Source organism: Streptomyces litmocidini (genome assembly GCF_014649755.1).
GTDB classification, from domain to species: Bacteria; Actinomycetota; Actinomycetes; order Streptomycetales; family Streptomycetaceae; genus Streptomyces; species Streptomyces litmocidini.
Map to the genome: position 1 here is coordinate 57,672 of NZ_BMTQ01000014.1, position 164,951 is coordinate 222,622.

The following is a 164,951-nucleotide window of genomic DNA, read 5'->3' on the forward strand; positions in this document are numbered from 1 at the left end:
TCGGCATGGGGCTGATGTTCGTCTCGCTGACCATCATGGCGCTGTCGAACGTCGAGCCGAGGGAGTCCGGCGCCGCGTCGGGCCTGCTCAACGCCATGCAGCAGGTGGGCGGTTCGCTCGGCCTCTCGATCCTGGTGACCGTCTTCGGCACGGCCAGCCGCAACGAGGCGGACAAGCAGGTCCCCGCCTTCCTCTCCCAGGCCGGCCCGCTGGAGAAGGCCCGGTTCGCCAAGACCGGCCAGCTCCCACCGCCCTGGAGCGACCAGGTCCTCACCTCCGGCGTCTCCGCGGGCTTCGTCACGGCGGCGATCTTCGCCGTCGTCGGCGCCCTGGTCGCCCTCTTCGTGATCCAGGTCCGCGCCTCCGACATCGAACGGCTCAAGGGCGGCGGAGTGATGCCGGGCGCCGGCTGAGCCCCCCTACGGCCCCAGCGTGGCGTACGGCCGCTCGGGGCAGACGGCGTCGGGCGGCGCCAGCTTCAGATAGACGGTCCCGTACTGCGGGTCCTCGACCGTCTCACCCGGCTCGGGATCCTGGAAGCAGACCTTCCACGGATCCGCGACGCCGGGCAGCGCCACATCGGAGTACGCGCTCTCCGGCTCGACCTTCCTGAACCCGACCGGCGCCAGCGCCTCCCCGGCCCGCGCGAAGGTCATGCCGGTGACGGCGGGCATCCTCGGCCAGGGCGGCTTCTCGCCGTCGACGGCGGGGCAGGGCGCCCCGACGCGCACCACCCCGAGATCCAGCACGGGCCGGCCGCCGTCGCGCCGCCCCGCCGACGTCTGGAAGCACACCGTCCACTCGTCCGCGTCCCACTGCCGCGCGTCCTGGTCGGAGGCGTCGTGCGACACGACGGAGTACCCGGCGGCGGAAGCGGCCCCCTGAGCCTCCCGGAGCCCCTTCCCGACGAGCGCGGGAGGCCCGGTGGGCGTGGGCACGGCGGAGACGGTACCCGCGACCCCCGGAGGCCGGGCGTCACCCCGCACGGCCTCCTTCTCCGGCGGACCGCCGCCGAAGAGGCGAGTCACGCCCCCGACAGCCACGAGCACCACGACCAGAACGCCGACGACGACCCCCGGCCGCCGCCACCACCGCCGAACGGCCTCCCGGGGAGGCGACGGGGGCGGCGGCGGGGCAGAGGGGTACGAGTCCACGCGGGGATCGTAGACACAACCCCCGCGTCCGGCACGGGGGTTCTCCGGCTTCTCGCGGCTTTCTCCGGTCCCGGGTCCTGGATGTCCCGGAAAAGACCCGGCAGACCCGTGACTTGCACGGACAGGCCGCGTGGGGCCGCCGAGCCGGGAAGACGACGTTTCCTCCCTTTCGCCCTCGTGCCAGTCGATGGGGCCGAAAGTCCCGGGAGGGTCCCACGGCCCGGGTCGGATGAGCCCCAGGACGGGCGTGACTCGCCCTGGGGCGTGAGGTCCGGTCAGAAGAGGCGGTTGTACGTGTTCCAGCCGCCGCCGACCTTCGTGCGGGTGGCGAACGGCGCGGCCGCGTTGCCGGTGCCCCGGTACAGCCACAGGACCCCGGCCCTGTCGCGGGCCACCGCGTCCGCCCTGCCGTCGTCGGTGAGGTCCCCGGCGACGACCAACTGGTCGTACGCGCCCCAGCCGCCGCCGACCTTCGTGCGGGTGGCGTACGGGGCCGTACCGCTGCCCGTTCCCCGGTACAGCCACAGGATCCCGGCCCTGTCGCGGGCCAGCAGGTCGGCCCGTCCGTCACCGGTGACGTCGGCACCACCGGCGAGCCGGTCGTAGGTCCCCCAGCCGCCGCCGACCCTCACCCGCGTCTTGAACCGCGCGCCGGTGAAGCTGCCGGTGCCCTTGTAGAGCCACAGCACGCCGGTCTTGTCCCGGGCGAGGAGGTCCATGTACCCGTCCCGGTCGAGGTCGCCGGCGCCGTCGATCCGGTCGTAGACGTTCCAGCCGGTGCCGACGCGGACGCGGGGGGCGAAGGGCTCGTAGTAGACGTCTTGGCGGTCGTAGTACCAGAGGGTGCCGGAAGCGTCGCGGGCGACCAGGTCGCCGTGTCCCCGGGTGGCGGCTGACGGTAGGACGTAGCCGAAGTGGGCGGGGAATTCCGTCAGAGGGGAAAGCTCGGTCAGCATGTTGTACGTCTGCCAGCCGGTGCCGACCTGGTCTCGGGGCGCGAGCGCCGTGGTCGCGTTGCCGGTGCCGCGGTACTGGAACAGGGTTCCGGTGGTGTCGCGGGTCAGGAGGCCGTGGCGGGGAAGGACGGGCTTGCCCAGTGCGGTGAAGGGGGCGCTCGTCTGGCGGACGTCGGAGTACTGGGTGCGGAAGTCGTAGATGTCGTACCTGGTGATGACCTCGAATTTCGCCATGTAGGCGCCCGAGAGTGTGGTGAATTCGTAGCCGATGGTGTGGTCGCCGGGCTCGAGGTGGCAGTCGAGGTTCGCCGAGGCGCTCAGGATCATGGTGGAGGGCTGGGTGCAGGTGGCTCCGGCCTCTGTGGTGAGCCCGCCGATGTGGATGTCGTTCGGACCTCGCCAGAGGTACCCATCGGCCGGCCGGAACCAGAGGGTCAGGTTGCCGGCGTCGTTGGCGTGGACCCGGATCTGCTGGCGCACCGTTCCACCGGAGGGGACATCGGGCAGGTCGAAGGTGACGGTGTTCAGCGCGGCGCTCGCGACGGTCTTGACGACGACCTTCGCGCTGCCGTGGGTGGCGTCGGCCGGTGTGGCACCGGCGGTGCGGGCGGTTGCGATGCCGGCGGCCAGGTCGCCGCCCCTGGGGACGTAGGCGAAGCCCCAGTGGACCGCGGTGTCCGGCGCGTCCTTGGGTACGACGAAGCCGGGGCGCAGGCCGGAGGGGCCGCACACGTAGACGGCGACGAGACCGGCCACCTCCGTGCAGTCGTTGGCCTGCGTAGTGAATCCCTGCGGGACTCCCGCCCCGTCTCCGGCCGGTCCGGTCAGCGGCTTCGTGGAGAACGCGATCACGGTCCTGCCGTCCGGGATGCCGGACTCCACCTCGGGCGAGAGGCGGGGCGCGGTGCCGGGGGCCGCGACCTGGTCGTGCACGGACAGCCTCAGGACGTCGTCCTCGGCCATGGCCGTGCCGGAGTTCGCGAGTGTCGCCGCGGTGAGGAGGCCGGTGGCGGCGCTGAAGGCTGCCATACGGCGTGCTGCTCGGTTCATGGATCCTTCTGCGTGGGGTGACTTGAGAAAGGGGATCTTGGCAGGGAGCGGCCCCGGTGTCGACAGCTGGGGTGATGGGCCCACCCTGATGGGGATGCTGGTTGATCAGGGATGGGCGAGGAAAGGCGATCCGAGTCCGTTGTCCATTGCGGCGGCCGGTGCACGGCGCGAATCATGTACCGCGGCCGGTGTACGGCGCGGGTCAGGAGACGCGGACCAGCGCCTGTGGTGGGTCGACATGTGCGGTGAGGCGCCATGCAGGGTGCTCGGCGGCCTGCGGAAACCGGCAGCCATCCGGCGCGGCGCAGAATCCCGGAAAAGTCCCACAAACGCCGTCACCCCCCTCTCTGACCTGCCTTCATGCAGGTCAGAGAGGGGGGTGAAGACCGTTCTTCCGGGGGTTGTCAGATGTCCCGGAAAGGATTCGCGGGTCCCCTGACCTGCGGTAGCGGTCCATCGTGCCCCGCTGACCTGCGCCAATGATCTTTCGGTTATTTCACGCTCGTGCCTGTCGATGCGGGTGGAAGTCCCAGAAATGTCCCAGGCACCTCAGCCACCACCGCCTCGGCGCTGCACCCCACGTGTAGGGGGGCATTTGTGTGGAGGGGACTGGTTCCACTCGAGCGCCCATACCGCTGGCTTCGGGGTGCTCAGAAGGGGAAGATCAGCGCCCGCGGGTCAGCCGGATCTTCTGGGTCCATGCGTTGGTACCGCCCTTCGGCGTGGCCTTGCAGGCGGCGGCGTAGCAGCGCCAGACCCAGTCGTCCTTCTTGTAGCGTCGGATCTCGATCTCGTCACCCCCGCACCGTCCGCAGGAGGGCGGATCGGCGAACGTCGCCGCATGCTCGTGCTCCAGCAGCTTGCGGGCGAAGTGGCTGCCGCGCATGGTCAGCATGATCTCCCGGGTCGACTTCTGGGAGAGCGGGTTGAGGCTGCCGAGCAGAACCGTCTGCTCGTCGATGACGACGATCTTCTGGTGCATCTCGTACACGGGCACGACCGTGTCGACGACCTGTCGCAGCTCGGCGATCAGCGCCTGGTTCGTCTCCTGCTTCTGGAGCTTGTCGGTGTCGTCACGGATGAAGACGTTGATCCGCACACCGCGGTCGGCGGCGGCTCGAAGGTCGGGCAGCAGCGAATTCAGGCGTGTGGCGACCCAAGGGGACCAGAGCCACAGTGATCGCCGGGCTCTCCGGATCTCCTCCGAGAAGGCTCGGTAGAACCCCCGTTCGTCCTCGATCTCCGTCACTTCGATATGGCGGCCGAGGACTTCGGCGAGTGCGGAACCGAACTCGCCCCGGTAGGGGGCCGAGGTCGTCGGAGGTGTGATCAGATTCCTGGCGTGCAGCACCCGGACACCCGGCGTGTTGACCATGGCGGCCAGCTGGCCGAGAGCTGTCGCTCTGCCCGCGGCGCGTAGGCGCTCCAGGCTGGCGATCACGTACAGCCTGGTTCTGACGCGTGTGACGGCGACATTGAACAGACGTACACCGTCACGGGGCCAGGGGTTCGTGGTGGGCTGGCGGTGGGCGTGAGCCATCCACAGGGGCCGGGTGGTCTTGTCGCCCTCCACGGTGTCGAAGACGACGATGTCGAACTCTCGCCCCTGGAAGCGGTGGGCGGTCCCCACTTCCGCTGGGTTGCTCCCTCCCGACTCCTCGATATCACGCAGGGCCTCCAGCGTGGCTTCCGCCTGAACGCGATATGGGGTCACCACGCCCGTGCTCTCGCCGAGTTCGCGGTGCACTTCCACCAGGGCGCGCGTGATCAGCGCGCCGGCGGGCCACCAGCCGCGACGGCTACCGGTCAGGTGGGGTCTGCCCAGTTCGTGGAGACCGTCCGTGTCGATGAGTACGATCTCGGGGTCGTTCTCCGTACGCGCCGACCGTGATCGGTTTCCGCCGCTCAGCGCGCCGCCGTACGCGAGATCGTTCGCCAGTCGCATCACGGCAGGACCGAACCGGTGCTGCTCGGTCAGGGTGATGCAGGCGGGATGGTGCCGAGCGTCGGTGGGCGAGTGGATACCGCAGTGCGCGAACACGTCCGGGAGCAGCCAGCGCTGGATGTCGTGGCGTCTCTGGTCCCTGAGCTCAGGAGGCACGACGGCACCCAGCTGCATGAAGTCCCCCAGGAGAACGGCGGCCCTGCGGGACTTCCCGGTCGCCAGAAGCACCTCGGGCAGGGTGGCGGCACCCGCCTCGTCCACGAGCACCACGTCGTACGGTCCGTCGAGGACGGCCCGGTTGGTGCGGAACCGGGCCAGCGTGGTCGCGACGAGCCTGGCCCCCTTGATGATCTCTCCCTGGGCGTTTCGGGCCAGCCGCTCGTACTCCTCCTGGGTTTCCTGGTAGGCCTTCTCCAGTTCCGCGCGGTGTGCCTCGTCGGCAGTCACCGCGGGGCGGAGCCGACCCGCACGCTCGAACATGGCGGGCCACCCCTTCTGCTCCGCCTGTTTGGCTACTTCGTAGGCATGGACGGCGCGCTTGGCCGCCTCTGTCGCCTGGGAGAAGTCGGTCGCACACTGGCTGAGGTGTTGTCGAGTCCGATCCGAAGCGGCCCTTGCCGCGGCGGCGTCGGCATGCAACGCGGCGATCTGATCTCGAGTGAGGGGGATGCCTTCGCTGAGTGCGGTGATCCGGGCTCCGAGGGCCGCGGCATGGGCTGTGGCAGTGGCCCGGGCTTCGCGCGCGGCTTGCCGGGCCGTCGCGGCGGACCGCTCGGCCTCCTCCAGCCGTTGGCGGATCCCTGCGATCTTGTTCTGGGAGCGGCGCTTCGACCACGTTCTCGTCGACTCGGCCTCCCGCAGTTCTGTCCGCAGGGGATCACAACGGTCCTCAGTCAACAGGGCGGCCGCCTCCCGGAGCGCGACCGCTTCGCGTACCTTGGCCACCTCCGACGACAGCTCGTCCACCTGGTGCCACTGGTGGCGGGCGGCGTCCGCGGCCTTGTCCCTGGCCACGGCCGTGCGGGCCACGGTGACCGCTTCCTCGTGCTCTCGAGAGGCCCGGTCGTGCCGCTGTTTCGCATCCTCGACCCGAAGCCTGACCGACGCCGGATCCTCTCCGGGAGTGCGCAGCAGCTCCAGAGCCGCGTAGTACGCGGACGAGTCGAAGCGGGTCAGCACGGCCTCCAGGCGGGCGAGTTCGGATGCCCACTCCTTGATCGCAACCAGTTCGGACTCCAGCGAGCTCCGCCGCTGCGCGGTCTCCGCGAGCCGCGCCCTGACCATCATCGGTAGGGAGACGGACGGATCCTCGGCCACCTCCTTCAGGTGCGGCGGGCCGACACGCACGATCTCTCCGGGACCGTGCCGCTGTTCGCGGACCACCCCCAGCAGAGCGTTGTCCACGGCGATGTTGGTCGCGGAGACGAGGAGCACCCGGTCGCCGCGCGCGAGGAGATCACCGATCGCCCTCTTCAGCACGGTGGTCTTGCCCGTCCCCGGAGGGCCCCAGACGAGGTGGACGCCTTCTCCGAGGCACGCGCGGTACGCGTCGGCCTGGGCGGGATGGAACCCCGGCGGGTCCTCCGCCGGCTGCCGCGGCCCGCCGATGGTGCCCGTCGCCAGTGCGGCAGCCAAGGGGTGTTCTCCGAGCGCCGCGATCCCTTGGCGCAGGGCCTCCATGAGGAACGTGGGAGGCTGCTTCTGCAGCCACAGATGGGCGTCGGTGACCTCGGCGAACCGGGCCACCTTCACCGTGAGGAGACTGCCGTTCTGCACGGCCTCCGAGACGGTGAACCCCTCCGACTCGATGGTGTCGGCCTCCGGACCGGCGAGCCGCAGACTGTCGAGCTGGTCCGGCCCAATGTCGGAACTCCGTACATCCACGACGTACTCGCCAGAACCACCCGCACGAGCCGCACGGCCGACCCGCTGCCATCGAGGCTGCCTCCCCGCGCCGCCCTCGATGGCGATCCACTCGCCGAGCGCAGCGGTGATCTCCTCCCGCCACCCCACCGGGGCCCCTCCCTGTCAGTTGTGCGGATCCATGGAGCGGAGCAGTTCGAGCAGCCCCTGAGCGGGATGCAGCTGGTCGTCGGTGACGGGGTCGGGGCTGAAGTGCATGAGGCCGTTGCGGAAGTTTCGGCAGTCCTCGAGTGCGGAGAGGAAGTGCTCCTTGTCGATGGCCCAGCCCAGGGCCGACCAGTTCTCGGGGACCTTGAACAGGTGGCCGTACGCGCCGAACGTCAGGTTGGCTGCGGAGTTCACTCGGGAAGCGCGGTGCCTGGGTACGACGGCACGAATCCGCTCGATCGGGATGCTGCGGTCGACGATGCGCCTCAGGCGCTGCTCGATCTCCTCGACGAGTACGAACGGACGGACACGAGTGCCGAACTGGACCGTGAGGTCCGAGTCGGTGATCAGACCGCACACCTTGTGGTCGTGATCCCGCACGAGGACGTAGCCCGACTTCTGGATGGTCCCGATCCAGTCGAGCAGATCGTCGGACCGGTCCGCCTCCTGAGCCCGCACCGTGGCGGCAGCGAGGTCGGCTCCGGGATCGGCCATGCGGGCACGTCCGATCGACTCCCAGCTGACGACTCCGCGCAGCCGCCCGTCCGCGTCGAGAACGGGCAGCTGACTGTAGTCGCGCAGCACCATGAGGGTCATCGCGGTCCCGAGGCTGTCCCCGACCCGTACACATTCCGGCATGCGGTTGGCCGAGTCGAGGTTGCTCACCCGGTACGCGACGGTCCGCGCCGTCGGGTCCTCGTCCGCCAGGTGTCCGGCCGCGTCCGCCGCGCTCTGGATCACGGCCGAGAGGCTCGTCGTGCCGGTGAGGCGGGTCATGGCGCTCGTACCCGCCTCGTCGGGCTCGGCCCCGCCGGCCACGACCGCGATCTGGCTTTCGAGGCTGCCCTCCGTGAACGGAGGTACGGTGACGAGCCCGCGGACGTCCAGGTCGTTCTGGATCTGCTCGACGGCGGCCGGGTAGCGCCGCGGAAGGCTCCAGACGGCGAGGAAGTCCCGTACGGACAGAGTGAGGGGTTCGTCGGCGCTCCGTCGCCGGACCTCCTCGAAAAGTTTGGCCGGTTCGGTCAGGGTGGCGGCCAACTCGTCAGCGTCGGGACGGCCCGGATCGGGCTTTCCTTCGGAGAGGGCGGCTATGCGCTCCGCCGCCCCGAACCGACTGAGCTCGAAGACCGTCAGCAGGGACCCCATGCTGTCCTGGAGATCCGACTGGATCGACTGGCGATCGACGTCCTTGACGAGCCATTCGACGCGCCTGACGTGACGGAATCCGTCCGGGGCGTCCGCGCGGTACTCGTAGCCGCCCGAGACCCGTCCGATGGCCACGAGCAGCGACTTTTGCGGGAGAACGACAAGGTCTCCCGGCTGTATCTCATGGACGAAGCGGAAGAGCTGTCCGGTCCAGTTTCCTACGGTGTAGGGGCCCTCGTCCGGATAGGCGGCGGCCACGGCCGCCTTGATGTCATCCCGTGTGGCGGCGCCCGTCAGATCCCCGAGCTCCCACCATCCGGCGATCAGGATGCCCTCCTCCAGGGCGGCCTTCTCCCGCTCGCCGTTCTCCCCCGCCCGTACGACCCAGGCCCGCATCCGGCCCCCTCCCCTGAGGAACTTGACAGACGACCATCGTGATCGTGTGGCGCGACTTTAGGGCAGGTGGGGCCTGTCTCCCCTTGGCAAGGGCATATTTCCGTCACCTCGGTGGCCTGGTCGGGCACCGTGACCCGGCGGACGCGGAAGGGGGAGCCGAGGCGGTCGTAGACTGATCGTCAGCCGCGGGCCGGGGCGAGGGCCCGCGACGATCGTGTGGGGGAGAGCGCCGGTGAAACCCTTGGACTTCGATGTCGACCCGTGTGTGGTGGGGCCCTTCGAACTGCTCGCCCGGCTCGGCGCGGGCGGCATGGGTGTCGCCTACCTGGCCCGTCAGCTGCCTCTCGGCCTGACGGACGACCTCACCGCGGCGTACCGGCTGGCCGAGCCGGGAAGTGACGAGGAAGCCGTCGAAGGACGGCTCGTCGTGGTCAAGATGATCCAGCCCGGCCTTCTCGACGGCGAGCCGGACGCCAGGGAACGCTTCGACCGCGAGATCGACGCCGTCCGGGCCGTGATCAGTGCCCGTGTCCCCGCCGTGATCGCGGCAGCCCCTCCGGAAGCGGCTCGCCCCTGGTTCGCCATGGACTACATCGCGGGCCCCGATCTGCACACGATGGTGAAGCTGTCCGGCACGTTCCCGGTGGGACCGTACGCCGCGCTCGGGCTGGCACTCGTCGACGCGCTCCGGGCGATCCACGGGGCCAACCTGCTGCACCGCGACCTCAAACCCGGCAATGTTGTCTTGGGGCCGGCGGGGCCCGTGGTGCTGGACTTCGGCCTGGCCGTGCTCGCGGAGAGGCAGGCCAGTCAGGCGCTGACCCAGACGGGAGCCGTCATGGGCACCCGCACCTTCATGCCGCTGGAGCAGTGGAAGGACACCAAGCGGGTCAAGGAGCCCGCGGACGTGTACGCGCTGGGCGCCACGCTGTTCTTCGCCGCGACCGGTCGGCCCCCGTACCCATACGCGCCGATGGAATCGCCGCCGAGCTGGAGCGGGGTCGACAAGGACTTCATCCCTCTTCTCGCCCAGATTCTCGTCCCGGCCCCAGGACAGCGGCCGACCCTCAAGGCCGTGGAGACGGGCCTGCTCGCTCTGCTGACCGACGCGGATCTCACACCGCAGGTCGCGGCGGAGCAGCTCGCGACGCTCGTCGCGGGCTCTGGCCTGACGCCGGAGCTTCCCGCGGAAGCCGGTACCGGCCATGCCGACCCGGCCATCCAGGAGCGGGCCCAGAAGGCGGTCGACGCGGGCGCCGCGCCGGACGCTCCATGGGGGAGCGATCCGGAGGACCTGTTGGAGATCGACCCGGGGTTCTACGGGCTCGTCGACACGGACGAGATCGAGATGGCGGTCGAGGCCCAAGGCGAGGCAGAGGAGGCGGCGGTCGCGCCTCCGGGCTACACCCCCACACTCGTCGATCCCGCGTCGGCCCCCGCGGAACCGGAGGCCGAGGCGGTCCCCGCTCACCTGCCTGTTCCCGGGACGGAACCGCTCCCCACCACCTACCCCCTCGCCCCTCCGCATGCCGCCCGGCCGACCCGGCCCTCGGCCCCGCCCCCGGTTGCCCTGCGGGTCGCCGCGGAGCTGCGCGAGGCGTACGCGCACCGGGGCGATCTCTAGGAACGGGGTCTGCCCCGTGAACGCGGACCGTCTCCCGGCGTCCGGCGGACCGCCTACCCTTTCAAGGACCCCTCATGACCCGAAAGGCAGGACCGCCCCCGATGCCCGACGCAGCGCCCGGAACCCCCGAGGCCCGTACCGACACCCAGGTCACGACGGCGCCCGAGGGTCCTCCGCCGGCCGGCACGGTGATCGAGGTGCGGGACGAGGAGTGGATGGTCCGCAACAGCCGGCAGGTGCGGACCGGGGAGTACCTGATCGAGGCCGTCGGCGCCTCCGACCTCGTACGCGGTCAGGAAGCCCGGTTCCTTGCGCCCACGATGGACCGGCCCCGCGTGCTGCGTCCGGAGGACACCAAGCTCATCGCCGACGGGTCGCCGCACTTCCGGCGCAGCCGCCTCTTCCTGGAGGCGGTGCTCCGCAAGACCCCGCTGCCCCAGACGGAGCGCCGCCTCGCCCTGGCCGACGGCTTTCTCCTGGACCGCATGGACTACCAGCTTCGGCCCGCCGCGAAGGCCCTGGCCAATCCGCTGCGGCCACGGATCCTGATCGGTGACGTGGTGGGCCTGGGCAAGACCCTGGAGATCGGGGTGCTGCTCGGCGAGCTCATCCGCCGCGGCCGTGGCGAGCGCATCCTCGTCGTCACGCCCGCACCCGTCCTCGAGCAGTTCCAGCACGAGATGTGGACGCGGTTCTCCCTGCCGCTGGTCCGCCTGGACAGCGCCGGAATCGCCCGAATCGAGCGGAAGATCCCGGCGGGACGCAATCCGTTCACGTACTACAAGCGTGTGATCATCTCCATGGACACGCTGAAGAACCCCCGTCGCTACCGGCCGTGGCTGGAGCACATCCATTGGGACGCCGTCGTCATCGATGAGTCCCACAACCTCATCAACCAGGGCAGCGACCGCCGGGCTCTCGCCGACCTGCTCGCCGAGCGCACCGACGCGCTGATCCTCGCCAGCGCCACCCCGCACAACGGCGACATGCCGGCCTTCACCGGACTGATCCGCCTCCTCGACCCCATGGCAGTCAAGGACCCCCGCGACCCGAAGGCCGCCGAACTGGAGCACCTGATGGTGCGCCGTACCAAGGTCAGTGACGAGGTGGCCGGCCAGCTCAAGGACTGGGCTCCGCGCGGCGACTCCCGGCCGGTCCGCCGCCGGGCCAACGAGCTGGAAGAGGCGGTCTTCCAGGAGCTCGCCGACCACTGGCTGAAGCATCCCGCCGAGGACACCGCACCGAAGGCCGGCGCCGAGGACCACCTCTTCCCCTTCGTCCTGCTGAAGTCGTTCCTCTCCTCCCACCGGGCCCTGTTCGCCACCGCCCGCGACCGGCTCGCCAAGACCGGGCACACCCTCCCCGACAAGCACAAGATCACCGACGAGCCCCCGGCCGGCATCGTGCCCGTCACCTCCGAGGCGGTCTCGCTCCTGCGTCTCATGGAGCTGGCCCGCGCCATCGAGCACGCGACCGCCGAAGGCAGCGCGCCGGAAGCGGCCTCCAAACTGGCGGGCCTCGTCGACGAGCTGCGCGAGATCGGCGTCAAGGCGGGCAGCCCCACCCGTGCGGTCGTCTTCTCCGAGCGCCGCGAGACTCTCGATTGGCTGGGCCAGGTCCTGCCGCCGCTGCTCGGCTGGACGGACCGGGACGACGCCAAGGCGGCGGTCAAGGTCCTGCACAGCACCGGCGTCTCGGACCGCGTGCAGATGGAGTACGTCGACGAGTTCGCCCGCGCGGGCGGCGACGTCCGCCTGCTGCTCTCCGGCGATGGCGCCTCCGAGGGCGTCAACCTGCACCGCCAGTGCCACCACCTGATCCATTGGGACCTGCCCTGGAGCCTCATCCGCGTCGAGCAGCGCAATGGCCGCATCGACCGCTATGGGCAGACGGAGCGGCCCGAGTTCCGCGCGATGATCCTCGAATCGGCGGTCGAGGGTGCGCTGGACGACACCCATGTCGCAGAGCGGGTCCTTGCCCGTGAGCAGAAGGTGCACGCGATCCTCGGCGCCGTGGAAGCGGCGACCAAGGAGAACGACGGCTCGCTGGAGGAACGGCGCGTCATGGAGGCGCTGTTCAGGGGAGCGGACCCGCAGGAGGCAGTAGCGGACCTGGAGGCCGTGGCTCTGCCCCAGGGCGACGCGGTGACGCCGGAGGACCTGCCGCTCGCGCAGCGGCTCAACGCGGAGTTCGGTACGGGCGGAGACCCGTACGAGGAATCCGAGTTCGGCTTCGACTTCGACACGGACTTCGAGGACGAGATCGGCTTCGACTTCGACGACAGCGCGGACGACGGCTCCGAGGCAGTCGAGGCCGAACCGCCCGGCGACGGAACGACCGTCAAGGAACCGGCCCCGGGCGCTCGCGGGGCCACAGCCCCTCTCCGCTTCGTCGAGGAACTGCGGCTGTTCACCGACCGTCGCGACTACCTCCTCACCGGCCTGGAGGAACTCGCCGACCTGGAGTCCTTCCGCCTGGACACCACCGTCGACGGCACCGACCTCAGCTTCGACACCCCGGAGGACCTTGCCGACCGGCTCGACGTCCTGCCCCCCGGCTATCTGCGCGACCACGGCATCACCCGCCGCATGAAGCTCACCTTCAGTCCCAAGGACGCGGCCGACTCCCTCAGGCGGGCCCGCGAGGACGCCGACTCGCCCTCCCTCTGGCCGGACGCCCACTACGTCGGCGAGCTGCACCCCGTCCTGGAGTGGATCACCGACAAGGTCCTCGTCCAGCTGGGCCGCCAGCAGGCGCCCGTGCTCCAGGTGGACCGTGCCCGCGTGCCGGAACCGGTGTTCCTCACCCAGGGCGTCTGGTCCAACCAGGACGGCCGCCCGACCGTGGTGGCGTTCCTCGCTGTCGACCGGCTCGGCCGCGAGGGCGAGGCACCCCGGGTCCGCGAGCTGTCCCGCGAGCTCCTCGCCGAGCTCGGGCTCCGCCCCGACATGCCCGACCACTTCGCCCAGGGCGACCCCGCCGCCCTCCAGCGGTATGTGGCGGAGGCCGTCTCGGCGACCCGTCGCACGATGACGGGGCTCCGCGGGAAGGCGGAGGAACTGGTGGACCAGCCGCTGCGCGAGTACGAGGAGCGCGTCGGACTCTGGCGCCAGCAGACCCTCCCCGGCTTCAGCGGTGGCCGGAGCGCCCGCGAGCGGGCCGCGGAGAACCTGGAGAAGGCCGCCACCCGTCTCCGTACCGCCGGCGACGACCCGATGGTACGGATCCTGGCCGTCCTGGAGCCGAGCTCATGACCGTCCCCACCGCGCAGGGCGCGGCCCACGACCTCTGTCCCACCCGTCACGTCATCCGGCAGGAGCGCCACGCGTGAAGTTCGACGCGCTGATCAACGAAGGCGAGTACTTTCCGCCCTTCTACCTGGACACGATCCTGCCCAAGCAGCTCAAGACCGGCCGCCTGAAGGAATGGGCGGCTGAGGAGCGGCACGGCCGGCCCACGCCACGGCAGGGTCTGCGCGACCTCTCCGGCCGCTACTTCGACCTACGGGTCACGGTCGGTGGCGAGGCAGAGAAGTTCAACGTCCTGCCCGACCCCGAGGCCGAAGCCGCCCAGCAGCTGGCCGCCGAAGAGCTGAAGGCGCACAGCGGCTCTGACGAGCTGCCCGCATTCCGGCCCGCGACCGGCACGCGTACGGACGACGGCCCGGAAGGGACCTGGCGGGCCGCGCTGGACACCTGGCACACGGAGGTCCTGAAGGCCCTCGGCTTCACCCCGAACCCCGGACACCTCACCGTCCACGGCGCCGCCGGACCGGTCGCCGTCCCCGTCGCCCACCACGAGCCCGGCATCGCGGTCCTGACCGGCGGCTTCGCCGACGACATCGCCGCCACCCGCGGCGACGGCCCGGCCAACCGGCTCCCCGCCCCCGTCCGCGTCGCCTCCGGCCGCACCCTCACCACGGTCACGGACCTCGCCGCCTGGTTGCTCGCCGCCGACGACGCCCCCCGCTACGCGCTCCTCCTGTTCGGCGGCATCATGGTCCTCGCCGACCGCGAGAACTACGCCCGCGGCCGGCACCTCGCGGTCAGCCTGGAGGTGGCGCTGCCCCGCAAGGGCACGAAGGGCGCGACGGCCGGTGAGATCGACGTGATCGCCGCCCTCTTCGGAGCCCAGGCCTTCCGCCCCGCCGAGGACGGCGGGGACGACGACATCGCCCGCCTGGTCGCCGAATCCCGCGACCACTCCGTCGGCGTCACCGAGACCCTGCGCGAGGGCCTGAAGGAATCCGTCCAGCTGATCGCCAACGAGGTCCTGGACCGCGCACGACAGCAGGACGTCACCCCTGGCGAGCTTCCCGCCTGGCTCCCTGACAACCTTGCCGAGCCCGGCTCGCTCCAGCGGGTGCTGACCAAGGAGTCCCTGCGCTACCTGTACCGCATCCTCTTCCTGCTGTACGCCGAGGCCCGCCCCGAGCTCGACATCCTCCCGATGAAGAGCGCGGAATACGCCTCCGGCTACAGCGTGGCCCGGCTCCGCGAACTCGTCGTCCAGGAGAAGCTGTCCAGCGCCTCCCGCGACCGCTACCACTTCCACGACTCCCTGGACCTGCTCTTCAAGAAGGTCTTCACCGGCCACCCGGTCGCCGATACGCTCACCACCCGCGACTCCGCCGAGGTCCCCGAGAAAGGCACCGAGGCACTCGCGGAGGACGACGGCTACGAGGGCGTACGCATCGAGGCCCTGCGCTCCCGCCTCTTCGACCCCGCGTCGATAAAGCTCGTCGATGAGGTGATCGTCCACCCCGACGACCTCGACCCCGAGGGAAGGCCGCTGGATGGTGCCCGCACCCTCGACCTGCGGCTCCGCAACAAGGTCCTGCACCAGGTCCTGCGCCACCTGACCGTCGCCGAAGGCGCCGGCCGCACCGGCCGGGGCGGCTTCATCTCGTATGCCAACCTCAGCATCAACCATCTCGGCGCCGTGTACGAGGGCCTGATGTCGTACACCGGCTTCATCGCCGACCAGCCGCTGTACGAGGTCGCCAAGGGCGGCAACCCGAGTGGCGGTTCCTGGCTTATCCGGCCGGACCAGGTCGCCTCCGGACGCTACCCGGACGGTCCCGAGGACAGCGTCTTCGTCAAGACGGACGTCAACCCCGAGACGGGGCAGCGGGTCGCGATCCCGCACAAGGTCGGCTCGTACGTCTACCGCCTCGCCGGCCGCGACCGTCAGACCAGCGCCTCCTACTACACGCCCGAGTCCCTCACCCAGGCGACGGTGGAACAGACCCTGCGCTTCCGCCTCGACGAGAAGGGCGAGGTCGACCCGAAGGAGCCGGAGAAGGCGTGGGTCAACGCCGCCGACGTCCTGCGCTGGCGGGTCTGCGAACCGGCCCTCGGCTCCGGTGCGTTCCTCAACGAGGCCGTCAACCAGCTCGCCGAGCTCTACCTCCGGCTCGCGCAGCGCGAGCGGGGCGTGGAGATCGACCCCGAGGACTACCAGGCCGAACTCCAGAAGGCGAAGGCCTACATCGCGTTGCACAACGCGTACGGCGTCGACCTCAACGAGACCGCCGTCGAACTGGCCGAGATCTCGCTGTGGCTGAACACCATGTACCGGGGCATGAAGGCCCCTTGGTACGGGCTGCACCTGCACCGGGGCAACTCGCTGATCGGCGCAGCCAGGAAGGTCTACCCGGGGAACAGCCTGCGGGACGGCGGCTGGTTGACGTCGAAGGCCCCGCAGAAGCCCCGGCATGTGCCGCTGACGGAGAAGCTCAAGGCCAGGGAGGTCCACCAGTTCCTGCTGCCGGCGATGGGGTGGGGCTCCATCGGCGAGAAGGTCTCTGTACGGACCCTGAAGAAGGGCACGCCCGAGGAGGTCGTCAAGGCCGTCGTCGACGGCGACGTCGTGGACTGGCTGGACCCGAAGCTCGTCGAGGCGATGCGGAAGTGGCGCTCGGCGATGCGGCGGAACCCGAAGGGGGACCAGAAGAAGGCGACCGGCGCCGCGCCGAAGAAGCGGACGGTGGCGGCGCTTCCTCTGGAGACGGACGAGCTGACGCTGGACCTCGGCTTGGAGATCTGGGACCAGCCCGCGCTGGTCGCCGCCGAGCCGGTCGCGACTGCCGCCCGGGGCACCGACGAGGACCGGGAGCCGGGCGAGAAGACCGAGACGGGCCGCCTCATCCGTCTCGCCCGGCGCGTCGAGTTCCTGTGGGACCTGGTCGTCATGCGGCTGAGGCTGTCGGAGCAGGAGATCTCCCGGCACGTGGACGTGTGGGGTGCTCCGTCGAGGGACGGCGACGGGCCCCGCCAGCCGATGGACCGCGACGCCGTCCTGGAAGCGCTGCATCGCAGGGGCACCCCGTACTGGCGGCTCAAGCAGCTGATGGACACCTGGTGCGCGCTGTGGTTCTGGCCGCTGGAGAAGATCGGCCAGCTCGACGGCTCGGACGACTTCGAGTACCGGCCGGGCGGCGAGGACCTGCGCGCCCTCCCGAAGGACAGCCGTCGGCGCCGCGTCGCCCTCACCAAGCTCCAGGACTGGCTGGAGTTCGCCGAGGCGGTCGTGGGGCGTGTCGACGCGACGACGGAGGAGGGGAAGCAGGGGGCGCTGCTGTCCTTCGACGGGGTCCAGAGTCTGGAGGAGCTGGACGCGAAGGAGGTCGAACTCGACGCGCTGATGCAGGAGATGTCGGCGTGGGACGACCCGCTGGCCCTCGGCGACACCTTCCCGTGGTACGAGACGGCGGCCCGGATCGCGCGGGAGCGGGGGTTCTTCCACTGGGAGCTGGACTTCGCGCATGTGTTTGCGGAGGGCGGGTTCGACTTGATGGTGGGGAACCCGCCGTGGGTGCGGCAGGAGTGGTTCGAGAACATGGTTCTCGCGGAGCTTGAGCCGTGGTTTGTGTTGGGCGGGAAGGACGCAGAGACTGATCGGGCGCGGAACGTGGCCGAGGTCTTGGCTAAGCCCCAGAATCGATCGTTCTACTTGGGCGAACTGGGGACCGTGGCGGGGGTTTCGGAGTTCCTGTCATCAACGGACACTTATCCGGAGCTGGTGGGGACGCGGCCGGACATGTACAGGGCGTTCATGCTGCTGTCGTGGCGGGCCATCGGAGAGCGCGGGGTGTCGGGACTGATTCACCCTTCGACACACCTGACTGGTTCAAAGGAGAAGGTTCTTCGGGCAGCAGCATATCGACACCTCCGTTTGCATGCGGACTTCGTGAATGAGTTGTTCCTGTTCTCGCGCCCTGTGGGAAATAGTAGCCACTTCAGTGTCAACGTGTATGGGAGTGCCAGGGATATTCAGTTCCAGCATGTTAGCTGGTTGATGCATCCCGGCGTGCTCGTAAAGTCCGTCCGGCATACGCGGAAGAATGACCCATTGCCGGGTGTGAAGAATGAGGGGAAGTGGGATCTTCGCCCGCATCGGCGGCGACTTATTAATGTGGACCTGGACCGCCTTGCCGAGTGGCGTGAACTTGCTGGCGAGGAGAACCCGCCGCCGATTGAGCAGACAAAGCTGCTTTACCCCGTGACGCAGGCCGAGGAGGCGGCGATCGCGGCGCTCGCTAAGTGGCCGCGCCGACTTGGCGAACTCGATCCTCGGATCACTATCGGATACTATGAGACGCAGGATCGGGCGGCTGGCTACTTCTCTTGGGTTCCTGGGTCGGTTGAGTCCTGGAAGGACGTCATCCTGCAAGGTCCCCTATTCAGCGTCGCTACCCCCTATCACAAGCAGCCGCCGGAAGGGGGATCGAAGAGTGTGCGTGACTATGTGGCTTGGGACCACCTGAACCTTAAGGTGGACGCTGTGCCACGTACGAACTACAGGCCCCTTGCCGCCCGCTCAAGGTTCGTTGGCGCGCAGGAGCGCTGGGTGGATGAGAGGCGGCTGGCTAAGCTTCTCAACGACCCGGTTGCAGTCGCGGCAGCAGAGCGGGATGTGAGGGCGGCTAACCCCGAGCTGGGAGAATCTGACTTCGTTCAGGCGGTCGAGGCGTTGCTTACAGCGGCGAGCATGCGACCGTACTCGGAGTTCTTTCGAGTGGCCTGGCGCGAGATGATTGCCTCTGATACCGAGCGGAGCTTGTATGCCGTGCTCGTGCCACCCGGGGCTAATCACATTCACGCGGTGCGCAGCGCAGCGCTCTCGTCATCGCGTCTCACCGCGCTCGTGGCGGGCTTCTTTGCCGGGATCCCCCTGGACTACTTCCTGCGGAGCTCGGGACGAGGTCACCTCGATGTCTCGGATGCGAAGGTAATGCCCGCGCCCACGCCAGGCCACCCCCTGGAGCAGGCCCTCCTCCTCCGCACCCTCCGGCTCAACGCCCAGACCAACGCCTACGCCCCTCTCTGGGAAGAGCTCTACGACCCCGCCTGGCAGCAGGACACCTGGGCCGCCTCGGTAAACTGGCCCGATAACATCCCCCCGCTCACCGAGGGTGTCGGGCCCGATTGGACGCGCGACACGCCTCTCCGCGCCGAGTTCGCGCGCCGCGCCGCCCTCGTCGAGATCGACGCGCTCGTCGCCGTCTGGCTCGGGATCAGCGCGGACGAGCTGGTCGCCATGTACGACGCCCGGTTCCCCGTGCTTCAGCAGTACGAGGAGAACATGTGGTTCGACGCCAAGGGGCGCCGCATCGCGAAGGCGCATCAGCAGTACGGGTACGGGCAGCCCAAGGACGCGTGGAAGCAGTTGAGCAAGCCCGAGGCGTTCCCCTGGGAGCACGAGGTGCCCGACGGGTACACCGCGCCCCTCTACCGGGCCGACCGCAAGGCCGAGATGCGGACCGCCCACGCCGAGTTCACGCGGCGGATGCGGCAGGCCGGCTGGGAGCCCGGTGACACGCGGGCCCCGTAGGACGCTGGGGCCTGATCCCGGACCCGTAAGGACGAGAGCCCTGCTGTCCGACACGGACCGGCAGGGCTCTCGCGCGTACAAGCACCAGCTGTACTACTCCGCCGAGGCGAGCCCGACGAACCCCGCCCACGCCTCACGCGACACCTGGAGGGCTGGCCGGGACAGGTCCTTGGAGTCACGGACGTGCACGGCTCCCGTGCCGTCCGCGACCTCGACGCAGTCGCCACCTTCGGTTCCGCTGTAGCTGCTCTTGAACCAGCCGAGGGGCTCAGCGTTGTTCATAGCTCTCCCAGCAACTTCTCGATGAACTCCAGTGACTCTCGCGGGGTGAGAGCCTGTGAACGGATGATCCCATAGCGCGCGGCGGCGAGAACCGTCTCCTCCGGGTCGGTCGCCAAGGTGCTGGTGTTCTGTGCCTCGACGTAAAGGAACTTCTTGCCGTCCTTGCGCGTGACGACCGTGAACGGGCCGTTCACGCCTGCGTTGTCCTCACAGTCAGTCGGCATGATCTGAAGCTCGACATTGCGTTTCTGGCCGATCAGGAGGAGGTGTTCCAACTGGCTCCGTATGACGTCCTTGCCGCCGTACCGGTGCCTCAGTACCGACTCGTCCGTGACGAAGCTCAGCAGAGGAGCTGGATGTCGGTCGAAGATGTCCTGGCGGGCTAGTCGGGCCGTCACGCGCTGCTCGATCGTCTCCGTATCCAGCGGTGGGCGTCGCATAGCAAGGAGCGCTCTCATGTACTCCTCTGTCTGGAGCAGACCCTTGACCACCATGGTGTCGTAGGCGAGGAGCTCTACCGCCTGCTTCTCCAGCTGCGCCATCCCCTGGAAGAACACCGGGTACTGCGCCTTCTCCACCTGCTCCTTCCACACCGACAGCAGACCGCCCGCGTCCAGCACCTCATCCGCCCGGTCGATCGCCCTCGGTGGCGGAATCCTCCGTCCCTGCTCGAACGACGCGATCGTCGACGCCGAGTACCCCAGCCGCTTCCCGAGCTCCTCCCGCTCCATCCCTGCCCGCACCCGCAGCGTCTTCAGGCTCTGCCCGAACGCCGCGACAACGCCCTGACCCGACTTGTCCGTCGCCCGTCCGCCGTCTGGTGCCTCGGCTTCGCGTTCCGTCTGCTCCGCCGTCATCCCACCCTGCTTCCGCCGTGCCACGTACCGGCGCCCGCACCGCGCGTACAAGCGGATCGCGTCAGTGCGTCACCACTGGTCACGCTACGCCACTACGAGGACCGTGGTGGTCATGACGAGCAACCTCGACAGCCCCAACCGCATCGCCCAACACTCCATCCCCTCCCCGTACTTGAGCACCCATACCTTCGCCATGCGCTTCACCTCCACGCCCCGCGCTGCCCGCCTCGCCCGTCACTTGGTCGCCGTACGGCTCGACGAGTGGGGCGTGCCGTACGGGACGGAGCCGCACGAGTCGGTGGTGCTGATCGCCGGGGAGCTGACCGCGAACGCGGTACGGCACGGACACGTCCCGGGACGCGACTTCCACCTCCTTCTCCGCGTCACCACCCCGCCCCGGCCGACCGTCCGGGTCGAGGTGACCGACACCCGCGCCGAACGACTCCCTCCCCGTCCCGGAGAGCTCCCCGCCCCGCACGGGGACGGCGGTCGCGGGCTACTGGCCGAAGGGCTCGCCGCCCGCTGGGACTGACACCCGAGGACCCCGGGGCCGGGGAAGACGGTCTGGGCCGAGTACGAGCTGCTCCCCACGACGGCCGGCCCCTGACGCGAGCCGTCCGCCGGATCCACGCGAACGGGCCGGAGCTGTCGGTCCTCCCTCGTAGAGTGGAGCGTGATCGATCCTGGTCATTCCTGATGAGCCACCGAGGGGGCGGCCGGATCGCGCACCACCACGGGACGGCAACGGGAAGACGGGGGCCACGCACGTCATGCGACCCACACTCGCCGCGCAGACACTGCGCGACACCACGGTCGAGTACCTGACGACGACGTTCGCGTTGGCCGAGCCCGACACCCAGGAAGCCCTGGAAGACTTCCTCACGGACCCGGCCGACGGTCTCTTCCGGGGGCCTTACCTGCGGATCCGGCGGCCCTTCCGGCCTGCGGCGGACGGCTGGCAGGAGCGGCTCGACTGGTATCCGGCGGACTTCCAGCCGTACGCCCACCAGGCCGAGTCCTTCGTGCGGCTGAGCAGCAAGGACGGGCACCGGCCCGAGCCGACGCTGGTCACCACCGGTACCGGCTCAGGAAAGACGGAGTCCTTCCTTATCCCCGTCCTTGATCACTGCCGGCGGGAGCGAGAGGCCGGGCGGGCGGGGATCAAGGCGATCCTGCTGTATCCGATGAACGCCCTCGCCGGTGACCAGGCGCAGCGCCTCGGTGATCTCCTCGACCAGGACGCGCGGCTCAGCGAGGTGACGGCCGGGCTGTACATCGGTGAGGCGTCCTCCCGGGGCACCTCGCCGTACGGGCGGGTGATGGTGGACCGGGCGGAGATCCGCCGCAATCCACCGGACATCCTGATCACCAACTACAAGATGCTCGACCTGCTGCTCCAACGGCAGCAGGACACTCCGCTGTGGGGGGACGCCGACCTGACATACATCGTCATCGACGAGTTCCACACCTACGACGGCGCACAGGGCACCGACGTGGCGATGCTGCTGCGGCGGCTCGCTGCCGTTGTCGGCGCGGCCGAGGACGGGCGCCCGCTGGGGCGGATCTGCCCGGTAGCGACCTCCGCGACGCTCGGCTCCGCCGGAGGCGCGGACGGCGCGGGATCCGGCCCGCGGGCCATGCTGGACGTGGCCTCGCAGGTGTTCGGCGTGCGGTTCCCCGACGACGCCGTGATCGGGGAGGACCGGCGGGACGCCGAAGAGTTCCTGCTTCCTGTCGACCGCTCGCTGCCGCTCCCGTCGCCTGGCGAGCTGGCCGGCCTGCCGGACCCGGCGCGCACCCCAGGCGGCATGGACGCCGTCGCGCGCGCCACCCTCGGCTGTGACACGGCCGACCCGCGCGAGCTGGGGCGGCGCCTGCTCGCCCACCCGCTCACCCACGAATTGCTCCGGGCCAAGGACGCGCCCCTGACCGCCGTGGAGGCCCTGGAGACCTTCCCCGACGCCTCGGCCTGGCGCGCCGAGGCCGAAAGGAACCCCGAGACCGCCGCCCGCGCCCTCGCGCGCTTCGTGGCGCTGATCTCGGTCGCACGTGATCCGAAGCCCGGCCCCGATGGCCGGGACCGGCCGCTGCTGCTCGTGGAGAACCACCTGTGGTTGCGGGCGCTGTCGCGTGTGCTGCGTTTCGTCGCTGCTGAGCCGGTGTTCTCCTGGTCGGACGCCGACCAGGTCGCCCTTGCCGAGCAGGACCGCGCGGCGGCCGAGCGGCGGTCCCTCGCCGTGGCGGCGCAGACGGAGCGGAGGCTGCGCGTGCGTGGGGCCGGGCGGCTGCCCGCCGCGTACTGCCGGCACTGCGGCCGCTCCGGCTGGGCGGCGATCTGCCCCGACCGCGACCCGCAGAACCTGCACTACGCCCCGGAGGAGATCTACCGTGCCGCCGCGTCACGCGGCGCCGCGAAGGGGCGCGTGAGGGCTATGATCGCGGCCACCCCGCCCGAGGCGGCCGAGCAGGCGCGGGCGCTGCTTGCCCGACGGGCCGCCCATAGGGGCCGCAAGGGGGCCGCACACGACGCGAGCCTGCTGGTCCTGGAGAACAACGGGCGAGCCCTTCGCCGGCTCGATCCGGACGAGGTTCTGCCTGAGGGGGATGAGGGCCCGGTCGCTCCGGAACCGGAGAACGGCGTCTACGTGTGGGTGTGGTTCGACAACCAGGAGAGGGCCGACTACGCAGAGCAGGACCGTTGCCCCGCCTGCGGACAGTCCCAGGGCATCCGCTTCCTCGGTGCCGGTGTCGCCCCGCTCGCCTCGGTCGTCGTCACCCAGCTCTTCACCGGCGGGGAGCTGCCGAAGGCGGACGAGCAGGGGCGGGACCGCCGCAAGACACTGATCTTCAACGACTCCGTGCAGGACGCCGCCCATCGCGCCGGGTTCGTGGCCAGCCGCTCCTGGAAGTTCTCGCTGCGCTCGCTCCTCCACGACCAGCTGGTGGCCGGGATCGCGGCGAATCCGGAGTACGCGGCCGACGGGGTGCCGCTCAACGAGTTGATCGCCTCGCTCGTGACCCGGGCCGCCGAGCCGGGGGAGCGGCTCCTGGCTGCCGTCGTACCGCCCGACCTGGACACCATCGACCCGGTCAAGCGACTCCTCGACGGCAAGAAGAACATCACCAAGGCCACGTGGAAGCTCGTCGGCGAGCGCCTCGCCTTCAACACGCTGCTTGAGTTCGGCCTCCATTCCCGGCTCGGTCGGACCCTGGAACTGACCCGCACGGTCGCGGCCGAAGTGCACCTGCCCCATCCCGAGAAGGCAGCCAAGGCGGCCGAGGCCCTGTTCGACGTCCAGCTAGGGGAGCAGCTCCCCCTGGCACCGGACGCACCGGGCGAGGGCCACGACATCCCGTCCGTCGGACAGGGACGGCAGTCCGGGCCGCCCGCCGAGGGCGACCCTGGGCGGCTGCGCTACTTCGAGGGATTCGTCCGCGGCCTGCTCGAACACCTCCGGCAGGTCGGCGGCATCCACCACCGATGGCTCGACGCCTTCATCGACGGGGACGGACGCAACCGCTACCTCCTCTCGACCGCCCGGCCCCCGGGCATGCCGGCCTTCGGACGCCAGTCCGAGTTCCCGGCGTTCGTCCTCGTCGGCGCCGGCGGCGGCCGGACCGAGTTCGAACGGGTCGACACCCGCGACAGCTGGTACGTCGACTTCACCCGCCGCTGCCTCGGCCTGGACCGGGAAGCCGCGGGGAAGTACCTCGCAGCACTCTTCGAGCAGCTCTCCGACGACGAGATCGGCGCGCTGGCCCGACGGCGGACCACGTCCGGCGACGGCCGGCAGGGCCACGGCGTGTACGGACTCACCCCCGGGCACATCCGCGTCCGGCCCCTGGACGACGAGCAGACCGGAATCGCCGCCCTCACCTGCCCCGAGTGCGGCTGGACCCAGACCGTGCCGCCCGAGCGCGCCTCGGTCTGGCAGGGCACGCGCTGCCCGCTCAAGCGTTGCGACGGCACCCTGGCCCGGCCCTCCGCCGAGGCCGGCGGCCGGGCCGCCCGCGACTACCGCTCCGACTATTACCGGCGCCTCTACCGTGAGGCCGACCCGTACAGCGTGGTCGCCGCCGAGCACACCGGCGTGCTCTCCCGCAAGGAACGCGAAGAGGTGGAGAAGGGCTTCCGGCGCGGTGAGAAGCACACCGATCCGAACGTCCTCTCCTGCACGCCGACGCTCGAACTCGGCATCGACATCGGTCAGCTGGAGGCAGTCGTCCTCGCCTCGCTGCCGCCGACGACGGCCGGGTACGTCCAGCGGGTCGGCCGTGCCGGCCGCTCCACCGGCAACGCCTTCATGGTCTCCCTCGCCGACACCAGCCCCCGTGCTCTATACCACCTGGCCGAGCCCCGGCACCTCATCGCCGGCCCGATCCTGCCGCCTGGCTGCTTCCTGTCCGCGGGCGAGCTGCTGTGCCGCCAGTACACCGCGTACCTCATCGACCGCGCGGCACGGGGCCTTCTGGAGGGCGTTCCGCCCCTGCCCGACCGGGTCACTGCGCTCATGGGCCGCAGCGGCTGGCTGAAGCTCTTCCGCGAAGCCGCGACTGCCCAGGCGGACCTCGTCGAGGACTTCCTCCGGTTGTTCCCCGCCATCGACGGCGTCCCCGACTCCGGGGTCTCCCGTGACGCCCGTGCCGCCGTGCGACGGTACGCACGGACCAAGCTCGCCGAGGAACTGCGCGGCGCGGAGGCGGCCTGGGAGGCCGAGCGCGCCGAACTCGCCCGCCGCCGCGTCATGATCAATGAAGCGGTGGACTCTCTCCAGGAGGCCGTGGAGGACGAAGCCAGGGAGAAGCGGAACCTGGTTCGGGAGGCCGCCGCGGCTTCCGCACGACTACAGGGGATGGCTCTCGCCGACGCCCAGGGCTTCCTCGTCGAATACGGACTGCTGCCCAACTACAGCCTCGTCGAGGACGGAGTACGACTGGAGGCCATCCTCAGCCGTAAGGAGCCCGTGGGGAAGAGGCGCGGTGAGGCTGCGGCCGTCGGAGGGGACCGCTGGCGCAGCGAAGCTCGCGTCTACGACCGGCCCGCGGCAGCCGCGCTCACCGAACTCGCCCCGGGCAACGCCTACTACGTTCGCGGCTACCGGCACGTCGTCGATGGCTTCGATCTCGGCCCCGCGCGCAAGGACACACCTGACGGCACACCGGCAGGACTCGAACTGTGGCGGGTGTGCAAGGAGTGCGGCCACGTCCGCACCGGCGACCGGGCCGAGCAGGACACCTCCGCCTGCCCGCGCTGTGGTGGCGTCGACATCGGCGGCCGCACCGCCCTCCATCAGGTCGTCGTGCCCCGCAAGGTCACGGCTCACGACAAGCGGGACGACGCACGGATCGTCGACGACAACGAGAGCCGCACGCGCACGCCGTACACCACGGTCACCGCCGTCGACATCGATCCGGCCGACATCAAGGAGACCTGGCGGCACCAGAAGACCACCTTCGGCGTGGACCACGTCCGCGAAGCCGTCATCCGCCGTTTCAACCTCGGCAAGACCCGGCACGGGCGGCGTAACGACACCCTCTTCGCCGGCCAGGAGACGAACGTCACCGGGTTCACCGTCTGCCCGCGATGCGGCGGCGCCACCGACCGCGAGCCGGGCCACGCGCCCACCCAGGAATCGCTCGGCCAGTCCCTCCTCGGCAGGGCCGAACTGGCCCACCACCGGCCCTGGTGCGTGGTCCGGCGCCGGGACAAGCAGGCCCGCCCCCAGGACGTCCGGGTGATCACCGCCACCGAGCACCGGACGGAAGCCCTCCGCATCCTGCTGCCCGCTGCTACCCTCAACGTTCCCGAACGCCTGGCCTCCTTCTCCGCGGCCCTCCACCTCGGCCTTGCCCTGCGCTACGGCGGCGACCCCGCGCACATCCGCTCCGCCGCCGCCACCGAACCCGACCGGGAGACCGAGCTCACCCGTAACTACCTGGTGCTCTACGACGCCCTACCCGGTGGCACCGGCTATCTCCAGCGCCTCGCGGACCGAGAGGGCGAGGAATTCCGCGAGGTCCTCGCCGAGGCCCAGCGGCGGCTGCGCGACTGCCCCTGCAAGGACACACCACAACGCCGCGCCTGCCACCGCTGCCTGCTGCCCTACGCACCCGAAAGGGACTACAAGGACGTCGACCGGCAGGAAGCCCTATGGATGCTGGACAACCTGCTCGGCCCCGACGGCCGCAGCGGCTGGGACGTCCGCAAGGAGGCCCCGGGCGCCGAACTGCGCTTCGCCGACCAGGCGGAGAGCGACCTCGAACGCCGCTTCATCGAATGCCTCGACCGCTGGCTCGCCCTCCCCGGCAACGTCGTCGCGGCCGACCACACGGAGACGCCCACCGGCAGGCAGGGCAAACAGTTCACCCTGACCAGGCCGGATGGTCACCCCGTGCGCTGGGAGGTCGTCGCCCAGAAGGACCTCCACGGCTACCGCACCCGGCCCGACCTGCTCTTCCGGCCGGTCACCGGAGACACCACCAGCGACGGAGCCCCGCCGCTGCCGATCGCCGTCTACCTCGACGGCTACCGCTGGCACGCCTCGTCCCGTACCAATCGCATTGCCTCCGACGCCGCCAAGCGGGCTCGGCTGCGCGCCGACGGGATACTCGTTTGGCAGATCACCTGGGACGACGTCGCCGCCTGGGACCACTCCTTCAAGGGAAGCCCGGAACCGGAAGCCGACGCCGCTCCCGACCCGCTCGCAGCCGTCATCGCCGGACCGGCAGCCGATGCGGCCTGGCCCCCGTACGAGATGGAGGGCCCGGCGGCGCCGGGAGCCAAGGTGCGTGCGCTGTGGGAGCAGCAGCGACGTGACCCCGCGGACGTGGACGCCCTGTACGCCGGGGCCGTCCCCGCTCTGCTCGCGTTCCTGCGTGATCCCCGGCCCGGCAAGTGGCAGCAGCTGGCCACGCTGGCCGTCAGCGCGCCCGCGGCGCTCCGGCCGCGGGAGCTCGTCGGTGCGGATCCGGCCTCCGCGACCGGCTGGATCGAGGCCGCGGTTCGCGACGAACCCCTGCCGGATGTCACGGGGAAGGGGCTCAGGCTGCTGCGCCTCCAGGACGGTTCCGGGCTGCCCCTCGTCCTCGTCGGCGCGCCGCGCGCCGACGGCAAGGCGTACCGGTGGAGTGCCCTCGCCGTTCTCGACGACCGGGACGAGGCCGTCGTCGGCGACCGGGCCGATCACCGGCGTCGGTGGAAGGCGTGGCTGTGCTGGGGCAACATCGTCCAGTTCCTCGACCCCACCGGCACCGGCCGGGCCGACGGACTGGCCCTGGCCCGGACCACCCTCGACGGGTTCGACGCCTCCCTCCTTGCGGCTACAGCCGGCCCGGTCACCGGTCTGCTGCCCGCACTGCGCGCCGAAGCACCGGGAACGGGACTCCACCTCGCCGCGGCTGAGGAGACCGACGCGGAACCTGGGCAGCCGGAGGACCCGGCCGCGGTGCCGACGGCAAAGGCCGAGCAGCAGGCCCCTGCCGCTGAGACGCCCGAGACGGGGATGACCCGCCTCGAACAGAGCGCCTGGGACTTGGTCCTCGGTGAACTGTCCAAGTACGGCGACCCCGATGTCGCGGAGTTCGCCGAACGGCTCGCGGGCCGTGGGGACATCCCGGCAGGCCGGACGGGCTGGGACGTCGACGGAGTGCCACGCACGGTGGAACTCGCCTGGCCCGATCACCGCATCGGCGTCGTCCTCGCCGAGGACGCGGAGGACGCGGAATACATGGCGCGTAGTGCTGCGGCCGGATGGCAGGTGCGCGCACCGCAGGAGTGGGATGCCGAAGAGCTCGCCCGCATGCTGGGCGAAGAGGAGGGCACGCGATGACTCTGGCGGCAGGGGGCCCGGCTCGCCCGGCTAGGACACGTGTCCGGCCGAGCCGCCAGGCCGGAGCGGACATCGCAAGGCTGGGCGGGGCCGTGAAGGACGCGGTCGGCACCTTCGTCAGCCGCCTGCGGGCCGACCGGAACAACAAGGCACTGAGCCTGACCTTCCTGCGCGCCGTCGGTGACGGCGCGGACCTGCACCTCGGGAGGGTCGACGCCCGGTGCATGGTCCTGCTCCTCTCGACCGAGGGCGGGGACGAACTCCAGCTCCTCGCGGTCCGCGCCGGAGCCTTCGCCCGCGACGAACTCACCCGGCTCACCGTCGCCATCAACTCCGAGTCCGGTGCGGTCGAGGTCGTCGACCAGAGCGAGGTCGCCGCCAACGTCGTCGCCATCTCAGAGCGCTCCGAGACCGGCGCGCGGGCCTCCGAGGCCCCCGCCCCCGCTACCCAGGGTGAAGCACCCACCACGTCCACGAGCAGTCTGCGTCCGCCGCTCTTCGCCGCACATGACGACCAGAGCCTCGTCAAGCTCGGCGTGGTGCCGACGCTGTTGCCGACGATCCGGAAGATCACCACGGACGAGCAGCTGGACGCACTGCTCGCCCACAACCTTCCGGAACTCACCCGTGACGTCCTCATCGCCCTCCGCGACCACATGGACCCCGCGGACGTCGAACGTCTGATCACGAGCACCTGGCGGCCAGAGGGCGAGGACGTCGACGTCCGGGACTGGGCGGGCGCCGCCCGGCGCGCCGTCTCCCAGTCCGAGACCGACGACGACGCAGTCCTCGAAGCCCTGGGCAACGGATTCGACGCCTGGCGGCTCTTCCTCCACCCCGAGCAGCGACGGCTCGCCAAGGGTGACTTCAAGGGCTCGGCCAAGGTCACCGGCGGCCCCGGGACCGGCAAGACGGTCGTCGCCCTACACCGCGTACGCCACCTCGTCGACCGGCTGCCGCCCGGTCACACCCGCCCGGTCCTGCTCACCACGTACAACACCAACCTCGCCCTGGAACTGCGCGAAAGACTGCGGGACCTGGGCGGCGAGGAACTGCTGCGCAGGGTCGACGTCAAGTCGGTCGACGTGCTGGCCCGCGAGATCCTCCAGGAGCACCGTGCAGAGATCGGCAGGCCGCTGGACGACGAGGCGGCGATGAACCTCTGGCACGACGTCCGCCTCGAGACCGGTCTGCTCGACTACGACGCCGAGTTCCTCGACGGCGAGTTCAAGCACGTCATCCTCGCGAAGCGCTGTGGATCCTGGGACCTCTACCGGCGCGTCGGCCGCACCGGCCGTCCCCGCGTCACCACATCCCAGCGGCACGACGTGTGGCAGCTCGTCCAGGCGTACCGTGCCCGCCTGGACGCCGCCTCGCGCCGGACCACGTACGCGATCATCGCAGACCAGGCGGCCGGCCTCGAACAGCACCGCATGGCTCGGGTCGAGGAACAGGCCCGCTACAAGGACGAGCAGGGCGGCCTCGACCTCATCCACTGGGAAGCCGGCAGCGGTATGTGGCTCAAGCCCAGGTACCAGCACGTCGTGGTCGACGAGGCCCAGGACCTGTCGGGCTCGCACTGGCGGATGCTTCGCGCGATGGTCCGCAAGGGCCCCAACGACATCTTCCTCGTCGGAGACGCCCATCAGCGGATCTACGGCGGCCGGGTCGTCCTCAGCGACCACGACATCGTGATCCGAGGCCGTGCCTCGCGACGCCTCACGCTCAACTACCGCACCACCCGCCAGATTCTGGGAAGCGCCAACGGGCTGATCGCCGGTGCGTCCTTCGACGACCTGGACACCGCCACCGACACGCTCGACGGCTACCGCTCCGTGCTCACCGGACTCGCCCCGCAGTTCTGGCGCGCCCCCGACCGGGTGAGCGAGATGCGGGCGGTGGCCGTCCTCATCGAGGAGCGTCATGCCGGGCACGGTACGCCCTACTCGGCCATGGCCATCGCCGTGCCCGACGGCAGCTCCGCCCAGGAGTTCGCGTATCGGCTCGCCACCGAGTTCCACATCCCGGTCGTCCCGCTCGGCAGGGAAGGAGTCCGCTCCGACGAGGACGCCGTACGCATCGGCACCATGCACCGCTTCAAAGGCCTCGAATTCCAGCGCGTCTTCCTCACCTCCGTCGGCGAGGGGCAGATGCCGCGCCAGAGCATCGAGCAGTACCGGCTGGCGAACCCCGACCGCTACCGGCTGGAGGAACAGCGGGCCCGGTCCCTGGTGTTCGTCGCCGCCACCCGCGCCCGGGACGAGCTCGTCGTCACCTGGAGCGGCAAGGCCAGCCGCTTCCTGCCGCCCGACGCGGACGTCACCGCCCTCCGGGCGACGGACCTGCTCCGCCCGGACGGGCCGTCCTCCGGATCGACTTCGGCGTCCGTCGCCTGACAACTGGCCGGGGGAGAGGGGAGGGACAACGGACGTGCGCAGGATCCCACCGGACATGTTCCGCTTCACGACGGGCGAGAAGGCCGACCTCCACGGTGCGATCCTGGAGGCCTTCGGCGTGGCCGGAGAACACCTGGAGACCGCACTCGGCATCGACGACGTGCGAGCGCGGCTACGGGCCGTGGGGTGGCTCGACGCGCTCGAGGAGAAGGAGCTGTACGACACCCTCAAGCAGCTCGTCGACTGGCGGCTGGTGGACAGGGTCCACAACCATGCCGAGAACTACCGCACGGCCGAGGAGTACGAGCGGCGCAACCTGCAGTTCTCGCTGACCCGCCTGGGTGAGGCCGCACTCGCCGGCATACGGCACGCCATGGAGGTACTCGCCTCCACCGGTGCCCTCCAGACCGCGGTGCTCGAGGCGATCACCGACCGCCTCGACGAGCTCCTCCTGCTGTCCCACGAACCGGCCTCCGCCGACCGTCGGATCTACACGACCCTGCGCGAGCTGGAAGGGCACCTGGAGGCCCTTGTGGAGAACACCAAGGCGTTCCACGCCGAACTGCAGCGACTGCTGCGCACCGAGGGCGCCGACCTGGAGGTCTTCCGTGAAGTGAAGTCAGCCACCGTCGCCTACCTCCAGGAGTTCCTGGTCGATCTGGACCGGCGTGGGCAGGCCGTCACCGCGGCGGTCGTCCGGGTGGAGAAGCAGGGCGTCTTCCTGCTGCGACAGCGCGCCCTGCGCGGAGCCGAGTTGCCGCCGGTGGCCGGCGAGGACCCCGCGCCCGCCTGGCTGGAGGGCCGCCGCTCCCGCTGGGCGGGCCTGCGGGCGTGGTTCCTGCCCGAGGACGGAGCCCGGCCCCGCATCGAACAGCTCCATGACATCGCCCGGCGCGCCATCATCTCCCTCCTCCAGGTCCTGGAACGGATCAACGAGTCGCGGCGCCGCTCCTCCAGCGCCGTACAGGACCTCCGCGAGCTGGCACGCTGGTTCGCCGCGGCCCCGAGCGAGGAGGACCTTCACCGGCTCTGGTCTGCGGCGTTCGGCCTGGGCCCGGCACGCCACGCCCACCTCGCCCATCCCGACCCGGAACTGATCCCACCGGCGCTGTCCTGGTCTCAGGCCCCACCGGTCGAGGTCTCCACTCTGCTGCGGACCAGCGGAAGGACCGAACGGTTCACCCGCACGGCGAAAGTGCGCGACGTCGCCGCGGTCAAGGCGGCGCGAGCCGAACGAGCCCGCGCCGAACGGGCGGAGCTCGCCCTGGCATGGCGGGAGCTGGCAACGGATGGACCCGTGCGCCTCTCGTCATTCGAAGATCTCGACCCCATGGTCTTCGAGCGGCTCCTCGACCTCCTGGGCCGTGCGCTGTTTGCCACCCCGGACGCCACCGGACACCGGCGCGCGACCACAGCGGACGGCAGGGTGGAGATCATCCTCGCCGCCCCGGACGACGACGGCACGACCGAGCTGCGCACCGCCAAAGGCGCGCTCACCGGTCCGGATTACCTCGTCCACATCACCGCGGTGGACGGGAGCGGAGCCTTCCGCGTCGCCCGGCCCTCCCCCGGCGAGGGGGCGGCCGGATGAGCACGCTCGCCAATCAGCTCGCCACCGCGGAACGAGAAGAAGTGGCCAGGGCCATCCGGCTGCTGCTCGCCCGCCCGCTGCTCACCGAGGATGCCGACCCCACGGGGTTCGAGCTGGTACGCCGCCGCCGCGAGCCGCTGGTCAAGTGGTTCGACTACACCTGCGGCTGGGACCTGGTGGTCGAACCCCGGCGCGGCTACGCGCGACTCTTCAAGATCCGCGCCCAGGCGGACGCCTCACGACCCGCCCGCCGGATGCGGTCCGGCCGGGCTCCCTTCGACCGTCGACGCTACGTCCTGCTGTGCGTGACCGCGGCCGAGCTGATGTCCCTGCCGATGACGACGATCAGCTCGCTCGCCCAACAGGTCGTCCAGGCCACCGCCGCCGATCCGGCGCTGTCCACCTTCGACCCGGTGCACCGCCCGGAGCGGATGGCCTTCGTCGACGCCCTCAAGCTGCTGGAATCGTACAGGGCGCTTCACGCGGTGGACGGTGCCACGGAGACGTACGTCGAGTCGGCGGAGGCCAAGGTCCTCTACACCGTCGACACCACACTGTTGCTGAGGCTGACGACCACTTCCGTCGGTCCTTCCGGACTCGCCGTACCACCGGACGAGGTGCCCGCCCGCTTCGGGGAACTCCTTGCCGGCATCGTGCGGGAGCGGCGGTACGGCGCCGCACACGGACCTGCCGTCGAGCCGGGGGACGGTGCGCCGGCTGCAACGGAGTCCCAGCGCAATCTAGGCCTACGGCACTCCGTACTGCGCCGCCTCTTCGACGACCCGGTGGTACATCGGGCGGACCTCAACGACGACGAGACGACCTACGTCAGTTCCTTGACTGGGCGTCAGATTCTGCGTCGCTCCGTCGAACAGGCCGGCTTCGTCCTGGAGGAGCGAGCCGAAGGGCTCATGCTCATCGACCCCGACGCGATCGCGACCGATGTCCGATTCCCCGATGACACCTCCACCGCTCGCGTCGCCGCTCTGCTCCTGCTCGAACCGATCTGTGCCACTCCCGCAGGCATGCTTCCCGAGCAGCTCACCGAGGCGAGCACGGAGCTTCTGCGCCGCTTCCCGCGGTGGGCGAAGGCCTACCAGTCCCAAGAAGGCGCGGCCAGGCTGGCCGAGGACGCCGTGCGTGTGCTGCGCGACATGGGGCTGGTCCACCGGTTCGGAGACCGTGTCGTCGCACGTCCCGCCGCCCACCGATACCGAGTCGCCGAAGCCGCGAACCTGGGCGGGGCCGGGCGGACACCACCCAGGACACGGCGAAGCGACACCGCGGTCGGAATGACCCCCGAAGACGGTCCGTACGAAGGAGACCAGCAGTGACCGTGACACGGCTTCCGGCACCGCGACGCGACGAGCCGGCCGCGCCGAACTCGGTAGCCGGGCTCCGCTGGCAGCCGAATCGCGCCGGCATCCTCAACGTCTGGCGCTACTACGACGAGACCTTCACCTTCCATCAAGGCCGCCTGTTGCTGCGCGGCCAGAACGGCTCCGGCAAGTCCAAAGCGCTGGAGCTCCTGCTGCCCTTCCTCTTCGACGCCAGCCTGCGGCCCAACCGGCTCTCCACCTTCGGCGGTTCCGAACGCACCATGCACTGGAACCTGATGGGGGAGGGAGCCTCGGGAAAGACCCGGGTCGGATACGTGTGGCTGGAGTTCCGGCGCGCCGGTGCCGACGGGGCGGAAAGCTGGTTCGGCTGTGGGGCCCGACTGCAGGCCAGCGTGCACACCAGTGGTGTGCACGCCGACTACTTCACCACCAGCGCCCGGATCGCCCACCCTGGCGGTTTGCCGCTCGTCAACGACGCCGGGCAGCCCCTGACACGGGCCGCGCTGGCCGACGCCCTGCGCGACCGCGGCGAGATCCACCCCACGGCCGCCGACTACCGCACGGCGGTACGGCGCGAACTCTTCGCCGGAATGGGGGAGCAGCGCTATGAATCACTCCTCTCCGCCCTGCTTCAGCTCCGTCAGCCCAAACTGTCCGAACGGCTCGATCCGTCCCTGCTCTCCACCCTCCTGTCGCGGGCCCTGCCCCCGCTCGGTGAGAGCGAGATCAGCGAACTTGCCGAGGGCTTCGAACGCCTCGACCGCCAGCGTGAGCACCTCAAACGGCTCAACGAAGAGGTGGACGCGGCCGAAGCGGTGGCGAGCAGGCAGCGCGCGTATGCGCGCCGGGTCCTGCGGGCGGCGGCTGCCGCGCTGATCTCCACCACCACGGACATGGACGACCTCACCCGCGATGCTCGTGCCAGCGCGGAGGAACACGCGGAGGCGCAGGCCGAACGGGCGCGGACCGAGACTGTCCGGGAGGATCTGGTCAGGCGGGCGCATGCCCTGGAGGAGACCATCGAGGGCCTGCGCGACAGCGACGCCTACCGGGAGGGCCAGGAGCTCGACCGGCTCCGCCGCCGTACCGACGAGGCCACGGCCCAAGCCCGCCGGGAGCGTGCTACCGCCCGGGACAGGCAGGCCCGGGCCGAGCGGGAGGCCGGGCTGGCAGCTGACTCCGACCGACACGCCCGGGTCCTCGACGAGCACGCGCGCGAAGCGGCCGACGAGGCGCGAACGTCGGCGAGAGGCGCAGGCCTGGAGTCCGTCCAGTACGAGATGCGCGCGCTACTCGAAACCGTACGCCCGTCGCCGGCCCCGGGCACCTCTGCTGCGGACGCCGGTTCGTCCGAGGCCCCGACTGTGGCCCAGGAGAGGGGCGAAAACCAGGCTCGGAGGGTACGCCGACTGCTCCGGGGCGCCACCGACGCCCGGCGCGGGCAGATCGAGCTCGTCACCGAGGCCATCGACGGCCATGAACAGGCGGTCCGTGCCCGTGGGATGGCCGAGGAGGCGGTGGAACAGGCCCGTACCCGGCTCGCAGCGGCGATCACCGGCCGGGAGGAAGTCGTGCGTGCCTGGAACCAAGCCCTCGCGACGCAGGGTGAACGGCTACGAGCCTGGGCCCAGGAGTGCGTCGAACTCAAGTTTTCCGATACCGACGAACTGTCCGCACGCGCAGAGTCCGAGACCGAGGTCGCGGCCCTGGTGGAGGAAGCGGCGCGAGCGGTGGAGCAGGACATCACCGGGGGAGAGGCCGCTACCCGAGCCACACGCCGGAACGTGGCGGACGAGCAGGCCCGCCTGGCGGACGAGGCACAGCGGCTGAGCCAGGTGGCCGAGGTGCCACCGGCGTCCCCGTACACCCGTACGGCGGACCGCACGAGGAATGTGGGCGCCCCGCTGTGGCGACTCGTCGCCTTCCACGAGGAGACGCCTCTCATCGTCCAGGCCGGAGTGGAGGCAGCGCTGGAGGCGTCGGGCCTCCTGGACGCGTGGGTCGCTCCGGACGGCGAGAGCGTGCTGCCCGGTCACGACACGCGCGTCGAGACAGCCCTGGCCGTCCCTGCCCCGGGGACGAGCCTCCTGGAGGTGTTGCGGCCCGAGGACGACATCCCCGTACCGGCCGGGACGGTCAGCCGTCTGCTTGCCGGAGTCGCCTACGGCGAGCGGCTTCCCGAGGGACATCCGGTCGCCGTCTCCGCCGACGGGGCATGGCGTCTCGCACCCGCCACAGGGACCTGGAGCAAGCAGGAACCCGCCCACATCGGGGCCGTGGCGCGGCAGCGGGCACGACAGCGTCGGATCGACGAACTGACCGTTCTTATCGAAGCGAAGGACGCGGCGCTTGCCGGACTCGACGACCGCCTCCGCGAGCTCGCCGCCCGACGGACCCGGCTCGATGCCGAGCGGGCGGCCCGTCCGGACCACCACGAGCTCGACCGGCGGCTACGCGAGTGGGACCGGGCCGAGGGCCAGGTGGCCGTCCGCGACGACGCCGTCCATGACGCCGTCTCGCTTCTGGAGCGCGGCGAAGCGGCTGTGACGGCCGCTCTGCGTACCCTGAGCCGTCTGGCGGCGGAGCACAGCCTGCCCACCGACCGTGGCCGCCTGCGCGAGCTGTCCCGCTCCATCGACATGTTCCGTGACACCGCCGATCTCTGGGTAGATGCCCGGATCGGCGCCACCGTGGCCGCCGACCATGCGCGCCGGCTCATGGAGCAGGCGGCACGCGCCCAGGCTGACGCCGAGGAGCAGGACGGTGCGGCGGCCGCGGCCGAGAGTACGGCTTCAGGGCTACGGGCGCGCCTGGAGGCGGTGGAATCCACTGTCGGGGAGGACTACCGCCAGGTGGTGGCCCGCGTCGTCGCAGCACGGGCGGAGCGGGACCGATGCCGCGCCGAGGCCGAGAGGGCGGGTGGTGCCCTGCGCCACCTGGAGGGGCGCATCGGAGAGCTGCGTGCGGTGAGCGAGCGCGATGCCGAGGAGCGGGAACGAGCGGTCGTCGCCCGGGACAGTCGGGCGCGCCGGTTCCGGCGCCTGTGCCTGACCGGCCTGGCGGAGGACGCCGGCATCGCACTGGAGCTCGGTGCCGCCGACGGAACGAAGGCCACTCTGGAGGCCGCCCGTACCGTCGCCGCCACGTGGCCCGCTCTTCCCCACGCCCCGCGCAACCTGGGCGACGCCGCCACCCGCCTCTCCGAAGCCGTCCACGAGGCCCGTCGACAGCTCGGCTTCCGCGCCGATCTCGATCTGGAGCCCGACGAGGACATCCAGCTGCTCAGCGCCCGCCTGGACGGGGTACGCCTCGGGGGCACGGCGCTGCTGAACACGCTGACACAGGAGAGGAAACGCAGCAGGGACGACATCACCGGCACCGAGCGGCGGCTCTTCGACCAGATCCTCACCGGGGACATCCGGCGACACCTCGCCGCTCGCATCCGCCAGGCGGGTGAGCTCGTCGACCGGATGAACGGCCACCTGGAGCGGGTCCGCACCGCCTCCCGCGTGGCTGTGCAACTCGTCTGGCAGATCCGCCCGGACCTCCCCGAAGGTACCCGTACCGCCCGCGACCTGCTGCTCAAGGACCCGGGCAGGCTCACCGACGCCGACCGAGAGGCGCTGCACGCCTTCTTCCGTACGAGGATCGACGAGGCCAAGGACGCCGACACCGCTGCCAGTTGGGAAGAACAGCTCGGAGAGGTCCTCGACTACACGTCCTGGCACCAGTTCACCGTCCGCCTGGACCGGGCGAACGGAACCGGCTGGCAGCAGCTGACCAAGAAGCTCCACGGCGCACTGTCCGGCGGCGAGAAGGCGATCGCCCTGCACCTGCCGTTGTTCGCGGCGATCGCCGCCCACTACGAAGCCGTGCCCCAGGCACCCCGGCCGATTCTGCTGGACGAGGTCTTCGTCGGCGTCGACACCGTCAACCGAGGCCAGATCTTCGCCCTGCTCACAGCGCTCGATCTGGATCTCATGCTCACCTCCGACCACGAATGGTGCACCTACGGCGAGCTGCCCGGGATCGCCGTCCACCAACTTCTCACCGACACGGACGACGATGCGGTCACCAGCGCCCGCTTCGTTTGGAACGGCACCGATCTGGAGTCCGAGTGAGGCTTCCTGAAGAGGCGGCGGGAGTATGCGCTTTGCGCCGCCCCGAGTTGCGGATCCTCTGGCAGGCGGTCCATGAACGTCTCTCCTCCGGGCGCTCCGTCACGCGCGTGCGCATCGGACCGCTCGATGAGGCCGAGCGCGACGCCCTGGCCGATTTGCTCGGCCTGGACCGCCTGCCGGACGTCCGGTGCTCCGTCACGCTGGCACGGCTGGAAGAAGCCGTCACGGAAATCTCCGGACGCACGGTACGGGACACCGTCACCGAGCTCATCGGCCCCCTCGGCGACCGCGCGGAGGAGCGCCGCCGCGAGCAGGCCGAGCGCGCCGAACTATGGGCGCGGTTGTCCGGACACGACACGGTACGGGCTCAGCCGGCACTCGCCGACTGGGTCACGTCCTGCCGCTCCACCGGCCTGGTCGGTGGCTCACCGGAACGTACCTGGGCCCTCCTTGAGGACGCGCTCACGGTCCTCGCGGCTATACCCGCCGAGGCGGAGCCCCTGCCCTTGTTCGCCGCCCGGCTCCTGAGAGGCGACTCCCACGCTCTCGACGACGGTACCCAGCTGTCCACCGTCGTTCTGCGTGCCCTGGCTGCCCTGCACGACACCGCCCCGCCGCACTCCGCCGCTGACCGGCGAGCCCTGTGGGTCCGGGCGGGCGTTGCCGACGACGAGCTGTCCGCCGTCGTCCTTGCCGCCGGTCTGCGTCCGTCCGGCGACGGAGTGCTCGCTCACGTGGCGCGCGCATGCGCCGAGGCCGGGCAGGCTGCCAGCCTGACCCTTGCCCAGGTTCGTTCCCCCGGCCGATTCACCCTGGTCACGGAGCCGTCACCTGTCGTCCACGTCGTGGAGAATCCCAGCATCCTGGCTCTCGCCCTACGTCGCTTCGGCCGGAGCTGTCCACCTTTGCTTTGTACGTCCGGCTGGCCCAACAGTGCGGTGATCCTGCTCCTCCGCATGCTCGCGGCCCGCGGTGCGGTGCTCCGGTATCACGGGGACTTCGATGGTGAGGGCATCCGCATTGCCGCGTACGTCTTCGACAAGACACCGGCGAGTCCTTGGCGTATGTCGGCGGAGGACTATCGCGAGGCGGTTGCCCGCCATCCCCGCGGCCCTCATCCAGGGCGTGTCACCGAAGCCCCGTGGGATCACGGACTGGCCGAGGCCATGGTGCGGCAGGAATCCGCCCTGGTCGAAGAGCTGGTGGTAGATGTGCTGCTGGAAGATCTCGCGGCAGGACTCGGAAGCACCCCGTAGCTCATCGCATTCAAAGTCCCAGAGAAGTCCCACAGGTGCCACCACTACCCTCTTGACCCTCATAAGTGCAGGTAAGGTGGGTAATGGTGGCATCGATTCCAAGAATGCTCAGATGTCCCGGAAGGTCTCGATCTGCGCGCCGATCGAGTTGAGGCGCTCCGCGAGGTCCTCGTAGCCGCGGTTGATGACGTAGACGTTGCGCAGGACCGACGTGCCCTCCGCCGCCATCATGGCGAGCAGGACGACCACGGCCGGGCGCAGGGCCGGCGGGCACATCATCTCGGCGGCGCGCCAGCGGGTCGGGCCCTCCACGAGGACGCGGTGGGGGTCGAGGAGCTGGAGGCGGCCGCCGAGGCGGTTGAGGTCGGTGAGGTAGATGGCGCGGTTGTCGTAGACCCAGTCGTGGATGAGGGTCTTGCCCTGGGCCGTCGCCGCGATCGCCGCGAAGAAGGGGACGTTGTCGATGTTGAGGCCCGGGAACGGCATCGGGTGGATCTTGTCGATCGGCGCCTCCAGTTTGGAGGGGCGGACCGTCAGGTCGACCAGGCGGGTGCGGCCGTTGTCCGCCGGGTACTCCGCCGAGCGGTCGTGGTCGAGTCCCATCTCCTCCAGGACGGCGAGCTCGATCTCCATGAACTCGACGGGGACCCGGCGGATCGTCAGCTCCGACTCCGTCACCACGGCGGCGGCGAGCAGGCTCATCGCCTCGACCGGGTCCTCGGAGGGGGAGTAGTCGACGTCCACGTCGATCTGCGGCACGCCATGCACGGTCAGGGTGGTGGTGCCGATGCCGTCGACCCGGACGCCGAGGGCCTCCAGGAAGAAGCAGAGGTCCTGGACCATGTAGTTGGAGGAGGCGTTGCGGATGACGGTGACGCCGTCGTGGCGGGCGGCGGCCAGGAGGGCGTTCTCGGTGACCGTGTCGCCCCGCTCGGTCAGGACGATCGGGCGGTCGGGGGAGACGGAGCGGTCGACCCGGGCGTGGTAGATGCCCTCGGTGGCCGTGACCTCCAGGCCGAAGCGGCGCAGCGCGATCATGTGCGGCTCGATCGTGCGCGTACCGAGGTCGCAGCCGCCGGCGTACGGCAGCTTGAAGCGGTCCATGCGGTGCAGCAGCGGGCCGAGGAACATGATGATCGAGCGGGTGCGGATCGCGGCCTCGGCGTCGACGGACTCCATGTCGAGCTCGGCCGGCGGCACGATCTCCAGGTCCACGCCGTCGTTGACCCAGCGGGTGCGGACGCCGATGGAGTTGAGGACCTCCAGGAGCCGGAAGACCTCCTCGATGCGGGCGACCCGGCGCAGGATGGTGCGGCCCTTGTTGAGGAGCGAGGCGCAGAGCAGCGCGACGCAGGCGTTCTTGCTCGTCTTGACGTCGATGGAGCCGGAGAGGCGGCGGCGGCCGACGACCCGGAGGTGCATGGGGCCCGCGTATCCCAGGGACACGATCTCGCTGTCGAGGGCCTCGCCGATCCGGGCGATCATCTCAAGGCTGATGTTCTGGTTGCCGCGCTCGATCCGGTTGACGGCGCTCTGGCTCGTGGCCAGCGCTTCGGCGAGCTGCGTCTGTGTCCAGCCGCGGTGTTGCCGGGCGTCACGGATGAGCTTGCCGATGCGTACGAGGTAGTCGTCTGCCATGGCGTCACGTTATCTCAGATATGAGATGTGTTCCGTCAGGGGGTGGGCCGTCAGGGTGAATCGCCGTGCGCGGTCGGGTGGCGCGGTTCGTACAGGGGGAGTTCGGTGCCGCTCGGCAGCCGGACGGCGGCGAGCAGGCCCCAGCCCTGGTCGGTGATGGCCCGTGAGATCTCCGCGCCCCGGTCCTCCAGGGTTGTCAGGGTGTGGGTGAGGTCGTCGCACATGAGGTACACCTCGTGCTGCGGCTCGCCCGTCGTGGGGTGCACCGCGATCTCGGCGGGCGGCAGCCTGAAGATGAGCCAGCCCCCTCCGGCGTCCACGTGCTCGAAGCCGACGACGTCCTTGAGGAAGGCCCGGTCGGCCTCCGCGTCCCGGGTGTAGAGAACCACGTGCGCGCCGCTGATCATGGACCGATCGTCGGCCGGGGCGCCCGCCGCGGCAATCGGACCGCATCCGTTCGGGGCGGGCGGGGTGGGACCGGGTGGGACCGGGCGGGGCGGGATCGGTCGCGCCTCCCGCGGATCCGCAGCCTGCCGGGCATGACCGGGCGGCGGTGATGTACTAGAGTTATCTCGACATCGAGATATCTGCCGAGGCGCACCGCTGCCGCCACCCCGGTAAGGGTTACCTAACTTAGCCTTACCTTAGCGGATCGACGACGCGTACGTGGCGGCAGGATGTGGTGGAACGCGCACATATATGAAGGAGACTGTCGTGTCGGCGAACAGCTTCGACGCCCGCAGCACGCTGCGCGTGGGCGACGAGTCGTACGAGATCTTCAAGCTGGACAAGGTCGAGGGCTCCGCGCGCCTCCCTTACAGCCTGAAGGTCCTCCTGGAGAACCTGCTCCGCACCGAGGACGGCGCGAACATCACCGCCGACCACATCCGGGCCCTCGGCGACTGGGACTCCCAGGCCCAGCCGAGCCAGGAGATCCAGTTCACGCCGGCGCGCGTGATCATGCAGGACTTCACCGGTGTCCCCTGCGTCGTCGACCTCGCCACCATGCGCGAGGCCGTCAAGGAGCTCGGCGGCGACCCGGCGAAGATCAACCCGCTGGCCCCGGCCGAGCTGGTCATCGACCACTCGGTCATCGCCGACAAGTTCGGCACCAAGGAGGCCTTCGGCCAGAACGTCGAGCTGGAGTACGGCCGCAACAAGGAGCGCTACCAGTTCCTGCGCTGGGGCCAGACCGCCTTCGACGAGTTCAAGGTCGTCCCGCCCGGCACCGGCATCGTCCACCAGGTGAACATCGAGCACCTGGCCCGCACGGTCATGGTCCGCAACGGCCAGGCCTACCCCGACACCCTCGTCGGCACCGACTCGCACACCACCATGGTCAACGGCCTCGGCGTGCTCGGCTGGGGCGTCGGCGGCATCGAGGCCGAGGCCGCGATGCTCGGCCAGCCGGTCTCCATGCTCATCCCGCGCGTCGTCGGCTTCAAGCTGACCGGCGAGCTGCCCGCCGGCACCACCGCCACCGACCTGGTCCTCACGATCACCGAGATGCTGCGCAAGCACGGTGTCGTCGGCAAGTTCGTCGAGTTCTACGGCGAGGGCGTCGCCGCCACCTCGCTCGCCAACCGCGCCACCATCGGCAACATGTCGCCGGAGTTCGGCTCCACCGCCGCGGTCTTCCCGATCGACGACGAGACCCTGAACTACCTCAAGCTCACCGGCCGCTCCGAGCAGCAGGTCGCGCTCGTCGAGGCGTACGCCAAGGAGCAGGGCCTCTGGCTGGACCCGAAGGCCGAGCCGGACTTCTCCGAGAAGCTGGAGCTCGACCTCTCCACCGTCGTCCCGTCGATCGCCGGCCCGAAGCGCCCGCAGGACCGCATCGTCCTCGCGAACGCCGCCGAGCAGTTCAAGCAGGACGTCCGCAACTACGTCGACATGGTCGACGAGGCGGGCCAGGAGTCCTTCCCGGCCTCCGACGCCCCGGCCGTCACCAACGGCGTCCCCTCGAACCCGGTCGAGGTCACCGCCCCCGACGGCTCGACCTACACCCTCGACCACGGTGCGGTGACGGTCGCGGCCATCACCTCCTGCACCAACACGTCGAACCCGTACGTGATGGTCGCCGCCGCGCTCGTCGCGAAGAAGGCCGTCGAGAAGGGCCTGACCCGCAAGCCGTGGGTCAAGACCACCCTCGCCCCGGGCTCGAAGGTCGTCACCGACTACTTCGACAAGGCGGGCCTCACCCCGTACCTCGACAAGGTCGGCTTCAACCTCGTCGGCTACGGCTGCACCACCTGCATCGGCAACTCCGGCCCGCTGCCGGAGGAGGTCTCCAAGGCCGTCAACGAGCACGACCTCGCCGTGACCTCGGTGCTCTCGGGCAACCGCAACTTCGAGGGTCGCATCAACCCCGACGTCAAGATGAACTACCTGGCCTCCCCGCCGCTGGTCGTCGCGTACGCCATCGCGGGCTCCATGAAGGTGGACATCACCAAGGACGCGCTCGGCACCGACACCGAGGGCAACCCGGTCTTCCTCAAGGACATCTGGCCCTCCGAGGCCGAGGTGAACGACGTCGTCGCCAACGCCATCGGCGAGGACATGTTCAACAAGTCCTACCAGGACGTCTTCGCGGGCGACGCCCAGTGGCAGGCGCTGCCGATCCCGACCGGCAACACCTTCGAGTGGGACGCGGAGTCCACCTACGTCCGCAAGCCCCCGTACTTCGAGGGCATGACGATGGAGACCACCCCGGTCACCGACATCGTCGGCGCCCGCGTCCTGGCCAAGCTGGGCGACTCGGTCACCACCGACCACATCTCCCCGGCCGGCGCCATCAAGGCCGACACCCCGGCCGGCAAGTACCTCACCGAGCACGGTGTGGAGCGTCGTGACTTCAACTCCTACGGCTCGCGCCGTGGCAACCACGAGGTCATGATCCGCGGCACCTTCGCCAACATCCGCCTGCGCAACCAGATCGCGCCGGGCACCGAGGGCGGCTACACCCGCGACTTCACGCAGGACGGCGGGCCGGTCTCCTTCATCTACGACGCCTCGCAGAACTACCAGGCCGCCGGCACCCCGCTGGTCATCCTGGGCGGCAAGGAGTACGGCTCCGGCTCGTCCCGCGACTGGGCCGCCAAGGGCACCGCGCTCCTCGGCGTCAAGGCCGTCATCACCGAGTCGTACGAGCGCATCCACCGCTCGAACCTCATCGGCATGGGCGTCCTGCCGCTGCAGTTCCCGGCCGGCCAGTCGGCCGACTCGCTCGGCCTGACCGGCGAGGAGACCTTCTCCATCACGGGCGTCACGGAGCTGAACGAGGGCACCACGCCGAGCACGGTCAAGGTCACCACCGACACCGGTGTCGAGTTCGACGCGGTCGTCCGCATCGACACCCCCGGTGAGGCGGACTACTACCGCAACGGCGGCATCATGCAGTACGTGCTCCGCAACCTGATCCGCGGCTGACGCCACCGGATCCGGTAGACCGGAAAGGGCCCCGCTCCTCGGAGGAGGAGCGGGGCCCTTTCGTTCGTCACGCGCGCCGTCTCACGACGGAGCGAGGATCAGAACATGAGGCGGTAGGTGTTCCAGCCGCTGGTGCCGATCTTCACGCGCGGCTTGAACGGCACGGTGCCGTTCGCGGTGCCCTTGTACAGCCACAGGGCGCCGGTGCTCTCACGGGCGACCAGGTCGGCGATGCCGTCGAGGTCGATGTCGCCGGTCGAGACGAGGGCGTTGTAGGCGTTCCAGCCGCCGCCGATCTTGGTGCGGGCGGCGAACGGCGCCGTGTAGCTGCCGGTGCCCTTGTAGAGCCACAGCACACCGGCGCTGTCGCGGGCGACGATGTCGTCCTTGCCGTCGCCGCTCAGGTCGCCCTTGCCGGCGATCTGGGTGTAGGCCTGCCAGCCGCCGCCCACCCGGTAGCGGGTGGTGACCTTGCCGTTGCCGTAGCCCAGGTACAGCCACAGCACGCCGTAGCTGTCACGGGCGAGCAGGTCGTCGGCGGTGCCGCCGCCCAGCTGGCCCGCGGACAGGACCTTGTTGTAGATGCTCCAGCCGCTGCCGATGGCGACCGGGTCGCCGCCGTACGCCATGTACGACAGGCGGCCCGCGGTGACGTCCCAGATGCCGTCGGCGCTGCCGTCGTGGTCCTGGTCGACCTGGGTGATGAACTTGGCGTTGCCCCAGCCGTAGCCGGTGTAGACGCGGGCCTCGAGGCCGCCCTGACCGTTCGGCGGGTAGCCGTACATGTCGCCGCGGGAGTCGACGCCGTAGAGGGCGTTCACCTGGGCGTCGGAGGTGCTCTCGGCGGCGAAGGCGCTCGCGTTGCCCGAGGGCTTCTGGACGGCGGCGGACGCGGTCCGCTCCTGCGGCGCGTCCGCGGCGACGGCGGCCGTCGTGGTGCCGACCAGGGCGGCGGTTATCGCCGCGACCGTGACACGGGAGAGGACGCCCGTGCGGTTCAGGCCAGAAGAGTTGGCCACGTAATACTCCAGATCCGTATGGAATGAGGCAGTCCCGCCGCGCGCCGGTGCCGGAGGCAGGGCGGGGCGGGAACCCTATGATCCCGGATCCTCCTCACGGGATCTTCACCGGGCAACTGGTTTGTGACACAACTGTTTCGATGTCGGTCGTATGCCCCATTTGTGCGTTTCCTTCCGCGCGTCCTCGACCACCTGACGCGTCGGCCCGGGCCATGGGGTGACCCTGATGTCGTGTCAAGGGTGTTGCGTGGCGAATGCTTGGACGAAACGCCGCAGATCCAGCGTGCTTATCCCGGAGGTCTCAACTCGGGAAAGATGGTCGTGCAAACCTGGTTTCGATCTTGCTCCCGTGAAGGGAAGTGGACTATACCTGTCGGCGTCCAGCCAGTCGGAGCAATCCGACGACGGCCCGACGCGTGCACGACCCGGCTGCAAATGACCGCGGTGGCGGGGCCCTTCGCCTGTGGCGAGTGAGTACGGGCGACCGGTACACCGCCTGAGTCCTGAATGAAGGCGAGGACTTGAGCATGGGATCCACCTCCGCACACGACAGTGAGGGCCTCGGCCGTCGCGATCTGATCAAGCGTTCCGCCGCCATCGGTCTGATCTCCGTGCCGACCATGGGCTTCCTGTCCGCCTGTGCGAGCAGTGGCGACAGCGGTAACGAGAAGGTCGAGAAGGGCGCGAAGTCCGACAAGAACCCTCTCGGGGTGAACGAGTCGGCACCGCTCGATTTCGTCCTCTTCGACGGCGGATTCGGACAGCAGTACGCCAAGGACGCGATCAAGGTCTACGAGACCAATTACCCCAAGGCGAGCGTCAAGTTCACGCCGACCCAGAAGATCACCACCACGCTGCAGCCGCGCTTCAACGGCGGCACCCCGCCGGACCTCATCGACAACTCCGGCGCCGAGCAGATGGACATGGGCGTCCTCGTCGGCCAGAAGCAGCTGGCGGACCTCACCCCGCTCCTGGACGCGCCCTCCATCGACGACCCGAGCAAGAAGGTCCGCGACACCCTGCGGCCCGGCATCGTCGAGATGGGCCAGTTCGACGGCGACCCGGTGTGGATCCTGTACTACGCCTACACGGTCTACGGCGTCTGGTACTCGCAGAAGCTGCTCGACTCCCTCGACGCGAAGTACCCCGAGACCTGGGACGAGATGCTGGCCGTCTGCGAGAAGGCCAAGAAGAAGGGCATCGCGGGCTGGACGTACGCCGGCAAGTACCCGTACTACGTCCCCTTCTCGCTCTACCCGATGATCGGCAAGGTCGGCGGCCGCGAGGTCCTCGACGCCATCGACAACCTGGAGCCGAAGGCCTGGGAGCACCCCGCGGTCAAGACCTGTTTCGAGGCGTACTACGAGCTCGTCAAGAAGGGCTACATCCTCAAGGGCACCCCCGGCCTCGACCACATCCAGTCGCAGACCGCCTGGACCGAGGGCAAGGCGCTGTTCATCCCGAACGGCTCCTGGGTCGAGAACGAGGCCGCGAAGACCATGCCGGCGGACTTCGACCTGGCGGTCTCGGCCCCGACGGGCATCGACTCGTCCGACAAGATGCCCTTCGGCACCATCTGGGCGTCCGGCGGCGAGCCCTTCATCGTCCCCGCGAAGGCGAAGAACCCGGAGGGCGGCCTGGAGCAGCTGCGCATCATGCTCGGCGAGGCCTCCTCGAAGAACTTCACCCAGTCCGTGAAGTCCCTCACCGCCCTCAACGGCGGCACCGACGGCATCGAGCTGACCCCGGGCCTCAAGTCCGGCGTCGCCGCCCTGGAGAAGGCCGGCCAGAACGTCGTCAACCCGCGCCTCCAGGACTGGTACGTCGCCCTCCAGAAGGAGAAGATCGGCGTCGCCGGCCTCGGCGAGATGATGGCCGGCCGCGCGACCCCGGCCGAGACGATCAAGAAGATCCAGAAGTACGCCGACGAGGCGGCCAAGGACTCCTCGATCAAGCACTACAAGCACCAGTGAGCAGTGCCGGGGCCCCTTCCCGCCGACCGGGAGCGGGCCCCGGCCCCTCGGCGCGTGGCACCAGCGGCGCGCCTCCGCGGGAAGATCGGGGTCGGTAGGAATGCAACACGGAAAGTACCGTTTCATCGTGGGGTTCCTGGCGGCCCCCCTCGCGCTCTACGTGCTGTTCGTCATCTGGCCGTTCATCCAGTCCATCTACTACTCGTTCACGGACTGGACCGGACTGAGCCCCGAATTCGGGATGGTCGGATTCGACAACTACAGCAGGATGCTGGACGACGAGGTCTTCTGGAAATCGCTCCAGCACAGCCTGACCTTCGCGGTGGTGCTGCCCCTGGTGACCGTGGGGCTCGCGCTTTTCTTCGCCTTCATGCTCAATGTCGGCGGTCGGCGCCGCAAGGGCGCGGCGATCGCGGGTGTGCGCGGGTCCTCTTTCTACAAGATCGTCTATTTCTTCCCGCAGGTGCTGTCGATCGCGATCGTCGCGCTGCTCTTCCAGTTCGCGTACAACCCGAACAGCGGAGCCATCAATTCCGTATTGAAGGGCGTCGGTCTCGACAGCATCCAGCCGGACTGGCTCGGAGATCCGGACCTCGCCCTCATCTGCGTGATGGTCGTCCTCGTCTGGTCCACGGTCGGATTCTTCGTCGTCCTCTTCTCGGCGGGCATGGCCTCCATTCCGAGGGACTTCTACGAGGCGGCCCTGCTCGACGGCGCGAACCGCTTCACCACGTTCTTCAGGATCACCATGCCGCTGCTCTGGGACACCGTGCAGTCCGGCTGGATCTACATGGGCATCCTCGCGCTCGGCGCGGAATCGTTCGCCGTCGTCCAGATCATGACCGTCGGCCCCAACGGCGGCGGACCCGACTTCTCCACCATCGTCCTTCCGCTGTACGTGTACCAGAAGGCGTTCCGGGACGGTCAGGCCGCCTACGCAACGACCATCGGTGTCGCGCTCCTCGTCGTCACGCTGGCCTTCGCGGCCGTCGTGATGAAGGTGGGCCGGCGCGAGCGGCTGGAGTTCTGATGAAGACGACCGACACTGCCACCCCCGGCGTCGAGACCCCCGGCTCCCCGGCAGGACCGGGCCCCGTGGTCACCAAGACGGCGGCGCCCGCCCCCCGCAGGACCGCCAAGGCCGAGGGCGCGACCCTCAACGTCTTCTCGCACGGCGTCCTGATCATCTGGGCGATCATGGTCGTCATGCCGCTGCTCTGGGCGGTCATGACCTCCTTCAAGACCGACAAGGCGATCTTCACCTCGCCCTGGTCCCTGCCCGACGGCCTGCACTTCGAGAACTGGTCGCGCGCCTGGACCGAGGCGCACATGAGCGACTACTTCCTGAACACCCTCCTGGTGGTCGGCGGCTCGCTCTTCGGCACGCTCCTCCTCGGCTCCATGGCGGCCTACGTCCTGGCCCGCTTCGACTTCCCGGGCAACCGCTTCATCTACTTCCTCTTCATCGGAGGGATGAGCTTCCCGGTCATCCTGGCGCTCGTGCCGCTCTTCTACGTGCTCCAGAACATGGCCCTGCTCAACACGCTGCACGGCCTGATCCTGGTCTACATCGCGTACTCGCTGCCGTTCACCGTCTTCTTCCTCACGGCCTTCTTCCGCACCCTGCCGACCTCGGTGGCGGAGGCGGCCTTCGTGGACGGCGCCTCGCACACCCGGACCTTCTTCCAGGTGATGCTGCCGATGGCCAGGCCCGGCCTCATCAGCGTCGGCATCTTCAACTTCCTCGGCCAGTGGAACCAGTACCTGCTGCCGACGGTGCTCAACACCGAACCGGAGAAGAAGGTGCTCTCGCAGGGCCTCGTCCAGCTGGCCGTCAGCCAGGGGTACAAGGGCGACTGGTCCGGCCTCTTCGCCGGCCTGGTGATGGCGATGCTCCCGGTCCTCGCGGCGTACGTCATCTTCCAGCGGCAGGTGGTGGCCGGCCTCACCGCCGGCGCCGTGAAGTAACCCCGCCACCCGCTCCCCGGGCCCCCGGCGCACCCGCGCCGGGGGCCCGCGCGTCGTGTGACGCTCGCCGCCCGACACTCGAGGTCTTGACGGGGACCAAGCCGAAAGCGTCCCCTTAGAGTTCACATGTTGGAGAAAACGGTGGGAGTGAGAGAGTCGATGGAGACTCCTGGATCGCAGACGTCTCTGCACAGGGCCAATCTCGAACGGGTCGTCCGGGCGGTACGCATGGCCGGCTCGCTCACCCAGGCGGAGATCGCCCGGACGACGGGCCTCTCCGCCGCCACGGTCTCCAACATCGTGCGGGAGCTGAAGGACGGCGGCACCGTCGAGGTCACGCCGACCTCCGCCGGGGGCCGCCGGGCCCGCAGCGTCTCGCTCTCCAGCGACGCGGGCATCGTGATCGGCGTGGACTTCGGCCACACCCACCTGCGGGTCGCCGTCGGCAACCTGGCCCACCAGGTGCTCGCCGAGGAGACCGAGCCGCTCGACGTGGACGGCTCCGCCGCCGAGGGCTTCGACCGCGCCGAGCAACTGGTCAAGCGGCTGATCCGGGCCACCGGCATCGGTCCCGACAAGGTGATCGGCGTCGGCCTCGGCGTGCCCGGCCCGATCGACGTCTCCTCCGGCACCCTCGGCTCGACCTCGATCCTGCCGGGCTGGAGCGGCATCAACCCCGCGGAGGAGCTCTCCGGCCGGCTCGGCGTCCCCGTGCACGTCGACAACGACGCCAACCTCGGCGCGCTCGGCGAGCTCGTCTGGGGCAGCGGCCGGGGCGTCAAGGACCTGGCCTACATCAAGGTGGCCAGCGGCGTCGGCGCCGGACTCGTCATCGACGGGCGGGTGTACCGGGGGCCCGGCGGCACCGCCGGGGAGATCGGGCACATCACCCTGGACGAGTCGGGACCGGTCTGCCGCTGCGGCAACCGCGGCTGCCTGGAGACCTTCACCGCCGCGCGGTACGTCCTGCCGCTGCTCCGGCCGAGCCACGGCCCCGACCTGACCATGGAGCGGGTCGTCCAGCTGGCCCGGGAGGGCGACCCCGGCTGCCGCCGGGTGATCGCCGACGTCGGGCGGCACATCGGCAGCGGCATCGCCAACCTCTGCAACCTCCTCAACCCCAGCCGGGTGGTGCTCGGCGGCGACCTCGCCGAGGCCGGTGAGCTGGTCCTCGCGCCCATCAGGGACTCCGTCTCGCGGTACGCGATCCCCAGCGCCGCCCGGCAGCTCTCGCTGGTCCAGGGGGCCCTCGGCGGGCGCGCCGAGGTGCTCGGCGCGCTCGCCCTCGTGCTGAGCGAAATGGGTGATTCGACCCTGTTGGAGAGCGCGCTGCCCGCGGCCGCTCCGACCTCTCGCCTTGCCTTCACTTAGATAACGAACACCGTCGTTGTCATCTCGTTAAGGATTTACTTCTTGACGGCGACGTTGCGGCCGAGTTGACTTCGGGACACCTCGGCCGCACCGTCGCGGCCTCGTCAGGGAGGCAACCCCACATGAACGCAGTGACGCGTCGTGCCGTCATAGCCACGGCCGCGGTCTCGATGGCCCTCTCGCTCGCCGCCTGCGGCCAGGCCGGCGGCGACGACAGCGGCGACAAGGGCAGCTCGACCAAGATCGGTCTGCTCCTGCCGGAGAACAAGACCTCGCGTTACGAGGCCCTCGACAAGCCCCAGTTCGAGAAGGCCGTCAAGGCCGCCTGCTCCGACTGCGAGATCGTCTACAACAACGCGGTCTCCGACGTCGTGAAGCAGAAGCAGCAGTTCGACCAGCTGATCGCCGACGGCGTCAAGGTCATCGCCCTCGACCCGGTCGACGCCGCCAAGGCCGAGGGCTGGGTCAAGGACGCGAAGGCCAAGGGCGTCAAGGTCGTCGCGTACGACCGCGCCGTCCCGGGCGCCGACGCCTACGTCAGCCACGACAACAACAAGGTCGGCGAGCTCCAGGGCCAGGCCCTGCTGACCGCGCTCGGCGCGAAGGCCGCCGCCGCCAACGTCGTGATGATCAACGGCGACGAGAAGGACCCCAACGCCGCCCTGTTCAAGAAGGGCGCCCACACCGCCCTCGACGGCAAGGTCGGCAAGATCGCCTACGAGGCCTCCGGCGAATGGGACCCGAAGGTCGCCGGCGAGAAGATGTCCGCCGCGATCTCCTCGGTCGGCAAGGACAAGATCGGCGCCGTCTACTCCGCGAACGACGGCATGGCCGGCGGCATCATCACCTCCCTCGAGAACGCCGGCGTCAAGGGCATCCCGGTGGGCGGCCAGGACGCCGAGGTCGCGGGCGTCCAGCGCATCATCGCCGGCACCCAGACCTTCACCATCTACAAGTCGCCGCTCCAGCTGGCCCCCGAGGCCGCCAAGTTCGCGGTGAACCTGCTCAAGGGCAAGGACCTGGGCGCCCAGGGCACGACGGACGGCGTGCCCTCCACGCTCTTCGCCCCGGTCGTGGTCGACAAGACCAACATCCAGTCCACGGTCGTCAAGGACGGCATCTACAAGGCCGCCGACCTCTGCACGGCGGACCTCGCCGCCAAGTGCACCGAGCTGGGCATCAAGTAACCCCGCCCGACCCGGCCGGGCCCCGCGGGCCCGGCCGGCACGGATCCCGGCGTGAGCCGCCCCCGAAGCGGGCGCCGCGCGGCCCCGAGTACAGAGGGTGAAGACCCCCGGTAACAAGGCCGGCGCACCACGCCCGGATCCGCCCCCCAGCCCGTCCGGCCCCCGGCCGACCCAGACCCCGCTGTCGGTCCGGGGGCCGGACGAGCCCAGCCCCCCTCGAAACTTCGGCGCTGCACCGGCGGCGCGACATGCCGCCGCCCCCCCGGGCGGCGAAGGAGTTGGTTCACGTGTCCCAGACGCCCGTGCTGGCGTTGCGCGGGATCTTCAAGCGGTTCGGAGCGGTCCAGGTCCTCTCCGGTGTCGATCTCGAAGTCCACGCAGGAGAGGTCGTCGCGCTCGTCGGCGACAACGGAGCGGGAAAGTCCACGCTGGTCAAGACGATCGCCGGCGTGCACCCCATCGACGAGGGCGTCATCGAGTGGGAGGGCGAGCGCGTCGAGATCCAGCGCCCGCACGACTCCCAGAACCTCGGTGTCGCGACCGTCTACCAGGACCTCGCGCTCTGCGACAACCTCGACGTCGTCGCCAACCTGTTCCTCGGCCGCGAGATCAAGAAGGGCGGCGTCCTCGACGAGGTCGCCATGGAGAAGCGGGCCAAGGACCTGCTCTCCACGCTCTCCATCCGCATCCCCAGCGTCCGCATCCCCGTCGCCGCCCTCTCCGGCGGCCAGCGGCAGGTCGTGGCCATCGCCCGCGCCCTGGTCGGCGACCCGAAGATCGTGATCCTGGACGAGCCCACCGCCGCGCTCGGCGTCGAGCAGACCGCACAGGTCCTCGACCTGGTCGAGCGGCTGCGGGAGCAGGGCCTCGGCGTCATCCTCATCAGCCACAACATGGCCGACGTCAAGGCCGTCGCCGACACCGTGGCGGTGCTGCGCCTCGGCCGCAACAACGGCACCTTCCCGGTGGCCACCACCACGCACGAAGAGATCATCGCCGCGATCACCGGTGCCACGGACAACGCCGTGACCCGCCGTCAGGCCCGCAACGCGGAGGTAGCGAAGTGAGCACGACCCCCAGCACCTCCGAGGACACCGTGCCCGAGCCGCGCGCGGGCGAGGAGGCGGCCCCGGCCGCCGCCGCCGTCCCCGCCGTCGACCCCCGCCTGCTCGTCCGCGAGCAGGGCTTCAAGGGCTACGTCGACGAGTTCAAGCGCAAGATCCGCTCGGGCGAGATCGGCTCGCTGCCCGTCGTCGTCGGCCTGATCGTCATCGGCATCGTCTTCCAGGCCCTCACCGGCAACTTCATCACCTCGTACAACCTCGACCAGATCACCCTGTACGCGGTGGGCCCCGGCATCATGGCCGTCGGCATCGTCTTCGTCCTGCTGCTCGGCGAGATCGACCTCGCCGTCGGCTCCGTGGCCGGTCTGGCCGGTTCGGTCTGGGGCGTCCTCGGCACCGACATGCCCGACGGCCTCGCCATCCTCCTCGGCATCCTGTCCGGCACCCTGATCGGCGCCTTCCACGGCCTGGTCTTCGCCAAGATCGGCGTGCCCGCCTTCGTCGTCACCCTCGCCGGCTTCCTCGGCTGGGCCGGCCTGCAGACCTGGGTGATGGGCGAGCGCTCCACCATCTCCACCCCGATCGGCAGCTTCGTCAACGACCTCACGAAGTACTACTTCTCCGACGTCGCCGCCGCCTACGGCCTCGCCGCGGTCGTGATCGCCGCCTTCTACCTCGCCCAGCTGCGCGACTCCCGCCGCCGCAAGGCCGCCGAGCTGCCGCACCGCCCGCAGAGCGAGATCATCCTGCGGACCGCCGTCCTCGCGGTCCTCGTCCTCGTCGCCGCGTACGGCTTCAACCAGGAGCAGGGCCTGCCGCTCTCCCTGGTGATCTTCCTGGTGATCCTGCTCGTCACCGACTTCGTCCTGCGGCGCACCACGTACGGCCGCCAGGTCTTCGCGGTCGGCGGCGGCATCGAGGCCGCCCGCCGCGCCGGCATCAACGTGTCGTGGATCCGGATCTCGGTCTTCATGATCTCCGGAACGATGGGTGCCGTCGGCGGCCTCTTCCTCGCCTCCGCGACGGGCGGCGCCGACCGCTCCCTCGGCGGCGGCAACCAGCTGATGATGTGCATCGCGGCCGCGGTCATCGGCGGCACGTCCCTGTTCGGCGGACGCGGCAAGGTCTGGTCGGCGCTCCTGGGCATCCTGGTCATCCAGTCGATCGTCCAGGGCCTCAACCAGATGAACCTGTCCTCGAACGCCATCCAGTACATGATCACCGGAGCGGTCCTGCTCGTCGCCGTGATCATCGACTCGGTCTCCCGCCGCACGCAGAAGACGGCGGGCCGCGCGTAACCCCCGTCACAACAGCCCGGCACCGGGAAACCGGTGCCGGGCTGTGGCGCGTCCGAACCGGTGCACGCGCGCGTACGGAGCGACGCGCGCATCCGGACCGGCGCACGCGCGCGTACGGAGCCGTACAGATCAGCGGCTTGTCGGCCGTGCGGGTGACGCCTCACCCCCCGGCCCGATGCCCACGATCCAAGACGGAACATTAGACTCGACAAATCGGCAAGCTCGACCAGCTCAAAGCAAGGAGGAACGGGTGGCTCTGCTGACCCGTATCAGGGGACCGCGAGATCTGGACCGGCTCTCCCCGGAACAGCTGGACCAGCTGGCCGACGAGATCAGGACGTTCCTCGTGGACGCCGTCTCCAAGACCGGCGGGCACCTCGGCCCCAACCTCGGTGTGGTCGAGCTGACCATCGCCCTGCACCGGGTGTTCGACTCCCCGAAGGACAAGGTCCTCTGGGACACCGGCCACCAGAGCTACGTCCACAAGCTCCTCACCGGACGCCAGGACTTCTCGAAGCTCAAGATGAAGGGCGGCCTCTCCGGCTACCCCTCGCAGGCCGAGTCCGAGCACGACGTCATCGAGAACTCGCACGCCTCCACCGTCCTCGGCTGGGCCGACGGCCTGGCCAAGGCGAACGAGGTCCTGAAGAAGGACGACCACGTCGTCGCGGTCATCGGCGACGGCGCCCTCACCGGCGGCATGGCCTGGGAGGCGCTGAACAACATCGCCGCCGCCAAGGACCGTCCGCTCGTCATCGTCGTCAACGACAACGAGCGCTCCTACGCGCCCACCATCGGCGGCCTCGCCAACCACCTGGCCACCCTGCGCACCACCGACGGCTACGAGCGCTTCCTCGCCCGCGGCAAGGACATCCTGGAGCGCACCCCGGTCGTCGGGAAGCCGCTCTACGAGACCCTGCACGGCGCCAAGAAGGGCCTCAAGGACTTCATCGCCCCGCAGGGCATGTTCGAGGACCTCGGCCTCAAGTACGTCGGCCCCATCGACGGCCACGACATCGAGGCCCTGGAGTCCGCCCTCACGCGCGCCAAGCGCTTCGGCGGCCCGGTGATCGTCCACTGCCTCACCGAGAAGGGCCGCGGCTACCAGCCCGCCCTCCAGGACGAGGCCGACCGCTTCCACGCCGTCGGCAAGATCCACCCCGACACCGGCCTGCCCATCGCCTCCTCCGGCGCCGACTGGACCTCGGTCTTCGGCGAGGAGATGGTGGCGCTCGGCAAGGAGCGCGAGGACATCGTCGCCATCACCGCGGCCATGCTCCAGCCCGTCGGCCTCGACAAGTTCGCCAAGGCCTTCCCCGAGCGGGTCTTCGACGTCGGCATCGCCGAGCAGCACGGCGCGGTCTCCGCGGCCGGCCTCGCCACCGGCGGCCTCCACCCGGTCTTCGCGGTCTACGCGACCTTCCTCAACCGCGCCTTCGACCAGGTCCTGATGGACGTGGCCCTGCACAAGTGCGGCGTCACCTTCGTCCTGGACCGGGCCGGGGTCACCGGCACCGACGGCGCCTCGCACAACGGCATGTGGGACATGTCGATCCTCCAGGTCGTGCCCGGCCTGCGGCTCGCCGCCCCGCGCGACGCCGACCAGGTCCGCGCCCAGCTGCGCGAGGCCGTCGAGGTCACCGACGCCCCGACCGTGGTGCGCTTCTCCAAGGGCGCGGTCGGCCCGGCCGTCCCCGCCCTGCGCCGCGTCGGCGGCATGGACGTGCTCCGCGAGGCCGGCGCGGACAAGCCCGACGTCCTGTTGGTCTCCGTGGGCGCCCTCGCGCCGATGTGCCTGGAGATCGCGGACCTCCTGGACCGCCAGGGCATCTCCACCACCGTCGTCGACCCCCGCTGGGTCAAGCCGGTCGACGAGGCCCTCGCCCCGTTGGCCGAGCGCCACCGGGTCGTCGTCACCGTCGAGGACAACAGCCGCGTCGGCGGTGTCGGCTCCGGCGTCGCCCAGGCGCTGCGCGACGCCGGTGTGGACGTGCCGCTGCGTGACTTCGGCATCCCGCCGCGCTTCCTCGACCACGCCTCCCGCGGCGAGGTCCTGGCCGAGATCGGGCTGACCGCCCCGGACATCGCGCGCCAGGTCACCGGCCTGGTCTCGCGGCTCGACGGACGGTTCGAGAGCAGCGCCAAGGCTGTGGAGCCCGCCCGCGACTGACGGAGCGGCCTCACCCGGCGTCACCTTTGGGCCGGTCGGCTCACTCTTCGGAGTGCCGACCGGCCCTTTCGCGTGCATTCTGGCCACAGGGCGGGCAGCCCCATGGCAGGGAGGTGGACGTGAGCACGGACCAGCAGCCACGCGCGAATACCGGCATGTTCCGGACCAAGACGGTCGAGCAGTCGATCCGGGACACCGAGGAGCCGGAGCACGCGCTCCGGAAGTCCCTGTCGGCCTGGGACCTGACGGTGTTCGGCGTCGGCGTCATCATCGGCACCGGCATCTTCGTCCTCACCGGCAAGGTCGCCAAGGAGAACGCCGGACCGGCCACCGCCCTCGCCTTCGTCGCCGCCGGCATCGTCTGCGCCCTCGCGGCCCTGTGCTACGCCGAGTTCGCCTCGACGGTGCCGGTGGCGGGATCGGCGTACACCTTCGCGTACGCCTCGATCGGCGAGCTGCCCGCCTGGATCATCGGCTGGGACCTGGTCCTGGAGTTCGCGCTCGGCACGGCGGTGGTCGCCGTCGGCTGGTCCGGGTACGTCAGATCCCTGATGGACAACATCGGCTGGCACCTGCCGGCCGCTCTGGAGGGCCCCGACGTCGCGGGCGGCACCTTCGACATCCTGGCGTTCCTGCTCGTCCTCGTGCTGACCGTCGTCCTCGTCCTGGGCATGAAGCTCTCCGCCCGGATCACCACTGTCGTCGTCGCGATCAAGGTGACCGTGGTGATGATCGTGATCATCGCCGGCCTGTTCTTCATCGTCGGCGACAACTACAAGCCCTTCATCCCGCCGGCCGTCACCCCGCCCGGCGGCGGCTCCGGCTGGAGCGAACCACTGGTCCAGCTGATCTTCGGCTACGAGCCGACCAACTTCGGCGTCATGGGCATCTTCACCGCCGCCTCCGTCGTCTTCTTCGCCTTCATCGGCTTCGACGTGGTGGCCACCGCCGCGGAGGAGACCAAGCTGCCGCAGCGGGACATGCCCCGGGGCATCCTCGGCTCGCTCTTGATCTGCACCGTGCTGTACGTGGCCGTCGCCCTCGTCGTCACCGGCATGGAGAAGTACACCCGGCTGTCCACCAGCGCCCCGCTCGCCGACGCCTTCAAGGCCGCCGGGCACCCCTGGTACGCGGGCGTGATCAGCTTCGGCGCCGCCGTCGGCCTCACCACCGTCTGTCTGATCCTGCTGCTCGGCCAGACCCGCGTCTTCTTCGCGATGAGCCGCGACGGCCTGCTGCCGCGCTTCTTCTCCGTCACGCACCCGCGGTTCAGGACCCCCTACCGGCCGACCATCCTGCTCGGTGTGATCATCGCGATCGTCGCCGGCTTCACCAGCATCAACGAACTGGCGACCCTGGTGAACATCGGCACCCTCTTCGCCTTCGTCGTCGTCGCCGTCGGCGTCATGGTGCTCCGCCGCACCCGCCCCGACCTGCCGCGCGCCTTCCGCACCCCCTGGGTGCCCGTGCTGCCGATCCTCTCCATCGCCGCCTCGTTCTGGCTGATGCTCAACCTGCCGGGCGAGACCTGGTTCCGGTTCGCCGTCTGGATGGTGATCGGCTTCTTCGTGTACTTCCTGTACGGGCGCCGTCACAGCCGGCTCGGTCAGGAGGGCCGGAGCGCCCGGTACTGAGCGGGCCGGGGTCACGGGGTCCCCGGGCGCGGCGGAGAGCGTCCGGGAGGGCGGATACAGTCGGTTCGTACCCGAACTCCTCCCGACGACCGGAGTGCTGGATCCCCTCATGGCGAACCGATCCCAGGCCCCCAACGACCGTTCCCACGGCCCCGCCGCCCCCGTGCTCCAGGGCGGCTGGCTGACCAGAGGGGAGGAGGGCCGCTTCAGCGCCTACCTGCCCCGGGACGGCGAGGTGGTGCGCTGGACCGAGGAGCCCGGCGGCGGCTGGAGCGGCCCCGTCTCCCTCGGCGGCGACGGTCTGACCCCCTTCCTCGCCGTCGGCCAGGGCGCCGACCGCTACGTCCACCTCGTCGGCCTGCGGCCCACGGACGGGGACGAGGACCACGTCGAGCTGGTGCACGCCGTCCAGTTCCAGACGGGCCGTCCCGCGGCCGCCTGGCGGCCCCTGGGGCACTCGAACGGCAAGGGCCCCTGGACCGGCAACCCCGCCGTCGCCGTGGACGCCCAGGGCCGCGTCTACGCCTTCGTGCGCAATGGCGGCGGCGGCCTCAGCGTCCGCGCCCAGAAGGACGCGGGCGGCTGGCACCCCTGGTGGGACCTGAAGGGCTCCAGGACCGACCCCTCGCCGGTCGCCCTCACCAACGGCTCCGGCCTCGTCGAGCTGTACAGCTCGCACGCCACGGGCCTCGTCCGCTACGTACAGCGCGAAGCCGGGGCGAAGCCGCTCCGCGAGGAGATACTGCCCGCCTCGGTGACCATGGGCACCCTCGCGGCCGTCACCGGCCCCTCCGGGCACGCGACGCTCTTCTACCTCGACCAGGAGGGCCGGGTCATGGCCTGGTCGCCGGAGCGCTCCCTGCGGCCGACGTCGCTGGGCAAGGCCGTCGGCACCGGTCGGCTGTCCGCCACCCGCTGTCTCATCGACGGCTTCGACTGCACGGTCCTCGCCCAGCAGTCCGAGGACGGCCGGCTCGCCCTCGCCGCCTACCCCAGCGAGCAGGAGGCGGAGAGCCTGGACTGGTCGGAGACCGGGGAGCGGCACGGGCACCTGGACGCCGTCCTCACCCGGGGCCTCGACGGCGGTCTGGTCGCGATGGCCGTCGCCGACGGGCGCACGCCGGTCACGACCCGTCAGAAGGTGGGCGCCGAGGGGCTGCTGCTCGAGGGCTGGCGCTCCATGGGCTGAGCCCGCCCGCGACACGGGAACGGCCCCGGCACCTGTGCGAGGTGCCGGGGCCGTCCGTCGTGACGCCCTGGTGCTACGCCGGGACGCTCGCCACGCCCTGGGCCAGGAAGCGCTTGCCGTTGACGCGCTCGGAGACGCCCTCACGGTCCAGGTACGGCGTGATGCCGCCCAGGTGGAAGGGCCAGCCCGCACCGGTGATCAGGCAGAGGTCGATGTCCTGCGCCTCGGCGACGACACCCTCCTCCAGCATGAGGCCGATCTCCTGGGCCACCGCGTCGAGGACGCGGTCGCGGACCTGCTCCTCCGTCAGGACGACGTCGCCCTGCTTCAGGAGCGCGGCGACCTCGGGGTCGAGCTCCGGCTTGAAGCCGTTCTCCGGCTTGTAGACGTAGAAGCCGCGCTTGCCGGCCTCGACGACGGCCTTCAGGTTGGGGGAGACCGTGAAGCGCTCCGGGAAGGCGCGGTTCAGGGTCTCGGAGACGTGCAGGCCGATGGCCGGGCCGACGAGCTCCAGGAGGACCAGCGGGGACATCGGCAGGCCGAGCGGCTCGACCGCCTTCTCCGCCGTCTCCACGGAGGTGCCCTCGTCGATGACGTTCTGGATCTCGCCCATGAAGCGGGTCAGGATGCGGTTCACGACGAACGCCGGGGCGTCCTTGGTGAGGACCGCGGTCTTCTTCAGCTTCTTGGCGACGCCGAAGGCGGTGGCCAGGGAGGCGTCGTCGGTCTGCTCGCCCTTGACGATCTCCAGGAGCGGGAGGACGGCGACCGGGTTGAAGAAGTGGAAGCCGACCACGCGCTCCGGGTGCCGGAGCTTGGACGCCATCTCGGAGACCGACAGCGAGGAGGTGTTGGTGGCGAGGATCGCGTGCGCCGGGGCGACGGCCTCGACCTCCGCGAACACCTTCTGCTTGACGGACATCTCCTCGAACACGGCCTCGATGATGAAGTCCGCGTCCGCGAAGCCCTCGGCCTTGTCCAGGACGCCGGAGACCAGGCCCTTGAGGCGGTTGGCCTTGTCCTGGTTGATGCGGCCCTTGCCGAGCAGCTTGTCGATCTCGCCGTGGACGTAGCCCACGCCCTTGTCGACGCGCTCCTGGTCGATGTCGGTCAGGACGACCGGCACCTCCAGGCGGCGCAGGAAGAGCAGGGCGAGCTGGGAGGCCATCAGACCGGCGCCGACGACGCCGACCTTGGTGACCGGGCGGGCCAGCGACTTGTCCGGGGCGCCGGCCGGGCGCTTGCCGCGCTTCTGCACCAGGTTGAAGGCGTAGATGCCGGAGCGCAGCTCGCCGCCCATGATCAGGTCCGCGAGGGCCCGGTCCTCGGCGTCGAAGCCCTTCTGCAGGTCGCCGTCCTTGGCGGCCTCGATGATGTCGAGGGCGCGGTAGGCGGCCGGGGCGGCGCCGTGCACCTTGGAGTCGGCGACGGCGCGGCCCTTGGCGACGGCCTGGTCCCAGGCCTCGCCGCGGTCGACCTCGGGACGGTCCACGGTGACGTCGCCCTTGAGGACCGAGGCGGTCCAGATCAGCGACTGCTCCAGGAAGTCGGCGCCCTCGAAGAGGGCGTCGGCGATGCCGAGCTCGAAGACCTGCTTGCCCTTGAGCTGGCGGTTCTGGTTGAGCGAGTTCTCGATGATGACCGAGACGGCCTTCTCGGCACCGATCAGGTTCGGCAGGATGGCGCAGCCGCCCCAGCCGGGCACCAGACCGAGGAAGACCTCGGGCAGCGAGAAGGCCGGCAGGGCCTTCGACACGGTGCGGTAGGTGCAGTGCAGACCGACCTCGACGCCGCCGCCCATGGCCGCGCCGTTGTAGTACGCGAAGGTCGGCACGGCGAGCGCGGACAGGCGCTTGAAGACGTCGTGGCCGCCCTTGCCGATGGCGAGCGCCTCGTCGTGCTTCTTGAGGAGCTCGACGCCCTTGAGGTCGGCGCCGACGGCGAAGATGAACGGCTTGCCGGTGATGCCGACGCCGACGATCTCGCCGTTCGCGGCCTCGGCCTCGACCTGGTCGATCGCCGTGTTCAGGTTGGCGAGGGACTGCGGGCCGAAGGTGGTCGGCTTGGTGTGGTCGAAGCCGTTGTCCAGCGTGATCAGCGCGAACCGGCCCGCGCCTGCGGGCAGTTCGAAGTGCCGTACGTGGGCCGAGGTCACGACCTCGTCCGGGAAGAGCTCGGCGGCGCCCTTCAGAAGCTCGGCGGTGGTGCTCACTTGCCCTCCCAGTGGGGGTTTTCCCAGATGACCGTGGCGCCCATGCCGAAGCCGACGCACATCGTGTTGAGGCCGTAGCGGACCTCCGGGTGCTCCTCGAACTGGCGGGCCAGCTGCGTCATCAGACGGACGCCGGAGGAGGCGAGCGGGTGGCCGTAGGCGATGGCGCCGCCGTACTGGTTCACGCGGGCGTCGTCGTCGGCGATGCCGTAGTGCTCCAGGAACGCGAGGACCTGGACCGCGAAGGCCTCGTTGATCTCGAAGAGGCCGATGTCCCCGATGGACAGACCGGCCTTGGCGAGGGCCTTCTCGGTCGCCGGGATCGGGCCGTAGCCCATGACCTCGGGCTCGACGCCGGCGAAGGCGTACGAGACGAGGCGCATCTTGACCGGGAGGTCGTTCTCGCGGGCGAAGTCCTCGGAGGCGATGATCGAGGCGGTGGCGCCGTCGTTGAGGCCGGCCGCGTTGCCCGCGGTGACGTTGCCGTGGACGCGGAACGGCGTCTTCAGGTTCGCCAGCGACTCCAGGGTGGTGCCCGGGCGCATCGGCTCGTCGGCGGTGACCAGGCCCCAGCCGGTCTCGCCGGTGGAGGCGTCGGTGCGGCGCACCGAGATCGGCACCAGGTCCTGCTGGATCTTGCCGTCGGCGTACGCCTTGGCGGCCTTCTCCTGCGAGCGCACGGCGTACTCGTCGGCGCGCTGCTTGGTGATGGTGGGGTAGCGGTCGTGCAGGTTCTCGGCGGTCATGCCCATGAAGAGGGCGGACTCGTCGACCAGCTTCTCGCTGACGAACCGCGGGTTCGGGTCGACGCCCTCGCCCATGGGGTGGCGGCCCATGTGCTCGACGCCACCGGCGATGACGGCGTCGTACGCGCCGAAGGCGATCGAACCGGCGACGCTCGTCACGGCCGTGAGGGCGCCGGCGCACATGCGGTCGATGGAGTAGCCCGGCACCGACTGCGGCAGCCCGGCGAGGATGCCGGCCGTACGGCCGAGGGTCAGGCCCTGGTCGCCGATCTGCGTGGTCGCGGCGATGGCGACCTCGTCGATCTTCGCGGGGTCGAGGCCCGGGTTGCGGCGCAGCAGCTCCCGGATGGCCTTCACGACGAGGTCGTCGGCGCGGGTCTCGTGGTAGATGCCCTTCGGGCCCGCCTTGCCGAACGGGGTGCGGACGCCGTCGACGAAGACGACGTCCCTGACGCTACGAGGCACGATGGCTCTCCTCCAGGGTGCGGGATGGCACTGCTGCTGCGGCCCACGCCTAAGCGTGCGCTTGCTTCCCCCATGCTACTTGTGGGTAACCAGGCTGCCCACCCCCTGAGGGCCAAGCGGTGAAGGTCACATCCCACACCACAACGCGCGCCCCCTCCGCACGCCCCTCCGTCGGGAGGTTCCCGCAACCCGACGGGCCCACGCCGACGACCGAGCCGTGGCGCCCGCGACCCGCCCGGAAGCGGCCGGACCGGGGCGCGCGACCCCGGGCCCCCACGGAAAGGACTCCGACGGCGAAGGTCACCACCACCGACCACTGGGTCCGGCACACGTCCACCGTCCCCGCGAACAAGGGCGGGGAGGTCGAGCCCTTCGTCCGGGAGCGCAACGGCACGCCCCCCGGACAGAAGCGCAAGCCGGTCCTCATGCTCCACGGCCGGAGCGTCCCGGTGCTCCCGGGCTTCGGCCTCCGGTACAAGGACTACGGCTGGGCCGGGGCGCCGGCGCGGGCCGGCCGCGACGTGTTCCTGAGGGACCTCCAGGGCTCCGGCCTCTCGGCACGGCCCGAGAGGGACGACCTCCGCAACGTCAACCCCCTCCGGCGGAACCTGCTGCGCCGCGGCCGCCGGGATTCACCCCGGGCCCGCCGACCTGTCCGTACCAGCTGTACGACTCCGTCGCGGGCGCCCACGAGCTGATGGTCAAGCCGGCCTGCGCGGGGCATTCCGTGCCGTGGGGGAAGCGGCACGCGCACGTGCACGAGCTCTCGAAGCACTGGCTCAAGCAGCTCAAGGTCGACGGCAAGACGCACGGCGTCTTCGACATGGACGTCGACGGCAACCTCAGCCCGGCCCCGTAGGGCCGGTCTTCCGGATCGGGCCGGATCGGGCCGGATCGGGCCGGATCGGGGGGGACGGGCCCTGGGGCCGTCCCCCGGACGCGGCGGAGCCCCCGGCCGCCCGGAGGGGCGCCCGGGGGCTCCGCCGACGGGGTCACGCGCTCGCCGTCAGCGCCTTCACGAGCAGCGGGGTCACGAGCTCGACCTGCCACGGCCGGGCGCCGTACCCGCTCAGCGCGGCCGCGACCGCGTCCGGGGTGCCCGGGGAGGGCGGCTCCCAGCAGACCCGGCGCACGGTGTCCGGGGTGATCAGGTTCTCCTGCGGGAGGTTCAGCTCCTCCGCGAGCGCCGAGACCGCCGTGCGGGCCGCCGCGAGGCGGGCCGCCGCGGCCGGGTCCTTGTCCGCCCAGGCGCGCGGCGGGGGCGGGCCCGCCACCTGCTGGCCCGGCTGGGGCAGCTCGCCCTCCGGGAGGGCCCGGGCGCGGTCCACCGCGGCCTGCCACTGCTCCAGCTGACGGCGGCCCATCCGGTTGCCGAAGCCGGGCAGCGCGGTGAGCGCGGCCACGTTCACCGGCACCGCGAGCGCCGCCTCCACGATCGCCGCGTCGCTCAGCACCTTGCCGGGGGAGACGTCGCGCCGCTGGGCGACCTTGTCACGGGCCGTCCACAGCTCCCGTACGACCGCCATCTGGCGGCGGCGGCGCACCTTGTGCATGCCGGAGGTGCGGCGCCACGGGTCCTTGCGGGGCGGGGCGGGCGGGGCCGAGGCGATCGCGTCGAACTCCTGGTGGGCCCACTCCAGCTTGCCCTGCCGGTCGAGCTCCTTCTCCAGCGCGTCGCGCAGGTCGACGAGGAGCTCGACGTCGAGCGCCGCGTACCGCAGCCACGGCTCGGGCAGCGGACGGGTCGACCAGTCGACCGCGGAGTGGCCCTTCTCCAGGGCGTAGCCGAGGACGGACTCGACCATCGCGCCGAGACCGACCCGCGGGAAGCCCGCGAGACGGCCGGCCAGCTCGGTGTCGAAGAGCGAGGTGGGGAGCATGCCTATGTCGCGCAGGCACGGGAGGTCCTGGGTCGCGGCGTGGAGGATCCACTCGGTCCCGGTGAGCGCCTCGCCGAGCCCCGAGAGGTCGGGGCAGCCGACGGGGTCGATGAGCGCGGTGCCCGCGCCCTCGCGGCGGAGCTGGACGAGATAGGCGCGCTGGCCGTAGCGGTAGCCGGAGGCGCGCTCGGCGTCCACGGCCACGGGACCGCTCCCGGCGGCGAACGCGGCGATCACCTCGGCGAGGGCGTCCTCGGTCTCGACGACGGGCGGAATCCCCTCGCGGGGCTCCAGCAACGGGATCGGAAGCCCATTCGCAGGGACATCGTCGTCCGGGGGGCCGCCCCCGGTGGTGCGCAGTGCTGTGTCTGCTGCGGTCTCTTGGGCGTCGGTCACGTGTCAAGGGTATCGGTGAACGGCAAGCGCCCGTCGACGGAACGTTCCGCCGACGGGCGCGGGCCCGTGTCCACCGGCCGTCAGTGGATGATCCCCGTCCGCAGGGCCACCGCGACCATGCCGGCGCGGTCGCCGGTGCCCAGCTTGCGGGCGATGCGGGCGAGGTGGCTCTTGACGGTGAGGGCGGAGAGGCCCATGGAGACGCCGATCGCCTTGTTCGACTGGCCCTCCGCGACGAGCCGCAGCACCTCGACCTCACGGCCGGAGAGCTCGCGGTAGCCGCCCGGGTGGCTCGGGGCACCCGGGGGGCGGCGGTGGCCGAGGCGGGCCGCCGCGGCGCCGATGGGGGCGGCGCCGGGGCGGGTGGGGTGACCGATGTTGGTCCGGGTGCCGGTGACGACGTAGCCCTTCACGCCGCCCGCCAGGGCGTTGCGCACGGCGCCGATGTCGTCGGCGGCCGAGAGGGCGAGGCCGTTGGGCCAGCCCGCCGCGCGGGTCTCGGACAGCAGGGTCAAGCCGCTGCCGTCGGGCAGGTGGACGTCGGCAACGCAGATGTCGCGCGGGTTGCCGACGCGGGGACGGGCCTCCGCGATGGACGAAGCCTCGATCACGTCGCGTACTCCGAGGGCCCACAGGTGGCGGGTCACGGTGGAACGGACGCGCGGATCGGCTACGACGACCATGGCCGTCGGCTTGTTCGGGCGGTAGGCGACCAGGCTTGCGGGCTGCTCGAGGAGAACGGACACCAGGCCTCCTGGGGGGAAGGGTGCGGGACGGAGCCGGCTCGGGGAAGAAGCCGGGGGCGAACCCGTGCTGTGAAGGGGTCACTGACTCCTTCGGCAGCATGGCCGCCCGCCTTTAGGGAAAGATCACGATTTGGTGAGTAACAATTAGGGCAATTCGGACGCGTGATCGATCATCCTACGAGCGGCCCCGCCCCGTCACCCCCACGGGGGAGGGCCGGGGCACCCTTCCGAAGGGGCCCGCAGGGACCCCTCAGGCCCCCTGCGGCCCCCGGCGCTGGGGCAGCGAGACGACCCCCGCGCCCGTCACCGTCCCCGCCCCCGGATCCGCCGGCGCGGGCGGCAGGCCCGCGATCTGGCAGAGCAGGTCGCACCAGGCCGCCAGGTGCGCCCCCGTGTCCGGCACCCCGCCCAGGCCCTCGCGCGGGGTCCAGGACGCCCGGATCTCGATCTGGGTCGCCGGCCTGCGGTCCGCGAGCCCGCCGAAGTAGTGCGAGCCCGCCATCGTCACGGTCCCGCTCGCCTCCCCGTACGCGAGCCCCCGCGCCTCCATCGCCCCGGTCAGCCAGGACCAGCACACCTCGGGCAGCAGCGGGTCCGCCGCCATCTCCGGCTCCAGCTCCGCCCGGATCAGGGTCACCAGGCGGAACGTGCCCTTCCAGGCCTCGTGGCCGTCCGGGTCGTGCAGCAGCACGAGCCGCCCGTCCGCCAGGTCCTCCTCGCCCTCCACGACGGCCGCCTCCACCGCGTACGCGTACGGGGCGAGTCGCTGCGGCGGCCTGGTCGGATCGATCTCGATCTCGGGCCGCAGCCTCGCCGACCGCAAGGCCTCCACCGCCCGCCGCCACGCGGGCGGAACCGGGTTCGCCTCCGTACTGTCCGCCGTTTCGTCCGTCCCTCGATCGCCGTCGGAATGATCGGAAAAATGTCCCTGAGCCGCAGCCATGCGGGGAAGAGTAGGCGGAACGGGGCCTTCGCGCAGGGAGGGACACCCGGCCCGGACGGGCGGCTTCCCGCCGCATGCGAAGATTTGGGCGTGAGTGCCATGGACAGCCCGCAGGGCCAGCAGACGAAGCAGCAGTCGCGGACGTACGACTCCGCGTTCCTCAAGGCGTGCCGACGCGAGCCGGTGCCCCACACCCCCGTCTGGTTCATGCGACAGGCCGGCCGCTCCCTCCCCGAGTACCTGAAGGTCCGCGAGGGCATCCCCATGCTCGAGTCGTGCATGCGGCCCGAGCTGGTCACCGAGATCACGCTCCAGCCGGTGCGCCGCCACAAGGTCGACGCCGCCATCTACTTCAGCGACATCGTCGTCCCGCTCAAGGCCATCGGCCTCGACCTCGACATCAAGCCCGGCGTCGGCCCGGTCGTCGCCGACCCCATCCGCACCCGCGCCGACCTGGACCGGCTGCGCGACCTCACCCCCGAGGACGTCCACTACGTCACCGAGGCCATCGGCATGCTCACCGATGAGCTGGGCGACACCCCGCTCATCGGCTTCGCCGGCGCGCCTTTCACCCTCGCGAGCTACCTCGTCGAGGGCGGCCCGTCGCGCAGCCACGAGCACACCAAGGCGCTCATGTACGGCGACCCGCAGCTCTGGGCCGATCTGCTCGACCGCCTCGCCGAGATCACCTCGGCCTTCCTCAAGGTCCAGATCGAGGCCGGCGCCTCCGCCGTGCAGCTCTTCGACTCCTGGGTGGGCGCCCTCGCCCCGGCCGACTACCGCCGCTCGGTGATGCCGGCCTCCACCAAGGTCTTCGACGCGGTCGCCTCCTACGGCGTCCCGCGCATCCACTTCGGCGTCGGCACGGGCGAGCTCCTCGGCCTGATGGGCGAGGCCGGCGCGGACGTCGTCGGCGTCGACTGGCGCGTCCCGCTCGACGAGGCCGCCCGCCGCGTCGGCCCCGGCAAGGCCCTCCAGGGCAACCTGGACCCGGCCGTGCTCTTCGCCTCGCGCGAGGTCGTCGAGGCCAAGACCGACGAGGTCCTGGCCGCCGCCGAGGGACTGGAGGGGCACGTCTTCAACCTGGGCCACGGCGTCATGCCGGCGATGGACCCGGACGCGCTGAGCCGCCTCGTCGAGTACGTGCACACGCGGACGGCCCGCTGAGGGAGCCGTCCGCGCGGCGGATGCCGGGTGTGCACAGAACTCGCAGTCGATGGGCGGGTTGTTGCCCGTCCGCACCCGGCAGACGTCGAAGCCGTCGCCGCCGTTGGCCGTCCCGTTGTCGGTGTCGACCCTGAGGCAGTCGTTGCCGGTGCTGCCGCGGACGATCCCGCCGGGGGACACCGTGCCGCTGACGACGACGTAGTCCGAGTCCGGGCTGCCCTCGACGAGGCCGCCGGCCCCGACGGACCGGGCCGAGATGTGGTCGCGGCCCGGGCCGCCGGTGACATGGCCGAGGACCGGGCCGTTCACCGTGATGCAGTCGTTGCCGCCGAGGCCGTTGACCGTGTCGCCGGCGGCCGCCTCCGCGCACACGATGTGGTCGTTGCCGGAGGTGCCGTTGACCACCCCCGTGGGGCCGGGGCCGACGGGGACCCCGTTGACGGCGCACGTCGTCCGCGCGTGGGCGGGAGTCGCCGTCAGGGCGACGGGGGCGATGACGGGAGAGGCGGCGCAGAGCGCACGCACGCTGTGTCGGATCACAGGAAGAGTCACCCGAGGTGACCTCGTGCGCGCACACCGTCACCCTGGGTGAGTCCTCCGCCCGGGTCAGCCCGCCGCCCTCACGGCCCCCGCCGCCTTCCGCGCCGCGATCAGCACCGGGTCCCACACCGGCGAGAACGGCGGCGCGTACCCCAGGTCCAGGGCCGTCATCTCCTCCACCGTCATCCCCGCCGTGAGCGCCACCGCCGCGACGTCCACCCGCTTCGCCGCGCCCTCCCGGCCCACGATCTGCACCCCGAGCAGCCGGCCCGTGCGCCGTTCGGCCAGCATCTTCACCGTCATCGGCGCCGCCCCCGGGTAGTAGCCCGCCCGGCTCGTGGACTCGACCGTCGCCGCCACGAACCGCAGCCCGACCTCCCGGGCGTCCTTCTCCCGCAGGCCCGTCCGGGCGATCTCCAGGTCGCACACCTTCGACACCGCCGTGCCCACGACACCCGGGAAGGTCGCGTAACCGCCGCCCACGTTCGCCCCGATCACCTGGCCGTGCTTGTTCGCGTGCGTGCCCAGCGGCACGTGCCGCTCCCGGCCCGTGACCAGGTCCAGGACCTCCACGCAGTCGCCGCCGGCCCAGACGTTCCCGTGGCCCCGGACCCGCATCGACAGATCGGTGAGCAGCCCCCCGTGCGCCCCGAGGGGCAGCCCCGCCGCCCGCGCGAGGGAGGTCTCGGGCTCCACGCCCGTACCGAGCACCACCACGTCCGCCGGGTACTCGTCCTCCTCCGTCGCCACCGCCCGCACCCGGCCGTCCGAGCCCGTCAGGACCTTCGTCACCGGCGCCGAGACGACCGTCCTGATCCCCAGACCGTCCATCGCCCGGTGCACGAGCCGCCCCATGTCCGGATCGAGGGTCGCCATCGGCTGCTCGCCCCGGGTCAGCACCGTCACCTCGTAGCCCCGGTTCAGCAGGGCCTCCGCCATCTCCACCCCGATGTACCCGGCGCCGACGACGACCGCCCGCCGGCCCGGCGTCGCGGACAGCGAGTCGAGCAGCGCCTGGCCGTCGTCGAGGGTCTGCACCCCGTGCACCCCGGGCGCGTCGATCCCCGGCAGCGGAGGGCGCAGCGGCCGGGCCCCGGTCGCGATCACCAGCTTGTCGAAGCCCGTCCACGTCTCCGTGCCCGCCTCCAGGTCCCGCGAGCGGACCCGCTGCCCCGGGAGGTCGATCTCCGTCACCTCGGTCCGCGTCCGCAGGCCGATGTCACGGGCCCGGTGCTCCTCGGGAGACCGCGCGATCAGTTCCTCCCGCGCGGCCACGTCCCCGCCGACCCAGTACGGGATGCCGCAGGCCGAGTACGAGGAGAAGCGCCCGCGCTCGAAGGCGACGATCTCCAGCTCGGAGGGGGACCTGAACCGACGTGCCTGCGACGCGGCGGACATGCCCGCCGCGTCGCCACCGATGACCACCAGACGTTCGCTCATGGGAGAGACGCTACTTCTCGGGGGCCTCCCGGGGCTGCGGGGGCTTCGGCGACGCGGGTCCCGCGGGCGCTCCGGCGGCGTTCCGCGGGGCGTCCGGCAGGGCGGGAGCCGGGGCCGCCGGCCGGGGACGGGCCGCGAGGCGCGGCCGGACGAGACGGCGCCACAGGACGAAGACGACCAGGGCGACCGCGAGCCACGGGGCCAGGGCGGTCAGGACGATCCCGATCCAGGCCGCCGCGCCCACCAGCGCGTTCCAGCCGCCGCTCAGGGCGTCCCCGAAGCCGGGACGGCCCTCCTCCGGCTCCTCCGCCGGCGGCTTCTCCTTCTCGGAGAGCCGCAGGGTGATCGTCGCCATCGTCGTCCGGTCCTTCAGCGAGGCCCGCTGGGCGAGCAGCGCCTCCAGATCCGCCTGGCGCCGGCTCAGCTCGCCCTCCAGGGTCACCACGTCGGACAGCTTCTCCGCCCGGTCCATCAGGGTCCGCACCCGCGCCACGCTCGCCCGCTGGGTGGCGATCCGGCTCTCCACGTCCACCACCCGGTCGGTGACGTCCTTGGCCTCCGCCCTGCGGTCGAGGAGCCTCCCGGTGCCCGCGAGCTCGGCGAGGACGGAGTCGTACCGCTCCTGCGGCACCCGCAGCACGATCTGCGAGGCGAGGTGTGCGTCGTCGACGCGCTCCGTCGACTCGTTCTCCACGTGCCCGCCCGCGTCCGCCGCCACCCGGCGGGCCGTGACCAGGGCCTTCGCCGCGTCCTTCACCTCCACGGAGAGCGAGGCGGTACGGATGACGTGCTGCCCGGCCGCCGGTTTCGACGCGGGCTTCCCGGCGGCCCCCGCGCCGCCCTCGGCCGCCGAGCGGTCCGCGGCCCCCGCGTCGGCGGGCTCCGCCGCCGCGCCCCTCCTGCCGTCCGAGGCCGTGTCCGCGGAGCCCGCCCCGCAGCCGGCCAGGGCCAGTGAGGCGGCCAGCAGGACCGCGGCCGCCGTTCTCGTTCTTGCTGCCCGCACGAGGATCCCCCAAGGTGGTGACGAGTGATGCCCCTTGGACGTACGACCCCCGGGCGGGGGTTGCCCTCCGGCGGTAGCGATGCGGTCACGGTCCGGCCTCGGAACGGGAGCGGGCGGGCGGTTTGAGAGAGTGGTGCCATGAACGCGGACACCACGGGACAGCACGCCGGGCCTCATGTCGTCGTCGCCGGAGGCGGGATCGCCGGCCTCGCCGCCGCCCACCGGCTGGCCCTCGCCGGTCACCGGGTGACCCTCCTCGAAGCGGACGGCCGCCTCGGCGGCAAGCTCCTCGCCGGGGAGATCGCGGGCGCGCCCGTCGACCTCGGCGCCGAGTCCCTGCTCGCCCGCCGCCCCGAGGCCGTCGCCCTGGCCCGGGCCGTCGGCCTCGGCGACCGGCTCCAGGCCCCCGCGACCACCACCGCGTCCGTCTGGTCCCGGGGCGAACTGGTCCCCATGCCCAAGGGACACGTCATGGGCGTCCCCGGCACTCCCGCCGCCGTCGAGGGGCTCCTCTCGGCGGAGGGCGTGCGCCGGATCGGCGGCGACCTGGAGCTGCCGCCGACCGAGATCGGCGAGGACGTCGCCATCGGCGCGTACGTCGCCGCCCGCATGGGCCACGAGGTCGTGGACCGGCTCGTCGAACCCCTCCTCGGCGGGGTGTACGCCGGTGACGCCCACCGCATCTCGATGAAGGCCGCCGTCCCCGCCCTCTTCGAGGCCGCCCGCGTCCACCCCACGCTCACCGCCGCCGTCCACGCCGTCCAGCGCGCCGGCGCCGCCACCCCCGCCGACGCGGCGGGCGCCGCCACCGGCCTGGGCGGCTCCGTCTTCCTCGGCATCGAGGGAGGCATCGGCACCCTCCCCGGCGCGGTCGCCGACGCGATCCGCGCCGCCGGCGGCGAGATCCTCACCGGCACGCCCGTCGAGGCACTGGTCCGCACCGGCGCCACCGGCTGGCGGGTGGTGACCCGGGACCGGACCCTCGACGCCGACGCCGTCGTCCTCGCCACCCCCGCCGGCACCACCGCCGGACTCCTCGGCGGCCTCGCCCCGGCCGCCGCCGCCGAGCTCGACGCGATCGACTACGCCTCCATGGCCCTGATCACCCTCGCCTTCCGCCGCTCCGACACGCCCGCCCTGGAGGGCTCCGGCTTCCTCGTGCCGCCGGTCGACGGCCACACCGTCAAGGCCTCCACCTTCTCCGCCCAGAAGTGGCGGTGGGTCTCCGACGCCGCCCCCGACCTGTTCGTGCTGCGCACCTCCGTCGGCCGCCACGGCGAGGAGGCACAGGTCCACCGCGAGGACTCCGACCTCGTCGACGCCTCCCTCAAGGACCTCGCCGCCGCCACCGGACTCTCCGCCCGCCCGGTCGCGAGCACGGTCACCCGCTGGGCCGACGGCCTGCCCCAGTACCCCGTCGGCCACCTCGCCCGCGTCGCCCGCGTCCGCGCGGCCGTCGCCGCCCTCCCCGGGCTGCGGCTCGCGGGCGCCGCGTACGACGGCGTCGGCATCCCCGCCTGCATCGCCTCGGCCCACCGCGCGGCCGACGAGATCATCGCCACGTCGGGAACGGGGCACCCCGGTGCGGGGCACTCCTCGTGACGGGCGAGAATAGGCGTATGAGTGCGCCCGAAAAGATCCCGAACGCCGGTAAGAAGGCGAAGGACCTCAACGAGGTCATCCGCTACACCCTGTGGTCCGTCTTCAAGCTGCGCGACGTTCTCCCCGAGGACCGCGGCGGTTACGCCGACGAGGTCCAGGAGCTGTTCGACCAGCTCGCGGCCAAGGACATCACGGTCCGCGGCACGTACGACCTCTCCGGTCTGCGCGCCGACGCCGACGTCATGATCTGGTGGCACGCCGAGACGAGCGACGAGCTCCAGGAGGCGTACAACCTCTTCCGCCGCACCAGGCTGGGCCGCGCCCTGGAGCCGGTCTGGTCGAACATGGCGCTGCACCGCCCCGCCGAGTTCAACAAGTCGCACATCCCGGCCTTCCTGGCCGACGAGAACCCGCGCGACTACGTCTCGGTGTACCCCTTCGTGCGCTCCTACGACTGGTACCTGCTGCCGGACGAGGACCGCCGCCGCATGCTCGCCGACCACGGCAAGATGGCCCGCGGCTACCCCGACGTCCGTGCCAACACGGTCGCCTCCTTCTCGCTCGGCGACTACGAGTGGCTCCTCGCCTTCGAGGCCGACGAGCTGCACCGCATCGTCGACCTCATGCGCCACCTGCGCGCCTCCGAGGCGCGGATGCACGTCCGCGAGGAGGTCCCGTTCTTCACCGGCCGCCGCAAGAGCGTCGCCGACCTGGTGGCGGGCCTGGCCTGACGGCCGTACGAGACCTGGTGGCGCGCCCGGCTCCCGGCCGGGCGCGCCACCCCTTGACCCGGAAGATCAGACGGCGGGCGGCACCCTTGCCCGCCGCTCCAGCGACACCGGGTCCGGCTCCGGGTGCGGCGCGCGTCACGCGCGCCGCACCGGCGTCATTTCCGGGACCTCTTCCCGTGGGCGCTCAGCCCCGCAGGGCCGCACGGAGCTCCGGTTCGAGGACGGCGGGACCGCGTGTCGCGAGGGCGGTCAGCGGATCGGTCCGCGAGAGCCCGGCGAGCAGCCGCTGCCCGGTCGGCGACGCCCAGCGGGTGTGCGGATAGACCTCGGCCCGGCCGATCAGCAGGCAGAGCCCCGACCCGACCAACGGCAGCGCGAACGCGGCGACGACCAGGGACCGGTCGGCCGTCGGCACCAGGAGCGCCGCGACCGTTCCGAGCACCAGCGTCACCAGGAACCCCGCCCGCACCGCCCGCACCCCCGCCGCGACCTCCCGGCGGCCCTCCTCGGACACGGCGAGCCCCCGGCCGACCAGATCCTCCGCGAGGAGGCGTACGGACTCGGCGTCGGCCACCACCGGACGGACGGCGGGGACCGGCGACTGCCCGCCGGGCCCGATGGCCGCGAGCACCGCGCGCTCCAGCTCGTCCCCACCGGTCGCGTCCACGACCGTCGCCCAGCCGGTGCGGGCGAGCAGCAGCCGCCGCGACCGGTGCATCGACACCAGGGTCAGATCGGTGACCCGGAGCGGCCCCCCGGCGAGGTAGGCCGCCTCGCGCACGGTGAGCTCCCGCGCCCCGTCGGGCGGCCCGTGCGGGCGGTCGGCGGCGAGCGAGGCGCGCCAGGCCCGCACGCAGCCGACACCGGCCACGGCGTACGCGACCAGGAGGAGCGGAACCCAGATCATGCCCCGGTTCTACGGGACGAGGGGCAGGCCCGCCACCCGATCGGCCCTCAGCCGCTGGAGCTGGAGCACGAGCTGGAGCTCGAACACGAGCTGGAGCTGCCGCAGCTCGACCCGCCGCCGGAGCTGCCGCAGCTCGACCCGCCGGAGCAGGACCCCGAGGAACAGGACCCGGACGAGCACGAACCGCCGCCGCCCGAGCACGAGCTCCCGCCCCCCGAGCAGGAGCTCCCGCCGCCGCCTCCGCAGGAGCTGTTGGTCGCGCACCACTCGGTCGCCGCGCCGAGGACGTCCGCGTCCGCGGACGAGAAGTGCGACGGAGAGGGCCGCCCGCCGCGCCCGTTCCGCCGCCGCGGCGGCGCGTGGAACCGGGCGGCGGCGACGAGCTGCTCCCGCAGCACCGGATCCGGCACGGCCCGCAGCCCGTGCAGGGCCACGAGGTGCCCGGCGTCGGAGAGGTGGCCGTGGGCCCGCCCGTACACGAAGACCGCACGGCGGCCGGCCGAGGTGAGCTGCCCCGAGGAGACCGAGCCGCAGACGATCGCGGTGATCCCGGCGGCCAGCAGCACCGGCAGCACCTTGATGACGAACGGGAACCGGAACTCCGGGTCGCCGGCGAAGTCGATCACGGTGAGGAGGATCGAGACCGGGAAGAGCACGAGGGCCGTCAGGCCGAGGGCGACGCACCAGCGGGCCGTGGTCCGCCGCGTCGACGGCGGGACGATCAGCCTGCGCGCCGCGAGGCCGTCGCCGATCTCCTGGACCGCCGGGTGCCGCATCACGCCGAGACGCAGAGGGTGCAGGGCCCCGGTCGGGGCGGCCGCGTGCTCCTGGAGGACGGCGCGCTCCACCGGGTCGTACGCGGTGGGGCGGACGACCGCGACGATGCCGGGGCCGCCGATCGCGATCCTGCCGTCCGCCTGGAGGGCGGCGAGCGCGGTGTCGACGACGCGGGCCGGGCCGCCGTTGAGGAAGGCGACCTCGTACCGGTCGTGGACGGGCCCGCCGGGCCCGCCGCGCGTCCGGACGACCCGGGTGACGACGAGGGCGATGCCGACGGCGCCCGCGAGGTGGACGAGCACGAGCAGGATGTCCATGGTCATCTCCGTACGAGGGCGTGGCGGGCGGCCCGTACGAGCCGGGTGGCACGTCCCGACGGGCGGCTGCCGGAACGGTCCTGCCACCACTCCGTGAGCCGTCGTCGCGCCACCGGGTCCTCCGGCCGGCCGGCGAGCAGCAGGTGCTCGACGAAGTCGAGCGCGTCCCGGCGGTAGCCGCCGGTCAGGGGACGGGACCGGGCGTACGCGAGGAACGCGGGCCGGAAGCCCTTGCCGAGGATCTCCGGCAGCTCCGGCGCGACCTTCGCGACGACCCCGGCCCGCTTGGCCGCGAGGGCACGGCTCTGGACCCCGATCCGCCGGGTGTCGAAGCCCTCGGGAACGGGGGTGCCGGCGACGAGGGCGGAGAGGAGGGAGGCCTGGGCCACGGCCAGGCGCTGGCGGGCGCCTTCGCGCGGTGCGGGGTCCGTCACCTCCGGTGCGACGGGGACGGCGCTCGGCATCGGGCCTCCCGAGGCACGGGCGCCCGCGCCGATCAGGAGCGGCTGCCCGACCGCTGTGGGCGCCCGTTCCGCAAGGGCGGAACGGGTGGGCACGGCCCTGCCGCGCGGCGCCCGTGGGCCAGGACCCGCACCCCGGGGGGCGGTCACGGTGCCGCGAATCGCCTCGAGTTCCTCCGAGAGCTCCGCCGCGGGCGGAAAGTCGTCGTCCCTCTCCAGCAGCACCCCCGGCGGGGACACCCGCGACGCGAGGTCCGCCAGGACGTCCAGCACCGCCTCCGGCACGGGATGCGCGTGGGTGTCGTGCCAGACCCCGTCCCGCTCGACGCCGCCCGCCACGTGCACGTACGCGATCGCCTCGACCGGCAGCTCGGACAGGGCCCGGGCCGGATCCTCGCCCCGGTTGACGTGGTTCGTGTGCAGGTTGGCGACGTCGACGAGGAGCCGCACCCCCGTACGCTCCACCAGCTCCGCCAGGAACTGCCCCTCCGTCATCTCCTCGCCCGGCCAGGCGATCAGGGCCGCGATGTTCTCCAGGGCGAGCGGCACGGGCAGCGCGTCCTGCGCGATGCGCACGTTCTCGCAGAGCACGTCGAGGGCGTCCCGCGTGCGGGGCACGGGCAGCAGGTGGCCCGCTTCGAGCAGCGGGGTCGCGGTGAGCGGCCCCCCGGCGCGTACGAACGCGATGTGCTCCGTGACCAGCGGCGCCCCCAGGGCCACCGCCTTCTCGCCGAGCGCCGCGAGCCGCGCCGGGTCCGGCCGGTCCGCGCCGCCGAGCCCGAGCGAGACGCCGTGCGGCACGACCGTCACGCCGCGCTCGCGGAGCCGGGTCAGGGAGTCGGGCAGATGACCGGCGCAGACGTTCTCCGCGACGACCTCCACCCAGTCGACGCCGGACAGCGCCTCCACCGCCTCCGCGATCTCGGGGCGCCAGCCGATGCCGATGCCGAGTTCCGTCATGTCCCCCTCCTTCGGTCCTCAGTCCCCCGTGTGATGGCCCGGCCGACTCCGTCCGAACCGTGAGGGGACCGGATTCAGAGCTTCATTTGAGCTTCGGCCGCCACCCAGACGCGCAGGGCGTCGCCGGACTCGGACGCCGTCGCCCAGGAGCCGTGCCCGAGTGCGGTGGGCTGACCGGAGGGCGGGGACGGGTAGGCGACCGGCCGGAGGCCGTGCGTTCCCGTGGTGTCGAGCAGCCAGTGCCGGACCTCGCCCCACTCGTCGTCGCTCTCGGCGGTGGAGACGACCAGGGTCGTCTCGTCCACGAAACCGCCCGCCCAGTCCCAGCAGACGGGTGCCTCGTCCTCGTCGTCCCCGTCGTCCGACGGGGCGTCGGGGTGCGGGGGCAGCACCGACCCGGCGTCCCATTCCAGCCCCTCCACCAGCCGGCCGCCGAAGTCGCGGACGGAGAGTTCGTCCTGGTCGTGGGAGACCGTCATGAGCCGCTCGCCCGAGGGACTCACGTCCAGCAGGCAGAGGTCGCCCTCCACGTACGTGACGTCCAGCCGCTCCCCGTCCCAGCGGCCCAGGCGCAGGGGCGCGCCGTCCTGGCCCTCGCCGATGCTGAGGCCCATCCGGCCGGGATCGGTCGGGTGGGGGAGGTGGAAGCTGCCGGCCGCCGCCGCCTCGGCACTGCCGCGGGCGAGCACGCGGCCGTCGACGGCGTCGACCACCAGCCACTCGTCGACGGTGTCCGGGCTCAGCTCGCCCTCGGGCAACGGGCCGCGCACATGGGCCCAGACGAGCTTCCCGTCCGCGGAGAAGCCGACCGAACCCCCGTCCGGGTAGCGGTGGTCCCGTTCCTCCGCGTACTCCTCGTACGACTCGTGCATCTCCCGGCACGCGCCGTACCAGCAGCCGTGCCGGACCTCCCAGCGCGTCGCGCCCGACGGTTCCACGGCGCGCACGGCGTGCACCCCGGCGAAGACGGCCAGGCCCGCGTCCGGCGCCACCTCCCACGTCCCGCGGTCGCGCGGCCACGGGGCGGGGAAGCGGACCTCCGCCCCCGGGACCGGGGCGAAGGCGTCGTCCAGGGGCCGCGCCACGACCTCCTCGTCGCTCCCCTGGACGAGGATCCTGCGCCCCGGCAGCCCCGCGATCTCCGGCGGACCGGCCCCGGGCGAGGACAGGGGGGCGGGGACGGTGGCCCTGAGCCGGGCGTGAACGGGCATGCGGATCTCCTCGAAGTGCACGACCCGCCGCACGCTACGGCACGGCTCCGACACCCCGGCCGCCCGGCCACCGGCCCGCCGGGGCGACCGCCGGTCAGGCCCGGGGGAGCCGCAACCGCGGGGCGAAACGCGTGCCGCCCTCGGACACCACCGTGCACGAACCCGGGGCGATCTCCGTGAAGCCCGCGTCCCGCACCACCGGGAGGCCGCTCGCCGTCAGCTCCGCCCAGTCCCCGGCCGTCGCGGTCCGCACCGCCAACGGGAAGCCCGCCTCGCGCCAGGCCTTCCGGTCGGCGTCCGGCATCGCCCACCACAGCAGCTGCGCCCCGTGCCCGGCCTGGGCCATCGCCTTGCCGGCCGACATGTCGAGCTCCGGGTTGAGCCACAGCACCACCGCACCCTCCGGTACGGGGCCGGGCCCGGCCGGGTCGTCGAGGTCGGTGCCCGACACCTGGAGCCTGGCGAGGTCCTTGGGCCAGCCGTCGAGCGGGACCGGCGGGAAGACCCGTACCTCCGCCTCCTCGCCCGCGACCGTGATGCCGGGGAGGGCGCTCGCCCGGCGCCACTCCGCGCCGCGGGCCCGGCGCACCACCTTCCGGATCCGGGCGTCCTGCCAGTCGGCGATCGCCCGCGCCCACTCGCCCTCGCCGAGGGAACGGTCGTCGCCGAGGATCTCCAGGACGGCCCGCGCCGCGGTCTCCAGGGCGTCGGTGCGGCTCGGGGGCGCGTCGCGCTCGATCCGGACGACCAGGGGGAGGACGAACTGGGGCTTCTCGTCGCGGAGATCGGTCTCGTTGCTGCTCACCCGGCAAGTCTGCCATCCGGGTGACGAGGGATTCTTGTGGGAATCATCGCTTCCGAGCGAGGATGCCCCTCATGAAGAGCGATCTCTTTGCCGGTGAGCACCTCGCCGAGGCAGCGGCCTTTCCCGGGATGACCCTGCAGAACGCCAAGTCGGTCAAGTACACCGTGAACGGCGAGATGCACGCCCGCCAGGGTTCGATGATCGCCTTCCGCGGCGACCTCCAGTTCGAGCGCAAGGGCCAGGGCATCGGCGGCATGCTCAAGCGCGCCGTCACCGGCGAGGGCCTGCCGCTGATGGCCGTGCGCGGCCAGGGCGAGGCGTGGTTCGCGCACGAGGCGCAGAACTGCTTCATCGTCGAGGTCGAGCAGGGCGAGGCCTTCACCGTCAACGGCCGCAACGTGCTCTGCTTCGACTCCACGCTCCACTACGAGATCAGGACCGTGAAGGGCGCCGGGATGACCGGCGGCGGCCTCTTCAACTCGGTCTTCTCCGGCCACGGCAAGATCGCCCTGATGTGCGAGGGCAGCCCGATCGTCATCCCCGTCACCCCGCAGGCCCCGGTGTACGTCGACACCGACGCCGTCGTCGGCTGGAGCGAGCAGCTCCACACCTCCCTGCACCGCTCGCAGTCGCTCGGCTCGATGATCCGCGGCGGCTCCGGCGAGGCGATGCAGCTCAAGCTGGAGGGACAGGGCTTCGTCGTCGTCCGGCCGAGCGAGCTCACCCCGCAGAAGAACTCCTCGCATTGAGGCTGGAGCACGTCGGGCGGCGGCACGGCCCGCGCGGGCCGTGGGTCCTGCGGGAGGTCTCGCTCGACCTGCCCGCCGCCGCGCTCGTCCGGGTCGTCGGCACCAACGGCACCGGAAAGTCCACGCTGCTCCGGCTGCTCGCAGGCATCGACGCGCCCACGGAGGGGCGCGTCACCGGCCGGCCGGCCCGCACGGCGTACGTCCCCGAGCGGTTCCCGGTCGCCCTTCCCTTCACGGCCCTCGACTACCTGGTCCGCCTCGGGGGCGTCCAGGGCCTCGGCCGGGCGGCGGCGCGGGCCCGGGCGGGGGAGTGGCTGGAGCGCTTCGGGGCCGGCGAGCACGCCGGAACCGGGCTCGCGGAACTCTCCAAGGGCACCAGCCAGAAGGTCGCCGTCGCCCAGGCCCTCCTCGCCGACCCGGCCCTGCTCGTCCTCGACGAGGCCTGGACCGGCCTCGACACCGGCGCCCGTGCCGAACTGGACACCGCCGTCCGCGAGCGCCTGGCCGCCGGAGCGACGGTCGTCTTCGTCGACCACGACCCGCGCCGGCTGGAGGGCGGGGCGGCGGTGGTGTACGGGGTGGAGGGCGGCCGGGTGCGGAGAGCGACGCCGCCCGGCCTCCCGGGGCCGCCGCCCAGCCTCCCGGCGGCGGACGGTGGACCCCGGCCGACCGGGCGGGGGACGGTCCCGGCGGGGCCCGGGGTCGTGTCGGTCGGGCCCGGGGTCACGTCGGCCGGGTCCGGGAGCGCGTCCGCCGGGGCCGGACCCGTGGCGGTGGGCGGCGGGCTCCGGGCGGCCCGGCGCGGGCCCGGGTCGGGGGCGGGCGGTTCTTCGGTGGCCGGGCTCGGGCCCGTGTCCGCCGCGACGCCCGCCGTCTCCGGTTCCGCCGCCTCCCGGCCCTCCGTCCGTATCGTCGTCTCCGGCGGGCGACCGCTTCCCGGACGCCTGCCCGGTGATCCGGCGGTCGTCCCCGGTGCCGACGGCGGCACCACCGTCCTCACCGTGGACGCGGCGCACTCCGACGCGCTCCTGGGCGTGCTCCTCGCCGCGTCCTGGCACGTCCACCACCTCGGCACCGAAGGCGCACGGACATGAGGGCGCTCCTGCGCTACCAGTCGGGTCTGCTGCTCCGGTCCCAGCGCTGGCTGGCGCCGCTGCTCCTCTACGCGGCCCTCATCGGCGTCGGCGTCCAGGCCGGCGAGCCGGTGCTCGGGGCGCTCGGGTTCACCGCGGCCGCCCTGCTCCCGGTGGCCGCCTGGACCGTGCGGATCTGCCTCACCCAGGAGCCGCCCGCCGCCCGGAACGTGGTCGCGGCGGCCGCCGGCCGGGGCCGCGCGCACCTCGCGGCGCTGCTCACCGGGGCCGCCTGGCCGGTGCTCGTCGGCACGGTCGCCGTGCTCGCGGTGACGGCGGTCGGCGACCGGCGCGGGGTGACCCCGCTCGCCGCCGTCCTCACGGGGCTGCCGGCGGCCCTGGCCTGCGCCCTGACGGGCGCCGCCGTCGGCGCGCTGGCCTCCCGCCCCTTCCTCCGGGCCCCGGGCTGGTCCCTGGCCGCCCTCGTCCTCGGCTCCCTCCTCGCGCTCGTCACCACGGGGTCCCCGGCGAAGCTCGCGATGACCGTCCTGGTCGCCGGGGCCCGCACGGCGACCGCCGAGCCGCCCTGGCTCGCCTGCGGCGGCGCGCTGCTCCTGGCGGCGGCGACGGCGGCGCTCGCGTGCCGGGCGACGGCGCGTCTGGAGTGAGGCGCCGGGTCAGCGGCTCATGAGTTCCGAGACCTTGACGAAGCGGTAGCCGCGGGCGCGGAGCTCCGGGACGATCCGGCGGATCGCCCGCTCGGTCACGGGGGCGGCGCTGCGCGTACAGTGCATGACGACGAGCGAGCCGGGCTTCACCCCGTCGAGGACCTGGTCGGCGACGGCGTCCGCGTCCTTCGCGAAGGCGTCGCCGCTGACGACGTCCCACTGGACCGCGGTGACCCCGGCGGGGGCGAGGGCGCGCAGGGCCGCGTCGTCGTAGCAGCCGCCGGGGAAGCGGAAGTACGGGACGACGTTGACGGCCCCGGCGTCCCGGAAGGCGTCGAAGGCGCGCTGCACGTCGGACGCCATGTCGGGCCGGGGGACGGTCGGCAGGCCGTAGCAGGGGGACGAGAAGGCGTAGTGGCTGTAGGAGTGGTTGGCGATCTCGAAGCGCGGATCGCCGCCGATGGACTTGGCCTGGTCCGGGTACTCCTCCGCCCAGCGGCCGGTCATGAACACGGTCGCGTCCACCTCGAGCCGGCGCAGGGTGGCGATGAGTTCGGGGTTGTCGAAGTGCTCGCCGCGCGCGGCGCGGGGGCCCTGATCGGCGGTCATGTCGGCGTCGAACGTGAGCGCGACGACCTTCTCGGTGCTCTTCGCGCGGTGCGTGTAGACGGGGGTGAGGCCGCCCGGTCCGGGCGCCATGGTGGGCGGGGCGGCGGGGACGCGCGCGGGCCTGGGGCCGGGGGCGGCCTTGCTGGGCCGGGGCGAGGGGCCGTCGACGACGGCCGCCTTCGCCTTCGGCACCGGGGCTTCGGCCGCGCCGGTGCCACAGCCGACGAGGGCGGCGCCCAGAAGACCGAGCGTCGCCAATTTTCGTGCAGAAGTGTTCACGACCGGAAGTTAACCGATCAAAGTGATTATCGGTCGGCGGCTCGACAGCAGGGGCACCCGACTGCGCTCACGACCCGGCCGCCCCTCCGCCGGAACGGCTCACGTGGCGAGCAGCCGCGCCCGGCACTCCTTCACGTCGAAGTCCCCCGGCGGGTACCGCGGGTCCAGCTCCTCCAGGTGTTCGAGCAGCAGCCTGCTGATCGCCCAGTTGCGGTACCACTTGCGGTCCGCCGGGACCAGGTACCAGGGAGCCCCGTCCGTCGAGCAGCGTTCCAGGGCGAGCTCGTACGCCTGCTGGTACGCCGGCCACAGCGCCCGCTCCTCGATGTCGCCCTGGTTGAACTTCCAGTGCTTGTCGGGGTCGTCCAGGCGCGCGAGGAGCCGGGCCCGCTGTTCCCCGTACGACAGGTGGAGGAAGACCTTGACCACGGTCACCCCGTCGTCGGCGAGGGACTTCTCGAAGCGGTTGATCTGGCCGTAGCGGCGGCCGAGCAGCCGGCGGGGGACCAGCTCCCGGACCCGGGCGATGAGGACGTCCTCGTAGTGCGAGCGGTCGAAGATGCCGATCTCGCCCGGCCGGGGGAGTTCCCGCACGACCCGCCAGAGGAAGGGGTGGTCCCGCTCCTCCCGCGTCGGTGCCTTGAAGGCGTGGATGCGGCAGCCGGAGGGGTTGAAGAGGCCGATGACGTGCTTGACCGTGCCGCCCTTGCCGCTGGTGTCCATGCCCTGGAGGACGAGGAGCAGCCGCCGGCGGTCGCCGGCGGTGCTCGCCGCGTACAACCGCTCCTGGAACTCGGCGAGGCGCGGCCCGAGGGCGGCGGTGGCGGCGAGCCCCGCCGTCTTGTCGGCGGGGCCGGCCGGGGTCGCCCTCGCGTCGTACGCGGCGAGGTCGACCCGCTCGCCCTCGGGGATGCGCAGGAGGTCGCGCAGCACGGGCTCGGGAGCCGGGGCCTTGCGCTTCTTCCTCCCGCCGTCCTTCTTCGGCATCCGTCGCCCCTTCCGCCGCGCCGACCGCGTTCGCCCGGTCGTCCTCTCCCGATCGTGCGACGGATCCCGGCCGCCCGCTAGCTCAGCACCACGGACCCGTCACCGCGAACGTCGTGCCCGGCGTGTAGCAGTTGACGTACATGGTCGAGCCGTCCGGGGAGAAGGTGACGCCCGCGAACTCGCCCCACTCCGGTGCCTCGGGGGTCCCGATGTTCTGCGCGCCCCGGGCGACCGCGTACACCTCGCCCTTCTCGCTCACCCCGAAGACGTGCTGCGCCCCGTCGCCGTCCTCGCAGACCATCAGGCCTCCGGTCGGCGCCAGACAGATGTTGTCCGGGGACTCCCCGGGGAGCCGGACGTCGGTGCTCGGGCCGAAGACCACGACGAGGGTGAGCCGCCGCCCGTGCGGTTCGTACTTCCACACCTGGCCGAAGTGCGTGGCCGCCGAGCCGTCCTTGGCCCGCGCGAAGGAGGAGACGAAGTAGACGGCCCGGCCGCCCCAGTAGCAGCCCTCCAGCTTCTGGGCGTGCGTGATGCCCCTGGGCCCGAAGTCCTGGTGCCGGACGGGGGTCTCCGTCGCCAGCGGGTCCGGCACGGGGACCCACTCGACGCCCTCGAAGCGGGCGCCGGTCTCCTGGACGGCGGAGAGGTCGGGCACGCCGGGCACCCGCATGGCCTCCAGGGTGCCGCCCGCCCGGAGCGAGCCGGTGCCGCCGAGAGGTTTCTCCGGCAGGAAGCGGTAGAAGAGCCCGAAGGGCCGTTCGAAGGCGTCCTCCGTCTCGTACACGATGCCGCTTCTCGGGTCGATCGCGATCGCCTCGTGCTGGAAGCGGCCCATCGCGGTGAGCGGGACGGCCCCCGTGCGGTGCGGGTCGGCCCCGTCGACCTCGAAGATGAAGCCGTGGTCCTTGGTGTAGCCGTTGGTGCCGGCCCGGTCCTCGGTCTCCTCGCAGGTCAGCCAGGTGTTCCACGGGGTGGGGCCGCCGGCGCAGTTGACGGCGGTCCCGGCGATGGCGACCCGTTCGCCGAGGACGTCGTTGCGGCCGTCGAGTTCGAGGACCGTGCAGCCGCCCTTGCCGGCCGGGTCGTAGGTGAGGCCCGGGACGGTGGGGACGGCGATCTTCCCGGTGACCCGGTTCTCGTGGTTGCGGACGAGGTGCACCCGGCCGCGGCGGCCGGCGAAGGCGCCCATGCCGTCGTGGTTGCTGGGGACGAGGCCCTCGCCGGAGCGGAGCGGGTCGCCCTGCCGGGAGAGCACCTTGTAGCGGAAGCCCGCGGGGAGGTCGAGGAGGCCGTCCGGGTCCGGTGCGAGGGGGCCGTAGCCGCCCCGGCGGCCGTTCGCGGCCATGGCGCTTCCGGCGAAGAGTTCGGAGAGGGCGCCCGTGAAGGCGATCCCGGCGACGGACGCGCCGGTGCGGGAGAGGATCTGACGTCGTGTCGCGGACATGAGGCAACAACCCACTTCCTGCTCGGGGGTCCCCCCGGGCCGCGGGGCCCGGGGGGAGGACAGGACAGATGTGACGCGTGACCCGCATGTGTGTATCACGCACGGTGGTGACAGGAGAACCATGCGGGCCGCAACGGCCTCATGTGGCGCGGACGCTGACCCGTCGTCAGGCCAGTTCGGCGGTGAGGGTGATCGTCGTGCCCGTGAGCGCCTGGCTGACCGGGCAGTTCTTCTTCGCGTCCTCGGCGAGAGCCTGGAACTCGTCCGCGTCCAGACCGGAGACCGTGCCGCGCACGGTCAGGTGGATGCCGGTGATGCCCTCGCCCGGCTGGAACGTGACGTCGGCCTTCGTCTCCAGGCGCTCGGGGGCGTGGCCCGCCTTGGCCAGACCGTTGGAGAAGGCCATCGAGAAGCAGGAGGAGTGCGCGGCGGCGATGAGCTCCTCGGGGCTGGTCCTGCCGTTGGGCTCCTCCGACCGGGCCGGCCAGGAGACGTCGTACGAGCCGAGGCCGGAGGAGTCGAGGGTGACGACGCCGGAGCCCTTGAGGAGGTCGCCCTGCCAGACGGTGTGGGCGTGACGCACGGTGGCCATGGTGGATCCCTTTCGATCGGGTACGGCCCCCAAGCTACTGCGCGACGAGCCCCTTCGCGTCGCGGGCGAGCGCGGTGAGCCGCGAGATCGCCCGGAAGTACTTCTTGCGGTAGCCGCCGTTCAGCATCTCCTCGCTGAACAGCCTGTCGAAGGGGAGGCCGGAGGCGAGCACGGGTATCTCGCGGTCGTAGAGCCGGTCGGCGAGGACGACGAGACGCAGCGCCGTGGACTGGTCCGGGACCGGCCGGACGTCGGTGAGGCAGACGGCGGCGAGCTCGTCCGTGAGGGCGCCGTACCGGCTCGGGTGGACCTTGGCCAGGTGTTCGAGCAGGTGCGGGAAGTCGTCGAGGGAGGCGCCCGGCGTCGCGTACGCGGTCTGGGCGACGACCTGGTCGGAGTACGGGGCCGGGGCCTCGGGCAGGCCGCGGTGGCGGTAGTCTTCGCCGTCGATCCGCAGCGGACGGAAGTGGGCGGAGAGGCCCTGGATCTCGCGGAGGAAGTCGGCGGCGGCGAAGCGGCCCTCGCCGAGCTTGCCCGGGAGCGTGTTCGAGGTGGCGGCGAGGGCCACGCCCGACTCGACGAGCTTGCCGAGGAGGCTGGAGACGAGGACGGTGTCGCCCGGGTCGTCGAGCTCGAACTCGTCGATGCAGAGGAGACGGTGTCCGCTGAGCGTCCTCACGGTCTGCTGGAAGCCGAGCGCGCCGACCAGGTTGGTCAGCTCGACGAAGGTGCCGAACGCCTTCAGCGCGGGCTCCGCGGGGGTCGCGTGCCACAGCGAGGCGAGCAGGTGGGTCTTGCCGACGCCGTACCCGCCGTCCAGGTAGACCCCGCGGGGACCGCTCGGGGCGGCCGGCTTCCTCGCGAACCAGCGGCGCTTGCCGGCGCCGGAGGCGTGCGCCCCGCCGAGGCCCTCGGCGAAGGCGCTCAGGACTTTGACGGCGTCCGTCTGGCTCGGCTGGTTCGGGTCGGGCAGGTACGTGTCGAAGCGGACGGAGTCGAAGCGCGGCGGCGGCACCATCTCCGCGACGAGGCGGTCGGCGGGGACGTGGGGCTCTCGGGAGCAGAGCGAGAGCGGGGCCGCTTCGGAGGAAGCCGCTTCGGTGAAGGCACGGGTCGACACAGTTCCCCACTGTAAGCGCCGTGCCAGACTGCGAGGATGCGCCAGCTCTTCCCTGTGACGGACATGACAGCCTCGACCGCCTCCGACCAGGGGTGGTCGCCCGCCTCCGACCGCGAGTGGTCGCTCGACGCCCTCGCCGACGTCTACGCGTACCCGGAGGGGGGCGGCACCTGGCTGCGGGCCAACATGGTCTCCTCGCTCGACGGCGCCGGTCAGCACGACGGGCGCTCCCGGCCGCTCTCCTCCGAGACCGACATGCGGATCTTCGGCATCCTGCGCGGGCTCGCCGACGTGGTCGTGGTGGGCGCCGAAACGGTCCGACTGGAGGGCTACCGCCCGGCCCGGGCGCGGGAGGCCTTCACGGACCGCCGGGCCGCCGCGGGACAGGGCCCGGTGCCCGTGATCGCCGTGGTCAGCGCCTCCCTCGACCTGGACTTCTCGCTGCCGCTCTTCACCGAGCCGCTGGTGCCGACGGTGGTCCTCACCGGCTCCGGCGCGCCCGCCGACCGGATCCGGGCCGCCCGGGAGGCGGGCGCCGAGGTGCTCTTCGCGGGCGACGGGGCCCGGGTGGTGCCGGCCCGTGCGGTGGCGGTGCTCGCGGAGCGCGGGCTGCACCGCCAGCTGACCGAGGGCGGACCCCGGCTGCTCGGCCAGTTCGTGGGGGCGGACGTCCTGGACGAGCTGTGCCTGACGATCTCGCCGACGATGACGGCGGGCGACGCCCAGCGGATCGCCGGGGGCCCCGCGGTGGCCGTCCCGACACGCTTCCAGATGGCTTCCGTGCTGGAGCAGGACGGCTTCCTCTTCACCCGCTACCGTCGGATCTGACAATCGGCGGAATTTGTCGTTCCGCTTAGCGCCGGCTGGGCACACTTACTGTCGCAGACCCCGTGCGGGCACGGGGAAGGATGGTTTCCGCAGAAGGGCTCCGGAGTTGTTCACAAGCGTTCTGATGATCGAGAAGCCCCTCACGTCCGTCGACGTGGAATTCGTCACCACCCTGCACGGCGACGAGGGCGTGTCCTTCATCGTTCTCATGCAGCCGCGTGGTGACCAGGCCGATGTACTGCTGCGTGCCATCGACGACGTCGCGATGGGCGAGCTCAAGGACGCCGCCCGCGAGGGCGACGAACCGGAGGGCCGGGAGGCCAGGGGCCCCGCCGAGCAGGCCCTGGAGGTCTCGCTCCGGGCCCTGAGGAAGGCCGGCTGCGAAGCGGTCGGCCAGGTCGTCGAGGACCACCCGCTGGACAAGATGAAGGCGGTGGTCGACGAGTCGAAGGCGGACGAGGTGATCGTCCTCACCGCCCCGCACTACGTGGAGGAGTTCTTCCACCGGGACTGGGCCTCCCGGGCCCGCCACAAGGTCGGCGTCCCCGTCCTGAAGCTCTTCGCCCACAGCGAGTGAGCGGACGCCCCGTGCCCGCGCCCCGTGCAGGGGGCGCGGACGCGGGGCCCGGTCGCCGGCCTGGACGCAGGGGCCGGCCGCCTGTCCGGACGCGGGGCCCGGTCGCCTGTCCGGACGCGGGGCCCGGTCGCCTGTCCGGACGCGGTCTCGCTCACCGGCCCGGACGCGGTCTCGGCCACCGCCCCCCCGCGGCTCCGCCCCCCCCGCGGCTCCGCCCCCCCCGCGGCTCCGCCCCCCCCGCGGCTCCGCCCCCCCCGCGGCTCCGCCCCCCCCGCGGCTCCGGCCCCCCCCCCCGCGGCTCCGGCCCCCCCCGCGGCCCCGGCCCCCCCGCGGCCCCGGCCCCCGCCCCGGACGCGGCCCTCGCTCTCCCCCCGGCGGACACGGCCCCGCCGACCGCCGGAGCCCGGTTCGGGAGCCACTAGGCTGGAGGCTTCCAGAACCACCACCCCGGGGAGAGATCCGCATGGCACCCGCCATTCCCGCCGCCATGGAACGGCCGCACTTCATCGGCATCGGCGGTGCCGGGATGTCTGGCATCGCGAAGATCCTCGCCCAGCGCGGCGCCAAGGTCGCCGGCAGCGACGCCAAGGAGTCCGCGACCGCCGAGTCGCTGCGCGCCCTCGGCGTCACCGTGCACATCGGCCACGCCGCCGAGCACCTCGCCGACGACGCCTCCGCCGTCGTCGTCTCCAGCGCCATCCGCGCCGACAACCCCGAGCTGGCCCGCGCCGCCGAGCTCGGCATCCCCGTCGTCCACCGCTCCGACGCGCTCGCCTCCCTCATGGACGGCCTGAGCGCGATCGCCGTCGCCGGCACGCACGGCAAGACGACGACCACCTCCATGCTGGCCGTCGCGCTCACCGAGCTCGGCCTCGACCCCTCGTACGCCATCGGCGGCGACCTCGCGGGCCCCGGCACGAACGCCCGGCACGGCGACGGCGAGGTCTTCGTCGCCGAGGCCGACGAGAGCGACCGCAGCTTCCAGAAGTACGACCCCGAGGTCGCGATCGTCCTCAACGTCGAGCTGGACCACCACGCGAACTACGCGTCGATGGACGAGATCTACGAGTCCTTCGAGGCCTTCACCGCCAAGATCCGCCCCGGCGGCACCCTGGTCGTCGGCGAGCACGCGGGCGCCCGCGAGCTGGCCCGCCGCGTCGCGGACCGCGACGGCCTGCGCATCGTCACCGTCGGCGAGTCCGAGGACTCCGACGCCCGCATCCTGAAGATCGTCCCGAACGGCATGAAGAGCGAGGTGACCGTCCTCCTCGACGGCGTCGAGCACACCTTCACCGTCTCCGTCCCGGGCCGCCACTACGCCCACAACGCCGCCGCGGCCCTCGCCGCCGGCGCACGCGTCGGCATCGACCCGGCCGAGCTCGCCCAGGCCCTCACCGCCTACACCGGCGTCGGCCGCCGCCTCCAGCTCAAGGGCGAGGCCAAGGGCGTCCAGGTCATCGACTCGTACGCGCACCACCCCACCGAGATGACCGCCGACCTGGAGGCCATGCGCGGCGCCGCCGGGGCCTCCCGCCTCCTCGTCGTCTTCCAGCCGCACCTCTTCTCCCGCACCCAGGAACTGGGCAGGGAGATGGGCGACGCGCTGGCCCTCGCCGACGCCTCCGTCGTCCTCGACGTCTACCCGGCCCGCGAGGACCCGATCCCGGGCGTCACCAGCGAGCTGATCATCGACGCCGCCGTCGCGGCGGGCGCCGACGTCACCCCCGTCCACGACAAGGACGCCGTCCCGGACGTGATCGCGGGAATGGCCGGCCCCGGCGACCTCGTTCTCACGATGGGCGCGGGCGACGTCACGGACCTCGGTCCGAAGATCCTCGCCCGCCTGTCGAACTGAGGGAGTGGACGAACGATGGCGTACGAGGTCGAGAAGCCGGACGAGGAATGGCGGGCGCAGCTGACCCCGGCGGAGTACCAGGTGCTCCGGCGGGCCGGCACGGAACCCGCCTTCCGCGGTGAGTACACCGACACGAAGACGAAGGGCGTCTACTCCTGCCGCGCCTGCGGGGCGGAGCTCTTCACGTCGAACGAGAAGTTCGAGTCGCACTGCGGCTGGCCGTCCTTCTACGACCCGAAGGACAGCGAGGCCGTCGAGCTCGTCGTGGACACCTCCCACGGCATGACCCGCACCGAGGTCCGCTGCGCCCGCTGCGGCTCCCACCTGGGCCACGTCTTCGACGGCGAGGGCTACCCGACCCCGACGGACCAGCGGTACTGCATCAACTCGATCTCGCTGCGTCTGGAGCCCGAGGAGGGCTGACCCCGGACGGTTCGTCAGCCGCCCCCTGTGGTAGGACTGTTGCGCATTGCAAACAGCCGACACGGGGGCATGGACATGGCTGTCACGGTTCCGGACTGGGCCGACACCCTTCTCGATCTGATCGGCGTGGCCTGGCCGAACGTCGACGAGGACGCGTACCGTGAGATGGCGGACGCGCTCAGGGAGTTCGCGGACGACCTGGAGGACGACGGTCAGCTCGCGAACAACCATTTCGAGCGACTGTTGTCCTCGGGGCAGGGCGAGGCGATCGACGCCCTCGACGAGCACTGGCAGAAGGTCAAGGGCAAGCACTTCAAGGACATCGCCGGCGCGGCCCGCACGATCGCGGGCGGCCTCGACCTGGCGGCCGGCGCGGTCGAGGGAATGAAGCTTGCGGCGCTGGTGCAGCTGGGCTACCTCGCCTCCGAGGCGGGCATCGCGCTCTCGCTGATCCCGGTGACCGGCGGTCTGTCGGCGCTGATCGGCGCGGGCGCGATGCGGGCCACGCAGGAGGTCATCAAGCGGCTGGTCAAGGAGTGCGTCGAGGAGGCCGTCGGGTACGTCGTCTCGGCGATGACCGAGCCGGCGGTGGCGGCCCTGGAGGGCATGGCGGCGGACCTGGTCGTGCAGCTGGGCGCGATGGCGATCGGCCTGCAGGACGGCGTGGACCTCGACCAGACCAAGAAGGCCGGCACGGACGGCTTCAAGGACGGGGTGCAGTCGGGCAAGGAGAGCCTGAACCTGGCCTCGGCCGGAGGCGGGGGCGGCGGGCCGAAGGGCAGCGGGCTGAAGAACCTGCACATCGAGCACGCCGAGCACGACCACGCCTCCACCCAGCTCAACACCGTCAGCGTGCGCATCCACGGGAAGACGGCGGGCAAGCTCACGAAGGCGAAGACCGCCCACGGCCGCACCCGGGGGCGCGACTCGATCGCGGACGCGATCGATCCGGTCGCGGACAAGGCGATGGAGGCGCTGACCAAGGCGGCGAAGTCGATGGGCGACCACGTCGGCCGGACGCTGCCCAAGGTCGTCAAGCAGATCTCCGTCGACCACAAGAACACCGACGACGACCTCCGCGACCGCTTCGCCCGCCAGCGCAAGGGCGACCACGACGACGACAGGGGCAAGGGCGGGACGCCGCACCGCGGGAACCCCGGCGACGACGTCCGGACGCGCCCCAACTCCGTCGGCGACGCCAAGGACGACCCGCGCGCCCACGGGGTCTCCCTGGACAAGACGGTCTGCAAGAACGACCCCGTCGACGTCGCCACGGGCAAGATGCTGCTGCCCCAGACCGACCTCGTCCTGCCCGGCGTCCTGCCGCTCGCGCTGCGCCGCACCCATGTCTCGACGTACCGCTACGGCCATTGGTTCGGCCGCAGTTGGGCCTCGACCCTGGACGAGCGGATCGAGGTCGACGCCTCGGGCGGCGGAGCGATCTGGGCGCGCGAGGACGGCTCCGTGCTGATCTTCCCGCGCCTGCCCCGCCCGGACGGCGACCGGGTCCTGCCCCTGGAGGGAGACCGGCTGCCGCTCCTGCACGGCGGCGTGTCCGGCGACGAGACCTCGTACGAGATCCGCGATCCGCACAGCGGCGAGGTCCGCGTCTACACCGGCAGCCCCTACCGCGCCTCCACCGCCTACTGGCTGTCCGCGATCGAGGACCGCAACGGCAACCGGATCGCGTTCTCCCGCCGCTCCGACGGCGCGCCGACCGCCGTCTCGCACTCCGGCGGCTACGTCCTCCAGATGACGGCCGACGCCTCGCGCGTCACCGGCCTCGCCGTCCGCGGCCCCGGCGAACCCGCGGCGGTCGTGGGCTACGCCTACTCCCCCTCCGGCGACCTCGTCCGGCTGACCGGCCCCGAGGGTCCCGAGGGCCCGGCCATGACCTTCACGTACGACGGCGAAAGCCGGGTCACGTCATGGACCGACCGCAACGGCACCACGTTCCGGTACGTGTACGACGCCGAGGGCCGGGTCTCCGGCACCGTCGGCCCCGACGGCATCCTCTCCTCGCGGTTCGCGTACGACGTCCACCCCGACACCGGCCACCGTGTCACGCGGTACACCGACTCCACAGGTGCCACCACCACCCTGGTCCTCGACGACCGGCTCCAGGTCGTCGCCGAGACCGATCCCCTCGGCCACACCACGCACCTCACCTGGGACCCGTACGACCGTCCCCTCACCCGCACCGACCCGCTCGGCCACACCACCGAACTCACCTGGGACGAGGCGGGGAACCTCGTCGAGGTGCGGCTGCCCGACGGGAGCACGGCGACCGCCCGCTACGACGAGCGCAATCTGCCGCTCGAAGTGGTCGCCGCCGACGGCACGGCATGGCGGCAGACCTTCGACGAACTCGGCAACTGCACCTCCACCGAAGGCCCCGACGGAGCGGTCACCCGCTTCACCCACGACCCCACGGGCGCCGTCGCCTCCGTCACCGACCCGCTCGGCGCCACCCTCCGCATCCGCTCCGACCGGGCCGGGCTCCCCCTGGAGATCACCGGTTCCGACGGCGGGGTGGCCACCGTGGAGCGCGACCACCGGGGCCGGCCCCTTGTGATCACCGATCCGGCCGGCGGGCGCGAGGAGTTCTCCTGGGACCACGACGACCGGCTGCGGCAGCGGACCGCCGCCGACGGGACGCGGGAGTCCTGGACCTGGGACCCGGAGGGCAACTGCCTGGCGTACACCGACGCCGCCGGCGGCGTCTGGACCACCGAGTACGGTCCCTTCGACAAGCCCCTCGTACGGCTCGCGCCGGACGGCGCCCGTCACGAGCTGCGCTACGACACCGAACTGCGGCTGCTCGGGGTGACCAACCCGCTGGGCCAGGACTGGCAGTACCGCTACGACGCGGCCGGACGCCTGGCGTCGGAGACCGACTTCGACGGCCGGGAGTTCTCGTACGGCTACGACGCGGCGAACCGGCTGACCACCCGCACCACGCCCCTCGGCCGGACCGTCACCTACGCCTGGGACGCCATGGACCGCATGGTGGCGCGGGACGCCGACGGTGCCGTGACCCGGTACGCGTACGACCGCTCCGGCGCGCTCGTCGAGGCCCGCACCGCCACCTCCACGCTCACCGTCGAGCGGGACGCGCTCGGCCGGCCCCTCGCCGAGACCGTGGACGGACGCACCCTCCGCCACGCCTACGACACGGCGGGCCGCCGCGTCATGCGCATCACCCCCACCGGCGCGATCAGCCAGGCCCTGTACGACGCGGCGGGAGACCGGGTCGCCCTCGTCACCGGTGGCCACGCGCTCACCTTCACCCACGACCCCCTCGGCCGGGAACTGACCCGCAGCTGGGGCGCGCCGGGGGCCGCCACCACGCTCACCACCGACTGGGACCGGATCGGCCGGCCGGTCGCCCAGACGCTGTCCGCGCCCGGTTCGCCGGAGCCGACGCGCGCCCGCGACTACGCGTACCGGGCCGACGGTTACCCCGTGGTGCTGGGCGAGAGCGCGGGGGGCCGGGCCCGCCGGGACAAGCGGATCAGCCTCGACCCGGTGGGCAGGCCGCTGTCGGTCGAGGCACCGGACTGGGTGGAGCGGTACGCGTACGACGCCGCCGGCAACCAGACCTCGGCCGACTGGCCCGAGGCCGCGGGGCACGCCGAGGCCCGGGGCGCGCGCCGGTACGAGGGCGCGCACCTCGTCTCGGCGGGCGGGGTGCACTACGAGCACGACGCGGCCGGCCGGGTCGTGCTGCGCCGCCGTACCCGGCTGTCCCGCAAGCCCGACGTGTGGCGGTACTCCTACGACGCCGAGGACCGCCTCGTCGCGTGCACCACCCCCGACGGCACCCTGTGGACGTACGCGTACGACCCGCTGGGCCGCCGCAGCGCCAAGCACCGGATGGCCGCCGACGGCACCACGGTCGTCGAGACGATCCGCTTCACCTGGGACGGCCCGCTCCTCGTCGAGCAGTACGACGAGACCGCCGGCACCATTCTGACCTGGGAGTACGAAGGGCACCGGCCGCTCGTCCAGTACGAGCGCAGGCCGCTGGACGACGACGAGGTCGACGCGCGCTTCTTCGCCGTCGTCACGGACCTGGTCGGCACGCCCACCGAACTGGTCTCCCCCGAAGGGGACACGGCCTGGCGCAGCCGGTCCACCACCTGGGGCGCCACGGGGTGGAACACGACGGCCACCGCCTACACGCCGCTGCGTTTCCCCGGGCAGTACGCCGATCCCGAGACCGGGCTGCACTCCAGCTACTTCCGGCACTACGACCCCGACACGGCGCGGTTCACGAGCCCGGACCCGCTGGGTCTCGCCCCGGCGCCCAACCCGTCGACGTACGTGGTCAATCCGTGGGTGTGGACCGACCCGCTGGGTCTGGCGCCGAAGCGGTGCCAGATGGACGCCTACGACTGGGACGGTTCGATCCGGTACGGGCGGCTCGACCACCTGGGCCGGCCGACCGGCGTCTACGCCTGTCTGCGGCCCGAGATCATCGACGCGAAGCGGGGTACGGAGGCGGGCAAACTCAAGCCGCCGGGCTGGCGCGGCGACGGCACCGCCTTCAACGAGGCCCGCGGCCACCTCCTCGCGGACCGGCTCGGCGGTGCGGGCAAGGGGCGCCTGGCCTGGCACAACCTCGTCACGCAGACCCAGACGCCGACCAACTCGCCCGACCAGCGCGACCAGGTGGAGCAGGTCATCTTCGACCAGGTGACGAAGAACAAGGAAGTGGTGCAGTACCACATCAAGCCGATCTACGCGGGGACCAACCCCATCCCGATCCGCCTGGAGTTCACCGCGTTCGGCAACAAGGGCTTCTCCTTCACGCACAGTCTGGAGAATCCGGCGGCGGGCGTCCGGACGGCCGTGCCGGGCCTATAGCATCCGAAAACGAACCGCCCCTGGAGGATCCGCGCATGACCCGCACCACGCCCCCGCGCCCCGTCGACATCGAAGCGGCGTTCCCCGCCCTCGCCCGGTACCGGCGGACGGCGACGCGGCTGCACCCCCGGCAGGGCACGGCGAAGCCGGAGGAGAGCTCGGTGGCGGGGCCGCTGCTCTGGCCCGCCGACGAGCCGTGGCCGGTGTGCACGGCCGTGCACCCGAAGGGCACGGGGCACCTGCTGTCCGACGTACGGCTCCGCCGGCGCATCCAGGACGAGGCCAGGGGACGGGACTTCACCGAGGAGGAGCGGCGGCTCCTCGACGGGATGACCCGGGGGACGCACGTCCCGGAGCTCCGCGACGAGGACCCGCTGCCGATGCTGGCCGTGGCCCAGCTGTACGCCCGGGACGTGCCGGACCTCACCGGCCCCGAGGGGCACGATCTGCTCCAGGTGTTCTGGTGCCCCTTCGAGGTCCACGGCACGGAGCGGACCATCGCCGTGGAGCTGCGGTGGCGCCGCTCGGCCGAGGTCGGCGCGGTCCTCGCCCCGCAGCCCGAACCGCCGGTCGCGGGCCGCGAGGAGTGCGTCCCGACGTCCTGCGTCGTGCACCCGGAGCGGGTCGTCGAGCACGAGTACCTGGGGCTGCTCCCGGAGGAGCTCCAGGAGGAGATCGGCGAGTGGGAGGAGGGCCTCCTCGACGAGGAGGACGAGGACGCGTACGACTCGTCCTCGCCCGCGAGCTACGCCACGTACGAGGAGTACGAGGCGGCCATGGCCGCCTCCCGCGCGCAGGAGCCCGAGGAGGTCGACTACATGAGCGACCTGTCGATCGCCCCGGGCTGGAAGGCCGGCGGTTTCGCCTCCTGGCACCTGACCGACCCCGCGCCGGTGGACTGCCCGGAGTGCGGGACGCCGATGCCGCCGCTGCTCACGGTCGCCACGGTGGAGTGCGACGGCGCCTCGCGGAGCTGGCTGCCGGTGGAGGACCGCGACGCGGCGGACGACCCGCGGGTGATCGACCCGGTCGGCGTCTACCTGGGCCGCGGCCTCATGCGCGTCCACACCTGCCCGGCCGACCCGACGCACCCGCACCGGCTCAGCTTCCAGTGACCGCGCCGCGGCAGGGGGCGTCGAGGGCGGTGTTCAGCTCACCGTGACGACGAGGTGGGCGCGGTCCCGGCCGCGGGCCACCAGTCGGGCGTTGGCCTCGTCGGAGTCGTGGACCCAGCGCTCGGCGTGCGCCGGGTCCTTGCCGAAGCGGACGTGCCGCTCGACGAGCCGGGGCACGCGGAGGCGGGCGTCCAGGTCGAGGTACCAGGCCTCGTCGAGGAGCGGCAGGACGTCGGCCCAGGCGCCCTCGTCGTGCAGCAGGTAGTTCCCCTCCGTGACGACGAGCGGGACCTCGGGCGCGACGGGCACCGCCCCGGCGACCGGCTCCTCCAGGGAGCGGTCGAACGCGGGCGCGTAGACGGTGGTGCCGGGGACGGGGGTACGGAGCCGGGCGAGGAGCGCGGTGTACCCGGCGGCGTCGAAGGTGTCCGGCGCGCCCTTCCTGTCGGCCCTCCCGAGCCGCTCCAGTTCCGCCCGGGCCAGGTGGAAGCCGTCCATCGGGACGAGCACGGCGAGCCCGTCGAGCCGGGCGACGAGCCGGGCGGCGAGCGTGGACTTCCCGGCGCCGGGCGGGCCGGCGAGTCCGAGGATCCGTCGCTGCCCGGGGGCGGCGAGTGCCTGCGCGCGTGCGGTGAGACGATCGAACTCCTGGGCCTCCATGCACCGCATCCTCCCACCGCGCGCGCCACCGGGTTCCGTCCTCACGCGTCACGCCCCCGTCAGGAGCGGGGCGGGGCGACGACGGCCTCGGAGGGGCGCCGCCCGCCGCGTCCGCCTTCGCCCGGGCGGCCCGCGGCAGACGGGAGCGTCGAACCCGCGCGGCGCTCTCGTGGGTCAGGGCCGGGTGGCGACGTCGCTGTCCGGGTGGAGGGAGAAGATCTGGTCGAGGCCGGCGATGTTCATGAGGCGAAGGGTGCGGGCGGGGACGGCGGCGAGCGCGATGTCCGCCCGGGCGGCGTGAGCGTGGTTGCGGGCGATGATCAGGGCGGTGAGGCCGCTGGAATCGCAGAACTCCATGCCCGCCAGGTCCATCACGAGGCGCTGCCCCGGCCGGAGGGTGACGGTGGCGAGCACGTCGCGCAGTTCCGGGGCGGTGGCGTAGTCGAGTTCGCCGAGGAGCTCCAGGACGGGACCGGTCGCGGCGTCTCGGGTGACGATCTTCAGTGCGCTCATGGTGTGTTCTTCGTCGCGGGGCCGGGCGCCGGACGGCTGGGGACGCCGAGGGCGAGGAGGGCGGTGTCGTCGTCGAGGCCGTCCCCGAAACCGTCCAGGAGATCGGCGAGGGCCTTCATGACGGCGCCCGGAGGCTCTCCGGCGTGGTCGGCGGCGAAGGCGCGCAGTGCCGCGTCCCCGTACAGGGCGGTGCGGTCCTCGCCGGTGCGGGCCTCGGTCAGGCCGTCGGTGTAGAGCAGGAGGGCGTCGCCGGGGGCGAGGGTGGTGGCGGCGGTGGCGAAGGACGCGGCGGGCATGATGCCGACCAGGAGACCGCCGGGGGTGGGCAGGAAGTCCGCGCGGCCGTCGGCGCGCAGCACCAGGGCCGGCGGATGCCCTCCCGAGGCGATGCGGACGGCGGCCCGTCCGGACTCGGGGTCGGGGTCGACGATGCCGAAGACGACGGTGCAGTAGCGGGGGTCACCGCCGGTGTAGCGCTCGTGGAGGACTTCGTTGAGGGTGGCCAGGACGGAGACGGGATCGGGGTCGTGCAGGGCGGCGGCGCGCAGGGTGTAGCGGGTCAGCGAGGTCACCGCGGCCGCCTCGGGGCCCTTGCCGCACACGTCGCCCAGGAAGAACGCGAAGCGCGTTCCGCCGAGGGGGAAGACGTCGTAGAAGTCGCCGCCCAGTCGGTCCGGGGAGGCGGTGCGGTAGTGGGCTGCCGTCTCCATTCCGGGAATCGCCGGCAGGGTGTCGGGCAGCAGCGACCGCTGGAGCACGGCGAGGGCCTGCTGCAGCCGGGCGCGATCGGCCTCCGCCTGTCGACGGGCCTCTTCGGCGGCCTTCCGGGCCCGCAGGAGTTCCTCTTCGTAGGCCCGGCGGTCCCGGGCGTCGAAGACGGTGGTGCGGATCAGCAGCGGTTGACCGCCCTCGCCGTGCTTGACGGCGGAGGAGACCAGGACCGGCATCCGCTTGTCGCCTGCCTGTTTCATCTCCAGGGCGATGCCGCCGATCTCTCCCCGCATCCGCAGCAGGGGCGCGAAGTGCGTCTCGTGGTAGAGCTTGCCGCCCACGGTGAGCAGGTCGGTGAACCGCATCCGGCCCACCACCTCCTCGCGCTCCAGACCGAGCCAGCCCAGCAGCGTGGCGTTGATCTTCACGACGGTGCCGTCCAGCAGCGTGGAAAGGTACCCGCACGGCGCGTTCTCGTACAGTTCCTCGGCACCGTCCTCCAGCAGCGCGGCGAACGACGCGTTCGCGGCTTCCTCGTCGTCGGCGCCGTACGGGCCGGACTGCTGTCCGGCGCGGCACATCATCGAAGACCCGCCAGGAAGCCGGTGATGGCCTCGTTGGTGGCTTCGGGTGCCGACAGGTGGGGGCAGTGCCCGGTGGTGTCGAGGGTGACCAGCGTCGAGCCGGGGATCGCGCGGTGGACGAAAGCGCCGACCCCACGGGGGGCGATGACGTCCTGGGCGCACTCCAGGACCAGCGTGGGCACCGTCACCTTCTCCAGGTCGTCCCGCGAGTCCGACAGGAAGGTGGTCCGGGCGAAGACGCGCGCCATGTCCGGATCCGTGGCGCAGAAGCTGTCGGTCAGTTCCTCGCCGAGTTCCGGCCGCTCCGGATTGCCCATGATCATCGGTGCCATCGCCGACGACCAGCCGAGGTAGTTCGACTCCAGCGACGCGAGCAGCTCGTCGATGTCCCCGGCGCTGAACCCTCCCCGGTACCCCTCGTCGTCGATGTACCGAGGCGACGGCGCGACCATGACCAGCGCCCCGATCCGTTCCGGGACCGCGTCCGCCGCCAGGACGCCGGTCATCGCGCTGACCGAATGGCCCACGAACACCGCGTCCCGCAGGTCGAGCGCCTCGCACACCTCGACCACGTCCTGCGCGTAGCCGTCCAGCGAGGCGTAACGGTCCTCCGAGAACGCGGACGGATCCGAGCGTCCCGAGCCCACGTAGTCGAACAGCACCACCCGGTGCTTCTCGGCCAGGGCCGGCACCGTCAGCCGCCACATGTTCTGGTCGCAACCGAACCCATGGGCCAGCACCACCGGCCGTCCTTGCGGATCGCCGACGACGGTGATGTTGTTCCTGTGTTCGATTTCCATGCTTCCACCCTCTCAGAGTTCACACACCGCCCCCGCATGGGGACGGATGCCCCACAGGTCCGCACGGGAACTCCACGAACCCCGCGCACGGGCTCCGCGACCGGCCCTTCGGCACGTCGGGCGGTGTGCCCTTTCTCACGGGCCGGCCCGTCGGCCCCGGCCGCGACGACCTCCCGGCCCTTCCGCGGCGGCCCGGGCTTCCGCGTCCGGACCCGTGCCCGGCGTGCGGCACCGTCGTGGTGGTGTCCGGCCCGGCGACCCTCGGGGCGACCCTCCCCGGACCCTCGTTCCGACCCTCCATCCCGCAAGGGTCATCCCCCGCCACGACGCGGGTCGACGCGGGTGGGTTCCGACCCTTCCGCGTATTACGTTGAGGAAATGCCGTCCATCGCACTCGTCACCCTCGTCGTCCGTGAATACGACGAGGCCATCGCCTTCTACACCGACGCCCTCGGCTTCGAGCTGGTCGAGGACACCGACCGCGGCGACGGAAGCCGCTGGGTCGTCGTCCGTCCGCGGGGCGCGGCCGGCGTCGGCGGCCTCGGCAACACCGGGCTGCTGCTCGCTCGCGCGAAGAACGAGGAGCAGGAGGCCTCGGTCGGCAACCAGTCGGGCGGCCGGGTCGGCTTCTTCCTCCACACGGAGGACTTCGCCGACGACCACGAGCGCATGACGGCCGCCGGGGTGAAGTTCCTGGAGGAGCCCCGCCACGAGCCCTACGGCTCGGTCGCCGTCTTCGAGGACCTCTACGGCAACCGCTGGGACCTCCTCCAGCCCGCCGGGTGAAAACCGGTGTCGCCCGCGCGGCGGCCCTCCCTACACTCGCGGCACGGCACACCGACCGGTGTGCCGTGCCGCGAGCATCCACCGAGGAGAGCTGACCGTGCGTACGCGCCGCTTCGACGTGATCCTCGCCTCTCGCTCCGGCCGGTGGCGGCTGCGCGCCCGCCATCGCCGACCCGTGGCGTACCCGCCGACGTACTGACCACGTACGGACGACGTACGCGACACGGGAATCGCGCTGCCCCTTCCCACGCAGCAGCGAAAGGCACGACACACCGTGCGTACCGACACCACCACCCGAAGCGTCCGCAACCTCGGCATCCTCGCCCACGTCGACGCCGGCAAGACCACCGTCACCGAGCGGTTCCTGTTCCTGACCGGCGCCACCCACAAGCGCGGCGAGGTCCACGACGGCACGACCGTCACCGACTTCGACCCGCAGGAGCGGGACCGGGGCATCACGATCTTCGCCGCGGCCGTCAGCTGCGACTGGGCGGGCCACCGGATCAACCTCATCGACACGCCCGGGCACGTCGACTTCTCCGACGAGGTCGAGCGCTCGCTGCGCGTCCTCGACGGCGCCGTCGCCGTCTTCGACGCCGTCGCGGGCGTCGAGCCGCAGAGCGAGACGGTGTGGCGCCAGGCCGACCGGCACGGGGTGCCGAGGATCGCGTTCGTCAACAAGCTGGACCGCGCGGGCGCGGAGCTCGACGCCGCCGTGGCGTCGATCCGGGACCGCCTCGGCACCGTCCCGCTCCCCGTCCAGCTGCCCATCGGGCGCGAGGACGGCTTCACGGGCGTCGTGGACCTGGTCCGGATGCGGGCGTACGTGTGGGCCGACGGCGCCGACGCTTTCGCCGACCTGCCGGTCCCCGACGACCTCCGGGACGAGGCCCGCCACCGCAGGCGGCGCCTGGAGGAGACGGTCGCGGAGCTGCACCCGCGCGCCCTGGAGGAGTTCTGCGAGCGGAACGCGCTCTCCGAGGACGTCCTCACGAGCGCCCTGCGCGACCTCACCCTCTCCGGGGAGGCCGTGGTCGTGCTGTGCGGCTCGGCGTACCGCGACCGGGGCATCGAACCGCTGCTCGACGCCGTCGTCGCGTACCTCCCGGCCCCGTCGGACATGCCGCCGGTGCGCGGCGAGGTCCCGGCGGACCCGGAGGCGCCGTTCACCGCGCTCGCCTTCAAGGTGAACGCGACGGCCACCGGCCGCATGACCTACCTCCGCGTCTACGCGGGCACGCTCGGGAAGGGGGACACCGTGCTCGACACCACCGCCGGACGTACGGAGCGGATCGCCCGCATCCTGCGCGTCCAGGCCGACCGGGCGACGGAGGTGGAGTCGGCGCGCGCCGGTGACATCGTCGCCGTCGTCGGGCCGAAGTCCGCCCGCGCCGGGGCGACGCTGTGCGCCCCGGACGCGCCGGTCGTCCTCGAACCGCCGACGACCGCCGACCCGGTGGTCTCGGTCGCCGTGGAGGCCCGCCGCGGCACGGACACGGGCCGGCTCGCGGCGGCCCTCGCCCGGATGACGGACGAGGACCCGTCGCTCGTGGTGCGGTCCGACCCGGAGACGGGCCAGACGGTCCTGTCCGGTCTCGGCGAGCTGCACCTGGAGGTCGCGGTGGAGAAGCTGCGGCGCGACCGGGGCCTGGAGGTCACGGTCGGCCGCCCGCAGGTGGCGTACCGGGAGACGGTGGCGAAGGGCGTCACCGGCCTGCTGCACCGCCACGTCAAACAGGACGGCGGCGCGGGCCAGTTCGCCCACGTCGTCATCGACGTCGAACCGACGGAGAACGAGGAGTTCGTCTTCGCCTCCACGGTCACGGGCGGCCGCGTCCCGCAGGAGTACGTCCGCGCGGTCGAGGCCGGCTGCCGGGACGCCCTCGTCGAGGGTCCCCTCGGCGGCCACCCGGTGACGGGCGTCCGGGTCACGCTCACGGACGGCGCCACGCATCCGAAGGACTCCTCGGAGATGGCGTTCCGTACGGCGGGCCGCTTCGCCCTGCGCGAGGCGCTCCGCGCGAGCGTGATGACCCTGCTGGAGCCGGTGGCCGAGGTGACGGTCACCGTGCCCGCCGAGTCGGTCGGCCCGGTCCTCGGCGACCTCGCGGCCCGCCGGGGCAGGGTCACGGACTCGACGATCCGCTCCGGCACGGCGGTGGTGTCGGCGACGGTCCCGCTGGCCGAACTCTTCGGCTACGCGTCCCGCCTCCGGGGCCGCACCCAGGGCCGCGGCACCTTCACCACCCGTCCGGCCGGGTACGAGGCGCTCCGGGGCTGAGGCCGAGCTCGGCCCGTACGGTCTTCCCGACCGGTACGCGGTCGGGCACCGCCCACCGCGAGGCGAGCGCCTCGACGAGGAGCAGGCCCCGGCCGCCCTCGTCGAGGGCCCCCGCGGCCACGGGCGCCGGGCGCCGCTCGCCCCGGGCGTCGGAGGCGTCGATCCGGAGCCGCGGCCCGGGCGCGTACGCGAGCGTCGGCTCGAAGTCGCGCCCGGGCACCCGGCCGTGGGTGACGGCGTCGGCGGCGGGCTCGGCGACGAGCAGCCCGACGGCGTCGGAGGTCTCGGAGCCGTACGGGAGGTGCCAGCGGCCCAGCTGGTGGAGGGCGAGCCGGCGGGCGAGGCGGGCGCCGCGCGGGGCCGGGCTGAAGCGCCGGGCGAACGCACGTACGGTGACGGCCGGTTCGCGGATCGCGGGGGAGGGCATGGGGCCGATCTCGCGTCGCGCGGCGGGAGTTGCCGGCTCAGAGACCCGTACGCCGCACAGCGTACGGGTTCACTCTCTGGACCGTGTCGGTCACTTTCGGTGAAACTGGACGGGTTCGGTAGAAGCATCCGTGGGCCTATTGCGGGAGATTCGAGGAGCGCGATGAGCACCACCGGACTGGCCTGGTCCAAGAGCGGCTACAGCAGCGGAAGCGGCGACAACTGAGCCGAGGTCGCCACCGGCCCCACCACCGTCCACGTCCGCGACTCCGAGAACCCCACCGGTCCCCGCCTCGCCCTGGCTCCCTCGGCCTGGACGGAGTCCATCGGTCAGCTCGGCTGAGGAAGCATCACCTCCATGTCCTCGGTTCGTAACGAGCCGGAGCAAAGCCGAATGGGGCGGCCGTCCCCGAGCAGAATCGGCTCGTCGGCAACACGTTCGAGCCATGCGTCATACACGGGGGACCACCATGCGCGCTGCCCGCAGGAGCTGGAAGAGGTACGCCCTGGGAGCCGCGGCCGCCGCCGCGCTCCTCTCGTCCACGGCGTGCGGGCCGGACGGCGGTGCGGGGGACGGGGCGGCGAGCCCGGCCCCGTCCGGTACCGCGAGCGCGACCGCCTCCGCCCGGCCGACCACCGCGAACCCGACCACCGAGGCCCCGCGGCCCACCGCGACCCGCTCCGCGAAGCCCGGCGCCACGGCCTCCGGCACCGGCTCCGGTGGCGGCAGCAAGGAGAACGCCCCGGCCTGCGGCGACCAGGACCTCTCGATCGGCACGTCGTACTGGGCGCACGACTCGGGTCAGCACCTCCTGATCACGGCCACCAACGTCACCGACAAGCCCTGCACGCTCCACCACTACCCCTTCATCACCTTCGGACAGGACACCGACGGTCCGCTCCCGCCGATGGAGTCCCCGGCGAAGGCCCTCGCCACGATCGGGCCGAAGGAGAAGGCGTACGCGGGGGTGAAGCTGTTCCTGGGCGGCGAGAGGACGAAGACGTACGAGTCGTTCGGCATCGCGTACCAGGACCCGGAGAGCGGCGACGCCGGGTCGCCGATCGACGTCGCGCTGTCCGACGACGTCCAGTTCGTCACCGTCGGCCAGAAGCCGTCGGTCACGTTCTGGAACCTCGACCGCGGCGAGGTCGAAAGGTTCGTGTTCAAGGCCAGGTGACCCGTGTGCCAGGATGCGGGGGCAGGCCGTCCGCCGCACGCGGCCGGCCTGCGCCGTACGACACGAGGAGCGACACGATGAGCACGAGCCCCGCCGGCTACCTCTCCGGCCTGTTCTCGCTCCAGGGGCGGAACGCCCTGGTCACCGGCGGCAGTTCCGGCATCGGCAGGGCCGTCGCCGGGGCCCTGGCCCGCGCGGGGGCGAGCGTGGTGGTCCTGGCCCGCAAGGAGGCCGAACTCGTGGCGACGGTCGACGAGTTGACGGCCGACGGCTGTCGGGCGGCCTGGGTGAGCGCCGACCTGAGCACCCGGGAGGGCATCAAGGCGGGGGCGGAGGCCGCGGTGGCCGCCTTCGGTGAGCCGGACGTCCTGGTGAACTCGGCCGGCGTCAACCTCCGTCCGCCGTTCGGCGAGCTGGGTGAGGAGGTGTGGGACACGACGATGACCGTGAACCTGGAGGCGCCGTTCCTCCTCGGGCAGCGCTTCGGGCCCGGGATGGCCGAGCGGGGCTTCGGCCGGATCATCCACATCACCTCGCAGCAGGCGCACCGCGCGTTCGTCCGGAGCGGGGCGTACGGGGTGTCCAAGGGCGCCCTGGAGTCGCTGGCCCGTTCGCAGGCCGAGGCCTGGTCCCCGTACGGGGTCACCGCCAACACCCTGGTCCCCGGCTTCGTGATGACCCCGCTCAACCGGCGCCTCTCCTCCGACCCGGAGAAGGTGGCCGCCCTGGCCGCCCGCACGATGGTCGGCCGCAACGGCCTGGCGGAGGACTTCGCGGGCGCGGCCGTCTTCCTGGCGAGCGCCTCCTCCGCGTACGTCACGGGCCAGTCGCTCTTCGTGGACGGCGGCTTCTCCGTCCACTGAGGACGGCGCTCGGGTCAGACGTGGAAGTCCTCCGCGTCCTGCATGGGATACCCGTAGAGGTCGGTCATCGCCCCGTACTTGCCGGTGCCCATGTAGTAGTTGCCGGTGTGGTGCAGGCAGAAGAACCGGCTCCGCTCGTCCACGACGATCACCTCGCCCTCCGAGGAGTCCCAGCCGACGGGGAAGAGCCGCACGCCCAGGTTGCGGCTCAGCTCCGCGATCTCCTCGGCGGTGCTGTCCCGGACGATGACCGGCTCGAAGTGCAGGTGATCCCCGCGCCGCGCGTCGAGGGTCAGGCGGAGGCCCGCGTGCTCGGCGAGGAATTCGGTGGCGGCGGTGAACGGCTCGACGGGGAACCCTGCGTTCCGGGTCTCCTCGACGACCTCCGCCACGAACGCCGCCGCCTGCTCGGCGACGTCCCGTCCCGGGAACCACCCGTGCTCCCGGAACCAGGCGTCGACGTCCTCCGGGGTGTTCATCTGCGGCACGTGTGCTCCTTGTCCTGCGTACGTCGTGACGCCGACCACGTCCATGGCCATCGCGCGGGACCGGCACGGCGGCTCGTGCTCGCCGTGACCGAGGGGTGGGCCTTGACCTGCCCGCCGATCTGCGCGCCGTGGACCTGGGAGCCCTTCACGGCGTCGCGGACGTGGCCGACCGAGGCGATCCCGGTGCCGACGGGGCCCAGCCGCCGGAGCCGGTCCGAGACGAGGTTCGCCCCGGCGCACTTTCCATGGCCCGCACCGGGGGAACCGCCCTCGGCCCTGATCTTCCGGTCGACCTGATCGTAGATCGACCGCATCGCCGGGTGCGGGTCGGGGGTCCTCCGGCCGGCTCCCCCGGTGGCGCCGGAGCGGCTGGTGGCGACGCCGTCCTGCAGGTCGGTGAACCGCCGTCCTAGGTGCGCGCGTGCGTGGTCGCCGCCACCGCCAGCGCCCGGACCAGCGGGTGCGGCACGGTGCCGTCGCCCGCCAGTTCCGGCTGGAAGAGGGTCGCGAGGAAGAAGGGGTGCGAGGGGAGTTCGGCGATGCGGATGCCGCCCTCCTCGTCCGCGCCCGTGAAGCGCAGGCCGTGCGCCCGCAGGGTGTCCAGGTGGCGGCTGTCCGGGCCGTAGTCGCAGTGGTACCGCTCCGTCGTCCGCTCCGCGCCGAGCGCCTTCTCGGCGAGCGAGCCGGGGGTGACCCGTACGACGCCCTCATGGCCCACGAGCGAGCAGGCCAGCGGCGCGATCAGCAGGTCGTGCGCGTCGGCCGTCGGGTCGTTCTCGGCGTGCGCCGCCCGCTCCAGGCCGCAGACGTCCCGCGCGTACTCGATCAGGGCGTGCTGGAAGCCGGCGCAGGTGCCGAGGAACGGGATGCCGTCCTCGCGGGCCGTACGGATCGCCGCGAGCACCCCCGCCTCGCTGGCGTACGGGCTGCCCGGCAGCACCCACACCGCGTCGAAGCCCTCCACCGCGCCCGGGGCCCCCGCGTCGACCGACGGGATCCAGTACGCGTCGAGCGCGATCCCGTCCCGCTCGGCGAGGGCGTCCAGGAGGACCGGGACGCGGACGTGCGAGCGGACGTGCGGGGAGCGGTCGCCGACCAGGGCGATCCGGGGGACGTGCGGGTGGGCGGGCGTGTTCGTGTTCATGGCCACCATGCTGGGCGGGCACCCTCGTTCACGTCCAACGATGATTCCTGCACTTGCCATCACGAACGCTTATGACCCTCCGGATAGGGTGGCCCCATGACGAACGATCTCGACTGGGACACCCGCGTCGCCGCGCTCTGGGAGCGCCTCGACGAGCACGAGCCCGCCGACTTCCGCGCCCGCGTCGCCGCACTCGCCGCCGAAAGGCCCGCCGACGACCCGGCCGCCGTCTTCGAGCAGGGCGCCGCCCACGACTCCACCGGCATGCCAGAGGAAGCCGTCGCCCACTACCAGCGGGCCCTCGACCTCGGCCTCACCGGCCTGCGCCGCCGACGGGCCGTCATCCAGCTCGCCAGCAGCCTGCGCAACCTCGGCCGCCCCGACCGCAGCGTCGAACTCCTCACCGCCGAGCGCGCCCTCCCCGCCGACCGGCTCGACGCCGACGAGCGGGCGCTCTCCGGCGCCGTCGACGCCTTCCTCGCCCTCGCCCTCGCCGACACCGGCCGCGACCGCGAGGCCGCCTCCCTCGCCCTCGGCGCCCTCGCGCCCCTGCTGCCCCGCTACAACCGCTCCCTCGCCCACTACGCCAAGGACCTGCTGAAGACCCCCTCCGGGTCCTGACCCCATGGACCCGCACCTCCTCCGCACGTACGTCACCGTCGCCCGCCTCGCCTCCTTCTCCGAGGCGGCGCGCGACCTCGGCTACACCCAGTCCGCCGTCTCCCAGCACATCGCCGCCCTGGAGAGCGACCTCGGACTGCCCCTGCTCACCCGGCGGCCCGTCGCCCCCACCCCGGCCGGGGAGCGGCTGCTCGAACACGCCGGGGCGCTGCTGCTCCGCCTCGACGCGGCCCGCGCCGACCTCGACCGGTTCACCGCCGCGCCCCGCGCGACCCTGGACGTCGCCGCCTCCCCGCTCGCCCTCACCGCCCGCGTCCTCGCCGCCCTGCCCGCCACCGGTGTCACCCTGCGGGCCCTGCCCCGCGAGAGGGTGCCCGTCGCCGTCGCCACCGGCGAGGCCGACGCCGGGCTCGTCGACGGCATCGCCGCCCCCAGCGACCCGCTGCGGCTGCCCGACGTCGCCCCGCTCGCCGCGACCGGCGTCGCCGAGGAACCGCTCGCCGTCGTCCTGCCCGGCCGGCACCCCCTCGCCCGACGTCCCGGACTCCGCCTCGACGACCTCGTCGACGCCCGCTGGCTGGACGCCCCCGCCGCCGGCATCCCCCTCGACCGGCTGCGGGCCGTCCACGGCGGCCCCGCGGGGCGCGGCTTCCGCACCGCCCTGCGCTACGAGGGCGCCGACACCCGCACCCTCGCCGCCCTGGCCGCCGCCGGGCACGGGCTCGTCCTGCTGCCGCTGTCCGCGGCGGACGGCGCCCCCGGTGCCGCCGCCGTCCCCCTGGTCGCGCCCCGGCTCGTCCACCGTGTCGAACTCCTCCTGCCGGCGGGCGCCCACGGCGAACCGCCCGGTCCCGTGGCCGAGTTCACGGGACGGCTGAAGGGCTGACACCCGCAGTCGCTACCCTGGGCGCAACGGCGACGGAAGGCGGACGGGCGTGGGGTGGCTGCGACGAGGACCCAGACGGGACGGCGACGACGCACCGAGGGATCCCGGGTTCGCGTACTTCTCCCAGCGCGAGGCCGCGCTCTTCCGCGGCCGGGTCCGCCAGACCTTCGCCGAGCTCGGCCTGGAGGTCACCGTCTACGCCGACCACGTCGTCGACGACAAGGGCCGCCGCTTCGGCCTCGGCAACCTCGCCGCCGTCTGCCACCAGGACCGGCGCGGCCCCCGCGTCTGGCCCGACATGATCGACCGTCACATCGGCCTCGTCGTCCGCGCCATGGACGGCCCCTCCGCGCTCGACACCCTGCCGCCCGAGCAGATCCGCGCCCAGCTCTACCCCCGGATCGTCAGCGGGGACGGCATCGACGCCGGTGCCTTCGGCTACGCCAGGACCGTCGCCCCCGGCCTCTACGAGGTCCTCGCCCTCGACCTGCCCGAGAGCGTCATGATGCTCACCGACGAGGCGCTCGAACGGCTCGGGGACCACGCGCAGCTGCGCGACCGGGCCCTGCGCAACCTGCGCGGACTGCCCGTCGAGGAGCACGAGACCGTCCGCGACGCCGACGGCATGTGCTTCGAGGTCATCCTCGGCGACTCCTTCTACACCGCGAGCCGCGTCCTCGACCTCGACGGCGTCGTCCGGCGGGTCACCGGCCTCCCGCTCGGCGAGCACGGCGCCCTCGTCGCCCTGCCCTTCCGGCACCAGCTCGCCTTCCACCCCATCCGGGACACCTCGATCATCCCGGCCCTCGGCGCGATGGCCTCCTTCGCCGCCGCCGGGTACGAGGACGTGCCCGGGGCCATCAGCCCGTACGTCTTCTGGTGGCGGGGCGGCACGCTCACCCAGCTCAGCGAGCACGACGAGGAGCGGGGCGACCTGCGGATCGTCGTCGGCGACGACTTCCACGAGCTCCTGGAACGGCTCATCGCCCAGGGCCCCGACCGACGCTGAACCGGCGGCCGCGCATCCGGTCGCGGCCCGCGTCCCCGCCCGGCAGGATGCTGTACGTCGTACCGGACGATGACGTCGAGGAGAGCCACCATGCCGAGCACGGACACCCCCGAAGAAGTCGTGCCCTTCACCGCGGACGACTACCGGGCCCGGATGGCCCGGGCCGTCGAGTCCGCCGCCGACGCCGGACTCGCGGGCGTGCTCGTCGCCCCCGGGCCCGACCTCGTGTACCTCACCGGCTACCGGCCCACCGCGATCACCGAGCGGCTCACCGTCCTCGTCCTCGCCGTCGGCCGGGAACCGGTGCTCGTCGTCCCGACCCTGGAGGCGCCCGACGCCGAGAAGGCCGCCGGGGCCGCCGCGCTCACCCTGCGCGACTGGACCGACGGCAAGGACCCGTACGCCGTCACCGCCCCGCTCCTCGACGCCGACGGCCGCTTCGGCGTCAGCGACAACGCCTGGGCCATGCACCTCCTCGGCCTCCAGCAGGCCCTGCCCGGCACCTCGTACGTCTCCCTCACCGAAGCCCTGCCGATGCTCCGGGGCGTCAAGGACGCCCACGAGCTGGCCCGGATCGCGGCCGCCGGGGCCGCCGCCGACCGGGCGTACGGCGAGATCCTCAAGGTCCGGTTCGCCGGCCGCAAGGAGACCGACGTCGCCGCCGACCTCGCCCGGCTCCTCATGGAGTCCGGCCACTCGCAGGTCGACTTCACCGTCGTCGGCTCCGGCCCCAACGGCGCCAACCCGCACCACGAGGCCGGCGACCGGGTCATCGAGCGCGGCGACATGGTCGTCCTCGACTTCGGCGGCCTCAAGCACGGCTACGGCTCCGACACCACCCGCACCGTCCACGTCGGCGAGCCCACCGACGAGGAGCGCCGCGTCCACGACCTCGTCCGCGAGGCCCAGCAGGCCGGCTTCGAGGCGGTGCGCCCCGGGGTCGCCTGCCAGGAGGTCGACCGGGCGGCCCGCAAGGTCATCACGGACGCCGGCTACGGCGAGTACTTCATCCACCGCACCGGCCACGGCATCGGCGTCACCACCCACGAGCCGCCGTACATGATCGAGGGCGAGGAGCTCCCCATCGTCCCCGGCATGTGCTTCTCCATCGAACCGGGCGTCTACCTCCCCGGCCGCTTCGGCGTCCGCATCGAGGACATCGTCACGGCCACCGAGGACGGCGCGGGGCGCCGCTTCAACAACACCCCGCACGAGATGGCCGTCGTCGAGTAGCGCCCGCGGACGGCCCGGCCGGCCGTCGGTGAGGGCGACCGCCCGGCCGTCGGTGGGGGCGACCGCCCGGCCGTCGGTGGGGACGACCGCCCGGCCGTCGGTGGGGACGACCGCCTCAGCCGTCGGCGAGGACGACCGCCGACTCGCCGGGGAGGCCGAGGAGCCCGTCCGCCGCCGGCGGCTCGACCGGGTCCCAGGAGGCCAGGACCCGGTCGCGGCCGTTGGAGCCGAGGGGGATCACCGCCGGCTCCTCGCCCAGGTTCACGGCCACCCGCAGGTCCCCGCGCCGGAAGACCAGCCAGCGGGCCTCCTCGTCGAAGGCGACCTTCACGCCCGCCAGGTCCGGGTCCGTCAGGTCCGGCAGGGTGCGGCGCAGTGCGATGAGCTGACGGTGCCAGGCCAGGAGCCGCTTGTGCGGGTCCCGCTCGCGCTCGGAGCGGTCGAGGACCGAGCGGTCGCGGGTGGCCGGCTCCTGGGGGTCGGGAACCTCGTCCTCGGACCAGCCGTGCGCGGCGAACTCCCGCTTGCGGCCCCGCCGTACGGCCTCGGCCAGCTCCGGGTCGGTGTGGTCGGTGAAGTACATCCAGGGCGTGCCCGCCCCCCACTCCTCGCCCATGAACAGCATCGGCACCGACGGGCCGGTGAGGACGAGCGTCGCCGCGCAGGCGAGCAGTCCGGGGGAGAGCGAGGCCGAGAGGCGGTCGCCGAGGGCCCGGTTGCCGATCTGGTCGTGCGTCTGCGCGTACCCCAGGAAGCGGTGGGCGGGGGTGCGCTCCCGGTCCACCGGGCGGCCGTGGTGGCGGCCGCGGAAGGCGGAGTACGTGCCGTCGTGGAAGAAGACGCGGGTGAGGGTCTTGGCGAGCGCCGCCATCGGGGCGCGCGCGAAGTCGGCGTAGTAGCCCTGGGCCTCGCCGGTCAGGGCGGTGTGCAGGGCGTGGTGGAAGTCGTCGTTCCACTGGGCGTGCACCCCGAGGCCGCCGAGCGCGCGCGGGGTGGTCGTGCGCGGATCGGCGAGGTCGGACTCGGCGATCAGGAAGTGCTGGCGTCCCTGCTCCTTCGCCAACTCGTCCACGGCCGCCGACAGTTCCTCCAGGAAGGTCAGCGCCCGCGTGTCGGCGAGGGCGTGCACCGCGTCGAGCCGCAGCCCGTCGATCCGGTAGTCCCGCAGCCAGGCGAGCGCGCTCCCCAGGAAGTACGACCGGACCTCGTCCGAACCCGGCGCGTCCAGGTTCACCGCCGCACCCCACGGCGTGTGGTGGGTCTCGGTGAAGTACGGACCGAAGGAGGGGAGATGGTTCCCGGACGGGCCCAGGTGGTTGTGCACCACGTCGAGGACCACGCCCATGCCGAGGCCGTGCGCCGCGTCCGTGAACCGCTTCAGCGCCTCCGGCCCGCCGTACGGCTCGTGGACCGCCCACGGGGCCACCCCGTCGTACCCCCAGCCCCACACCCCGGGGAACGGGCACAGCGGCATCAGCTCCACATGGGTGATGCCGAGGCCCGCGAGCTCCCCGAGCCGCGCGGCCGCCGCGTCGAGCGTGCCCTCCGGGGTGAAGGTGCCGACGTGCAGCTCGTACAGGACGGCGCCGCGCAGCCGCAGTCGCGGGGACTCGTGGCGCCAGGCGTACGCCGAGTGGTCGACGACCGCGCTCAGGCCGTCGGGCCCGTCGGGCAGCCGGCGCGAGCGCGGGTCGGGCAGCACGGGCCCGCCGTCGAGCGAGAAGCCGTACCGGTCGCCGTGCTCGGCGGGCACCACGCCCGTCCACCAGCCGTCCCGTTCGGCGTCCCGGTCCAGGGGATGGGCGGAGCCGTTCAGCTCCAGCGTCACCCGGTCACGGGCGCTCGGCGCCCACACCTCGAAGAGCACGGGAATCCCCTCGTCGACGGTCACTCCAGCACGGCTACCGCGACCATCCTGGCAGTCGGGACCCCGACGCGCCCGGAGCGTCCCCCACGCAGTTGACCGCTCGCTCGAACGTCCCGTGGCCCGCGCGGGCGAAGGACGCCTCCATCGGCACGTTCCCCAGGTCCGTCGCCGCACGGATCCGGGGCACGCCGGTGGAGGCCAGGATCCGGGTCCCCTCCGCCAGGATGTCGTCGACGTATCCGTGCCCGCGGTGGGCGGGCAGCACACCGAGGTACGCGATGACGTGGTGGTGGTCGTTCCGCGCGGGCACGACGGAGCCGACCGGTTCGCCGCTCCCCGGCAGTTCGGCGACGCGCCACCAGGCGCGCGGCGAGGAGCAGCGCGCGGGTTCCTCGTCGTAGTGCGCCTCCGCCGCCTCCCGCGCCGACAGGCCGGAGGCCGGATCGGCCCCTTCCGGCCCGGTGAGCGGGCGGATGCGGAGGTCGGCGGCGGGCGGTGCGGAAGACGTGGCCACGTCGTGGTCCCCCGGGGGATCTGTGATGGGCGGGTCCGCGGACCGTGACAGCGAACCCGCCGCGGGCGGTGCGGAGTTTCCAGGTCAGCGGCCCTTCTGGACACGTCGGGGGCGACGGACCGACAATCTCGGATGTGACGACCCCTTTCGAGCTTCCGGCGAACTCCCCTCGGCTGACCGACGCCGAGCGGGACCGCGCGCTGGGGCTGCTCCGTGAGGGTGCCGCTCAGGGCCGCCTCTCGCACGACACCTTCCTCTTCCGGATGGAGCGCGCGCTCCAGGCCCGCCGGCCGGACGAACTCGCCCTGCTCACCGCCGACCTGCGGACCGAGGGCACCTGGACCCGGCGGGTGGTCGGGGCGGTGGAGCGGATGTCCGCGTTCACGGCACGGATCGGGCGGGCCTGGAGCGCGGAGCGGCTCCCGAAGCTGCTGCTGCCCCACCCCGGCCCGCACCCGCTGCGGATCGGGCGCGACCCGGTCAACGGGCTGCGCCTCAGCCACGAGACGGCCTCCCGGCTGCACGCCGAACTCTCGCTGCAGGGCGGGATGTGGGTGCTGCGCGACCTCGGCTCCACCAACGGCACCACCGTCAACGGACGGCGGGTCGCCGGCGCCGTGGTCGTGCGGGCGGGCGACGTGGTCGGCTTCGGCCAGATGTCCTTCCGGCTGTCGCACGACTGACCCCCGCCCTCACCCGTTCGGCGGTACGTGACGGGCGGTGCGGGCCGCGCGGTGATGGGCTGGGCGGACGCGCGCCATGATCTCCGGCCGCGGCACCCACCGCCGATCGACAGGGGGCGAGATGAGCGACGCGCCGAACCGCGAGCCGGACCGGGTCATGCGGAGCGAGCGGCCGGAGGAGGCCGGGGACCCCTGGACGCGACTGCCGTCGATGGCTCCGGCGACGCCGGCCGCCGCGGCCCGCGCGAAGCAGGCCCGAACCGGCGGCCCCCCGACCGGCACCCTCACCGCGTCCGGTGCCGACGCTCCGGCCCGCACTCCCGGCACCCCTGCCGCGTCCGGCACCACGGCCCGTACCCCCGGCACCGGACGGCCGTCCGTCCCCGGACGCGTACGGACCCCGGCCGGCCCGCCCGGCGGGCGGACCGTCGCGCCGAGCCCCCTCGACCCCGGCGCCTCGCTGGACCCGCACAGGATCCACCGGACCCTGCGCGAGGAGTTCCCCCTCACGTACGACCCGCTGCTGCGGGCCTGGGTCCTCAGCCGGTACGCGGACGTGGCCACCGCGCTCACCGACGAACGCTTCACGCACGGGCACCGGCCCGGCGACCCGCCGTGCGCGCGGGCCCACGTCGACGTCGACGTCGAGGTCCTGCGCTCCGTCACCGAACGCACCGCCCACGTCCTGGCGCGCCGGATCGCCGAACGGTCCCAGGCGGACCTGGTCGCCGACTTCTGCCACTGGCTGCCGGCCGGTACCGTCGCCGCGGCCGTCGGCGTGCCCTACCGCGACATGATGCGGCTCGTCCGCGGCCGGGCGGCGGGCGCGCTCGCGGGGGAGTGCGGCGGCCAGATCGCCGTACGGGAGAAGGCGCTCGCCTCCTTCCTCGGCAACGTCCTCGCCGACCCGGACCAGGTCGCCGCCCTCCGCGACGCACCCGCCGGCTTCGTCGCCCGTGCCTGGGCCGAGTCGCTGCGCAGGGACCCGCCCGTGCAGATCGCGGTGCGCCGCACCGGCGCAGAGGTGCCGGTGAGCGGCGGCGTCGTCCCGGCGGGCGCGTCCGTCGCCCTGCTCGTCGGCTCGGCGGGCCGCGACCCCGAGCGCTTCCGTGAGCCCGACCGCTTCGATCCGTTCCGCGACGACCCGGGACAGCTCACCTACGGGGCCGGTTTCTGCCCGGCGGTCCTCCTCGCCGGGTTCGAAGCGGAGTACGCCCTGCGCGCCCTCTTCACGGCCATGCCCCGCCTGCGCCTCGCCGACGGCTTCCGCCCCACCTTCACGGGCCTCATCACGCGCGCCCCGCGCAGCCTGATCGTCCGCCCGGGCGGCTGAGCGGTCCCCGATTGTTGTTAGGGTGACGTGCGCCCGTCAAAGGGCGCCCGTTCCACCACTTTCCACGGGGATTCAAAAATGAAGATGCGTCATGCCCGCGCGATCGCCGTCTTCGGCATCGCGGTCGTCGCCCTGACGGGTGCCCGCGGCTCGCACGGCGGCAGCTGCGGCGGCGGCTCCGGCAGCCACAGCAACGGCAGCGGCGGCCACAGCGACAACGACGGCACCACGGGCGGCAGTTCCGGCGGATCCGTGTCCGGCGGCTCCAGCAGCTCGGACAAGGCCTCGCGCGACATCACCATCGACGCGTGCAAGTTCGACCCGGCGACGAAGAACCTCGTCGCCCGGATCACCGTCAAGAACGACGGTCTGATGGACTACGACTACGACGTCACGATGAAGTTCACCGGGGCCACCGGCGGCACCGCCGTCCCGGCCACCGCGACGAAGTCCGCCATCGCCGTCACGGCGGGTGCCTCCCGGAGCGCCGAACTGACCACCCCGTACACGGGCACCGGTGACGGCTCCGAGTACACCAGGTGCGAGGTCACCCGCGCCTCCCGTTCCTGATCACCCCCGGCTGTCCGACAGGACCCGGTCCGCGTCCGCGGCCGGGTCCTGTCGGCCGGAGCGCCAGACGGCGGCGAGCAGGAGGACGCCGGGGAGGACTCCGGCGGTCACCCTGACGGCGGTGACGGGGGCGTCGAGCGCCGCGAGCACCAGGCCCGCCGCACCGCAGGCGGTGAGCGCGGCGGCGAGGACGTGCAGCGCGGGCCTGCGCCAGGTCACCGCCAGGCCGAAGAAGTGCACGCCGACCACGAAGGCGATCCAGCCCACCGCCGCCTGTGGGACGTGCAGCACACGGCTGATCACCAGGAGCCCGGCCGCGAGGCCGAGGACCTCCGCCGCCACCACGTACCAGTAGCGGCGCCCGAATCCGACGCCGGGACCGGTGGCGGCCCCGGCCGCCGGCGCGGCCGGGCCGCGCCGGCGCCCGAACACGACCACGCCCAGGAAAGCGGCGATCGCGAGGAGACGCAGCGGCGTCGCGACCGCCGTCGGCAGGGCGCCCGCGTTGGCCTGGACGAACACGAGCCCGAAGGCGGCGCCGATGAGTCGACCGGTTTGATCCTTTGTCATGATCATCAGCTTGTCACGGGCGGGGACGGCGCCTCACCCCACCCGGTCGTTCCGCCCGGCCCGGTCGTTCTGCCCCACCCGGTCGCTCCGTCCGACCGGTCGTTCCGCCCGGCCCGGTCGCCCGCCCCTCCGGTTCACTCCGTCCGGGCGAGCAGCGCCACCGGCCGCTCCGCGAACAGCTCCGCCAGCTTCACCTCCGTCGCCGGACCACCCGTGAACTCCCGCACCCCGTCGAGCGCGTCGACCCACCGCCCCTCGGGCAGCACCAGCTCCGTGTCCTGCCAGCCGCCCGCCTGGGCGAGCCGCAGCGAGAGCCGGGTCACGGCCGTGACCACCCGGCCGGAGCGGGCGAAGGCCAGACAGTGCGCGGCCGCCGGGCCCTCCGCCGTCAGCGGGACGTACGTGCCGCCCGCGCCGAAGGCCTCCGGGTGCGCGCGCCGCAGCCCCAGCGCCGCCCGGACCAGGGCGGTCCGCTCGTCCTCCGGGCCGACCGCGAACGGCGCCCGGTTGTCCGGGTCGACGAGCGCCCGGTACTCCCGCTCCGTGTTCTGGTACAGCTCCGGCACCCCCGGCATCGTCAGCTGGGCGAGCGCGGCCCCGAGCGCGTGCGCCCGGATGTGCGGCTCCAGGGCGAAGGCCGCCTCCGAGGCCGTCCGGAGCGGGATCCGGCCGGGTCCGGACGCCGCGAACTCGGCCACCGCCCGCTCGTACTCCTCGTCCGGCTCCGTCCAGCTGGTCCGCAGCCCCGCCTCCCGCACGGACTTGAGGACGGCGGGAACCAGCCGGTCCGGGTCCGCGACGCCGAGGCCGAAGGCCGTCTGCCAGGCCGTCCACGCCACGTGCGGATCGGGCGCGGGCACCCCGGCGACCTCCGCGAGGAGCTCCGCCCACACCTCCGGGCACTGGGAGAGCACCGCGATCCCGGCCCGGACGTCCGCGCTGCGCTTGGTGTCGTGGGTGGAGAGCACGGTGCCGGTGTCGGGCCAGTCCCGGGCGATCCGCCGGCAGTACGCGTGGAATTCCTCCACCGGCACCGCCGGACGCCCCGCGTCGCCGCCCACCTCGTTCGCCGAGAGCAGCGGGGTGTACCGGTAGAAGGCGGTGTCCTCCACGGACTTGGCCCGCAGCGCGGACGAGGTCTGCGCGAACCGCGCGCGGAACGCCCGGTGATCGGGCCCGTCGCCCCGCTTCCCGAGCGCCAGGTCCCGTACGGCGTCGACCGCCGTCGCCTCCTCCGGCACCGCGAACGCGGCCTTCGCGCCGCGCGCCGCCTCCGGGGTCAGCACCTCCTCGCCGCCGGTCCGGTAGGGCCGGTAGACGGGGACCCGGACGAGGAGCTCCCGGATCGCGGTGCGCAGTGCCCAGGGGGCGTGGTCCCGGAGCTCGGGGTCGGCGGCGCAGATCCGGTCGGCGATCCGGGTCAGCGCGGCCGTCTCGGCGGCCAGGTCATGGCCCACCACCTCGTACGCGGCGCGGTGCGCGGTCGCCTCCCAGCGGCCGCCCCGGTCCCCGGTCTTGCCCACGAACTCCCGGTAGAGATCGGCGAGTTCGTCGGCTCCTCCCTGGTCGGTGAAGACGCCGTCGAGCTGCCGCAGCGCGTCGTACCCGGTGGTGCCCGCGACCGGCCAGGCGGAGGGCAGCGTCTCGGACCCCGTGAGGATCTTCTCGACGACCGTCCAGCACCGGCCGCCGGTCGCCGCCGCCAGGTCCTCCAGATAGCCCTGCGGGTCGGCGAGTCCGTCCGGGTGGTCGATCCGCAGCCCCTCGATCACCCCGTCCTCCACCAGCTCCACGATCTTCGCGTGGCTCGCCGCGAACACCTCGGGGTCCTCCACCCGCACCCCGATCAGGTCCGAGATGGTGAAGAAGCGGCGGTAGCCGAGCTCGGTGCGGGCGAGCCGCCACCAGCCGAGCCGGTACCACTGGGCGTCGAGCAGCTCGTCGAGCGGCAGCCCCTCGGTGCCCGCGCGGAGCGGGAACTTCTGACCGTCCAGGTGCAGGGCCCCGCCGGAGACCCGGAACCGGTCCCGCACCTCCGGGAGCCGGGCGGGCAGCACGGGGAGCAGCACCCGGCCGTCCCCGGCGCGCCAGTCGATGTCGAACCAGCGGGCGTACGGCGAGTCGGGGCCCTCGCGGAGCACGGCGCGCAGCGCGTGGTTGTGGCGCGGGGAGGCCGCCATGTGGTTGGGCACCAGGTCCACGACGAGCCCGAGGCCGTGGGCCCGCGCGGTCGCCGCCAGGGCCCGCAGCCCCTCCTCGCCGCCCAGTTCGGCCCGTACCGACCGGTGGTCGGTGACGTCGTAGCCGTGGGTCGAGCCGGGCACCGCCTCCAGGACGGGGGAGAGGTGCAGATGCGAGACCCCGAGGCCCGCCAGGTACGGCACGGCGCGCTCGGCGGCCGCGAACGGGAACGCCGGCTGGAGCTGCAGCCGGTAGGTCGAGGTGGGTGGAATGGGCGTCATGCGAACGTACGTACCCCGCCGGAGGGCTTCTGTGTCATCGCCCCATGCACCCGTTCGAGTGCATCGCGTTACGTTCGCGTGATGCTCCGGACGTATCGCGACACCCTGTCCCTGCTCGGCCCGGCCCTTCCGGTCGTCTCCTTCCTCGGCCGGCTGCCCACCGCCATGTGCCAGCTCGGCAGCCTGCTCCTGGTCGCGGAGACCAGCGGTTCGCTCGCCACCGCCGGCCTCACGGGCGGGGCGCTCGCCGCCGGACAGACCGTCGCCGGGCCCCTCGTCGGCCGGCTCGCCGACCGGCACGGCCAGCGCGGGATCGTCCTCGCGGCCTCCCTCGCCAACGCGGTCGCCGTCACCGCCCTGGTCCTCGCCGCCCTCGCCGGGACCGCCACCGGCCCGCTCATGGTGCTCGGCGCGTTCGCCGGGGCCACCGTCCCGCAGGTCGGGCCGCTCGCCCGGACCCGCTCCGTGGCCCTCGCCCGCCGGTCCGGCGCGGACGACCGGCTCGTCGGCGCGGTGCTCTCCTTCGAGGGCACCCTCGACGAGGTCTCCTTCGTCCTCGGCCCGGCCCTCGTCGGCCTCGCCGCCGCCCTCGCCCACCCCGCCGCCGCGCTCCTCCTGGCGGCGCTGCTCCTGGCCGGCTGCGGGACGGCCTTCGCCCTCCACCCGACGGCCCGGGCGACCGCCCCCGAAGCGCCGGCCGTCTCCACCCGTACGGGTGCCGCCGAACGGACGCGGCTGCCCGGATCCGCGTACGCCCTGCGCGGCACGATGGTCCTCCAGGGCGCCATGTTCGGCGCCTCGCAGGCCGGGATCACCGCCCTCACCGAGGAGCTGGGCGTGCCCGCGCAGGCCGGGCTCGTCTACGCCGCCATGGGCGTGATGAGCGCCGCCGTCGGACTCTCCATGGCCGCCGTGCCCGCCCGGATCGGGCTCGCGACCCGCTGGCGCGCCGCCACCGCCGGGCTCGTCGTCCTCTCCGCGCCGCTGCTCCTGGTGGACTCCCTGGCCGCGCTGTACGCGGTCGTCGTGGTCCTCGGCGCGGCCTACGCCCCGCACCTGATCACCGTCTTCGGGCTCACCGAGCGGATCGTGCCGGCCGTCCGGCTCTCCGAGTCGATGGCCTTCCTCACCAGCGGGATCGTGGGCGGCCAGGCCCTCGCGCTCGCCCTCTCCGGCCGGCTCGCCGAGGGCCACGGCGCCCCCGCCGCCTTCGCGGTGGCGGTGGGGGCGGCCGTGGCCTGCGCGGCGCTGTCCTGGACGGTCCGGGGCACCGCTCCCGTCCGGGAGTTCGGGCCGGCCGCCTGAGCCCTCCCGTACGGGAACCCGGTCGTCCGCTCCTTCCGGGGAACTCAGGCCGGCCGGCGCAGCACGGTCAGGCTGAGCGGCGCCAGCGCCACCCGTTCGCCGGCCGCCAGCTCCGGGCCCTCCCGCGGTGGCATGCCCTCCGGGTCCGAGGTGTCCACCACCATGCGCCAACAGCACCCGTGGCTGTCCGGCACCGCGAACTCCAGCTCCTGCGAGGAGGCGTTGAACATCAGCAGGAAGGAGTCGTCGGCGATCCGCTCGCCCTGCGGACCCGGCTCCGAGATGGCGTTGCCGTTGAGGAAGACGGTCAGCGCCTGGGCGTGCGCCGCCTGCCAGTCGCGGGAGGTCATCTCCTCGCCCTCGGGCGTGAACCAGGCGATGTCGGTCAGCTCGTCGTGGGTGCCCTCCACCGGCCTGCCGTGGAAGAAGCGGCGGCGCCGGAAGACCGGATGGTCCCGGCGCAGCCGGACCATCGCCCGGGTGAACCGCAGGAGCGTGGACTCCGCGTCGCCGCTCTCCTTCGGCCACCGCACCCAGGAGACCTCGTTGTCCTGGCAGTACGCGTTGTTGTTGCCGCCCTGCGTCCGCCCGAACTCGTCGCCGTGGCTGAGCATCGGCACGCCCTGAGAGAGCATCAGCGTGGCGAGGAAGTTGCGCATCTGGCGGGCGCGCAGCTCGGCGATCCCGACGTCCTCGGTCTCGCCCTCCGCCCCGCAGTTCCAGGAGCGGTTGTGGCTCTCGCCGTCCCGGTTGCCCTCGCCGTTCGCCTCGTTGTGCTTGTCGTTGTACGAGACGAGGTCGCGCAGGGTGAAGCCGTCGTGGCAGGTGACGAAGTTGACCGAGGCGAGGGGGCGCCGCCCGTCGTCCTGGTACAGGTCGGAGGAGCCGGTCAGCCGGGAGGCGAACTCGGCGAGGGTGCGCGGCTCGCCGCGCCACAGGTCCCGCACGCAGTCCCGGTACTTGCCGTTCCACTCGGTCCACAGCGGCGGGAAGTTGCCCACCTGGTAGCCGCCCTCGCCCACGTCCCACGGCTCGGCGATCAGCTTCACCTGGCTGACCACCGGGTCCTGCTGCACCAGGTCGAAGAAGGAGGACAGCCGGTCCACCTCGTGGAACTGGCGGGCCAGGGTGGCCGCCAGGTCGAAGCGGAAACCGTCCACGTGCATCTCGGTCACCCAGTACCGCAGGCTGTCCATGATCAGCTGGAGCACGTGCGGGGAGCGCATGAGCAGCGAGTTCCCGGTGCCGGTGGTGTCCATGTAGTACCGGCGGTCGTTCGCGAGCCGGTAGTACGAGGGGTTGTCCAGGCCCCGGAAGGACAGCGTCGGGCCCAGGTGGTTGCCCTCGGCGGTGTGGTTGTAGACCACGTCGAGGATGACCTCGATGCCCGCCTGGTGCAGCGCCCGGACCGCCGACTTGAACTCCAGGACCTGCTGCCCCCGGTCGCCCCAGGACGCGTAGGCGTTGTGCGGGGCGAAGAAGCCGATCGTGTTGTAGCCCCAGTAGTTGGAGAGCCCCGCGTCCACGAGCCGGTGGTCGTTCACGAACTGGTGTACGGGCATCAGTTCGAGCGCGGTCACGCCCAGTTCCTTCAGATGGCCGATGACCGACGGGTGCGCGAGCCCCGCGTACGTCCCGCGCAGCTCCTCCGGGAGGTCCGGATGGAGCATCGTGAGGCCCTTCACGTGGGCCTCGTAGATCACCGTGTGGTGGTACTCGGTGCGCGGGCGCCGGTCGTCGCCCCAGTCGAAGTACGGGTTGACCACGACCGAGGCCATGGTGTGGGGGCCCGAGTCGAGGTCGTTGCGCGCGTCGGGCCGCCCGAACGGGTAGCCGTAGACCGCCTCGCCCCACTTGATCTGTCCCGACACCGCGCGGGCGTACGGGTCGAGCAGCAGCTTCGCCGCGTTGCAGCGCAGCCCGCGCTCCGGCGCGTACGGGCCGTGCACCCGGAACCCGTACCGCTGACCGGGCATCACGCCCGGCAGATAGGCATGACGCACGAACGCGTCGGTCTCGCGCAGTTCCACCGCCGTCTCCGAGCCGTCGTCGTGCAGCAGACACAGCTCGATCCTGTGGGCGGCCTCCGAGAAGACCGCGAAGTTGGTTCCTGCTCCGTCATAGGTGGCGCCCAAGGGGTACGCCTGTCCCGGCCAGACCTGCATGGATACGACTCTTCCTCTTCTGTCCGGGTTTTGTAGGTCTTCTTCGGCCAGATCCTGCCCGAAAGAGTGGCAACCTCCTAGGACTTCGCCCCGTCCTACCGGGTGACCGCAGACCAAGAGGGGGACAGAGGGGGAAGTGTGTACGAAATAGCGCGCCGCCACCTGGGGAAGGTGGTGGCCGGAGCGGCCATGGCGGTGACGGGAACCGCCGTCGCGGTCGCCATCGGCCTGCCGGGATCAGCGGGGGCGGACGAATCCGCCGGAACGGGGGGACCCACCGGGGTCGCCGGGGCCCCCGGTGCGACGGCCGGCGGCCCGGCCGGTGCCACCGGCCGGGGGGAGGCCGCAGAGGGGGCCGCGGGATCCGCGCCGCCGCCGGCCACCGTGGTCCCGCCCGCGGCCGAGGGGAAGAAGGGCGTCGGCGCCGACCCGCTCACGGACGACGAACTCGCCCGGGCCGAGGCGCTGGCGCTGACCCCGCCCGCCGCCTCCGCACAGCGGGACGTCACGGGGGGCCGGGGCCCCCAGCGCCTCGGCACCCGGCTCGCCGACCCGGTCCCGGGCGACGCCTCGCGCCGCGCCGAGGTCCGTCTCTACGACTACGGCCGGGACGAGCTCATCACCAGGACCGTCAACCTCGACACCGGCAAGGTCGAGAGCTCCGGGGCGCAGCGCGGGGTCCAGCCCTCCGCCCACCCGGACGAGCTGCGCGAGGCCCTGGAGCTGATCCTCGCGAGCCCGCTCGGCAAGGGCGTCGAGGAGGACTACCGGGACGCCACCGGCAAGGAGCTGACCTCCAGCGAGCAGCTGTGGTCCAACGGCGACGTCTACCGCCCCTACCGCGAGAGCAAGGTGCCCGCGGCGCTCACCCGCTGCGGGGAGCACCGGTGCGTCCGGCTCGTCACCAAGGTCCCCAACGGGGCCTGGATCGACACCCGGAACCTGATCGTCGACCTCTCCGCGAGGACCGTCGCCCGCGTCGGCTGACCACCGGCCCGGCCACCCCACAGCCTCACGACACGTACGAGGGAGTACGTCCCCATGTCCATCCAGCGCATCCGGAACGGCCGCACCCGCAAGCGGGGCGCCGTCCTGACCGCCGCCGCCCTGCTCGGCACCGCCACGGCCGCCGCCGGCCCCGCGACCGGCGCCACGGCCGCCCCCAACCCGCCCGCGCCGACGAGTGCGGCGCGCACCACGCCCGACTGCTCGGCCGCGTACCGCATCACGCGGAAGCTCGACGGCGGCACCACCTGGCGCATGTGCTGGCGGTACGACACCGACGCCGGGCTCACGCTCGACCGGGTCACCTACCAGCCGCCCGGCGCCGCCGCCCCCATCAAGGTCCTCGACAGCGCCCGGCTCGCCCAGATCCACGTGCCGTACGACGACGGCGGCGCCGAGTACGACGACCTCACCGGCGCCGGCTTCGGCTGGGGCCTGCAGAACCTCAAGCCGGCCGAATGCCCCGGCGGCACGATCACCACCGTCAAGGTGGCCGAGGTCGGCGACGTCAAGGGCCTGTGCACCACCACGCGGGCGCGCGGGCACGCGTACCGCATGGCCGGCGACGGCGGCTCCAAGGTCTGGCAGGCCCAGGCCAAGGACCTGCTCGTCTACACCGTCAACAAGGTCGGCTGGTACGAGTACATCACCGAGTGGCGCTTCACCGCCGACGGCACCATCGGCGCCAACGTCGGCGCCACCGGCAGCCTCTCGCCCGTCGACTACAACGCCACCGACGGACGCGGCTGGCCCCTCGGCAAGGGCGCCCGCGGCTACGCCACCAGCCACGCCCACAACGTCTTCTGGAAGCTCGACTTCGGCCTGGACGGCTCCACCAAGGACCGGATCGAGCAGTTCGACTCCACCGTCACCGCGCCCCCCGCGGGCGGCGGCGGACCCACCGTGAAGACCAAGCGCACCGTCGTCACCAAGGAACTCGCCGGCGACGCGAAGAACATGCGCTGGTGGCGGGTGGTCAGCGGCACCGGCAAGAACGCCGACGGCCACGCCCGCTCGTACGAGATCGTGCCCGGCCACACCGACACCCACGCAGGACGCGGCTTCACCCGCCACGACGTGTACTTCACCCAGTCCCGCGCCTGCGAGAAGTTCGCGAGCAACAACATCGGCGGCTGCGCGGCCGGTGCCGGCGACAGCGTGGACAAATGGGTCAACGGTGAGACCCTGACCAAACCGTCCGTGTGGGTCAACATCGGGTTCCACCACATCGCCCGGGACGAGGACCAGCAGCCGATGCCGGTCCACTGGCAGGGCTTCCAGCTCGCGCCCAGGGACGTAACCGCTATGAATCCGCTCACTCCGGCCGATCTCGCCTCCCAGAACGGACAGCCCGATCTGGGGAGTTGAGGAAGCAGCCTGACGATCCTGCTGCACCGCCTCCCGCTCGCGGAGTACCCTTCCTTGATCGTTGTCACATGGTCATCCTGTCCGCCGGAACGGGTGTCCGGGAGCAGAAGGCGGTGCGCGGGTGAGCTCGGGAGGTCTGGAGCTGCCCCCAGGTGACGCGGGTCACGAGGGGGGCCCGGCCGACCCCGCGGAGGCGCCGCCCGGAGCGGCCGTGCCACCCGGCACGGTCACCGTCGGGCGGCCGGTGGAGATGGGGGCGGAGCTCGACTGGGGCCCCGAGGCCTGGAGCGAGGTCCGCACCCGCGCCCAGCGCGCCGGCCGCGCCTACATCTGGCTGAACCTCGTCGAACAGCGGCTGCGGGCCGTGGTCGCCGCCGTCCTGCGGCCCGTGTACGAACCGGTGCACGGCGAGGAGTGGGTGGTGGCCGCGGCCGGACCCGCCGGCCAGGAATGGGTCCAGCGGGCCGTCGCCGTCCGCGAGGTCTCCCGGCGCAAGGGCTACCTCCTGGACCCGGCCGACGACAACGTGCTGAGCTTCCTCACGCTGCCGCAGCTGCGCGAGCTGATGGTGCAGCACTGGCCCTGCTTCGAGCCCTACTTCGACGACCGGCGCGAGGTCGAGCTCGCCCTCGACGAGCTGGAGGTCACGCGGAACGTGGTCTCCCGCAACCGGGCCCTCTCGCTGACCGTCCTCGCCCAGTCCGAGCGGGCCTCCGCCCGCATCCTGGAGATCCTCGGCGGCGGCGCCGGGGTGCCGTCCGCCGACCGGCTGCCCGTGGACGCGGTCGAGGACCTCGTCGGCGACCGGTACGCGGACGTCGTCTCCGTCCACCCCGACCGGGTCCGGCTGCAGCGGCAGCTGCCCGCCGAGGACCTCTTCGGCGGCGCCCGCCGCCTCGACGCCACCGGCATAGGCCTCAACCTGCTCGTGCAGAACTTCTCCGGCCGCCGCATGGTCCGGCTCGCCGAGTCCGGCTGCCGCACCCGGCTGCTCTTCCTCAACCCCGCCAGCAGCGCCGTCAAGCGCCGTGAGCGCGAACTCGGACTGAAGAAGGGCGAGCTGAGCCGCTCGGTCGAGATGAACATCCTGCACATGCGCCGGGTCCGCTCGAAACTGCGCGATCCGGGCGCCTTCCAGATCCACGTCTTCGACGAGACCCCGCGCTTCACCGCCTACCTGGTGGACGGCGACGGGCCGGACGGCGTGGGCGTCGTCCAGTCGTACCTGCGCCGGGCCCGGGGCATGGAGGCGCCGGTCCTCGTCCTGCGCGGCGGCGGACGGAACGTCGTCCGGCACGGACAGGCCGCCCGTGACGGAGATCACGGACTTTTCGAGACGTACCGGGAGGAGTTCGAGTCGGTCTGGCTCGATTCCCGGCCCGTCTCCTGACCCGCCCCCGGGGGCGGCCGGGGACGTTGTCAGTGGTGCGTGCGAGGGTGGTCAGCACCACGGGGGAGATCACGCAAGGAGGACCCGATGGCTTGGCACGGCTCGACCCTTGTCGGCTTCGACCTGGAGACGACCGGCACCGAACCGCTGGAGGCCCGCATCGTCACGGCCTCGGTCGTCGAGGTCGACGGCGGGGGGCAGGTCAGGCGGCGGCGGGACTGGCTCGCCGATCCGGGCATCCGCATCCCGGAGCAGGCCGCCGCGATCCACGGCATCAGCACCGAGCGCGCGGCGGCCGAGGGCCGGCCGGCCCGCGAGGTCGCCGACGAGATCGCGACGACCCTCGCCGCCTACTGGGAGGACGGCGTCCCGGTCGTCGCGTACAACGCCTCCTTCGACCTCACGCTCCTCGCCGCCGAGCTCCGCCGCCACGGGCTCCCCTCCCTGGAGGAGCGGCTCGGCGGGACGGCCATCGGGCCGGTCGTCGATCCGTACACCATCGACCGGGCCGTCGACCGCTACCGGCGCGGCAAGCGCACCCTGGAGGCGGTCTGCGGGGAGTACGGCGTGGTGCTCGAAGCCGCCCACCAGGCCGCCGCCGACGCGCTCGCCGCCGTCCGGGTCGCCGTCGCGATAGCCGAGCGGCACCCGCAGGTCGCCGCCCTCGACCCGGCCGAGCTGCACGAGCGCCAGATCGGCTGGTACCGCGTCTGGGCCGAGGGCTTCCAGGCCTTCCTGCGCGGCAAGGGCGACGCGGAGGCGGTCGTCGACTCCGCATGGCCCCTGCGCGAGGCGGTCGCGGCGACCTGAGGCCCCCCACCGGGCCGGGCCGACGGCAGCGGCCGGCCGGGATCGGCGACGTCCGACCGGAACCGGTCCCTCAGGAGTTCTCCTCGAGGAAGGACAGCAGCAGCTCGTTGACCTTCTCCGGCCGGTCCAGCTGGAGCCAGTGCCCCGCGTCCTCGACCCGCTCGTAGCGCCAGTCGCCCGACACGTACTCCTCCGTCCCGGACATCGAGCGCTCGGTGAGGAACCGGTCGCCGGTCGACCACACGCCCATCACCGGCACGGACTCCGGCAGCGGCACCGCCGGTGCCTCGACGCCGAACTGGACCTCCGCCGGGATGCCCGCGCGGTAGATGTTCAGCGCGGCCGTCAGCGCGCCCGGCGCCCGCAGCGGCTCGATCACGGCCTCCGCGTCCGGGTGCTCGCCCAGCATGTCCCGCATCCCCGCGAAGTCGTCCCGCGCCAGCCAGTCCTCGGCGAGCCCGGCCAGCTGGAACAGCAGCATGTACCAGGAGCGCTGCTTCTGCTCCCAGCCCGCGGACCGGATCGACGCCAGATGCCCCACGGACAGGATGCTCAGGCTCCGCACCCGGTCGGGGAAGAACTGCGTCAGGGCCTGGGCGATGCCCGAACCCCAGTCGTGGCCCACCAGATGGACCCGGTCCAGGTCCAGCCGGGCGAGGAGTTCGACCAGGTCGCCCACGTGCTTGCCCGGGTGGTACGCCTCCGGGCCGCCCTCGGGGCGGTCGGAGGCGCCGAAGCCCCGCAGCGTCGGGGCGACGCACCGGAAGCCCGCCGCGGTGAGCGCGGCGACCTGATGGCGCCAGAGGTGGTGCGAGTCCGGGAAGCCGTGCACCAGCAGGACCGCTGGACCCTCGCCGCTCACCTCGACGTCCAGCGAGACGTCCGACAGTTCCACGCGCATCCTCGACACCCCGTTCGTCGCCGGCCGGTTCGACGGGGGACATGATGTCAGAACGGGTACCAGCGCACCTCGGGGTCTCCGTCCCGCAGCGAGGCCACCCGCCGCTCGAACTCGGCGAGCGCCTTCGGGTTCGAGGGCGCGTGCTGGGCCACCCACGCGCAGCTCGCGGTCTCCCGCGCCCCGCGCAGCACCGCGCACCCCTCCCACTCCCTGACGTCCCAGCCGTACGCCCCGGTGAAGGCCTCGTACGCCGCCGGGTCCAGTCCGTACCGGTCCCGGGAGAGGGCGAGGACCACGAGGTCGTGCTCGCGCAGATCGGAGGAGAAGGTCTCCAGGTCCACCAGGACCGGGCCGTCGGGGCCCACGTGCACGTTCCGGGGGAGGGCGTCCCCGTGGATCGGGCCCGGGGCCAGGTGCGGGGTGAGCGCGGCCGCCGCCGGGGCGAAGGAGTCGCGCCGCTCCCGCAGGAACGCCGCGTCCGCCGGGTCGATCGCGTCCCCCGCGAGCCGCAGCCACCGCTCGACCCCGCCGAGCAGCTCACGGCGGGGGAGCGCGAGCCCCGTCGGCTCCGGCAGCGCGTGCACGGCCCGGAGCAGCGGCGCCAGGTCACGGGGCTCCGTCGGCCGCACCGCATCCGGCAGCCGGTGCCAGAGCGTGACCGGACGCCCGTCCACGAGCCGGGGCTTCTCCTCGGCGGCCCGGACGGCCGGGACACCCGCCGCCTCCAGCCAGGAGGCCAGCGCGAGCTCCCGCTCGGCCCGCGCGAACAGCTCCGCGTCCCGGCCGACCTTCACCACCAGGTCGCCCACCGCGAAGACCGCGTTCTCCCCGAGGGCGAGCAGCCGCGCCTCCTCCACCGGCAGCCCCGCCCCGGCCAGGAACTCCCGTGCCCGCGCCTCGTCCATCGACCTCTCCCTCACCTGTGCGTTCCGGCCAAAGTCTCCCATCCGCGCGGATCGTCCCGCAGGGCGCCTTGACGGCCCCACGCCCCGTCAGCACCATGACGGGGTTCCCACGGCGACGTCATCAGCAGGGGTCCCCCCGGACGGAGTCCGGGGAGAACGGGGGTCTGATCGTGAGTTCGGTGACCGCGACGAAGCGGCCCGGCGGCGCGCGCGCCCCGGGCGCCGCCCCCGCGACACGGCCGCGCGGCCCCGACCTCGGCGCCTGGTTCCTGGTCCTCCCGGCGCTCCTGCCGATCCTGGTCCTCAGCGTCGGCCCGCTCCTCTACGGCATCGCGCTCGCCTTCACCGACGCCCAGTCCGGCCGCACCCAGGCCACCCGCTGGACCGGCACCCTCAACTTCCAGGACCTGCTGCACGACACGCTCTTCTGGGAGTCCTTCCGCATCGGCGTGGTCTGGGCCGTCGGGGTCACCGTCCCGCAGTTCCTGCTCGCCCTCGGACTGGCCCTGCTGCTCGACCAGGACCTCCGCCTCCGCCGACTGGCCCGGGCCCTCGCCATCATCCCCTGGGCGATGCCGGAGGTCGTCGTCGGCATCATGTGGCGGCTCGTCTACAACCCCGACGCCGGCGTCCTCAACGAGACCCTCCGGAACCTGGGCCTCGGCCAGGGCCACGACTGGCTCTCCGGACTCGCCACCGCCCTCCCCGCCGTCATCGTCGTCGGCGTCTGGGCCGGCATGCCGCAGACCACCGTCGCCCTGCTCGCCGGACTCCAGAACACCCCGCGCGAACTCCACGAGGCCGCCGCCCTCGACGGCGCCGGAGCCTGGCGCCGCTTCCGCGCCGTCACCTGGCCCGCGCTGCGGCCGGTGGCCCTCGCCGTCACCGCCCTCAACCTGATCTGGAACTTCAACTCCTTCGCCCTGGTCTACGTCCTGACCAACGGCGGACCGGGCGGCCGGACCCGGCTCCCCATGCTCTTCGCCTACGAAGAGGCCTTCCGCTACGGGCAGTTCGGCTACGCCGCCGCCATGGGCTGCGTGATGGTCGCCGCCGTGTCGGTGCTCATCGCCCTCTCCCTCGTACGCCGTCTGAAAGGGGACCAGGACCGGTGAGCGCCCTGCGGACGAGCGGGCCGGCGCGAGCGGGCCAGTACCTGGCCCTCCTCGCGTACCTGGCCTTCCTCGCCCTCCCCTTCCTCTGGCTGGTCTCCACCGCCTTCAAGCCCGCACCCGAGCTGGCCTCGCTCCACCCCACCTGGATCCCGAAGGACCCCACCCTCGACAACTTCCGGCAGGCCTTCGACGAGCAGCCGCTGCCGAGGGCCGCCGCGAACAGCCTCCTCGCGGCCGCCTCGGCCGCCCTCGTCGCGGTGGGCATCGCCACCCCGCTGGCCCACGTGACGGCCCGTCACCGGGGTCGGCTCTCCGGCGCCGCCACCGGCTGGGTGGTGATCAGCCAGGCCTTCCCCTTCGTCCTCGTGATCATCCCGCTCTTCCTCGTCCTCAAGAACCTGCACCTGATCAACAGCGTCGCCGGTCTCGTCCTCGTCTACGTGGTCTGGTCGCTGCCCTTCGCCCTCTGGATGCTCATGGGGTACGCCAGGGCCGTCCCGGCCGAGCTGGAGGAGGCCGCCGCCGTCGACGGCGCCGGCCGGATCCGCACCCTCGTCTCGGTCACCGCCCCGCTGCTCGCCCCGGGCGTCGTCGCCACCGCCCTCTTCGCCTTCGTCACCGCCTGGAACGAGTTCTTCTTCGCGCTCGTGCTGCTCAAGTCCCCGGAGAAACAGACGCTCCCGGTCGTCCTCACCCACTTCCTCGGCGCCGAGGGCGTCGCCGACCTCGGCCCGCTGGCGGCCGCGGCCTTCCTCGCGACCCTGCCGTCCCTCGTCGTCTTCGGGGTGCTCCAGAAACGGATCGCGGGCGGGGCGCTCGCCGGGGCGGTGAAGTCGTGAGACGACGGATCCTCGCCCTCACCGCCGCGCTCGCCCTGCTCCTCACCGGGTGCGCCTCCGGGGACGACGGCCCCGACGACGGTGTCGTACGGCTCCGGTTCCAGTCCCTCGCCTGGCAGGAGGAGTCCGTCGACGCCAACCGGCGACTGGTGGACGAGTGGAACGCCGGCCACCCCGGCATCCAGGTCGAGTACGTCCAGGGCAGCTGGGACTCCGTGCACGACCAGCTCCTCACCTCCTTCGAGGGCGGCGAGGCGCCCGACCTCATCCACGACGCCTCCGACGACCTGGCCGACTTCGCCTACGGCGGCCGGCTCGCCGACCTCCGCCCGCTGCTGTCCGAGCGGTTGCGCGCCGACATCCCCGCCGCCGGCTGGGAGACCACCACCTTCGGCGAAGGGGTGTACGGCGTGCCGTTCCTCCAGGAACCGCGCGTCCTCATCGCCAACCGGAAGATCCTGGAGTCCTCCGGCGTCCGCGTCCCCACCCCCGAGAAGCCCTGGAGCTGGACCGAGTTCCGGCGGATCGCCCAGGACCTCACCCGGACCATGGGACCCGGCCGCCACGCGGTCGCCTGGCCGCTCAGGGAACCCGTCTCCGTCAGCCTCAACCTCGGCGTCTCGGCCGGCGGCCGGCTCTTCCACCGGGACCCGGACGGCCGGGTCACCCTCGACTTCACCGAGGCCGACGGCATCGTCCCCGGCACCGTCCACGACCAGGTCGTCACCGACCGGACCGCCCCGCGCACCACGCTCGGCAGCGGCGGCTCCGACACCCTCCCCGGCTTCTTCGCCGGCAAGTACGCCATGGTCCCCCTGGGCTTCGCCTACCGGCAGCAGATCGCCCAACAGGCCCCGGAGGGCTTCGAGTGGACCGTGCTGCCCGCACCCGCCGGCGACGGGGGCCTCGCCCAGGGCGTCTCCCCGCAGACCCTGTCGATCGCCGAGGACAGCCCCCACAAGAAGGAGGCGGCCGCGTTCCTCGACTTCTTCCTGCGCCCGGCGAACATGGTGCGGCTCGCGCGCGGCGACTGGATGCTGCCGACCGGCACGGCCGCCCTCGCCGACCCCTCCCTGCACACCGCGAAGGACGGCTGGGCGACCGGGGCGGCGGTGGCACGGTGGCTGCGGCCCGCGCCCGCGCAGTCCGTACGCGGCTACCCCGAGTGGAAGGACAAGGTGGCGACCCCGGCCTTCCAGGAGTACTACAGCGGCGCCATCGACGGCACGGAGCTGCGCAGACGTCTGGTCGAGGACGGCAACCGGGTCCTCGCCCGCTATCAACGCAGATGACGGATTCGTTATTACGAAACCTTGTTGAATAAGTCACAGATGGATGAAGGGTCTTCTCCGCGCCCCCGCCATCGGACAGTGTTCGAACCGGCCACCGTGCCGCCCCCCACGAGGCGCGGTGGCCGTCTCCCTCCGCCCCCGCGGCGGTCGCCTACATTTGCCCCATGACGAAGGCGAAGACCTACGCGGCCCTGCTCCGCGGCATCAACGTGAGCGGACGCCGGAAGGTCCCCATGGCGGAGCTCCGGAACCTCCTCGAAGGCCTCGGACACACGGGCGTCCGCACCTACCTCCAGAGCGGCAACGCCGTTTTCACCACCGACTCCGGCGCCGGCGAGGACGAACTCGGGGCCGCGCTGGAGGAGGCGATCGAGGAACGCTTCGGCTTCCGCGTCGACTGTCTCGTCCGCGGCGGCGACTACCTCGCCGCCGTCGCCGGCGCCTGCCCCTTCCCGGCCGCCGAACTCCAGGGCAAGCAGCTCCACGCGATCTACTACTCCGGGCCCGCCGACCCCGAGCGCTTCGCCCCCCTCGACCGAGAGGCCTTCCTGCCCGAGGACTTCGCCCTCGGCGACCGCGTGCTCTACCTCTACACCCCCGACGGCCTCGGGAAGTCCAAGCTGGGCGAGGCGGTCTCCCGGCCGTCCGTCGTGAAGGGCCTCGTCGCCACCGCCCGGAACTGGAACACCGTGCTCAAGCTCATCGAGATGACACGGGAGGACTGACCCCGAAGCGGCCCAGTCGAACGGTCACGAAATGGCCCGTGGCACCGGGCCATCTCCTCGCTAGATTCAAGGCCATGACGAGCACCGAGACCACGACCGCCGCCCGCCCCACCGTCGACTTCTACTTCGACCCCGCCTGCCCCTTCGCCTGGATCACCTCCCGCTGGATCCTGGAGGTCGAACGCCACCGGGACATCGACCTCCGCTTCAAGGTCATGAGCCTGTACTTCCACAACGAGGGCAACACCCTGCCCGACTGGTACCGCGAGCTCGTCGACGCCTCCCTCGGCCCCGTCCGGGTGGCGGCGGCCGCCGCCGAACAGCACGGCCAGGAGATCCTGCGGCCGCTCTACACCGCGTACGGCACCCGCATCCACGAGAAGAAGCAGAAGGACTTCGACGCCGTCATCGCCGAATCGCTCACCGAGGTCGGCCTCCCGCCCGAACTCGCCGCCGCCGCCCACGATCCCGCCCACGACGAGGCCGTCCGCCGCAGCCACGAGGCGGGCAAGGACCCCGAGGCGGGCGCGTACGTCGGCACGCCCACGATCCACGTCGACGGGACGGTGTGGTTCGGACCGGTGCTGCGGGCGATCCCGCGCGGCGAGCGCGCCGCGGCGCTCTTCGACAGCTTCCGGGTCCTCGCCTCCGACCCGGACCTCTTCGAACTCAAGCGCACCCGCACGGGGGGCCTGGACTTCAGTTAGCCCGATCTTCGACGCGCTCCGTCGAACGGCGCGTCGCACTCGATCACCATCGACCGGGGCCGGCGGAGCTGTGGGCCGCCGAGGGCCGACCGCGGTGGAAGGGCCTGGAAGGAATCAAGCCCGCCCGGCGGCTGCCGGGGCAGCGGTGCCGGCGGCCCGGGTCTGCCCGGGCCGCCGCCGTAGTGCCGGCCTCGGGCCCGTCAGGTCCGCCCGAGGGCCCGGTGGATCCACCGGGCGGGCACGGGTCTGACGGCTTGTCCGCCGCCGCACCGGCAACCGGCCTGCCACGTTCGCAGGTGTCCACGCAGAGGGGCCGAGCCCCGCACGATCCGTACCGGGGGGCCCGGGAGCCCGTGCCCCTACCGGGCCGACCCCGAGACGGCGTTGCGGGCCCGGGTACGAAATCGACAATGCCGGGACCAGGGACTATTCGTAAATGTACTCCCACTCGGAGCAGGCGACCGGAGTCGTGTCCGAGGCGCCGTCCACCGTGCACACCCGCATCTTGTAGGTGTAGAGGCTGTAGAGGTTTCCGTCGGTCTTGTAGACGCCGCCGGCATCAGCCCCCTTGCCGTTGTACCAGGAGGCCCACGGCGACTCGCTCTTTTCCACATAGGCACGCACACCGTGACCGTCGGCGAGGTAGTCGAAGAGGCCGAAGTCGTCGCCGTCGTCGTAGAAGTGCAGAGCTCCGGCGAGCTTGCCGCCACTGTAAAGGTAGACGGCCTGGTCCGTGGCGGAGGCCGGAGTGGCGATGCCCACCAGGAGGGCGGGTGCGGCCAGGAGGGTAAGCCATTTCTTGGACATGGAGACATCCTCGATTCGTTCCGGTGGACAGATCGCACTGCACGGCAATCGTTCCACGTCGGAGATGATGGAAGGTCGCGACGTCGGCAGCCGCTTCAGGGGAGTGCGGAAATCACCGATCCCCGGAAATGTCTGTGCGAGTCGTTGCTCTCGCCGACAGGACGAGAACGTACACCGGCCCGAACCCCCGCGCCACGGGTTTGCACCCAGGAATCGGAGAAGGCCATCCTCATGTTTTCCGTGCAATCTCAGACAACTATTCACCGCCCTGCCGAGGGAGTTCGAGCGGGGGCGGGGTCCGGATCCTGTGCCGCCTGTGGCGCACCGAGCGCACCTTCCTCCTCCGGGAATTGACGACCCGCACGATTGACGGTGCCTGTATGCGGCGGTGGTTCACGCGAGCTATCCGCCCATTGCCGGGTCTGCACACGGCGCCCGGGTGCACGGCTGCCGGCCGTTTCGGTACCGAAGTCCCTTCCCGGGCACAGGAGATGGCTGCCATCGGCTGCGGCACCACGGCGTTGGCCCGTGAACGCCCGTGGCATCCCCCACACTTGCAGAGCCTGGCGATCGACCGGCCCTGTTGCGTGATTTATTGAGGTTTTCTTGAGCTTTGGCGGGCCGTTGGTGAAGGGAAGTCCGAAATTTCACGGAAAACGCGAGAATGATCTTCTCCGATTCCTGGGTGCAAACCCGTGGCGCGAGAGTTCGGGCCGGTGTACGTTCTCGTCCTGTCGGCGAGAGAAACGACTCGCACAGACATTTCCGGGGATCGGTGATTTCCGCACCCCCCTGAAACGGCTGCCGACGTCGCGGCCTTCCACCATCTCCGACGTGGAACGATCGCCGTGCAGTGCGATCTGTCCACCGGAACGAATCGAGGATGTCTCCATGTCCAAGAAATGGCTTACCCTCCTGGCCGCACCCGCCCTCCTGGTGGGCATCGCCACTCCGGCTTCCGCCACGGACCAGGCCGTCTACCTTTACAGTGACGGCAAGCTCGCCGGAGCTCTGCACTTCTACGACGACGGCGACGACTTCGGCCTCTTCGACTACCTCGCCGACGGCCACGGTGTGCGTGCCTACATCGAGGTGAGCGCGGGCACCGAGCATTGGTACGAGTGGGGCAGCTTCTACAACGGCAAGGGAGCAGATGCCGGCGGCGTCTACAAGACCGACGGAAACCTGTACTCCATCAACGTGTACAGGATGAAGGTGTGCACGGTGGACGGCGCCTCGGACACGACTCCGCTCAAGTGCTCCGCCTGGCAGAAGATCGTCGAGTAAATCGCCCACGCGGGCGCGGCGCCCGCTGCCGCGTGGCTTCGGCTGCTCCGACCGCCGGGCCCGACGGACAGGCAGCCCCCCGGACGACGCCGGGTCGAGGCTATGCCGAAGGCGCGGACCGGTCATTCGGTCCGCGCCTTCGGCATACCTCCGCCCCCGGTCCCCCAGCGGTGCGAACCCCGCCGTGCGGCCGGCACAGGACGGGCGCCTGGATGCGCCCTTCGACCGCCCGACGGCCGGCGACCTCACCGGCCGTCCCCGCACGGGACCGCGTCCGCCGGCTCGAACAGAGCATCCGAACGAGCGGTGAGCCGTACGACGCGCCGTTCGACGGTGCACGTCGAAGAATCGGGTCGGGGCCTGTCGCGAAAGTTCAAGACCGGGTGCGGGGGCCTTCCCTACGGTCGACGGCATGAACGAGATCCACACCCACCTCACCGCCTGCGCCGCCGAGGCCCGCCGCGTCGCCCGCGGCGTCCGCGCCGACCACCTCGCCGCCCCCTCCCTCTGCGACGGCTGGACCGTTCGCGAACTCGCCAACCACCTCGTCCTCTACACCTCTCACGGCCTCGAACACCGCGCCCTGCGCACCCAGCTCCCCGAGGAGACCGTCCAGCGGGACTTCGCGGGCGAGGACGGCTGGGCCGAGGCGTACGCGGTCCAGCTCGACCGGGCCCTGGCCGCCTGGGAGAAGCCGGACGCCTGGGAGGGGGACGTCGACATGGGCGGCAGCCCCGTGCCGGCCGCCGAGATCGCCGCCATGCTCGTCGGGGAACTCGCCCTGCACGGCTGGGACCTGGCCCGCTCCACCGGACAGGACGTCGCCCTGCCCGAGGCCACGGCGACGTACCTGCTCGACGTGGTCGAGCGGTACGCGGAGACGTACCGCCGGTACGAGGGCTTCGCCGCCGCCGTCGGCGTACCGGACGACGCCCCGGCGCTCGACCGCGCCCTGGCCGTCAGCGGACGGAACCCGAAGGGCTAAGCGGTCCTGGCGACCGGGCGGCGGCCGGCGTTCGCCCCGTCGTACCGCTCCAGGAGCAGGCGGCCCAGCTCGGGGGAGGGGCCCAGGACCTCCGCGAGGACGTCGGCCCCGGCCGCGCCCGCCGCGATGCGGTCCGGGAGGCGGCCCGGGGCGATCACGTACGGGGACACCGCGACCCGCCGGACGGCCGGGTCCGTGCGCAGGGCGCGGACGGCGTCCTCCGCGCGGGGGAGGGATGCGGAGGCGAACGCGGGCCGCACGGAGCACCAACCGGTGCGCCGCAGCTCCCGCGCCGTTTCTGCGATCACCGCGATCGCCTCCGGGTCGGTGGAGCCCGCCGAGGCCAGGACGACCCCGGTCGTGGGCTTGTCGGCGGGCGTGAGGCCCGCCTCGTACAACCGCCGCTCCACCGCCGCGATCAGCAGCGGCGACGGGCCGAGGACCTCCGCCTGGCGGATGCTCAGGGACGGGGGCGCCTGGCGCAGCACGGCGGGGACGTCGGCCTTCGCGTGGAAGGCCCGGGTGAGGAGGAGCGGCAGGGCCACGACCTCCCGCACCCCGTCGGCGGCGAGCCGGTCGAGGACCCCCGGCACCGACGGCAGGTTGAAGTCCAGGAACGCCGTCTCCACGCGCAGCCCCGGCCGCAGCGCACCGGCCCGGCGCACCAGCGCCTGGACGGTCGCCGCGTGCCGCGGGTCGCGGCTGCCGTGGGCGATCACGAGAAGGACGGGACGGTTCACGGCGCGGTTCAGCCCTTCGCCAGCAGGCCGCGGCGGCGGAGCACCGCGCGCTCCAGGGGGCTGAAGATGAGCAGGTCGATGGCGATGCCGACGATCAGGATCAGGATGATCGCCAGGAAGATCCCCGCCATGTCGATGTTGTTGCGTCCGTTCTCCAGGAGCTGGCCGAGGCCGAGGCCGAGGTCGGGCGAGGACGCGATGATCTCCGCGGCCATCAGCGAACGCCACGAGAACGCCCAGCCCTGCTTGAGACCGGCGAGGTAGCCGGGGAGCGCGGCCGGCATCACGATGTGCCAGGCGCCCTTGAGGCCCGTGGCGCCGAGGGTCTGGCCCGCCCGCAGGAAGAGCGGCGGGACCTGGTCGACGCCGGCGACGAGGCCGTTGGCGATCGAGGGGACGGCGCCGAGCAGGATCACCGCGTACATCATGCTGTCGTTCAGGCCGAGCCACAGCACGGCCGGTGCCACCCAGGCCACCGAGGGCAGCGACTGGAGTCCCGCGAGGATCGGGCCGATCGCCGCGCGCACGAACTTCACGCGGGAGACGATCAGGCCCAGCGGGGTGCCGATGACGAGCGCCAGGAGGAAGCCGAAGAGGGCCCGGGAGACGCTGGTCCACAGGACGTCGAGGAGCGTGCCCTCCAGCCACATCGTGGTCAGGCTGTCCCACACGGCGGACGGGGCGGGCAGCTTGTACTCGTCGGTGACCTTCAGGGACACCAGGAGCTGCCAGACGCCGAGGACGAGCACGACGGCGACGACCGGCGGGAACACCTTCTTGACCAGCACCTCGCGGACCGGGGTCCGTCGGATCTGCACGGTGTCGAGGGCGTCCAGACCGGCTTCGAGGCCGGCGAGGTCGTCGGTCTTGGGTGTGGTGTCAGTGCTGGCCATGGCGGCGGATCTCCCCACGCAGGTGCTCGGTGATCTCGAGGGACAGCTCCGCCACGGCGGAGTCCTCGATGCGGCGCGGCTGAGGGATGTCGATGGTCCACTCGTGCGCGATCCGGCCGGGCCGGGACGAGAGGAGGACGACGCGCTCGGCCAGCCGCACGGCCTCGCGCACGTTGTGGGTGACGAAGAGCACCGACAGCTTCGTCTCCCGCCAGATCCGCGTCAGTTCGTCGTGCAGGACGTCGCGGGTGATGGCGTCGAGCGCGGCGAACGGCTCGTCCATCAGGAGCAGGTCGCTGTCCTGGGCGAGCGCGCGGGCCAGCGCGACCCGCTGCCGCATGCCGCCGGACAGCTCGTGGACCCGCTTGCCGTACGAGCCGCCGAGCCGGACGAGTTCGAGCAGCCGCTCGGCCTCCTCGCGGCGCCCGGCCTTGGGCACCCCGCGCAGCCGCAGGGCCAGTTCGATGTTCTTGCCCGCGGTCAGCCACGGGAAGAGGGCGTGCTCCTGGAACATCAGGGCCGGCCGGCCGCCGGGGGTCTCGATGGACCCCGCGGACGGCCGGTCGAGCCCGGCGACCAGGTTGAGCAGCGTGGACTTGCCGCAGCCCGAGGCGCCCAGGAGGGTGACGAACTCGCCGGGGGCGACATCGAGCGAGATGTCGTCGAGGACGAGCTGCCCGCCGGCGGGTCCGCCGAAGGACTTGGAGACATGCTCGATACGGGCGGCGTGGGTCACCGCCGCACGGTCCTCGGCCTTGGCGAGCGTCGCGGTCGTGGCCATGGTCGTCACCTCCTGGGGATCAGCTGCGGGCTGTTACTTCGCGCCGAGACCGGCGTCGGAGACCTCGGGCTGGCCCGCGGCCTTCAGGACCTTGTTGAGCGGCTTCAGGTCGTAGATGCCGGACAGCTCCGGCTTCTCCAGGAGCCCCGCCTTCACGGCGTGGTCGGCCTGGGCCTGGAGGGTGGCCGCCAGCGGGTCGTCGGTGAACCGGATGGACGGCCACGCGGCGTCGATCACCTTCGCGCCCAGCGCCTTGCCCGAGAGGTCCTTCAGCTTGGCGTTGGCCGAGGCCTTCGCCCTGTCCTGGTTGGCGTTGATCCACTGGTTGGTCTTCACCGAGCCGCGCAGGAACGCCTCGACGACGTCGGGGTGCTCCTTCAGGAACTTCTGCGACACGATGATGTTCGTGATGACGAACTTCTTGTCCGGCCACAGGTCGGACTCGTCGAGCAGCACCTTCGCGCCGTCGCCGACCAGCTTCGACGCGGTCGGCTCCGGCACCCAGGCGCCGTCGACGGCGCCGGAGGCGTAGGCGTTCGGGGTGACCTTGTTGTCCGTGCGGACCACGGAGACGTCGCCCTTGCCGCTCTGGGCGTCGACCTTCCAGCCCTTCTCGGAGATCCAGTTGAGGAAGGCCACGTCCTGGGTGTTGCCGAGCTGCGGGGTGGCGATCCTCTTGCCCTTGAGGTCGTCCAGGGTCTTGATCTTCGCCGGGTTCACCACGAGCTTCACGCCGCCGGAGGCGGCACCGCCGATGATGCGGAGGTTGCTGCCCTTGGTCTTGACGTAGCCGTTGATGGACGGCGAGGGGCCGATGAAGCCGATGTCGATCGAGCCGGCGTTCAGCGCCTCGATCTCGGACGGGCCCGCGTTGAAGGTGGTGGCGACCAGCTTGGTGCCGCCCAGCTCCTTCTGGAGGATGCCCTCCTTGTCACCGACGAGCGCGGTGGCGTGCGTGAGATTGGGGAAGTACCCGAGCCGTACGGTGTCGGCGGAGAGCTTCTCGCCCTCGGCGGCCACCTTCTTCGTGGCGTCGTCGTTCTTGGCCTCGGAGCCGTAGCCGCAGGAGGCGAGCGCGCCGATCATCAGCGGCAGGGCGGCGGCGGCGACCAGGCCGCGGCGCGGGGTGGTACGGGTGGTGGCAGGCACGGGTGGTGTTCCCCTCGGTTCGACTTCTCAGCGAAGTCTGCGTCTATGTCGTTCGGGGTGGAGCGGGTGGAGCCGTGTGGCGCCGCTCGTGCGGCGCACCGAGGTCAGCACGCACATCGCGCGACCCCTCCCATGCCCGAGCCGAGGGCGCCGGAGCCCACCCGGCCGCCCTCCTTCGCGAAGCCGGCGTAAGCGTTCTGGCTCATCTCAGAAGTCCCACCCTTCTTCCTCGTCCACCGCGGCGACGGCCTTGGTCGTGGCGAAGGACTCGCCCGCCATGCCGGCCGCGAGCGTGGTGCCGTCCGCGGGGTCGATCAGCAGGAACGAACCCGTACGGCGGGAGTCCGCGTACGCGTCGAGCGCGAGCGGCTCGGCGGTGCGGACCACGACCCGGCCGATGTCGTTGGCGACCAGCCGCCCGGGGTTCGGGTGCTGGGAGAGGTCGTCCAGGGTCAGCCGCGAGGGGATGTCCTTGACGATCGCCTTGACCGTGCGCGTGGTGTGCTTGAGCAGGACCCGCTGGCCGACGGCGAGCGGCTGGTCCGCCACGTGGCAGACCGTCGCCTCGACGTCCTGGCTGGTGGCCGGGGCGTCGCCGCTCGGCGCGAGCAGGTCGCCGCGCGAGATGTCGATGTCGTCGGCGAGCCGGATCGTCACCGACTGCGGGGCCCAGGCGATGTCCACGGACTCGCCGAGCGCGTCGATGCCGGTGATCGTCGACTTCTTCCCCGACGGCAGGACGGTGATCTCCTCGCCGACCCGGAAGGCACCGGCCGCGATCTGACCGGCGTAGCCCCGGTAGTCGGGGTGCTCGGCGGTCTGCGGGCGGATCACGTACTGCACGGGGAACCGGGCGTGGCAGCCCGTCAGGTCGTGGCTGACCGGGACGGTCTCCAGGTGCTCCAGGACCGTCGGGCCGCCGTACCAGTCCATGTTCGCGGACGGTTCCACGACGTTGTCGCCGGCGAGCGCGGAGATCGGGATCGCGGTGATCTCCGGGACGCCGAGCTCGGAGGCGTACGTCGTGAACTCCTCGGCGATCGCGGCGAAGACGGGCTCCTGGTAGTCGACCAGGTCCATCTTGTTCACGGCGAGGACCACGTGCGGGACGCGCAGCAGCGCGGCGACGGCGGCGTGCCGGCGGGTCTGCTCGACGACGCCGTTGCGGGCGTCGACCAGGACCACGGCCAGCTCGGCGGTGGAGGCGCCGGTGACCATGTTCCGGGTGTACTGCACGTGCCCGGGGGTGTCGGCGAGGATGAAGCGGCGGCGGGGCGTCGCGAAGTAGCGGTAGGCCACGTCGATCGTGATGCCCTGCTCGCGCTCGGCCCGCAGGCCGTCGGTCAGCAGCGCCAGGTCGGGCGCCTCCTGGCCACGCTTGAGGGACGCGGCCTCCACGGCCTCCAGCTGGTCGACGAGGACCGACTTGGAGTCGTGGAGGAGCCGGCCCACCAGGGTGGACTTGCCGTCGTCGACGGAGCCGGCGGTGGCGAAACGCAGCAGGGTGGTCGCCGCCAGCTGGTCGGTCAGCTGCTCGGTGGACGTGCTCATTAGAAGTACCCTTCGCGCTTGCGGTCTTCCATCGCGGCCTCGGACAGCTTGTCGTCGGCCCGGGTGGCGCCCCGCTCGGTGAGCCGGGAGGCGGCGATCTCGGCGATGACGGCGTCCAGCGTGGTGGCGTCGGAGTCGACGGCGCCGGTGCAGGACATGTCGCCGACGGTGCGGTAGCGGATCAGCCGCTTCTCGACCGTCTCCGACTCCTTCGGGCCGCCCCACTCGCCGGCGGTGAGCCACATGCCGTTGCGGGCGAACACCTCGCGCTCGTGGGCGAAGTAGATCTCGGGGAGCTCGATCTTCTCCCGCTGGATGTACTGCCAGACGTCCAGCTCGGTCCAGTTGGAGAGCGGGAAGACCCGGACGTGCTCGCCGGGGGCGTGCCGGCCGTTGTAGAGCTGCCACAGCTCGGGGCGCTGGCGGCGCGGGTCCCACTGCGAGAACTCGTCGCGCAGCGAGAACACCCGCTCCTTGGCGCGGGCCTTCTCCTCGTCGCGGCGGCCGCCGCCGAAGACGGCGTCGAAGCGGTGCTGCTGGATCGCCTCGGTCAGCGGGACGGTCTGCAGCGGGTTGCGGGTGCCGTCGGGGCGCTCGCGGAGCTTGCCGGCGTCGATGTACTCCTGCACGGAGGCCACGTGCAGCCGCAGCCCGTGCCGGTCGACGACCCGGTCGCGGTACTCGATGACCTCGGGGAAGTTGTGCCCGGTGTCGACGTGGAGGAGCGTGAAGGGGACCGGCGCGGGGGCGAAGGCCTTCAGCGCCAGGTGCAGCATGACGATGGAGTCCTTGCCGCCGGAGAAGAGGATCACCGGCCGCTCGAACTCGCCCGCCACCTCGCGGAAGATGTGGACGGCCTCGGACTCCAGGGAGTCGAGGTGCGACAGCGCGAACGGACTGTCCGTGGTGTCGTGGGCGTGGGCGACGGTGGTCACAGTGCCCCTTTCGTTCGCTTCTCCGCCCGCGCGGCGAAGCGGCGCGGCTTTCGTGGTCGTCTGCGGCCCGGCGGCCGCGGGTGCGTCGCTCACAGCAGGCCCCTCTCGGTGAGCAGCGCGTGGAGCTGCGCCGCGGACTCCTGCACGGTCTGGTTCTGGGACTCGATCCGCAGATCGGGGTTCTCGGGCGCCTCGTAGGGGTCGTCGACGCCGGTGAGGCCGCTGATCTCGCCCGCGGCCTGCTTGGCGTAGAGGCCCTTCACGTCGCGGACGGAGCAGACCTCCACGGGGGTGGCCACGTGGACCTCCAGGAAGGCGGTGCCCTCGGCCTGGTGGCGCTTGCGGACCGCCTCGCGGCTGTCGTTGTACGGGGCGATGACCGGGACCAGGACCTTCACGCCGTGCGAGGCGAGCAGCTCGGCGACGAAGCCGATCCGCTGCACGTTGGTGTGGCGGTCCTCGCGGGTGAAGCCGAGGCCCGCGGAGAGGAACTCGCGGATCTCGTCGCCGTCGAGGATCTCGACGCGGTGGCCCTCGTCGCGGAGGCGACCGGCCAGCTCGTACGCGATGGTGGTCTTTCCGGCGCTCGGCAGGCCGGTGAGCCAGATGGTGGCACCGGTCACGTGGTTCTCCTGGAAGGTCTGGGGGGTGGGGGTCATCAGCCGTGCAGCCCGCACTCGGTCTTGCCGCGGCCCGCCCAGCGTCCGGCGCGGGCGTCCTCGCCCTCCAGGACGCGGCGGGTGCAGGGGGCGCAGCCGACGGAGGCGTACCCGTCCATGAGGAGCGGGTTGGTGAGGACACCGTGCTCCGTGACGTACGCGTCGACGTCGTCCTGCGTCCAGCGGGCGATGGGGGAGACCTTGACCTTCTGCCGCTTCTCGTCCCAGCCGACGACCGGGGTGTTCGCCCGGGTCGGGGACTCGTCGCGGCGGAGGCCGGTGGCCCACGCGCCGTAGGCGGTGAGGCCCTCTTCGAGGGGCTTGACCTTGCGCAGCGCGCAGCACAGGTCCGGGTCGCGGTCGTGCAGCTTCGGACCGTACTCGGCGTCCTGCTCGGCCACGGTCTGACGCGGGGTCAGGGTGATGACGTTGACGTCCATGACGGCGTCCACGGCGTCCCGGGTGCCGATGGTCTCCTCGAAGTGGTAGCCCGTGTCGAGGAAGACGACGTCCACTCCGGGCTTCACCCGGGAGGCGAGGTGGGCGACGACCGCGTCCTCCATGGAGGAGGTCACGCAGAAGCGGTCGCCGAAGGTGTCCACGGCCCAGCGGAGGATCTCCAGGGCGGAGGCGTCCTCCAGATCACGGCCGGCCTGCTCGGCGAGTGCCTTCAGGTCGGCCGCGGTCGCGTCCTCGATCGGCTGAGTGCCCGTCATATCGCTTCCCTCCCGGTGGTGTCGTCCGAAGTCGCCGGGGCGAGGAGCCCCAGGAACTTCAGCTGGAAGGCTCGACTGCACGCGGCACATTCCCAGGCGCCGTGACCCTGCTCGTTCGGACGCAGGTCCTCGTCCCCGCAGTAGGGGCAGTGGAACGGCGCGGCACGCTCGCTCACGACAGCGCCTCCTCGGAGGCGCGGGCCGCCCAGGTCGCGAAGCGCTCGCCGCTCTCGCGCTCCGCCTGGAAGCGCTTGAGGACCCGCTCCACGTAGTCCGGGAGTTCGGCCGCCGTGACCTTGAGACCGCGGACCTTGCGGCCGAAGCCGGCCTCCAGGCCGAGCGCGCCGCCCAGGTGCACCTGGTAGCCCTCGACGCGGTTGCCCTCGTCGTCCAGGACCAGCTGGCCCTTGAGGCCGATGTCCGCGACCTGGATGCGGGCGCAGGCGTTCGGGCAGCCGTTGATGTTGATCGTCAGCGGCTCGTCGAACTCCGGGAGGCGACGCTCCAGTTCGTCGATGAGCGAGGAGCCGCGGCCCTTCGTCTCGACGATCGCGAGCTTGCAGAACTCGATGCCGGTGCAGGCCATCGTGCCGCGCCGGAACGGGGTGGGGTTCACCCGCAGGTCGAGCGACTCCAGGGCGGCGACCGCCGAGTCGACCTGGTCCCGCTCGATGTCCAGCAGGAGCATCTTCTGGTCCGCGGTGGTCCGCACCCGGCCGGAGCCGTGCCGCTCGGCCAGGTCGGCGATCTTGGTCAGGGTGGCGCCGTCGACCCGGCCCACGCGCGGGGCGAAGCCGATGTAGAACCGGCCGTCCCGCTGCTCGTGCACGCCCATGTGGTCGCGCCACTGGCCCGCGGGCTGCTCGGGGGCGGGGCCGTCCGTCAGCCTGCGCTTCAGGTACTCGTCCTCCAGGACCTGGCGGAACTTCTCCGGGCCCCAGTCGGCGACGAGGAACTTCAGGCGGGCGCGGTTGCGCAGCCGGCGGTAACCGTAGTCGCGGAAGATCGAGATGACGCCCTCGTAGACGTCGGGGACCTCGTCGAGGGAGACCCAGGCGCCCAGGCGGACGCCGAGCTTCGGGTTGGTGGACAGGCCGCCGCCGACCCAGAGGTCGAAGCCGGGGCCGTGCTCCGGGTGCTCCACGCCCACGAAGGCGATGTCGTTGATCTCGTGCGCCACGTCGAGGAGCGGCGAACCGGAGACCGCGGACTTGAACTTGCGGGGCAGGTTGGAGAAGTCCTTGTTGCCGATGATCCGACGCTGGATCTCGTCGATGGCGGGGGTGCCGTCGATGATCTCGTCGGCGGCGATGCCGGCCACGGGGGAGCCGAGGATGACGCGCGGGGTGTCGCCGCAGGCCTCGGTGGTCGACAGGCCGACCGCCTCCAGGCGGTTCCAGATCTCGGGGACGTCCTCGATGCGGATCCAGTGGTACTGGACGTTCTGCCGGTCCGTGATGTCGGCGGTGCCGCGGGCGAACTCCTCGGAGATCTCGCCGATCACCCGGAGCTGCTCGGTGGTCAGCCGGCCGCCGTCGATGCGGACGCGGAGCATGAAGTACTCGTCGTCCAGCTCCTCCGGCTCCAGCACGCCCGTCTTGGTGCCGTCCAGACCCTGCTTGCGCTGGGTGTAGAGGCCCCACCAGCGCATGCGTCCGCGCAGGTCGTTGGGGTCGATGGAGTCGAAGCCGCGCTTCGAGTAGACCGTCTCAATACGTGTCCGCACGTTGAGACCGTCGTCGTCCTTCTTGAACTGCTCATTGCCGTTCAGGGGGGTGAAGTGCCCCACGGCCCACTGACCCTCGCCGCGGTGGCGCCCGGTCTTGCGGCGGGCGGCGGCGGGAGTGGGGTTTTCCGGGGTGGCGGCCATGGCGTCTTGTCCTTCGGGACTGCGAGAGGGCGGCTCTGACCTGCACACTCGCGCTCAGGTCAGAGGGTGGCGCGTCAGTGCGCAGCAGGGTGGGGCAGAGTCGGGCGGTGAGGAGATGACGGCGGTGCTGGTTCTCTCAGCGCGCCGAACAGATGGCGCTGGACATGCGGCCGAGGTCGACGTGCCGCCGACTCACCAAGGCAATTCCAGTTCCAGGCATGACGGAAGCGTGTCACGGGACTTTGGACCCAGTCCAGCATCGTCCATTATTCGGACATAGTCGTCCCGTAGAGCGAGACGGTGTGCTCCAGGTCACGTCAAAGGGGCCCTGTTCAGGGCCCCTTCCGGTACGGCTCAGGCGTACGCGCCCGGCCAGGGGCCGGGGGTTTCCGTCTCCTCGACCTCCTCGACCTTGGTGTCGAAGAGACGGAAGCCGCGCCGCTCGTAGTTGGCCATGGCGTGCGGACCGTCGAGCGAGCAGGTGTGCAGCCACACCCGCTTCGTGGTCTCCCGCCCCGGCCAGCGCTCGGCCAGGTCCCAGGCGCGCGCCACCCCGTGGGAGAGGAGGTGGCCGCCGATCCGGCGACCCCGGAAGGCCGGGATCAGGCCGAAGTAGACGATCTCCACGACTCCGTCGTCCTGGGGGTCGAGCTCCACGTACCCGGCCGGCGTCCCCCGGTCGTACGCCACCCAGATCTCGGCGCCCGGCTTCTCCACCATCTCCTGCCACTGCTTGTACGTCAGCGACAGCCGGTCGGACCAGCGGATGTCGCCGCCGACCGCCGTGTAGAGGAAGCGGCTGAACTCCGCCGAGGGCACCTCGGCGCGCCGGATCGCCACGTCGTCGCCCTCCGGCGGGGTGGCGGGACGGAGGTCGGACGGGGAGGTCTGTTCGAGGGACCAGGTGGTGAGAGTGATGCTCATGGGCTCATCGCATCATGCGGAGCGTCGGATTCCCACCCTGTTCGGCACCGGCGGACAGGGTGTCCGCCATACGGACAACCGCCCTCCCGGCAGGGTGGGCGCACCGGGACGGCACGCCGCCCGTGCCCGCCGCCCGCGCCCGGCGACCTCGCCCGCGCCCGCCCACCTCGCCCGGCGACCTCGCCCGCGCCCGCCCACCTCGCTCCGCGCCCGGACACCTCGCCCGCCCCGGGCCCGTGCCTCCCCGGAGCGCCTCCTCGCCACCGCCGGCCTCCAGCCCGAGGCGGGCCAGGTCACCGTCGGCGAGACCACCACCCGCGTGGAGCGGCACGGAACCGCCTCCGTGCGCGACGCCGCCGAGACCCGCACCGACATCCCCTTCGGGACCGTGGAGCGCTTCGGCCCCGGCGGGGAGCGGGAGCCGCACGTCGACACCCTGCCGCTGGTCGCGGACCAGAAGGAGACCGGTGCTCCGTTCCGGAAGCCCGGTTCCCGGGGCGGCCGACGACGCCCGCCGGATCAGGCCGGGCTCGCGGCGCGGACGGCCGGGGCCGTCGAGTGGGGGAGCAGGTCCTCCGGACGCTCCGGGCGCAGGACCTCCACCGCGACCTCCTCCCGGAAGCGGTACGGGCGGTGCGCCAGGACCCCCGCCAGGTTCCGCCGCACCCGGGACATCTCCGCCCGTACGGTCACCGTGCGCGTACGGTCCCCGAACACGTCGTCCGCCAGCTCCGCCGCCGTCCGCCCGTCACGGTGCAGCGCCAGTACGTAGAGGAGCTCCGCGTGCCGGGGGCTGAGCTCCTGCTGCCAACTGCCCGCAGCCCCGGACACGGCCACCGTCCAACGGCGCGGCCGGCTCAGGTCCAGGACCACCCGGCTCGCCGCCCCCGCGTCCGGCTCCTCGGGCAGGGTCTCCTCCTCGACCCGTAGCAGCCAGCCGCCCGGCAGCGGCTCCACCGCGCACACGCCGAGCGAGGGCAGCCAGACCCGGCCGGCCCGGAACGACTTCGGCAGCGGGATCCGGTCCATCGGCGCGAGACCGGTCACCGCCGCCGTCCAGCCGTGGTCGTCCACCGCGACCGCCCGGCCGCCCACCCGGCACAGGATCGGCGCCGCCACCGCCCGCAGCCGCTCGACCGACCGGTGGTGCCGCTCGCGCATCTCGGCCTCGGCGAGCTGCGCCACCGAGCCCACCAGGGCCAGCATCGCGGGGTGGAAGCTGGAGGCGGGGCCGGACACGTCCAGGATCCCCAGGAGCCGCTGATCGCGCGGATCGTGCACGGGCGCGGCGGCGCAGGTCCAGTTGTGCAGCGACTGCACGTAGTGCTCGGCGGAGTGCACCTGCACCGCCCGGTCCAGGGCGAGCGCCGTGCCGACGGCGTTCGTCCCGGTGGCGTGCTCGGCCCAGGCCGCGCCCTCCTCCAGACAGATGCCGTTCGCCCGCCGCAACACGGCGGGGTTCCCCTGGCGCCACAGCACCCGGCCGTGCTCGTCGGTGACCACCATGATCTGGAGGGAGGCGTCGGCGATGCCGGCGATGCCGCCGCTCAGCGTCCGCATCACCTCGGAGAGGAGCGTGGTCCTGCGCCGCTGCTCCAGCTCGTCCCGCTGGAGCAGCACGGTGCTGGTGCTCTGGTCCGGGTCGAGGCCGAGCCGGGCCATCCGCCGCCAGGACGCGTCGATCACCGGGCGGGGCGCGATCGGCGGTCGCCGGCCGGCCAGGGTCTCCTCACGCACCCGATGCAGCAACCGGCTGGCCTGGGCGGAGTCCATGGCGGCGAGCCGCTTCATGTCGAGCTGCGTGTTCTTCATCGGCCTCTCCCAGCCACCCGGGTGGTGTATCGGTTCTGCACAGGGCAGACGTCCGGAGTGTCGGTGCCCATCGTGCCGTCCGGGAGCACCCGGCGAGGCCCGGTTCGGGTAATCCTGCAACCCTTTGCAACTCTGGCGACCGGCAGGTCCCCTGGGCGAGGCTGGTGGCAGCGGCGGGTGGTGCCGTGTCGGCGCAGCACCACCCCCGCTTCTCCGCTTCTCCGCGCGTGCAGCCCTGATCGACACCCCGTCGGGCTCGCCCCCGGCGCGCTGCACGGCCTTCCCGCACGGCCCGCGCTCCCGCACGTCCTCTCGGACCACGGCCCGGACCGCCGTACGTCTCTTCAGAGCACGGCCCGCGCTCCCGCACGTCCTCTCGGACCACGGCCCGGACCGCCGTACGTCTCCTCAGACCACGGCCCGCGCCCGCTCCACCACCGCGCGCAGGGCCAGCGTGTGCGGAAGCGTCCCGAAGGCCGCGCCGCCGTCCCCGCCGAGCCGCGCCGCGCAGAACGCGTCCGCCACCTCCGGCGGAGCCCACCGCACCAGCAGCGCGCCCTGGAGCACCAGCGCGATCCGTTCCGTGACCCGCCGGGCCCGCGCCTCGATCCCCTCCAGGTCCGCCAGTTCGACGAGGAGCCCCCGGATGGCCCGGTCGAGCCGGTGGTCGGCGCCCCGCGCCGCCCCCACCTCCCGCAGCAGCGCGTCGAGGGCGGCGGGTTCGGTCCGCAGCACCCGCACCACGTCGAGCGCCTGCACGTTCCCCGAGCCCTCCCAGACCGAGTTGAGCGGCGACTCCCGCAGCAGCCGGGGCATTCCCGACTCCTCCACGTACCCGTTGCCGCCCAGGCATTCCAGCGCCTCCGCCACCACCGGCGTACACCGCTTCGTCACCCAGTACTTCGCCGCCGGCACGGTGATGCGGAGCAGAGCCCGCTCCTGCTCGGGGTCGCTTCCGCCGCGGGTGTCGGCAGGGTGGTCGCCGCCGCCGGTGCCGACACGGCTGTCGGTGTCGGTGGCGTCGTAGGCCGCCGCCAGCCGCATCCCGAGCGCGGTCGCCGCCTCCGACTCCAGGGCCAGATCGGCGAGGACGTTCCGCATCAGGGGCTTCTCGACGAGCAGCCCGCCGAAGGCCGAGCGGTACGAGGCGTGGTGCACGGCCTGCGCCACCGCCTGCCGCATCAGCGCCGCCGAGCCGAGGACGCAGTCGAGCCGGGTCGCCGCGACCATGCCCATGATCGTCCGGACCCCGCGCCCCTCCTCGCCGACGCGGCGCGCCCAGGTCGTCCCGTCGAACTCCACCTCGGCGGAGGCGTTCGACCGGTTGCCCAGCTTGTCCTTGAGCCGCTGGATCGCGAAGGCGTTGCGCGAGCCGTCCGCGAGCACCCGGGGCACCAGGAAACAGGTCAGGCCCCCCGGAGCCTGCGCGAGGACCAGGAAGGCGTCCGACATCGGGGCCGAGCAGAACCACTTGTGCCCCGTCAGGACGTACTCGCCGTCGGCCGCGAGGGGACGGGCCTCCGTCGTGTTCGACCGGACGTCGCTGCCGCCCTGCTTCTCCGTCATCGCCATGCCGAGCAGCGCCCCCGGCTTCTCCGCGACCGGACGGAGCTCCCGCTCGTACACGTGCGAGAGGGCCGCCGGCTCCCAGACCGCCGCGAGCTCCGGCTCGGCGCGCAGCGCGGGCACCGCCGCGTGCGTCATCGACACCGGGCAGCCGTGCCCCGCCTCCGCCTGCGACATCACCAGGAACCCGGCGGCCCGCCGCACGTGACCACCCGGGCGGCCCCACGCGTCCGTGAGCCCCGCCGACACGGACTTCCCGAGGAGCCGGTGCCAGGCCGGATGGAACAGGACCTCGTCGACCCGCCGGCCGTACCGGTCGTGGGTCCGCAGCCGGGGCGGGTGCTCGTTCGCCTGCTCACCCCACTCCCGCACCTGCGCCGAACCGGTCGCCCGGCCCAGCAGGCCCAGCTCGTCGCGCGCCTCCGCCAGGAGGTCAGGGGCGAGATGGCGCTCGACCGCCTCCGCCAGCGCCCGGTCGCTCGTGAAGACGTCGTACCCGACCAGGGGCGGAGCCTGGTTGGTCACGGTGTGGGTGCTCGCTGCCATGCCGATACGGTAAGCAGGTGCAGGCAGCAAGAGAAACACCCGAACGGCCGGAGCGTCGGCCCTGGAGCAGGCTCCACCGCGCGCGCGTCCTCTACCGCAACGTCTCGAAGCGGAAGATGGCCTGGCTGCTCCTCAAGGACACCGTCAACTCGTGCATCGAGTACCGGATCCTCGGGCTCGCCGCCGAGGCCGCGTTCTTCACCCTGCTGTCGCTGCCGCCGCTGCTGCTCGGCCTGATCGCCGTCCTCGGCTACGCCGACGACTGGACCAACACCGACACCGTCGCCAGCATCCGGGAGAACATCCTCCACGCGGCCGGCACGGTCCTCTCCGACCGGGGCGTCCACGAGATCGCCGAACCCCTCCTCGACGACATCACCCAGGGCAAGCGGCCCGATCTGATCTCCCTCGGCTTCGCCATCGCCCTCTGGTCCGGCTCGCGCGCGGTGAACGTCTTCATCGACACCATCACCGTCATGTACGGCCTCGACGGACACCGGGGCATCGTCAAGACCCGGCTCCTCGCGCTGCTCCTCTACATCGTGGCGCTGCTCATCGGAGCCGTCGTGCTGCCGCTGGCCGTCGTCGGCCCCGACCGGGTCGTCGCGCTCGTCCCCTGGGGCACCGAGGTCGTCGCCGTCCTCTACTGGCCGGCCGTCATCCTGCTCTCCATTGCCTTCCTCACCACGCTCTACCACGTCTCCGTGCCCGTCAGATCGCCGTGGATCGAGGACATCCCCGGCGCCCTCGTCGCCCTCGCCATGTGGGTCCTCGGCAGCTTCCTGCTGCGCATCTACCTGACCAGCCAGGTGGAGGGACCGACGATCTACGGCTCCCTCGCCGCGCCCATCGCCGTCCTCCTCTGGATCGGCATCTCGGCCTTCGCGGTCCTCGTCGGCGCCGCCGTGAACGCGGCCATCGACCGCGTCTGGCCCTCCGTCGCCACCGCCGCCGCCCGCGAGGCCAACGAACGGGCCCGCGCCTTCCAGGCCGCCGAACTCGTCGCCCGCGTGCGCGCCGAGGCGGAGGACGTCGACGAGGACGACCCGGACATGCCGTCCGAGTTCCCCGAGCGCTGGTCCAGGTTCCTCCCCCCGGACGACGTGAAGTCCCGCCTGCACTCGGGCTGGGAGAAGGACTGAGTCCGCCGCCGGCCCCAGGGCCCACGCTCGGAGGATGTACGAGGAGCGCCCCGCCCTGCCGGCCGGAGCCGTGCTGTGGACCCGGTCCGCCGCCGGCCCCGCGGCGGCCCTGCTCGTCCTGTCCGACGGCTGCGTGGACCTCATCCGGGCCGACGGAGCCTCCTCGTCGCCGGACCCGACACGCGCGCACGTACCGGGCGGGTTCGCCGGGCGGTACGCGGGCGTCCGCTTCGCCCCCGGTGACGCCCCCGGCTTCCTGGGCGTCCCGGCCCACGAGCTCCGCGACCGGTGGGTCGCCCTCGGCGCGCTGTGGGGCGAGGCGGCGGCGCGGCGGCTCGGCGAGCGGATCACGGAGGCCGCCGACCCGGCCGCCGCCCTGGAGGACCTCGTCCTGTGCCGGGCCGTCCGGGGCCCCGGGCCCGACCCGCTGCTCCGGGCCGTCGTGGCGCGGCTCCGCGGCGGGCCGGCCGGTCGCCGAGACGGCGGAGGCGGTCGGGCCCGGCGCCCGGCAGCTGCACCGGCGATCCCTCGACGCCTTCGGCTACGGCCCGAAGACCCTCGCCCGCGTCCTGCGCCTCCGGCGCGCGCTCGCCCTGGTCCGGGGCCGGGGTGCCCTTCGCGGAAGCGGCCCTGCGCGCGGGCTGCGCCGACCAGGCCCATCCGGCGCGGGAGCCCCGGGCCCTCGCGGGAACCACCCTGAGCTCCCACGCGGCCTCCGTGGCCGCGAAGAGCGAGACCTCGCCGCCGTCCGGGGCGAGCACCACCGCGTAGCGCTGCCCCCCCACGGCGTCCCAGGGCTTCAGGTGCCCCCGGTACCCGGCGGAGACCAGCTCCTCGTAGACCGCGTCCCCCTCCGCCGGCGCACCGCACCGGAAGGCGAGCCCGACCCGGCCGCCCGTCGGACGCGTCCATCCGGGATCGAAGGAACGGACGACGTCCTCCGTGTCCCAGGCGATCCGCAGCCCGCCGGGCAGCGCCGCCTCCCCGTGCGGGGCCGACTCGGCCCCGGCCGGGACGTCCAGGCCGAGGCGCCGGTGGAACGCGAGCGGGGCGGCCGTGTCCGAGACGACGAGACCGGCGAGGTCGAACCGGGGAGTGATGCGCGGTGCCGTGTCCATGACCGCACGGTAGGCACGGCGGCGGCGCCGGGTCTTGTACGCATCGGACGCGGGCCCCGGCCGCTTCCCGCACCCGGGCCCCGGCCGCTTCCCGCACCCGGGCCCGGCGGTGCGGCCCGAGCACGGAGTCCCGTGGGGACGGGGCGGCCGGACGACGAATCGCGGGTCGGCGCCCCGGAGCCCACGCCGTGTTGGCCGGAAACGGGCTGCCCGGCCCGCGCACTCGCTCTCCACGATGGGCACGTGCCCAAGGCGAACCCTCAGGAGCCGTCCGGCCTGCGCCCCGACCCGGAGAGGGCCGGCGGACGGGGCGGGCTGCTGACCACCATGTCGAGCGAGGCGGTGCGGGCCGTGGACCGGTTCGCGTGGTACTCCGACCAGATACAGCAGCACATCTTCCCCATCACGCTCTCAACGCCCTACACGGCGGACTTCCGTTCCGAGGTGTCAGCGCTCCGGCTCGGTGCGGTGCAGGTCGCACGCTTCGCTTTTCCTCCGCTGGAAGCGGCGCGTACGGCACGACACATCCGGAGCGACGATCCCGAGACCTACCAACTGGGGTGGATGCGCCGCGGCGCCATGGCGGCCACTCAACTCCGCAACGACGCGTTCGTCGGGCCGGGCGACATGGTCCTCTTCGGCACGTCCCACCCCCTGCGGGCCGGTGTGCGGGACGAGGGCAGCACGGTCGAGGTGGTGGTGCTCCGCATCCCGAAGAACGCCCTGCCCCTACCGTCCGCCCAGGCCGACCGCCTCCTCGCACGACGACTCGCCCCCGAGGGGGTGAGCGGTGCCCTGCTGCACCAGCACCTGCACACCCTGCTCGCCCGCGCGTCCGAGGTCGGGCCGGCAGAAGCCCACCGCCTGGGCACCATCACCGCCGACCTGGTCGCCTCCTTCGCCGCCGAGCGGCTCGACACGGCAGAGCTCGTGCCGTGGGAGACCCGCACCACGGTGCTGCGTGCCCGGATCAACGCCTTCATCACCCACCACCTCGGCGACCCGGAGCTCCGACCGGCGGTCATCGCCGCCCACCACCACATCTCCCTGCGGACCCTCCACGCCTTGTTCCAGCAGGAACCGGCCACGGTCGCGGCGACGATCCGGCACCGGCGCCTGGAACGCTGCCGCGCCGACCTCGCCGACCCCGGAATGAGCGACCGGCCGATCGCCGCCATCGCCGCCCGCTGGGGACTGCTCGTACCGGCCGAGTTCAGCCGTGCGTTCAGGGCCGCATACGGAACGAGCCCGGGCGAGTACCGAGCGGAAACGGCCCGTCTCCGACGATCCGCACGGGACCACAAGCCCCTGTGCACGCACCCACAAGCCGATCCGGCGGGCCGACGGCACGATGAGGACTCACCGACCCGGGCGGCGTGCTGATCGACGGGGGCCAGGGTCGACGTCGCTCCGCGCCCACCGCACAGGGCCGCCCGCAGGAGACTCTGACGTGATCATCCGTGCGCTGGCTCGGGGGAGACACCATGTACTTCGGCGACTGGGAGAAGCAGCAGGCGTACGACCGGGGACGCCAGGACGAACGCGACCGGATCCGGCGGTCGGTCGACGGCGGCGATGACGGCGACGGATGCTTCGGCTTGATCATCATCTGCATCGTCATCTACGTGATCGTCAAGGCCTGTTCGGGCTGACGCCGGGCCGGGGCGGTTTCCCCGGCCCGACCACCGCCCGGCACGACGCGGACGGCGGACCGGCCCCCGGGGCCTCCCCGACGACCGCGCGCACCCGACCTTCACGGGCCTTCGCCGACGGGGCTGATGCCGGCTGGCGGGGTCTTGGATTCAATCGGTGGTGTCGCGTCCTGGGGCGGGGCCAGGGTGTCACGCATCCGTTCCCGAGAGGGACGGTGTCGGTTCGTCGAGAAAAAGCAGGAGGTGAGGACATCGATGACTGTCACGGTGACGGGCTCTGCCCGCATTCAGGAGTTCATCGTTCCCACCTCCGTGGTCTCCGGCTGAGACCCGTTCGATCCGCGCGCTCGGAGGGCGCCGGCGACCCCCGGTACGTGCGCGCGTGCCTGCCGCGCCGTACGGCCTTCGCGCGCTCCACCTCCTCCAAGCGGTCCGAGGGCCAGATCCTCGCGGCTAACGTCGACCACGCCGTCATCACGGTCTCGCTCGCCGTCGAGCTCGACCTCGGCCGGATCGCGCGCTTCCTCGCCCTGGCCTGGGGGAGCGGGAGTCATACGCAACAGTGCTCACCTGCACAGACGTAGCGTGGGAACACGCGGCTGAGCAGGAGGCCCGCCGTCCCGTGTGAGCCGACTGCGGTACGAAGTTCACCGACGAGCTGTGGAGGACCATCGAGCCCGTCGGCTGGGGCCGGGTCCCGTCGCACCGCACTCGGACCACCTTTGACGCCACGCTCCACCCCGCCGGCCCGACACCATGTCCGTCGCCACTGGTCGCCTGGGACCTGCTGCCCGGGCTGGACGACCGTGCGGACGGGGACACGGAAGCGGACAGCTTCGAGTAGGCATACGTGCCGGGCCGTCATCTTCCAATTGGGTCAAGCCATTACACGGAAGACGAGCGCTCGACCATAGAGAATTTCAGTGTTGAACATCACTTCGAGTACATGACATAGAAGTCTTTTTGCTCGCTTGACCAAAACTTGATCTGGTTAAGGTCTCCTCGTTACTGCTTTCACAGCCCGTGCACAGGTGGCTCGTGAAGAGCTGCCGGGGGGAAGGACAGCGCGTGACTGCGCAATTCAAGGGGGGACGGTGGCTGGGTGTTCTGCTCGGCTCCGCGCTTCTGATGGGAATGGCGGTGCCCGTCGGGTCCGCCGAAGAACCGGAGCCGACGCTCCCCGGTCTCCACGCGGTGACCCAGGGGGCCGTCGAGGAGGCCAGGGAGACCGGCCGCCCGGTCGAGGACATGTCGCAGCGAGGCATCGCCGAGCGGGTCTTCGCCGAGCCCGAGGGCGGCTTCACCGCCGAGCTCTCCGCCGCACCCCGATGGGTGCCGCAGAAGGACGGGAGTTGGAAGGACCTCGACACCACACTGGAGATCAAGCCGGACGGCTCGGTCGGCCCCCGGTCGGCCCTCGTCGACGTGGAGTTCTCCGGCGGTGGCACCGACCCGCTGGTCGAGGTCGCAGACGCCGGCCGCAGCGCCGCCCTGAAGTGGCCCGAACGTCTCCCGGCGCCCGTCCTTGTCGGCGACGTCGCCGAGTACCGCTCGGTCATCCCTGGCGTCGATCTCCAGATGAAGGCCACACCCGAGGGCTTCCAGCAGGTTCTCGTCGTCCGGACCGAAGAGGCCGCGGCCGATCCGGCCCTCTCCGACATTCGCCTGGAGCAGAGCAACGACGGCCTGAAAATTGCCGAGAACGCCGAGGGCGGCCTGCTCGTCAGTGACGACACCACCGGAGAGATCCTCTTTTCCGGAGCGGCCCCGCTCATGTGGGACTCCGGAAGCGAGGCGGCCGCCCGGGCCGCGCCGTCGGGCGACCCGAAGGATGCCCTCCAGGAGGATCCGGCCGTCGCCCCCATGCCCGGCGACGACCACGCCGAGGTCGGCATGACCGTCGACACCGACTCGGTCACCCTCACGCCGGACCCGGCGCTCCTCGCCGCCGCCGACGCGTCCAGCCTCCCGCTCTACATCGACCCGCCGCTCAGCGTGGAGAAGCCCACAGCGCCCGGCAAGCGCTCCTTCTACACCTGGGCGAACAGCGACTCCCCGAGTACCGAGTACGCCAACTTCGACGATGACAAGGGAATCGGCCGCTGCAGCAGCGGAGGCTGTGGGTCCGCTTATGTCGGCCGGATGTACTTCGAGTTCAACCTCGACGGCTGGGAGAACCGGAAGATCTACGACGCCACGTTCAGTGTCTATGAGACCTTCTCCTACTCCTGTAGCCCGAGCTGGGTGAACCTGCACCGCGTCGATGAGAACGCCCTCTCCACTGGCACCAACTGGGGCAACAAACCCGCTGACGGCGACCTCATGGGTGACCGGAGCGTCGCCTACGGCAACGAGCAGTTCGGCTGTGAGAACGGCACCGTCAACTTCAACGACAACCCGGAGGAGACGAACGAGAACCTCACCTCCACCGTCCGCTCGAAGGCCGCAGCGGGCGCGTCGGTCGCCTTCTCCCTGCGTGCCGCGGACGAGGACGCGGCGAGCGGCTGGAAGCGCTTCAAGGGCGACACCGGAACGCTCCGGATCTACTACAACACCCTCCCCGGCAAGCCCTCCGGCGAGAAGACGACGAGTCCGGCCACCGCGTGTGTCACCGGATCCGGCCGACCGTGGCTGAACCAGAACGACACCACCCCGGTTCTCACTGTCTCTGCCAACGACGCCGACGCTCACAACATCAAGGTCACCTTCCGTGCCTGGGACATGCTGCCGAACGCGACCGACGTTCAGGTGTACGGGGACCTGGTGACCGGCTACGAACCGGACGGCTCCTTCGAGAAGGCGATCCCGAGCGGCTACCTCAAGCACGGGCACACCTACAACTGGCACGCCCAGGCGAGTGACGGCATCGACGCCGGAGCCTGGTCGGACTGGTGCGAGTTCTCCGTCGACACCGAGGACCCGGACAAGCCCGCCGTGGGCCTGCCGCCGCTGGCGGACATCAAGGCCGGCCAATCCATGCCCTTCACCCTCAAGGCGAACGGCAACCGCGACTCCGTCTACGGCAACGATGTCCAGTACTACCTGTGGGGCCTCAACGACTCGACCCCGTCTGCCAAGGTCGATCCGGCCACCCTCGGCGCGGACGGCACCACGTCGGTGCCCATCCCCAAGTTCGGTCTCCACACGCTCTACTTCCAGAGCGTTGACCGCGCGGGCAACGCCAGCACCGTCGAGAAGGTCACCTTCCAGGCCGGACGGGCCTGCTCCGACCCCTCGGCCGAGTCCTGCACCGTCGGCTCCTACCGTTTCGACGAGACGACGGGCACCGTCGCCGCCGACTCCTCCGGCGTGGGCACTGCGGACAAGTCTCCGCTCACCGTGAGCGGCGGCGCCTGGGTGGCAGGCGCGGACACCGCGGTCGTCACCGACAAGGCCGTTCGCTTCGACGGTGTCGCCACCGACTACGCCACCGGCCCCAGCCGCGTCGACACCAGCAAGTCCTTCACCGTCTCCGCCTGGGCCAAGGTGACCGACGTCACGGTCAACCGGGCCGTGGTCAGCCAGTCCGGAGCCGTCGGCAACGGCTTCGCGATCTACTGGTCCACCACCAACGGCTGGACGCTCTCCCGGCACCGGCTCGACTCCGGCACCGACTCCGCCCGCGCCTACGCCGGGCTCACGCAGAGCACTTCGTACGTCGGGCAGTGGGTGCACCTGGCTGGGGTCTTCGACCCCACCCGGAACACCATCACGCTCTACGTCAACGGGAACGAGGTCGCCTCCGACCAGGTGATCCCGTCCGCCGACGGAGGCACGACCTGGGACCCGACCAAGAGCTGGAACGCCACGGCCGGGCTCCAGGTCGGCCGTGGTAAGTGGGCGGGCGCGTACGCCGACCCCTTCAAGGGCGACATCGACGACGTCCGGATCTACCCGACCGTCCTCGAACGCAGCGACATCGGCCGCCTTGCGTCCCAGCGTTAACAGCTCCCTGTGCCGGACCGGTCGCTGACCCCGACCGGCCGGCACCCGGACCGGTCGTGGGGACCTGCTCCCCGTGGCTGGCCTCTCCGGGTGGCCCCGAGCCGCCCGCGCCGATCACACAGACCACACCGCGTACCGGGCCCGCCGCCCGGGGTGGTGACAAGGACGGGCCGCCCCCACGAGGGCGGCTCGTCGGGGGAGGCACGGCGGCATGTCGCCGTGCCCTGAATCGGCCCCGCGGAGCGCGGTGGCCGTTGAGGAGTCGCGCAGATGCGCATCGGAGCAAGGGGCCTGAGGGCCCGTAGAGCCTTCCTGAGAAGGAGCGGCGGAGTCACGGCCTGGGGGGTGGTGGGAGCCGTCACCCTGACCCTCCTGCAAGCTCCCGCCGTGGGGGCCGCCGACGGATTCGACGAGGCGGCGCGGGAGAAGCGGCGCCCGAAGACGACCGTCATGGACTCGGTCGACGTCACTCCGCTCGCCTGGGAGAAGGACGGCGAGAAGGACGCCGCCGCCGAGGCGGCCGCCGTGCCGTACCCGAAGGCCGTCTGGCCGGCCGCAGGGAAGGGCGTGGCCGAACTCCCGGTCGCGGGCTTGCGTGCCCGGGCCCTCGACGGCAGCCTGACCGCTGCCGAGGCGGCGGTCGAGGACCGGGCGGGCACCCTGCCGGTCCGGATCGTCACCCCGCCTGCCGTACGCGGCAAGCTCGCGTCCCGGAACGCTGCCGCCCGAGAGGCCGGTGCCGAGGCCCTGGGCACCCAGGTGCCCGGACGCGTCGACGTCGAGGTCATGTCCCGGGCGAAGACCGCACAGGCCGGCGTCGACGGCCTGCTGCTGACCGTCGCCCGCGCCGACGGCGAGACCGCCGCCGGCCGCATCACCGTCAAGATCGACTACAAGGCCTTCGCCGCGGCCTACGGAGGCGACTGGGCCTCGCGCCTTCGCGTCGTCCAGCACAGCTCCTGCCTGATCACCTCGGCCACGCCCGGGGCGTGCGCCGACGGCAAGGTCCTGAGGACCTCCAACGACCGGAAGAACGGCACGCTCACGGCCGAGCTCGCCCTCCCCGAGAGCACCACCGGCACCGGGGCCGCGGCACGCGCCACCGCCGCGTCCGCCCCCGTCACCGGCCTCTCCGTGCTCTCCGTCTCCGCCGGCGCCGCGGGCAGCTCGGGCAACTACGCCGCGACCTCGCTCACCCCGTCCGGCACCTGGTCCGTCGCCGGCAACTCGGGTTCCTTCACCTGGCAGTACCCGATGCGGGTCCCGCCGTCGGTCGCGGGTCCCTCGCCGCAGCTGTCCCTCTCGTACAGCTCCGGCAGCGTCGACGGCCGTACCGCCTCCACCAACTCCCAGACCAGCTGGGTCGGCGAGGGCTTCGATCTGTCCCAGGGGTACATCGAGCGCTCCTACCGGTCCTGCAAGGACGACGGGCACGACACGGAGGGCGAGGAGAAGTACGACCTCTGCTGGCACTCCGACAACGCCACCATGTCCTTCGGCGGCCGCAACGGCGAGCTGGTCAAGAAGTCCGGCGCCGACGCCAGCCGCACGCTCGACGGCAACCCGGACATGAAGCTGGAGGGCACCTGGCGTCTGAAGGCCGACGACGGCACGCGCGTGGAGCGGTGGTCCGGCGGCTTCAACACCGGTGACAGCAAGGAGTTCTGGGTCGTCACCACCACCGACGGCACCCGCTACTACTTCGGCCGCAACAAGCGCACCGCGGCCGACGGCGAGTCGCAGGAGTCGGCCTGGCAGGTGCCCGTGTACGGCGACGACTCGGGCGAGCCCTGCCACGCGTCCACCTTCAAGGACTCGCGCTGCAACCAGACGTGGCGGTGGAACCTGGACTATGTCGTCGACGTCCACGGCAACTCCATGACCCTGTACTGGGACAAGGAGACCAACCGTTACGGCGCCATGCGCGACGACGTCTCGGTCGCCTACGACCGCGGCGGTTACCTCAAGCGCATCGAGTACGGCGAGCGCGAGGACAGCGACCTCACGACCGAGGCCCCGGCCCGGGTCGTCTTCGGCGTTGCCGAGCGCTGCGACGGCGCCGCGGCCGACTGCGAGCCCGGCGACCTGAAGGAGGACACCGCCACCCGCTGGCCCGACGTCCCCTTCGACCAGATATGCACGGACACCGACTCCTGCAAGGAGCAGTGGTCCCCGGCCTTCTTCTCCCGCAAGCGGCTGACCTCCGTCACCACCCAGATCCTGAAGTCCGGAAGCTACACCCCGGTCGACACCTGGACCCTGGACCAGTCCTACCCGGCGACCGCCGACACCTCGCCGCGCTCCCTGTGGCTCCAGAGCATCACCCACGTCGGCAAGGCCAACGGCGGGACCAGCGAGAGCCTGAAGACGGTCTTCTACGGAGTCAAGAACACCAACCGGGTGCACGCCGAGGCCCAGGACCGCGACCCGATGTACAAGTGGCGCATCCGCGCCATCCGTTCGGAGAGCGGCGGCGAGATCGCCGTCAACTACAAGCCCGTCGAATGCACCGTCTCCGACCTGCCGACGCCGTACACCAACACCAAGCGGTGCTTCCCCTCCTTCTGGTCGAAGGAGGGCGCGATCGGCGAGGACGAGGACTGGTTCCACAAGTACGTCATCGACACGGTGATCGAGGACGACCGCACGGTCGCCGGTCTGAACAAGACGACGAAGTACGAGTACTACGGGGGTGCAGCCTGGCGCTACGACGACAGCGAGCTGGCCAAGAGCAAGAACAAGACCTGGAGCCAGTTCCGGGGCTTCCAGACCGTCCGCACCGTCACCGGTGACGCCGGCACCGCGCAGCTCAGCTCCGAGGCGACCTACCTCCGGGGCATGGACGGCGACCGGACGAACGGCGACGGCGGCACCGAGGACGTCTGGGTCACCGCCTCCGACGGTACCCGGATCGAGGACAAGGACCGCCTCCAGGGCTACCAGCTGGAGGCCCGCACCTACTCCTCCGTCCCCGCCGCCACGGCCGCCGACCGCGCGGCCAAGGAGGTCAACGGGTCGGTCAACCGGCCGTGGCTCTCCTCACCCACCGCGACCGAGGGCTCCGACGAGGCCCTCTTGCTGGCCACCGACCGCGTCAACACCCGCACGGCCGTCACCGGCGGGATCCGCCGGACCGCGATCGACCACAGCTACGACGCCTACGGCATGCTCACCTCGTCCTCCGACCTCGGGGACATCGGCGAGGACCGCGCGAACGGCGACACCTCGGACGACTCCTGCACCCGCTACGAGTACGCCCGCAACACCGACAAGAACCTGCTGACCCTGGTCAAGCGCGTCCACACGGTCGCGGTCGGTTGCGCCACCACCCCCAGCTATCCCGGTGACGCGATCTCCGACGTCCGCACCCTCTACGACGACCTCGCCTACGGCGCGGTCCCGACGAAGGGCGACATCAGCTCCAGCCAGCGGGTCACCGGATACAGCGGCACCACCCCGGTCCTGCAGACCACCACGAGCACCGAATACGACGCCCACGGCCGCGTCACGGCGGTCCAGGACGCCAAGAACAACCGGACCACCACCTCCTACACCCCCGCCACCGGCGGCCCGGTCACGGGGATGAAGGTCACCACCCCGCCCCCGGTCACCGGCGGCATCGGACAGAGCACCTCTTCGACCGTCGACCCTGCCTGGGGCCTGGTCATTGCCACGACCGACGCCAACAACCAGCGCACTGACCTGGCCTACGACGCGCTCGGCCGCCTCGTCAGGGTGTGGCTCCCGGGCCGCACCAAGGCCATGGACATCCCCAACACCGAGTACGCGTACGACATCAACGCGGATGCGGCCAGCGTCGTCACCACCCGGACGCTGAAGCCCAACGGCAACGTCGCGGTCTCCCACGAGCTGTACGACGGACTCCTGCGCACCCGCCAGACCCAGACCCCCACCCCCAACACCGGGCGGGTACTGAACCTGGTCGAGTACGACTCGCGGGGCCTGGCGGTCGTCCAGCACGGCCCGTTCTACAACCTGGACGACCCCGGCACGACCGTCGTCGAGCCGCAGTACGCGGTCGGTGGCAACCCGCCGGCGACCGAGACCGTCTACGACGGTGCGGGCCGGGCGACGGCCTCCGTCTTCAAGGTCGGCGGCGTCGAGAAGTGGCGCACGCGCACCGTCTTCCACGGCGACTGCACGGACAGCGACCCGCCCACGGGCGGCACCCCCACACGTGTTTGCACCGACGCCCAGGGACGCAGGGTCTCGCTCACCGAGTACGAGTCCGACTCCGTCTCCGGCACTGGCCGCACCACCACCTACGCCTACGACAAGGCGGGCCGTCTCTCCTCGGCCAAGGACGCCACGGCCAAGAACGAGTGGAAGTGGACCTACGACGCCCTCGGACGCCAGCGCACCGCTGACGACCCCGACAAGGGCGTCACCACGCTGGCCTACGACGAGCTGGACCGGCTGTCCAGCACGACGGACCCGCTCGGCGTCACCCTCACGTACCACTACGACAACATCGGCCGCACCACCCGGATCGCCAAGGGGAGCGAGACCCTCAGCTCCTGGGTCTACGACACCCTCCCCAACGGGATCGGCCGACCGACCGCCGTGTCCACCTTCAGCGGTGGCAACGAGTACAAGTCCGTCGTCAACAGCTACGACGTCAACGGACGCCCCACCTCCACCTCGCTGGTCGTCCCGGCGGCCGAGGGCAAGCTCGCCGGCACGTACACCACCTCGGCCTCCTACAAGGCCGACGGCGCGGTGGCCGCCGTGACCCTTCCCGCGGCGGGCCCCCTGCCACCCGAGAAGCTCACCACCGGCTACGACCTCACCGGCCTGCCGACCTTCACCTACGGCACCACCGACTACGTCAGGGAGACCCGCTACTCCAACTTCGGGGAGGCCGAACAGCTCACCCTCGGCGTCTCCAGCGCCGCCAAGCAGACCTGGCTGACCAACTTCTACGAGGACGGAACCCGCCGCCTCACCGGCAGCCGCATCGACCGCGAGTCGATCGCCAACCCTGACGTCGACACCACCTACGTCTACGACGCGGTCGGCAACATCAAGACCATCGCGGACGCGCCCACGGGCAAGGCCGCGGACGTCCAGTGCTTCCAGTACGACTACCTGCGCCGCCTCAAGGCGGCGTGGACCCAAACCGCCACCACCTGCGCGGCGCCCCCGGCGGCGGGCAGCACGATCGGCGGCCCGGCTCCGTACTGGCACTCCTACGAGTACGACGCTGCCGGCAACCGCACCAAGGAGATCCGCAACCCCGTCAACCCGACGGCCGGCGGAACCTCCGCGCTGCGGCTCACCACCACGGCCCAGATGCCCGCGGCGGGCGCCGACGGTCCGCACACACTGCCCACCGCGACGGTCACCGCCGAGACGGTGAACAGCGCTGGAGCGGTCACCGCCACGACGGGCACCTCGCAGAGCTACGCCTATGACGCGGCCGGAAACACTGTCCGCCGCACGAAGGCGGCCACCGCGCAGTCCCCGGCCGTCGACCAGCTGCTGCGCTGGGACGCCATGGGCCGCCTCGTCGGCACCTCCAAGGTGGGGGAGAAGGGCTCGGTCACCGGCAACGGCGGCCTCTGCCTCGACCTCAAAGGTGGCGCAACCGCATCCGGCACCGCGATCCAAGGCCTGACCTGTGCCTCCGGCAGCACCGCGCAGGCCTGGGAGCTCAACAAGGACGAGCAGCTCACCGCCCTCGGTGTCTGCGCCGTTCCCAACGGCACCACCAGCGGCAGCGCGGTCCTCGCCCGTCCCTGTTCCTCCACCGACGCCACGCAGAAGTGGAAGATCCAGGACAACGGCACCGTCAAGCACACCGCCACCGGCCTGTGCCTGACCCTGACAGCCACCACCAGCGGAACCACGGCCACCGCCGCGACCTGCTCCAGCGCCGCCATCCAGCGCTGGACCTTCGCCAAGCACACCACCAACGTGATCCTGTCGGACGGCAACCGCCTCATCCGCAAGGAGTACGGCAAGGCGACGCTGTACCTCGGCGCCACCGAGCTCACCGTCGACACCAAGAACACCGCCGTCACCACGGACGACACCACCAGTGCCGTCCGCTACTACGGACACGGCGGCAAGACCGTCGCGGTCCGCACCTCGGCCACCCAGGTGTATTGGCTCGCCGGCGGCCTCAACGGCACTGCCGAACTCACCATCGACGCGGTGGCCGCGGGCCAGACCGTCAGTCAGCGCCGCACCCTCCCCTTCGGTGAGGTCCGCGGTGCCAACCCGGCGTCCTGGCCCGGACAACAGGGCTTCGTGGGGTCTGTCAACGACCCCGGCTCCGGCCTCGTCCACATGGGCGTCCGCCAGTACGACCCGGCCCTCGGCCGGTTCCTCTCGGTCGACCCGATCCTGGACATCAGCGACTCGCAGCACCTGAACGCGTACGCGTACGGGCGCAACAACCCCCTCATGTTCCCCGACCCCACGGGTCTGTGGTGGGGCTGGTCGGACTGGGGCCACGCCGCCCTCGACATCGTCGGCCTGGTGCCGGTCCTCGGCGAGGCCGCCGACGTCGCCAACGGCATCTGGTACACGGCCGAGGGCAACTACATCGACGCCGGGCTCTCCTTCTCGTCCGCGATCCCGCTCGTCGGATACGCCGCCAGCGCCGCCAAGGGCGCGAAGTACGTCGACGAAGGCATCGACGCCGTCCAGGCGGTCACCAAGGCCACCGACAAGGCCGCTGACGCGAAGGGCGCGGCCAACGCCGCAGACAACGTCACCCCGCCGGCCACACCCAAGCCGAAGGAGGCTCCCAAGCCGGACAAGCCGGCGAAGGCCAAGGACGACGCGGGGGACCGAGGATCCGGCGCCTCTTCGAAGCGCACCACCCGGAAGGACGCCGACGACCGGCCCGTCGAGGTGAAGGGCCGGGAGCAGAAGAACGTAGGGGTCAAGGGCAAGGGCCCCGCCAGCGTTTCTCCCGGGCGCCGCGCTGGCGGCGACACGGTCTTCTCCGGGCACGGCTACTACGGCCACGCGCCGCGCCAGATGATGGTCCCAGAAGGAACCAGGCTGCACTTCTACGTCCCGCACGACGCCACGCTCGCGGACAGTGTAGGAAAGGCCGTCGAGGCCGGCGGAGCGGCCGCCCCGAGGGCGGTCGAGTCGTTCGGTCCCGGCGACATCCTCCCCGACTACATCATCGCTCCCCCCGTGGACCTCAACATCCTCGGCGGGAGCAGGACGGTCACGCAGGCCACGAACATCAGTAGCCTGATCTCCAGAGGCATGGGCGACGTCCACATGGCCATCTGCAGAGAGTTCAACTCGATGCACTTCGGGTGACAGGCACTGGACCGAGCGGCGTGGCACCCGGGCTTTCCCGGGTGCCACGCCGCGCCCCTCCGCACGTCCCGACAGGGGACGTGCGGTTCTCCTCAGGAAAGGTGAACGGTGACGTATTTCGCCGATCTCGCGCCGTACGACTACAGCCCCGAAGCGGAACCGGGCTGGGTGGCCGTCGGATGGTTGGAACGCGGCAAGGAGTACGAGATCGGCGAGGTATCGCCCCGGATCATGGAAGATCTGACGAACCTCGCCTACCTCGGCGAAGGACAGACCCGCGGCCGCCACTACTGCGACCTCTGCGACGAGCCCGCGGAACACTGGGCACGATCGCCGCGATTCTCCTCGCGGTTCCGCCTGGGATCCGCCGAGATCCGCGTCACGAGGGAGGGCGGCGGCGTCTACGCGGCGCCCGACTTGCTTCCCCACTACATCGAGGAACACCTCTACTGCCCCCCTCAGGAGTTCCTCGACGCGGTGCTCGCGGAATCCGCACGCCGATGGGGCTAGGTTCTGTCGTCAAATGTCACGCCCACATCAGCAGTGAGGCGAGAGTGACGGCGGC

At 72.0% G+C, this 164,951-nt stretch carries 118 protein-coding genes and 7 pseudogenes (1 of these 125 only partly in view); 68 read left to right on the plus strand and 57 right to left on the minus strand.

Annotated features, from left to right (window positions below; all coding sequences use genetic code 11):
- On the plus strand, positions 1–413 hold the 3' portion of the coding sequence (locus tag IE180_RS26560; protein ID WP_190159485.1) for an MFS transporter. It extends 1,141 nt beyond the left edge of the window; only the last 413 of its 1,554 coding nucleotides appear in the window; its start codon lies beyond the left edge, outside the window; it ends in the stop codon at positions 411–413.
- A gap of 6 nt (positions 414–419) precedes the next feature.
- Here IE180_RS26560 and IE180_RS26565 read toward each other — a convergent pair whose 3' ends face one another.
- The 4 genes from IE180_RS26565 to IE180_RS26580 form a co-directional block, all read right to left on the minus strand.
- Entirely contained in the window at positions 420–938 is a 519-nt protein-coding gene (locus tag IE180_RS26565; protein ID WP_190159486.1) for a PASTA domain-containing protein, read from the minus strand.
- 491 nt (positions 939–1,429) lie between these two features.
- Positions 1,430–3,139, minus strand: coding sequence for an FG-GAP repeat domain-containing protein (locus IE180_RS26570; protein WP_190159487.1), 1,710 nt, complete (start codon positions 3,137–3,139; stop codon positions 1,430–1,432).
- Positions 3,140–3,824: 685 nt separating this feature from the next.
- On the minus strand, positions 3,825–7,118 hold the full coding sequence (locus tag IE180_RS26575) for an AAA domain-containing protein (RefSeq protein WP_190159488.1): 3,294 nt from the start codon (positions 7,116–7,118) through the stop codon (positions 3,825–3,827).
- Between the two features lie 15 nt (positions 7,119–7,133).
- Entirely contained in the window at positions 7,134–8,720 is a 1,587-nt protein-coding gene (locus IE180_RS26580; protein ID WP_190159489.1) for a CBS domain-containing anti-phage protein, read from the minus strand.
- 232 nt (positions 8,721–8,952) lie between these two features.
- On the opposite strand from IE180_RS26580, the gene IE180_RS26585 reads away from it, so the two are divergent.
- The 3 genes from IE180_RS26585 to IE180_RS26595 all read left to right on the plus strand — a co-directional run bounded on the left by IE180_RS26585 (position 8,953) and on the right by IE180_RS26595 (position 19,179).
- The gene (locus tag IE180_RS26585; protein WP_190159490.1) at positions 8,953–10,344 is read left to right on the plus strand and encodes a serine/threonine-protein kinase; all 1,392 of its coding nucleotides are present in this window, start codon (positions 8,953–8,955) and stop codon (positions 10,342–10,344) included.
- 101 nt (positions 10,345–10,445) lie between these two features.
- Positions 10,446–13,598 (plus strand): DEAD/DEAH box helicase, encoded by a 3,153-nt coding sequence (locus IE180_RS26590; protein ID WP_190159491.1) that lies wholly within the window; start codon positions 10,446–10,448, stop codon positions 13,596–13,598.
- A 73-nt stretch (positions 13,599–13,671) separates the two neighbouring features.
- Complete coding sequence (locus IE180_RS26595) at positions 13,672–19,179, plus strand: Eco57I restriction-modification methylase domain-containing protein (RefSeq protein WP_190159492.1); 5,508 nt, start codon at positions 13,672–13,674, stop codon at positions 19,177–19,179.
- Between the two features lie 93 nt (positions 19,180–19,272).
- Here IE180_RS26595 and IE180_RS26600 read toward each other — a convergent pair whose 3' ends face one another.
- Positions 19,273–19,461 carry a DUF397 domain-containing protein gene (locus tag IE180_RS26600; protein ID WP_190159493.1) on the minus strand — a complete coding sequence of 63 codons (189 nt, stop codon included), beginning with the start codon at positions 19,459–19,461 and terminating at the stop codon, positions 19,273–19,275.
- A complete protein-coding gene (locus tag IE180_RS26605) occupies positions 19,458–20,318 on the minus strand; it encodes a helix-turn-helix domain-containing protein (RefSeq protein ID WP_190159494.1) in 861 nt (286 codons plus the stop codon). The genes IE180_RS26600 and IE180_RS26605 overlap by 4 nt, the downstream gene beginning before the upstream one ends.
- A gap of 112 nt (positions 20,319–20,430) precedes the next feature.
- Between IE180_RS26605 and IE180_RS26610 the strand changes: the two are divergent.
- From IE180_RS26610 to IE180_RS26640, 7 genes and pseudogenes are all read left to right on the plus strand, one after another.
- Positions 20,431–20,847: pseudogene (locus IE180_RS26610) on the plus strand (ATP-binding protein); the annotation flags it as partial.
- Between the two features lie 241 nt (positions 20,848–21,088).
- On the plus strand, positions 21,089–28,147 hold the full coding sequence (locus tag IE180_RS26615) for a DEAD/DEAH box helicase (protein WP_190159496.1): 7,059 nt from the start codon (positions 21,089–21,091) through the stop codon (positions 28,145–28,147).
- Between the two features lie 92 nt (positions 28,148–28,239).
- The gene (locus IE180_RS26620) at positions 28,240–30,543 is read left to right on the plus strand and encodes a UvrD-helicase domain-containing protein (protein ID WP_190159497.1); all 2,304 of its coding nucleotides are present in this window, start codon (positions 28,240–28,242) and stop codon (positions 30,541–30,543) included.
- A gap of 34 nt (positions 30,544–30,577) precedes the next feature.
- Entirely contained in the window at positions 30,578–32,134 is a 1,557-nt protein-coding gene (locus tag IE180_RS26625) for a TIGR02677 family protein (RefSeq protein WP_373302826.1), read from the plus strand.
- Positions 32,131–33,468 carry a TIGR02678 family protein gene (locus IE180_RS26630; protein WP_190159498.1) on the plus strand — a complete coding sequence of 446 codons (1,338 nt, stop codon included), beginning with the start codon at positions 32,131–32,133 and terminating at the stop codon, positions 33,466–33,468. Before IE180_RS26625 ends, IE180_RS26630 begins: the two co-directional genes overlap by 4 nt.
- Positions 33,465–37,595, plus strand: coding sequence for a TIGR02680 family protein (locus IE180_RS26635; protein ID WP_190159499.1), 4,131 nt, complete (start codon positions 33,465–33,467; stop codon positions 37,593–37,595). Before IE180_RS26630 ends, IE180_RS26635 begins: the two co-directional genes overlap by 4 nt.
- Positions 37,596–37,627: 32 nt before the next feature.
- Positions 37,628–38,851 carry a TIGR02679 family protein gene (locus IE180_RS26640; protein WP_190159605.1) on the plus strand — a complete coding sequence of 408 codons (1,224 nt, stop codon included), beginning with the start codon at positions 37,628–37,630 and terminating at the stop codon, positions 38,849–38,851.
- 108 nt (positions 38,852–38,959) lie between these two features.
- Here the strand turns inward: IE180_RS26640 and IE180_RS26645 are convergent, their stop codons facing one another.
- Together IE180_RS26645 and IE180_RS26650 are read right to left on the minus strand one after the other, a co-directional pair.
- A complete protein-coding gene (locus IE180_RS26645) occupies positions 38,960–40,489 on the minus strand; it encodes a helix-turn-helix domain-containing protein (RefSeq protein WP_190159500.1) in 1,530 nt (509 codons plus the stop codon).
- Positions 40,490–40,539: 50 nt separating this feature from the next.
- Positions 40,540–40,896, minus strand: a complete 357-nt coding sequence (locus IE180_RS26650) for a VOC family protein (protein ID WP_190159501.1) — start codon at positions 40,894–40,896, stop codon at positions 40,540–40,542.
- A 307-nt stretch (positions 40,897–41,203) separates the two neighbouring features.
- Here IE180_RS26650 and acnA point away from each other — a divergent pair, with 307 nt between their 5' ends.
- A complete protein-coding gene (gene acnA / locus IE180_RS26655; RefSeq protein ID WP_308434450.1) occupies positions 41,204–43,918 on the plus strand; it encodes an aconitate hydratase AcnA in 2,715 nt (904 codons plus the stop codon).
- Between the two features lie 98 nt (positions 43,919–44,016).
- Here acnA and IE180_RS26660 read toward each other — a convergent pair whose 3' ends face one another.
- Positions 44,017–44,937: an FG-GAP repeat domain-containing protein gene (locus IE180_RS26660; RefSeq protein WP_190159503.1), complete on the minus strand. Its 921-nt coding sequence runs from the start codon at positions 44,935–44,937 to the stop codon at positions 44,017–44,019.
- A gap of 527 nt (positions 44,938–45,464) precedes the next feature.
- Here IE180_RS26660 and ngcE point away from each other — a divergent pair.
- The 10 genes from ngcE (at position 45,465) to IE180_RS26710 (ending at position 58,791) form a co-directional block, all read left to right on the plus strand.
- Entirely contained in the window at positions 45,465–46,910 is a 1,446-nt protein-coding gene (ngcE, locus tag IE180_RS26665; RefSeq protein ID WP_190159504.1) for an N-acetylglucosamine/diacetylchitobiose ABC transporter substrate-binding protein, read from the plus strand.
- Positions 46,911–47,010: 100 nt separating this feature from the next.
- Positions 47,011–47,940 (plus strand): carbohydrate ABC transporter permease, encoded by a 930-nt coding sequence (locus tag IE180_RS26670; RefSeq protein WP_190159505.1) that lies wholly within the window; start codon positions 47,011–47,013, stop codon positions 47,938–47,940.
- Positions 47,940–48,878: a carbohydrate ABC transporter permease gene (locus IE180_RS26675; protein WP_190159506.1), complete on the plus strand. Its 939-nt coding sequence runs from the start codon at positions 47,940–47,942 to the stop codon at positions 48,876–48,878. Before IE180_RS26670 ends, IE180_RS26675 begins: the two co-directional genes overlap by 1 nt.
- A gap of 159 nt (positions 48,879–49,037) precedes the next feature.
- Positions 49,038–50,249 (plus strand): ROK family transcriptional regulator, encoded by a 1,212-nt coding sequence (locus tag IE180_RS26680; RefSeq protein ID WP_190159507.1) that lies wholly within the window; start codon positions 49,038–49,040, stop codon positions 50,247–50,249.
- Between the two features lie 122 nt (positions 50,250–50,371).
- Positions 50,372–51,436, plus strand: coding sequence for a sugar ABC transporter substrate-binding protein (locus IE180_RS26685; protein WP_190159508.1), 1,065 nt, complete (start codon positions 50,372–50,374; stop codon positions 51,434–51,436).
- 278 nt (positions 51,437–51,714) lie between these two features.
- The gene (locus tag IE180_RS26690; protein ID WP_015037000.1) at positions 51,715–52,503 is read left to right on the plus strand and encodes an ATP-binding cassette domain-containing protein; all 789 of its coding nucleotides are present in this window, start codon (positions 51,715–51,717) and stop codon (positions 52,501–52,503) included.
- On the plus strand, positions 52,500–53,798 hold the full coding sequence (locus IE180_RS26695) for a sugar ABC transporter permease (RefSeq protein ID WP_190159509.1): 1,299 nt from the start codon (positions 52,500–52,502) through the stop codon (positions 53,796–53,798). The genes IE180_RS26690 and IE180_RS26695 overlap by 4 nt, the downstream gene beginning before the upstream one ends.
- A 250-nt stretch (positions 53,799–54,048) precedes the next feature.
- Entirely contained in the window at positions 54,049–55,968 is a 1,920-nt protein-coding gene (gene dxs / locus IE180_RS26700) for a 1-deoxy-D-xylulose-5-phosphate synthase (RefSeq protein ID WP_190159510.1), read from the plus strand.
- 155 nt (positions 55,969–56,123) lie between these two features.
- On the plus strand, positions 56,124–57,602 hold the full coding sequence (locus tag IE180_RS26705) for an amino acid permease (RefSeq protein ID WP_190159511.1): 1,479 nt from the start codon (positions 56,124–56,126) through the stop codon (positions 57,600–57,602).
- 109 nt (positions 57,603–57,711) lie between these two features.
- Complete coding sequence (locus IE180_RS26710; RefSeq protein WP_190159512.1) at positions 57,712–58,791, plus strand: PLL family lectin; 1,080 nt, start codon at positions 57,712–57,714, stop codon at positions 58,789–58,791.
- Between the two features lie 73 nt (positions 58,792–58,864).
- Here the strand turns inward: IE180_RS26710 and IE180_RS26715 are convergent, their stop codons facing one another.
- Complete coding sequence (locus tag IE180_RS26715) at positions 58,865–61,003, minus strand: 3-hydroxyacyl-CoA dehydrogenase NAD-binding domain-containing protein (protein ID WP_190159513.1); 2,139 nt, start codon at positions 61,001–61,003, stop codon at positions 58,865–58,867.
- Complete coding sequence (locus tag IE180_RS26720) at positions 61,000–62,214, minus strand: thiolase family protein (RefSeq protein WP_190159514.1); 1,215 nt, start codon at positions 62,212–62,214, stop codon at positions 61,000–61,002. The genes IE180_RS26715 and IE180_RS26720 overlap by 4 nt, the downstream gene beginning before the upstream one ends.
- A 119-nt stretch (positions 62,215–62,333) precedes the next feature.
- Between IE180_RS26720 and IE180_RS36755 the strand changes: the two genes are divergently transcribed.
- Entirely contained in the window at positions 62,334–62,912 is a 579-nt protein-coding gene (locus IE180_RS36755) for a hypothetical protein (RefSeq protein ID WP_229860909.1), read from the plus strand.
- A 29-nt stretch (positions 62,913–62,941) separates the two neighbouring features.
- Positions 62,942–63,073, plus strand: a complete 132-nt coding sequence (locus tag IE180_RS37245; protein ID WP_268255492.1) for a hypothetical protein — start codon at positions 62,942–62,944, stop codon at positions 63,071–63,073.
- 133 nt (positions 63,074–63,206) lie between these two features.
- Here the strand turns inward: IE180_RS37245 and IE180_RS26730 are convergent, their stop codons facing one another.
- The 3 genes from IE180_RS26730 to IE180_RS26740 all read right to left on the minus strand — a co-directional run bounded on the left by IE180_RS26730 (position 63,207) and on the right by IE180_RS26740 (position 66,179).
- Positions 63,207–64,490, minus strand: a complete 1,284-nt coding sequence (locus IE180_RS26730) for a ribonuclease D (protein ID WP_190159515.1) — start codon at positions 64,488–64,490, stop codon at positions 63,207–63,209.
- Between the two features lie 80 nt (positions 64,491–64,570).
- On the minus strand, positions 64,571–65,236 hold the full coding sequence (locus tag IE180_RS26735) for a response regulator transcription factor (RefSeq protein WP_015037008.1): 666 nt from the start codon (positions 65,234–65,236) through the stop codon (positions 64,571–64,573).
- A gap of 250 nt (positions 65,237–65,486) precedes the next feature.
- Positions 65,487–66,179, minus strand: coding sequence for a DUF3000 domain-containing protein (locus tag IE180_RS26740; protein ID WP_190159516.1), 693 nt, complete (start codon positions 66,177–66,179; stop codon positions 65,487–65,489).
- Positions 66,180–66,269: 90 nt separating this feature from the next.
- On the opposite strand from IE180_RS26740, the gene hemE reads away from it, so the two are divergent.
- Positions 66,270–67,346, plus strand: a complete 1,077-nt coding sequence (hemE, locus tag IE180_RS26745) for a uroporphyrinogen decarboxylase (protein WP_373302827.1) — start codon at positions 66,270–66,272, stop codon at positions 67,344–67,346.
- A 606-nt stretch (positions 67,347–67,952) separates the two neighbouring features.
- Here the strand turns inward: hemE and IE180_RS26750 are convergent.
- Together IE180_RS26750 and IE180_RS26755 are read right to left on the minus strand one after the other, a co-directional pair.
- Entirely contained in the window at positions 67,953–69,326 is a 1,374-nt protein-coding gene (locus IE180_RS26750) for an FAD-dependent oxidoreductase (protein WP_190159517.1), read from the minus strand.
- A gap of 10 nt (positions 69,327–69,336) precedes the next feature.
- Positions 69,337–70,329: a DUF4349 domain-containing protein gene (locus tag IE180_RS26755; protein WP_229860911.1), complete on the minus strand. Its 993-nt coding sequence runs from the start codon at positions 70,327–70,329 to the stop codon at positions 69,337–69,339.
- A gap of 138 nt (positions 70,330–70,467) precedes the next feature.
- Between IE180_RS26755 and hemG the strand changes: the two genes are divergently transcribed.
- Complete coding sequence (gene hemG, locus IE180_RS26760; protein ID WP_190159519.1) at positions 70,468–71,931, plus strand: protoporphyrinogen oxidase; 1,464 nt, start codon at positions 70,468–70,470, stop codon at positions 71,929–71,931.
- Positions 71,932–71,948: 17 nt separating this feature from the next.
- Positions 71,949–72,662, plus strand: a complete 714-nt coding sequence (hemQ, locus tag IE180_RS26765) for a hydrogen peroxide-dependent heme synthase (protein WP_190159520.1) — start codon at positions 71,949–71,951, stop codon at positions 72,660–72,662.
- Positions 72,663–72,846: 184 nt separating this feature from the next.
- Here hemQ and IE180_RS26770 read toward each other — a convergent pair whose 3' ends face one another.
- From IE180_RS26770 to IE180_RS26790, 5 genes are all read right to left on the minus strand, one after another.
- Positions 72,847–73,569, minus strand: coding sequence for a TIGR04222 domain-containing membrane protein (locus IE180_RS26770; RefSeq protein WP_190159521.1), 723 nt, complete (start codon positions 73,567–73,569; stop codon positions 72,847–72,849).
- Positions 73,570–73,616: 47 nt separating this feature from the next.
- Positions 73,617–74,663 carry a TIGR04222 domain-containing membrane protein gene (locus tag IE180_RS26775; protein ID WP_190159522.1) on the minus strand — a complete coding sequence of 349 codons (1,047 nt, stop codon included), beginning with the start codon at positions 74,661–74,663 and terminating at the stop codon, positions 73,617–73,619.
- 2 nt (positions 74,664–74,665) lie between these two features.
- Positions 74,666–76,084: an MbnB/TglH/ChrH family RiPP precursor modification enzyme gene (locus IE180_RS26780; RefSeq protein ID WP_190159523.1), complete on the minus strand. Its 1,419-nt coding sequence runs from the start codon at positions 76,082–76,084 to the stop codon at positions 74,666–74,668.
- A 74-nt stretch (positions 76,085–76,158) separates the two neighbouring features.
- The gene (locus IE180_RS26785; protein ID WP_190159524.1) at positions 76,159–77,295 is read right to left on the minus strand and encodes a hypothetical protein; all 1,137 of its coding nucleotides are present in this window, start codon (positions 77,293–77,295) and stop codon (positions 76,159–76,161) included.
- 94 nt (positions 77,296–77,389) lie between these two features.
- A complete protein-coding gene (locus IE180_RS26790) occupies positions 77,390–78,100 on the minus strand; it encodes a peptidyl-tRNA hydrolase (protein ID WP_190159525.1) in 711 nt (236 codons plus the stop codon).
- A 71-nt stretch (positions 78,101–78,171) separates the two neighbouring features.
- Here IE180_RS26790 and IE180_RS26795 point away from each other — a divergent pair, with 71 nt between their 5' ends.
- The 3 genes and pseudogenes from IE180_RS26795 (at position 78,172) to IE180_RS26805 (ending at position 80,590) form a co-directional block, all read left to right on the plus strand.
- The gene (locus IE180_RS26795; protein WP_190159526.1) at positions 78,172–78,849 is read left to right on the plus strand and encodes an AIM24 family protein; all 678 of its coding nucleotides are present in this window, start codon (positions 78,172–78,174) and stop codon (positions 78,847–78,849) included.
- A pseudogene (locus IE180_RS37590) lies at positions 78,846–79,541 on the plus strand (ABC transporter ATP-binding protein); the annotation flags it as partial. The gene IE180_RS26795 and the pseudogene IE180_RS37590, both read left to right, overlap by 4 nt.
- A gap of 398 nt (positions 79,542–79,939) precedes the next feature.
- Positions 79,940–80,590 (plus strand): ABC transporter, encoded by a 651-nt coding sequence (locus IE180_RS26805; protein WP_190159527.1) that lies wholly within the window; start codon positions 79,940–79,942, stop codon positions 80,588–80,590.
- A 9-nt stretch (positions 80,591–80,599) separates the two neighbouring features.
- Here the strand turns inward: IE180_RS26805 and IE180_RS26810 are convergent, their stop codons facing one another.
- From IE180_RS26810 to zapE, 5 genes are all read right to left on the minus strand, one after another.
- On the minus strand, positions 80,600–81,457 hold the full coding sequence (locus tag IE180_RS26810) for a polysaccharide deacetylase family protein (protein WP_190159528.1): 858 nt from the start codon (positions 81,455–81,457) through the stop codon (positions 80,600–80,602).
- 120 nt (positions 81,458–81,577) lie between these two features.
- Entirely contained in the window at positions 81,578–82,465 is an 888-nt protein-coding gene (locus IE180_RS26815) for a PPK2 family polyphosphate kinase (protein ID WP_190159529.1), read from the minus strand.
- Positions 82,466–82,547: 82 nt separating this feature from the next.
- On the minus strand, positions 82,548–83,912 hold the full coding sequence (locus IE180_RS26820) for an alkaline phosphatase PhoX (RefSeq protein WP_190159530.1): 1,365 nt from the start codon (positions 83,910–83,912) through the stop codon (positions 82,548–82,550).
- A 166-nt stretch (positions 83,913–84,078) separates the two neighbouring features.
- Positions 84,079–84,504, minus strand: a complete 426-nt coding sequence (locus IE180_RS26825) for an OsmC family protein (protein ID WP_190159531.1) — start codon at positions 84,502–84,504, stop codon at positions 84,079–84,081.
- 34 nt (positions 84,505–84,538) lie between these two features.
- Complete coding sequence (gene zapE / locus IE180_RS26830) at positions 84,539–85,624, minus strand: cell division protein ZapE (protein ID WP_190159532.1); 1,086 nt, start codon at positions 85,622–85,624, stop codon at positions 84,539–84,541.
- 36 nt (positions 85,625–85,660) lie between these two features.
- Here zapE and IE180_RS26835 point away from each other — a divergent pair, with 36 nt between their 5' ends.
- From IE180_RS26835 to IE180_RS26860, 6 genes are all read left to right on the plus strand, one after another.
- Positions 85,661–86,452 (plus strand): pyrimidine reductase family protein, encoded by a 792-nt coding sequence (locus tag IE180_RS26835; RefSeq protein WP_190159533.1) that lies wholly within the window; start codon positions 85,661–85,663, stop codon positions 86,450–86,452.
- A 106-nt stretch (positions 86,453–86,558) separates the two neighbouring features.
- A complete protein-coding gene (locus IE180_RS26840) occupies positions 86,559–87,029 on the plus strand; it encodes an indole-3-glycerol phosphate synthase (protein ID WP_190159534.1) in 471 nt (156 codons plus the stop codon).
- A 463-nt stretch (positions 87,030–87,492) separates the two neighbouring features.
- Positions 87,493–88,884 (plus strand): UDP-N-acetylmuramate--L-alanine ligase, encoded by a 1,392-nt coding sequence (gene murC, locus IE180_RS26845; protein WP_190159535.1) that lies wholly within the window; start codon positions 87,493–87,495, stop codon positions 88,882–88,884.
- A gap of 15 nt (positions 88,885–88,899) precedes the next feature.
- Positions 88,900–89,307, plus strand: a complete 408-nt coding sequence (gene msrB, locus IE180_RS26850; protein ID WP_190159536.1) for a peptide-methionine (R)-S-oxide reductase MsrB — start codon at positions 88,900–88,902, stop codon at positions 89,305–89,307.
- A gap of 75 nt (positions 89,308–89,382) precedes the next feature.
- Positions 89,383–94,176, plus strand: coding sequence for a DUF6531 domain-containing protein (locus IE180_RS26855; RefSeq protein WP_190159537.1), 4,794 nt, complete (start codon positions 89,383–89,385; stop codon positions 94,174–94,176).
- 35 nt (positions 94,177–94,211) lie between these two features.
- Positions 94,212–95,291, plus strand: a complete 1,080-nt coding sequence (locus IE180_RS26860) for a hypothetical protein (protein ID WP_190159538.1) — start codon at positions 94,212–94,214, stop codon at positions 95,289–95,291.
- 33 nt (positions 95,292–95,324) lie between these two features.
- Here IE180_RS26860 and IE180_RS26865 read toward each other — a convergent pair whose 3' ends face one another.
- From IE180_RS26865 to IE180_RS26880, 4 genes are all read right to left on the minus strand, one after another.
- A complete protein-coding gene (locus tag IE180_RS26865; protein WP_373302828.1) occupies positions 95,325–95,960 on the minus strand; it encodes a nucleoside/nucleotide kinase family protein in 636 nt (211 codons plus the stop codon).
- 165 nt (positions 95,961–96,125) lie between these two features.
- Positions 96,126–96,464, minus strand: coding sequence for an STAS domain-containing protein (locus IE180_RS26870; RefSeq protein ID WP_190159540.1), 339 nt, complete (start codon positions 96,462–96,464; stop codon positions 96,126–96,128).
- Positions 96,461–97,756: a PP2C family protein-serine/threonine phosphatase gene (locus IE180_RS26875; protein ID WP_373302829.1), complete on the minus strand. Its 1,296-nt coding sequence runs from the start codon at positions 97,754–97,756 to the stop codon at positions 96,461–96,463. Before IE180_RS26875 ends, IE180_RS26870 begins: the two co-directional genes overlap by 4 nt.
- Positions 97,756–98,559, minus strand: coding sequence for an alpha/beta fold hydrolase (locus IE180_RS26880; RefSeq protein ID WP_190159542.1), 804 nt, complete (start codon positions 98,557–98,559; stop codon positions 97,756–97,758). Before IE180_RS26880 ends, IE180_RS26875 begins: the two co-directional genes overlap by 1 nt.
- Positions 98,560–98,937: 378 nt before the next feature.
- Here IE180_RS26880 and IE180_RS26885 point away from each other — a divergent pair, with 378 nt between their 5' ends.
- Both IE180_RS26885 and fusA read left to right on the plus strand, forming a co-directional pair.
- Positions 98,938–99,345 (plus strand): VOC family protein, encoded by a 408-nt coding sequence (locus IE180_RS26885; protein ID WP_190159543.1) that lies wholly within the window; start codon positions 98,938–98,940, stop codon positions 99,343–99,345.
- Positions 99,346–99,619: 274 nt separating this feature from the next.
- Positions 99,620–101,626, plus strand: coding sequence for an elongation factor G (gene fusA / locus IE180_RS26890; RefSeq protein WP_190159544.1), 2,007 nt, complete (start codon positions 99,620–99,622; stop codon positions 101,624–101,626).
- Here the strand turns inward: fusA and IE180_RS26895 are convergent.
- Positions 101,586–102,053 carry an ATP-binding protein gene (locus IE180_RS26895; protein WP_190159545.1) on the minus strand — a complete coding sequence of 156 codons (468 nt, stop codon included), beginning with the start codon at positions 102,051–102,053 and terminating at the stop codon, positions 101,586–101,588. The genes fusA and IE180_RS26895 overlap by 41 nt on opposite strands.
- 240 nt (positions 102,054–102,293) lie before the next feature.
- Between IE180_RS26895 and IE180_RS37410 the strand changes: the two are divergent.
- From IE180_RS37410 to IE180_RS26910, 3 genes and pseudogenes are all read left to right on the plus strand, one after another.
- Positions 102,294–102,395 (plus strand): annotated as a pseudogene (locus IE180_RS37410) (DUF397 domain-containing protein); the annotation flags it as partial.
- A gap of 127 nt (positions 102,396–102,522) precedes the next feature.
- Complete coding sequence (locus tag IE180_RS37250) at positions 102,523–103,230, plus strand: DUF4232 domain-containing protein (RefSeq protein WP_190159546.1); 708 nt, start codon at positions 102,523–102,525, stop codon at positions 103,228–103,230.
- 77 nt (positions 103,231–103,307) lie between these two features.
- Positions 103,308–104,093 carry an SDR family NAD(P)-dependent oxidoreductase gene (locus IE180_RS26910; RefSeq protein WP_190159547.1) on the plus strand — a complete coding sequence of 262 codons (786 nt, stop codon included), beginning with the start codon at positions 103,308–103,310 and terminating at the stop codon, positions 104,091–104,093.
- A 14-nt stretch (positions 104,094–104,107) separates the two neighbouring features.
- On the opposite strand, the gene IE180_RS26915 is transcribed toward IE180_RS26910, so the two are convergent.
- From IE180_RS26915 to IE180_RS26925, 3 genes are all read right to left on the minus strand, one after another.
- Complete coding sequence (locus IE180_RS26915) at positions 104,108–104,572, minus strand: SUKH-3 domain-containing protein (RefSeq protein ID WP_229860929.1); 465 nt, start codon at positions 104,570–104,572, stop codon at positions 104,108–104,110.
- Entirely contained in the window at positions 104,569–104,895 is a 327-nt protein-coding gene (locus IE180_RS26920; RefSeq protein WP_190159549.1) for a hypothetical protein, read from the minus strand. The genes IE180_RS26915 and IE180_RS26920 overlap by 4 nt, the downstream gene beginning before the upstream one ends.
- A gap of 95 nt (positions 104,896–104,990) precedes the next feature.
- Positions 104,991–105,725, minus strand: a complete 735-nt coding sequence (locus IE180_RS26925) for a CTP synthase C-terminal region-related (seleno)protein (RefSeq protein WP_190159550.1) — start codon at positions 105,723–105,725, stop codon at positions 104,991–104,993.
- Positions 105,726–105,821: 96 nt separating this feature from the next.
- Here IE180_RS26925 and IE180_RS26930 point away from each other — a divergent pair, with 96 nt between their 5' ends.
- From IE180_RS26930 to IE180_RS26945, 4 genes are all read left to right on the plus strand, one after another.
- Positions 105,822–106,346, plus strand: a complete 525-nt coding sequence (locus tag IE180_RS26930; RefSeq protein WP_190159551.1) for a tetratricopeptide repeat protein — start codon at positions 105,822–105,824, stop codon at positions 106,344–106,346.
- A 4-nt stretch (positions 106,347–106,350) separates the two neighbouring features.
- Positions 106,351–107,232: a LysR family transcriptional regulator gene (locus IE180_RS26935; protein WP_190159552.1), complete on the plus strand. Its 882-nt coding sequence runs from the start codon at positions 106,351–106,353 to the stop codon at positions 107,230–107,232.
- A gap of 49 nt (positions 107,233–107,281) precedes the next feature.
- Positions 107,282–108,241: a DUF1444 domain-containing protein gene (locus IE180_RS26940; RefSeq protein WP_190159553.1), complete on the plus strand. Its 960-nt coding sequence runs from the start codon at positions 107,282–107,284 to the stop codon at positions 108,239–108,241.
- A gap of 90 nt (positions 108,242–108,331) precedes the next feature.
- Positions 108,332–109,474, plus strand: a complete 1,143-nt coding sequence (locus tag IE180_RS26945; RefSeq protein ID WP_190159554.1) for an aminopeptidase P family protein — start codon at positions 108,332–108,334, stop codon at positions 109,472–109,474.
- A 115-nt stretch (positions 109,475–109,589) separates the two neighbouring features.
- Here the strand turns inward: IE180_RS26945 and treZ are convergent, their stop codons facing one another.
- Positions 109,590–111,341, minus strand: a complete 1,752-nt coding sequence (treZ, locus tag IE180_RS26950) for a malto-oligosyltrehalose trehalohydrolase (RefSeq protein ID WP_190159601.1) — start codon at positions 111,339–111,341, stop codon at positions 109,590–109,592.
- A gap of 34 nt (positions 111,342–111,375) precedes the next feature.
- Positions 111,376–111,789: pseudogene (locus IE180_RS26955) on the minus strand (GNAT family N-acetyltransferase); the annotation flags it as partial.
- A 200-nt stretch (positions 111,790–111,989) separates the two neighbouring features.
- On the opposite strand from IE180_RS26955, the gene IE180_RS26960 reads away from it, so the two are divergent.
- The 3 genes from IE180_RS26960 to IE180_RS26970 all read left to right on the plus strand — a co-directional run bounded on the left by IE180_RS26960 (position 111,990) and on the right by IE180_RS26970 (position 114,441).
- Positions 111,990–112,538: an FHA domain-containing protein gene (locus tag IE180_RS26960; RefSeq protein WP_190159555.1), complete on the plus strand. Its 549-nt coding sequence runs from the start codon at positions 111,990–111,992 to the stop codon at positions 112,536–112,538.
- 121 nt (positions 112,539–112,659) lie between these two features.
- Positions 112,660–113,871, plus strand: coding sequence for a cytochrome P450 (locus IE180_RS26965; RefSeq protein WP_190159556.1), 1,212 nt, complete (start codon positions 112,660–112,662; stop codon positions 113,869–113,871).
- A 78-nt stretch (positions 113,872–113,949) separates the two neighbouring features.
- Complete coding sequence (locus IE180_RS26970) at positions 113,950–114,441, plus strand: hypothetical protein (RefSeq protein ID WP_190159557.1); 492 nt, start codon at positions 113,950–113,952, stop codon at positions 114,439–114,441.
- Here IE180_RS26970 and IE180_RS26975 read toward each other — a convergent pair whose 3' ends face one another.
- Both IE180_RS26975 and treY read right to left on the minus strand, forming a co-directional pair.
- Entirely contained in the window at positions 114,442–115,011 is a 570-nt protein-coding gene (locus IE180_RS26975) for a hypothetical protein (protein ID WP_229860916.1), read from the minus strand.
- 134 nt (positions 115,012–115,145) lie between these two features.
- Positions 115,146–117,473 (minus strand): malto-oligosyltrehalose synthase, encoded by a 2,328-nt coding sequence (gene treY / locus IE180_RS26980; RefSeq protein WP_229860917.1) that lies wholly within the window; start codon positions 117,471–117,473, stop codon positions 115,146–115,148.
- Between the two features lie 81 nt (positions 117,474–117,554).
- Here treY and IE180_RS26985 point away from each other — a divergent pair, with 81 nt between their 5' ends.
- Entirely contained in the window at positions 117,555–118,778 is a 1,224-nt protein-coding gene (locus IE180_RS26985; protein ID WP_190159558.1) for an MFS transporter, read from the plus strand.
- A gap of 44 nt (positions 118,779–118,822) precedes the next feature.
- Here the strand turns inward: IE180_RS26985 and glgX are convergent, their stop codons facing one another.
- Positions 118,823–120,943, minus strand: a complete 2,121-nt coding sequence (gene glgX / locus IE180_RS26990) for a glycogen debranching protein GlgX (protein WP_190159559.1) — start codon at positions 120,941–120,943, stop codon at positions 118,823–118,825.
- 138 nt (positions 120,944–121,081) lie between these two features.
- Here glgX and IE180_RS26995 point away from each other — a divergent pair, with 138 nt between their 5' ends.
- The 4 genes from IE180_RS26995 to IE180_RS27010 all read left to right on the plus strand — a co-directional run bounded on the left by IE180_RS26995 (position 121,082) and on the right by IE180_RS27010 (position 125,516).
- Entirely contained in the window at positions 121,082–121,930 is an 849-nt protein-coding gene (locus IE180_RS26995; protein WP_229860919.1) for a Tat pathway signal sequence domain protein, read from the plus strand.
- Positions 121,931–121,984: 54 nt separating this feature from the next.
- Complete coding sequence (locus tag IE180_RS27000) at positions 121,985–123,316, plus strand: copper amine oxidase (protein WP_190159560.1); 1,332 nt, start codon at positions 121,985–121,987, stop codon at positions 123,314–123,316.
- 121 nt (positions 123,317–123,437) lie between these two features.
- The gene (locus IE180_RS27005) at positions 123,438–124,706 is read left to right on the plus strand and encodes a DUF5919 domain-containing protein (protein ID WP_190159561.1); all 1,269 of its coding nucleotides are present in this window, start codon (positions 123,438–123,440) and stop codon (positions 124,704–124,706) included.
- Between the two features lie 87 nt (positions 124,707–124,793).
- A complete protein-coding gene (locus IE180_RS27010) occupies positions 124,794–125,516 on the plus strand; it encodes a 3'-5' exonuclease (RefSeq protein ID WP_190159562.1) in 723 nt (240 codons plus the stop codon).
- A 70-nt stretch (positions 125,517–125,586) separates the two neighbouring features.
- Here the strand turns inward: IE180_RS27010 and IE180_RS27015 are convergent, their stop codons facing one another.
- A complete protein-coding gene (locus IE180_RS27015; RefSeq protein ID WP_190159563.1) occupies positions 125,587–126,417 on the minus strand; it encodes an alpha/beta fold hydrolase in 831 nt (276 codons plus the stop codon).
- Between the two features lie 47 nt (positions 126,418–126,464).
- Positions 126,465–127,322 carry a phosphotransferase enzyme family protein gene (locus IE180_RS27020; protein ID WP_190159564.1) on the minus strand — a complete coding sequence of 286 codons (858 nt, stop codon included), beginning with the start codon at positions 127,320–127,322 and terminating at the stop codon, positions 126,465–126,467.
- A 170-nt stretch (positions 127,323–127,492) separates the two neighbouring features.
- Here IE180_RS27020 and IE180_RS27025 point away from each other — a divergent pair, with 170 nt between their 5' ends.
- From IE180_RS27025 to IE180_RS27045, 5 genes are all read left to right on the plus strand, one after another.
- Positions 127,493–128,437: a carbohydrate ABC transporter permease gene (locus tag IE180_RS27025; protein ID WP_190159565.1), complete on the plus strand. Its 945-nt coding sequence runs from the start codon at positions 127,493–127,495 to the stop codon at positions 128,435–128,437.
- Positions 128,434–129,276 carry a carbohydrate ABC transporter permease gene (locus tag IE180_RS27030; protein WP_190159566.1) on the plus strand — a complete coding sequence of 281 codons (843 nt, stop codon included), beginning with the start codon at positions 128,434–128,436 and terminating at the stop codon, positions 129,274–129,276. Before IE180_RS27025 ends, IE180_RS27030 begins: the two co-directional genes overlap by 4 nt.
- Positions 129,273–130,568, plus strand: a complete 1,296-nt coding sequence (locus tag IE180_RS27035) for an ABC transporter substrate-binding protein (protein ID WP_190159567.1) — start codon at positions 129,273–129,275, stop codon at positions 130,566–130,568. The genes IE180_RS27030 and IE180_RS27035 overlap by 4 nt, the downstream gene beginning before the upstream one ends.
- A 164-nt stretch (positions 130,569–130,732) precedes the next feature.
- Complete coding sequence (locus tag IE180_RS27040; protein WP_190159568.1) at positions 130,733–131,293, plus strand: DUF1697 domain-containing protein; 561 nt, start codon at positions 130,733–130,735, stop codon at positions 131,291–131,293.
- Positions 131,294–131,367: 74 nt separating this feature from the next.
- Positions 131,368–132,000 (plus strand): mycothiol-dependent nitroreductase Rv2466c family protein, encoded by a 633-nt coding sequence (locus IE180_RS27045; protein ID WP_190159569.1) that lies wholly within the window; start codon positions 131,368–131,370, stop codon positions 131,998–132,000.
- A gap of 426 nt (positions 132,001–132,426) precedes the next feature.
- On the opposite strand, the gene IE180_RS27050 is transcribed toward IE180_RS27045, so the two are convergent.
- Positions 132,427–132,807, minus strand: coding sequence for a hypothetical protein (locus tag IE180_RS27050; RefSeq protein ID WP_190159570.1), 381 nt, complete (start codon positions 132,805–132,807; stop codon positions 132,427–132,429).
- Between the two features lie 891 nt (positions 132,808–133,698).
- Here IE180_RS27050 and IE180_RS27055 point away from each other — a divergent pair.
- Positions 133,699–134,094 carry a hypothetical protein gene (locus IE180_RS27055; protein ID WP_190159571.1) on the plus strand — a complete coding sequence of 132 codons (396 nt, stop codon included), beginning with the start codon at positions 133,699–133,701 and terminating at the stop codon, positions 134,092–134,094.
- Between the two features lie 412 nt (positions 134,095–134,506).
- Complete coding sequence (locus IE180_RS27060) at positions 134,507–135,079, plus strand: TIGR03086 family metal-binding protein (protein ID WP_190159572.1); 573 nt, start codon at positions 134,507–134,509, stop codon at positions 135,077–135,079.
- On the opposite strand, the gene IE180_RS27065 is transcribed toward IE180_RS27060, so the two are convergent.
- The 14 genes from IE180_RS27065 to IE180_RS27125 form a co-directional block, all read right to left on the minus strand.
- A complete protein-coding gene (locus tag IE180_RS27065) occupies positions 135,076–135,819 on the minus strand; it encodes a sirohydrochlorin chelatase (protein ID WP_190159573.1) in 744 nt (247 codons plus the stop codon). The genes IE180_RS27060 and IE180_RS27065 overlap by 4 nt on opposite strands.
- Before the next feature lie 8 nt (positions 135,820–135,827).
- Complete coding sequence (locus IE180_RS27070) at positions 135,828–136,712, minus strand: ABC transporter permease (RefSeq protein WP_190159574.1); 885 nt, start codon at positions 136,710–136,712, stop codon at positions 135,828–135,830.
- Entirely contained in the window at positions 136,699–137,493 is a 795-nt protein-coding gene (locus IE180_RS27075; protein ID WP_190159575.1) for an ABC transporter ATP-binding protein, read from the minus strand. Before IE180_RS27075 ends, IE180_RS27070 begins: the two co-directional genes overlap by 14 nt.
- A 33-nt stretch (positions 137,494–137,526) precedes the next feature.
- The gene (locus tag IE180_RS27080; protein ID WP_190159576.1) at positions 137,527–138,642 is read right to left on the minus strand and encodes an aliphatic sulfonate ABC transporter substrate-binding protein; all 1,116 of its coding nucleotides are present in this window, start codon (positions 138,640–138,642) and stop codon (positions 137,527–137,529) included.
- Positions 138,643–138,849: 207 nt separating this feature from the next.
- On the minus strand, positions 138,850–140,193 hold the full coding sequence (locus tag IE180_RS27085; protein ID WP_190159577.1) for a sulfate adenylyltransferase subunit 1: 1,344 nt from the start codon (positions 140,191–140,193) through the stop codon (positions 138,850–138,852).
- Positions 140,193–141,128, minus strand: coding sequence for a sulfate adenylyltransferase subunit CysD (cysD, locus tag IE180_RS27090; protein WP_190159578.1), 936 nt, complete (start codon positions 141,126–141,128; stop codon positions 140,193–140,195). Before cysD ends, IE180_RS27085 begins: the two co-directional genes overlap by 1 nt.
- 89 nt (positions 141,129–141,217) lie before the next feature.
- The gene (gene cysC, locus IE180_RS27095; protein WP_190159579.1) at positions 141,218–141,787 is read right to left on the minus strand and encodes an adenylyl-sulfate kinase; all 570 of its coding nucleotides are present in this window, start codon (positions 141,785–141,787) and stop codon (positions 141,218–141,220) included.
- The gene (locus tag IE180_RS27100) at positions 141,787–142,503 is read right to left on the minus strand and encodes a phosphoadenylyl-sulfate reductase (RefSeq protein ID WP_190159580.1); all 717 of its coding nucleotides are present in this window, start codon (positions 142,501–142,503) and stop codon (positions 141,787–141,789) included. The genes cysC and IE180_RS27100 overlap by 1 nt, the downstream gene beginning before the upstream one ends.
- A complete protein-coding gene (locus IE180_RS27105) occupies positions 142,500–142,679 on the minus strand; it encodes a hypothetical protein (RefSeq protein WP_190159581.1) in 180 nt (59 codons plus the stop codon). The genes IE180_RS27100 and IE180_RS27105 overlap by 4 nt, the downstream gene beginning before the upstream one ends.
- Positions 142,676–144,373 carry a nitrite/sulfite reductase gene (locus IE180_RS27110; protein ID WP_190159582.1) on the minus strand — a complete coding sequence of 566 codons (1,698 nt, stop codon included), beginning with the start codon at positions 144,371–144,373 and terminating at the stop codon, positions 142,676–142,678. The genes IE180_RS27105 and IE180_RS27110 overlap by 4 nt, the downstream gene beginning before the upstream one ends.
- Before the next feature lie 136 nt (positions 144,374–144,509).
- On the minus strand, positions 144,510–144,593 hold the full coding sequence (locus tag IE180_RS37595; protein WP_356067285.1) for a putative leader peptide: 84 nt from the start codon (positions 144,591–144,593) through the stop codon (positions 144,510–144,512).
- 134 nt (positions 144,594–144,727) lie between these two features.
- On the minus strand, positions 144,728–145,297 hold the full coding sequence (locus IE180_RS27115; protein WP_190159583.1) for a GNAT family N-acetyltransferase: 570 nt from the start codon (positions 145,295–145,297) through the stop codon (positions 144,728–144,730).
- A 519-nt stretch (positions 145,298–145,816) separates the two neighbouring features.
- Positions 145,817–147,109, minus strand: coding sequence for a helix-turn-helix domain-containing protein (locus IE180_RS27120; protein WP_190159584.1), 1,293 nt, complete (start codon positions 147,107–147,109; stop codon positions 145,817–145,819).
- 408 nt (positions 147,110–147,517) lie between these two features.
- Positions 147,518–149,221, minus strand: a complete 1,704-nt coding sequence (locus IE180_RS27125) for an acyl-CoA dehydrogenase family protein (protein ID WP_190159585.1) — start codon at positions 149,219–149,221, stop codon at positions 147,518–147,520.
- A gap of 17 nt (positions 149,222–149,238) precedes the next feature.
- Between IE180_RS27125 and IE180_RS27130 the strand changes: the two genes are divergently transcribed.
- On the plus strand, positions 149,239–150,363 hold the full coding sequence (locus tag IE180_RS27130; RefSeq protein ID WP_190159586.1) for a YihY/virulence factor BrkB family protein: 1,125 nt from the start codon (positions 149,239–149,241) through the stop codon (positions 150,361–150,363).
- A gap of 34 nt (positions 150,364–150,397) precedes the next feature.
- Positions 150,398–151,134: pseudogene (locus IE180_RS36770) on the plus strand (helix-turn-helix domain-containing protein).
- Here the strand turns inward: IE180_RS36770 and IE180_RS27135 are convergent.
- Positions 151,074–151,481 (minus strand): annotated as a pseudogene (locus IE180_RS27135) (VOC family protein); the annotation flags it as partial. The pseudogenes IE180_RS36770 and IE180_RS27135 sit on opposite strands and share 61 nt — an antisense overlap.
- Positions 151,482–151,724: 243 nt before the next feature.
- On the opposite strand from IE180_RS27135, the gene IE180_RS27140 reads away from it, so the two are divergent.
- From IE180_RS27140 to IE180_RS27165, 6 genes and pseudogenes are all read left to right on the plus strand, one after another.
- Positions 151,725–152,864 (plus strand): AraC-like ligand-binding domain-containing protein, encoded by a 1,140-nt coding sequence (locus IE180_RS27140; protein ID WP_190159587.1) that lies wholly within the window; start codon positions 151,725–151,727, stop codon positions 152,862–152,864.
- A 101-nt stretch (positions 152,865–152,965) separates the two neighbouring features.
- Complete coding sequence (locus tag IE180_RS27145) at positions 152,966–153,133, plus strand: hypothetical protein (RefSeq protein WP_190159588.1); 168 nt, start codon at positions 152,966–152,968, stop codon at positions 153,131–153,133.
- Positions 153,134–153,483: 350 nt separating this feature from the next.
- Positions 153,484–153,684: pseudogene (gene rsgA, locus IE180_RS27150) on the plus strand (GTPase RsgA); the annotation flags it as partial.
- A gap of 517 nt (positions 153,685–154,201) precedes the next feature.
- The gene (locus IE180_RS27155; RefSeq protein WP_190159589.1) at positions 154,202–157,078 is read left to right on the plus strand and encodes a LamG-like jellyroll fold domain-containing protein; all 2,877 of its coding nucleotides are present in this window, start codon (positions 154,202–154,204) and stop codon (positions 157,076–157,078) included.
- A gap of 387 nt (positions 157,079–157,465) precedes the next feature.
- Positions 157,466–164,386 carry a putative adhesin gene (locus IE180_RS27160; RefSeq protein ID WP_190159590.1) on the plus strand — a complete coding sequence of 2,307 codons (6,921 nt, stop codon included), beginning with the start codon at positions 157,466–157,468 and terminating at the stop codon, positions 164,384–164,386.
- A gap of 108 nt (positions 164,387–164,494) precedes the next feature.
- Complete coding sequence (locus IE180_RS27165; protein ID WP_190159591.1) at positions 164,495–164,896, plus strand: DUF7919 family protein; 402 nt, start codon at positions 164,495–164,497, stop codon at positions 164,894–164,896.
- Positions 164,897–164,951: the final 55 nt, after the last annotated feature.

Coding starts and splice junctions, on each gene's coding strand:
- IE180_RS26570 (WP_190159487.1), bottom strand. CDS start 3,139: ATGGCAGCCTTCAGCGCCGCCACCGGCCTCCTCACCGCGGCGACACTC.
- IE180_RS26580 (WP_190159489.1), bottom strand. CDS start 8,720: ATGCGGGCCTGGGTCGTACGGGCGGGGGAGAACGGCGAGCGGGAGAAG.
- IE180_RS26590 (WP_190159491.1), top strand. CDS start 10,446: ATGCCCGACGCAGCGCCCGGAACCCCCGAGGCCCGTACCGACACCCAG.
- IE180_RS26600 (WP_190159493.1), bottom strand. CDS start 19,461: ATGAACAACGCTGAGCCCCTCGGCTGGTTCAAGAGCAGCTACAGCGGA.
- IE180_RS26605 (WP_190159494.1), bottom strand. CDS start 20,318: ATGACGGCGGAGCAGACGGAACGCGAAGCCGAGGCACCAGACGGCGGA.
- IE180_RS26615 (WP_190159496.1), top strand. CDS start 21,089: ATGCGACCCACACTCGCCGCGCAGACACTGCGCGACACCACGGTCGAG.
- IE180_RS26630 (WP_190159498.1), top strand. CDS start 32,131: ATGAGCACGCTCGCCAATCAGCTCGCCACCGCGGAACGAGAAGAAGTG.
- IE180_RS26645 (WP_190159500.1), bottom strand. CDS start 40,489: ATGGCAGACGACTACCTCGTACGCATCGGCAAGCTCATCCGTGACGCC.
- IE180_RS26650 (WP_190159501.1), bottom strand. CDS start 40,896: ATGATCAGCGGCGCGCACGTGGTTCTCTACACCCGGGACGCGGAGGCC.
- ngcE (WP_190159504.1), top strand. CDS start 45,465: ATGGGATCCACCTCCGCACACGACAGTGAGGGCCTCGGCCGTCGCGAT.
- IE180_RS26670 (WP_190159505.1), top strand. CDS start 47,011: ATGCAACACGGAAAGTACCGTTTCATCGTGGGGTTCCTGGCGGCCCCC.
- IE180_RS26675 (WP_190159506.1), top strand. CDS start 47,940: ATGAAGACGACCGACACTGCCACCCCCGGCGTCGAGACCCCCGGCTCC.
- IE180_RS26680 (WP_190159507.1), top strand. CDS start 49,038: ATGGAGACTCCTGGATCGCAGACGTCTCTGCACAGGGCCAATCTCGAA.
- IE180_RS26685 (WP_190159508.1), top strand. CDS start 50,372: ATGAACGCAGTGACGCGTCGTGCCGTCATAGCCACGGCCGCGGTCTCG.
- IE180_RS26705 (WP_190159511.1), top strand. CDS start 56,124: ATGTTCCGGACCAAGACGGTCGAGCAGTCGATCCGGGACACCGAGGAG.
- IE180_RS26710 (WP_190159512.1), top strand. CDS start 57,712: ATGGCGAACCGATCCCAGGCCCCCAACGACCGTTCCCACGGCCCCGCC.
- IE180_RS26740 (WP_190159516.1), bottom strand. CDS start 66,179: ATGGCTGCGGCTCAGGGACATTTTTCCGATCATTCCGACGGCGATCGA.
- IE180_RS26750 (WP_190159517.1), bottom strand. CDS start 69,326: ATGAGCGAACGTCTGGTGGTCATCGGTGGCGACGCGGCGGGCATGTCC.
- hemG (WP_190159519.1), top strand. CDS start 70,468: ATGAACGCGGACACCACGGGACAGCACGCCGGGCCTCATGTCGTCGTC.
- hemQ (WP_190159520.1), top strand. CDS start 71,949: ATGAGTGCGCCCGAAAAGATCCCGAACGCCGGTAAGAAGGCGAAGGAC.
- IE180_RS26770 (WP_190159521.1), bottom strand. CDS start 73,569: ATGATCTGGGTTCCGCTCCTCCTGGTCGCGTACGCCGTGGCCGGTGTC.
- IE180_RS26775 (WP_190159522.1), bottom strand. CDS start 74,663: ATGGACATCCTGCTCGTGCTCGTCCACCTCGCGGGCGCCGTCGGCATC.
- IE180_RS26780 (WP_190159523.1), bottom strand. CDS start 76,084: ATGACGGAACTCGGCATCGGCATCGGCTGGCGCCCCGAGATCGCGGAG.
- IE180_RS26785 (WP_190159524.1), bottom strand. CDS start 77,295: ATGCCCGTTCACGCCCGGCTCAGGGCCACCGTCCCCGCCCCCCTGTCC.
- IE180_RS26795 (WP_190159526.1), top strand. CDS start 78,172: ATGAAGAGCGATCTCTTTGCCGGTGAGCACCTCGCCGAGGCAGCGGCC.
- IE180_RS26805 (WP_190159527.1), top strand. CDS start 79,940: ATGAGGGCGCTCCTGCGCTACCAGTCGGGTCTGCTGCTCCGGTCCCAG.
- IE180_RS26815 (WP_190159529.1), bottom strand. CDS start 82,465: ATGCCGAAGAAGGACGGCGGGAGGAAGAAGCGCAAGGCCCCGGCTCCC.
- IE180_RS26820 (WP_190159530.1), bottom strand. CDS start 83,912: ATGTCCGCGACACGACGTCAGATCCTCTCCCGCACCGGCGCGTCCGTC.
- IE180_RS26825 (WP_190159531.1), bottom strand. CDS start 84,504: ATGGCCACCGTGCGTCACGCCCACACCGTCTGGCAGGGCGACCTCCTC.
- IE180_RS26835 (WP_190159533.1), top strand. CDS start 85,661: ATGCGCCAGCTCTTCCCTGTGACGGACATGACAGCCTCGACCGCCTCC.
- murC (WP_190159535.1), top strand. CDS start 87,493: ATGGCACCCGCCATTCCCGCCGCCATGGAACGGCCGCACTTCATCGGC.
- msrB (WP_190159536.1), top strand. CDS start 88,900: ATGGCGTACGAGGTCGAGAAGCCGGACGAGGAATGGCGGGCGCAGCTG.
- IE180_RS26855 (WP_190159537.1), top strand. CDS start 89,383: ATGGCTGTCACGGTTCCGGACTGGGCCGACACCCTTCTCGATCTGATC.
- IE180_RS26860 (WP_190159538.1), top strand. CDS start 94,212: ATGACCCGCACCACGCCCCCGCGCCCCGTCGACATCGAAGCGGCGTTC.
- IE180_RS26865 (WP_373302828.1), bottom strand. CDS start 95,960: ATGCGGTGCATGGAGGCCCAGGAGTTCGATCGTCTCACCGCACGCGCG.
- IE180_RS26870 (WP_190159540.1), bottom strand. CDS start 96,464: ATGAGCGCACTGAAGATCGTCACCCGAGACGCCGCGACCGGTCCCGTC.
- IE180_RS26875 (WP_373302829.1), bottom strand. CDS start 97,756: ATGTGCCGCGCCGGACAGCAGTCCGGCCCGTACGGCGCCGACGACGAG.
- IE180_RS26880 (WP_190159542.1), bottom strand. CDS start 98,559: ATGGAAATCGAACACAGGAACAACATCACCGTCGTCGGCGATCCGCAA.
- IE180_RS26885 (WP_190159543.1), top strand. CDS start 98,938: ATGCCGTCCATCGCACTCGTCACCCTCGTCGTCCGTGAATACGACGAG.
- IE180_RS26895 (WP_190159545.1), bottom strand. CDS start 102,053: ATGCCCTCCCCCGCGATCCGCGAACCGGCCGTCACCGTACGTGCGTTC.
- IE180_RS37250 (WP_190159546.1), top strand. CDS start 102,523: ATGCGCGCTGCCCGCAGGAGCTGGAAGAGGTACGCCCTGGGAGCCGCG.
- IE180_RS26910 (WP_190159547.1), top strand. CDS start 103,308: ATGAGCACGAGCCCCGCCGGCTACCTCTCCGGCCTGTTCTCGCTCCAG.
- IE180_RS26915 (WP_229860929.1), bottom strand. CDS start 104,572: ATGAACACCCCGGAGGACGTCGACGCCTGGTTCCGGGAGCACGGGTGG.
- IE180_RS26920 (WP_190159549.1), bottom strand. CDS start 104,895: ATGCGGTCGATCTACGATCAGGTCGACCGGAAGATCAGGGCCGAGGGC.
- IE180_RS26925 (WP_190159550.1), bottom strand. CDS start 105,725: ATGAACACGAACACGCCCGCCCACCCGCACGTCCCCCGGATCGCCCTG.
- IE180_RS26930 (WP_190159551.1), top strand. CDS start 105,822: ATGACGAACGATCTCGACTGGGACACCCGCGTCGCCGCGCTCTGGGAG.
- IE180_RS26935 (WP_190159552.1), top strand. CDS start 106,351: ATGGACCCGCACCTCCTCCGCACGTACGTCACCGTCGCCCGCCTCGCC.
- IE180_RS26945 (WP_190159554.1), top strand. CDS start 108,332: ATGCCGAGCACGGACACCCCCGAAGAAGTCGTGCCCTTCACCGCGGAC.
- IE180_RS26965 (WP_190159556.1), top strand. CDS start 112,660: ATGAGCGACGCGCCGAACCGCGAGCCGGACCGGGTCATGCGGAGCGAG.
- IE180_RS26970 (WP_190159557.1), top strand. CDS start 113,950: ATGAAGATGCGTCATGCCCGCGCGATCGCCGTCTTCGGCATCGCGGTC.
- IE180_RS26975 (WP_229860916.1), bottom strand. CDS start 115,011: ATGACAAAGGATCAAACCGGTCGACTCATCGGCGCCGCCTTCGGGCTC.
- treY (WP_229860917.1), bottom strand. CDS start 117,473: ATGACGCCCATTCCACCCACCTCGACCTACCGGCTGCAGCTCCAGCCG.
- IE180_RS26985 (WP_190159558.1), top strand. CDS start 117,555: ATGCTCCGGACGTATCGCGACACCCTGTCCCTGCTCGGCCCGGCCCTT.
- glgX (WP_190159559.1), bottom strand. CDS start 120,943: ATGCAGGTCTGGCCGGGACAGGCGTACCCCTTGGGCGCCACCTATGAC.
- IE180_RS27000 (WP_190159560.1), top strand. CDS start 121,985: ATGTCCATCCAGCGCATCCGGAACGGCCGCACCCGCAAGCGGGGCGCC.
- IE180_RS27010 (WP_190159562.1), top strand. CDS start 124,794: ATGGCTTGGCACGGCTCGACCCTTGTCGGCTTCGACCTGGAGACGACC.
- IE180_RS27015 (WP_190159563.1), bottom strand. CDS start 126,417: ATGCGCGTGGAACTGTCGGACGTCTCGCTGGACGTCGAGGTGAGCGGC.
- IE180_RS27020 (WP_190159564.1), bottom strand. CDS start 127,322: ATGGACGAGGCGCGGGCACGGGAGTTCCTGGCCGGGGCGGGGCTGCCG.
- IE180_RS27040 (WP_190159568.1), top strand. CDS start 130,733: ATGACGAAGGCGAAGACCTACGCGGCCCTGCTCCGCGGCATCAACGTG.
- IE180_RS27045 (WP_190159569.1), top strand. CDS start 131,368: ATGACGAGCACCGAGACCACGACCGCCGCCCGCCCCACCGTCGACTTC.
- IE180_RS27050 (WP_190159570.1), bottom strand. CDS start 132,807: ATGTCCAAGAAATGGCTTACCCTCCTGGCCGCACCCGCCCTCCTGGTG.
- IE180_RS27055 (WP_190159571.1), top strand. CDS start 133,699: ATGTCCAAGAAATGGCTTACCCTCCTGGCCGCACCCGCCCTCCTGGTG.
- IE180_RS27060 (WP_190159572.1), top strand. CDS start 134,507: ATGAACGAGATCCACACCCACCTCACCGCCTGCGCCGCCGAGGCCCGC.
- IE180_RS27070 (WP_190159574.1), bottom strand. CDS start 136,712: ATGGCCAGCACTGACACCACACCCAAGACCGACGACCTCGCCGGCCTC.
- IE180_RS27075 (WP_190159575.1), bottom strand. CDS start 137,493: ATGGCCACGACCGCGACGCTCGCCAAGGCCGAGGACCGTGCGGCGGTG.
- IE180_RS27085 (WP_190159577.1), bottom strand. CDS start 140,193: ATGAGCACGTCCACCGAGCAGCTGACCGACCAGCTGGCGGCGACCACC.
- cysC (WP_190159579.1), bottom strand. CDS start 141,787: ATGACCCCCACCCCCCAGACCTTCCAGGAGAACCACGTGACCGGTGCC.
- IE180_RS27100 (WP_190159580.1), bottom strand. CDS start 142,503: ATGACGGGCACTCAGCCGATCGAGGACGCGACCGCGGCCGACCTGAAG.
- IE180_RS27110 (WP_190159582.1), bottom strand. CDS start 144,373: ATGGCCGCCACCCCGGAAAACCCCACTCCCGCCGCCGCCCGCCGCAAG.
- IE180_RS37595 (WP_356067285.1), bottom strand. CDS start 144,593: ATGCCTGGAACTGGAATTGCCTTGGTGAGTCGGCGGCACGTCGACCTC.
- IE180_RS27115 (WP_190159583.1), bottom strand. CDS start 145,297: ATGAGCATCACTCTCACCACCTGGTCCCTCGAACAGACCTCCCCGTCC.
- IE180_RS27120 (WP_190159584.1), bottom strand. CDS start 147,109: ATGAAGAACACGCAGCTCGACATGAAGCGGCTCGCCGCCATGGACTCC.
- IE180_RS27125 (WP_190159585.1), bottom strand. CDS start 149,221: ATGGCAGCGAGCACCCACACCGTGACCAACCAGGCTCCGCCCCTGGTC.
- IE180_RS27145 (WP_190159588.1), top strand. CDS start 152,966: ATGTACTTCGGCGACTGGGAGAAGCAGCAGGCGTACGACCGGGGACGC.